Genomic DNA, 223,378 nt, shown 5'->3' with positions numbered 1-223,378 from the left:
AACGACAACAATGTCAGCGATATTGCCTGCGACACCATGCTGCCGTTCTTCGGGCTGACCATGAAGCTCGGTCCGGTCGCGAACTGGGGCATCGCGCTGGAGAACAATCTGGTTCCGGTCGAGACCTCAGCGTTCGAGACCAACGTATCGGGCATCTTCGCCATCGGCGACATCAATACCTATCCTGGCAAGATCAAGCTGATCCTGTGCGGCTTCCACGAGGGCGCACTGATGTCGCAAAAAGCCCACCGCTACGTCTACCCGGAGAAGCGGCTCGTGTTCCAGTACACGACATCGTCCTCCAGCCTGCAAAAGAAACTCGGTGTCAACTGATCGCGGAAGCGGACGGGCGATGCCCCATGTTTCTGGTGCTGGAATCGTTCGCGAAATCGCCGTAGTCTGCGGCCATTGCAGTGGCGGCTCAGCAAGGTGATCATGATGCGGAATCTCTTTACCGGCTTTCGGCTGCTCCCGTTGCTCGCGCTCGCGCTGTCGCTCAATGCGGTGAGTCCGGCTGCGGCGCAAGCGCAGCAGCCAACTGCGGCGGGCCTCTGGCAGAAGGTCGAAGACGGCAGGACCGTGGGATGGTTTCTCTTCATCGACCACAACGGTATCTTCGAAGGCGTGATCGCAAAGACCTTTCCGCGTCCCGGCGACGATCCGAACGAGGTCTGCGCGAAGTGCACCGACGATCGCAAGAACGCGCCGGTGCTGGGGCTCTCCTTCATCCGCGACATGAAGCGCGACGGCTTGAAGTATGACGGCGGCAACGTGGTCAATCCGCGCGACGGCAACATCTGGAAGGCCAAGATGACGGTGAGCCCGGATGGGCAGACCCTGACCATGCGCGGCTTCCTCGGCATTTCCCTGTTCGGCAAGGACGAGACCTGGCAGCGTTTGCCGGATGCAAATATCGCGGAAGTCGATCCCGCCATCGTCGCCAAATATCTCCCCGCACAGGCCGCCGCGGCCAAACCGGTTCCCGCGCCTGCGACCAAAAAAGGTGGCGCGATGATGATGGCGCCGGCAGCGAAGAAGTAGGGCTGCTTTCACGCCGCCCGCTCTAACAATCTCAATATGTCCGCGCCTTCTTGCAAGGCGCATAGAACGTGCCGTTGCCGGCAACGACCCGCTCGAGGCATTGCCGGGGATCGGTAATCTCGCCGTCGACCTGAAAATAATAGGCCTGCGGCCCCAGGCTCAGGACGTAATGTCCCGGCGGAAGCTCTAGCTCTGCATCGCCGGCGTGAAGCTCGTACATTTCGGCTTTCCCCGGAATCGGCGAGATCCGGAACGGATAGGAGAAGTTGCGGATCACGCCGACGTCGTCTCCGCCACTTGTCGTCTTGCCTGCAGCGTCGGTCGAAAACTCTTTGACCTTCGCGACAACACGGACCTCGACCCGCTCGGGGATCACATTTGCAACGTCCCGGCGGAACACGATGAACTTGACGTGGCCGTTCGGCAGATGCGGCCGATCAGGCTTCTTGAACTCCGGTGAAATCGCAATGCGCATGTCCGGCGCCATTACGCCGGTCGCGTTCAACTCAGCCAGCGACTTGTCGTCGATCAAGGCATAGATGCCGTAATCGCTCGGGAGCACGCGCACTGGTGGAGGCGGGGCGGAGGGGACCATTTCCGGCTTGGCGACCGCGATCGTCGTCTCCGGCCTGGGCGTGACCTGCGCGATCTCCGGCGTCTGCGACGACATCAGCCGGCGCAGTGCGGCGATCCTGTCTCGATGCGAGACGGTCACGATGACTGCGCCAACGACAACAAGGATGGCCACTGTACGCTTGATCACTGGTAGAAGCGGGCCCGAGACCGCAGGCCGCTTGCTGCGGGACGTCCCGATCGCCGAAGGCAAAACGGTCGCATCGCCGGACGCCAGAAGAGTCCCTGCTTCGGTCACCCCAGATGATGTGAGGTGTTGCGACGGCAAGCGCTCCAGCGGTGCCCGTTCGCGCGAAAACTTCTCGACCTCATTGATCGCGACCTCGAGGGCCTGCTTCATCTTGTCGACGTTTTTCGCGTCGGCGTAGGTGAACTGTTCCTGGAGCTTGTAGCGGGCGAGATCGTAGACCATCTGCCGCCGGGCTTCGGCGTCGTCTTTCACCGTCTCGAGCATGCGCGAAATCACCAGCGCAAATTGCACCTGGTTTGCGGGCAAATCGGCCGGGTCCTGTTGACCGGGAAGCAGCTCTTTCGAACTCATAGCGCTGACGGTCCAATGCCTGTCACGCCAACACCCAATTTTTGCATTCGAAACAGTTGGTTAAACGATGCGGTCGCGTCCGCGCCAGCTTGGTACACGTCCTGACACAACAAGGAAAGCCTCCGAACGAGCTGCGGCAAGCCGCAGAGACGTCACACTTGCACGGGGTGCAGGCCGGCCGAGGCCGCCTATCGCGCCAGTAGTTCCCCGGAATGTGCGCTGGCGCCGGATTTGCATAGCTGTCGCAAAGCTGCTGGGGGAACGGGTCGCCACATTTCCACGCCTGCCGCCGTTGCGCGGGTGGGCGGGCGGCCTTGTCTGTCCCTTGCGGCGCCGATTTGATCCGCAGGAAGACGATATGAGACTTGCAAGATTGTGTGCGGCGACGTTGCTGGGGCTAATGACGCTGCTGGCGACATCGGCGCTCGCGCGCGACGATGGACGCTACGCCAACTCGCCGCTCAAACCCTGGTTCGAGAGTCTGCGCAGCGAATACGGCCAGTGCTGCTCGGATGCCGACGGCTATATCGTCGCCGATGTCGACTGGGAGTCCGATAAGGGGCACTACCGCGTGCTTCTCGACGACGAATGGATCGTCGTGCCCGACGGCGCGGTGATCACCGAACCGAACAAGATCGGCCGCACCATGGTGTGGAAGCACTATATCGACGGCCACCCGCGCGTGCGGTGCTTCATGCCGGGCAGCATGACGTGAATTCTTGAGGTGTCATCGCGGGGACGACGCGTCAGCGTCGAACCCGGAATGACGGAATGAGGCTTCGACGCGTCTATCGAGGTGCGGCGAGCCGGTCGTCGCGGCGGCCTCGGGAAAGCGCAAGCTCATTGTCGTGCCGCAGCCGGGCGCGGAGGAGATGACCAGCTCGCCGCCGTGGGCGGCCATGATCTCGCGGACGATCGACAGGCCGAGGCCGGAGCCGTCGCCCGTGGAGTTACCAGTCTGAAACGGCTCGAGCAACTTGTGCTCTGTACCTTGGGGCAGGCCCGCGCCGTCGTCGTAGATCGAGATGCTGCCGTGACCGAGAGTGGCGACGATGCGCCGCGCGCCATGGGCGTGGATCAGTGCGTTGCCGACGAGATTGGCGAGCGCACTGCGAACGGCGGCGTCCACGCCCTGCACCGGGATCGGACCTTTTCCGGCCTGCTCAAGCGCAAGCTCGATTCCTGCGTCCAGCGCCGAGGGACTGAAATCGGCCAGCACATCCAGCGCTATTTCGGCAAGATCGATCGGCCGCTTCTCAATCGCGTGATTTTGCAGTCGCGCCAGGTCGAGCATGGCGGAGACCAGCGAAGTGAGACGGCGGACATCGCGCACCAGCTCGACCTTCAGGGCTGGATCGGGCACATCCTCAATCTTGGCGCGCAGCAGCGTCAACGGCGTGCGGAGCTGATGGGCGGCATTGCCAAGAAAGCGGCGTTGCATCCTGATGTAGGCGTCGATCTCGCCGAAGGCTCGGTTCAGCGCCTCGACGAGGGGCTTCAGCTCAAAGGGCACTCCGGACAGGGATATCGAACCTTGCGGGGCCGATGGATCAATCGCGAGCGCGCGACGTGTGACCCGTTCGATACCCCGTGAGACGAAACGTGCGGCCAGGGCCGAGCCGATGGCGACGGTCACCGCAAAGGCCAGCGCCACCAGCGCGATCGAAAATGCATTGCGGAAGAGAAGATTTCTCGCGATCCGGCCGAACCGGACCTGATGCTGGCCGACCATCATTGCGAGCTGCAACGAACCTCGTTGCACGGCGGCAAGGCAGAAGGTGCTCGTCTGGTCGAGCGTGTCGAACACGGAAGAGCCGACGGGCCCATGATAGGGGAAGGCGAAGGGAAGGGCAGGGCGGCGTTCGCTGCCGTACTCGCTAACCAGGTCGCCCGAGGACACGACGTACCAGAGGTTCGGGCTGTCCGCTTTCAATTCCTCGAGGGCGCTGGTCGAACGGATGGTCAGGCTTTTCCCCTCGATCACTGCGGCACGATCGAGAATGGCAGCCACAACCCGGCACGCCCTGAACTCGCGTTCCTGGGTCGGGTACCGCGAGATGAAGATGCCGAGCATGATGAGGAAGATGGTCGTGGCGGCGACGCCGAGCGACAGCGCAAACGTCCGGGCGATCGACGTCATCGAGGTTTTGCCAGCCGCAGGATGTAACCGATGCCTCGCATGCTGCGGATCTCGACGTCGCCGCCGAGTTCGGCCAATTTCTTCCTCAGGCGCGAGACCTGCGCTTCGAGCGTGTTGGATTCGATCTCGTCGTCGAAGCCGTAGATTTCCTCGATCAGGGCGGCGCGGGTGATGACGCGGTCGCGGCGCATCAATAGCGCCCCGAGGATCAGCGCCTCGCGTCGCCGCAGCAGGATTTTCGTGTCGGCGACCACCGCCTCGTTGCTCCCGAGATGCAGCTCGACGTTGCCGAGCGACAGCATCGAGGGCGCAAACAACCGTGGCCGCCGCAACACCGCGCGCACCCGTGCAATCAACTCCTGCGGCTCGAACGGCTTTCCGAGATAATCGTCGGCGCCGGCGTTGAGGCCATCGACGACATCCTCCTTGGCATCCTTGGACGTCAGGATGATGATCGCGGGGCGTTCCTGCGACTGGCTCAGCGCCGTGACCACCTGGAGTGCATCTCCGTCGGGCAGCGTCCGGTCGACAATCGCGAGATCATATCTGAAGTTCTTCAGCGCCTGACGGGCATCGGCAATCGAGCCGACAAGGTCGACGATGCCGTGCAATTGTCCTAGCAGGCGGCTGACATAGGCGCCGATCTGCAGTTCGTCTTCGATCACGAGGGAGCGCACGCGGGTCGTCCTTGAATCTGCTGGGGCAACAAAGGCCCTGAGCGTGATGCTCCCTGGCCGATGTCTGGTGTTCGGCTCGTGTGCAGGGTTCCCTTTAAGGCAGCGAGCTTGGCGAATAAAAGGCAGGAACGAGAGCGCCGACCGGCCCAGGCGGCCGAAGTTTGGGGGCGTGCGCGAGGCCCGGCAATGTTCGGGCAATGTTGACCCGGCGCCGCGCCCGCCGGACGCGCCAGGGAACGGATTGGACGGCGCTTGCGCCTTGCAATCTTGGGGCAATTTTGCCGGACCACATGCTGGGCTCCAACCAACACGAGTCGACCAGGTCAGCAAGGCCGGTCCGGGGCCCCGTAATGAAGCATTTTGACGAAGCCGCTCTCGATCGCGAGGCGAGGGCGCAGCGGATCTTCCTGACCGCTTTCCTTGCCGCTTTCGGCGCGATCGTGGCAATCCCTCAGCCGGTATCGGCGCAGACGGCGTTCACGCTGCCGGCGCCGCCGTTCGACGTGCCGATGCTGCCTTCGCCCTCCGGCAACTGGACGGTCATGGTCGGCATCGGCGGAGAGTACACGCCGGACTTCGTCGGTTCGAAGAACGGCAAGTTCCTTCCGATCCCGATCTTCACCATCCACCGCGCCGGGTCGATCGACCAGTTTCGCGGGCCCCGCGACAGCGCCAGTATCGCATTGTTCGACGTCGGCAGTTTTCGCGCCGGACCAGCGTTCAAGTACGTCTCGTCGCGCAAAAGCGACAAATATTCCGAGCTGACCAGCCTTGGCGACGTCAAGGCCGCATACGAGCTCGGCGGTTTCGTCGAGTATTTTCCGGTCGACTGGCTTCGCCTGCGCAGCGAATTGCGCCAGGGCATGGGCGGTCATACCGGCACGGTGGCCGATGTCTCGGCCGACGTCATTGTGCCGCTGATCCAGAGGCTCACGATCTCGGCCGGCCCGCGCTTCACCTGGAAAAGCACCAGGGCGACTTCGCCGTATTTCAGCGTCGATGCCGCACAGTCCTTGGCGTCCGGGCTGCCGATGTACGACGCCAAGGGCGGCGCGCATTCGGTCGGCTTCGGCAGCCAGATCTCCTATCGCATCAATCCGCAGTGGGAGGTCCATGGCTATATCGAATACGAGAAGCTGCTCGGGGACGTCGCGGACAGCCCGCTCGTGAAGCTGCGAGGCTCGTCGAACCAGACGACGGTCGGGCTCGGCGCGTCCTATTCGTTCGATTTCAGGATTCGATAGGTCGCCATGCGCCGTATTATCATTCTATGGGTCGGCCTCGCGGTCGCCTCCGTCGCTCTCGGTGCCGCAGCGGCGTTCGAGACGCGTGCGACGCGGCTCCAGGCTATCAAGACCATCGGGATCGTCTCGGCCGTCGGCGAGGAGATGAGCCTGACGCAAGCCGGCCTGACCGGGGTTGGCAACACCGGGCAAAGTGCTTCGATCAGCGCTTGGGGGCTGGACGAATTGATCATCCAGCAGGCGACGAAATTGCTCAGCGGACGCTTTCGCGTGCAACCGGTGAACTACAGGCGCGCCGCGTTCGCCGCGATCAGGGACTCTGCGGTCGCACCCGTCAATCTGCTACGCAGCGATCCCTTCAAGGAGCTGGTCCGCAGCGATGTCGCCCCGCAGGGGCTGGATGCCTATGTGGTGATCACCCGTGCGAAATCGAAGCTCGGCAACGGCCGCATCGTCGAGGGTGTCGGGCTCGCCCAATATCGCACGCTGCTTGCAGACTATGGTCTGGTCCACGCGCTCTACGAGGTCCGCGTGATCGAGGGCAAGTCCTTCGACGTGATCGAGAAGAGGACGGCCGCGCCGCTCGACAACACCGGGATCATGCGGCTTGCCGGTCCAAGTGGGCCGCTCGACGAGACGTTTGAAGGCTCGGCGTCAAATGAACGGCTGCGCGCCGCCATTGCCGATCTCATCGCGCGCAGCCTGCCGGTCACGCTGGGCGACATGCACCTGATCGACCGTCAGTGAAGCCGGCCGGCGCTCAGGTCACCGGTGCCGGATTAAACAGCGTGAGGTCGTTGTGGATGCCCCAGCGATCCGACCACGGCTTGGTGCGGCCGCTCGCAACATCGAGGATCAGGTGGAACAGGTCCCAGCCGGTTTCCTCGATGGTCTTCTCGCCGGTGGCGATCCCGCCCGCGTCGAAATCGATCAGGTCCTTCCAGCGCCGCGCCAGCTCGCTGCGGGTCGCGACCTTGATCACGGGCGCAGCCGCGAGGCCGTAGGGCGTGCCGCGTCCGGTGGTGAATACCTGCAAGGTCATGCCGGAGGCAAGCTGGAGCGTGCCGCAGATGAAGTCGGAAGCCGGCGTCGCCGCAAACAGCATGCCCTTCTGCGTCGCCTTCTGGCCGGGCGACAACACGCCGGTGATGGCGCTCGAGCCGGACTTGACGATCGAGCCGAGAGATTTCTCGACGATGTTGGCGAGACCGCCCTTCTTGTTGCCGGGCGTGGTGTTGGCGCTGCGATCGGCACCGCCGCGCGCCAGATAAGAGTCGTACCAGGCCATCTCGCGCACCAGCGCGCGGCCGACGTCCTCGTTGATGGCGCGGCGGGTGAGGAGCTGGATGGCGTCGCGCACCTCGGTGACCTCGGAGAACATCACTGTGGCGCCGGCGCGCACCAGAAGGTCGGCGGCGAAGCCGAGGGCGGGGTTCGCCGTGACGCCGGAGAAGGCATCGCTGCCGCCGCATTGCAGGCCGATCACCAGATCGGCAGCCGGGCAGGTCTCGCGGGTGCGCTTGTTGAGGATTTTCAGGCGGGCCTCCGCCTGGGTCATGATCGCGTCGACGATCGCGCCAAAGCCGTCGAAGGCTTCGTCCTGCATGCGCACGATGGCGTCGCTGATGCCTTCGGGCACCAGCCGCTCGGGCGCAAGCTTCTCGCAGCCGAGGCTGATGACCAGGATCTCGCCGCCGAAATTCGGATTGAGCGCGAGGTTCTGCAGCGTGCGGATCGGCACGACCGCGTCGGGGGCATTGATGGCGACGCCGCAGCCATAGGCGTGTGTCAATGGCACGACGTCATCGACATTCGGATATTTCGGCAGCAGCTCGGTGCGGATGCGCTTCACCGCATATTCCATCGTGCCCTTGACGCATTGCACGGAGGAAGAGATGCCGAGGATGTTCTTGGTGCCGACCGAGCCGTCGGAATTGCGAAAGCCTTCGAATGTAAAACCTTCGAGCGGCGGCAGCGGCGCAGGCACGGCGGTGGAGATTTCGAGCTTGTCCAGCGCTGGGGCCTCCGGCATGCGGATGCGCGCCTCGTCGACCCACTCGCCGGCCAGGATCGGCGAGAGCGCGTAGCCGATCACCTCGCCATAGCGGATGATCGGCTGGTCTTGCGCGATGTCGACCAGCGCGGTCTTGTGCCCTTGCGGCACGAAGGCGCGCAGCGTCAATCCGCAGGCAAAACGGGAGCCGGCGGGAAGCCCGAAATCATTCACCACGATCGCGACATTGTCGCGCGCGTTGAGCTTGATGTAGCGGGGCTGTTCTTTCGCTGCGACGTCCTGGTCCATGCGGACTCCGGGGATTTGTAGGGTGGGTTAGCGCAGCGTAACCCACCAATGTCTCTGTCTGCGGAAGCAGAAGAGGTGGGTTACGCTGCGCTAACCCACCCTACGATGTCTACGATATCAACCTATCAGCCCGGATAGGTATAGGCGGTCTTCACCGTGGTGTAGAACTCGCGCGCATAGGAGCCCTGCTCGCGGGCGCCGTAGCTCGAGCCCTTCCGGCCGCCGAACGGCACGTGATAATCGACGCCGGCGGTCGGCAAGTTGACCATCACCATGCCGGACTCGCTGTTGCGCTTGTAGTGCGAGGCGTATTTCAGGCTGGTGGTGCAGATGCCGGAGGCGAGGCCGAATTCGGTGTCATTGGAGATCGCCAGCGCTTCCTCGTAGTTCTTGGCGCGGATGACGGTCGCGACCGGGCCAAAAATCTCCTCACGCGCGATGCGCATGTTGTTGTTGGCTTCCGTGAACAGCGCTGGCTGGAGGTAGTGGCCGGGCGTCTCGCGCGTGAGCAGTTCGCCGCCCCAGGCGAGTTTCGCGCCCTCTTCCTGGCCGATCTTGATGTAGCGCAGGTCCTGGTCGAGCTGGCTCTGATCGACCACGGGGCCGATATGAACGCCGGCCTTGAGTGCGTCGTCCACCGACAGGCCCTTCAGGCGCTCGGCCATCGCCGCGACGAAGCGGTCATGGATGCCTTCGGTGACGATCAGGCGGGAAGACGCCGTGCAGCGCTGGCCGGTCGAGAAATAGGCGCCGTTGACGGCGACCTCGACGGCGGTCTTGAGGTCCGCGTCGTCGAGCACGACCAGCGGATTCTTGCCGCCCATCTCGAGCTGGAACTTCTTCATCGGGTTCGACAGCACGCAGGCCTGCGCGATCTTGCGGCCGGTCTGCACCGAGCCGGTGAAGGAGATCGCGGCGACATCCGGATGATCGAGCAGGGTCTGGCCGACCACCGAGCCGGAGCCGACCACGAGGTTGAAGACGCCGGCCGGGATGCCGGAGCGGGCGATGATCTCGGACAATGCATGCCCGGAGCCCGGCACCAGCTCGGCCGGCTTGAACACCACCGTGTTGCCGTAGCAGAGCGCGGGCGCGATCTTCCAGGCCGGGATCGCGATCGGGAAATTCCAGGGCGTGATCATGCCGATGACGCCCACCGGCTCGCGGGTGAGCTCGACGTCGAGACCGGGGCGGACAGAGGCGCCCTTCTCGCCGATCAGGCGAAGCGCTTCACCTGCGAAGAACGCAAAGATCTGGCCGGCGCGCGCGACCTCGCCGATGCCCTCGGGGAGCGTCTTGCCTTCCTCGCGGGCAAGCAGGCGGCCGAGCTCTTCCTTGCGGGCGAGGATTTCGAGAGAAATCTTGTTCAGCGCGTCATAGCGCACCTGCGGCGTCGACTGGGCCCATGCGGGGAAGGCGGCTTTCGCGGCCGCGATTGCCTTCTCGGTCTGCGCCTTGTCGGCCTTGGCGTATTCGCCGACCAGATCGTTGGTGTTGGAGGGGTTGATGTTCTTGGTGACGCCGGAGCCGTCGACCCATTCGCCGCCGATGAAGTTTTTCAGGATCGCTGTCATCTTTTTCCTCCAGGGAAGTTCTTAACGCACGAGGCAGGGACGCTTGTCGTCAAAGGTCCAGCCGGGGATCAGGTCCTGCATGGCAGTAGCGTCATCGCGGGCTCCGAGTCCATGCTGCTTGTAGAGCTCATGCGCGGCCTCGACGGCCGCACGGTCGATCTCGATGCCGAGGCCCGGACGATCCGGGACCGCGATCCTGCCGCCCTTGATTTGGAGCGGCTCTTTCGTCAGCGCCTGGCCGTCCTGCCAGATCCAGTGGGTGTCGATCGCGGTGACCTTGCCGGGGGCCGCGGCGCCGACATGGGTGAACATGGCGAGCGAAATGTCAAAATGGTTGTTCGAGTGCGAGCCCCAGGTCAGGCCGTTGTCACGGCAAGTCTGGGCGACGCGCACGGAGCCTTGCATGGTCCAGAAATGGGGATCGGCCAGCGGAATGTCCACTGCACCCAGGCGCAGTGCGTGGCTGAGCTGGCGCCAGTCGGTGGCGATCATGTTGGTTGCGGTCGGCAGGCCCGTGGCGCGGCGGAACTCGGCCATGATCTCGCGGCCGGAGAAGCCGGCCTCGGCGCCGCAGGGATCCTCGGCATAGGCGAGGATGCCGTGCATGTTCTTGCAGAGGCTGATGGCCTCGTCGAGCGCCCAGGCGCCGTTCGGATCGAGCGTGACGCGGGCGTTGGGAAAGCGCTTTGCGATGGCCGTGACGGCCTCGATCTCCTGCTCGCCGCGGAGCACGCCTCCCTTGAGCTTGAAGTCGGCGAAGCCGTAATGGTCCTGGGTTGCTTCCGCCAGGCGCACCACCGTCTCCGGCGTCATCGCCTCCTGATGGCGGAGGTTGAACCAGTCGGGTTTGCCGGTTTCGCCCTTGACGTAATCGAGCCTGGATTTGCTGATGTCGCCGACGAAGAAGAGATAGCCGAGCGTCTCGACGCTCTTCCGCTGCTGACCTTCGCCGAGCAGCGCCGCGACGGGAAGATTGAGGTGCTGGCCGAGCAGGTCGAGCAGGGCCGATTCGATCGCGGTAACCGCGTGGATCATCACGCGAAGGTCAAATGTCTGCTTGCCGCGGCCACCGGCATCGCGGTCGGCGAAGGCCGTGCGGACGTCCGCGAGGATGTTGTTCAGCGCGCCGACGGTCTTGCCGATCACGAGATCGCGGGCGTCCTGGAGCGTCTGCCAGATCTTTTGCCCGCCCGGCACCTCGCCGACGCCGGTGTGGCCGGCATTGTCGGTGAGGATGACGATGTTGCGGGTGAAGAACGGCGCATGCGCGCCGCTCAGGTTGAGGAGCATGCTGTCGCGGCCCGCGACCGGGATCACCTGCATCGTTGTGACGACCGGTGCGCCGGCGACTGGCGCGCAGGAGATATCAGTCTGGGCCATCGCACGCTCCTCCCTGTCGTTTGTTATTCTGCAGCCTGTTGTGACGATCGAATGGCGGGCAGATTTTTGACCAGCGCGGTCAGTTCCGCAATCTCCTGCTCGGAGAGATCGGTCAGCGGCGGACGGACCGGGCCGGAATCGCGGCCAATGACCTTCATGCCGGCCTTGATGATCGACACCGCATAGCCCTTCTTGCGGTTGCGGATCGCGATCAGCGGCAGGATGAAATCCTTCAGGCCGGCGTGGATCGTCGCATGGTCGCGCTTGCGTACCGCGGCGTAGAAGTTGGTGGCGAACTCCGGAACGAAGTTGAACACGGCCGACGAGTAGGTCGTCACGCCCATGTCGAGATAGGGCAGCGCAAACGTCTCGGCGGTCGGCAGGCCGCCGACATAGGTCAGGCGATCGCCGAGCTTGGTGTAGACGCGGGTCATCAGCTCGATATCGCCAATGCCGTCCTTGTAGCCGACGAGGTTCGGGCAGCGCTCGGCGAGGCGGGCGACCGTGTCGGGCTGGAGGATGGCGTTGTCGCGGTTATAGACGATGACGCCGATCTTCACGGCGGCGCAGACGGCCTCGACGTGGGCGGCAAGGCCTTCCTGCTCGGAATGGGTGAGGTAGGGCGGCAGCAGCAACAGGCCGTCAGCGCCGGCCTTCTCGGCGCCGATCGCGATCTCGCGGGCGATTGCGGTGCCATAGCCGGTGCCGGCGAGCACGGGCACGCGGCCCTTGGTCTCCTCGACGGCGACCCTGACCACCTCAGGGACTTCGGTCGGGGTCAGCGAGAAGAACTCTCCGGTGCCGCCGGCGGCGAATAGACCTGCGACATCATAGCCGCACAGCCAGTCCATGTTGGCGCGATAGGTGGTCTCGTCGAAGGAATAGTCAGCCTTGAACGGCGTGACGGGGAAGGACAGGAGGCCGGATCCGATCTTCTCGGCCATTTCCTGCGGGGTCATCTTGCTCATGGGCGCTGCTCCCTGTTTCTCGTGTTGTGGCGGCCGCAACAAGGCCGCGCGTCCATGCGCCGCTGTTTAGGAGACCGTTCGATGCGCGTCCAAGCCAAAGCCTATATCGACCGATGCGGATTGAGCATCAATCTTCCACCACCTCGGCCGAGGACAATTCGCTGGCGATCTTGACCAGCGCGGACAGCAGCGGATTCTCGTCGTCGCGGCGCCAGACCATGAAGAGCTCGACCGGAACGCGGTTGCGCAGCTTCAGCGGCCGCAGCCGAACGTCGGAGATTTTCAGGCCGGCGGCCGCGGCCGGCACGATGGCGAGGCCAAGGCCGGCGCGCACCATCGCGAGGATCGAGTGGATTTGGCTCAGATGCTGGACATAGCGTGGCAGGATGTCGGCGCGGGTGAACAGCGCCACCAAGAGATCGTGGAAGTAGCGGCTCTCATAGGGCGAATACATCACGAAGGGCTGGCCGTCGAAGTCCTTGATGGTGATGCTGTCGGCATTCGCCAGCGGATGCTTCTTCGGGATCGCGGCGAGCAGCGGCTCGGCGACGACGCGGCGGCTGGCAAGCTCGGGTCGCGCGATCGGCGGGCGCAGCAGGCCGGCATCGATCTGGCCCGAGGTCAGCGCCTCGAACTGGTCGCCTGAGACCATCTCCTTCAGCGAAAAATCGACCTCCGGCAGCTTGGCGCGGCAGGCCGCGACCAACTCGGGCAGGAAGCCGTAGGCGGCCGCGGCCGTAAAGCCGATCTTCAGCGAGCCGATTTTGCCGAGCGCGATGCGGCGGGCGACCTGCGAGGCGCTTTCCGCGAGCTTCAGGATGCGGCGGGCCTCGGGCAGGAAGCTGCGCCCGGCCGGCGTCAGGCGCACCGAACGGCTGGTGCGCTCCAGCAGCGGCGCGTCGATGATGTGCTCCAGCACCTGGATCTGCCGCGATAGCGGCGGCTGGGTCATGTTCAGCCGCGCCGCGGCACGGCCGAAGTGCAGTTCTTCGGCCACCGTGACGAAACAGCGGAGCTGGTTGAGGTCGAACATCGATACATGCCTTAGATGAATAAGGCGTTTCCCCGGCACTTCTAGCATCGATCATCCCCAAAACAAAGACGGCGGCCTTGTGAGCCGCCGTTGAGTTGCCTGTCCCGCTCCGATCACTCGGAGCGCTCAGGAGGAACGTTTGAGCACCACCCGCTCGATCTTGCCGACCACCACGAGATAGGCGACCGCGGCCACCAGCGCGTTGATGCCGACGAACACCAAGGCACCGTTGAAGGAGCCGGTCGCGGCCACGATGTAGCCGATCACGATGGGCGTGGTGATCGAGGAGAGATTGCCGAAGGAGTTGAACAGGCCGCCGGAGACGCCGCCGGCCTCCTTGGGGGAGGTGTCGGAGACGACCGCCCAGCCGAGCGCGCCGATGCCCTTGCCGAAGAAAGCGAGCGCCATGAAGCCGACCACCAGCGCCTGGCCGTCGACATAGTTGCAGGCGATGATTGACATCGACAGCAGCATGCCGCCGACGATCGGGATCTTGCGCGCCATGGTCAGCGATCCGGTCTTGCGCAGGATGGCGTCGGAGATGACGCCGCCGAGCACGCCGCCGATGAAGCCGCACAGCGCGGGCAGCGTCGCGACGAAGCCGGCTTGCAGGATCGACAGGCCGCGCTCCTTGACCAAGTACACCGGGAACCAGGTCAGGAAGAAATAGGTCAGCGTGTTGATGCAGTACTGGCCGAGATAGACGCCGAGCATCATACGGTTGGAGAGCAGCTGGCGGATATGGTCCCATTTCGGGCCGGAATCCGGCGCACGCTCGCTCTTCACATCGTCCTTGGGCGCGTCGAGATCGACCAGCGCGCCGCCTTCCTTGATGTAGTCGAACTCGGCCTCGTTGATCGAAGGATGCTCCTTTGGTCCGTAGACGGTCTTGATCCAGGCGAGGCCCATGATGACGCCGAGGCCGCCCATCACGAAGAACACGTAGCGCCAGCCGTAATCATGGGCGATCCAGCCCATTAGCGGCGCGAAGATCACGGTGGCGAAATACTGCCCCGAATTGAAGAAGGCCGATGCGGTGCCGCGCTCATTGCCGGGAAACCAGGCGGCGACGATGCGGGCATTAGCGGGGAAGGACGGCGCTTCCGCGACGCCGACCAGGAGGCGAAGCGCGAACAGCACGACGATCGCAGCGCCGGCGCCGAAGAAGCCGACCCAGCCCTGCATCATCGTGAACAGCGACCAGACGATGATGCTGAAGGCATAGACGAGGCGCGAGCCGTAGCGGTCGAGCAGCCAGCCGCCCGGCACCTGCGCGGCGACATAGGACCAGCCGAAGGCCGAGAAGATCCAGCCCATGGCGACGGGATCGAGATGAAGTTCCTTGGCGAGCGCGGGGCCCGCGATCGAGAGCGTGGCGCGGTCGGCGTAATTGACGGTCGTGACCAGGAACAGCATGGTCACGATGAACAGCCTGACGCGAGACCTCCTCACGTCGGTTGCGGACACGACTGCGCTCATCAGGCGCCTCCTTAGAACTCGAAATGTTTCCTCACCACGACTCCTAGAGGCGCACGCGGGAAAGTGTCCAAGTTCAAGGGAGTATCGATTGATACCGTTTTTGAATTGATGGAACGAGGTGGCGCCAAGAACCAGGATCGCTCGCTTCGCGGGCGATGGCGTGAGTGTGGGGGGGGGGGGGGGGGGGGGGGGGGGGGGGGGGGGGGGGGGGGGGGGGCCGGCCCCCCCCCCCCGCCTCGGGGATCAGTCGCGAAGGATCAGTCCTTCAGCCGTACGCCCGGCAGCAGGCGGGTATGGTCCTCGCCGCGCACCGCCTCGAGTTCGTCCGGCTCCAGGCCGAGCGCCCTCAGGATGGTAGGCGCGACCTGCCTGTTCGCGACGCGCTCATCGACGACCGAGGGACCCAGTTTCGGATTGGAGACGACGAGCAGGACGTGCGTATCGTCCTCGGCGAAGCCGCCGTGCTCGGCGATCTTCTTCTTGCTCGCGCTATAGATCGTGCCGGCGATCGGCTGGATGATGATATCGGGCGTACGGCCGGCCGCGGGATCGCCGAACCGATCTACGAGCTCCTCGCCGGCATAGATCTTCTCGATGTGAGCCCGGTTGCTGGCCTTGCGGTCAGCCTCGAGGATCGCGGCGGCTTTAGCAGCGTCATTCTGGTCCTTGAGCCAGATCAGGGCAACGTCATCGGCGGTTTCCTGGGCCAGTGCAACGCCGCCATTCGTCAGCAGGTCAGCCGGATCGGTTACGTCGGCGCGCGTGCCGCCGCCCAGCTTCGGGTTGGTGCTGCCGGTCAGCATGTGAAGCTTGTTCACGTCGATCGGCGACTGGCCATGCTTGGCGCCGACGATGATGAGCGTGTCACGGGCGAGGTGCTGGTCCGCCAGCGCATCCAGCATCTGGCCAAGCGAGGCCTCGACGAAGTCGAGCGACGCCTGTAGTTGCGCACTCGGCGTTGCCGCGGCGTCCAGATAGCCGTCGGCGGTCACCTTCTGGCCGACGCTGACGGCCTGAAAATTCATGCCAAAGATCGCGGGAACGCCGACCTTGGTTGTACCGGTGTGATCGAAGCCCTTGATCCAGTTGAGCACGGCCTTGACCTTGAGCTCGTCATAGGTGCGCGTGAAGCTCGGATCGGTGGTCCAGTCTGCGCCGGGCTGCCCCGGCACCGAGGTCGAGTTGATCTCGGGCGTATAGAGCTCATCGAGTCCCTTGCCGGACGGACCGCTGACGATTTCGTAGGCGGGGTGCTTGTCCGACCAGGCGGTGCGCCGACCCGCCTCGTGGATTACTTCCATAATGGTGTTGAGCCGCTGGAATTGATGCGGATAGACCGGTTCGCATTTGCCGGCCTTCAGGCGCATGGGCAGGTGCGTCGGATCGATATGGTTGGAGCCGGCAGGGCCGCCGCCGTCGAGCTTCGTCAGGTCATAGTCGATCGATTCATCGAAGAGCGTCTCGGTTCCGGGATTGCCCTGGCAGTTGCTGCCGGGTGCGAACAGTGTGCGGTCGTAGGAATCGTCATAGAACACGCCATGGGTTTTCGGCGAACCGCCGGTCATGAACGCAAGGAGGCCCGGGAAGGAGTCCGAGGGTCGGGAGGTATGTGCATCGGTGAAGTGGACGCCATGCGCGAGCAGCCTGGCGAAGCTCGACGCAGGATGGGAACCGACATAATGCTGAAGGTCGATCTCATGCATGCCGTCGACGCTGATCAGCAGGACGTGCTTGACGTTGCTCTTGTCCTTGTCCTTGTCTTTGCCCCTGTCGTCGGCGTGCGCGAATGATGGTGCCAAGAGCGAAAGACTCAGGGTCGAGGCAAAGGCAAGAGCGACGGCCGCATGGGGCCGCTTTACGATCGTCATTATTGGACTCCCCAGTGATGTCTGTTGTTGGTTGACGTGCAGTCGCGCGACACCGCGCAACGGAGAGCCTGCGCTCCCGTCGCGTGCGTCAATTTGTAGCGTTGGGAAAACTAGGCAGCGGCGATGAACGTTGGATGACGCCGCGATTACGCTGCGCGCGAAAATTTGCCTGTGTGCGGCGGCGTCAGCTCCTCAAGTCGGATGAGCCAACGCGGAAACACCTATTGCTGCGCGCGCGGCAGGAGCGGGGCCAGCAGCCCGCGCGTGACGCCCGGCGGCACCGCATCCAGGCCGAGCACCGCGCTCGCGGCCGGCAGCGTGGCGTCCGCCATCGCGGCGTGGCCTTCGGCGCTCGGATGCACGGCGCCGCCATAGACGGCTGAGAGCACGCCCCACGTCGCGTCGTGGATGTCGGTCGGCTGGCTCGCCGACGGCAGCCCTTGCGGATAGGTCATCGCGGCGAAATAGCTGTCATTGGCATCGCGGATCCAGCGCGCGCGCGGCAGGTAGGCGCGATATTCCGAGGCGCCGCGGCCGCACAGCATCGGCTGGCTCGCCGCGCTGACGATATCCGGATTGAAGCTCTGGCCGTTCTCGGCGAAGCAGGTTCGATCGAATTCGGGATCATTGCCGGAATGAGCGCAAAAACCGTGATCGGCGAACGCAGCCTGATGCGTGTCGACGAAGGTCATGCGGTCAGCCTCGGGATCGCGGCACAGTGCGCCGTTCGTGCAGGTGGCGAGCCCCTTCAGTTGTGGCAGGAACTCGGTGTCGACGAAGGTCGAGACGCGGGCGAGACGTTGCGGATCGGCATTGAACGCGGGATGGATGTCGAAGCCGCCACGGCCACCGCGGCAGGGCACGCCGCCGTCGGCCAGCGCCGGATTGCCGTAGGAGACGTAGACCACGTGCGAGAGATCGTCGCCGACCAGCGGCTTCAGCGCCTCGCGCAGCTTGACGAAATTCTGCGGCAGCTCGCGCTGGAGCGCATCGCGGGACTCGTCGACGCTCGCCATCACGCCCGAGCGGCGGAACAGGGCACGCTCGGTTGCGGTATCGACGATGACGTCGGCGACGAGACCGGAGAAGTAGACGTCGTTGGCGCCGATCGAGAGCAGCACCAGATCGAGATTGCGATCCGGCTGGCGTTTCTTGGCCGCGGTGAGCGCCTCGCGCAACTCCGCGACCTGGGCATTCACGCTGGTGTTGCAGACGCCGCTCTTGCCGGGCGGGCATTCGCGGGCGCGCTGCGAGCCGAGCAGTCCGTCGCTGATGCTGGCGCCGGTGCAGGCGAGCGGCAGATAGGTGACGGCGATATGGGTGTAGCGCACCGCGAGCGCGAGCGCGGTGCGGGCCTGGTAGCTGTAGAGCGAGCGGTGGCAAGGTGAGTTGAACCAGAGGGCACCGTAGCGCTGCCAGTTGGCGAGCGTATCCGGCGCCTCGCAGGCGCGACCGCCCTTGAAGCCAGCGCGGCTCGGCCGGTAATACTGTCCGCCGGCGGTGCCGAGATAGGAGCGGAAGCAAAAGCCCTCGTCCGACAGCGCCAGCGGCCGGTCCGGATTGCCTTCGCCGGAGGCGATGCTGTCGCCAAGGCCGGCGATGAAGATGTCGCGGACCTGGATCTCGGTTTGGACGCGCTGGCTCGGATCGGAGCCGGAGGAGACGTCGACGCTCGCGACCGTCTGCTTGCCGTAGCGGACCCGCAGATTGACCGGCTCGGCGCAGTCGAAGGTCGAGGTCTGTGGTCCGTCGCCGTCGTCGAACGACCAGGCGCAGGTGGCGCCGACCGGCACCGCGCCGGTCAAGCGCACGGTAATGGGGTGGTCGATCGGGGTGATGTAGTTCTCTTTGACGTTGTCGCGGGTGCAGGGCTGGTTGACCCGGCCCTGGAGGTCGATGCAGAGCCGGTTGACCATGTTGCGGGCCCAGCCGCGGCCCTCGCTCTGCAGCTCCAGGGACTGTTCGGCGGCGAGGATGCTGCGGTTACGCGCATTCTCGACATGCAGCAGGAAGTCGCGCTCCTCGCGAAACAGGCGGAAGCGGTTGCGGACCTCCCAGTTGATCTGCATGGCGCCGGCATCCTGCGCGACTGCGCGCTGAAGCGGCAAAACGGTAAGGAGCCCGGCCAGCAGCAGGGCGCCCGAGAGAAAACGGCGAAGGGAAACAGGGATCATGGCCCGCGTCTTCAACGGCAAAGTTGAGGCGGAAATAAGAGAGCATAGCTCTCCGCCCCGCAACGTTTGTCTGCCGCCTTTTACAGGCTGCCGGCGTGTGGCTGGCCGTTATCGTTTGCTGGCCTGGCGCACCAGCCGCTCGCGCTCCATCGGCGCCACCTGCTTGGGCAGGTTGGCTTGCGCGCAGGCTTCCGCCAGCCGTCGCCGCTCCTGCCAGGGCCGGACGACGTTCATCCAGAGCTCGCGGGTGCCCATGATGGAGATGGCGAGGCCGAACGGGATCACGAAATAGAGGATGCGGAAGACGAGCAGGGTCGCCAGCAGCTGCTCGCGGCCGAATTCGGGCAGTGCCACCAGCATGGCGGCGTCGAACACGCCGATCGAGCCCGGCGCATGGCTGGCGAAGCCCAGCAGCGTCGCCAGGATGAACACCACGGCGAGCGACAGGAAGTCGATCGGCGGATTGGCCGGCATCAGCAGGTACATCGCAAGAGCGCAGAAGCCGAGATCGACCACCCCGATCAGGATCTGCACCAGCGTCAACGGCGCGGACGGCAGCACGACCTTCCAGCCCTTTTGGCCGAGCTCGCGGCGTTTGTCGCCCATGCAGAGCCAGACCAGATAGGCTGCAATCGAGGCGAGGCCGCCGAGCGCGATCAGCCGATTGATCGACGACGGCAGCTGATCCATGTAGGAGGCCGCATCCGGGTGGATGGTCATGCCGATCGAGAGCACGAAGATGTTACCGAGCCAGAAGGTCAGGCCGGAGAGGAAACAGATCTTGGCGACGTCGATCGCATTCAGCCCGTAGTCCGAGTAAATCCGGAAACGGATCGCACCGCCCGTGAACACGGTGGCGCCGATGTTGTGGCCGATCGAATAGGACGTGAAGCTCGACAGCGCTGCGATGCGGTAGGGCACGTGCTTCTTGCCGATCGTTCGCAGTGCAAAAAAATCGTAGAAGGTCAGCGTACAGAACGCGAAGAACACGCAGATCGCGGCTAGGCCGATATGCCCGCGGGGAATATCGCTCAATGCGGTCAGGATGACGCCGGTATCGATGCCCTTGAGGGTCCGCAGCAGCGTGGTGACCGCGAAGGCGATGATCATCACGCTCGCGGCAATACCGAGCCGTCGCCAGCCGATCCATCTCTTGAGGCCGCGTTTCAGCGCGGGCAGCAGTCCGTGCATTCATCCTCCCGGCGGGGGGCAAAACCGACCGGGCCAGACATTGGCCGGTCGGTTGCGATCAGTGCCCGAAATGAGCGTCGATCGCTAGGCATGATGTAGCTCATTTAAGGCAAAAACAGAGGCTTGTGCAGCCCTTGACAACGATAGGTTCTGCGCCGCACCGGCTGTTTTGTCATAAGTGGTTCACATGGCGCGCGCGTTAAGCATATGAGTCGGGGACCGATTTGCATCATGCACCCCGGACGTTCAGATGGTTTCAAATCCTGCGGTCGCAAGCATTGTTCCAGCGCAACGCTGCGGGCTTTCTTTGGAACGACGGCGCCGTGGACAGGTTAGCGCCCCATCAGCGATCGAACACGGCGAAACAGCGGCTTTGCGTGCAAGCCGATGCCGTCGTGTTCCCGAAACCCAGGAGGATCGGAACGATGGGACTGTTCACAAAAGACATCAAGACCATGAACGACCTGTTCGTGCATCAGCTGCAGGACATCTATTACGCCGAGCAGCAGCTCACCAAGGCGCTGCCGAAAATGGCAAATAAGGCGACCGATCCGCAGCTGAAGCAGGGCTTTTTGACGCACCTTGAAGAAACCAAGCAGCACGTCACGCGGCTCGAGGAAGTGTTCAAGATGCATGGTGCGCAGGTGAAGGCGGTCGACTGTCCCGCAATCGACGGCATCATCGAGGAGGCCGCCGAGACCGCGGGCGAAGTCGCGGACAAGGCGGTGCTCGACGCGGCGCTGATCAACGCTGCGCAGGCCGCCGAGCATTATGAGATCGTCCGCTACGGCAGCCTGATTGCCTGGGCCAAGCAGCTCGGCCGCAGCGACTGCGCGTCCGTGCTCGCGAAAACGCTCGAGGAAGAGAAGGCGACGGACAAGAAGCTGACCTCGCTTGCCGAGAGCAAGGTGAACCTGCGGGCGGCGAGCTAAGGCTTAGCCGCAAGAGCGCCGCGCGGTCATCCGCGAGGCGCTCGCCTGTCGCGCATCCATCATTCGGTCATTGTCGAAACATGACGGCGGGCCGGTGGCGTATATGTCGCATGGGGCTGCAATCGAGGTGGCAGCATGCGAGCCAGCACCATCAAATATGAAACATTCGACGCAGATGGTGCCCCACGCACCGCATCGCACCTTGCAACCTCGCTCACGCTGGCTGCGATGAGTCTCGGCTATGGCGTGGTGCAGCTCGATGTCACCATCGTCAACACCGCGCTCGATGCCATGGGCAAGTCGCTCGGCGGCGGGGTCGCCGAGCTGCAATGGGTGGTCAGCGCCTATACCATTGCCTTTGCTGCCTTCATCCTGACGGCCGGCGCACTTGGTGACCGGATCGGCGCCAAACGCATCTTCATGGCCGGGTTCGCGATCTTCACAGCGGCCTCGCTGGCCTGCGCGCTATCTCCCAACGCCATCGTGCTGATCGGTGCACGGCTGGTTCAGGGGCTGGCGGCGGCGATCCTGGTGCCCAATTCGCTGGCGCTGCTCAATCATGCCTATACGGACGACCGCGCGCGCGGTCGTGCCGTCGCGGTCTGGGCCGCAGGCGCGAGCCTGGCGCTGACAGCCGGTCCCTTCGTCGGCGGCGCGCTGATCACGCTGGTCGGCTGGCGCGCGATCTTCCTCGTCAATCTGCCGATCGGCCTCGCTGGTCTGTGGCTGAGCTGGCGCTTTGCGAGCGAGACCACGCGGGCGCGTTCGCGCGAGATCGATCTGGCTGGCCAACTCGCGGCGATCGGCGCGCTCGGAGCCCTCGCGGGCGCGATCATCGAGGGCGGCGCGCTCGGCTGGCAGCATCCGCTCGTGCTTTCGGCTTTCGCTGCGGCCGCGGTCCTGGCCACGTTGTTTGTCTGGCGCGAGAGCCGCACGGCGCAGCCGATGCTGCCGCTGTCCTTGTTCGGTCACCGGCTGTTTACCCTGACCACGGTCGTCGGCCTCCTCGTCAACGTCGCGATCTACGGCCTGATCTTCGTGCTCAGCCTCTACTTCCAGCGGATCAACGGGCTCTCGGCCTGGTGGACCGGGCTTGCCTTTGTGCCGATGATGGGCGCGGTGTTGCCGGTCAATCTGCTGGCGCCGCGCTTGGCCGAGCGCATCGGCCCGTGCCCGACCATCGTCGTCGGCGCCTGCATCTCGGCGCTTGGTTGTCTTGGTCTGGTCTGGATCGAGGCGGGGACGAGCTATTGGGCAATCTTCGCGCAGATGATCGCGATCAGCGGTGGACTTGGCCTCCTGGTGCCGCCTCTCACCTCGACCTTGCTCGGCAGCGTCGAGAAGGCGCGCTCCGGTATCGCTGCGGGTGTGCTCAACGCGACGCGGCAGACCGGCAGCGTCCTTGGCGTTGCGTTGTTCGGTTCGCTGGTGGCATCCGACAGCGCGTTCATGATCGGCCTTCATCAGTCGCTAATCATATCGGCGGCTGTCCTGCTGCTGGCCGCCGGTGTGATCGGCCTCGGCGCAAAGGCGCACGGGCGAGCAATGTGAGCAGCCGCGCACATTCCCTGTTCACCATTCCGGCAACCGGTGCACAGCCGGTTACCGACTGTCCATCTCTGCCGGTTCTAGTGCCCGATGGAATAGGGGCCGGCAATGTATCAAGTTCTGTTTTGTCTCACGGACCAGCATGATTGGCGTCTGGTCGTCCTTGGCGGGGCGGTATGCCTGCTCGCCAGCGCGGCGGCAATCAGCCTGTTTCATCGCGCGCGTGCGGCGAGCGGGTCGGCTCGCCTGGTTTGGGTTGCGCTCGATGCCGTCGTCGCCGGTTGCGGTATCTGGGCAACCCATTTCATCGCGATGCAGGCCTACGGGCCGGGCGCCGGTGGGGCCTACAACATCCCCGTAACGGTCCTGTCGCTGCTCTTTGCGATCGCAGTCACCTTCATCGGTCTCAGCATCTCGGTTTCGACGACGCACAGGGGTCTGGTCGCGGTCGGCGGCGCCGTCGTTGGCACCGGCGTGGCCGCGATGCATTACACCGGCATGATGGCGTTCGAGATTCCTGCCCATGTCGGCTGGACCACCGGGACCGTGACGGTGTCGATCTTGCTCGGCATCGTCTTTGGATCGTTCGCCCTGCACGTCGCGGGACGAGGCGATAGCCTGTCCAACGCGCTTGCCGCGACGATCCTGTTGACGGTCGCCATCGTCTCTCACCATTTCACCGCGATGGGCGCGCTGGAATTGACGCCCGATCCGACGCTTGTGATCAGCAGTCTTTCGATCCCGCCGGCGTCGTTGTCGATCCTGACCGCCAGCGCGGCCGCTGCCATTCTCGTCATTGCGCTCACGGCGGCGGTGCTCGATCGTCGTGCCAAGGGCGAGATCGGACGCCAGCAGGTCGTGCTCGACACCGCGCTCGAGAACATGTCGCAGGGGCTGTGCATGTTCGATGCCGAAGGCAAGATCATCCTATTCAACGAACGCTATGCGACGATGCTACGCCGCTCCGACATGCAGCTTACCGGCCGCGTCCTGCTCGACGTGGTCCGCGAGGAGGCGGCGAAGGGGCAGTGGAATGGCGAGCCCGAGCAATTCTTCGCACGCCTTGTCGAGGACGCCCGGGAGGGACGTACGACGACGGACGTCGTTCGACGGTTCGACCGCTCGATCCGCGTCGTCAACCAGCCGATGCAGGGCGGCGGCTGGGTCGCCACCTTCGAGGACATCACCGAATGGCTGGAGGCGCAGGCCAAGATCTCGCACATGGCGCGCCATGACGCGCTGACCAATCTGCCGAACCGCGTGCTGTTCCACGAGCAGCTCGAACAGGGGCTGCGCCGGGCTGGTGTGAACGACCAGCTCGCGGTGCTCTGCCTCGACCTCGACCATTTCAAGGACATCAACGACTCGCTCGGCCATCCCATTGGCGACGCGCTGCTGAAGGAAGTCGGCCGCAGGCTGAAGGCCACCGTCGGCGAGCACGACACCGTGGCCCGCCTCGGCGGCGACGAGTTCGCCGTGGTCCAGATCGGTCGCTCGGAGGAAGCCGCGGCGAGGGCGCTCGCCGGCCGCCTCGTCGAGGTGATTTCCGCGCCTTACGAAATCGACGACCATCAGATCGTGATCGGCGTCTCGATCGGCATCTCGCTGTCGCCGCAGGACGGCAGCAATCCCGACGAGCTGCTGAAGAACGCCGACCTCGCGCTGTACCGCGCCAAGGCCGACGGCCGCGGCACCTATCGCTTCTTCGAGACCGGCATGGATGCGCGGGCGCAGGCGCGGCGCTTGCTGGAAATGGATATGCGGGCGGCACTCCAGCGCGACGAGTTCCAGCCGTACTACCAGCCGATCCGCGACGTCGCCAGCGATCGCGTGGTCGCCTTCGAGGCGCTGTTGCGCTGGAATCATCCGCATCGCGGCCTGATCTCGCCCATCAACTTCATTCCGCTTGCCGAGGAGACCGGCCTCATCATCCAGCTCGGTGAGCTCGTGTTGCACGCTGCCTGCGCGGATGCCGCGACTTGGCCCGACGATATCGGCGTCGCCGTGAATCTCTCGCCGGTGCAGTTCAAGAATCCGAACCTGATTGCATCCGTGACCGACGCACTGGAGAGATCGGGCCTCGCGGCGCGCCGGCTTGAGCTCGAGATCACCGAATCCGTGCTGCTCCAGAACAGCGAGGCGACACTGACCACGCTGCACGAGCTGCGCGCCATGGGCGTGCGCATCTCGCTCGACGATTTCGGCACCGGCTATTCCTCGCTGAGCTATCTGCGCAGCTTCCCGTTCGACAAGATCAAGATCGATCGTTCGTTCGTGTCCGAGCTTGCCACGCGCGAGGACTCGGTAGCGATCATCCGCGCCGTGACGGGCCTCGGCCGCAGCCTCGGCATCGTCACCACGGCGGAGGGCGTCGAGAACGACGCGCAGCTCGAGCTGCTCAGGCGCGAAGGCTGCACCCAGGCACAGGGCTATCTGTTCAGCACGCCCAGGCCCGCATCCGAAGTGGCTTTGATGCTGGAACGCCCGCGGCTGCTTGCCTCGGCCTGAAGAGGCCTAGCCGCGGCGCAGCGCGAAATGCGCGCCGCAGAACGCCATCACGGCGCCGAGACACAGCGCCGCGAGGCCCGCCAACACGCCGGAAATGGTCGGGATCGGGCTCGGCGCCGAAGCGGCTTGCCCGGCGCCGGCGAGCAGGAGCACGCCGACCGCGATCAGGAATTGGCGCATCCGTTGCGGGATCTGGCCGGAGACGGCGCTTTGCATCAAGGACGCGGTGAAATAGCCGCCGGAGAATCCGACGGTCGCGATCAGCCACCAGGCGATCGCCGCGCCCGTCGGCATGAACTCATGCGTGTCCGAACGCCAGAGGCCGCCGAGGTCGAGCCCGTAGCGCGCGCCGAGCATATGCACCGCGAGCGCGAGCAGCACGCCCGAGATCATGGCGGCCCCGAGAATCAGCCGGCGCGGAAAATAGATCGTCTCAGCCATGTCCCGCTTGTAGGATGGGGGAGGGCGATCGCGCAAGCGGATCGCGGACGGGATTGACAGATGCAGGTTTCGGACGGGCAGGGCCGGTCGGTCACGAGCTATGCCTACAAGGCGTCGCTGATCGGCTCGGCGCATCGCTTCGAGCTGACCGATGAGGGATTGTCCTGGCACATCGCCGGCCGCTCGGGTGTCTGGCGCTATGATGAGATCAGTGCCGTCAGGCTGTCGTTCCGTCCGGTCTCGATGCAGCAGCACCGCTTTCGCGCCGATGTCAGCCGTACCAGTGGCGGCCGCATCGCGATCCTGTCGACGAGCTGGCAGACCGCGGCGCTGATGGCGCCGCAGGACAGAGGCTTTCGCGATTTTCTCGTCGAGCTGCACGCGCGGATGGCGAAGGCCGGCAGCCGGGCCACGCTGACCGCAGGCCTCGGCCGCAAGACCTATGCGGCGGTGCTGGCGTTCCTGGCTATGCTGGCCGTGGCGATGGCCGGGTTGTTGATCCGCGCGCTGATGATCGGGGAATTCGCCGGCGTGCTGTTCATCCTCGGCTTCGCCGCGCTGTTCGCCTGGCAGGTCGGCGGCTTCGTCCGGCGCAACCAGCCGCGCAGCTACAGTTTTGATCGGCTGCCGCCCGGCTTGCTGCCCTAGCGCTTGCAATCGGCCGCAATCAAAATTGACTTCGCAGCCGTGCACCGGTCCCGCATCGTGCCGCGATGACAGTCATGGATCGCAGCACGCGCCTGCCGACGGCGGACGAGATCGCCGAGATCAATCGCACCCATCTGATCGATACGCCGCTCCAACCGGCCGATTTGCTGTTTCTGTTCGGCACCCGTGAGGACGTCGCGCTGCGCGCCGAGACCGCCGCGCGGCTATGGCGTCAGGGCCTTTTCCGCTGGTCGATTGTCAGCGGCGGCGTGACGCCCGGCTCGGAGCAATCCGAGTGCATGATCATCAAGGCGGCGATGGTCGATGCGGGTATTCCGGCGGATCGAATTCTCGAGGAGCATCGCGCGATGAACACCGGAGAGAACGTGATCTTCTCGCTGCCGATCATCGATGTGGCGCTGGGACTGCGCAACATTCGCAGCGTGATCTGCCTCGGCAACACCTGGACCGCGCGGCGCTATCCGATGACATTGCACCGGCACTGGCCCGAGGTGACGAAGCTGCTGCTCACCGTCGACAGTTTTGCGACGCCACGCACGCTCTGGCATACCGACGCCGAATTTCGCCGTCGTGTCCTGCACGAATGGGACAAGATCGAGCCGTACAAGGCGACGGGATTTATCGCGGAATGGCCGGAGCGCTGACCGGCGAGGGGCTACTCCGTCGAGTCGAAATCTTCCTCCTTGGTGCCGAGCAGCGAGACAATCGTGCGCAGGCCGGAATCGAGCTGCTCGAACGAGGGCGGGGCGAGCGCCAGCCGCACCGCGTTCGGAGCATGGCCATGCGCGACCGCGAAGGTCGAGGACGGCGTCAGCGCGATGCCGCGCCGGGCCGCCGCGGCAACGAAAGTCTGCGAGCGCCAGTGCGGCGGCAGCGTCAGCCAGAGATGATAGGAGCGCGCATCGGCGGCGATCTGGTAACCGGCGAGCAGTCGTGCCGCGGTCTGCTGGCGGCGTGCGGCGTCGATGCGCTTGAGCCGGGTCAGCTCGGCGACGGTGCCGTCGGCCATCAATCGCTGACCGGACGCGAGCGCGTGGCCCGAGGCGATCCAGCCGCCGGTGCGGACCGCGCTCATCACGGTCTCGCGCAAGTGAGGCGGCGCGACGAGGATGCCGAGCGCCAGACCCGGCGCGACTTTCTTTGAGAGGCTGTCGAGCACGATGCAGCGATCGGGTCCCAGCGCCGCCAGCGGCGTGTCGTCTGCGAGGAAGCCGTAGACGGTGTCCTCGATGATGGTGAGATCGAGCTTCTCGGCGACACGCATGATGTCGGCGCGCCGCGTCGCGTTCATGGTGACGCCGAGCGGGTTCTGGATGATGGGCTGAAGATACAGCGCCGAGAGATGCGCCTCGCGATGCGCCTTCTGGATCGCGTCAGGCCGCGCGCCAAATTCGTCCATCGGGATCGGCACCAGCGTGATGCCGAGCCGCGCGGCGATGCTCTTGACGTAAGGGTAGGTCAGCGCCTCGACGCCGCAGCGGCCGCCGGTCGGCACCAGTGCTGCGAGCGCGGCCGCGAGCGATTGCTTGCCATTGGCGGTGAACACGATCTGTTCGGCCTGCGGCGTGAAATCCTTGCGCGCGAGATAGGCGGCGGCCGCATTGCGCGCGCTCTTGGTGCCGGTGCTGGTCGAGGCGCGCAGCGCGGATTCGAGCGCGTCGACCCGTTCGAGCCCGGCGAGGCTCTTGGCGATCATCGCCCATTGCTGCGGCAGGAGAGGATAGTTGACCTCGAAATCGATACGCGCATCGCGCGGCTCGGTGATGATCTCGATCTCGCGCCTGATGTCGCCGGAGATGAAGGTGCCGCGGCCGACCTCGCCGACCACTAGCCCGCGGCGCAACAGCTCCGTGTAGACGCGGCTCGCGGTCGAGACCGCAATGCCACGGTCATAGGCAAAATTGCGCTGCGGCGGCAACCGGTCGCCGGCTCTTAACGTGCCGTTAGAGATATCCGCGGCAATGGCATCCGCGAGCTTCACGTACTCAAACTTGGACATATTGCACCGAGAGCAATGTTTTCCTTGCTCCGAGCAATGTACTGGAGCATTTAAGTTCCATCAAGGTCTGCGATTGAGCCGAGGAAAGCGAGAGCAATCCAACGGCAAATGAGGTGCAGGCGCTCAGGCGTTTGCGCCAACGGCATCCGCTTCGCCGCGCAGGACCAAAGGCCGGAGAAGAAAAATGACCACGATCTCGCAAACTGCCGGGCGGAGCTTGCGCCCATCCTCGTCGAGCGGATTTTTTGGCACGCTCGCCACCGCTGCCTATGCGCTGTTCGACCGCCTGGAGCGCCGCTCCGCCGTCAAGACGCTGAACGAGCTCGACGACCGCGCCCTGCGCGACATCGGGATCAACCGCAGCCAGATCGAAGACGCCGTCTACGGGCAGTTCAAGGACGAGCTGACGCGGTATCTGTGAGGTTTCTCTGTCGGGACGTCCCGCAAGGCAGGGCGTCCCGATATGCGCAAATGTTTCCTCAGCGTCATTGCGAGCGCAGCGAAGCAATCCAGAGTCCCTCCGCAGATGCAGTCTGGATTGCTTCGTCGCAAGAGCTCCTCGCAATGACGGAGTGCGGGTGATACGGTCGCTCCACCAATCCGCATCGTCATCACAGACACACCTTCGCAGCCTCGCGGCTCATCTCACCCGAGCTTTGCTTCGTCACCTCACCCTCAATTGAAAGAGGGCGCAGGGAAGACCGGGTGCCGGCTGGCACCCGCGGTCCACTGTGCGATGATTACGCTATAAAAATCTGCACAGCGGCATACAGGTGAAGCCAAACATCCGGCCTTCCCTGCGCAGTGGCTTTACGGCTTATGTCGTGCTCTCCCCGGGGAGCGATGCACTATTGCCCCCGTCGCCTTGCGGATGATCGATACGCATGTCCGGTTGGACACAACGCATCACCGCAAACCTTGACGCACAGGCTCCGGGCGCCAGGACCACACGATTTTGCCGTACGCGGATCACACCGGTCGTGTGCGCGAGGCCTTCGCTCACGGTTGCCCGCCCTGCAAAACCCTTCGCGCCGACGTGACCCACGTCCACCGCCATCCGGCCCGCGTTCGTGACGATCGCGATACGCCCCTCTTCCTTGGGCCGGGTTGCGCGACACATACGCCGTTTCCGAATTTCGGTAAAGTGGAATATTTTTTGTGATGCGGATTGACCGAGAGTTCGGGTGTTTTGCCCGTCAGGCAGCACAAGACCTTGTAGAAACTTTCCGCGATGGCAGTCTGGATTGCTTCGCTGCGCTCGCAATGACGGAGCAAGCGTCAGTGTCTCACCACCAGCACGGAGCACTTGGCATAACGCACCACATGCCCGGCATTGGAGCCGAGAAAATAAGTGCGCATCGCAGGCCGGTGCGAGGTCATGACGATCAGATCGGCCTTCATGTGCACGGCTTCCTCCAGGATCTCGTGATAGATGCCGCCCTGGCGCACCACGCTGGAGATGTGAGAGGCGTCGATGCCGGATTCGCGGGCGACGATGGCGAGTGCCTCTTCCGAGGTCTGGCGCTGCTGCTCGTCGAAATCGGCCGGGACGTATTCGGCCAGCATCACCGGCGTCATCGGCAGCACGTTGAGCAGCCGGATCGATCCGCCCCAGTTCTGCGACAGCGTTGCCGCGGTCGCGATCGCCGGTTTTGCGAGATCGGTATCGGCGAGGTCGATGGGTACGAGGATGGACTTGAACATCTGCGCCTCCAAATCTTCCAGTCAAGATCCTGGGACCAAGCTGGATCAACCGGTCGAGACGGTGCCCGCGCGTCTCATCCCAGTCGAAGCAACTTGGGGCTGACGAACAGCACCAGCTTGCCGCGGCGGTAGGCCACGTCACCCCAATCCTTGACGTCAAAGTCGAGGACCGCAAGCCCCGCGGTAGGAAGATTGTCGGCAAGCGCCTTGGCGCCGGCCGGATCGCCGCGACCCATCAGCATCAGGCCGGCCTCGTGCATGCCCGGATTGTGCCCAACCAGCAGCAATTGCCTGGGGTTGGCGGGAATCGTTGCAGTGCGAATGGTTTCGAGAATCTGCGCGGGATCGGCGCCGTAGAGCTCCGGCAGGATCTCGACCTGCGGCGCTGCGACGCGGTCCTTCATCGCCTGCCAGGCGATGTCCCAGGTCTGCCGGGCGCGGACGGCGTGCGACACCAGCACAGTCTCGGGCACGGCTGGGTGGGCGGCGATCCAGTCGCCCATCTCGGCGGCATCCCGCTGGCCGCGGTCGTCGAGCCGGCGGTCCTGGTCGCGGCCGCTCGGCGCGTGGGTCTCGGTCTTGGCGTGACGCAGCAGCATCAAACGGCGCATGGCATTCTCGAATCGTTCCACGTCCAGGATAATCTAAAAGGATAATCTACAGGTGTCGGTTGAGGACAAGGTGACAAGCGCCCGATTGGTCCTTTAAGAAGATTGCTCCGTTAACAAAAATGACATGAGCGAGACTTTCACAAGCGTGTCCCAGGAAGAAGCCGGCTTTCGTGAACGTGCGCGGCTGTCGTTCGATCTCGACGCCGACATTTGCGTGATCGGGGCAGGGCTTGCCGGCCTCTCCATTGCGCTGGAGGCGGCCCGGCTCGGGGCCAGCGTGGCGGTGCTCGAGGGCCGCCATATCGGCTGGAACGCCTCCGGCAACCAGCTCGGCGCCGTGACGCCGGGCTTCGCGCTGCCGCTCACCGAGCTGATCGAGCGCATCGGCTTTGAGGGCGCCAGCGAATTGTGGACGCTCTCGAAGCAGGGCGCCGAGTTCGTCCGGGCCAACGCCACCGAGGAGAACATGCCGGGCATCGGCCTCACAGACGGGGTGCTGGAGGTCTCCAACGTCGATGCCGGCGACCGGCTGATCAGCCGGCTCCAGATGCTGAACGAGGATTTCGACACCGAGGCCGAGGGCTGGCAGGTCGATCGCGTTCGCGCGGCGCTCAAGACCGATCGTTACTTCCACGGCGTCTACTACCCCAAAGCGTTCCAGGTCGACGGCCGCAAATATGTGCACGGCCTGGCCGCGCTGGCGCGGCGCGCCGGCGCCCGCATCTTCGAGGATACGCCGGTCGTCAGCATCGATCATTCCGGCATCCGCAAGCGCATCGTCACGCCGTCGGCGCGGCTGCGCGCGACGCACATCGTGCTCGCCGGCAACATCCATCTCGGCGCGCCGTTGCGGCGGCTGTCGGAGACACTGCTGCCGGTCTGGCGCTACGCCGGAATCACCGCACCGCTCGGCGAGCGGGTGCACGAGATCATCGGCTTCAAGGGATCGGTGATGGATTCCGACGGCGTCGATCATTTTCGTATCGTCGACGGCGACCGCCTGATGTGGGAGAGCCCGGAGACCACCTGGGCCGCGCGGCCGCAGCGCTTTGCAGGTAGCGTGAGGCGGCGGATTCGCACGATCTTCCCCCGGCTCGGCGATGTCGAGATCACCGAGACGTTCGGCGGCGTCATCGGCCAGACCGTGCATGGCATGCCGCAGATCGGCCAGCTGCGGAAAGGCCTGTGGGTGGCGAGCGGGTTCGGCCGCCAGGGCATGAACACGTCCGCGATGGCCGGGCAGCTGATCGCGCGCAGCATCCTGTGGGGCGACGAGCGCTGGAAGCTGTTCTCGCCGTTCGAGCTGGTCTGGGCCGGCGGCACCACCGGGCGGGTCGCGGGCCAATTGGTCGGCATCTGGGGCAGGGCGAGCTCCACGGCCGCGGGGTCGCTCGCCCGCTATCGCGAGCGGGCACGGGTCAAGGACAGGGAACGCGAGGCGCGGCTGGCCGAGGCCAACCGGGCCGCCGGCACCGGCCCGCGCCGTCCGCCGCCCGAGGTTCGGCCGCGCATGGCTCCGGCGCCGCAGCCGGCTGCCGCGGAGGAGGCGGAACCGGTTTCCCACGAGCAGGGCGTCTCGCAATAAGTTGAGAAAAATCCCGCCTGGAAGTGTAACGTCCGCCGTTAGAACCCGTATCTCAGGGCGTGAACTTCCTGCGCACGGAGAAAGACATGTTTGACCGCCGCATCTTGTTGACGACCGTCGCCGGCCTGTTCGGCCTTTCGACCTTCCGCTGGCTGAGAGCAACGCCGGCTCAAGCCGCCGAGAAGTTCGAGATCGAGAAGACCGACGCCGAGTGGCGGGCCCAGCTCACGCCGCAGCAATATGAGATCCTGCGCAAAGAGGGAACCGAACGGCCGGGCACCAGCCCGCTGCTCAAGGAGCATCGCAAAGGCGTCTTCGCCTGCGCCGGTTGCGATCTGCCGCTGTTCGCCTCGGAGACCAAGTTCGAGAGCGGCACGGGTTGGCCGAGCTTCTACCAGCCGATCGAGGGCAATGTCGGCAAGACCGAGGATCGCACCTTCGGCATGGTGCGCACCGAGGTGCATTGCCGGCGCTGCGGCGGCCATCTCGGCCACGTCTTCGATGACGGTCCGAAGCCGACCGGATTGCGCTATTGCATCGACGGTTTCGGGCTGGTCTTTCACCCGGCGTCGCCGTCGGCGACGTGAGCTTTGGGTGACGTTTAATCCCGGCAATTGTTGCCGGCCCGGCAATTGTGCCCCGGTCATGTGACCGGGGCCTTTCTATTCAAGTCATTGATTTCCTGAGAATACCTGCATTGGCATAGGCCTTGCGACGTCTCCTCCGAATGCGGCCATTGGTCTGCCGGCCGCCGAGATCGGATCTGGAGACAAAGTTATGGGTATCTTCGATGCAATGAACACCTCGGTGGGTGGCCTGCAGGCGCAGTCCTACGCGCTTCAGAACATTTCAGGCAACATCGCGAACTCATCCACCACCGCTTACAAGGGCATCGGGACCAGCTTCGAGGATCTCATTCCCGATTCCTCGGTGCCCAACAAGCAGGTCGCCGGCGGCGTCACCGCGCATGCGCAGGCAACGATCACCACGCAGGGCACGATCTCGGGCTCCAGTGTCGCCACCAACATGGCGATCACGGGCGATGGCTTCTTCTCGGTGCAGAAGGCGACCGGCGTCGTCGACAACGTGCCGGTGTTCGACGGCGTCTCCTATTACACCCGTCGCGGCGACTTCCAGGTCAACGCCAACGGCAATTTGATCAACGGCGCCGGCTACTATCTGATGGGTGTCACGGTCGACCCGAAGACGGGCAATCCGACCGGCAGCGTGCCGACGGTGCTGCAATTCCAGAACAACTTCGTCCCGGCGCAGGCGACCACCTCGATCCAGTATGCGGCGAACCTGCCGACAACGCCGAACACGGTGGCGAGCTCGACAGCGGCGAGCCACACGCTGCTGGCCAATGGTGGTCTCGATCCGACTGACTTCCTCCAGTCGAATCCCCTGCCGGTCGGCAGTCCGCCTCCGCGCACGGACGCCACCATCACGAGTGCGGGTGCCAACAACAGTGTGCCCGGTCCGATCACCGGTGCGACGAAATTGTCGGGCACCGCGCCGAGCGACTCGCTGACAACGAGCTTCGCGGCCGGTGACACCATCATCGTCGGTAGTTCCCCCGCGACGACAATCACGATTACTGCGGCGGGCACCGGCCTGCAGGACGCGACCCACGTTCGCGCCGACGACACCGTCGGCGACCTGCTCACGGCGATCGGCACCGCCACGGGCGTAGCGCCATCCATCAACGCCTCGAACGGCAAGATCACATTCCACACCGGCACGGCGCAGGACCTCAACATCACGAGCACGGCGCCCGCGTTCTCCGCGCTTGGATTGACGAGCCCGGTGACCCAGGCACGTGGCACCGGCATGACCGCAACCGGTGTGGTGATGGGCAGCGACGTCGCCACCTTTACCAAGGAGTCGATCAGCGGCGGCGCGGTGACGGCCTACAATGCGGCCGGTACGCCCGTGAACCTGCAGTTGCGCTGGGCCAAGACCGACAGTTCCGCACTGGGCGGCACACACAGCGATACCTGGAACCTGTTCTACCAGACCGACCCCAGTGCGACCACCAGCGCGCAGCAGGCCTGGGTGAACACCGGCCAGACCTTCGCTTTCGCCAGTGACGGCTCGCTCACCTCGCCGAGCGGCTCGGGCATCACCATCAACAACGTCCAAGTCAGCGGCCAGTCGCTCGGCTCGGTCGCCTTCAACCTCTCCTCCGGCGGGCTGACGCAATTTGCGAGCACCAGCGGCGCGGTGACCATCAACACAATTACGCAGAACGGCTACGCCGCCGGCCAGCTCCGCTCGGTCGCCGTCAACAACAACGGCCTCGTTGTCGGCACCTTTTCCAACGGCCAGAACCTCGATCTCGCCTCGGTAACGCTCTCGCACTTCAACGGCACCAACTACCTGAAGGCATTGGACGGCGGCGCTTATGCCGTGACCGATCAGTCGGGCCCGGCGATCGCGGGCGCCTCGGGCACCATCAGCGGCTCGTCGCTGGAGGGATCCAACACCGATATCGCCGACGAGTTCACCAAGCTGATCGTGACCCAGCAGGCCTATTCGGCCAACACCAAGGTGATCACGACGGCGAATTCGATGGTGCAGGACCTCTTGAACGTGTTGCGCTGATCGGTCCGCCGGCGCGTAACGTAACCAAAGACGGCAGGTCAACATGGGTTTGAGTTCGGCCCTCGCCAGTGCGATGAGCGGTCTGCGTGCCAACCAGGCCGCGCTCTCGATCGTCTCGTCGAACGTCGCGAATTCGCAGACGCCGGGTTACGTCGCCCAGACGCCGAACCAGGTCGAGGTTACCACCGCGGACTTCGGATCGTCGGTGATGACGACCGGCGTCAGCCGGGAGCTCGACACCTTCGTGCAGAACCAGCTTCGCACCGAGACCGGCGGCAGCGGCTACGCCGACCAGATGGCCAACATCCTGAAGCAGCTTCAGAACGTCTATGGCAACCCCGGTGGCAGCGGCACGCTCGAAACGGCGCTGAACAACTTCACCAGCTCGCTCCAGGCATTGTCCACGAGCGCGGGCTCGTCGTCGGCGCAGACGGTCGCGGTCGGGGCGGCGCAGGCGCTGGCGACGCAGCTCAACGTCACCACCAAGGGCATCCAGTCGCTGCGCTCCAACGCTGAGCAGGATCTCGGCACCTCGGCACAGCAGGCCAACGCGGCGATGAACCAGATCGCCGACATCAACACCAAGCTACAGGGCCTGTCTTCGAGCGATCCGTCCGCCGCAACGCTGATGGATCAGCGCGACCAGGCCATCAACTCGCTGTCCAAATATGTCGACGTTCGCGTCACCACCGACGGATCGAACCAGGCCAACATCTACACCACCACGGGCATCCAACTCGTCGGCGCGGGGCTCGCCTCGCAATTCACCTTCGCCTCCGCCGGCGCACTCTCGGCGACCTCGCTCTACAACACCAATCCGGCCAAGTCCGGTGTCGGCGCGTTCAACATCAAGCTTCCGAACGGGTCGCAGATCGACGTCGTCGCCAACAATGTGGTCTCCTCCGGCCAGATCGCGGCGGATCTGAAGCTGCGCGACCAGACGCTGGTGCAGGCGCAGACCCAGATCGACCAGCTCGCCGCGACGATGTCGAGCGCGCTGTCGGACAAGACCACGGCGGGCACGACGGTCTCGGGCCCACCGGCGGGCTTCGACGTCGATCTCGCTGGCGCCGCACCGGGCAACACGGTCAACCTGACCTACACCGATACGACGACCAACACGCAGCGCCAGATTACGCTGGTCAACGTGACCGACCCGGCGGCGTTGCCGCTCCAGAACGCGACGAATGCGAACCCGATGCAGGTCGGCGTGAATTTCTCCGGCGGCATGGGCGCGATCGCCTCGGCGCTCAACACCGCGCTATCCGGCACGCACCTGTCATTCTCCGCGGCGCCGCTGCCCGCCACGGCCACGACGCTGCGGATGACCGATGACGGCACCGGCCTCGCCAAGATCAACTCGTCCTCGATCACCAAGACGATCTCCTCGCTGACCTCGGGCAGTCCGCAGCTGCCGCTGTTCACCGACGGCGGTCAGGCGCTCTACACCGGCGCGATCACGGCAGCGGGCTCGCAGATGACCGGCCTTGCCGGGCGCATCGCGGTGAACACGCAGCTCGCCACCGATCCGACCCGGCTGTCGGTCTATAGCACCTCGCCGGTGACACCGGCCGGCGACACCACGCGCTCGGACTATCTCTATTCGCAGCTCACCAATGCTGTGTTCTCCTATTCGCCGCAGACCGGTCTAGGTTCGGCGAGCCAGCCGTTCAGCGGCAGCGTCTCGAACTACCTTCAGCAATTCCTGAGCGTCCAGAGCAACGCATCGACCCAGGCGACGCAGCTCCAGCAGGGCCAGAGCGTCGTGGTCTCGACGCTCCAGGCGAAATTCAACTCGACCTCCAGCGTCAATCTCGACGCCGAGATGTCGAACCTGATCCAGCTCCAGAATGCCTACGCGGCCAATGCCCATCTCATGTCGGTGGTGCAAAGCATGATGAACACGCTGCTCCAGGCTCAAGGGTAACCGCGCGTATCAAGTGTAGGGGCGACGAAACATGTCGATCAGCAGCATCAACTACTCCTCGTCGGTCCTCGGCGCGCAGATCCGCAACATCAATCAGCAGCTCACGGATCTGTCGACGCAGCTCTCGACCGGCAAGCTGTCGCAGAACTATTCGGGGATGGGCACCAACGAGGGCTTCGCGATCGCCTCGCGCGCGCAGTTGTCCAACATCGACGCCTATACCGACACGATCACCAACGTCAACGTCAACATCAACCTCACCAACACGGCGTTGCAGGCGCTGACGACGATCCGCAGCACGGCGCAGACGGGCGCCGCGAATACGTCGCAGGATCTCAACGTCAACGGCCAAACGGTTGCGCAGAACACCGCGGCCGCCCAGTTCGGCTCGATGATCGGCGTCCTCAACACGCAGTCCGGCAACCGCTATCTGTTCTCCGGAACCGCGGTCAACACGCCGTCGGTCACCGACGCCGGCGACATCATCAACGGCACCACGACGCAGGCGGGCTTCAAGACCGTGATGGCGGAGCGCCAGGCCGCAGATCTCGGTGCCAACGGAATGGGCCGGCTGGTGCAGACGCAGCCGACGCCGAGCTCGGTGAAGGTGTCGGAGGACGTCGCGGGATCGCCGTTCGGCTTGAAGATCGCCGCGGTCTCGTCGACGCTGACGGGCGCGACGGTCACCGGCCCAAGCGGCTCGCCGGTGTCGTTCTCCGTTGATCTCAACGGCGTTAACCCGAACAACGGCGACAAGCTCAGCGTTCAGTTCACGCTGCCGGACGGCTCGACCGAGCAGATCGACCTGACTGCGTCCAGCGCGACGCCGACGCCGGCGGGAAGCTTCGCGATCGATCCGACCATCCCCAACAACACCGCCGCGAACCTCAATACGGCGCTGAACACCGCGATCACGAAGCTCGCCAACACCTCGCTGGTGGCGGCATCCGCCGTGACCGCCGGCGACAACTTCTTCAATACCGCGAGCTCTGCGATCGGCACTGCCAAGAACAACCAGGCGGCCCCGCCCGCACCGATCAGCGGGGCGACCGCGCTGTCCGGCACGGCTCCCTCGAACTCGATCTCGCCGGGTTTTGCTGTCGGCGACACCATCACGGTCAACGGCACCACGCTGAGCTTCGTCGCGTCAGGCGCGGCCGGCAACCAGCTCAACGTCACGGACAGCATCCAGACCCTGATGAGCAAGATCGACCAGATCACGGGGACCTCGAAGCCGTCGACCGTCCATGGCGGTTCGATCACGATCAACACCGATGATGCGGCGAGCCTGAGCATATCGGGCTCGACCCCGGGCGCTGTGGCCGCGCTGGGTGCGCTCGGCTTCAGCACGTTGCCGATCACCGCCACGCAACCGCCGCTGCGCGTCGGCTCTTCGCCGGCGAGCTCGGCGACGACGCTGGTGAACGGCTCGGCCACGACAGTGAAATGGTACACCGGCAATGACGGGCCCGGCTCGCCGCGCTCGACCGCGGTGGCACGGGTCGACGATTCCATCACGATTCAATATGGCGCACAGGCCGATGAGGACGCGATCCGGCGGCAGTTGCAGGCGGTCGCTGTGTTCGGCACGTTCTCGACCTCGCCGGCCGGGACCTATTCCAGTGGACAGGTCTCGGCGCTGAGCCAGAGGGTGGCTCAGGCGCTTGCGCCGCAGCCTGGACAGCAGCGAATCGAGGACATCCAGACCGATATCGCGATGGCCCAGAACACCATGAAGGACGCCACCGCGCGGCAGACCCAGGCCAAGGCGCAGCTCCAGACCATGATCGACCAGGCCGAGTCGGCCCCGCCGGACCAGGTGGCGAGCGAAATCCTGTCACTTCAGAACGCGCTCCAGGCGTCCTACCAGACCACTTCAAAGCTCGCGCAGCTGTCGCTCGTCAAGTTCCTGTAGGAGCACGCGTTAAGGCTCCATTAACCATGCCTGTTTACGTCTTGGTGAGGATTGAGGGCGCTGGCGGAGCCATTGATGTGGGATCGGATGCAACTCGTGGCGGTCACGCCGTGCTTCGGCGGGCCGGTCCTGCCGTGGGTGTTCCACGGCAACATCGCCTCGGGATTTGCAGCGGCGCCCGCCGCGACGGCCGACGCGGCGTGAGCCTGGCGGGATGAGCATCGGCGCATCCCGCCTATCAGACATCGAGCCAGCGTCCGAGGGCGGCTCGCGCTATCGCCTGCGCGATCTCTTCACGCCGCTGGATACGCTGCTCGCCTCCGGCGGGGACCAGCGGCTGGCGCTCGATCCCGGAGATCGCGTCAACGCTTATGGCTGCGGACCGTCCCCAGAACCCGAGATCTGGAATTTCGCTTCATCTACGGCATCGCCGATCTCGCAGGCGGCCTATGACCGCGCCGCGCTGGCGCGCGAGGAGCTGGTCCACAAATCGCTGTTCGACGAGGTCGAGATCACCTTCGACCGGCGCTGCGAGGATATGCGCGACGAATTGCGCGGTCACTTCCAGCTCCCGCCGCACGTCGATGTCGTGTTCTCGCCGTCGGGTACCGATTCCCAGCTCCATGCCTTGTTCCTGGCGCACGCGGTGCTCGGCGGACCGCCGGTGTCCATCGTGGTCGGGGCCGACCAGACCGGCAGCGGCACGGCGCATACCGCACGCGGGCACCATTTCAGCGCGATGACGGCGAGCGGCGTTGCGGTGCGCAAGGACGCTGCGATCGCGGGCCTCGCCGGCGACAGCATCGCGGTGCCGCTGCGCGACGCCAATTCGGGCCTCGCGATGCGCACCGACGCGGACGCCGAGGTGATGCGTGCAATCGAGGACAGCCTCGCGCAAGGCCGGCGCGTTTTGTTGCACATCATGGATTCGTCAAAGCTCGGCTGGCGCGCGCCGAGTGCCGCCTGCCTCGATGAGATCGCGCGGCGCTGGCCGCGCAAGGTTCAGGTCGTCGTCGATGCCTGCCAGGCGCGGCTCGGCCGCCGGCGGCTGCGCTCCTATCTCGATCGCGGTTACATGGTGCTGATAACAGGCTCGAAGTTCTTTGGCGGGCCTGCCTTCAGCGGTGCGCTGCTGGTGCCGAAGGGCCTGTCGCGCGCGCTCGACCGGATTGAAGGTATCGCGCCGGGCCTTTTCGACTATGTCGGCCGTTGCGACTGGCCGATGACATGGACGGCGCTGCGCTCGCGCTTTGAACGGCGTCCGAATTTCGGCCAATGGTTGCGCTGGGAAGCGGCGCTGGTCGAGATCGGCAACTACTACGCCGTGCCCGGGGCGTTCCGCGCCAGGGCGGTCGCCGAGCTTGCGGCCGGCATCGACAGCATGATCGCGTTGTCGCCGTCGCTGCGCGCCGTACCCGCAGCCTTCGACAAGGCGGATGCGGACGATGAGGAGTTCGCGCAGCGTACGATCTTTCCATTCACGCTGCTACGTAACGGCAAGCCCGTGTCCATCGCCGACACCAGCACCGTTCATCGCGCGCTGGCGCGCGACATGAACGGCGACATCGTCGGGAGCGCTGCGGACCGGCAGGTTGCCGCACAACGCTGTCTCGTCGGCCAGCCGGTGCGGCTGGAGCAACCGGACGGCGTGCCGCAGGCTGCGCTGCGCCTGTGCATCGGCGCGCGGCTCGTCACCGACGCCTGGTCGGCCGACTGCGCGCAAGCGCAACGCAATGTGCAGCAGATCCTCGATCGCATCGCCCACGTCCTGGTGAAGACCGAGCTGCTGCTTGACCATACCGCCGCTGTGCCGGCGTAGCCCTCATAGGTGTGAGATGTTGCATACGCTTGCCGCGCCGAACTTTGCCGACCGTATCGGCTTTGCGCATTTGACGCGCCAGGCCTTCGAGGGCGTCGATCTGCATCCGTTGCGCGAGCGGCTGCTGGCGCGGATCGCGGAGGGGACGGCGCAGGCGGGCGAGGGCCTCGATCTGTCGCTGATTGCCCAGCTGATGGGCGAGAAGGAAGCCGGGCTCGTGATCCAGTCCGAGGTGCTCTCCTTCCACCAACTGTTTCGTACGCCCGCCCCAGTGCCGAAGCCGGGCTTGCGCGTGCTTGCGCTGGCGGCCGACATCGACATGGGCGGCAACACGCCGATCGAATTTTTGCTCGAAGGCTCCGACATCGAGCTCCTGACGCTCTATGTGACCAAAACAACAGGTTTGCCCGAAACGCTGCCCGATCACGACGTTGCCATCGTGGTCGCATCCGATTCCGAGGAATGCCGCGAAGCGCTGGCGCTGATCGAAAAAGCCGCGCCGCGCTGGCCGCGTCCATTGCTCAATCGCCCCGAGCTGATCGGCAATCTCGATCGCGACAAGCTCTATCGGTTGCTGGCTGATATCCCCGGTCTCGATATTCCCGTGACCGCCAACGCGACGCGTGCGCAATTGACGGCTCTCTCGGAAGGACGGATCGCCTGCGCGGAGATCTCGGGCGAATTGCACTTTCCGATGATTGCACGGCCGCGCGGCACGCATGCCGGTGTCGGGCTTGCGAAGATCGACGATGCTTCCGCGCTCGCGGCCTATCTTGCCGAACGGGAGGAGCAGGATTTCTTCGTCGCGCGTTTCGTCAACTACGCTGGTCCCGACGGGCTCTTTCGCAAGATCCGGCTCACCATGGTCGACGGCAAGCCTTATGCCTGCCACATGGCGATCGCCGATCGCTGGGACATCTGGTATCTCAACGCCTACATGGCGTTCAGCGAAGAGAAGCGCGCTGAAGAAGCCATCTTCATGCAAGACTTCGATCGTGCCTTCGCAGCACGTCACAGGAATGCGCTAGACGAAATGAGCCGGCGCGTCGGCCTCGATTACTTCATCGTCGACTGCGCCGAGAACCAGAACGGCGAGCTTCTGGTGTTCGAGGCCGACAACACCGCCGTCGTGCACAACATGGATTCGCCGGTGGTGTTTCCGTACAAGCCGCCGCAGATGCGCAAGATATTTGCCGCGTTCACGGCGATGCTGTCGCGGCATGCAAAGACGAGCGTGGGGAGCGCAGCATGAACGAGATCATCCGCAACACGCAGATATCTGCCACGAACGGATCGCTCGATCCGCAGGACTGGAGCGAGTTTCGTGCACTCGCCCATCGCATGCTCGATGAAGCGATCGACGGCATCGCCAATGTGCGCGCGCGTCCGGTCTGGCAGCCGATCCCCGACGAGGTTCGCGCGGCAATCCGGACTGACGTGCCGCGCGAAGCGACTTCTCTTGCGGACGTATATCGCGAATTCTCCGAGCACGTCGCGCCTTACGCGACCGGCAATGTTCATCCCGGCTTCATGGGCTGGGTGCATGGCGGTGGCACCGCCGTCGGCATGGTCGCGGAGATGCTCGCGGCCGGCCTCAACGCCAATCTCGGCGGCCGCGATCACATGCCGATCGAGGTCGAGCGCCAGATCGTCGAGTGGATGCGCGGCCTGTTCGGCTTTCCGCAAGGCGCGAGCGGCATTTTCGTCACCGGGACGTCGATGGCCAATCTAATGGCGGTGCTGGTTGCGCGCACGAGCGCGCTCGGCGCGCCGGCGCGGCAGCACGGCATCGGCAATGACGGCGCGCTGCTCACGGCCTACGCGTCGAAGGCCGCGCATGGCTGCATCTCCCGCGCGATGGACATCGCCGGGTTCGGCACCGATGCGCTGCGCAAGATCGATATCGATGCCGATCATCGCATCGATGTCGCCGCGCTGCGCGCGCAGATTGCGATCGATCGCGAGGTTGGCTTCAAGCCGTTCCTGGTCACGGCATCGGCCGGCACCGTCGACATCGGCGCGATCGACGATCTCAGGGCGCTCGCGGATCTGTGCCGCGAAGAAGGCATCTGGTTTCACGTCGATGGCGCCTTCGGTGCGCTCGCGATCCTCTCGCCCGAGCTTGCGCCGCTGCTCGAGGGCATCGAGTTCGCGGATTCGATCGCGCTCGACTTCCACAAATGGGGGCAGGTGCCTTACGATGCCGGCTTCCTGCTGGTGCGCGACGGCGAACGGCACCGGCAGGCCTTTGCACAGCCGGCGGCCTATCTGAGCCGCGAGGCGAGGGGGCTTGCGGCCGGCGCTGTCTGGCCGTGCGATCTCGGTCCGGATCTGTCGCGCGGTTTCCGCGCGCTGAAGACGTGGTTCACACTGAAGACATTCGGCACCGACCGGCTGGGTGCGGTGATCGCGCGCAGTTGCGCGCTCGCAAGATATCTCGAGACGCGCGTGCTCGCCGAACCGCGTCTCGAGCTGCTTGCGCCGGTCAATCTCAATATCGTCTGCTTCCGCTATCGCGCCGACGACGCGATCAATCGGGAGATCGTCGCCGATGTCCAGGTATCAGGCATTGCCGCACCGTCAGGCACGACGCTGGACGGCAAGTTCGCGATCCGGGCGGCGATCGTCAATCATCGCACCGCGGAGTCGGATATCGACGCGCTGGTGTCGGCCGTGATCAGGTTCGGCGCGCGGCGGACCGGCGGATTGATCGACGTTGAGGCGCCGCCGCTCGCGGCGCCGTAAAAGCGACTCGCTGAAACGACAACGGCCCCGGAGATGATCCGGGGCCGTTGTCGTTTGCGCGGGTCGTCTAGCTTAGGTCTTAAGACCTTGGATCAGGCGGCCGTGCTGACGTCGCTTTCGGGATGCGCTGCATTGTACTGGTCGCGCAGCTTCTCTTCATAGGCGATCAGCTTGCGGGCATCCTTCAGCGCCCGGTACAGATCGCCGCTCATGATATGGTTGTTGATGCCCTCGATGATCGGCCAGGCGCTCGGTACGGCGGTGACGATGTCGCGCACCAGGTTGAAATAGGTGCCGTGCTGGGACTGCGGATCCGGCGAGATGTACATCAGCTGGACCGCCAGATAGACGAGCTTGGCCGGCGTATCGGCGGTCTCCGGCGTGAGGATGTCGCGCTCGCGCAGGATCGGCACATTCTCGCCGTTGATGAGAAGACGGGCGCGCTGATCGGTGTTGGTGATCACGCAGTTGCCAATGATGATGCGTTCGTGCGGTCTGAGCTCGACCTTGAGAGCCATGCCTGTTCTCCAATCGATCTTTTGCAACCAGCGACCGCGGCGCCACCGCTGAGATTGTAATCTGGCATGCGAGCCATTGCTTCTGCAACACGTTCGTTGCTCGTTAACCATGTGATCAGCGTGTGATCGGGCGGCCGCCGTGGATCGCATCATGTTTTGTGGAGAATCTTTATCCTTCCTAAAGCATGCGCTCCGAAGGGCATCGGGATCAGGAATTCCTGCGAGACCGATTCAGTTTTCGTTGATCACTTGCTTCGTACGGTCCGGTCCTCGGCCAAGAAGGCCGATTGTTGCGTAACGCCAGAAAGGTTGTTTCCATGTCCCTCTCCACCGTCACCCTCTCCGCTGCAGTCCGCCAGAACCTGCTCTCGCTGCAGGGCACCGCTGACCTGCTCGCGACGACGCAGAGCCGTCTCGCCACCGGCAAGAAGGTCAACAGCGCGCTCGACAATCCGACCAACTTCTTCACCGCCGCCGGTCTCGACTCGCGCGCCAGCGACATCAGCAATTTGCTCGACAGCATCGGCAACGGCGTGCAGGTCCTGCAGGCCGCCAACACCGGCATCACCTCGCTGTCGAAGCTGGTCGATACCGCGAAGTCGATCGCCAACCAGGTGCTGCAGCAGCCGTCGGGCTATTCTGCGAAGGCCACGTTCACCGGCAATGCGCCGGCAACTGGCGCCGCCGGTACTGCGACCGACCTGGTCAACATCGGAAGCGGCACCGCCAACGCGCTGAAGGGCCAGACCGTGGTCTTCAAGACCGCAGGTGGCGCGAGCAACACGCTGACCATCACGGACGTGATCGGTGCCAACAGTGCCAACTCGATCACCGCCGTCAACAGCTGGCTGTCGAGCAAGGGTATTCAGCTCACCGCCAGCCTTAACACCAACGGCTCGCTGACCTTCACCTCGTCCAATGATGCCGCCTCGCAAACGATCACCAACACCGGCACCTATGCGGCGCCGGGTGCCGGCTCGTCGAGCTCGGTGGACATCTCGGGCGGTGCGGCCTTCACCACCGGTACGGTGGTTGCGGCTGTCGCCGACCCGGTGTCGCAGGCCACGCGCTCGTCGCTGGTCACCCAGTACAACCAGATCATCCAGCAGATCACGACCACGGCGCAGGATTCGTCGTTCAACGGCATCAACCTGCTGAACGGCGACTCGCTGAAGCTGGTGTTCGACGAAACCGGGAAATCGACCTCCACGATCACCGGCGTCACCTTCAATCCGGCCGGTCTTGGTCTGGGTTCGCTCACCGCCGGGACCGACTTCATCGACAATACTGCGACCAACACTGTCTTGACGGCGCTCAACACCGCCAGCACGACACTGCGGTCGCAGGCGTCGGCCTTCGGCGCCAACCTGTCGATCGTGCAGATCCGCCAGGACTTCAACAAGAGCCTGATCAACGTGCTTCAGACCGGCTCGTCCGCCCTGACGCTGGCCGACTCCAACGAGGAAGCGGCCAACAGCCAGGCGCTGTCGACCCGCCAGTCGATTGCGACGTCCGCGCTGTCGCTGGCCAACCAGTCGCAGCAGAGCGTTCTGCAACTGCTGCGCTGAGCCCGGCGCAGTTCTCGATCTGGAAGAGCGGCGGGGCCTCGGCCCCGCCGCTTTTTTTTCGCGCTGCAGTTTGTGTTTTCCGGAATCGATCGAGGCCCGGCGCCGCGGAGGCTGCTTAACCGATCGACCGGCCTTGACCGTTTGTTAACCATAATTTTTCGAAAGCGCCTCGGCCGTTAACCAAGACCGGTCTGCTTTATCCTTTGTTGACCATAGCGTCCCTAGGGTTCCCCCATGCGCGGCCAAGGAAGGCCCGCTGAGTTACACCAGAAAGGTCGTTTCGCATGTCTCTGTCCAACATCACGCTCTCCGCCGCAGTCCGCCAGAACCTGCTCTCGCTGCAGGGCACCGCTGATCTGCTCGCGACCACGCAGGGCCGTCTCGCTACCGGCAAGAAGGTCAACAGCGCGCTCGACAATCCGACCAACTTCTTCACCGCCGCCGGTCTCGACGCCCGCGCCAGCGACATCAGCAATTTGCTCGACAGCATCGGCAACGGTGTGCAGGTCCTGCAGGCCGCCAACACCGGCATCACCTCGCTCTCCAAGCTGGTCGATACCGCGAAGTCGATCGCCAACCAGGTGCTGCAGCAGCCCTCGGGCTACAGCTCGAAGGCCACCTTCACCGGCAACGCGCCGGCGACTGGCGCTGCGGGCACCGCGACCGATCTGGTCAACATCGGCAGCGGCACCGCCAACGCGCTGAAGGGCCAATCGCTGGTTTTCAAGACTGCGTCTGGCACGACCACGCTGACCGTCACGGACGTGGCCGGTGCTGGCAACGTCAACTCGATCAGCAGCCTTAACGCGGCACTTTCGGCGGCGGGGGTTCAGTTGATCGCAAGCTTCAACACCAACGGCTCGCTGACCTTCACCTCGGCCAACGATGCCGCCTCCCAGACCATCACCAACACGGGTACCTATGCCGCCCCGTCGGCCACTTCGTCGACCTCGGTGGATATCTCTGGCGGTGCAGCATTCACCGCCGGAACGATTGTCGCCGCGGTTGCCGACCCGGTGTCGCAGGCCACGCGCTCGTCGCTGGTCACCCAGTACAACCAGATCATCACGCAGATCACCACCACGGCGCAGGACGCTTCGTTCAACGGCATCAACCTGCTGAATGGCGACTCGCTGAAGCTGGTGTTCGACGAAACCGGCAAATCGACCGTGACGATTGCGGGCGTGACCTTCAATCCGAACGGTCTCGGCCTGAAGTCGCTCACCGCGGGCAGCGACTTCATCGACAACACTGCAACCAACACCGTTCTGACGGCGCTCAACACCGCCAGCGTCACCCTGCGGTCGCAGGCGTCGGCCTTCGGTGCCAACCTGTCGATCGTGCAGATCCGCCAGGACTTCAACAAGAACATCATCAACGTGCTTCAGACCGGTTCGTCCGCCCTGACGCTGGCCGACTCCAACGAGGAAGCGGCCAACAGTCAGGCGCTGTCGACCCGCCAGTCGATTGCGACGTCCGCGCTGTCGCTCGCCAACACGTCGCAGCAGGGCGTTCTGCAGCTGCTGCGCTGAGTTCGACAAAAGTCTTGCTACGGAATTGCGGCGGGGCCTCGGCCCCGCCGTTTTGTTGGCTGCATGAGAGTCGTCCTGGAAACCGTGCGCCACTGCCTCGCGTCGGCCGCTGTACGAGTTTCTCGTTTAGCCTGTCAGGGCGGTCGAGTTGTCGTCGTGCCCACAGGTTTTTGTGACGAGAACGAGAACAAAAACAAGAAGCGGCGAAGCCAAGCCTCGCCGCCCCAATTTTATCGCCCGCAGAGAGGCCGGACTCAGCTGTCAACGCAAGAGCTGTAGCACACTCTGCTGCGACTGGTTGGCGAGCGAGAGCGCGGACACCCCGATCGACTGGCGAGTCGACAGCGCCTGGCTGTTGGCCGCTTCCTCGTTGGTGTCGGCGAGCGTCAGGGCGGACGAACCGGTCTGCAGCACGTTGATGATCTGCTTCGAGAAATCCTGGCGGATCTGCACGATCGACAGGTTGGCGCCGAAGGCGGAGGCCTGCGACCGCAGCGTGGTGCTGGCGGCATTGAGCGAGGTCAGAACCTTGCCGGTCAGGACGTTGTCCGTGAAATCCACGCCGGCGGTCAACTGGCTCAGGCCGAGACCGTTCGGATTGAATGTCACGCCCGCGATCGTCAGCGTCGACTTGCCAGTCTCGTCGAAGATCATTTTCAGAGAGTTGCCATCGAGCAGGTTGACGCCGTTGAAAGAGGCGTCCTGCGCTGTGGTGGTAATCTGCTGAAGGATCTGGTTGTACTGGCTGACGAGGGTCGCCCTGGCTTGCTGCGAGATCGGGTCGGGCACCGCCGCAACGACGGCACCGCCTGCGCCACCGCCCGCGGCATTGCCGCTGATATTGATGGCGTCCAGCGTGACGGGAGCAGCGGGAGCGGCGGTACCCGTGATCACCTGTCCCGCACCATCATTGGTCGACGTAAGAGTCAGACTGTCAGGGCCGGTGATTGAGCCCGCGAGGTTGACGCCCGCATCCGCCAGTGCCTGATTGAGCTGTGCCAGCGACTGGACCTGTGCGGTCTTGGTCACCGGATTGAAGCTTGACGGGGCAGTGCCGATGGTGATCGTGGCAGCAGTGCCGGCGGAATTGGTAAACGTGTAAACGCCGCCGTTGAGCTTACTTGTCGTGAGGTCCGCGGAAGTGGCTCCGCCCGTCCCGGTGGGAGCGCCCGTGCCGGTGAACTGGATGTTTGATTTGGTGCTGTAGCCCGTGGGCTGCTGCAGCACCTGGTTGGCGATCGACTTCGCGGTATCGACCAGCTTCGACAGCGAGGTGATGCCGGTGTTGGCAGCCTGTAGGACCTGCACACCGTTGCCGATGCTGTCGAGCAAATTGCTGATGTCGCTGGCGCGGGCATCGAGACCGGCGGCGGTGAAGAAGTTGGTCGGATTGTCGAGCGCGCTGTTGACCTTCTTGCCGGTGGCGAGACGGCCCTGCGTGGTCGCGAGCAGATCAGCGGTGCCCTGCAGCGAGAGCAGGTTCTGACGGACTGCCGCGGTAAGGACGACGTCGGACATTTGAATGACTTCCCTTGTGTGCACCGCCGGCGTCCTAGTCCGGGTCAATGCGCTTTGTGGTTTCAGCCTCCGCAAGAGTGAACAAAAGCTTTTAAAATATGATTAACCACTGCTTACGAAATGTGGTTAACGATACGTTCCGATCGGCGACGGCTGGGGCAGTGCTGGACAACGCCGCGGTTCTGGCCGGGGAAATCCTGCTTCGGCCGAAACAGACCGGTGAGCGATGATCTCGAAAGCCGCGCTTGGTTCGAGCCCGAAACTCCCCTGGGTCAAATCTGATGACGCGAATTCGGGCAGCGAGTAAGTTAATCTTAATTGGCCGCCTTTAGGGGTTACAACGAGGAAGTCCGGAAACTTGTCAGACGGAACAAGGTTTGCTGAGGTGACGAATGTCTAGTGCTGCCGCTCAAGCCTACGCGCGCGTCGCGAGTACCACCTCATCCCCGCGCGATATTGAAGCCCAGACATTGTTGAAAGCGGCGAACAAGCTGCAAGCCGTCGTATCCGACCCCGATGCGAGCTATGTGCAGATGTCCGAGGCGTTGATCTATAACCGCAAGCTCTGGACAATCTTTCTCAGCGAAGCTCAGCGCGATGGGAACCCGCAGCCAATGGATGTTCGGCAGAACATCGCCAACATCAGCATCTTCGTGCTGTCCCAGACAGCGGCGCTGCAGATCAGCCCCCAGCGGGAGCACTTCAAGTCGTTGATCGAGATAAACCGCAACATTGCAGCCGGATTGAGCGGGCGCGCCTGAGCGGACGTGCCGATTGAGGTGAATTCAAGCGATGGCGGACATCCTTAGCATTCTGAGCAACAGCTATAAGACAGCGCCAACGGCTTCGTCATCGAATGTGAAGTATGTTCCGGTCGATTCCACCCTTTATACCGGAACCTGGAAGGGGACGTATTCCACAGGCGAGAAGTTTTCGTTCTCAATCTCTGACGTTCAAGGATTTCGCGCCAAGGTCAAATACCAGAGCGGCACGGGCCCAGTTCAGTACCAGGACGTGCTGATCAAGGAAAATTCCTTCCGAATCGGCGACTCCAAGTTCCTGCTGAAGAAGATCGGTCACGCGCAGATCAAGACGGTCGTCACCAATCCTGCGACCGGAGCGAACGTGCTCAATACGGCGTACGCCGACCTGGTCTGATCGCGGCATCGCGAAGCGTCCTGGTCACCGATCCGCGTTGTCGCGCCGCGGTAGTTAATGTCTCGTTAACCAAACCCATTTACCGTTTGGCAACGGAAATCCGCGCTACGGCCGGCAAGCCGACCGTTCGAAAGTAGCTCAGCCGGCCCGTGCGCAGCCGGCGGTGGGGTTCCCCCCGATGAACCTGGTCAGCTCGCTGGAGCAGGAGTCTTTCATCTCTCGCTTCGTCGCAGACGGCTTGTTTTTGGTATGAGCGCAGGAGGTAACAGCGATGGCGCTGAAAGTTGAACTGAAGCCCTTCGAGCGAATCATCATCGGCCAAAGCCTCATCACCAACTCAGATGCGCGAACCAGGCTATTGATCTCGGGAGAGGCGCCGATTATGCGGGAGAAGGATCTCCTGACCGCGGAGACCGCCGACACGCCGGTGAAGCGGCTCTATCTTTGCGTTCAGATGATGTACCTCGAGAACGACATCCCGAAATACCAGGAGCTCTATGTGAGCTTCGTCAAGGATCTGCTCGAGGCGGTGCCAAGCTTCAGAACGTCGATCGAGGCTGCAAGCAAGCTGATCCTGAGCGGCTCTCTGTACAATTCATTGAAGGAGATCCAGAAACTCGTCAAACGGGAGGACGAGTTGCTGAAGCAGAGCGTTTAGCTCTGCTGATCAGCCTCCACGACTTCAGGCGCTGCGGTCGGTCGACAGCGGGCGTTCTGCGTCGGCCTTGCTGAGGTCGAGCGCGTGAAAATAGGCGCGGCGGCGCAGCATCGCTTCGTCCGGAAATTGCTCCACGACCTGGTCGGTCTTCTCGTTGACGACCTGGAAAACGAAGGATGCGGCGGCCTGGTTGAACACGACCTGGCGCGAAACGTTCTGACTGTACAGATCATTGCGCGCGGCGGCGCCAGCGTCGCTCGCGCTGACGGTCTGGCTCGCGGGCAAATCGGTCCGCACGGCGTCGTTGGCCGCCGCGCTCGACGTCGCTATGGGTAGCGCGGCGACCGGTATCCCCACCGGCCTGATGCTGAAATCTGTACTCATGGCAGCCTCCTGGTTGCCTTGTGTGAGTCAAATCCCAACCCCTCTCAATACGCAACCATGGAACACCAGGATTGAACACCGGGTAAGCAAACGTGACTAACCGCGCGACGCTTTCGCCGCACGGTTTTTCGTAAAATTGGATGGAGTTCCTTGTCTGCGTCAGAGCGTGCGGCTGACCGCGAGCGGCGTGATGTGACGCGGGCCAGGCGTGGCGCGGCGTCCCGCCGCCGTATAGGTATTCGGCACGTTGCGCTTCTGGATCTCGGCATTGACGCCGCGCACGACGCTCTCGGAGACCGCATGCGCGGTCGCGAGCACGGTGAGATTGACCTGAAGCATGGCGCGGAAGGCGTCGTGGTGGCGGTGCAGCGTCGAGAGCAGCTCAGGCGCGGATTTCGAAAGCTGGGCCTGGCTCGCCTTCAACTGGCTGACAGCGCCGGCGTAGCGCCGCGACAGCTCCTGCTTCTGGCTTTCCATCATCATCGCTTCGCGAACCTTGCCGGCACGGACGAGCTCGGTCTCGCGCTCGATCAGGCCGAGCAGGGCGCTCATCGCGTCCATCAGGTCCTCTGCGAGCTTGCGCGCCGCGGCGCTCTCGGGCGTATTGTTCGGGCGCTGCGCTGGCATCGGCCGACGTGACGCGTTGAAGTGGTTCATCTCGTTTGACCTTATGCCGTACGAAGAGTGGTTTTGGCCTGCTGCATGATCAGGGTACGGTAGACGTCGCGGGCGACACCGACGCCGCCGGCATTGGCGAAGTTCTTGGAATATTGCTCGGTCAGCATCGAGCGCCAGACGCCGGTGCCTGGCGTATCGCCGAACGGGCCTTCGCCCTTCAGCCCCGAAGTCATCTGCGCGAACATGCTGTTGAGGAACATGCCCTCGAAGTCAGTGGCGGTCTTCTGCGTCTTGGCCTGCTGCTGCGGCGAGACCTTTTGCAACGCTGCGGCGAGCTCGAAATCGGGACGGCCGTTGCGGCTTTCCACGGAGAACGCTGGGTTCGAGAGTGCGGCGGTGACGACGTGTGCGGTGTTGATCATGCCGGTCTGCATCACATCACCTCTATGTCGGCTTCGATCGCACCCGCGGCCTTGATCGCCTGGAGGATGCTGATGAGGTCGCGCGGGCCGATGCCGAGGCCGTTGAGGCCGTCGACGAGCTGCTGCAGCGAGACGCCGTCCTTGACGACGGCGAACTTCTTGCCGTCCTCGGTGACGCCGACGCTGGAGCGCGGCGTGACCACGGTGCGACCCCGCGACAGCGGGTTGGGTTGGCTCACTTGCGGGCTCTCGGAGATCGTGACCGTGAGATTGCCCTGCGCGACCGCGACGGTGGCGACGCGGACGTCGCGGCCCATCACGATGATGCCCGAGCGCTCGTCGATGACGATCTTGGCGGCGAGATCCGGATCGACCTGAAGCTGCTCGATCTCCGTCAGGAAGGCGACCACGTTGCCCTTGAACTCCGGCGGGATCGTCAGCTGCACTGTCGAGGGATCGATCGGCTCGGCGCTCTTGACGCCGAGATAGTCGTTGATCGCCGCTGCAATGCGCTTGGCGGTGGTGAAATCGGCGTTGCGCAGCGCGAGCCGCACGTTCGGCAGCCGGTTCAGCGCGAACTCGATCTCGCGCTCGATGATGGCGCCGTTGGCGATGCGTCCTACGGTCGGAACGCCGCGTACGATTTTGGCCGCTTCACCCTCGGCCTGGAAGCCGGAGATCGCGAGCGAGCCCTGTGCCACTGCATAGACGTTGCCGTCGGCGCCGAGGAGCGGGGTGACGAGCAGGGTGCCGCCGCGCAAATCCTTGGCATCGCCGAGCGCGGAGACGGTGACGTCCATGCGGGTGCCTTGCGTCGCGAATGCCGGCAGATTGCCGGTCACCATGACGGCGGCGACGTTGCCGGTGCGGATGGTGGCGCCGCGGATGTTGACGCCCATGCGCTCAAGCATCGCTTGCAGCGACTGCTTCGTGAAGGGGATGTTGTTGAGGGTGTCGCCGGTGCCGTTGAGGCCGACGACGAGGCCGTAGCCGATGAGCTGGTTCTGCCGCACGCCTTCGATATTGGCGAGATCCTTGATGCGCGAGGTCGCATGCGCAGGCGCGACCGAGAGCGCCAGCGCTGACAGCGCGGCGCAGGCCACCCCAACAATCCTCACCCAACGAACGCCTGGCATCCTCTGCTCCCCGAGGCTCCTCACATCTCGGACCATCTGCGACACTCCCATGACGAGCTGGTCCGACGCTTTCCTTGCGAGCGCTGTGCCAACACGGGGCAGAGGGGGTAGTCGATTGAATAGGTTGAATAAATCTCTTCGGATCGGTGCCAGCCGGCATTCGCCCTAAGGAGCGAAACTGCCGCCTGTCGGCAGATTTTGCCGGGCCGTTTACGCCCCGTTAACCATAAAGCGGCGAATGTGGCGCATCGATCACCCGGATTGCTCCGATGCGCATCTACGGACCGAATGGCACCACGCTTGGAACGCCGGCCAGCCAGGCCAGGCGAACGAGCTCCGGCACCTTCGTGCTGCCCGACACGAATTCGGCGCAGGAGACCCGCGCTGCGGCCGCACCCAAGGCCTCCGCCAACATCGATGCGCTGCTCGCGCTGCAAGGCATCGAGGAAGATCCGGTCGAGCGCCGCAAGCGCTCGGTCGTCCGCGGCAAGACCGCGCTCGACGTGCTCGACGATCTCAAGATGGGACTCTTGTCCGGCAATCTCGATACATCGACCGTGATGCGGCTGCGCGATGCGGCTGCGAACCTGAAATCGTCCTCCGGCGATCCCGGTCTCGATTCCGTGCTGTCCGAGATCGAGCTGCGCGTCGAGGTCGAGCTGGCCAAGGCCGGGCAGGCGTAGTCGTCCAGCGGATCATTTGAGGCGCTTACGGAACGGCTTTACGCCGCTTCGTCTTTCTGCTGCGAATCGTAGCGGCGCTGGGCGGCGAGCACGTCTTTCAGATTTTCCTCGGCCCAATCGCGCAACGGATCGACCGCGGCGGCGAGCGTCACACCGAGCTGCGTGATCGAATATTCAACCGTCACCGGCACGGTCGCGATGGCGCGGCGCTTGATCAAGCCGTCGCGCTCGAGCGACTTGAGAACCTGGCTCAGCATCTTCTGCGAGATGCCTTCAATCGTGCGGCGTAACTGATTGAAGCGCATCGGCTCCTCGCGCAGCAACAACAGGATCAGCACGGCCCATTTGTCGCCGACGCGATCGAGGATCTGGCGCGTTGGACAATCGGCTGCATAGACGTTGGGTTTCATCTCATTCCTCGCACTTGCTTTCGGCTTGCCGGTTACTCCCGCGTAATCAGGTAAGCACAAAGTGCTCTCTTAACACCAGCGTTCCTTACGATATCTAGTCACCATTGGTTACTACAGAAGCGAAGGAGCCTTCCATGAAAATCGCAGTTGCCGGCGCCTCGGGCCGGGCCGGTTCGGAGATCACCAAGGAACTGTCTCGCCGCGGCCACGGCGTCACCGCCATCGCACGGAACCCGGAGAAGATTGCAATCCTGCCGAACGTCACCCCGACCAAGGGCGACGTGCTCGACCAGGCCGGCCTGTCCAAGCTCTGGGCCGGGCACGATGTGGCCATCAGTTCCGTCCACTTCCTGGCGAGCGACCCGCACAAGTTGATCGGCGCGGCCAAGGACGCCAAGGTCGGGCGCTATCTGGTTGTCGGCGGCGCCGGCAGTTTGGAGGTCGCGCCCGGCGTCAAACTGGTCACAACCCCCGGTTTTCCGGCCCAATACAAGGCCGAGGCGGAGGCGGGTGGGGCCTTTCTCGACCTGCTGCGCCAGGAAAAGGAGCTGAACTGGACCTTCATCTCGCCCTCGGCGCTGTTCATCGAGGGGGAGCGGACCACCAGGTTCCGGCTCGCTACCGATCAGCTTCTCGCAGATGCGAACGGCAAGAGCTGGATCAGCTTCGCCGACTACGCCATCGCGCTCGCCGATGAGATCGAGAAGCCGGCCCATTTGAGGCAGCGTTTCACGGTCGGCTACTAGCTCGGCTTTTGGCCGCCCCCGGGCCCTCCCGGATAAACCTTCCTGTGCAAGGGCTTGGGGGCGCTAACTGCGCTATTAAGGAAATATTGTCTGTCACATGGGGTAGCTATATAAGCCCCGGCTCAACGGACCCCGTTCCGTTCATGAGTCGTTGCTTGAGAAGATAGGCCGCCCTTGGAAAAGTTGAAAAACTACCGACCGACCGAAAAAGAGCCTTTCATGAACGACCGGCAGAAGGAGTACTTCCGTATGAAGCTCCTCGCCTGGAAGGATGAGATCCTCAAAGAGTCCAAGCTCACGCTGCAGGCTCTGCAGGAGGAGAACGTGAACCACCCCGATCTCGCCGATCGGGCATCGTCCGAAACCGACCGCGCCATCGAACTCCGCGCCCGCGACCGCCAGCGCAAGTTGATCGCCAAGATCGACGCCGCGCTCCAGCGCATCGAGGACAACACCTACGGCTATTGCGAGGATACCGGCGAGCCGATCTCTTTGAAGCGGCTCGAGGCCCGGCCCATCGCAACGCTCTCGGTGGAAGCGCAGGAGCGCCACGAGAAACGCGAGAAGGTCTATCGCGACGAATAGAGTCCGGGCCGCAGCGATGCGGCTCTTTGTTTTTGGGCTCACGGCGCTGTTTCGCGCCGTAATCGATATTTTTGCCTGACGTTTGCCGCCGCGCGCTTCGACGCGCGAGCGCAATCGCGAAAAGTGAATCGCGATCAAGGAGGTAGAGTCGATTGCTGCAAGCTCACCTGAGTTCACATCAGAAACAGCCTTCACTTCAGGTGCGGGAGGTTTTGCGAGTCGCATCAACGAGATCGTCTCGGATGCTGAGACACTGATCCAGCGGCTTCACTGCAATCAGGCTTCATGCGACGCTATAAGGCGTGCATCTCCATAAGCCCTGGACCAGCTCAATATTTCCTTAAACGGCGGCAGCAGGCCGCAAGCCGCATCCTGCGGCGGGAACTGGGACCGCGGGCGCGCCGGGTTCCGCGGCTCCAGGCCCGGACTGGCCGGTGCGGCGCGCCGCGAGCCGGATTCCCTTGTAGGCGGTCGTGCCGATGCTCGGCCGCGTCAGGCATTCCAGCAGCGTCAAGGATCCGGCTCGGCCTGGTCAAGGCGTGATGCCACAAGCCGCCCGCGCTTGTCAGGCCCGGGCGGGGATGCTCCACTGCCGCCCTCGATTGGGTAGCGTGGGAGCCGGCGCCGATGGACAAAATTCTCGAAGCCGCAAAGGCGATCGCGCTGGCGCGCCGCAACCATGCGCCGCTCGCAGCGCTCGAGGTTCCGCCTGATGACGAGGCCGAGGGCTATCAGGTCCAGCGCGCGCTGCATGATCTGCTGCTGAAGAATGTCGGGCCGCTGGTCGGCTACAAGATCGGCTGCACCAGCCAGGTGATGCAGGACTATATCGGCATCCCGCACCCCTGCGGCGGCGGCGTGTTCCAGAAGGGCGTGCACGACAGCGGCGTCAAGCTCGCGGCCTCCGACTATGTCCATGTCGGCGTCGAGTGCGAGATCGCTGTGCGCCTGAAGCGCAACCTCGCCGCCGGCGAGGCGCCGTTCACCGCCGAATGGGTCGGCGAAGCCGTCGAGGCCTATCATCCCGCGATCGAGATCGTCGACGACCGCTACGTGAAATGGGAGACGATGGGCGCGCCGACGCTGATTGCGGATGATTTCTTTGCTGCCGGCTGCGTGCTGGGTACCTCCGTTCCGCGCTCGTCGGTGCCGGACCTGAAGGCGGTCAAGGGCCGCGCCCTCGTCAATGGCGAGGAGGTCAGCCACGGCACCGGCGCCGACGTGCTCGGCCATCCCCACAACGCACTCGCCTGGCTCGCCAACCACCTCGCCGCCGAAGGCAAGGGCCTGCATGCGGGACAGCTCGTGCTGACCGGAAGCCTCGTGAAGACGCTGTGGCTGAAAGCCGGCGACAAGGTGCGGATGGAGCTGGACGGGTTGGGAGTGGTGGAGGCGGAGTTTACGTGAGGCGTTGCGACTCTCTCCGATGTCATTCCCCACAAAGGCGGGAATCCAGTACACCGTGCTGTATCGGTTCAGCAACGAAGGTCTCGGAGTACTGGATCGTCCGCCTTCGCGGACGATGACAGCAACACCTTGCAAAATACATGCGGCCCTCGCCAGGGGAGCTGGCGAGGGCCGCGTCGTACATCGTCGTTCGCGCCTAGGTTCGCGAACACGATGTGGGAGCTCGGGAGAGGGCTAGAAGGGCAGCAGCACGTCCATGACTTGCTGGCCGTAGCGCGGCTGCTGCACGTCCGTGATCTGGCCGCGGCCGCCATAGGCGATGCGGGCCTGCGCGATCTTGCTGGAATCGATGGTGTTGTCGCTCTGGATGTCTTCGGGGCGGACGATGCCGGCGACCACGAGCTCGCGGATCTCGAAGTTGACCCGGATCTCCTGCTTGCCTTCGACCACGAGGTTGCCGTTCGGCAGCACCTGGGTCACGACCGCCGCGACGTTGGTCTGCAAGGCTTCCGTGCGCTGCACGCTGCCCTTGCCGTCGCTGGAGGCGGTGGAGTCGGCGGTGAGGATGCGGCCGGGCAGCACCTTCTGCGCCTGGACGCCGAGCGTCTTCGAGCCGATGAAATCGGTGATGCCCGAATCTTCCGAATTGGTACGGCTGCGCTGGGTCTCGTTGGAGAGATTGGCCTTGTCGGTGATATTGACCGTCACGGTCAGGAGGTCGCCGACATGGGTCGCGCGCTGATCCTTGAAGAAGGCGCGGCTGCCGTTCCGCCACAGCGAGTTCGGATTGTAGGAGGCGACTTCCGGCTTCGGCATCGGCATCTGCACCGGCTTGTAGCCGGGCTGCGTCGTCGGATTGTCGATTGCCGACAGCTTCGGTTGCTCGCCGATCTGCGACAGACGGTCGATCGAGGAGCAGCCGCTTGCGAGCGCGCAAGTGGCGAGCAGCAGGGCAGAGATCGCGATACGACGAAGACGGGAAGCCGAACTGAACGAGGACATGACTTACTCTGACTTGGCTGGAGCTTGCTTGGCTGGAGCTTGCGAGACGCGAACTTGCGGGATCTGGGCTTGTGCGATCTGCGCCGGTGACGCGGGGGCCTGGACCAGGTTCCGGACGAGGGCTGCAGTGTCGACGGGAGCGGGCGCTTCGTCACGCCTAAGCGAGGAGGTCTGCTCGACCGCAGTCTCCATCGGTGCGGACTGGCTGGCGCCCAGCACGGTCACCTGGCCGCGGCCGGTGACGACGCCGGTCAGCGTACGCTTGGTCTGCAAATTGAGGACGCTCACGGTGTCGCCCTCGGAGCCACTCTCGATCGCCTTGCCGCGGGTGGTAAGGTAGATTCCGGGGACCTGGTAGATGACGGTGACGCTCTGGTCGCGCGACACGAATTCGGGCTTGGCGATGTCGGCGGCGCGGATCGGCGTGCCCGCGCGCATCGGCCGGCGAAGCTGCATACCGACCGCGCGGTCGCGCAGCGCAGGTTCGCCCGTCACTTCGGCCTTTGGCCGTCGCTCCTGCGCGACGTCGGAAGATTTCAGCGTCTCGGTGCGTTCGATGTCGCGGGTCAGGACGGCGACCTCCACGGTCTCGATCGCGGTGCCGGTGAAGCGCAGCTTGGTCGGCGCCGGGTTGCTGTCGTTGTTGATCTCGAAGGCGATGTCGAAGCGGCCGCTGCGGGCATCGTAGCGTGTCGCAACCGGCTGCAGCACGCCGGTGTTGGAGGCATCGAGCCGCATGTCGGAAATGCCGCGGTCGAAGGTCACGGTGATGTTGGCGGCGTCGCCAAGCCCGAAGCGGCGCTCGAGCGCGGAGCCGACCGCGTTTTCGAGATCCTTGTTGGCAAAGGTGCGGGCAAGCCGCGTGACCTGGACTTCCCTGATGTCGCCGGTCATCACGCCGATCACCTGCTTGGCGCGGAGCACGCTCACGACCTGGGCAACAGGCAATGCGCCGGTGGTGCCGAGATCGGGCGAGCGGTAGACCGCAATCAGCGCGGCCGAGCCGGCGTTCTCGATGAGGTCGCCGACCCGCACCACGTCGGACGTGACGGTGATGCTGGCGCGCAGCGTCGGCGCGGCGATGCCGTCGTCGGCGGCCTGCGCCGGCAGCGCCAGCACGAGCAGGGCGGAGAGGGTGGCAAGCGTCGCGCGGATCATGATCATCACCTCAGCGGAACAGCGCCGTGGTCGATTGCATCATCTGGTCGGCGGCGCTGATCACCTTGGCGTTCATCTCGTAGGCGCGCTGCGCGGCGATCAGGTCGCTCATCTCCGAGACGACGTCGACATTGGCCTGTTCGAGGCTTCCTTGCGTGATCTTGCCGTAGCCCTCGGAGTTCGCGGTGCCGTCCTGCGGCGCGCCCGACGACGTCGTCTCGGTAAACTGGTTGCTGCCGACGGGCTGCAGGCCGGCCTTGTTGATGAAACGGGTCACGCCGATCTGGCCGAGGATGGTGTTGCTCGACGAGCCCGGCAGCGTCACCGACACCTGGCCCTGCTCGTTGACGGTGATGCCCGAGGCGTTGTTCGGGATCGTGATGGTCGGCTGCACCGGGTTGCCCTGCGCAGTGACGACGCGGCCCTGGTTGTCCATCTGGAACGTGCCGTCGCGGGTGTACTGGTAGGTGCCGTCAGGCATCAGGATCTTGAAAAAGCCTTCGCCGGACATCGCGAGATCGAGGTCGTTGCCGGTCTGCGACAGCGTGCCCTGCGTCATGCTGCGCGGGGTGCCGACGGTCTTGACGCCGCCGCCGATGTCAACGCCGACCGGCAGAATGGTGCCCTGGTCCGAGGCCTGCGCGCCGACGCGGCGGATGTGTTCGTAGATCAGGTCCTGGAACGCTGCGGTCTGCTTCTTGAAGCCGGTGGTGCGCAGGTTGGCGATGTTGTTGGAGATCACCTGAACGTTCAGTTCCTGTGCCGCCATTCCGGTCGCAGCGGTGTGGAGCGCTTGCATGTCAGTGGTCCCCTAATCAGGCCGGAACGTCGGCGAGCTTTTCGATCGCCGATTTGTGGAGGTCGCTCTGCTGCTGGAGCAGGTTGGCGATCGCGGTGTAGCTGCGCATGACCTCGACCATGCGGCTCATCTCGCCGACCGAATTCACGTTCGACTTCTCGATGTAGCCCTGCTGCAGGGTGGACTTGGCGTCGGTCTGCTGGTTGGCGGAGCCGGCGCCGTAGAGATTGGCGCCGAGCTTGGTCAGCTTGGCCGGATCGTCGAACGTCACCATGCGGATCTTGCCGCGGATCGAGTCGGTCTTGGCCGTGCCTTCGAGCACCGTGACGGTGCCGTCTGGGGAGACGTTGATGTCGTGGTCGGTCGGCTGGAAGACGATCGGGCCGCCGGTGCCGAGCACGAGATTGCCGTCGGAGGTCATAAGCTGGCCGGTGCTGCTGAGCGCGAACTTGCCGTCGCGGGTGTAACGCTCGGCGCCATTGGCCTGCACGGCGAAAAAGGCGTTGCCGCTGATCGCCATGTCGAGCGGGTTGTTGGTCGCCTCCATTGGCCCCTGGCCGACGTCGCGGTAGGTGCCGCGGTCCTGCACATAGGAGACGCGGCGGTCGGAGCCGACGAAATTGTCCTCATGCGCGTTCGAGTTGAGATACTCCTCGAACAGCGAATGGTCGGCCTTGAAGCCGTTGGTATTGGCATTGGCGACGTTGTTGGCGATGACATCCATCTGCCGTTCCAACGTCATCTGCCGTGACAAGCCGATCAGAAGCGCATTCTGCATCGGTCAATCTCCCCTGCGTGAGATCCGCCATTTCGCTCTCCCAAGCGCCTTGGCCGATCCCGTGAACAAGACCGTCGGGTTCTCCCAAACCGTTCAGTCTCGCCCCTCTCTCAGCGAAAGCCGTGCCAACTTGAAATGAGATGCAATTACAATGAGTTGGCTATTTTTCAGCGGCGTGGGCGGGGGGCAGAAAGGTTCTGTTAGCCATGTTTGCCCGGCAGATTTTTCCTAGTGGAGGCCCGATCGAAAGGTTCCGTTAACCATTATTACCGTAGCGTTTGCAGGTAAGAGGAGCGCTTTGCGCTGGGGCATTTGTATCGCGTCACTGTCTGCCAGGAGGCTTCGCTCTTTCGGCCCTTTTTGAGATGAGCGAGCCCGGACGATCATGGCAGAGAATGGAGCGGAAGGCGGTGCAGTCGCCGAAGGCGCGGAAGCCGCTGCCCCCAAAAGCAAGTTCAAGCTGATCCTGATCGTCGTCGGCGCGCTGGTCGTGCTCGGCGGCGGTGCCGCGACCTGGTTCCTGTTCTTCCGCCATGGCGAAGACGAGCACCATGCCGAGGTCGCACCCCCGCCGAAGCCGCCGGTATTCGTCGAGGTGCCCGACATGATGGTCAACCTCGCCGGCGCGCCCGGCGAACGCGTGCAATATCTGAAGCTCAAGATCGTGCTCGAGCTGAAGGAAGAGAAGCAGGTCGAGGCGATCAAGCCGACGATGCCGCGCGTCACCGACATCTTCCAGACCTATGTGCGCGAGCTGCGCTCCTCCGACCTCAACGGCTCCGCCGGCATCTTCCGTCTCAAGGAAGAGCTGACCAAACGCGTCAACGCCGCGGTCGCGCCGGTGCAGGTCAGCGCGGTGCTGTTCAAGGAAGTCGTGCTCCAGTGAGGATGCTGCGGAAGGGTACGGGCTAGCGTCATGGCCGGCAACGAGCAGATGGACCAGGATGCGATTGCCGCCCAATGGGAGGCGTCGCTCGATTCCGAGGATCCCGCGGAGGCCGCGAAGGCTGCTGCCGAAAACGAACTGTCTGAGACCATGGCCCTGCAATGGGCGGCCATGGTCGAGGACGGCAGTCGCGATCTCGGCACCGGCAAGAACTCCGGCGAGCGGGTGCTGTCGCAGGAGGAGATCGACAATCTCCTCGGCTTCACCGTCGGCGACGTCACGCTCGACGACCATTCCGGCATCCGCGCCATCATCGATTCGGCGATGGTCTCCTACGAGCGTCTGCCGATGCTCGAAATCGTCTTCGACCGCCTGGTGCGGTTGCTGACGACATCCTTGCGCAATTTCACCTCCGACAACGTCGAAGTCTCGCTCGACCGCATCACCTCGGTGCGGTTCGGCGATTACATGAACTCGATCCCGCTGCCTGCCGTGCTCTCGGTCTTCAAGGCCGAGGAGTGGGACAATTTCGGCATGGCGACGGTCGATTCCAACCTGATCTACTCGATGATCGACGTGCTGCTCGGCGGCCGCCGCGGCTCGAGCCAGCTCCGCATCGAGGGCCGGCCCTACACCACGATCGAGACCGAGCTGGTCAAGCGGCTGGTCGAGGTGGTGCTGACCGATGCCGAGCAGGCGTTCCGGCCGCTGTCGCCGGTGACCTTCACGATCGACCGGCTCGAGACCAATCCGCGCTTCGCCGCGATCAGCCGTCCCGCCAACGCCGCGATCCTGGTGCGCCTGCGCATCGACATGGAAGATCGCGGCGGCAACATCGAACTGCTGCTGCCTTACGCGACCATCGAACCGATCCGGGCCGTTTTGCTCCAGATGTTCATGGGCGAAAAGTTCGGCCGCGACCAGATCTGGGAGGGTCATTTCGCCACCGAGATCGTCCAGGCCGAGATTTCCGTCGACGCCGTGCTCTACGAGGCCGACATTCCGCTCAAGCAGCTGATGCGGCTGAAGGTCGGAGACACGCTGCCGCTGGACATGCGCGCCGATGCCAACGTCACCGTGCGGTGCGGCGATGTCACGATCACCGAAGGACGCATGGGCCGGGTCGGAGAGCGCGTTGCGATTCGCGTGACGAAACCCTTGCGCAAGCCAAGTACGACACTTGCGATGTTCGAGAAGGTGGACGAGCAGAACAAGCTGATGGAGGCCCCATGAACCACTCCCTAGGAATGGCGATCGAGACGCTGGTGGCCATCCTGCTGATGCTCACGATCGGCTACTGTATCCTGCTCAACAAGCGGCTGACGCGGCTGAAGGCGGACGAGCATTCGCTGAAGGCTGTCATCGGCGAGCTGATCACCGCGACCGAGATCGCCGAGCGCGCGATCGGCGGGCTCAAGCTCGCGGTGCGCGACGTCAACGAGAATCTCGGCAGCCAGCTTGCCGCCGCCACGCAGATGTCCGGCCAGTTGCACAAACAGCTCGGCGAAGCCGACAACGTGGTGCGCCGCCTCTCCAAGATCGCGATCGCGGCGCGCCCCGTCACGAATCCGGAAGCCGCAGCCGCCCCCGTCGCCAAGCCGTCGGCGGCGAAAGCGGTGGCCGCTGCCGCCGAAGCCTTCTCGGAGCGCCGAAGGTCCAACGGTCTTGGGTCCAACGGTCTTGCCGCATAAAGTCAGGGTATGAAGTCCTTTCGTAACATCCGCGTCATTCCGGTCGTCCTGGTTGCGGTCGCAGGTCTCGCCACGCTGAAGGTGGCGGGCCTCGTGATCAATGGCGGCTATGTCTTCGACTACCAGCCGAACCATGTGAAGAAGTCCTGGGCGCAGGAGAATTTGAATTTTCCCGGGGGCGAAGACCCTGACATCACCGGCTCGACGCACGGAGCGCCGAAGGAAGCTCCGAAGCCGGCCGCCCCCGAGACCAAGCTCGAGGGCACCCCGGTCAAGATGGACGAGGCCCAGTCGCAGGTCTCGGCCTCGGAGCGCGCGATCCTTGAGCGGTTGCAGGCGCGCCGCCAGGAGATCGAGTCCCGCCAGCGCGAGATCGATATTCGCGAGAGCCTCTTGAAGTCGGCCGAGAAGCGCATCGAGAACAAGGTCGAGGAGATGAAGGCGGTGGAGTCCCGCATCACCGCGACCCAGGCCGAGCAGAAAGCCGCGGAGGCCCAGCGCTTGAAGGGCCTCGTGACCATGTATGAGGGCATGAAGCCCAAGGACGCCGCGCGGGTGTTCGACCGGCTGGAAATGGGCGTGCTGATCGAGATCGCCTCGGCGATCGCCCCGCGAAAGATGTCCGATATCCTGGGCCTGATGTCGTCGGAAGCCGCCGAGCGGCTGACGGTCGAGATGGCCCGCCGCGCCAATGGGGGCGGGGATCAGGCTGCCTCCGCCGGCGATCTCCCCAAGATCGACGGCAAGCCGACGCAAAAGCCGAATTGAGGGCTCAAGAGGCGCGGCGCGCGGCGGCAACCTGCGTGCACGCGGCGGACGCGTTGCGTGTCTAATTCGCGACCCGCTGTTGACCCTTGCGACCAGTCGAGCTCAGCGGATTCTCGACGGGAAGGAGGGACTCGCAGTGTTGCTTGATCAGCGCTGCGTTCTCAATGCGAGTCACGAGATGCAGGGTGCTGTGGCAGCAGGGGCATTCATATACCTTTAGGGCATAGCCCCGCGCGATTGGAAAGACGGCTACGACCGCTCTGGCCCTGCTACACACAATGCAGTTGGCTTCTCCGCTCATTGATTGCCCCCCAAAGCTGACCAATCGAATTCGAATCGCCGTGATCACATCTGATTCAGAGTCGTTGATGGACCGCAACGTCTCGGGGGTTGTACGTGCGAAGCACGTCTACTCGCGTTTCGGATGCAGCGAGAACAAGCGGCATCTTCTGGGGCTGCGATGAGTTGACGCGCACAAATGTGAAGTGGAGCCCAGTGGGGCTGAAGAGTTCGTCCTAGGCTTCGGCCATTCGCAATCGGCAGCGCGGGAGGAAGCCATGAACTACTCGTCCGCAGCAGAACGCGCAATCGAAGCCGCCAATCGGCTGCTCATCGCGGCGATGACGTTTGCCTGGACGTCCGCGCTGAGCCACCAGCATATATTGCCGCCGCAAGAGGAAGATGGCGACACCGACGATGATGCTTGTCTCGAGCGGGAGAGCTCCTCTGCGCCGGATGGCGCGGAAAAGCAACATTGAAGCTGCGGTCGGCTTGCAGGCGTCAACTCCTCCTTAACCACTTGCTCGCCAGATTCTGGGCGCGAACGTCTCGGTCCACGAACAAGGCGTCGCGACACATTGTGCCGGATCAAGTCGTCATTACAGCATTAACAAGTCCTTAATTGGCAAAACCTACAATCGACGGCACGGGCCGGCGCCAGTGCCGGCATGGACCGCCGAACCGGAAGAAGTGCCGCCAATGGCGCGAGAGGCTGCCGCTGGATTGATGTCGCGAGCCCGCGCTTTGGCGCTGGGGCTGTCGCGTCATGTCCGCAAGGCTGTCTTGTTGGCGGCCTGTCTGCTGATCGGCCTTGATAATGGTGCCCGAGCTGCCGATGCGGTCCGGGGCGAGGCGAGCTTTTCAGCTGGCGGCGGCTTCGCCCGTCTCGTGATCAAGCTCGGCGAGGACGTTCCCTCCGAGGTCACGACCGCCGGCTCCATCCTCATCATCCGCTTTGACCGTCCCGTCGACGTTCCCGTCGACCGCGTGCCGGAAGGCGCACCCGATTACGTCAACTCCGCCCGCCGAGACCCCGACGGCAGCGCGATCCGGCTGTCGCTGGCGCGGCGCGTCACCGTCAACACCATGAATGCCGGCGAGCGTACTTTTATCGATCTGATGCCGGAAGGCTGGAAGGGGCCGCCACCGAGCCTGCCCCAGGAGGTCGTCAAGGAACTCGCCGAACGCGCGCGCGCTGCCGAGCGCGCGCTGCGCGCCCAGCGCGCTGCGGCCGAGAGCAAGAAGCGTCCGCCGATCCGCGTGCGTGCCTCGGTGCAGCCGACCTTCGTGCGCTTCGTGTTCGAGATGCCCGACGGCGTCGGCGTCTCCTCCGTGCTCAACGAGCAGAAGCTGACGCTCGCCTTCAACGCCAATCTCAGCTTCGACCTCGCCGATGCCGTCGTCGCCGCGCCGCCGAATGTCGCGTCGATCAAGCAGAAGTCCGACATCGACCAGACCAGCGTCGAGATCGCGCTGATCGGCGATTCCGACGTGCACTCCTTCCGCGACGACAAGAACTACGTCGTCGACATCGCGTTCCAGCCCGACAAGGGCAAGGCGGCGGCGACGCCTGAAGCCACGATCGCAAAGGCCGAATCCGGCGGTCACGGACCGGCGCCGGCCGCTGAAAAGCCGGCGGTCGCAAAGCCGAAGGACGCCCATGGCGAGATCAAGCCGCCGACCTCGGAGGCGATCGCGCGCGAAGCCAGGATTGAGGTGAAGCCCGAGGTGAAATCGGAGGCGAAGCCGGAAGCATCCGCTGCGATGCCGTCCGCCGAGGCGCCAAAGCCGGCACCGGCAATAACCTCGACCGAAGCTCCGCACGTCACGGAAGCGCCCAAGACCGCGCCGCCCGCAATGGAAGCCGCCGCGCCTGCTGCTCCTGCCAAGCCGGTAGTAACCGAAGCGCCCAACGAGGTGGTGAAGGAAGCTGCGAAGGAGCCGGTCAAGGAAGAGCCTAAGGAAGCGATCAAGGAAGCTCCGAAGGAAGGGCCCAAGCCTGCGCCCGCTGAGGCTCAGGCCGCGCCGCCGCCTCCTGTTGCCAGCGTCGATGCGCGCCGCGACAGCGATGGCCTGCGCGTGACATTCCCGATTCCTGTCGCAACGCCGGCGGCCGCGTTCCGCCGCGGCGACACGGTATGGCTGGTGTTCGATTCGCCAAAGCCGATCGACATCGAGGCGATCCGCAGCCGGGGTGGTGCGATGATCGGCGAGGTCAGTCGCATGCCGCTCGAGAAGGGGCAGGCGGTACGCATCCGTCTCACCCGACCGCTGGTCTATTCGCTGACCAGCGAGGAGGTCGGCAAGGAGACCAACTGGCTGCTGACGCTCGCCGACAAGATCCAGGCAACGCCGCTGCCGCTGCTGATCTCGCGCAACATCACCGATCCCGCGCTCGCCAACATCGCCATCCCCTTTGCCAATCCGGGCCTGCTGCACAAGCTCACCGACCCTGATGCCGGCGACATGCTCTACGTCGTCACCGCGCAACGGCCGGTCCGCGGCTTCATCAAGCGGCAGGATCTCGTCGATCTCTCGCTGCTGGAATCCGCGCATGGCATCGCGATCCGGCCGAACTCCGACGAAGTCGGCATTGAGGTCGGATCGGACAAGGTCATCCTCGGCAAGAAGGGCGGCCTGACGCTGTCGCCGGTCGACGTTTCGGCCGAGCGGGCACCGACTGCGGTGCGGCCGATCTTCAATCCCGAGGGCTGGCGCAAGGGCCAGGCGGAAGATTTCTGGACCCGCCAAAGCGATCTGATCACGGCGATCTCGGCCGTCGAGCCGGCGCAGCGTTCGCTGCCGCGGCTCGATCTCGCCCAGTTCTACATGTCGCGCGCGATGTATCACGAAGCCAAGTCCGTGACCGAATTGATGCTGAGCGATCCTCTCAACAAGGAGGAGAGCAGCGCGCTGATCATGCATGCGATCGCCAGCATTCTGATCGGCCGGCCGGCGCTGGGCCTGAAGGATCTCGCCAATCCAGTGATCGGCAACAGCCACGATTCCCAGCTCTGGAAGGCGCTCGCCTATGCGCGCCAGGGCAAATGGGCGGACGCTCGCGAAAAATTCAAGAATGTCGAATTCGCCATCGCCTCGCTGCCGCTCGACATCCAGCGCATCGTGACGATGGATGCGATGCGCGCCTCGCTCGAGGTGAAGGACTATGCCGGCGCCTCGAAGCGCCGCGGCGAGATGGAGGTTGTCGGCGTCTCGCCGGAGGCTGGGCCCGGCTTTGCCGTGCTGCGCGGCCGGCTCGCCGAGGCGCTCGGCCACGACAGGGATGCGCTCGACGATTACAAATTCGCGGTCGCCTCGAATGACCGGCCGGCCGCCGCCGAAGCCAAGCAGCTCGAAATCGCGCTGCGGCAGAAGCGTGAAGAGATCAGCAAGGAAGACGCGCTGAAAGAGCTCGAGACGCTATCGATGACGTGGCGCGGCGACGCGATCGAGGTCAAGACGCTGCAGATGCTGTCGCAGCTTTATTCCGAGAACGGACGCTATCGCGATGCGCTCACGGCGGCGCGTACCGCGACCAAGCTGCAGCCGAACGCGGAAGCCTCGCGCCAGGCGCAGGATCTGGCGTCGGATCTGTTTACGCAGATCTTCCTGGGGCCGAAGGGCGACGAACTGCCGCCGGTCGAGGCGCTCGGGATGTTCTACGAGTTCCGCGAGCTGACGCCGATCGGCCGCCGCGGTGACGAGCTGATCCGCCGCCTGGCCGATCGTCTCGCCTCGATCGATCTGCTCGACCAGGCCGCCGAGCTCTTGCAATACCAGGTCGACCACCGTCTCGAAGGCGCCGCGCGCGCGCAGGTCGCCGCGCGCCTTGCGATGATCTATCTCGCCAACCGCAAGCCCGACATGGCGATCACCGCGCTGCGCGCCAGCCGCATCAGCGATCTCTCCGGCGAGTTGCGGCAGCAGCGCCTGCTCTTGGAAGCGCGCGCGCAGAGCGACGTCGGCCGCCATGATCTCGCGCTCGACATCGTCTCCAACGTCAGTGGGCGTGAGGTGCTGCGGCTGCGGTCCGACATCTTCTGGGCGGGGCGACGCTGGCGCGAGTCCGCCGAGCAGATCGAGCTCTATTACGGCGACCGCTTCCGCGACTTCAAGCCGCTCAATGCGGTGGAGAAGAGTGACATCATCCGTGCCGCGGTCGGCTATGCGCTCGCCGACGACTCGATCGGGCTGTCGCGCTTCCGCGAGAAATATGCCCCCCTGATGAGCGAGAGCGCCGACCGGCTCGCCTTCGACATCGCCAGCAAGCCGGCGGGCGCCTCCAGCGCCGAATTCGCCGACATTGCAAAGCTCGCCGCAAGCGTCGACACGCTCGACGGCTTCCTCCGCGAAATGAAGCAGCGTTTCCCCGACGCCACCGCGCGCGCCCCCGCGGCCCCGCAGGCCAAGGACGAGACCGATCATACCGGCTCGCTGCCGACGATCCCCGTCGTGCGGCAGATCAAGATGACGCGGTAGGACCCCTGCTTCCGCGCGAAGCGCGGCCGGGACAGCGCCGCATCCTCCGTCATTGCGAGCGCAGCGAAGCAATCCAGAATCTTTCCGCGGTGGGATTCTGGATTGCTTCGTCGCAAGGGCTCCTCGCAATGACGGGGAGAGGGCGGAGGCTATCTATCGTCGGGGCAGAGGGGATGCGCCGCTGGCGTCATCACCCCCCGTAACTCTGCACCAGGCTTCCCGCCACCAGCGACCAGCCGTCGACCAGCACGAAGAAGATCAGCTTGAACGGCAGCGAGATCGTCGCGGGCGGCAGCATCATCATGCCCATCGACATCAGCACCGAGGCGACGACGAGGTCGATGATCAGGAAGGGGAGGAACAGGAGGAAACCGATCTCGAAGGCGCGCTTCAGCTCGGAGATCATGAAGGCAGGGACGAGGATGCGCAGCGCGAGCTCGTCAGGCGTCGCCGGCGGTGGCTCGCCGGAGAGATCGAGAAACAGCTTCAGGTCCTTCTCGCGCACGTTCTTCTGCATGAAGCCGCGCAAGGGGACGGAGGCGCGCTGGAGCGCGTCCTCGACGCCGATCTGGTTGGCGACGAGCGGACGGATGCCGTCGTCGTAGGATTTTTGCAGCACCGGCCCCATCACGAAGAAGGTGAGGAACATCGCCAGCGCCAGGATCACCGAGTTGGGCGGCGCGGTCGCCGTGCCCATCGCTGTGCGCAGCAGCGACAGCACGACCACGATGCGCGTGAACGACGTCATCATGATCAGGATCGACGGCGCGATCGACAGCACCGTGAGCAGCGCGATCAGCTGGATCGCGCGCTCGGTGACCCCGCCGCCGCCCTGGCCGCCGAGATTGATGCTGATGTCCTGCGCATGCGCAGGGGTGGCGAGCAAGGCCGCGGCGATCAGGACAGAGGGGACAAGAACTCTACGCGGGAAGGACGTCAGCCTCACGAAGACGGCTTCGGACGGCCGAGCAGCGAGGCCATCTCGTCTTCGAGATTTTCAAAGCTGGTCTTTTCCGGAGCCGGCCTGGCCGGCGGCGCCGGAGGGGCCGGCGGATCGACCCGTGCGGCGCGCGGCGGCGCGGCGGGCGGATCCGGCGCAACCGGTGGGGCGATGGTCTCGCCGGCCGGACGACGGAGCGCCGCCTCGAGGCGCTGGGCCATCTCGGCGAGATTTTGCTCGGCACTCGACGGCGCGGCAGCTGCGGCCGGCGGCGGAACGGGCGGTGCCTGCGGCGCGGGCGGAGGAGGCGGCGGCGCGGCCGCGCGCTCGGCACGCACCGGCGGCACCTTCGCCGGCTCGTTCTGGCGCGGCGGGCGCGGCATCAGCGGCGGTTCGCTGCGAGCAACGCGCGGCGGCATCGCCTCGGGGCGGGGCTCACGCTCGAGACGCGGCGGCATCGGTTCGGGCGAAAAGCCGCCGAGCGCCGGTTCGCCACGGCGTTCGGCCAGAGCGGGCGCCGGCCGGCGGACTTCGTCGGCAAAGGACGGACGTGCGGGCCGCGGCGGCGGCTCGGGCATTTGCGGCTCGGGATGGTCGAGCACCTCGGGTCGCGGCGCTTCGTCGGCCCAGCTGCCGGCATCGGGCATCGGGGCGAGGCGCGGCGGCTCGGCCGCGCTGGGACGCTGCGGAATCTGGTCGCGGCCGGCTGCGGCGCGCACGATATTCGGTTCGACGACGATGTCGGTCGGGCCGCCGATCATCAGGAGATGTTCGACATTGTCACGGCGCACCAGCACCAGGCGCCGGCGGCCATCGACTGCGGCCGCGTCGATCACCGCAAGTCGGGGCATCCTGCCGCGCTGGGTGTTGGCGCCGAGCCGGGTGGTCGCGAATCGGCGGACCAGCCACGCCGCGACGCCGATCAACGCCAGAACGACGATGAACGCGACGATGAAGGTGATAGGGCTACCGTTCATACCTGTCCCCGGTAAATGGCGCTTCTCTCGTGCCTATGGTCGGATGCGCCGACCACCGGCGTGCGATGCCCCAAAACTGTGATCTCTTAACGTCCCACGGCAAGCTTTGCCGTCCCCAAGTCTTAATAACCTATGAATCGCCCGATCCAAAACGACTTCTTGGCCTGCGCAGGGCCGCCAGGCAGTTGGGTTAATGCGGCTTTTGGAATGGGTAGAATCACGGGGGGAGCGTTGCATGTCTCAATCAGAAACATGCATCCGCCACGCCTTAACCACCTGTTAACCATACACGCGGCAAATTCTGCCTAGCTTCGGACCTCAGGGTCTGCAAGAGGCGCAAGGAGCCGCAACGATGTCCATCAACGATCTTCCGGTGCTGTCGGCGCTTCGCACCAAGATGCAGTGGCACCAGGAACGCCAGCGCGTCCTGTCCGAGAACGTCTCCAATTCCGACACCCCCAATTTCCGGCCGCGCGAGCTGGTCGAGCCGAAATTCGACAAGACCGGCGCCCCGGCGGGCTCGATCGGGCCGCTCGCCATGGCCGTCACCAGCGCCTCGCACATGACGTCATCGGGCGCGGCCTCGAGCTTCGACCAGAACAAGAATGCGGGCTTCGAGACCCGTCCTGCGGGCAATGCCGTCAATCTCGAAGAGGAGATGATGAAGTCCGCCAACAACCAGATGGATTATGCGGCGGTCACCTCGCTCTATTCGAAGAGCCTGCATCTTCTGAAGACCGCGATCGGCAAGGGCTAGAGCTAGGAGAGGCGCAACATGGCGAATGACAGCAGCGACTTTGCCCGCTCGATGGCGATCGCGACCTCCGGGTTGCGGGCGCAGGCCGGGCGAATGCGGGTGATCTCGGAAAACATCGCGAATGCGGACTCGACCGCGCCGACCGCAGGCGGCGATCCCTATCGGCGCAAGGTGCCGACATTCTCCGCGGCGCTCGACCGCACGCTCGACGCGCAGGTCGTCACGCTCGGCAAGATCAAGCCCGACCAGTCCAACTTCCGCGTCAAATACGAGCCGAGCAATCCGGCGGCGGATGCCACCGGCAACGTCAAATATCCCAACGTGAATTCGGTGGTCGAGATGACCGACATGCGCGATGCGCAGCGGTCCTACGAGGCCAATGTCAACATCATCAGTGCAACGCGCCGGATGATCCAGCGCACGCTCGACATCCTTAAGAGCTGAACAGGAAACCCCAGGCCATGGCAACACCGACAATCGCGGCCAATGCTTATGCCAACCTTGCCCGCGTGCTGGAGAACAGCGGCGCCGGCAAGGGCAGCGAGGCGAGCGGGCAGTCCTTTGCCTCGCTGCTGAAAGACGCGGTTGGCAGCGTCATGGAATCCGGCCGCAAATCGGACGCGCAGACCGTGGCGATGGCCTCCGGCAAGGCCAACGTGATGGACGTGGTGACGGCGGTCGCCGACACGGACGTTGCGGTGTCCACGCTGGTCTCGGTCCGCGACCGCGTGATCGCGGCGTATGAAGACATCATGAAGATGCCGATCTGATTTCGGCCTCCGCCGTCATTGCGAGCGAAGCGAAGCAATCCAGAATCTTTCCGCAGGCACCAGTCTGGATTGCTTCGCTGCGCTCGCAATGACGGGGAGGGGTGTGTGGTTCTCGTCGGTGCGGCGGGGATGAAGCTTGAATAAGGGAATTCTGAAATGACCGGACCCGAGACCCTCGACGTCGCCCGCGATGCGATCTGGACCATCGTCATCGTGTCCTCGCCGCTGATGGTGGTCGGGCTCGTGGTCGGCGTGATCGTGTCGCTGTTCCAGGCGCTGACGCAGATTCAGGAGCAGACGCTGGTCTACGTGCCGAAGATCCTGGCCATCTTTGCCACGATGCTGCTGGCGCTACCGTTCATGGCCGACGCGCTTCATTCCCACATGCTGCGGATCTCGTCGCGAATCATCGGCGGCTGAGGCACTATGCGCCCACCATGCGCATCGACGTCTCGTTGCTGCCGGCGCTTGCCGCGGCCTTCATGCTCGCCTTCGCCCGGGTCGGCGCGATGGTGATGCTGCTGCCGGGGCTCGGCGAGACCAACATCCCGACGCGGGTGAAGCTGTCGATCGCGCTTCTGCTGACGCTGATCATCCTGCCGCTGCATCGCAATGCCTATCAGGTCGACATGGGCTCGCTCGCGCCGATGCTGGTGCTGATGCTGCATGAGATCGTGATCGGCATCGTGCTCGGCGCAACCGCGCGCGTGACGCTGTCGGCGCTGCAGGTCGCAGGCGCCGTGATCGCGCAGCAGATGGGACTTGGCTTCGTCACCTCGGTCGATCCGACGCAAGGGCAGCAGGGCGTTCTGGTCGGCAATTTCCTCACCATGCTGGGTGTCACGCTGCTGTTCGCCACCGACAGCCATCACCTGGTGATCGCGGCGCTGAACGACAGCTACGCGATCTTCGCGCCGGGCGAGACCGTATCGAGCGGCGACGTCGCTTCGCTCGCCACGCGGGCCTTCTCCGCCGCGTTCCTGCTCGGCCTGCAGCTTTCCGGCCCGTTCCTGGTGTTCGGCCTCGTCTTCAATATCGGGCTCGGCGTGCTGGCGCGGCTGATGCCGCAGATGCAGGTCTATTTCGTCGGCGTGCCGCTATCGATCTTCGCGGGCTTCATGGTGCTGGCCGTGGTGCTCACGGCGATGATGGGCACCTATCTCGACTACTTCATCGGTGTCATGCACCAGATGATGCCGCTCAAGTAACTGGTAACGGGTGATCGATGGCGGAAGACAACGATCCAGAGAGCCAAACAGAAGACCCGACCCAAAAACGTCTCGAAGAGGCGCTCGAACGCGGCGACGTCGCCAAAAGCCAGGAGATCAACACCTGGTTCATGATCGCGGGCGGCACGCTCGTGGTCTCGACCTTCTCCGGCTCGGTCGGCAGCGGGCTGCTGACGCCGATGCGCAATCTGCTCGCCAATTCCTGGATGATCAAAACCGACCCCGGGAACCTGCTCGTGCTGATGCAGCAGGTCGAAGTCGCGGTGTTCGCGGCGGTCGGCGTGCCCCTGCTGATGCTGGTGCTGGCTGCGATTGCCGGCAATATGCTCCAGCACCGGCTGGTGTGGTCGGCCGAATCTCTCACGCCGAAATTCAGCAAGCTCTCACCCGCTGCCGGCTTCAAGCGCATCTTCGGCAAGCAGGCGGGAGCCAATTTTCTCAAGGGCATCGGCAAGCTCGTCGTGCTCGGGGTGGTCATGACCACGATCCTGTGGCCGGAACGGCACCGCATGGAGGCGATGGTCAAGCTCGATCCGATGGCCATGCTGGGCGCCACCACCGGCCTGACCGTCCAGCTGCTCGGCGCAGTGGTCGCCGCGCTCGCGATCATCGCCATTGGCGACTATTTCTTCCAGTATCGCAGCTGGTTCCAGCGGCAGAAGATGTCGCTCCAGGAGATCAAGGAGGAGTTCAAGCAGTCCGAAGGCGACCCGCATATCAAGGGCAAGCTCAGGCAATTGCGCCAGCAGCGCTCCAAGAAGCGCATGATGGCGGCGGTTCCCAAGGCCTCCGTGATCATCACCAACCCGACCCACTATTCGGTGGCGCTGTCCTACGAGCGCGGCATGTCGGCGCCGATCTGCGTCGCCAAGGGCGTCGACAACCTCGCCTTCAAGATCCGGGAGATCGCGCGCGAGCACGACATCCCGATCGTCGAGAACGTGCCGCTGGCCCGCGCGCTGTACGCCACCGCCGAAATCGACAAGGAAATTCCTGTCGAGCACTACCATGCAGTCGCCGAAGTCATCGGCTACGTCATCCGGCTGAAGCGCGGTTTCAGCGCCGCGCGGCAATAAAACCCCGAAAAGTACCGGAAATGGCTGTAAACTGGGAATCAGCGTACGTTTCGCCGCTGCCGCCCTTGCGTCCGCGGGTCCGATTCAGGCAGGGAGGACCCCACGTGCCCCGTGGCGCGTTGATTCTCTGTCGACAGGCCATGCCAGCGTGAAATGACTGCCGAGACCGACCACGACCTGTCACGCGAGCCCGTTGCGGCGCATGAGCCGTCGCCGCGCTCGGGCAGCATTGCGCTGGTGCTCCTGGTGGCCACCGGCCTCGTCGCGGTCGCCATCGGGCTGATGACGCTCGGGCGCGCGCAGGCGCAGCCCTATATCCTCGGGATCCTCGCCGTGCTGGCGATGATCGGCCTGTTCAATCTGTTCGCCTTCGCCGCCGGCATCATCCGCTTCGTCGACCGCAATCTCGACGATCCCGTGATGGGGCGTATCGCCGATCACGCCTTCGACGGCCTCGCGGTGACCGATCCGCGTGGCCATGTGGTCTATTCCAACGCGGCCTATCTGACGCTGACCGGCGCCTCAGGTCCGCAGGATGTGCGCCCCGTGGAGCGCGTCTTCATCGGCAACCCGGACGTTTCGGAAGCGGTGTTCCGCCTGCTGAAGGCCGCGCGCGAAGGCAAGCGCCAGCAGGAAGAGGTGCGCATCTCCGGCCACGACGGTAGCCAGGGCCGCTGGCTGCGCATGCGGGTGCGCCCGCTCGGCACGGGCAAGCGCGAGGCCAAATATGCGGTGTGGTCGATCGCCGACATCACCCGCGACCGCGAGCGCCAGGAGGACGTGTTCCAGGAGCTCCAGCACGCGATCGAATATCTCGATCACGCGCCGTGCGGCTTCTTCTCGGTCAATCCCGCCAGCGAGCTCGCTTACGTCAATGCGACGCTGGCGAACTGGCTCGACTATGATCTCGCCGAGATCGGCTCCGGTGGGCTGAAGCTCGCCGACATCGTCTCGGGCGACGGCGCTTCGCTGCTGAGCTCGATCGTGGCGGTGCCTGGCGAGGTGAAGACCGAAGTCTTCGACATCGATCTGCGCATGCGTACCGGCAAGACCATGCCGGTGCGGCTCTATCACAAGCTCGCGTTCGGCGCCGACGGCGCGCCGGGGCCCTCGCGCACGCTCGTCATCAGCCGTGCCCGCGACGAGCGCAGCGATCCCGACCGCGCCGCCGAAGTGCGCTTCATGCGCTTCTTCGATCACACGCCGATGGCGATCGCCACCGTGGACCGCGGCGGCAACGTGGTGCGGGCCAATGCGCGCTACGCCAAGCTCGCGCAGGCCCTCGGGCTCGACAGCGCCAGCAAGTCGATCTTCCGCGCGATCAATGCGCGCGATCGCCACCTTTTGATTGCAGCCATCAACCAGGCGGCCGAAAACCAGGCCGACATCGCGCCGGTCGAGGTGGCGCTGGAAGGGACCAAGGAGCGCTGGGGCCAGTTCTTCGTCACGCCGGTCGATGCGGCCGAGAACGACGCCGAAGCCGCGATCGTGCACATGCTCGAGACCACCGAGCGGCGCGCGCTGGAGAACCAGATCAACCAGTCGCAGAAGATGGAGACGGTCGGCCAGCTCGCCGGTGGCATCGCGCACGACTTCAACAACGTGCTCTCCGCCATCATGATGGCGAACGACTTCCTGCTGAACGCGCACAAGCCGACCGATCCGTCGTTCCAGGACATCATGCAGATCAAGCAGAACGCCACGCGTGCTGCGACGCTGGTGCGGCAGCTGCTCGCGTTCTCGCGGCGGCAGACGCTGCGGCCGCAGGTGCTCGATCTCGGCGATGCATTGTCCGATCTCACCATGCTGCTGCGCCGGCTGATCGGCGAGAAGGTCAAGCTCGACCTGATCCACGGCCGCGATCTCTGGCCGGTCAAGGTCGATGTCTCCCAGTTCGAGCAGGTCATCGTCAATCTCGCGGTGAATGCGCGCGACGCCATGCCCGACGGCGGCAAGCTGATCATCCGCACCGCCAATGTCGCGACCGATGAGGCGGGCAAGCTCGCCTACAAGGGCATGCCGGCGGCGGACTACGTACGGATCGAGGTCGCCGACACCGGCACCGGCATCCCCGCCGACATCCGCGACAAGATTTTTGAGCCGTTCTTCTCGACCAAGGAAGTCGGCAAGGGCACCGGCCTCGGGCTGTCCACTGTCTACGGTATCGTCAAGCAGACCGGCGGCTTCATCTACGTCGATTCCCAGCCGGGGCAGGGCACCTCGTTCCACATCTTCCTGCCGCGCCATCACGCCGAGCCCGAGGTGCAGGTCGAACAGCCGGCCGCGACGAATGGCGGCGCGAAGGACGCCGCGCCTGCGGCCGCGGAGACGAAGCCCCGTACCGATCTCACCGGGCAGGGCACCATCCTGCTGGTCGAGGACGAAGAGGGCCTGCGCGCATTGAACGCCCGCGGCCTGCGCTCGCGCGGCTACACCGTGATCGAGGCCGAGAACGGCGTCGAGGCGATGGAGATGCTGGAGGAGCAGAGCGGCGGCATCGATCTCGTCGTCTCGGACGTCGTGATGCCGGAGATGGACGGGCCGACGCTGCTCAAGGCGATGCGCGAGAAGAACCCCGATATCCGCTTCATCTTCGTCTCCGGCTACGCCGAGGATGCCTTCGAGAAGAGCCTGCCCGAGGGGCAGCAGTTCGACTTCCTGCCAAAACCGTTCACGCTCAGCCAGCTCGTGGCGGCGGTGAAGGAGACGATGACGAAGCAGGGGTGAGGGCGACACGCTCGCAATGGAGAGAGCGGAATTCTCGTCGCAATAGCCGCCGGTACCCCGCGACCACAGTTCCTGGCCACATCCGGCCAAACCCCCGGCGAATATGGGCTTTTGCCACATCCCCGCGACTGAGGGCCGCAGCCGGGGGTTCCGAAACCGGCTTCCCTTTTGCTAAAGGGTGCCCATCTTACTGGCACGTCCCCATGCCGGGGATTTGGGAAACGAACATGAATTTCTCGCAATGGTCCCGCACTCTCGTGAAGACGATTGCCGTCGTTCTGGCGCTCGCGCTGCCGACGGCGCTTGCGATCTCCTCCGCTGACGCCCGCGTCGGCGGTGGCGTCTCGTCGGGCTCGCGCGGTTCGCGGACCTTCTCCGCCCCGCCGTCGACCACGACCGCGCCGGGCTCCACCTCACAGTTCAACCGCACCTACAGCCAGCCCGGCGCCGGCATGAACACGGCTGCGCCCGCGCGCGGCGGCCTGTTCGGCCGCGGCGGTGGCTTCCTGGGTGGTCTTGCGGCCGGCTTCCTCGGCGCAGGCCTTCTGGGCATGCTGTTCGGCGGCGGCCTGTTCGGCGGCCTCGGCGGGCTGTCATCGATTCTTGGCCTGATCATCCAGATCGTGCTCGTCGTGTTCGTGGTGCGGCTGGCGATGTCCTGGTGGCAGCGCCGCAACGCGCCGCAGGCAGCCTATGCCGGCGCTGACACCGGCCCGGGACCGCAGACGAGCTATCGCAGCGGTCTTGGCGGCGGTCTTGGTTCGGGTCTCGGCGGCGGCTTCGGCTTCGGCGCCAACAATGCGCCGCTCGAGATCAAGCCGGACGATTACGAAGCATTTGAGCGTCTGCTCGGCGACGTCCAGGCCGCCTGGTCGAACGAGGACGTTGCAAAACTGCATACGCTGGCGACGCCGGAGATGGTCTCCTATTTCGAGCGGGATCTCGCCGAGAACCGCGCGCGCAACGCCGTGAACAAGGTGACCAACGTCAAGCTGCTGCAGGGCGACCTCGCGGAAGCCTGGCGCGAAGGCGAGACCGAGTACGCGACCGTGGCGTTGCGCTTTGCGCTCACCGACAAGACGGTCGACCGCAACACCGGCGCGCTCGTCGCCGGCAGCGAGCAGCCGGGCGAAGTCACCGAAGTCTGGACCTTTGCTCGCCGCCCTGGCAGCGCCTGGGAATTGTCGGCGATCCAGCAGACCAACTGATCGCGCGCAACATCGGAAACCAGGGCGTCGTGCTTCTTGCACGGCGCCTTTTTCTTTGGACGTCTCGCATCGCGGCAGCGGAATAAGCGGGCGCGCGTCGGGTTGACATCAGGCGGCCAAATACAAACACAACCGGGAGGACAGGATGATCCGCACCGCAAGATCCGTGACAATGTCAGGCCTTGCGCTCGCTGCAGCCTTGCTTGCGGCGCCATCGGTACAAGCGCAGTCGCCCGACATGACGTTCTTCGTGACCTCCATCGGTCCCGGCAAGGGCGCCGATCTGGGCGGCCTTGATGGCGCAGATGCGCAGTGCCAGAAGCTGGCGCAGGTTGGCGGTGCCGCTGCAAAAACTTGGCGCGCCTATCTCTCGGCACAAGCCGCCGACGGCAAGCCGGCTGTCAATGCCAAAGACCGCATCGGCAAGGGACCGTGGCAGAACGCCAAAGGCGTGGTGATTGCCAAGGACGTGGCCGACCTCCACAGCGCGGCCAACAATCTCACCAAGCAGACCGCGCTCAGCGAGAAGGGCGAGGTCATCAACGGCCGCGGCGACACGCCGAACCGGCATGACATCCTCACGGGATCGCAAGCCGACGGCACCGCCTTTGCCGCGGGCGACGACAAGACCTGCAAGAACTGGACGTCGAGCACGCAAGGCGCGGCGATCGTTGGTCATGCCGATCGCCAAGGCCTGCGCGACGACGAGCCCTCAAAGTCCTGGAATAGCTCTCACCTCTCGCGTGGCCCCGATGGAGGCTGCTCGCAGGCCGATCTGAAGAGCACCGGCGGCGATGGCCTGCTGTATTGTTTCGCGGCGAATTGAGGCCTCCGTCATTGTGAGGAGCTCGCGACAAAATTGCGAAGCAATTTTGCGCTGATGCGACGAAGCAATCCAGCGTCCCTCCGCGATGATTGTCTGGATTTGCTTTGCGGGTGTGTGGTGCGAGCGTCTCGTCCCTCTCTGACGGAACCTTCGGCTGCGTGTTACATTGGTTCCGTCGCTTCCACGCTCACGGACCCTTCTCATGAAGTACGAGCTCTACTACTGGCCCGAGATCCAGGGCCGCGGTGAATATGTGCGGCTGGCGCTGGAGGAAGCGGGCGCGGCTTACGACGACGTCGCACGCGGCCCCCGCGGCAGCGGCGCAATGATGAAGATGATGGGGGCCCACAAGGGCACGCCGCCCTTTGCGCCGCCGTTCCTGAAAGCGGGCAAGCTCGTCATCGGGCAGACCGCCAACATCCTGCTCTATCTCGGCGCCCGTCACGCCCTCGCGCCGAAGACCGATGCCGGAAAACTCTGGGTGCACCAGCTTCAATTGACCATCACCGATCTCGTGGTCGAAATCCACGACACCCATCATCCGCTCGGGCCCTCGATGTACTACGAAGACCAGAAACCGCCGGCGAAGAAGCGCACCGCCGAGTTCTGGGACGAGCGCGTGCCGAAGTATCTCGGTTATTTCGCGCAGCTGCTCGACGACAATGGCGGCGCCTATGTCACCGGTCGGCGCCTGACTTACGTCGATCTCTCGCTGTTCCAGATCGTCGATGGCCTGCGCTATGCCTTCCCGAAGCGGATGAAGGCGTTCGAGAAAGACATTCCTGGCCTCGTCGGCCTGCACGACCGTGTCGCGGCGCGGCCGAATATCAAGGCCTATCTTGCAAGCGAACGCCGCATTCCCTTCAACGAGCAGGGCATCTTCCGCCGTTACAAGGAGCTGGATGCGTGAATCACCACAGTCCGGGCAGCAGGCGGTAGCGCACCCGTGCCGCATAGTCGGCATAGCCGGGCAGGCCCGCGATGAGCGTGCGCTCCTCGATGCGGATGCGGACCGCAAGCAGCACCAGGAAGAGCGGCGCAATCGCCATTCCCCACCACGAGCCGAGGATCAGCGGCACGCTGGCGAAGAACAGGATCATGCCGCTGTACATGGGATGGCGGACATGGGCGTAGGGCCCGGTCGAGATCACGCGCTGCGCGCGCTCGGCCTGCAGCTTCACCACGGGTGCTGCGAACGAATTCTCGCGAAATACCCACAGCGTGAACAGTGTCGAGGCGAGGAACAGCATGAAGCCGAGTGCCTGCCATGCGATGGTCATGTGGGACGCAAGATGACGCCGGTCGAGTCCCATCGCGACGAGCCAGCCCAGCATCGCCACGACGAACACGACCATGAAGATCTTGTCTGCGGCCGGCTGATCTCGCTGCAGAACAGGCCGCAGACGTTCGGCCAGAAGCGCCGGGTCGATCCGGTAGAGCCACCAGCCGCAGAGCGGGCCGAGCAGGACGGAGGTGAGGAGAAACACCCACGCGCCAGGCCAATGCAGCGTGCCGGCGGCGGCAAACAGCAGCGTGCCCATTCCGGCGGTGAGAACGGTGTTCTGCAACAGCAGGCGTGCGATCATGTTCGATCTGGCTCCCTCACGCGACCGAGCCATTGATAGCATTGTTTCGGCCAGCATGCGGCCGGCAGCAATCGCATGATGCAATAGGAGGCGTGCGATCAAGCGCGGTTCCCCGCCGTCCCCGCACGAATCTGGCCGCGCTATCCCGCAAGCCCGGACGCGCGAAAAGCCCGGTCAACCGGACCGGGCGATCCATCGCAGGCAAGCCGGATCAGGCGAGCTGATCGATCCGCGTCCCCTGGCCCGGCGGCAGCGGCGCAGGCGGCGTCGGCTGATAGGTCGGATCGTTGTCCTTGGTCTTGGTCTGGTCGTCCGCCTGCTTGGTCGTGTCGTAGCTCGGGACCACGACCGTCACAGGCGGCGGCGCAACGCTGGAAACGCTCATCCACAAATCCTCACAGATTGAAACAATTGATCCTGCTCCGGAGGGGACGAAAGCTCCGTCAAGCCAATCGTTAAAATGCGAGGGAAAGACGCACTGTTTTCGTGCCTGACATTGTCCTGTGTCAGGGAGAGCTCCGATCTCTCCTCGTCATTGCGAGCGCAGCGAAGCAATCCAGAATCCCTCCGAGGAAAGACTCTGGATTGCTTCGCTGCGCTCGCAATGACGGAGTGTGTGGCGGCAGCTCGACCTACTCGTCCTTAGGCCGCGTGATCGCGATCGTCGCATCCGTCTTGGTGCGCGTGCATTCCATGTTGAGACGCTTGTAGCGCATCGTCACCTTGTCGCCGCGCAACAGGCCCATGCGCTTGAGGCAGCGCGTCGCACCGGTCGTGGTGTCGTCCTTCGTCACCGTGAAGATGATCGCGGCCGCGGAAGCGACCAGATCATAGAACTGGGGTGTCGGCTTGCGGTCGCCCTTGGCGTAGAGCTCGTTGGAATAGGTCTGTCTCTGGGCACGGCAGCCGAGCGACAGCTCCTTCGCCGCCGGATGGGTCAGGTAGATGATGTTGGCGGCCTTGAAGTTGACCTTCAGCCCGTCAACGCCACCGGCGAGCTGCTTGGCGATGTCGTCGCACTGGTCCGCGCGCGCAGGCACAGCGAGGGTCACCAGGCCAATGATTGCGGCGGCGAGGACAATCGCGCCGCGGAGGTGCAGTTTGAAAATCATGATGAAAAGCCCCTTGAGGGCGCGCATTCAACCGTCGCCGCGCGCGAAGTGCAAGGGGTGCAACCCGGCCTGATGGGTACAACCGTGACCACCCGCTGATCGAACGAGGGGATCGCAAAATGGCCGCCATGGCACCGAATCGGGATGCCCCGGCCGCGCCAGAACGCCTTCCCTTTGCGGCAAAAAAGCTTAGAACGCTTCTATGCTGAGAGGCCCGCGAGGGCTCCAAAACCCCGAGATTGCCCCCATGAACGCTCCCACCGCCTTCCCCGACGCCTCAAAACCCGTCCCACCCTACAAGCACACCCCGCTGTTCCCGCTGGGCAAGGACAAGACGCCCTACAAGAAGATCACGTCAGAGGGTGTCCGGGTCGAGAAGGTCTTGGGGAAGAACATTCTGGTGGTGTCGCGCGAGGCGCTGCGGGCGCTGTCGGAGGCGGCTTTCGGCGACATCAACCACTATCTGCGCCCCGGTCATCTGAAGCAGCTCCGCGCGATCCTGGAGGATGGCGAGGCGAGCCCGAACGACAAGTTCGTCGCGCTGGATTTCCTGAAGAACGCCAACATCGCGGCCGGCGGCGTGCTGCCGATGTGCCAGGACACCGGCACCGCGATCATCATGGGCAAGAAGGGCTGCAACGTCGTCACCGATGGTGACGACGAGGCCGCGCTGTCGGAAGGCGCGCGCGATGCCTACCTGCGCCGCAATCTGCGCTACTCGCAGGTGGCGCCGCTCTCGATGTACGAGGAGAAGAACACCGCCAACAACATGCCCGCGCAGTGCGAGATCTACGCCGAAGGTGATGACGCCTACAAGTTCATGTTCATGGCCAAAGGCGGCGGCTCCGCCAACAAGAGCTTTCTGTTCCAGGCCACGCCTTCGGTGCTGACCAAGGACCGGCTGCTTGCCTTCCTGAAAGAGAAGATCCTCACTCTCGGCACCGCGGCGTGCCCGCCTTATCACCTTGCGATCGTGATCGGCGGCACCTCGGCCGAGCTCTGCATGAAGACGGTGAAGCTGGCGTCGGCCCGCTATCTCGATGCGCTGCCGGCCCACGGCTCGCCTGACGGCAACGCCTTCCGCGACGTCGAGATGGAGAAGGAAATCCACAAGATGACGCAAAGCCTGGGCGTGGGTGCGCAGTTCGGCGGAAAATATTTCTGCCACGACGTCCGCGTGATCCGCATGCCGCGCCATGGCGCCTCGCTGCCGATCGGGCTTGGCGTGTCCTGTTCAGCCGACCGCCAGGTGCTCGGCAAGATTACCAAGGACGGCGTCTATCTCGAGGAGCTCGAGCACAACCCGGCGCAGTATCTGCCGCAGGTGGAGGAGTCGCTCGGCGGCGAGGTCGTCAAGATCGACCTCAACCAGCCGATGAAGGACATTTTGGCGACGTTCTCGAAGAACCCGATCAAGACGCGGGTCTCGATGACCGGCACCATGATCGTCGCGCGCGATAGCGCGCATGCCAAGCTGCGCGAGCGGCTGGAGAAGGGCGAGCCGCTGCCGGATTATTTCAAGAACCATCCGGTTTATTACGCGGGACCTGCCAAGACGCCCGAAGGCTACGCTTCCGGTGCATTCGGTCCGACCACTGCGGGCCGCATGGACTCCTTCGTCGACCAGTTCCAGGCCGCCGGCGGCTCGATGGTGATGGTGGCGAAGGGCAATCGCGCGCCAGCGGTGCGCGAGGCCTGCAAGAAATATGGCGGCTTCTATCTCGGCTCGATCGGCGGCGCCGCGGCAAACCTCGCCGAGCACTGCATCAAGAAGGTCGAGGTGCTCGAATATCCCGAGCTCGGCATGGAAGCGATCTGGCGAATCGAAGTCGTCGACTTCCCGGCGTTCATCATCATCGATGACAAGGGGAATGATTTCTTCAAGGAATTGAATCTGGGCTAGCTCCACTTTCCCCGGATGCTGCGCAGCGCGAAGCGGTGCGCTGCTGATCCGGGGTCCATGTGGCGGCATGGGTCCCGGCTCTGCGGAGCAGCGTTACACGCTGCACCGCGTCCGGGACACGAGAGGATAAGCTTACGCCTTCGCGCCAGTGAACGGAAAACTGCCCATCGGGCCGATGCCCATTTCGCCGCTCATGCTGTCGCCGGAGACCGTTCCGATGAACTCGAGCGTTAACGGCATCGGGTTGGTGATGGAGACCTTCCAGTTGACGGCGTCACCGCTGACGGTGCCGTCAAAAATCTCGGCAGTATTGCCTTCCGCACCTTGCGTGCCCGTGAGCGTGCCGCCCGCTTCCTTCAGGCTCAGCGTCGCCTGGCGTTCGCCCATCGGCGTCGTCATGGTCAGATTCCAGTTTCCGTCCACGGCCATTCGCGTCTCCCGAACAATGTCCCGGCAGGCTGCGATGATCCGCAACCCGTCCTGGGCCGAGCCTATAGCGCAACTTGAAGCCGCTGCCTAACGCCTGCCTAATGCCGCTTGGGCGGCATTCAGGCGCGGGCGGCGGCGCGCCGGCGGCTGGTGACGACGAGCCTGAACACCACGTATTGCACGGCAAAGGCGAGGGCCTTGGCGCCGCCCGCGACCGCAGAGATATAGAACGCCCACAGCTTCAGATCGCCGGTGGATGCGACCGCGATCGTGCCGGCGCCGAGGACGAACATCAGCGCGGCCCAGGCATAGCCCGCAGCGGTGACATATTCCGGCGCGGTCCCGACCACGATCGGCGGCATGTAGCGCAGCATCCAGCCGCGCTTGAGCATGATCGCGCCGATCGCGAAATGCGCGATCGCAGGCTTGGCCAGCATGAAGCGGGGATCGTTGGTCAGCAGCGTGACCGTGCCAAGCACGATGACGAGTGCGACGCTGGCATAGGTCATGTAGCCGAGCTCACGCCCCTTGACGCGCGCATAGATCACCTGCGCGATCGCGCCGGCAATCGCCACCGACGTAGCCAGGATGACGTTGTCGGTGACGAGATAGATCACCAGGAAGACGATGGCCGACAGGAAATCGGAGGCGAGGCGGGCGAATACGTCCTTCATTGTCGGTCCTGTCTCACTGGGCTTCGGGCAACGCGCCGGCGGGCGCACCATACTTGATCTGGCGATATTCGGGATACCACTTGGTGAAATAGATCGCGCTGTTGCGGGCGGCGAAGGCAACCGCGAGACCGAGCCACACCGGCAAGCCCGGGAAGTAGAGCAGCACGATGTTGGCGGCCATCATCAAGAGCGCGGCCGCGGTCCATGCGGCGGTGATGACGTAGTTGGCGGTGAGGAAGCCGGGCATCGCCGCGGTCTCGGCCGGCACGGATTCAACCGCGTATTGCAGTGTGAAGGGCCGGCGCGCCAGCATCGAGCCGAGCGAGATGACGAAGATGCCGATATCGACCGAAAGCCTGACGCCGAGCGCGCTGAGCGAGGGGGCGTGCAGCGCGAGGGTGAGGCCGATGCCTGCGAACAGGATCGCCGAGCCCGCGGCCAAAATCTTCACCGAGCGGCCGCAGGCCACGTCGATCGCGATGGTGGCGAGGCAGATCGCGGAGGCCACGAACACGCTGGTCGTGGCCGACGTCACCATCATCAGGATAGTGTAGACGCCATAGGGAGCAAGGATCAGGAAGATCGTCATGGTCGCCTCGGTCGAACCAATCTTTACGATGTCAAGATTGGTAGTTCAGGGCCGGCGTCGGGTCAAGCGAAATCTTTACAGTGTCAAAATGACTTGAACAACATGTAAAAACTCAATCATTGCAATGGCTTGATCCGATATCTCGTCGGCGACGGCCGCCCAGGGCAGGCGCGACAGAATGGTCAGTGCACAAGAGACCAGCAGACCGATGGTCAGGAAGATGCTGCCGCTGCGGCAGATCATGAATTTGAGCGAGCCCGGCGTCGCGGACATGCCGAGCGGATGCAAGAGCCGCGACAGCACGAGCGCCCCCATCAGCAGGTGAATGCGCAAGGGCGATGCGCCGGACATTTCGAGAAACACCACCATCAGCGCGATGATCGGAACGTATTCCATGAAATTGCCATGGGCGCGGATCGCGCTGCGCAAGCCTTCATTGCCGCCGTCGTTGAACGGGGCAGCGTTGCTCCGCCGCAGCCGGATGACCTGCAGCGCGAGCGCGGCGTAGATCAGCGCGAGGATCGCGAGATAGTTCGCCGTGATGGCGGGGACGTGCATGCGAAGTCTCCTCGATCCGTCATTCCGGGCTCGCGCCAAGCAAGTGGTGCGAGCCAGAATGACAGGGGAGGGAGCTACTGCGCTCCCACCCAATTGCCGTGAAAGCCGTCGGGCACGCGATGGCCGAGTTGCACCAGCGCGGCTGGACCGGCCTCGATGTCGGTGGCGTTGAACACGGCGAGGTCGCTGCGGTTCTCCCGCGCGCGCCAGACCACAGCGAGCAGCCAGCCGTCGCCTTCCGCAGCATCTTTCGACCGCTCGACGAAAACAGGCTCGGAGATGGTGTCGCCGGCCGGCAGCAGATAGTGGCCGAGCCGCTTTCCATTGCCGTCGACATGGACAATGCCGGACAGTGCGCCGAACATCGGCAGCCGCGGATTGGCGCAGGCGTACCAGCCGTGACGGCTTTTCAAGCCGGCGCGGCGATCGTCGATGCGCGGGAATTCGCCGGTGAGGTCGTCGAGATACGTCTGCTGGAAGCGGTCGGTATTTCCAGAGAGATCGAAGGTCCAGCGGCAGTGGCGCGCAAAGGATTTCTCGGGATTCGTCGGCCGGCCGTCGGGATGCGGAAACAGCGGCGCCTCCTCGAACTGCATGACGTCGGCGACGATGCAGTCACCGTCCTCCCACGCGTTCATGACGTGGAAGACGTAGCAGGCTTCCGCGCGGAACCAGACGATGTCCTTGCTCGCCCCCTTGCGTTTCATCACGCCGACATAGGCGCCTTTCTCCGGCTCCCAGGCGTAAGGCGGCCGGCCCGCCATCGCGCGCTCCACGCTGCCGGTGAGCGGCAGGATCGGAAACAGCAAATGGTTCTCGGTGACGATGAAGTCGTGCACCATGCTGGCATAGGGCGCCTCGAACCGCTCGAAGCGCGTCGCTTTGCCTGATGCATCGATCGATCCAAATGAGAGCGCGGGCGTGAGTGGCCCCGACGCGTTGTAGCCGAAGAATACCAGTTCGCCGGTGACAGGATCGATCTTCGGATGCGCCGTGAACGTACCGGCGACGCGGCCTTGGTAGTTGCAATAGCCGCGCGTCTGAAGCGTGCCCGGCTCGATCTCGGTTGGCAGATGCGCCTCTTCCAGCGCGAGCAGCTTGCCGGCGTGGAAGATGATGTTGGTGTTGGCGACGCCGCCGTCAGTCACATGGGCAGGTGCGTCCGGCAATTTGCGGCCGAAGCCGTTGCCGAAGAACGCGCGGCCGGCATCGTGCTCGGCAAGCCATTTCGGCGTGCGGACCCAGCGGTTGCGGTAACTGGCGCGGCCGTTTTCCAGGTGGAAAGCATGCAGCATGCCGTCACCGACGAACCAGTGCGCGCCGGGCGTGTCGAACTGCGGATTGGGGCCGTTGCGGTAGAGCGTGCCGTTCAACTCGCGCGGCAATTCGCCGACGATCCTGAGGAAAGGCGCGTCCGCCTCGAACGGAATCGGCGCGATATTGTTACGGCGCTCAGGTGTGGCGTCCTGCTGCACGGCGTATCCCTCCCTATCTTTACATCGTAAAGATGGAATAGGACCAAGCGCGGCGTCCGTCAAGCGAAATCTTTACACTGTCAATATTGCGTCATATAGCTTGTAAATGGCCAAGAGCAGCACCACCGCCGACACTAAGAGCGAAACGGCGCACCTCGCGCGCGCCCCGAAATCGCCGGCATCTCGGCCGGCGCGCCGCCGGGCGAGCGCGAAGGCCGAGACGCCCTATCATCATGGCGCCTTGCGCGAGGCGCTGCTGCAGGCGGCCGAACGGGTGCTGGAGCGCGACGGGCTCGGCGGCCTGACGCTGCGCGCGGTGGCGCGCGAGGCGGGGGTCTCGCATGCCGCGCCGACGCATCATTTCGGCGATCTCACCGGCCTCGTCAGCGAGCTCGCCGCAATCGGCTTCCGCCAGTTCAATGCGGCGATGGCGTCTGCCTGCGACGCGGCCACCTCGCCGCTGGAACGGGCGCTGGCGCGGCCCAAAGCCTACGTCGCCTATGCCCAGGCCCATCCCGGCATGTACGGTCTGATGTTCCGCACCGAGCGGCTCGACTATTCCAGGCCTTCGCTGCACGAGGCCGCGGAATCCTCGTTTGCCGGACTTGCCAATGCGATCGGCGCGATGCGGCAGGAGCCGATCAGCGGCGACAAGTTGACCATCGAGCAGGGCGCCGCGATCGCGCGGGCCTGGTCGATGGTGCACGGCTTCACCATGCTGCTGCTCGACGGTCGGCTCGAGGACATTTTGGAGCGGCTGCCCGATGGCACGACGGCCGAGCAGCTTCTGGAAGCGATCCTGAAGTCGACGGTGGCGGGAAAGCTGCCAAGCACCTGATCGAACGGAACGTCGGCAATTCCTGTCATGCATGCTCGCGCGACCGCGCGAGCCGTCGCGCCCAGGGATCGAGCAGAAAGCATTGGGCATTGGCGGAAGATCGAGGCCGGCGCAGGCGAGCGATGATGCGGAACTCGCGGCTCCCGACACTTTCACTGTGGGCAAGGTCAATCGCGCTTCCGATAGTCCTGACAGGGGCGCGGAATCGTTCTAGAAGAGCGGCTTCGCTTGGGCTCATGCAGCCTCGTTCGCGTCCTCTTTACACTTGATCATGCCAGCCATCTCGTCGAACAAACCTTATCGCGTCGGCCGCTCCAAGACGGGGCTTGGCCTCTTCGCCACCAAACCGATCAGGAAGGGCACCCGGATCATCCGTTATTTCGGGCCGATTCTGGACTGCCGAATCCCTGCGCAGGACGACATCGAGAACAAATATTTGTTCGAGCTCAACGGCCGCTGGACCATCGACGGCTCGGTGCGCAAGAACGTCGCCCGCTACATCAACCATTCCTGCCGGCCCAACGCCGAGTCGGACGTCCGTCCGCGCGAGCGCAAGGTGTTCATCCGCGCCATCAAGAACATCGAGCCGGGCGACGAGATCAACTACGACTACGGCACCGACTATTTCAAAGCCTATCTGAAGCCGATCGGCTGCAAGTGTCCTTCCTGCGAAGCCAAGCGCAAGAAGCAGCGTGCCGAGGAGCGGGCCGAACGCGCCAAGGTGAAGGCGCGCGCCGAGCGCAAGGCGCAGAAGGTGGGCGCGAAAACCACCACGGCGAAAAAGAAGAAGCTGAACGGCAAGCACTTCGCCGGCAAGGTCGGCCGCGCGAAGGCGTAGCTTCCGTCAGCCGCGCGACGTCGTCCTGTGCTTCGCCTCGATTGCGGCGCGGTTTCCGAAGTAGTTCGTTTCTCATAGTCGCCCCACGCTGCCGGTGCGGTCCGTCCTCAACGAAGGTGCGCCTTCGTAGGTACATTGGTGCGGCGCCCTGAATTTTGATGTTCACTTTGGAACAGAACCCGCGCCTTCTGCATATTAATTTCGCTGGAACTCAAACCCCAACGGTTAGGACCCGTCAGACGAGGTTGTACCATGCAGCGCCGACGCCGCTTCAAACAGACCGTTCCCCTTGAAGAACGACTTGCCGAAGAGGCGCAACGCCTCCGGGACAAAGCCAAATCCCTTCCCCCCGGTCCTCAACGCGAGGATGCACTTCGTAGAGCCAGACAGGCCGAGACAGGCTCGCACATGAGCGAGTGGCTGCGAACGCCCGGGCTTCAGCCACCCGAGTAGATCCTAGCGGTGTGCGTGCGCTGCTGAGCCGGGGCCTATGTCTCCGAGAGCAATCCGTGCTGCGTGGGTCCCGGCTCCGCGCCGCAACGCTAAAAGCGTTGCGGCGCGTCCGCGACCCGGGATCTTACGCCGCCACCACACTCCCGCTCCTCCGCAGCCCCACATATTGCAGCTCGGCGAATACGCCGGTCGCGACCGCCTGCGTCGCGACCATGAGCTCGCCGGCGAGGTTCGGCGACACCGCGCCCGAGAACAGCAGCGCGATGCTGCCGACCGTCCAGGCCGCGTTGCCGATCACGACCAGCAGCACGATCGCCTTCGGCACTACTGCGCGGGAGGCGAGCCATCCGACCAGTGCGGTATAGGCGACCAGGAACAGGCCGGTTTCGCGCAACAGCACCTCGGGCAGATTGAACAGCGTGGCGAACGCGCCAGCGCCAAAAATGAAGCCGAGCGCGGCGACACCGCTGAACACGGCGTCGGCGAGCAGGGCGCGGCGCAGGAAGGTGGATGCGTCAATCATCAGAGGTCTCCATGGTTGGCTTGGCTTGGGGTGAACTCAATTCAATCCGCGCCACCAGGTGCGGAGCAGGCGAGCGAGGCGGAACGGGCAGAGGCTTCTGCCGACGCTGTGCTCGAAGGCTGTGATGTGCGCGACGACGTAGTCGCCGGTGGAATGCACCAGCGGCTCGGGCATGTTGAGGCTGCGTGCCAGCATCCGGGTCGCGAACGCCATGGCCCAGGGAAGAAGGTTGTCTGCAAGGGTGCGGTAGAGCAGCAGCGCGATCATGGTCATCTCCCGTGCTCAGGAAGATGCGCCGCGGAGCAACCCAATTCGATTACCTCAGGGGTAATGGAAGGGCTGAAATCTGCGTGGTAGGTTTTCGACCATGAACGCACATGCATCCACGGCCCGCGCCGAACCCAGCCAGCCGGTCCATATCGGCGACCATTTGCGCGAATGGCGGCAGCGCCGCCGCATGAGCCAGCTCGATCTCGCGGGCGAAGCGGAGATTTCCGCGCGGCATCTGAGCTTCGTCGAGACCGGCCGCGCCGCGCCCTCGCGCGACATGGTGCTGCGGCTCGCCGAGCGTCTCGACGTGCCCTTGCGCGAACGCAACGTGCTGCTGGTTGCCGCCGGCTACGCACCGGCGTTTCCGCAGCGCCCACTGGAGGATCCCGCCTTGAAATCAGCCCGGCAGGCGATCGACCTCGTGCTCAGGGCACACGAGCCCAATCCGGCGCTGGCCTATGACCGGCACTGGAATCTGGTCACCGCCAATCGCATGGTGGCGCCGCTGCTCGAGGGCGTTCCGGAGCGGCTGCTCGGCCAGCCCTTCAATGTGCTGCGGCTCGCCTTCCATCCGGAGGGGCTGGCGCCGCGTACCGTCAATCTCGCGGAATGGTGCGCGCATCTGCTCGAGCGCTTGCACCGGCAATGCGAGGCGACGGCCGATCCGGAGCTGATCAAGCTCTATCATGACCTCAAGAGCTATCCGATCCCGGCGCGCTCCGGCCCGCTGTCGAGCGACAATGTCGCAATCCCGTTCAAGCTGCGCCATGACGGCGGGATACTAAGTTTCTTCTCCACCACCATGGTGTTCGGCACGCCGGTCGACATCACCCTGTCGGAGCTGGCGCTGGAGACGTTCTTTCCGGCCGACGAACGCACCGCCGCTTGGCTGAAACAGACGGCCGCAAATCTGACCTAGCGCCCTTGCCCCGGGCGGCGTTCGGCTTATCTTCCGACAAAACCGCACTGCCCGAAGGAGGCGCTCATGAGCACGCTGAAACCGCTCCAGATCGATGTCGTCTCCGACGTGGTGTGCCCGTGGTGCTATATCGGCAAGCATCGGATCGAGAGCGCGCTGGCGCTCGTGCCCGACGTTCCCGTCAAGCTGAATTTCCGGCCCTTCTTCCTCAATCCCTGGGTGCCGCGCGACGGCATCAGCCGCGAGGATTATCTCACCACCAAGTTTGGCTCGGTCGAGGCCTATAAGGGCATTGCCGGCCGCGTGGTCGCGGCCGCCAGCGAAGAGGGCCTCCTCTACAAGCCCGAGCTGGTTGCGCGCCAGCCCAACACGACCGACTGTCACCGCCTGATCCTCTGGGCCGAGGCGATCGGCAAGGCGCCCGAGATGAAGCAGCGGCTGATGGAGCTGTATTTCCGCGACGGCGGCGATCTCACTGACGTCAACGTGCTGGTGCAGGCGGCCGCCGATGTCGGCCTCGATGCCGAGGACGTACGCAAGCGCCTTGCCAGCGACGAGGATGTCGCGCGCGTGTCGGCCGACGCGCAGGAGGCTGCCGAGAAGGGCATCTCCGGCGTGCCGACCTACGTGTTCGCGCAGAAATACGCCGTCTCCGGTGCGCAGGATCCGAACTTGCTCGCCCGCGCCATCCGCCAGGTCTCGGCGGAGATCAACGCGCAGGCGGCGGAGTAGCGCAGACCTACTTGCGGAGAAGATGAAGCGCGCGGCGTGCTGCTTCGCGTGCGAAGCCGCGCGCGGTCAGCGACGCGTGGATGAGTGCCACCATCGGATCGTTGCGCCTGAGCGGAATCAGCACGTCGCTGATCGCAAAGCGGCCACGCCAGATCGGGTTGATCATGGGATGATCAGCACTCGCAGTGGAATCCGCGCTCGCTATGGCGGGATCGGCGCAGAGATGGCGCGTCAGGTTGAGCGTGAGCTGCACGCCCGGCGAATATTTTGCAAAACGCTCGTCGATGCCGAGCTTGAAGAAGAAGGCGCGGTCCTGGTGGCGCAGCACGATGCCGGCGGCAACCGGTGTCGCGCCGGCGCGCAGGGTGACGATCTCGCATTGCGCGGTCTCGGCAAGTGCGGGGACGGCGCGGCGAATGAAGGTTGCATCGCCCGCGTCCTGAATCAATGCAGTGCGGCGCTCGCCCTTCCAGCCGCTGGCTTCGAGTTGCAGGAAGGTTTCGAGCGCGGGCCTGATCTCGTCGGGCTTGCGCGCGACGTCAAAGCTGATCGCGCCGTGCGCCTCAAGGCGATGGCGCTGTCGTCGCAACTCCTTGAGCTTTTTGGCGCCAAGAGCCTCGTACAGCAGCGCCTCGCCATCCTGTGTCGCATCGAGGCTGGCGCGGACATAGGAGCCGAGCACGCGCGGCTTCAGGCAGGCCTGGCCGAGCGCTTCCTTGAGCGATGCCATCGCAGCGCCGTCCAGCGCCACGTCGCGCAGGATCAGCGCATGCGCGCCGGCCTCGCGGGCCCGTTGCAGCAGGCGCGTCGCGGCGTCGATCGGCGCGTCACGGTCAATCAGCGGGCTGCACAGCGTGCCGTAGGGATGCGCGCTTACCAGCGCCGGCAAGGGAATCTTCCAGGCCTGCCAAAGCGAGACCATCGGCATCAACCCGATCAGCCGCGTCGAGGAACCGCCGTATACGGACAAGGCCGAGGCACCGATACGGCCGCGCGCGGTTGCGCTGACGGCGAGCTCCCAGGCGGGCAGATAATAGCCGTTCGGCTCGACCGCCCGCTGCGCCAGTGCGCGCCATTGACCGGGCTCGATCGCCGTGAGCGAGACGAGCGCGGGCGTTGCATCCTTCGCCGATGCCGGATTGATCGCAGCCTGGTGCGCGATGTCGACCACGTCTCGTCGTTCCCCGTTCACGCGGGCTTGAGCCGGCGTTACGCGGTCATGCTTAGCGCAAAGATTGGAAAATCCCGTTGGGACGCCGCTTCAATTCGAGTGGTATTGTTAACGTCTCATTGAGCATCCGGCCGGCCCACTGGCGGATGCTGTCTCGATCCGGAGGATCAAAATGGTCGCTACACCTTTCACGCCGATTGCCTCGCTGCTCGGGGGCGTGCTGATCGGCCTGTCCGCCGTGCTGCTGATGTGGGCGACGGGACGGATCGCCGGCATCAGCGGCATCGCGGCACGGTTGTTTCCGCCTTACGAGGACCGCGAATTTGCCGGCCGGCTCGCCTTCGTCGCCGGCCTCATCGCCGCACCCGTGCTGGTGAGGCTCGTGACCGGAAGCCTGCCGGCGCAGACGATCGCGGCGGGAGCGCCGGTGCTGATTGTCGCAGGGGTGCTCACCGGCTTCGGCACAGTGTGGGGCAGCGGCTGCACGTCAGGCCATGGCGTCTGCGGTCTGTCGCGATTATCGGTACGCTCGCTGGTCGCAACCGTCACCTTCATGGCGACGGGCATCGCCACCGTCTTTGTGATCCGGCACTGGAGCTGAGAGCAATGACCATTCTCGTTCAATTTGCGATCGGCTTGCTGTTCGGCCTGGGGCTCATTGTCTCCGGGATGTCGAATCCGGCAAAGGTGCTGAACTTCCTCGACTTCGGCGGCATCCCGGCGGGGACATGGGACGCGAGCCTCGCCTTCGTGATGGCCGGCGCGGTCGCCGTGACCTTCGTCGGCTTCAGGCATGTCCTGAAGCTTGCACATCCCTTGTTCGCCGAACGCTTCTCCGTGCCGACGCGCAGCGACATCGATCTGAAGATCGTTGTTGGGCCCGCGATCTTCGGCGTCGGTTGGGGCTTGGCCGGCTTCTGTCCAGGACCGGCACTGACTGCGCTTGGCTTTGGCTCGACCTCAGCCGTCATCTTCGTCGCCGCGATGTGCGCCGGCATGGTGCTTGCCCGCTTCATCGCGAAGCTGCAATCATCGACACGGATCGCGGCGCCGGTTCATCCGCTCGAGTCCTGACGCAGACAGGACCGGACAGGCCGGTGCGATCGATTGCTAGATCGGCTCGTAGGCTTCCGACCCGCAGATGTCATCGGCTTCCGCGCGCCGCCTGTCGACGACCTTTCCGCCGTTGATCGTCACGATGTAGGTCTGGGTGCCCAGCGCCGAGCCGGTGGCCGAGGTGAGTTGTGCGCGGACACAGGCCGTCCAGCCCGGTCCGCGGACCTCGTGATGGGGCAGGGCGACTTGCACCTCGCGCGGATAGGAGGTGTTGAGGAAGACCACTTCGATCTGCTCGCGGACCACGCGCTTGATGTCAGGCGGCGGTTCGGGCGGCGGCTGGTCGGCTTCCTTGAGGCGCATGAAATCGGGCACGGGCGCGCGGCTGTCGGCAAAGCCACACGCGCCGAGCGCGAGCGCGCCGGCGAGCAGCGCCACATGAGCAACAATCCGCAACATTCGTGAAGGTCCCCTGCGGGCCAACAGATAGGCGCGAATTCGACCGGACGAAGTCCCGGCCAATCAACATTTGCTGAAGGGGTGGAAACCACCGCATTTGCTATTAGAGGATTGCAGGCTAGTTTGTACCCCGGATGAGGGGGATTGCAGCAATGAGAATTTTGGTCATGGCGGCTGCGGTGCTGGCACTGACGGTTGCGTCTGCGCAGGCGCAGATGGGCGGCGGCCGGCGCCAGCAGCAGGATAGCGGCCAGAAGGCGGACAACAAGCCCAAGGCCGACGAGAAGGCCTACAAGGCCGCGCTCGAGCGCATTCCGGAGTCCAAGGAAAAGTATGACCCGTGGGGCGGGGCGCGTCCGAGCGAGCCCGCCAAGAAGCCGAAATAGCGCGAGGCGCGCGGTGGCGGGCCGGCTGCGATATCTGGTTGGCCTCGTCGTTCTGCTTGTTGCGCGGCCGTGCGTCGCCTGGGAGAGTTGGGGCGGCGATCCCGGCGGTTCACGCTTCTCGCCATTGCGCCAGGTCCGACAATGTCGGCCAGCTTGTCCGCGCTTTCGAATTTCACACCGGCGGGCGATTCTTCGCGGCGTCGTCGGCGATCGCGCTCACGATTGTCGCGCTGGTTATCGCGGGGCTGCGCTGGCGTCGCCGACGTCGTATCAGGTCGACATGATGTTTGCGTGCATACGATGCGAACGGTCATTCACATCGTACGCGCTGTTGCACGAAGGCAAGGCCGATGCGCTTGTCGTTGCGCCACACCGTGCGGCAATTCCGCACGAAATTGTCGCGTGAAATCCACAACAATACTGGCGCTACTTGCACAGCGCTTCAGACTTCGTTTACGACGTTGAAGCGGCGAGTCACTTCCCGCCGAGTTTACCCCGCAAGCCTTTCTTTTATGGCGTTACACGCCGATGGAGATTTCGATGAAGACCACGCTTTCGCTTCTGTTCGCCGCAGCGCTCTCGCTGGCGTCCATGCCCGCCCATGCCACCAAGCTCGATCTTGCCACGATGAGCTGCAAGCAGTTCCTCGAGAGCGGCGACGACACCATCAAGATGGTGCTGACCTGGATGGACGGCTGGTACAAGGGCGACGAGGACAACGCGATCATCGACACCGACGTGTTCGTCGACAACGCCAAGAAGTTCGGCACCTATTGCGGCACCAATCCGAACGTCAGCATCGTCACTGCCGCCGACGAAGTGCTCGGCAAGTAATTTTGGAAGCGTCGCGGCGGGAGCGTGATTGCATCGTGCTTGCGTCCCTTGCGTCGTTATGATCGCCATCGAGAGCCGCGGTGCGTTTGCGCTCACGCGGCTCTCTTCGTTTCGGATCAGGCTCAGCCGGGCAGCATCGCGAATGCGCCCGACACCATCGCCACCTGCTTGTTGTCGGTGGCGGACAGCAGGGTGACGCGGCCAAAGCTCATGGTGCGCCCGAGCCGCACCACGCGCGCATCCGCCAGCACGTCGGACGAGGAGACCGCGCGCATGAAATGCGTGGTCTGGTCCACCGTGGTCATTGGACGATAGCCGCGATTGGCGGCGAGGTTCGCGATCACCATCGCGGTGTCGGCAAGCGCCATCAGCGCCTGGCCGCAGACCACGCCGCCGTTGCGGCACAGCCGCTCCGAGAACGGCATGCGGAGCAGTGCGCCCGGCTGCCAGTCCGGCGCGTCTGCGGGTGGGGTGTGCTCGATGCGCTCGACGGAGAGGTTGAGATCCTGGACCCAGGGGGCAAAGACCTCGGCGAGGATGCGTCTGGCCTCAGTGATGCCGAACTCGGCGTCTGGCTGCGGTGGCATGGCTGTCGTTCCCTCCTGTGTTGCCGGATGTTTCGCTCATTCTGCCCGCTCGGGCGCGGCAAAGTCACCGGGCCGCCGGCTTGAAAATGCCCGACTTCGCCCGGTATGATGCCACGCTTGGGAGCGGGTGGACGATGTTGCGTCGATGTGTCCTTGTCATTTGCCTGGCCGCGCTTGGTCTGGCGCTGAACGGTTGCACCAGGTGCGGCCCGATCTGGGACGACTGGCTCCACGGGCCGAAATCGTGCAAATCGGATCGGCTTTAGCGGAGCCGTGAAGAAGGTCAGGGTGCGGCATCCGTCCCCTCTATCGATGATCAAGGAGTGAGTGATGAAGCTTTTCCGTATGGCGGCGGTGTTGGCGCTGGTGGCTGGACCGGCCTTCGCGCAGGAGTCGCCCCATATCAATCTGATGGCGGACGGCCCCTCCAAGACCGAGGACGAGAAGGCCGCAGATGCCGCGCGCGACAAGGCCTACAAGGAGACGTTGAAGAAGATTCCGGACGCCAAGGCGTCCAGCGATCCCTGGGGCGGAATGCGCGCCGACCAGCCGAAGCAGCCCGCGCCGAAGGCCTCGGCCGCCACCAGCGCGCCCAAGAAGACCAAGGCCGGTACTGCCGCCAATTGACCATGGCTCCGGAGGCGGGTGACGCCTCCTTTCGGGACTCCCCTTGGCCTGGCCCTGATCCTACATTCCCTCGTAGTGTTGCGTTGAGGAGGCAGGAGATGGCGGATCGCCCGCGGGACCTCGCCGAGCGGATGGCGCGCCGGCACAAGCCGGCTGCTGGATCGGGCGACAAGGCCGGTGACGGCTATCTGCGCGAGAGTTTTACTCTGCCGCGTGCGGCCGCACGGGCAAGGGCGCAGGCCTTCTTCGCGCGCTATCCCAAGGCCGGCTACATGAGCGAAGTCGAGAGCTGGCGCGAGCTGCCCGGCGGGGACATCGAATTCACTATGCGGCGGCTGCCCAGCGCCGACTAGCCCTGGTCCAGCCTCTCAACCCGCCGGTTCAGGCCGTCTCGTTCAGGCCGTCTTGCGGCCGATCGCCTTCAGCTCCCGATCGATGCGCAGCTGCACGCGACGGATCGCCAGCAGGTCGATCTTCGTCTCGGTCTTGCCTGTCTTGGTCTCGTCGCCGATCCGGAACTGCCATTGCCAGACGCCCGGGATCGCCGTCTTTGCAACCGTGAACTCAACGCCCCTGTGATTCATGGTCACCTCCACGATTCACCTCGCCATGTCGGGTAACATGTTGGCCGTCGCAATATTCCAGCGACAAGCAAAATTTGCCGCCAAGTCGCAGGTGGCTCATCGGAATTCAGCAAGCGCGCGCCGTTCGAAACAAGCGAAATCGGATTCCGAAAATGGAACCGACGGATGCTTTTTCACGCGCGCGGCCACCCGGCCAGGAACTCCGTTCATGGTCGGAGAACCACGGAGGCATACGCGGAGCACGCGCGATGGATCCGTGCTCGCGCAAGAAAAAACCCCGCCAGGGGAGAGCCGGGCGGGGTAGAAGGTTATTGGAGGCTGAGGTGCTGGGCTGCAACACCATAGCCGGACGACCCTAGCCCGTTCAGCTTACGACAGCCTGACAGACCGGGGCTTGCGGCCACGTCGAGAGCCGCTCTCACGTCCCAATTCAGACATCCCCCCGCACAACTTCAGACACATCCGTTGGCGACACTTTGCGGGCACGGCGAAGCCATGGGGGAAACGTGGCGCGCTGCTAGCGGGGTGGCATCATGGACAAGGTAGAGCGGTCATTTGCCGCCGCGACGGCGGCTGGCTTCGTGGTGTTGGTCATCGGCATCGTGCTGCTGGCGTTGATGTAGCGGCGGCCTTGGCGGCACGTGCCGCCAAAAGCTGCGAAAACAACCCCATGCACAGTAGGCAACGGCCTGTTTCGGCTGGCGTTTCCTAATGCACCTTTCCTAATGCACCTTGATCTCGTCCAGCGGCAGGCGGAGGTCGGCGGCACGCTCCGCGCGGTCCTTTTTGCGGAACTCGATTTCCTTGCGCTCGAACTTCGCCATCTCCTCGAGCGCCGCCTCGAGCAGAGAATTGCGCCTGACAGCATGGTGCTGCGTGTCTTCCGTCATGATCCAATCCCCCATGGGTGGCGGCCCCCTTTTCAAGTCGGCAGCCACGGAAAGGTTCGGTGCCACAAGATTGCGGAATGATGACGGCGCGTGCGGCCCCGGAAAAATAAAACGCCGCCCGCTTAAATGAGACGCAGGCGGCGGCTTTCCAGCCCCGGGAGGGGAAATGTAAAATCCCGATACCGGTGTGTCTGTCGTGCCGTGCCAAGGTTCATCGTGGTTCATCGTGCCCGGACGGAACGCCCGCAGGGCGGCCGCGCGCGCCACCTCCGCCGCATCCCATGCCCCTGTCGTGAATGAGGCGGCCCTATTGCATCAGCACGTAAACGCAACCGATTGCCACAATGGCTAACCACACCAACGAAGCGCTGAAAATTAGGATTTCCCGGTTCATCGCCAGCGCTAGTGTTTGATAGGGGAGACAGTCTCAATCTTGAGGCCGTCCGCATCTCGAACAGTCACCATCCGGCCTGTTTTCAACGCCGTGACCTTCGCGACGCGCAAAACTTCGGCCTCATCATCCAAATCCGGAACCATAGTCGATGGGCAGCCTTTGGCGGGTTCGCTCATTGGCACTGCCTGCCTCAGTTGTCTTGCTGCACATCTGTTTTGGGAATCTGTAGAGCGGGTGAGGTCAGCCACGCATTCATATGCGAAGCCGTCTCGGCCTGGCGGGCCCTGCGCAAGAACAGTTCGCGAGCGGTGCTGCCTGGAGCCTCTTTTTCGGCCGCCTGTTTGAACCGTCTGGCTTCTTGTGCCAATCGTTCTTCAAAGGACGTCGTGTGCTTGATCCGCCTTCGTTGCATGGCGCGGTCCTCCATTTTCCGGCCCCACGAATCTAAAATCGGCCGTAGAGCTCCGTCTGTTCGGTGTCCGACAAAGCCAAATCAAGCCACTGTGATTTTCAAGCTAGCCAGGCCGCTGAGGCCGGGAGCAGGCCAGTACCAAATTCCGCAAAAGAACATATTGCGAACCTAGAACAAATGGGGTACATTACTTTTATCGACGACCCGCTGCGCCAATCGTTTGTCCCGCACCCGAATCCTCGCCATAAGGAGCACGACCCGATGTCCACCACTGCCCTGCGTATCGTCGAAGGATCCTCCATGGACAAGAGTAAAGCTCTCGCTGCCGCGCTCTCCCAGATCGAGCGCCAGTTCGGCAAGGGCTCGGTGATGAAGCTCGGCAAGAACGACCGCTCGATGGATGTCGAGGCGGTGTCCTCCGGCTCCCTCGGGCTCGACATTGCGCTCGGGATCGGCGGCCTGCCCAAGGGGCGCGTCGTCGAGATTTACGGGCCGGAATCCTCGGGCAAGACCACGCTGGCGCTGCACACGGTGGCGGAAGGGCAGAAGAAGGGCGGTATTTGCGCCTTCATCGACGCCGAGCACGCGCTCGACCCGGTCTATGCGCGCAAGCTGGGCGTCAATATCGACGAACTTCTGATCTCCCAGCCGGACACTGGCGAGCAGGCGCTGGAAATCTGCGACACGCTGGTGCGCTCGGGCGCGGTGGACGTGCTGGTGATCGATTCGGTTGCGGCGCTGGTGCCGAAGGCCGAGCTCGAGGGCGAGATGGGCGACGCGCTGCCGGGACTTCAGGCGCGGTTGATGAGCCAGGCGCTGCGCAAGCTCACGGCCTCGATCAACAAGTCCAACACCATGGTGATCTTCATCAACCAGATCCGTATGAAAATCGGTGTGATGTACGGCTCGCCGGAAACCACCACCGGCGGCAACGCGCTGAAATTCTACGCCTCGGTCCGCCTCGACATCCGCCGCATCGGCGCGATCAAGGAACGCGACGAAGTGGTCGGCAACACCACGCGCGTCAAGGTGGTGAAGAACAAGCTGGCGCCGCCGTTCAAGCAGGTCGAATTCGACATCATGTACGGCGAAGGCGTCTCCAAGATGGGCGAGATCCTCGATCTCGGCGTCAAGGCCGGCATCGTCGAAAAGTCCGGCGCATGGTTCTCCTATGACAGCCAGCGCCTCGGCCAGGGCCGCGAGAACTCGAAGGCGTTCCTGAAGGCCAATCCCGATATCACCGCCAAGATCGAGACCTCGATCCGCCAGAACTCCGGCCTGATCGCCGAGCAGATTCTGGCCGGCAGCCCCGAGCGCGACGCCGACGGCGAAGAGCCCGCGGACGAGTAAGCTTACCGCGAAGAACTTTTCGCGAGGAGCGGGCGCTGAGGACGTTGAGTTGCCGACGTCATCAGTGCCCGTTTCTTTTTGCGTTTCGTTGATCAGGTGGTTTGATGAGGCGTGTGATTTTGACGGGTTCATCCGGGAGCGATCTCATGCGCTCGGGCCTCGCCGAGGCCGTCATTCCGTTCATGTTCCGTCTTGTTGATGGGCCTTTGCCTCTCGACGAACTCGCAGTCTATGTCGCCGCCCGTTCGGAGCCAGCAAAGCCGGGCAGGCACTGGTCGGACTACGTCGGACGAAAGCCTCAAGCTGTCAAAGAGACTGGACATCTCTCTCTGGTCGCGTTCTGCCAGCCCTGCGACGTTGTGGAATTGTGGTTTGATCGGAATCCTAATGATCAGCTCCAGCTGATCTGGCTTCTCGATTACCTCCGCTCCCACCCAGAGATTCTGGCTAAGGCAAGACTACGCCTGATTGCCTTCGATCTCATCACAGAGGACGCAAATTCTATCGCCAAGTCGCTGCCCCATATCCCCACCATCGGCGTGACCGCAGATGAACTTGAAACAGCAAGTATGGCTTGGCAGGCCTACGCTGCGCCGACGCCCGAGACTTGCGCCGAACTCGTTCACAGGGATCTGAATGCGCTGCTGATGCTGAGGCCGGCCTTGATCGACCTCTTGGCTGAGCTTCCTTCAATTTCGACGGGCCTCGGTGCAACAGAGATCCGATTCCTTGAGCTCATCGCACGTGGTTATGAGGGGACGAATGCACTCTTCCATCTCCGCTCGCTTCGCCGCACGCGCGTCTTTAATGAATGGGAGCTTGGCTGGTTGCTCCAGGGGCTCGCACTCGGCCCGAGACCTGCCGTGGCAGGGGCTTGACGACGAACTCCGGACGATTGACCGGGAGAATCTGAGAGACCGCCATAAGGCTTATTTGCGCAGCAGACTATCGCTGACCGAGTTTGGTAAAGCGGTGCTGGCGGGTAGTGAAGATTTCACCCGTTACAATCCTATCGATCGCTGGTGGGGCGGCACGCACCTGACCAACGATTGCCTCTGGCGCTATGGCCCTGTTCTAACGAAATCCTGAGGCCACGGCATGACGCGGCTCATTGTCACGACGGACTCGTCCATTGCCGGCGCCCTTCAACAGGCAGGCCTGGCCGACCTCGTGATTGCGATCGAGCGCCGGCTGGTCTGGGAGCCGTTGCCGTCCAACGCAGAGCTCGATGCGTTCTTCGCGCCGCGCACGACGCAGCGTCGAGGGCTTCATTGGCTGGATGATACGCCGCCCTGGCGCCTCGAGGACTCGGGCGCGGAAGACCGAGGACTGATTGAATTGTTCGCGGAATACGACTCAGTCGAGTTTTGGCGAGGGCCGGAGCCAAATGCGCAATTGATCCTGCTCTGGCTGCTCGATCATTGGCACCGCAAATGCAATGCAAATCCCGACTTTGTCGTGCGCGCTCTGTTTTTGGGGGCCAGGGATGTCGACCCGCCGCGAGGGGAACTCTACCCGCCGGTTGTCGGGATCACACCTCGTCAACTCAAATCGGCCAGCCGTGTGTGGCGGGCCTATTGCGCGCCGAACCCGCAAAGTTGGCGCGGTCTCTTCAAGACGGATTTGCACTGGCTGCCGCAGCTCGGCCCTCACGTAAGGGCTCTCCTGGCGGAACTTCCGCGCCCCGCCTCGGGGCTTGGAGCCACCGAAGCCCGGATCCTCCGGCTCATCTCGCGAGGTGGCGCGCAGCCTTTCGATGTCTTTCCGGGCCATCAGAAGAGCTACGAGCTGCATGTATGCGGATATTGGGAAGCCGGAGCACTGCTTGACGGCCTCGCGCGATGCGAGAGGCCGGCCGTGTCAGGACTGGATGAAGGTCCGTTTTCGCTGGAAATGCACAATGATTCAACCCGCTTTGACCGGTACAAGCGGTCGCGATTGTCGTTGACCGAGTTCGGCAAGGCGGTGCTGGGAGGCGATGAGAATTTTCGGCGCTACAACCGGATCGATCGCTGGTGGGGCGGCACCCACCTGACCAACGAACGGCTCTGGCGGTGGGACCCTGAGACCCGCGAACTGATTGCGCCTGTCTGATGTGAGAGAGCCGCTGCTAGCACCCCTGAATTTCATGTTGTCTTGAGAGGCGACCGTGTCACATTTGATCCTGGCAACGAACGATCGCGCGGCAGATGCGCTCCGCCAGTCCCGTGTTGCGAATGTCGCGATCGGCTTTGGCCTGCGCTTCGTCTGGGGGAAATTGGCTTCCGGAGAGCAGCTCCTGATGGGCCTCGAGCGGCGATCGGCGAAGCATTGCAATCCCGGCGATCACTGGCTGGACGACGCGGGTTGCGGTGCGCTGGACGGTTTCGGCACGCGCGATGTTGGTTTATTCGAGCTATGTGCGAAGTTCGACTCGATCGAAATATGGGTTGATCCTTTGCCGAACGATCAGCTCGTGCTTGTCTGGCTGCTCGACCTGCTTCGCCCTTACAAGGAGATCACGACGAAGTTGAACCTGGTGTATGCGGACGACTCTATTGCGGATTATGCTGCGGAGGCGGTCGCAAAATGGAAGTTGCCGACCTTCAAGGTGGCCGACAATCATTTTGTGATGGCAAGCCGCGCGTGGCGCGCCTATCGGGCTGAAACGCCGGAATCCTGTTTCGATCTGCTGATGACGGATCTGATGATCTTTCCGAGACTTCGATCGGCGCTCATTGCGCTGCTTGAGGAGCTTCCGGACAAGGTTACGGGACTAGGTGCCAGCGAAATGGATATGCTGGGCTGTGTGAATGAAGGGCACACCGACCCAAAATACATCTCCGAAGCGAGATGGTATCGCGATGTGTTCGACGGACGCGACGCACAAGATGCCTTGATCGAACTGGCGGAGTATTCGGTCCCGCCCGTTCTGTTGGGCGATCCGTCGTTCAACAATGATGACCGCTACTTCGGCAGGAGCGAGTGGAAGGTCACGCTCACTGAACTCGGACGTTCCCTTGTCGCCCGAGAAGACGATATGTGGCGTCACAACCCGATCAAACGCTGGTGGGGCGGCACTGAATTGACCAACGAGCGGCTCTGGCGATGGGACCGCGAAAGCCGATCGTTGGTCGCGCCGTAGAGGCGCATTCGGGAACGCGGTGCCGTAGGGTGGGCAAAGGCGCGCAAGCGCCGTGCCCACCATATTTCAACGCACACAAAGGTGGTGGGCACGCTTCCGCTTTGCCCACCCTACGAAACCTCCGTCGAGCCTTACTCCGCGGCTTCCGCGTAATCGCTCACCGGCGGGCAGGAGCACACCAGATTGCGGTCGCCATAGACGTTGTCGACGCGTCCCACCGGGCTCCAGTACTTGTCGGTGCGCGAGGAGCCCGCGGGGAAGCAGCCCTCGGCGCGGGTGTAGGCGCGCTTCCAGTCGTCATCGGCGATGTCGTGCACGGTGTGCGGGGCGTGACGCAGAGGCGAGGCCTCGATCTTGAAGCGGCCGGCCTCGACCTCGGCGATCTCCTTCCGGATCGCGATCATGGCGTCGCAGAAGCGATCCAACTCGGCCTTGGATTCCGACTCCGTCGGCTCGATCATCAGCGTGCCCGGCACCGGAAAACTCATGGTCGGGGCGTGGAAGCCATAGTCGATCAGGCGCTTTGCGATGTCATCGACGGTGACGCCGGACGTCGTCTTCAGCGGACGGGGATCGACGATGCACTCATGGGCGACGCGGCCCTTCTCGTTCTTGTAGAGCACCGGGAAATGCGCATCGAGGCGTGCTGCGATGTAATTGGCATTGAGGATCGCGATCTCGGTCGCGCGCTTCAATCCTTCACCGCCCATCATCAGGATGTAGATGTAGGAGATGGTGAGGATCGACGCCGAGCCGAACGGCGCGGCCGAGACCGGGCCGACCGGAGCATCCGCGCTCGTCGCGGGATGGCGATTTTCAGGATGACTTGGCAGGAACGGCGCGAGATGCGCCTTGACGCCGATCGGGCCCATGCCCGGGCCGCCGCCGCCATGCGGGATGCAGAAGGTCTTGTGCAGATTGAGATGGCTGACATCGGCGCCGTAATCGCCGGGCCTGCTAAGGCCGACCTGCGCGTTGAGGTTGGCGCCGTCGAGATAGACCTGGCCGCCATGGCCATGCACGATGTCGCAGATCTCGCGAATGTGCTGCTCGAACACGCCATGCGTCGAGGGATAGGTGATCATGACCGCGGCAAGGTCGTTCGAATGTTTCTCCGCCTTGGCGCGGAGATCATTGACGTCGACGTCGCCGTTAGCCTCGCAGGCCACCACCACCACGTCCATGCCGACCATCGCGGCCGAGGCCGGGTTGGTGCCGTGGGCGGAGGAGGGGATCAGGCAGATCTTGCGATGCGTCTCGCCGCGCGCGGCGTGATAGCCGCGGATCGCGAGCAGGCCGGCATATTCGCCCTGCGCGCCGGAATTCGGCTGCAGCGAGATCGCGTCATAGCCGGTGATGTCGCACAGCCACTTCTCCAGCCGCGCGAACAGCGCGTGATAGCCGGCGGCCTGCTCGCGCGGCGCGAACGGGTGCAAGGAGGCGAATTCCGGCCAGGTCAGCGGCATCATCTCGGTGGTCGCATTCAGCTTCATGGTGCAGGATCCGAGCGGAATCATCGCGCGGTCGAGCGCGAGGTCGCGATCGCTGAGCTTGCGCATGTAGCGCAGCATCTCAGTCTCCGAGCGATGCGCATGGAACACGGGATGGGTGAGGAAGGCGGTGGTGCGCTTCAGCGCCTCCGGCAGCGCCTCGCGCGTGGTCGCGTCGATCTCGGCGTAGGACAGCTGGCCGCCGAACGCGCGCCAGACCGCTTCGACGGTGGCGGGCGTGGTGGTCTCGTCGAGTGCGATGCGGAGCGCGCTTTCACCGACGCCGAGATTGATCTTCTCCGCGGTCGCGCGCGCGATGACCTCGGCGCGCTTGGCGCCGGCATCGACGCTGAGCGTGTCGAAGAAGGCTTCGCTGGTCAGAGCAAAGCCGAGCTTGCGCAAGCCGGTGGCGAGCACGGCGGCACGGCGATGCACATTGCGCGCGATCTGCGCGAGGCCCTCGGGGCCGTGATAGACCGCATACATCGCGGCGATCACGGCGAGCAGCACCTGCGCGGTGCAGATGTTGGAGGTCGCCTTCTCGCGGCGAATGTGCTGCTCGCGTGTCTGCAGCGCAAGACGATAGGCAGGCATCCCGCGGGAGTCGACGGAGAGGCCGACGATGCGGCCGGGCAGCGAGCGCTTGAGCGCATCGCGCACCGCCATATAGGCCGCGTGCGGGCCACCATAGCCCATCGGCACGCCAAAGCGCTGCGCCGAGCCGATCGCGATGTCGGCCCCTAACTCGCCGGGCGAGGCAAGCAGCGTTAGCGCCAGCAGATCGGCGGCAACGATTGCGAGCGCGCCCTTGGCCTTCAGCGCCGCGATCGCGGGCCTGAGGTCGCGCACCGCGCCGGATGATCCCGGATATTGCAGCAGCGCACCGAGCACGTCACACTTCGCGAGATCCGTGAGGGGATCGCCGACCACCAGCGACCAGCCGAGCGGCTCGGCGCGGGTGCGCATCACCGCGAGTGTCTGCGGATGCACATCCTTGTCGACGAAGAAGGCTTTCGCCTCGACCCGCGAATGCCGTTCCGCAAGCGCCATGGCTTCGGCCGCGGCGGTCGCCTCGTCGAGCAGCGAGGCGTTGGCGACGTCGAGCGCGGTGAGATCGCAGATCATGGTCTGGAAGTTGAACAGCGCCTCCAGCCGGCCCTGGCTGATCTCGGGCTGGTAGGGCGTGTACGCCGTGTACCAGGCGGGATTTTCGAGGATGTTGCGCTGGATCACCGCAGGCAAAATCGTGCCGGAATAGCCCTGGCCGATCAGCGAGGTGAAGACCTGGTTCTGACGCGCGAGCTCGGCCATGTGCGCGATCGCCTCGGTCTCGCTCAAGGGCTTGCCGAGATCGAGCGGGGCGGCCTGCCGGATCGAGGCCGGCAGCGTCTCCGCCATCAGTGCGTCGACGCTCTTTGCGCTGACGGTCTCGAGCATTGCGCTGACATCGCGCGCCGACGGGCCGATGTGGCGGCGAACGAAACTGGCGGTATCGCCATTGGATTTGCGGTGCGCGGTCATCATGGGTCCTCGCTTTAGATTATCTGTCGTCGGCGTCATGCCCCGCGAAGGCGGGGCATCCAGTACACGCAGGCGTCACGGCTTGAGCAGAGGAGCCGCGGCGTACTGGATCGTCCGCCTCCGCGGACGATGACACCGAATATGAGGTCAAAGTTCTCGTCATCTCACGCCGTGTGTGCCTTGTAGGCGGCTTCATCCATGAGGCCGCCGAGCTCGCTCTTGTCGGCAATCCTGATCTTGAAAAACCAGGCTTTGCCTTGCGCATCCGAATTGACCAGCGCCGGCTCGCTTGCGAGATCGGGGTTGGTCTCCAGCACCTCGCCGGTCACAGGCGCGTAGACGTCGGAGGCGGCCTTCACCGATTCCACGACGGCTGCGGCTTCGGCCTTCTTGAGGACGCGGCCGAGCTTGGGCAGCTCGACGAACACGACGTCGCCGAGCTGCGACTGCGCGTAATCGGTGATGCCCACAGTGGCGATATCGCCGTCGATCGCGAGCCATTCATGGTCGGAGGTGTACAGCGTCGTGGTCATTTTCTTAAAGTCCTCAGCGTTTGTAGGTGTTTTTCATGAAGGGCATGGCGGCGACGGTGAGCGGCAGACGTTGCGCGCGCACCTCGGCAAAGAGTTTTGTGCCGAGCGCGCTCAGGCTTGTGGGCACATAGCCCATCGCGACCGGCGCATTCAGGCTCGGGCCGAAACCGCCCGAGGTGACCTTTCCGATCGGCTCGCCGCCAGCGCTATCGGCAAACAGCAGCGCGCCTTCGCGCACCGGCGCGCGGCCCTCAGTGCGCAGGCCGACGCGGCGGCGGGATGCGCCGTGATCGAAATGAGCGAGGATCTTTTCGGCTCCGGGAAAACCGCCGGCGCGGGCGCCGCCGCTGCGGCGGCTTTTCTGCACCGACCATTCCAGCGCGGCCTCGACCGGCGTGGTCGCAGTGTCGATGTCGTGGCCGTAGAGGCAGAGGCCGGCTTCCAGCCGCAGGCTGTCGCGGGCCCCTAAGCCGATCGGCATCACGTCAGGATTTTCCAGCAGCGTCCTGGCCAGGCGCTCGGCATCCGCAGCGGGCACCGAAATTTCAAAACCGTCCTCGCCGGTGTAGCCGGAACGCGAGACAAAGCAGGCAAGCCCGGCGACCTGATGCGGGCCGGCGTCCATGAACTTTATGGCGGGCGCCTCTGCACACAATTTCGCCAGTGCAGCCTCGGCCTTCGGGCCCTGTAAGGCGATCAGCGCGCGATCGGCGAGCGAATCGATGACGCAGGCGTCGGAGAGATTGGCGCGCAGATGCGCCTCGTCCTCGGCCTTGCAGGCGGCGTTGACGACCAGGAACAAATGATCGCCGAAATTGGCGACCATCAGGTCGTCGAGGAGGCCGCCATCGGCATTGGTGAACTGGGCGTAGCGCTGCCGGCCCGGTGCAATCGCCAGAATATCCTGCGGCACCAGCCGCTCCAGCGCACGGGCGGCGTCCTCGACCTTGCCCGACTTCGGCCGGAGCGCGATCTGGCCCATATGGGAGACGTCGAACAGGCCGGCCTGGTTGCGGGTCTGGAGGTGCTCTTTCAGGACGCCCGCGGGGTACTGCACGGGCATGTCATAGCCCGCGAACGGCACCATCTTGCCGCCGAGCGACACATGGAGGTCGTAGAGGGGGGTACGTCTCAGGGAGTCTCGGTCGTCGCGCACTGACATCACAGGGGCCCTCGGCGGTTCCCCGGGGACGATTCCCCTGAGGACACCAATCGAAGCCCCATCTGTCGCTGTGCCTGAGAGTATTATCCCGTCGGCGGACGCAGTCCGGGCCTTAAGCCCGTCGGCGCCTCTTTCCAGATGTCGTCAAAGCCACGCGGTCCTTTTGCCTGAGAGTTTCCGGGGCGGTTGCTCCTTCGGCGCCGGCTACCCAAAGCCGGTCTCTCCCGACGTGGCCGTACGATACAGATGGGTACAGACCACAGCCCGGCCAAGCCTGTCAACGCGCCCTTTGCGGCTTTCCAACGGGATTGCAACGGGATCGCAACGGGATTGCGCGACTGCGGCAACCCTCTGATCTCTCTGCACAGTTTCTGGACAGCGAAGCTGGCCTTGTCTAAAAGCGCTTTGGCCCGCAGATATCAGCCGAATCCCAGGTTTGGACGGCAAGGAAGCGGGTCCAAGCACACCCGATTGGATGAACATGAGCGGCGTCAACGAGATCAGGTCGACCTTTCTGAACTTCTTTGCCGAGAACGGCCACGAGATCGTGTCGTCCTCGCCATTGGTGCCGCGCAACGACCCGACGTTGATGTTCACCAATGCCGGCATGGTGCAGTTCAAGAACGTTTTTACAGGTGTCGAGAAGCGGCCGTATCAGCGCGCCACCACTTCGCAGAAATGCGTGCGCGCCGGCGGCAAGCACAACGACCTCGACAATGTCGGCTACACCGCGCGCCATCTCACCTTCTTCGAGATGCTCGGCAACTTCTCGTTCGGCGACTACTTCAAGGAGCGCGCGATCGAGCTGGCCTGGAAGCTCATCACGAAGGAGTTTGGGCTGAACAAGGACAAGCTGCTCGTCACCGTCTACCACACCGACGACGAGGCGCACGGGCTCTGGAAGAAGATCGCCGGCTTCTCCGACGACCGTATCATCCGCATCCCGACCTCGGACAATTTCTGGGCAATGGGCGACACCGGCCCGTGCGGCCCGTGCTCGGAGATCTTCATCGATCGCGGCGACCACATCTGGGGCGGCCCTCCGGGCTCTCCGGAGGAGGACGGCGATCGCTTCCTCGAATTCTGGAATCTCGTCTTCATGCAATACGAGCAGGTGACGAAGGAGGAGCGCGTGGATCTGCCGCGTCCCTCGATCGACACCGGCATGGGCCTGGAGCGCATGGCCAGCATCATGCAGGGCGTCGACAGCGTGTTCGAGACCGACCTGTTCCGTCACCTGATCGATGCGACGTCGTCCGCGCTGGGCCACGGGCCGAACGAGCAGACGGTGGCCTCGTTCCGCGTCATCGCCGACCATTTGCGCTCTTCCGCCTTCCTGGTCGCGGATGGCGTGCTGCCCTCCAACGAGGGCCGCGGTTACGTGCTGCGCCGGATCATGCGCCGCGCGATGCGCCATGCGCAGCTGCTCGGCGCGAAAGAGCCGCTGATGCATCGCCTGGTCTGGGCGCTGGTCCGCGAGATGGGCCAGGCCTATCCCGACCTGATGCGCGCCGAGAATCTGATCGAGGAAACGCTGCGGCTGGAAGAGACCCGCTTCCGCAAGACGCTGGTGCGCGGTCTCGCCATTCTCGACGAGAAGAGCGCGTCCTTGAAGAACGGCGACATGTTCGACGGCGACGTCGCCTTCACGCTCTACGACACCTACGGCTTCCCGCTGGACCTGACCCAGGACGCGCTGAAGTCGCGCGGCATCGGCGTCGACCAGTCCGCCTTCACCGACGCGATGGAGCGTCAAAAGGCCAAGGCGCGCGAGTCCTGGAAGGGATCCGGCGAGGCGGCCTCCGAGGCGATCTGGTTCCCGCTGCGCGAGAAGTTGGGTGCTACCGAATTTCTGGGCTACGAGACCGAGAGCGCCGAAGGCGTGGTGTCGGCGCTGGTGAAGGACGGCCGGGAAGTCGCGAGCCTCAAGGCCGGCGACACCGGCGCGCTGCTGCTCAACCAGACGCCGTTCTATGCGGAGTCCGGCGGCCAGGTCGGCGACACCGGCGTGCTGACCGGCGAGGGCGGCATCAAGTTCCGCGTCACCGACACGCAGAAGAAGCTCGGCGATTTCTTCGTTCACGTTGGCACGTTGGAGAGCGGCGAGCTGAAGGTCGGCACCGCGCTGCAGCTCGAGGTCGATCACGGCAGGCGCTCCTCGATCCGCGCGCATCACTCGGCGACGCATCTCATCCACGAGGCGCTGCGCCAGGTGCTCGGCGATCACATCGCCCAGCGCGGCTCGATGGTCGCGCCGGATCGTTTGCGCTTCGACTTCGTGCATCCGAAGCCGATCACGGCGGAGGAGCTCGCCCGCGTCGAGGACATCGCCAACGACGTGGTGCTGGAGAACGACGAGGTCACGACGCGCGTGATGGGCGTCGATGAAGCGCGCGAGGCCGGCGCGCGCGCGCTGTTCGGCGAGAAATATGGCGACGAGGTTCGTGTCGTCTCGATGGGCCGGACCGCGCGCGAGCGCGGTGTCAATGCGCTCGGCTGGTCGGTCGAGCTCTGCGGCGGCACGCATGTGCGGCGCACCGGCGATATCGGACTGATCACGCTGACCGGCGAGAGTGCGGTGGCCTCGGGCGTGCGCCGCATCGAGGCTTTAACCGGCAACTACGCGCGAAAACACGCCAACGAGACCATGGCGCTGGCGAAGGCTGCGGCCAACGAGCTGCGCACCTCGATCGACGACGTCCCGGCGCGGATCACCGCGCTGATGGAGGAGCGCAAGAAGCTCGAGCGCGAGCTCTCCGACGCCCGCAAGAAGCTCGCGATGGGCGGCGGCGCCTCCGCCGGCGGCAATGGCGCAGCCAGCGGCGTGCGCGAGGTCGGCAACGTCAAGCTGATGGCGCGAGCGGTCGAGGGCATCGAGATGAAGGATCTCAAGAGCCTTGCGGACGACGGCAAGAAGCAGATCGGCTCCGGCGTGGTCGCCATCATCGGCGTCACCGAGGACGGCAAGGCGGGCGTCGTGGTCGGTGTCACCGCCGACCTGACCGAACGCTTCAACGCCGTGAACCTTGTGCGCGTTGCGTCCGAGGCGCTCGGCGGCAAGGGCGGCGGCGGCCGGCCCGACATGGCGCAGGCCGGCGGCCCCGATGGGGCCAATGCGGCCGAGGCGCTTGCCGCGATCGAAAAAGCGATGGCGGGCGCGTAAGGCGCTACGCGCCGCGTTCCTCAGCCCTTGCGCAGGAAGACATATTCCGCAGAGTAGGGCGCGCTTCTGAACTCGCCGGCCTTGTCGCATGCGCCGTCGAGCTTGCCGCCATGGGTGTTGATGCGCTGGACCGTGGTGACCGGCGTCAGCACGCCGCTGCCGCGGCGGGCGGTGACGTCCAGCTTCAGCCAGGGGATATCGGCAGCCGTGGCGCCCGGCGCATTGCCGGTGGCCTCGCCTCCGACGGCGCTGCTGTCGGCAAGCTCCCAGTTCGGGCCGGCATAGTGACGGCCGATGGTCTTGCCGTCGGCGAAGAGCGTCGCGATCGGCTCGCGGAAAGCCCAGGCGAGCTTGCCGTCGGTGCCGGCCTTGCACTCATAGACCTGCGCGCCCTCAGCGTGGACGCTGAGCACGACGCTCTCGCCGGGCACGGCGATGGCGTCGGGGAGGGCATCGGCGGCGAACGCGGACGCGCTGGTCAGCGCTAGGATCGCAAGCACAACGCTCTTGAATGTCGGCATGATGTTTCCGCAGGCAAAAGTCTCGTCATTGCGAGGAGCCCGCGACAAAATTGCGAAGCAATTTTGCGCTGGTGCGACGAAGCAATCCAGTCTGCCTCCATGGAAGGATTCTGGATTGCTTCGCTGCGCTCGCAATGACGGTGTGGTTGGCAGCTTACGCCGCCAACGCCTTCGCGAGATTCTCCGCGACCTTGTCGAGGAAGCCGGTGGTCGAGAGCCAGCGCTGGTCGGCGCCGACCAGGAGCGCGAGGTCCTTGGTCATGTAGCCTTCCTCGACGGTGTCGACGCAGACCTTCTCAAGGGTGTTCGCGAACTTGGCGAGCTCGGCATTGTTGTCGAGCTTGGCGCGGTGCGACAGGCCACGGGTCCAGGCGAAGATCGACGCGATCGAGTTGGTCGAGGTCTCCTTGCCCTTCTGGTGCTCGCGGTAGTGGCGGGTCACCGTGCCGTGGGCGGCTTCGGCTTCGACCGTCTTGCCATCGGGGGTGAGCAGCACCGAGGTCATCAGGCCGAGCGAGCCGTAGCCCTGCGCGACCGTGTCGGACTGCACGTCGCCGTCGTAGTTCTTGCAGGCCCAGACATAGCCACCGGACCATTTCAGCGCCGAGGCGACCATGTCGTCGATCAGGCGGTGCTCGTAGGTCAGGCCCTTGGCCTCGAATTCGGTCTTGAACTCGCGGTCGTAGATGTCCTGGAAGATGTCCTTGAAGCGGCCGTCATAGACCTTGAGAATGGTGTTCTTGGTCGAGAGGTAGACCGGGTAGTTGCGCAGCAGGCCGTAGTTCAGCGAGGCGCGGGCGAAGTCGATGATGGAATCGTCGAGATTGTACATCTCCATGGCGACGCCGGCGCCGGGCGCCTTGAACACCTCCTTCTCGATCACGGTGCCGTCCTCGCCGACGAACTTCATCGACAGGGTGCCCTTGCCCGGGAACTTGATGTCGGTGGCGCGGTACTGGTCGCCATAGGCGTGGCGGCCGATGATGATCGGCTTGGTCCAGCCGGGAACCAGGCGCGGCACGTTCTTGCAGATGATCGGCTCGCGGAAGATCACGCCGCCGAGGATGTTGCGGATGGTGCCGTTCGGCGACTTCCACATCTGCTTGAGGTTGAACTCCTTCACCCGGGCCTCGTCCGGGGTGATGGTGGCGCACTTGACGCCGACGCCGACCTTCTTGATGGCTTCGGCGGCGTCGATGGTCACCTGATCGTTGGTGTGGTCGCGGTACTCCATGCCCAGGTCGAAATACTGCAGCTCGACATCCAGGAACGGGTTGATCAGCTTGTCCTTGATGTACTGCCAGATGATCCGGGTCATCTCGTCGCCATCGAGCTCGACGACGGGATTGGATACCTTGATTTTTGCCATGATCGGGGAAGCCCTCTTGGGAACGGCGCCGCTGGCGCCGACGTGAATATCCGCCGCCTCTTAGCACCGGACCGCGGCGGGCGAAAGCCAAGTGATTATGCAGTTTTAGCTCATCCAGTTTCCACGGATGGGGGGCGGGAGCCGACCTGCCGCCGGCCGCGGGCGAGCTGAAGTTTCGGGCGAGATTCAAAAGTCGAATCCAACCCGTTATTTCCCCTTGAGAATTCTGTCAGGACAGGCAAACGACAGGCGGACGAGGCCGTGCCGGTCGGCGGCCGGCCTTGAATCTATTCCTGAAGAACGTCTCTCCAAGGCCTTGGAGAGACAATGTGAAAGCGAAACGAGATGTCGGGCACTGACAAGACCAAGGCGGGCCTCGCCCTCGACGGTCCCATCGTGATCCTGGTCGAGCCGCAGCTTGGCGAAAACATCGGCATGGCCGCGCGCGCCATGGGCAATTTTGCGCTGAGCGCTTTACGTATCGTCAACCCCCGCGACGGCTGGCCCAACATCGCGGCCCAGCGGGCCGCCGCCGGCGCCGACTACATTCTGGAAAAGGTCGAATTGTTCGAGACCGTCGGCGAGGCCGTCGCCGATCTCGACCTGCTGTTCGCCACCACCGCGCGCCCCCATGACCAGGCCAAGCCGGTGGTGGGGCCGGAAGCCGCAGCTAGCGAGATCTCGGGGCACGTCGCCACCGGGGGCAAGGCCGGCATCCTGTTCGGCCGGGAGCGCTGGGGCCTGACCAACGAGGAGGTCGGGCTCGCCAACCGCATCATCACCTTCCCGGTCAATCCGGGCTTCGCCTCGCTCAACCTCGCCCAGGCCGTGCTGCTGGTCGGCTACGAATGGTTCAAGCGGGCGACATCCGGCGAGCTGCCGCACGCCATGCCGGAGCGCTCCGAGCGCGTCTCGCAGCACCAGATGCAGGCCTTCTTCGACAACCTCATCCGCGAGCTCGACCGGGTCGAGTTTTTGCGACCCGCCGAGAAGCGCGACACCATGCTGGTCAATTTGCGCAACATCTTCACCCGCATGGAGCCGACCAAGCAGGACATGCACACCCTCCATGGGGTGGTGATGGCAATCGCGGAAGGTCGCAAGGGCCCGGCCAAGGGCGGCGTGCTCGACGGCGAGCAGGCCACGCGCCTGCGCGCGCTGCTGGCCGAGCACGGGCAGGGCGGCGGCGTGCCCGACAGCGGCTCGACGGTGCGCGGTCTTGCGCGCCTGCTCCGCCGCAATCCGACCGATGCCGAACGCCTGCTCTGGCAGGCGCTGACCCGCGATCGCCGTTTCGCAGGAGGGTTCAAGCGCCAGACCCCGGTCGGCCGCCACATCCCGGACTTCGTCTCGTTCCCGCACCGGATCGCGATCGAGCTGGTCAACCCGGGCGAGGGCGAGACCATCGCGGCGGATCGCGCCTCGCGGCGGGCGTGGCTGGAGGCGCGCGATTATCGCGTGCTGGAGATCCGGGCCGCTGATGTGGAGCGGGATCTCGAGGCGGAGCTGGTGCGGCTCGAGAGCATGATCGCTGAAGGATCGAGCGCCTCGTAGGTGGTAGCCTAGGCTTTGTCCGCTCTACCCCCCTCGGGAGGCAGGGCTATCGCATATGAAGAAAAACGTGGCTGGAAACTCGCGTGCGGCCATCCTTCGAGACGCCCGCCTGCGGCGGGCCCTCAGGATGAGGTCGCGTTTTGCGGCGCGATATCTGACCCTCATGGTGAGGAGCCCGCCAAAGCGGGCGTCTCGAACCATGCAGGCCGAGCTCGTGCGGCAGCCTCCCGCTGTCATATGCGATAGCTTTGCCTCGGAAGGGGAGAGGGACGACTTGCATTGCAGGGCCTGCGAGAGATCAACAACTGACATGAATGCGGTTACGGTTGCTTAACTGACAAAGCTCTTCGAGTTGTATTCGCGCTCGACAATTATTATTGATTGTCCGTTGGGCAGCTGATTTGTCTCTCGTATGCCTCCGCACGCTAGGTCCAAGGATGCCGAAAACACGCATCATGTACATCGAGGATAAATCTAGTTCGCTGAATGGACTGGCACGGATCGGCCGCGTCACATTCTCGAAGACGGGCAAGTCTATCAGCTATGGAGGACGCACTTTCCAAAGCCTGAAAGGTAGCGGCTTCAAGGCAAACTACTTTGACGTTGAAACCGGAGAGAGGTTTTGGATTTCAGGTCCGCGAAAAGACGGCAAGGATCGCCTCGATCCTGAAAGCTCCGCGCCAATCGAAATCGACCCCGACGTTGCCGAAGAATACTGGCGCCAAATCAGGGGAGAGCGATTTCACCACGCCGCCGAGAATTAGATGAGCTATGCGTCAAGGGTCATTCTCCAACTGCCAATATCGAACGAAGACCTATTGGATGCCTTCGTCGAGCAGTGCCTTTGCGACAACGTCGCTCTTATCGCAGTCGCTGGAGAAGGCGCGGCGCGGATAGAGAACATCATCGATGAACTCGTGGTAGGCGACGGGTCGGATGACACGCGCTTTGTTACGACCACCTCTCACGCGAATGAGACGGTGGAAGAGGTTTTGGAGTTCGCCGGTTGCTGGCCTGACGAGCGAAACCAGCCCGTTCAAATAGTAAGTTTATAGCCTTGTAGGGTGGGCAAAGCGAAGCGTGCCCACCAATCCTCGACCGATCAACCGAGGCAGAAATGGTGGGCACGGCGCTTTGCGCCTTTGCCCACCCTACGAAGATCACACCGCCTCTAACTGATCCGCCGCGCGCTTCTTCTTCGGTTTCGACTGGCCGAGCAGGGGACCTGCCGTGAGCGCTGCCGTATCCGCGACGCCCGGATCGCGCGAGATCATGGCCGCGACGATGGCGCCGTCGATCAAGAGCCCTAGCTGATGCGCCAGCACGGCTGGCTCGCTCGAGCCGAGCTCGCCGGCGAGCTTCTCGATATGGCCGAGCACGATCTTCTTGTGCTTCATCGCGATGTTGCGGAATTGCTTGGCGTCCTTGTCGTGCTCGCCGACGGCGTTGATGAAGGGGCAGCCGTAGAAGCGCTCTTCCGCGAACCAGCTCTTCAGCGCCGGGAAGATGCGCGTCAGTTTCGCCCGCGCGTCGCCACCGCCTTCTTCCATGGCGCCGATGAACCATTCGCGCCACTGCTTGCCTTCGCTCTCCAGCACCGCGTTGACGAGATTGGTTTTCGAGCCGAACAGCTTGTAGAGCGTGGTCTTCGCCGTGCCAGCTTCCTCGATGATCGCATCGATGCCGGTGGCGTTGATTCCGTTCTTGCAGAACAGATGCGTCGCGGCGCTGAGCAGCCGCCCGCGCGCTGATTCGTCTTCGCCCGCGCCGGCGTGAGGCGAGGTCTTCTTCGAGGACGTCTTGTTGAGTAAGGACTTGGCCATGAGTCCAAACTTACCTGCAGCGACGCCGCGTCAGCAAGGCGCATCTGTTCCGCGCTGAAAAGATTCGCACGGGAAAGCTCATCTGCATCGCCTTTAAGCAAAGGGCGGCTGATCAATCCACGGGCAGCGTCGGCTAAGCGGCTCCAATGCTTCGCGTTTCGGTTTGGCCCAGCTGTGGCACGCTCCATGCAAGGAAACAGACCGTTCGGTATCCAACCGATTTCCACTTCTGCCAGGGAGAAGATGATGACTGCCGTCGTTCAGAAGACAGTGCTGACGGGGTGCCTCGCGCCCATCGACAAGAATGGCCTCGAGCAATTGATTGCGAGCGGCAAGGCCAATCCGAAGGTCGTCAAGACCTTGAAGTGCAAGACGGTCGCGGAAGGAAAATTCCGCCACGCCAACTATATCCGTAATCTGCCGCCCTATATCGTCGACGAGCCGCCGGGCCTTTTGGGTGACGACACCGCGCCCAATCCGTCGGAAGCCTCGCTCGCCGCGCTCGGCTCCTGCCTCGCTGTCGGCCTGCACGCCAATGCCGTGCATCGTGGCTGGATCGTCAACAAGCTCGAGCTCGAGCTCGAGGGCGACCTTAACATCACCGCGGTGTGGGGCACCGGCGATGTCTCCGACAAGCCAGTCGGCTTCACTGATGTCCGCGTCAAGGTCGACATGGAGTGCGAGGGTATCGCGCAGGAGGAGATCAACGCCCTGGTGGCCCATGTGAAGCAATGGTCCCCGGTCGCCAACACCTTCACCCGCCCGGTCAATCTCGAGGTCGGTCTTTAGCTGACGGCAATAGGACATCAGGTGCGGGAGACGATCATGGGTTCACTGGCACTATCGCGGGTCGAAGCTTCAGATCAGCCCGCACCGTCCATTGCGGGAGAGGTGGCGCGGATTGCGCGGGAGCAGCTCGCCCCGCTCGCCATGGGTATCGACGACGGTTCGGTCTATCCGGCCGACGTGATGCGCAAATTCGGCGAGGTCGGCGCGTGGGGCAGTCACATGCCCCCCGAGGGACCTGCGGACTTACGCTGCGCCATCCAGGCGATGGCGGCGATCGGCGAGGTCTGCGGTGCCACGGCGTTCATGGCCTGGTGCCAGAACACGCTGGTCTGGTACGCCGCCAACTCGACCAATCTGAAGCTGGCAAAACGTTTTGGCGACGGCTTCTCCACCGGCCGCGTGCTCGGCGGCACCGGGCTCTCCAATCCGATGAAGAGCTTTTTCGGCATCGAGAGATTGAAGCTGAAAGGGCGCAAGGTCGATGGCGGCTATATCGTGCGCGGCGCGCTGCCTTGGGTCTCCAATCTCGGCCCCGATCATTATTTCGGGACCATCTTCGAGCGCGAGGGCGAGCCGGGCATCGCGAGTGGCGAGCCCGGCATCGCAAGTGGCGAGCCGGGCCAGGTGATGTTTTTGGCGGACTGCTCCGATCCTGCGATCACGCTGACGCCGTGCAAGCCGTTTCTCGCGATGGACGGCACCGGCACCTATGGCGTGCAGTTCCGCGACGTCTTCGTGCCGGACGAGCTGATCCTCGCCGATCCCGCCGCGCCTTTCGTGAAGAAGATCCGCGCCGGCTTCATTTTGCTCCAGGCCGGCATGGCGCTCGGCCTCATCAGGGACTGCATCAAGATCATGGATGAGGTCGGTGGCCCGCTCGGCCACATCAACCGCTATCTGCCGCAGCAGCCGGTGCAGTTCGGCGAGCTCGCCGCCGAGCTCGAGGCGGAGACCATGGCGCTGGCGCGCGATCCCTACAACGAGGAGGAGACCTACTGGCGCAAGGTGATCGCGCTGCGCTTGCGCGCGGGCGACGCCAGTGTCGCGGCTGCGCATGCCGCGATGCTGCATTGTGGCGCGCGCGGCTACCTCAAGAGCCACCGCGCGCAGCGGCGCCTGCGCGAGGCCTATTTCGTCGCGATCGTCACGCCTGCCACCAAGCAGCTGCGCAAGATGCTCGCCGATTCCTGAGTCTCACGAGTCCACCCCCACGTCCACTGAACCTCAACGGAGAGGCTACCATGACTGACGTTCTGATGAGTGCCGTCGAACTTGCCGATCTCTTGAAGCTAGAGCCGTGTGTCATCGTCGACACGCGCAATCCCGACGCCTATGCCGCCGGGCATCTTCCCAACGCCGTCAATGTACATGAGATCTTCACGTTTCTTGCGACCTCGACCCCTGAAGGCATGGCCGAGCTGAAGACGAAATTCGCCGACGCCTTCGGAGCTGCCGGTTTGTCTGGCAAAGAGACGGCGGTCATCTACGAGCAGTCGATGAACTCCGGCTTCGGCCAGTCCTGTCGCGGCTATTATCTTCTCACCATGCTCGGCTATCCCAAGGTGAAGGTGCTGCATGGCGGCTTCGACGCGTGGTCGGCCGCGGGCTTCCCGGTGACGAAGGATGTGCCGACGCCGGCGAAAGCTTCGTTCTCGATCGTACCGGAAGCCGGCGAGATCCTGATCGACGCGAAGACCATGCTTGGCGCCGTCGGGAAGCCCGGCATCGCCATCCTGGACGTGCGTGACGTCGACGAGTGGATCGGCGACAGCTCCTCGCCCTACGGCAAGGATTTTTGCCCGCGCAAGGGCCGCATTCCCGGCGCTGTCTGGCTGGAATGGTACCGCATGATGAAGCCGACCGCCGAGGGACCGCGCTTCAAGTCCAAGGACGAGATCCTCGCGGAATGCGCCACCGTCGGCATCGCGCAGACGACGCCGGTCTATCTCTATTGCTTCAAGGGCGCCCGCGCCTCGAACACGTTCCTGGCGCTGAAGAACGCCGGCGTGAAGGACGTACGGATGTATTTCGGCTCCTGGAACGAATGGTCGCGCGATCCGTCGCTGCCGATCGAGCAGGGCCTGCCGATTGCAGCGGAGGTCACGACCAAGGCGGCGTGAGAGCCTGCGATCACATGGCTCGCGGACGGGGCGCGATCCCCAGCGCCTTGATCCGCGAGGCCAACGTGGTCGGCTTGAGGTCGAGCAGCTCGGCCGCGCCGCCGGAGCCGAAGACTTTTCCGGCGCAGGCTTCGAGCGCGGCGAGGATATTGGTGCGCTCGTGGTCGCGCATCTCCGAGGAGGTCATGACCGCCGGCCGGGCATCGGTCTTCTGGCGCGCCGCACCGGGCGTGGGCGGTGCGCCGGAAGGATCGGGCAGGTCGATGCGCAGGCGTCCGTTCTGCGACAGGATCGCGGCGCGCTCGATCACGTTCTGCAATTCGCGGACGTTGCCGGGCCAGTCGTAGCGGGTCAGGCGCCTTGCATCGCCCTCCGACAAGCGCAAATTGGATTTCAGCGCCTTGCTCTCGCGCGTCAGGAAGTGCTGGGCGAGCAGGGGAATGTCCTCGCGCCGCTCGCGCAGCGGCACGGTCTCGATCGGGAATACGTTGAGGCGGAAATAGAGGTCCTCGCGGAAACGGCCGCGTTGCACCTCCTGCTTCAAGTCACGATTGGTCGCGGCGATCACGCGGACGTCGACCGCGCGCGTGCGTTCCTGGCCGACGCGCTCGAAATTGCCTTCCTGCAACACCCGCAGCAGCTTGCCTTGCAATTCGAGCGGGATCTCGCCGACCTCGTCGAGAAACAGCGTACCGCCATCGGCAAGCTCGAAGCGGCCGATGCGGTCGCGGGTTGCGCCGGTGAAGGCGCCGCGGACGTGGCCGAAAAACTCGCTCTCGAACAATTCGCGCGGGATCGCGGCACAGTTGACCCGGATCAGCGGCCGGTCGCTGCGGGTGGAATCCTCGTGGATGGCGCGCGCGATCAGCTCCTTGCCGGTGCCGGACTCACCGGTGATCATCACAGCAGCCGTGGTCGGCGCTACCAGCTTGACCTGGCGCAACGTCTTCTGGATCGCCCCGCTTCCACCGATGATGCCGCGCGGATTGGTCTCGATGCGGATTTCTTCCTGGAGATAGGCATTTTCCAGCTCGAGCCGCTCGCGCAGGCGATCGACCTCGGTGAGCGCGGCGTGCAGCTTCTCGTCGGCTTCGCGCCGCTGGCTGACGTCGCGAAATACCACGACAGCGCCGACCACCACGCCGCGGTCCCGGATCGGGGTCGAGGTGTATTCGACCCAGGCCGGCGAGCCGTCCTTGCGCCAGAACACCTCGCCGTCGACCTGGTGGACCGCGCCGTCGCGGAACGCCGCGTAGATCGGGCAGTCGTGGTCGTGATAGTGCCGGCCATCATGGTGGGTGTGATGCACGATCGGGTGGATCTCCTTGCCGACCAGCTCCTCGGCGGTCCAGCCCAGCATCCGCTCGGCCGCCGGGTTGACGAAGGTGGTCTTTCCTTCCGCGTTCACGCCATAGATGCCTTCGCCGGCGGCGCGCAGGATCAGCTGGTTCTCGCGCTCGATGTCCTGGAAGACGCGCTCGACCCGCTGCCAGCTCGCAATGCCGCTGCGCATGTGGTCTTCGGCGGCGGCGTCCACGTTGCGCCGCCGGCGCGCTTCGAGATCGTTGAGGGTGAACAGCAGCAGGATACGGTCATCATGGCTGACGAGGCAGCCGGAATATTCCAGCCGGAGCTCCTGACCCGTGGCGTGACGCGGGGTCAGTGCGGTGGTCCAGTACGCGCCCTTGTGCAGCACCGCCTGGGTGAACACGGTCAGCGCCGGAAGCTGGCCCGCATGTAGCGCGCTGGCCCGGGTTTGCCGCAGCAGAGCGCGGTCGTAGCCGAGCAGGGCGCAGGCGGCCGGATTGGCATCGATGATCTGGTCGCCATAGGGATCGACCAGCAGCGTTGCCTCGATGGACGATTCGAAGGCTGCGGCACGCAGATCGAGGTTTTGGGCCGCTTCGTCGGCGCCATGCGCTGGCGTCGTTGCCATTACGAAATCTCGTTATTTGATTACGAGTTTTCGTATATCACGAGTTTTCGTAGCGACCAAGCGCGAGCGAAATCCCTGTGTCATCAAGGCGGTGGCCCGAACGATCGCGGTGGCACGCGCCTTGCGTAGTTCATCCTGCAATGACGCGCAGGAGGTCCGATGTCCACTTTCGACAATCCGTTTGATCCCGATCGCAACCTCCGGGCCGGCTGTGCCTGTGGCCAGCACGGTTCGGCCGCCGAGCATGATCAGGCCTCGCTGGCGCTGCGCTGCGAGCCGACGGAGAGCGAGGAGAGACGTTACGAAGGCGTCGTCGCCTCCGCCGTGATGCGCGCGATGTTTCCGCAGGATGTGGCGCGGCGCGCCTTCCTGAAATCGGTCGGCGCCTCGACCGCACTTGCCGCGTTGTCGCAATTCTTCCCGCTGAAGACGGCGACCGAGGTCTTTGCGCAGGCCGGCACGCCCGAGAAGAAGGACCTCAAGGTCGGCTTCATCCCGATCACCTGCGCGACGCCGATCATCATGGCGGCGCCGCTCGGCTTCTATGCCAGGCACGGCCTCAACGTCGATGTGGTCAAGACCGCCGGCTGGGCGGTGATCCGCGACAAGACCATCAACAAGGAATACGACGCCGCCCACATGCTGGCACCGATGCCGATCGCGATCTCGCTGGGCTTGGGTGCCAACGCCATTCCCTTCGCCGTCCCCGCGATCGAGAACATCAACGGGCAGGGCATCGTGCTGGCGACCAAGCACAAGGACAAGCGCGACCCGAAGGACTGGAAGGGCATGAAGTTCGCCATCCCCTTCGACTACTCCATGCACAATTACCTGCTGCGCTACTATCTCGCCGAGCATGGCCTCGATCCCGATACCGACGTGCAGCTGCGCTCGGTGCCGCCGCCGGAAATGGTGGCGAACCTGCGCGCGGACAACATCGACGGCTTCCTTGCGCCCGACAACGTCTGCCAGCGCGCGATCTATGACGGCGTCGGCTTCATGCACCTGCTGTCGAAGGAGATCTGGGACGGCCATCCCTGCTGCAGCTTCGCCGCCAGCCGCGAGTTCATCACGACGGCGCCGAACAGCTTTGCCGCGCTGACCCGCGCCATCGTCGATGCCACCGCCTACGCGTCGAAGGCGGAGAACCGCAAGCAGATCGCCGAAGCCATCGCGCCGGCCAACTACATCAACGCGCCGGTCACGGTGTTGGAGCAGGTCCTGACCGGCACCTATGCCGACGGTCTTGGTGGCGTGAAGACCGATGCCAAGCGCGTCGATTTCGATCCGTTCCCCTGGCAGTCATTTGCGGTGTGGATGCTGACGCAGATGAAGCGCTGGGGCCAGATCAAGGGCGATGTCGACTACAAGGCGGTCGCCGAGCAGGTGTATCTGGCCACCGACACCAGGAAGCTGATGACCGAGATGGGCCTCACGCCGCCCGCCGGCAGCTACAAATCGTTCGCGGTGATGGGCAAGACGTTCGATCCGGCCAAGCCGGAGGATTATGTCGCTAGCTTCAAGATCAGGAAGGCGTCGTGAGGGGTGTCGCTCTCGTGTCCCGGACGCGATGCAGCACACAGTGGTGCATCGCTGAGCCGGGACCCAGTGAAGCCGCATGGGTCCCGGTTCTGCGGCGCGTCACTTCGCGCCGCACCGCGCCCGGGACACGGCGGAGTGCGAGATGACCACATCCTCCCTTCGCCTGCGCGCCGGCGTTGTCTCGATCGTGCTGCTCGCTGCGTTCCTCGGCATCTGGCATCTCGCCACGCGCTCGACCGGCACCACCGCAGCGATGAGCCCGGAATACGCCAAGCTGATGGGCCTCATGGCGACACAGGGCAAATCCGCGATGCCCGGGCCAGTCGACGTTGGCGCCCAGCTCTGGGAGCATCTGAAGCGGCCGTTCTACGACAACGGGCCGAACGACAAGGGGCTCGGTATCCAGCTCGGCTATTCGATCGCGCGCGTCGGCACCGGCTATCTCCTGGCCGTGCTCGTCGCCATTCCGCTCGGCTTCCTGATCGGCATGTCGCCGCTGCTCAGCAAGGCGCTCGATCCCTTCATCCAGGTGTTGAAGCCGATCTCGCCGCTGGCCTGGATGCCGCTCGCGCTCTACACCATCAAGGATTCCTCGATCTCCGCGATCTTCGTGATCTTCATCTGCTCGATCTGGCCGATGCTGCTCAACACCGTGTTCGGCGTTGCGGGTGTGCGCAAGGAGTGGATCAACGTCGCGCGCACGTTGGAAGTCGGCACCTTCAGGCGCGCCTTCACCGTGATCCTGCCGGCGGCGGCACCGACGATCCTGACCGGCATGCGCATCTCGATCGGCATCGCCTGGCTCGTGATCGTCGCCGCCGAAATGCTCGTCGGCGGCACCGGCATCGGCTACTTCGTCTGGAACGAGTGGAACAACCTCTCGATCACCAACGTCATCATCGCGATCCTGCTGATCGGGATCATCGGCATGCTGCTCGACCAGATCCTCGCGCGCTTCACGCGCATGGTCACGTTTCCGGAGTAGGGCCGTGACCGACAAGTTCATCTCCATCGAAGGCATCGCCAAGCGCTATCCGGGCGCGGGTGGGGCTACGACCACCGTGTTCGAGAACCTCTGGCTGTCGATGCCGCGCGGCGAGTTCGCTTGCGTGATCGGCCATTCCGGCTGCGGCAAGACCACAGTGCTCAACGTCCTCGCCGGCCTCGATGCGCCGAGCGAAGGCGCCGTCATCGTCGACGGCCAGGCGATTTCGGGCACCAGCCTCGACCGCGCCGTGATCTTCCAGAGCCATGCGCTGCTGCCCTGGCGCACGGTGCTCGGCAACGTCGCCTATGCCGTGAGCTCGAAATGGTGGCGCTGGGATCGCGCCAGGGTCAAGGCGCATGCGCAGACCTTCATCGATCTCGTCGGCCTGACCGGTTCCGAGCACAAGCGCCCGTCGGAGCTGTCAGGCGGCATGAAGCAGCGCGTCGGCATCGCGCGTGCGCTGTCGATCACGCCGAAGATGATGCTGATGGACGAGCCGTTCTCGGCGCTCGACGCGCTGACGCGCGGAACGCTCCAGGACGAGGTGCGGCGGATTTGCCTGGAGACCGGGCAGACCGCGTTCATGATCACCCATGACGTCGACGAGGCGATCTATCTCGCCGACAAGATCTTCCTGATGACCAACGGTCCGGGCGCGGTGCTGGCGGAAGTGGTCGAAAACCCCTTGCCGAAGGATCGCGGCCGCACCGACCTCCACCGCCATCCGCTCTACTATGCGCTGCGCAACCACATCATCGACTTCCTGGTGACGCGCAGCAGGACCTTTACGACCGAGAAGCCCGATCACGATCCGCGCAACGTGCCGGTGGTGCAGATCGGCAAGCCCGGACTGACGATCGCGGCGAGCGATGAGCAACAACAGACACGGACCCCCGGGACCAGTCCCGGACTGACTGCCTAAGAAGGAGACCCTGACATGAAACGCGAAGACCTCACCGAAAAGCTGCTCGACATCAAGCGCGAGAAGGGCTGGAGCTGGAAATACATCTGCGAGAAGATCGGCGGCTATTCCGAGGTGCTGATAACAGGCGCGATCCTCGGCCAGATGAAATTGACAAAGCCGCAAGCCGCGAACGCCGCTGAACTGTTCGGCCTGTCGAAGTCCGAGACCACCATGCTCAACGAGACGCCGATGCGCGGCATGCCGATGCCGCCGACCGATCCCTTGATCTATCGCTTCTACGAACTGGTCATGGTGAACGGGCCGGCGTGGAAGGCGCTGATCGAGGAGGAGTACGGCGACGGCATCATGTCGGCGATCGACTTCGACATGGTGATGGAGCGCGTGGCGAACCCGAAGGGCGACCGCGTCAAGATCACGATGTCGGGCAAGTTTCTGCCGTACAAATATTACGGCGCCAGCGGCAATGTGCCGGAATATGGCTTCAAGGAGGAATAGAGGGCGAATGGCGAATTGCGAGTAGCGAATGGAATCTTCCACTCGCTATTCGCCATTCACCATTCGCTACAAGATCGCGCCCGGCGTGTACTTGGCCGCTTCAGGCTTTGCCTTCGCCAGCGCATCAACCTGCTCGGCGAAGTAGTCGACCTGGGCGCCGGCATCGCCGGAATTGGCGCGGCCGTGATCGAGCACGCGCTGCAGCTCGGCTTCGCTCAAGCCGAGGCGCTGATCGGCGGCAAGGCGCTGCAGCAGGTCGTTCTGCACGATCGTGCCGGTGCGCAGGTCGCGGATGGCCGCGACCGCGTGCTCCTTGATCGCCTCGTGTGCGCCTTCGCGGCCGGCCCCCTTCTTCACCGCTTCCATCATGACCGTGGTGGTCAGCAGGAAGGGCAGATAGCGGTTGAGCTCGGTCGCGACGACGGCGTCGAACACTTCCATCTGGTCGAGCACGGAGAGCAGGGTCTCGAGCAGGCCGTCCATGGCGAGGAAGGCGTCCGGAAGCATGACGCGGCGGACGACCGAGCAGGAAACGTCGCCTTCGTTCCATTGATCGCCGGCGAGGCCGGCGGCCATGGCGAGATAGCCCTTCAGCACGACATGCAGGCCGTTGATGCGCTCGCAGGAGCGGCTGTTCATCTTGTGCGGCATCGCGGACGAGCCGACCTGGCCCTTGGCAAAACCTTCGCTGGCGAGCTCGTGGCCCGCCATGAGGCGAATGGTCTTCGCGAAATTGCCGGGACCGCTGGCGAGCTCGACGAGCACGCTGACCGCGCGAAAGTCGAGGCTGCGCGGATAGACCTGGCCGACCGCATCAAAGCTCCTGGGCAGGCCGAGGTGCTTGAGGATTTGCTGTTCGAGCGCGCGGGCCTTGCCGGCATCGCCGTTGAATAGCGTGATCTGATCGAGCCGGGTGCCGACCGCGCCCTTCAGGCCCCGCGCGGGATAGGTGTCGAGCACGTTGACCAGGCTCTGATGCCCAATCAGCATCTCCTCGCCGAACATCGCGATGCGCTTGCCGAGCGTCGTGACCTGCGCGGCCACGTTGTGCGTGCGCGCCGTGAACGGCATGTCGCGCAATTGCTTTGCATGCCCGGCAAAGCGGATGAGCGCGGCGATGCTCTTGGTCTCGATGAGCTGCAGCCCGCGGTAGACCTGCAGCTGCTCCACGTTCTCGGTGAGGTCGCGGCTGGTCATGCCCTTGTGCAGGTGCTCATGACCGGCCAGTTCGCAGAACTCCTCGATCCGCGCCTTCACGTCGTGGCGGGTGATGCGCTCGCGCCGCATGATAGAGGCCAGGTCGACCTGGTCCTTGACGCGCTCGTAAGCCTCGATCACGCCATCGGGCACGGGAATGCCGAGATCGCGCTGGCCTTTCAGCACGGCGATCCAGTAGTCGCGTTCGAGGCGAACCTTGCCTTCGCCGCTCCAGATGGCGCGCATCGCGGGCGAGGCATAGCGTTGGGCGAGGACGTTGGAGATGTGATCTTGGGCGTGATCCTGGGACATGCCGCTCATTTGGCATTGCCCGGGGCTCGCCGCAAGCTGTTATGGAGCGAGCGGCCAACGGGGTTTACCTCGCCATTCGCCGCTCCCAGCGGGCCTATTTTCCAGCCTTCACCTCGGCGGCCGCGACCGCAATCAGCTCACTCATCTTGGCGCGAATCGCCTGCTCGGTGACGGCGACGTTCCCGGCGGCGAAATCGGCCATGACCTTGCGCAGGACGTCGCCGTCGCCGGCCTCCTCGAAATCGGCCGCGACCACCTCCTTGGCATAGGCGGTAGCGGCTTCGCCTGATATTCCGAGCTTTTCGGCCGCCCACAGCCCCAGCAGCCGGTTACGGCGGGCTTCCGCCCTGAATTTCTGCTCCTCGTCGAGGGCAAACTTCTTCTCAAAGCCTTCCTCGCGCTTGTTGAATTCGCTCATGCGTCTTCCAATTCCTTAAGCTCGCCGGACGAGGCGCCCTCGTTGCGAGGGGCCCTGCGCATGCCTACATAGGGGGCAGGAATCGGTGAAACAACGAGCCGTAAAGCCGCAGGCAAGGTGGTATAAGTCAGCGTCGGACGGGCCGGATCGATTGTGCTGGGACAGCCAATCGGATAGGTTGCCTAAAGGCTTGGTTCCCGTTCTGTTTCCAAGGATTCGGATGGGGTTCCAGGCCGTTCACGGCAGCTCCGCTGTGGGTCGTAACCTGGTAACCGGAGCACACCAAACACATGGATTTCAACAAAACACGGTACATCCCAATGAGCCGTCGGCGTCGCATTTATGAAGGCAAGGCAAAGGTTCTCTATGAAGGTCCGGAGCCTGGTACCCTGATCCAGCACTTCAAGGATGACGCCACCGCGTTCAATGCGAAGAAGCATCAGGTGATCGAGGGCAAGGGTGTCCTCAACAACCGGATCTCGGAGTACCTGTTTCAGCACCTCAACGACATCGGGGTGCCGACCCACTTCATCCGTCGGCTCAACATGCGCGAGCAGTTGATTCGCGAGGTCGAGATCGTGCCGCTCGAGGTGGTGGTGCGGAACGTTGCCGCCGGCTCGCTGTCGCAGCGCCTCGGCATCGAGGAGGGCACCCAGCTGCCCCGTTCGATCATCGAATTCTATTACAAGAACGACCAGCTCAACGACCCCATGGTGTCGGAAGAGCACATCACTGCCTTCGGCTGGGCCACGCCGCAGGAGATCGACGACATCATGGCGCTCGCCATCCGCGTCAACGACTTCCTCACCGGCCTCTTCCTCGGCATCGGCATCCGCCTCGTCGACTTCAAGATGGAATGCGGCCGGTTGTTCGAGAACGAGATGATGCGCATCATCGTCGCCGACGAGATCTCGCCGGATAGCTGCCGTCTGTGGGACATCAAGTCGAACGAGAAGCTCGACAAGGACCGTTTCCGCAGGGATCTCGGCGGCCTGCTCGAGGCCTATACCGAAGTCGCCAAGCGCCTCGGCATCCTCATGGAGAACGAGCGTCCGCAGGGCTCAGGCCCGGTGCTGGTGAAGAGCTAAGGGGTTTTCGACGTGAAGGCACGTGTCACCGTTACCTTGAAGACGGGTATCCTCGATCCGCAGGGCAAGGCCATCGAAGGCGCGCTGAAATCGCTCGGCGTCGATGGCGTCGCCAGCGTGCGGCAGGGCAAGGTGTTCGACATCGAGCTCGCCGGCGCCGACAAGGCCAAGGCGGAAGCCGCGCTGAAGGACGCTGCCGACAAGCTGCTCGCCAACACCGTGATCGAGAACTACCGGGTCGAGATCGTGTAACTCGTGCGGGCGCGTCACAGCCATCCGACGCGGCGGAAGCGCCAGTACAATCCGAGGCAGGCGAGCGCCATCAATCCCAACACGATGAAGTAGCCGTATTCCAGCTGTAGCTCCGGGATGTACTTGAAGTTCATCCCATAGATGCCGGCGACTGCGGTCGGGACGGCCAGGATCGCAAGCCAGGAGGCGAGCTTCTTCGACACCGCCGTCTCCTGCGCCTGGCCGACCAGCAGGCTCGCCTCAAAAGCGAAGGCCAGCACCTCGCGCATGGAATCGATGCGCTCCTGGATGTTGCGGACGTGGTCGGTGACGTCGCGGAACAGGGTCTGCATCGCCGGGCGCACCATCGACAGCTCGTCATGCTCCAGCCGGCGGCAGACTTCGACCAGGGGCCCGACGGCATTGCGCAGCCGCAACAGGTCGCGGCGCAGCATGTACAGCCGTTCGATCTGCGCCTTGGTGATCGCGTTCGAGAGCACGTAGTCCTCGATCTCCTCGACCTCCTCGTGAATGCTCTCGAGCACAGGGGAGTAGTTGTCGACGATGAAATCGAGGATCGCATAGAGGATATAGTCCTCGCCTCGCGCCAGCGCCCGCGGACAGCTCTCGCAGCGTTCGCGCACCGCCGTGTAGGAGGTCGAGGCGCCGTGACGGACCGTCACGAGATAACCGTCGCCGATGAAGATGTGGGTCTCGCCGAAGGCGATCCGGCCCTCGATCAATTGCGCCGTGCGCGCGACGATGAACAGGGCCTCGCCATATTGCTCGATCTTGGGCCGCTGATGGGCGTTGTTGGCGTCCTCGATGGCGAGCTCGTGCAGGTCGAATTGCTTCTGCACCGCGCCGAGCAGCGCCATGTCGGGCTCGTGCAGCCCGATCCAGACCACATGGCCGGGCTTGGCCCGCCAGCTCGACGCCTCGCTGATGGCGATGTTGGCGACGCGCCGGCCATCGACATAGGCGCCGGCGGCGACGACGCCCTCTGCGGAGACCGGTTCGGACTCGGATGTGGGCAGTGACGGGACATTCATGGCTTCAATCCCGGGCAAAATACTTGGGCAGACGCGCCGTGGTCATGGCCTGTGCACAAGGCCGTCCGGCGAGGCTAGCACTGGTAAAATCCCCGTCAAATGGCTATGTCTCTTCACGATTTGGCCCGCGGGCCAACCCGATTCCCACCCTCGTTGGAACCTGAATCATGAAAGCCGCCATCCTCGTCTTTCCCGGAATCAACCGCGAGCGCGACATGGCGCGCGCGCTGAGGCTGATCTCGGGCCACGAGCCTGCGATGGTGTGGCACGCCGAGACGTCGCTGCCTGATGGCACCGATCTCGTGGTGGTGCCCGGCGGCTTCTCCTACGGCGATTATCTGCGCTGTGGTGCGATTGCGGCGCGGGCGCCGGTGATGGATGCGGTGCGCGACTATGCGGCCAAGGGCGGGCTCGTGCTCGGCGTCTGCAACGGTTTCCAGATCCTCTGCGAATCCGGCCTGCTGCCGGGCGTGCTGATGCGCAATGCTCGGCTGAAATTCATCTGCAAGGACGTGCATCTGCGCGTCGAGCGCTCTGATACGCCGTTCACCCGCGGCTACAATGCCGGCCAGGTGATCCGCGTGCCGGTCGCGCACGGCGAGGGCAATTACGAGGCGGACGAAGAGACCATCAAGCGCATCGAGGGCGAGGGGCGGGTGCTCTATCGCTACTGCTCGGCCGACGGTGCGGTCGACGAGAACCACAACATCAACGGCGCGGCGCATTCCATCGCCGGCCTCGTCAACGACAAGGGCAACGTGCTCGGCATGATGCCGCACCCGGAAAACCACGTCGAAGACATCATGGGCTGCACCGATGGCCGCGGCCTGTTCGCAGGTCTCACCGCGCATCTGGAAAAGGCCGCGTGATTTCCTTCGTGGTGAAGCGTGCACTCGCCGCGTTCGCGGTGCTCTTGTTCGCGACGGCTGCGTTCGCGCAGGATTTTCCAAAACATCCGATCACCATGATCGTGCCGTTCGCGGCCGGCGGCACCTCGGACGTGATCGCGCGCACGGTGGCCGAACAGATGGGCGTGGCGCTCGGCCAGTCCATCGTGATCGAGAACGTTGCGGGGGCCGGCGGCTCGACCGCGCTGGCACGCGCTTCGCGTGCCGAGCCTGATGGTTACACCATCGCGATCGGCAATGCCGGCACCAATGCCGCGACCTACACGATCTATCCCAAGCTGCCGTTCACGCCGGAGTCTTTTGCGCCGATCGGCATGGTGGCCAAGACCTTCGGCATCATCGCGCTACGCAAGGATTTTCCGGCGAAAGATCTGAAGGAGTTCATCGCCTACGCCAAGGCCAACCCGGGCAAGATCAATCTCGGCCATGCCGGCGTCGGCTCGTCGAACTACCTCATCTGCAAGAGTTTCGTGACGGCCGCCGGGATCGACGCGACGCTGGTCGGCTATCGCGGCGCGTCGCCCGCGCTGACCGATGCGATCGGCAGCCAGATCGACGGCGTCTGTGACGCAGCGGCCTCGGTCTCGCAGTCGATCAACGAAAAGCTGGTGAAAGGGCTCGTGGTCGGCTCGACGGTGCGGCTCGCGACGCTGCCCGATCTGCCGACATCAGCCGAAGCCGGCCTGCCCGAATTCGAGGCGCAGGGCTGGAACGGCCTGTTCGCGCCCAAGGGCACGCCGCCGACCATCATCGCCAGGCTGAACGCGGCTGCGCGCGCGGCCGTGGAAACCGACGCGGTGAAGAAGCGTTTTGCCGAGCTGTCGACCGTCGCGCCCGATCCCGACGAGCACACGCCCGAGGTGCTGCAAAAGCTCGTGACGCGCGACGTGGAGAAATACCGGAAGATGCTGGCCGACGAGGGCAAGCAGTAGAGGTTCGCGCTAGCGGTGCGAAAATGAAAAGTGCGGCGCTATGCGTTTGCCTGCAGTGCCGGCTTCCGCTTCACGCGTTTGATCGTGCCGGAGAACGTGAACAGCGGCCGGTCGGCTGAGCTCAGCTTGCCGCGCAGGAAGATCAGCGAGCCGCCGGCCCGGGACACTTCGCCTGTGCATTCGACCAGCTCGCCCTCGCGCGCCGCGTCGAGGAAATCGCAGGCGAAATTGGTGGTCACGGCCGGGCCATCCAGCTCGTGGGTGGCGATTGCGAACAGGCAATAGTCCGCGAAGGCCATGAAGCAGCCGCCGTGGACATTTCCGGAGCCGTTGAGGTGCTTTTTCTCGACCCGGAAGGCGCAGCGAATGCTGCCGTCGTCGTCGATCTTGTGCCAGAACGGCCCGATATGGCTCTCAAAACTGTCGCGAATCCAGGTCCGCCACCCTCTGAACTCGCCCTCGGTGGCGACGTGCAGGTCGGGACGGCGGGACGGGGTCACTTTGGTCAATTCGTGCAAGGAAATGGGCCTTCAATTGCGGGTCTTTAGCCCTTAAATCCGATCCGCCAGCGCCTTGCAATTCCCGTTCCCGCCGACCCTCCTTGCAAAACGTGGGACAGCGGGAAAATGCGTCATAAAGGGCTTTTCGTGAGGCCCCGATGTTCCTAAGAACGGCCAAACGCCCGCCGAAAGCCCAGAATCCATGAAGAACGAACCCAAGATCACCCCCGAACTGGTTGCCGCCCACGGGCTCAAGCCCGACGAGTATGAGCGCATCCTGAAGCTGATCGGGCGGGAGCCGACCTTCACCGAGCTCGGCATTTTCTCGGCAATGTGGAACGAGCACTGCTCGTACAAATCCTCGCGCATCCATCTGAAGGGCCTGCCGACCAAGGCGCCCTGGGTGATTCAGGGGCCCGGCGAGAACGCCGGCGTGATCGACATCGGCGATGGCCAGGCCGTGGTATTCAAGATGGAGAGCCACAACCACCCGAGCTACATCGAGCCCTATCAAGGCGCGACCACCGGCGTCGGCGGCATTTTGCGCGACGTCTTCACCATGGGCGCGCGCCCGATCGCCTGCCTCAACGCGCTAAGCTTCGGCGCGCCCGAGCACGCCAAGACCCGGCATCTCGTGTCCGGCGTCGTTGCCGGTGTCGGCGGCTACGGCAATTCCTTCGGCGTGCCCACGGTCGGCGGCCAGGTGCGTTTCCACACGCGTTATGATGGCAACATCCTCGTCAACGCGATGGCGGTCGGTCTCGCCGATGCCGACAAGATCTTCTATGCGGCCGCCTCCGGCGTGAACATGCCGATCGTGTATCTCGGCTCCAAAACGGGCCGCGACGGCATCCACGGCGCCTCGATGGCGTCGGCCGAGTTCGACGACAAGTCCGAGGAGAAGCGCCCGACGGTGCAGGTCGGCGATCCCTTCGCCGAGAAACTTCTGCTCGAGGCCTGCCTCGAGATCATGGAGAAGGGCTGCGTCATCGCGATCCAGGACATGGGTGCGGCGGGCCTGACCTGCTCGGCGGTCGAGATGGGCGCCAAGGGCGACCTCGGCGTCGACCTCGATCTCGACGCGGTGCCGACCCGCGAGACCGGCATGAGCGCCTACGAGATGATGCTCTCGGAGAGCCAGGAGCGCATGCTCATGGTGCTCAAGCCCGAGAAGGAACAGGAAGCCGAGGCGATCTTCAGGAAATGGGGCCTCGACTTTGCCGTCGTCGGCTACACCACGCCGAGCAAGCGCTTCGTGGTCAAGCATGGCGGCGACGTCATGGCCGATCTGCCGATCAAGGAGCTCGGCGACGAGGCGCCGCTCTACGACCGTCCGCATGTTCCCTCCGCCGCGCTGCCGATCGTGCATGCGCGCGAAGTGCCGGCGCCGATGGCGCTCGGTGCGGCGCTGGAGAAGCTGATCGGCACGCCCGACATGTGCAGCAAGCGCTGGGTCTGGGAGCAGTACGACCACGTCATCCTCGGTAACACCATGCAGCGCCCCGGCGGCGACGCCGCGGTCGTGCGCGTGCAGGACGGGCCGAAGGGCCTGGCGCTTACCGTCGACGTCACGCCGCGCTATTGCGAAGCCGATCCTTACCAGGGCGGCATGCAGGCGGTGGCGGAGGCCTGGCGCAACATCACGGCCGTCGGCGGCAAGCCGCTCGCGATCACCGACAATCTCAATTTCGGCAATCCCGAGCGCCCTGAGATCATGGGCCAGCTCGTCGGTTGCCTGAAGGGCATCTCGGAAGCCTGCCGCACGCTCGACTTCCCGGTCGTCTCCGGCAACGTCTCGCTCTACAACGAGACCAACGGCCGCGCGATCCTGCCGACGCCCTCGATCGGCGGCGTCGGCCTGCTCGACGATTTCACCAAGTCTTCGTCGCTCGCCTTCAAGGCGGAGGGCGAGGCGATCCTCCTGATCGGCGACACCCATGGCTGGCTCGGCCAGTCCGTTTATCTGAGCGACATCTGCGGTCGGGAGGAGGGCGCGCCGCCGCCGGTCGACCTTGCTGCCGAGAAGCGCAACGGCGACTGCGTGCGCGGCATGATCCATGCGGGCACTGCAACCGCCGTGCACGATCTTTCCGACGGTGGCCTGCTGATCGCGCTCGCCGAAATGGCGATGGCGGGTGGCATCGGCGCGAAGCTGCTGGCAGCACCGGCGGCGCTCGTGCCGCAGGCCTACTGGTTCGGCGAGGACCAGGCGCGCTATCTCGTCACCGTGCCGGAAACCGAAGCCGGCCGCGTACTCGCCAAGATGCGCGGCTGTGAGGTGCCCTGCGTGCGGATCGGCACCACAGGTGGCGATGCGATAGCGATCGCGGGCGAGGCGCCGGTTGCGATCGACACGCTGCTGACGTCGCACGAGCGCTGGTTGCCGGATTATATGGCCGGGAAGGCGGCGTAAGCCGCCCTCCCCAAACTCACAGCACCTTCGTTGCCCCGGGGATTTGGCGCAAGGCGCGCGTCAGCGCCCAACTGAACGCGACCGTCAGCACGAATCCCATCGTCGCCTTGACGATCGCTGGCAGGTCATAGTCGAACAGCCAGTATTGCAGCCAAAGCGCGATCGGGTAGTGCACCAAAAATATGCCAAAGGCGTCCGCCTGCATCGGATCGAGTAGTCTGGCCGAACCCGATTGTTTGAACCTCTGGAAGAAGGCCAGGATGAGAAACATGATGGCCACGCTGAAGACAGCGAAGCAGATAGCATAGAGCCCCTCATACCAGTTCGGCAGCGGTGACGGATTTCCCAGTATTTCGCGCTTGATGAAGATCAGTACCCAGAGCAGGCAATACGGAACGATCGCCAAGACCATCCAGTCCCAACTGACCTTCGCCATCCGGCCGTCAGCCGCGAGCAGTCCGCGGTCCATATTCGCGACGCCGATGCCGGCACCGAAAAAGAAGTAGCTCGCATAGAGCATCACGCGCCCGTGCTGCACCGAGAAGGGCCCGAACTCGAACCAGCTGCTTGGCCCAAAATACATCAGCCCGGGAACATAGAACGCTGCGGTGACGGCAAGCATGACCGCGAAGAACACCGCCGGCCGGCGGCGGCCGTGCAGCGACAGGCGATTGATCGGATCGAGCAGGTTGGGTGACAGTCGATGCAGGATGCAGGCAACCACGTCGAAGGCGAACAGGACCCAGAGGAACCAGATCGGCCCGCTCGGCCACGGGCCCTTCGTGACCATATTCCACCAGTACTCCGAGAAGCCGATCTCGGGATTGTGCCGGAGCGAGATCGCGTAGTAGGCGAGCGGAATGATCGTGAATGCGCAAATCACGAACGGCAGCCCAAGCCGCAGCAGGCGATCTGCCAAATAGCTCGGCGCCCCCTTGCGGGCGATGCCTGACCACGCAAACAAGCCCGACAGAAAAAAGAACATCGCCATGAAGAAGCTATCGGTAGCGAGCACGATCATGTCGAAGCCGAAGAAGGACTTCGGGTCGGTATGACCGAAATAGGTATAGGGGATGACAGCGTGATGCAGCAGCACCACCAGCGTCAGGAAGGTGCGGGCGCGGTCGAGCGACAGATTGCGCGTCTTGCTTTTTGGCGCAGCATGCGCTTCGGCGCCAATCGTCGCTGACTGTGAGATCGTGCTCATGGTTGCCCCGGTTGTGCCTCTGTCCCTACACGACTCTGCCGCCGGGAACCCGATTCAGCAAGGGCAGTTTGTGCCGCGACGACCTTCTGTCGTGCGTCTAGGAACCAGCTCCGCGCAACGCGGTTAGCGTTTCCGAAACCGGTGAGGGCCGCCGATTGCAGTGGCCACTGTCGCGGAGCTGGCGATGACGATCTTGAAATGGGCGCTGATCTTCCTGCTGATCTCGATCGTGGCAGGTGTGCTCGGCTTCACCGGCATCTCGGCCGCCTCCGCCGACGTCGCCCGCTTCCTGTTCTATGTCTTCGTCGTGATCTTCCTGGTGCTGCTGATACTCGGGCTCACGATCTTCAGGGCGTAGCGGCGCTGCTCCCACACGCCCAGTCGTCGTGCCCGGGCTTGTCCCGGGCATCCACGTCTTCGTTCTGACTGCCAAGAACCTGGATGGCCGGGACAAGCCCGGCCATGACGACGGCACAGAACGTGGACTACCCCACTTCCTCGATCTTCACCTTGTCCGGATAGAAGGCGAGATGGCCAGTGATCTCGGTCATCGCGGGGAAGGGCGTCTCATAGGTCCAGATGGCGTTATCGAGCGTCTTGCCGTCGGCCTTGATGCTGTAATAACTGGCGTCCCCCTTGTAGGGGCAGTGGGTGGTGCGCTCGGTGCGCTCCAGCAGCGCCATGTTGGCATCCTCGCGCGGCACATATTGCACCGCCGGATATTTGGCCTCTTTCAGCGTCAGCGCCTTGGCGCTCTCGGCAATCACGACATCACCCGCCGTGACGCGGACGCGCCGGGGGTTTTGGGTGATGGTGATGGGGTGGTCGGGGCCTGGAAGCTTCATGATTTCACGCCTTTTCGATCAATCTGCCACGCGCGGCACTTTGTCGTGCCTTTATCCTGTTGGGATCAGGGATATAGTGCCTGAAGGCGTGACGTAGAAGGCCGTTCACGCTAAGTTTGGCCCTGCCGGCAAGTTTGGCTTTGCAGGGCCGGACCCCGGCAAGGCGATTCGACGCCGAGGCTGTAAGCCGACACAAGGAGCAAGACCCGAATGCCCATGGACGCCCACGATATCGAGGCGATGATCAAGGCCGCAATCCCCGATGCCGAGGTGACCATCCGTGACCTCGCCGGCGATGGCGACCATTATGCCGCGACCGTGATCTCGGAATCCTTCCGCGGCAAATCCCGCGTCCAGCAGCACCAGATCGTCTATCGGTCCCTGCAGGGTCAGATGGGCGGCGTGCTGCATGCGCTGGCGCTGCAAACCGGCGTACCAAGTACTTGAATAATTTGTACCTGATCTGATCGCGCGACGGGGACGATGATGGCGGCCGATAACCCGCGCGGCACGATGTTTCGCGTGGTCGTGCCGAACCAGCCCAGCCGCGTCACCAATGCCGAGCTGTTCTTCGACCTCGTCTTCGTCTTCGCCGTCACGCAGATCTCGCACACGCTGCTGCACCACTTCACGCCGCTCGGGGCGGTCGAGGTCACGCTGCTGTTCCTGGCGGTGTGGTGGGTGTGGGTCTACACCGCCTGGGTCACCAACTGGCTCAACCCCGAGCTGACGCCGGTCCGCATCCTGATCTTCCTGATGATGCTGGGCGGCCTCGTGCTGTCGACGACCATCCCGGGCGCGTTCGAGGGGCGCGGGCTGTGGTTTGCGATCGCCTATGCGGTCATGCAGGTTGGACGCACTGCCTTCTGGCTGTTTGCGACCCCGCGCCATCGCACCGCCGTGCGGCTCAATGCGATCCGCATCCTGGTCTGGCTCTCCTGCTCCGCGGTGTTCTGGGTCCTCGGCGGTCTGGCCCATGGCGAGGAGAGGCTGTGGTTCTGGATCGTGGCGCTGACGATCGAATACGTCTCGCCCGCGGTGCGCTTCTGGGTGCCGAAGCTGGGCTTCTCGTCGGTCGAGGCCTGGGCGGTCGAGGGCAACCACATGGCCGAGCGCTGCGCCGGCTTCATCATTATCGCCCTCGGTGAAGCCGTCGTCGTCAACGGCGCGACCTTTGCCGAGCTGGACTGGACCGCAGACAACATCCTGGCCTTCCTCTCGTGCCTGGTCGGCAGCATCGCGATGTGGTGGGTGTATTTCCACAAGGGCGCCGAGGCCGGCTCCGAGCGGATCTCGAAGAGCGCGGAATCCGGCCGGCTGGCGCGGCTCGCCTACACCTATCTGCACATGCCGATCGTCGCCGGCATCATCCTGACCGCGGTTTCGGACGAGCTGGTGCTGAAGCACCCGACCGGACATTCCGACGTCCGCACCATCGTGAGCACGATCGGTGGCCCCTTGGTGTTTCTGGTCGGCACCATCCTGTTCAAGCACACGATCCGCGGCTTTCTCCAGCTCTCGCACGGCATCGGCATCATCCTGCTGATGGCGCTGTGGTGGTTCGCCGCCGATCTCTCGCCCTTATGGCTGTCGGTTGCGACCAGCGCGATCATGATCGTCGTCGCGGTGTGGGAGTCGGTGTCGCTGGGATCGAAGCCGGAGGAGGCCGAGGAGCATTGAGCGCCGGCCGCCGGTAGCTCCGGAACGTTTAATCCGCCGCCTCCAGCGCGTGCACCGAGAACATCTTCGCGGCATCCGTCCAGCTCTCTCGCACTCGCCAGCCGGCGCTCTGCGCCAGCGCGGCGAAACGCTCGAGGCTGTATTTGTAGCTGTTCTCGGTGTGAATGCTCTCGCCGGGCTTGAACGAGAAGCTGGTCCCGAGCAGGCGCACCGTCTGGCTCTTCCGGCTGATCAGGTGCATCTCGATGCGGTGCCGCTCGTGATTGTAGATCGCGCCATGGCTGAAGGCGGAGAGGTCGAAATTGCCGCCGAGCTCGCGGTTGATCCGCACCAGCACATTGAGGTTGAAACGCGCGGTGACGCCGGCCGCGTCGTTATAGGCAGCGTGGAGCACGCGCTCCTCTTTCTCCAGGTCGGCGCCGATGATCATCTGCGCGCCCTTCCCCAGGATCTGACGGGCACTCTTCAGGAAGGCCTGCGCCTCATGCGGCTCGAAATTGCCGATGGTCGAGCCGGGGAAGAAGCCGACCTTGGGCATGGACGCGACCGCCTTGGGCAGCTCGAACGGCGTGGTGAAGTCGGCGGCCACCGGATAGATGCTGAGCGAGGGGAAATCCCGCTTCAGCCCGTTGGCCTGTGCCTTCAGGAAATCGCCGGAGATATCGACGGGCACATAGGCTGCGAACTTGCAGTGGTTGAGCAGCAGGCGGACTTTCGTGGTCGCGCCTGCTCCGAACTCGACCAGCGCGGCATGTTCGGGAATGATCTTAGCGATCTCGCTGCCGCGCTCCTTCAGGATCGCAAGCTCGGTGCGCGTCGGATAATATTCCGGCAGGCGCGTGATCGCCTCGAACAGCTCCGATCCGGTCGCGTCATAAAAATATTTCGGCGACAGTTTTTTCGGCTGCTGCGAGAGGTCCCCGATGGCCTCGCGGGCGAAGGCAGTCGTCTGCTCGTCGGGGAGATGGGCTTCGGCCAAAGCGCTGGCATGCACATTCATGATACTCTCCTGAACGCGCTGTCCGGCGCGCATTTGTCGTCGGATGAGACTTCAAAGACTTCAGACGTAATCGGCGAGCCGCAACCCCGTGAACTGCCAGCGGTGGTGCGGATAGAAGAAGTTGCGGTATGTGACACGGCTGTGACCGTCCGGCGTCGCGAGCGAGGAGCCGCGCAGCACCAGCTGGTTGACCATGAACTTGCCGTTGTACTCGCCGAGTGCGCCCTCAATGGCGCGGTAGCCGGGGTAGGGTGAATACGAAGAACGCGTCCACTGCCAGACGATGCCGAAGGCGTCGTTGAGCTGGCCGGCCCGCGCGGCGACCTCCCATTCCATCTCGGTCGGCAGGTGTTTTCCGGCCCAGCGCGCAAACGCATCGGCCTCGTAATAGCTGATGTGGCAGACCGGCGCGTCGGGATCGACCGGCGTGACGCCGGCGAGCGTCATCAGCTGCCATCCGCCGTCGACCTCGCGCCAATGGCCCGGAGCCTGCCAGTCTTCCTTGCTGGCCGCGGCGAAGCCGTCCATCAGCCACAGCGTTGCGGTCCGGTAGCCGCCGTCGCGCATGAAGGCGAGCCATTCGCCATTGGTGACGAGATTGCGGGCGATCTTGACCGGGCCGACGAGAGCGCGGTGCGCCGGCTTCTCGTTATCGAAATGGAAGCTGTCCTCGACATGGCCGACGGTGTGGATGCCTTCGTTGAGCGTCAGCCAATCGTCGCCGGTGCGCGTCGCGGCTGGAAAGCGCCAGTCCTTGTCATAGGACGGATAGACCGGATTCTGCGCGAAGGCGTGCAGGATGTCGGTGAACATCAATTCCTGATGCTGCTGCTCGTGGTTCAGCCCGACCTCGACCAGTGGCGCCAGGGCGCGGAGCTCGTCTTCGCCAGCTTCGCGGAAGAATTTGACGACCGCCGCATCGACATAACGGCGATAGGCGCCGACCTCGTCGGCACTGGGACGGGTGATGTCGCCGCGATGATTGCGGGCGTGACGGGGACCGGCGCTGACGTAATAGGAATTGAACAGGAAGGCGAAGTCGGGGTGGAAGGGACGGTAGCCGGCGGCGTGCTCGCCGAGCAAGAACTGCTCCCAGAACCAGGTGGTATGCGCCCGGTGCCATTTGATGGGGCTCGCGTCCGCCATGGACTGGATCTGCTGGTCCTCGGGCGAGAGCGGCGCGGCTCGGCGCTCCGTCTCGTTGCGGACGGCAAGAAACGCGGTCTCCAGCCCCTGCGCGAGGCCGTCCGGGGCGGCCGACCGTGACGAAAGCGGTGAGGTGGCCGTGGCGGAGGCTTGTTTCGTCACGTTTTTCTCCAGACAGGACAAGAGAACGTTGTTGGCGGGACCCGGTTCCAAAACCGAGGTTCGTCCTAGATAGGGGCTCTGTTACGGTATGAAAGTCCTCCCCGCTGATGATATTCGTGCCGTCATGCAATGGGGCCGGGGCCGTCAGGCCTGGCCCCGGGGGGCCGTTCGCCGCCATTTTACTTTGGATGCACAACGGTTTGGGCTACATATATAGCCAGGTATCGGGTTAGATCGGCTGAGCCGGCCCGGATTGATAGGTGAGGGCTCTGCCCCAGAAGGACACGGATATGAGCATCGCGGAATTCATCGACAACGAAGTGAAGTCGAACGACGTGGTTCTGTTCATGAAGGGTACGCCGCAATTTCCGCAGTGCGGTTTCTCCGGCCAGGTCGTCCAGATCCTCGACCATATCGGCGTCGGCTATAAGGGCCTCAACGTCCTCGAATCGGCCGAACTGCGTAACGGCATCAAGGACTACTCGAACTGGCCGACGATCCCGCAGCTCTACGTGAAGGGCGAGTTCGTCGGCGGTTGCGACATCGTCCGCGAGATGTTCCAGGCCGGCGAATTGCAGCAGCTCTTGTCCGAGAAGGGCGTTGCGGTCGCGGCCTGATCCGTGACGGTGCTGACGCGCCGGATCGGCGCCGTCCAGCTCGAAATCATCGTGGCTGACATCACGACTCTCGGCGTTGACGCCATCGTCAACGCCGCCAACACGTCGCTCCTTGGCGGGGGCGGCGTGGACGGCGCGATCCATCGGGCGGCCGGACCCGAGCTCGTCGCCGAATGCCGCACGCTCCATGGCTGCAACACCGGCGATGCCAGGATCACCAAGGGATATCGGCTCAAGGCCGCGCATGTGATCCACACCGTCGGACCGGTCTGGACCGGCGGCACAAGCGGCGAGGACGATCTGCTCGCCTCCTGCTATCGCCGCGCGATGGAGCTGTGCGGAAAGCACAAGCTGACCTCGGTGGCGTTCCCCGCGATTTCGACCGGCATTTATCGTTTTCCAGCTGACCGGGCGGCCGAGATCGCTGTCCGCACGATTGTCGAAATGCTGCCCGGCGCGCCATCCGTTGGTCGGGTCGTGTTCTGCTGCTTCTCCGAGCCAAGCGCCAAACTCCATGCCGAGGCGCTCGCGCGACACGGCGGCCCTTGTGCCTGATGACGCCGTCAGTACACTCCGCCCGGCCATGTTCCGGGGAGGGGATATGATTTTACGTTTTGGACTACGCGCGTTCGTTTGCGGCGCGCTCGTCTCGTTTGGCACGATGTCGCTCGCGCGCGCGGAGGGCACTTACGAGATTCCAGCCGGCGCGCATTTCAATCAGGACAAGCTCGCCAAGGTCACCGAGTTCTTCAAGAACGAGGTCGCGACCGGCAAGATTGCGGGTGCAACCGTGCTGATCAAGCAGCACGGCAAGCCGGTCTACCACGAAGCCTTCGGCGTGCAGGACGTGGTCAGCAAGGCGCCGATCACCGACAAGACGATCTTCCGACTGTTCTCGATGAGCAAGGCCATCACCGCGGTTGCCGCGATGAAAATGCTCGAGGACGGCAAGATCAAGCTCGGCGATCCGGTCTCGAAATACATCCCGTCCTTCGCGAATGTGAAGGTCGGCGTCGAGAAGAAGGCCGAGGACGGCACCAAGTCGCTCGAGCTGGTGCCGCCGAACCGGCCGATGACGGTGAAGGATCTGATGACGCACACCTCAGGCGTCACCTACGGCTTTTATGGCGACAGCCTGGTCCGCAAGGCCTATCGAGACGCCAATATCTATGCCGGCGATTTCGACCTCGCCGAGTTCGCCGAGCGCATCGCAAAGCTGCCGCTGCATAACCAGCCGGGCGCGCTCTGGCAATACGGCCATTCCACCGACATTCTTGCGCGCGTGATGGAAGTCGCGGCGGGCAAGCCGCTGCTCGATATCGAGCGGGAGACGCTGCTCGGTCCGCTCGGCATGGTCGACACCGGCTTCCTCGTCACGGACCCCGAGAAGCAGAAGCTGCTGGCGCAGCCGGTGCTGAATGACAGCGATTTCCGGGTCGGCCGGATCAACGATCCGACGGTCGTCAAGAAGATCCAGTTCGCCAGCGGCGGCATGGTGACGACCATGGCGGACTATGAGCGCTTTGCGCAGATGCTGCTCAACGGCGGCAGCCTCGACGGCAAGACCATCCTCAAGCCCGAGACGTTCAAGCAGATGGTGAGCGATCAGGTCGGCCCGAATTCCGGCGTCGGTCGTGACTATTTCTACTTTCCCGGCGACGGTTTCGGCTTCGGACTCGGTCTTGCCGTCCGCACCGATCCCGGCAACGCAAAACCGCCGCCGCCCGGCGATCTCGGGGAATTGAAGTGGGACGGCGCCTCCGGCTGCTATTTCGTGATCGACCCCAAGCAGGACATGTTTTTTGTGCTGCTGGAACAGACCCCGACCGAGCGCCAGCGCATCCAACGGACATTGAAGCAACTCGTCTATGAATCCATGGAGAACTGACATGCACGGGCGCCGCGGGCTGATGGCGGCGCTCGTCGTTTTATTCGGCCTTGTCAGTGCGCAAGCGGGCTCCGAAGGCCGCGCGCACAAGCTCACGCCCGAGGGCCTCTCAAAAGTCTCTGACTACATCAGGAACGAGATCGCGACCGGCAAGTTTCCGGGCGCGATCCTGCTGCTCCAGCAGCACGGCAAGCCGGTCTATTACGAGAATTTCGGCGTCCGCGACGTCGCAACCGAGATCTCGATGAGCGCGGACACGATCTTCCGGCTCTATTCGATGTCGAAGCCGATCACCTCTGTCCTTGCGATGATGCTGGTCGAGGAGGGCAGGCTCGCGATCAACGATCCCGTCTCGAAATACATTCCGGCCTTTGCCGGCATGAAGGTCGGCGTCGAGAAGAAGGCCGAGGACGACAAGATCTCGCTGGAGCTGGAGCCGCTCAATCGTCCGGTGACGATCGAGGATTTGATGCGCCACACCGCCGGGATTCCATACGGCTATTATGGCGGGGGCCTGGTGAACAAGCTGTATGCCGATGCCGGTCTGTTCGCCAACAAGGATTCGACCAATGCCGAACTCGTCGCGAAGATCACCACACTGCCGCTCGCCGAACAGCCCGGCACGATCTGGGATTACGGCCACTCCACCGACGTGCTCGGCCGCATCATCGAGGTGATATCCGGGAAATCGCTGTTTCAGTTCGCAAGGGAGCGGCTGCTTGATCCTCTCGGAATGAAGGACACCGCGTTCTATGTCGCCGATCCCGCCAAGTGGCCGCGTATCGCCGAGCCGATGCCGGAGGATCGCGCGATCAGTCCGATGACGCAGGTCCGCGATATCAGGAAACCACTGAAATGGGAATCGGGCGGCGGCGGCCTCGTCGGCACCGTCGGCGACTATGCGCGCTTCTCGCAGATGCTGCTCAATGGCGGCAGCTATGAAGGCCGGCGCTATCTCAAGCCTGATACCATCGCCTTGATGGCGTCGGATCACGTCGGTCCCGAAACCCGCGTCGAACGCGACAGGAACTATTACCCGGGGGAGAGCTCCGGCTATGGTCTCGGCGTCGCCGTGCGCACCTCGGTGCCGCCGGGCACCGCGTGGCCGCTCGGCGAATATCGCTGGGATGGCGTCGGCGGCACCTTCTTCTTCATCGATCCCGAAGACGACCTGTTCGGGATTTTCATGGTGCAGACCCCGTCGCAGCGCGGCCGGATTCAGCTGGCGCTGAAGACGCTGATCTATCAGGCGATGGGGCGGTAGATTTTTACGCCTCGCGCACGATCTCTCTGACGTATCCGATCGTTTCCTCGATCTGGCTCGCATCGACGTCGAGATGGGTGCAGGCGCGGATGCGGCCGTCCATCATCGCGAGCGTCACGCCGCGCTGGCGCAGTGCGGCGACCATCTTGTCGCCGGGCACGCCGGCGCCATCGGGCTTGAAGAACACGAGATTGGTTTCTGGCTCCTGAACCTCGACGCCCGATATCTGCGACAGGCCGCGGGCCAGAGCTCGTGCATTGGCGTGATCGTCGGCGAGGCGCTCGACGTGATGGTCGAGTGCGTAGATGCAGGCCGCAGCGCAGACGCCGGCCTGCCGCATCGAGCCGCCGAGGCGCTGCTTCCACTGCCACACCGCGTCGATGAAGGCGCGGGAGCCAGCGAGCACGCCACCGATCGGCGCGCCCAGGCCCTTGGAGAAATCGATCCAGGCCGAATCCCAACCCGCGGTCATGTCACGCGGCGAGATACCGCTCGCCGCTGTCGCGTTGAGCAGGCGCGCACCGTCCATGTGGGTGACGAGGCCGTGTTGCTTGGCGATCGCGACGATCTCGTCGAGCGCGGCCTTCTTCCAGATCGTGCCGCCACCGATATTGGCGGTCTGCTCGACGCTGACGACCGTCTGGGTTGGCTGGTAGCGCGTGCGCGGATGCAGGGCCTTGCGGAACGTCTCCGGCGTGAACTGGCCGTCGGCGCCCTTGAGCTGCGTCACCTGGAAGCCGCCGATCGCGGCATGCGCGCCGCCTTCGCGGGCGATGATGTGCGCGGTCTCGTGCGCAAGGATCTCGTCGCCGGGACGGCAATGCACCAGCGTCGCGGTGACGTTGCACATCGTGCCCGAGGGCATGTAGACGGCCGCCTCCTTGCCCATCAGCTCGGCCACGCGCTCGCACAGGGCATTCACGGTCGGGTCGTCGCCGACCTGCTCGTCGCCGACTTCCGCCCGCGCCATCGCCTCGCGCATCGCAGATGTCGGCTTGGTCTGCGTGTCCGAGAGCAGATTGATACGTACCGGCGGCGCCTTGGGATCGATGGGGGGAGGGGTGTAGAGCATAGCGAGTCTCATTCTCTAATCGAACAACGATAGTCAGCCATGACCGCGCTGGGCAACGCGTTGCCGCGCGGTGGCGAGGATGTCGTCTGGAGTTTCTGAAGTGAAGTTGTTGCAGTTGGGCTGTGCGAACAGCTTTTGATATCGGCGGACCTGCTCGTCACGTGACAACGTGGCCCATACCTCGCGCTCCGCTTCGGTCGGAATTGCCGACGGTCCAATGTTGGCGAGTTGGTCAATGATCTGAGACATTCAGATTGCCCATACCACAACAAAAAGGCCCCGGAAACCGGGGCCTTTGAGCGATGAATTGTTGGTCTATCAGCGCGAATAGAATTCGACGACCAGATGGGGCTCCATCTGCACCGGGAACGGCACGTCGGAAAGGTGGGGGATGCGCACGTACTTTGCGGTCATCTTGCCGTGGTCGACTTCGAGATAGTCGGGGGTGTCGCGCTCAGGGAGCTGGCTCGCTTCGAGAACGTGGGCGAGCTGCTTGGAGGCTTCCTTGACCTCGATCACGTCGCCGACCTTGACCTGGTAGCTCGAGATGTTGACCTTGCGGCCGTTCACTCTGATGTGGCCGTGGTTGATGAACTGGCGCGCGGCGAAGATCGTCGAGACGAACTTGGCGCGGTAGACCACCGCGTCGAGACGACGCTCGAGCAGGCCGATCAGGTTCTCACCGGTGTCGCCCTTGAGGCGGCTCGCCTCGACATAGACGCCGTGGAACTGACGCTCGCTGATGTTGGCGTAGTAGCCCTTCAGCTTCTGCTTGGCGCGCAGCTGCACGCCGAAATCGGAGAGCTTGCCCTTGCGGCGCTGGCCGTGCTGGCCAGGGCCGTATTCCCTGCGGTTGACGGGGCTCTTTGGGCGGCCCCAGATATTCTGGCCCATACGGCGATCGAGTTTGTACTTCGCCTCACTGCGCTTAGTCATCGCGTCCTCTTCAGGTACATGGTTTGAGGAAACGCGCCCTCCTGGGTGACGGGCTAGCCCGGCACTGACAGGTCCGATCCCCAAAGCTTAAGGGAGAGGACCACGGGTCGCGAAACGCTTCGCGGGCCGAAATCGGCCCGCGAGCAGGGGGCTTTTAGGAGAGTTTGGGCCGCTTTGTCAATGCGAATGGCCCTGGAATCAGGTTCCGACAGCCCGGATTGGTTTGGAGCCGGCCGCCCGCAATTCGGCAGCGATTTCAGTGTTCAGCACCTGTTCCAGCCGGGTCAGGACCCGGGCAATCGGGGCGGCGTCGGTGACCCGGTGATCCCAGCGGATCACGACATCGATGGTCTGGTCGGGCTCGACGAGGCCATAGCTTACGATGAACGGGCCAGGCGTCACAGGATGGAGCTCGCCGCCGCCATAGGCGGCCACCGAGCTCACCGCGAAACTGCCGAACCAATTGCCCCGCTGCCGGCCGAAATTTAAGCCCACCGCCCAGGACAGCCGCCGCAGCGGCAGCGGCAGGCGGGTCGCCCGCATGATCTTGCGGAACATCGGGACGTCGTCGATCGGCGCGGTCTTGGCGCGCCGGATCTCGGCGTCGACTGCGGCCAGCGCCATGGCCTCCGGGGCCGCGATCCGCTGCGGCATCACGCATTCCTCGCCGTTCTCGACCCGGGCGACGGCCACCAGCGCCACGCTCTTCGGCAGCTCGTAGAGCGATGGCCAGGGCCATTTGGCATAGACGGTGCGCAGCACCGGCTCGTCCTTGGCGACCAGGGCGAAGGCCTTGACGAACATCGCGGCCCAGCCGACCGGCGCCACCGCGCTCGCGCGGGCCTCCAGCAGGGGTCGAATATTGAGCGAGCGGGACAATGAGACGAACGGCACGCCCATCGAGGCGCGCATGAGGTCGATAATCAGGCGGCGCGGCAGTGAAATGTTCTTGGGTTGACCGCGCATCGTTCTCCGGTTCCCGCGGACTGACAGGGGATTGACTTGGGGGCGGCGAGGGGGCGCCCGTTCGCCGCTTGCTCTAGCACGAACTAACCCGCTTTGGGCAGATCGGTTCGGCCCGATCAAGGCGCTGGCGAGGCCAGCGGCCTGGTCTTGTCGACGACGTAAACTCCAAGCACTTTCAATGATTTGTCGCCTTTGGCTGGAGTGTCATACACACGACACCTGGCCATCGATAGCGCGACCTTCGGCCTGTTCAGCGCTTGATCCCGTCGAACGCCGCCATGATGCCGCGCTGGAACAGCGACCAGTCGAAGCCGAGCGCGATCGCGCGGTAGCCGCGGTCGACCAGGGCGTTGGCCTGGTCTGCGGTGCGCGCCACGCCGCCGATTGGCACGCCGCTTCTGAGGATGCCGGCTTCCGCGCGGGCGACCAGCTCGAGCAGCTCGGGATCGTCCATCTGTCCGCGCTTGTTGATGGAGGTCGCGAGATCGCCGGGGCCGATGACGGCGACGTCGATGCCCGGCGTCGCCATGATCTCGTCGATGCGGTTGACGGCGTCGACATGCTCGATGGTGATCATGCAGAGCATTTCGTCGTCGGCTGACGCCATGTAGTCCGGCATCGTCTGGCCCCAGCGGAACGGCGCGTGGAACGGACCCCAGAGCCGGTCGCCGCGCGGCGGGTAGCGCACGCTGCGCACCGCCTTCTCCGCCTCGCTGCGGTTCGTGATCATCGGGAAATTGATGCCGAAGGCGCCGATGTCCATCGGCGCTTTCGCAAGCCACGGCTCGTTCGCCGCGATCCGCACCAGCGGCGTGCACGGCGTGCCCGTCGTCGCGGCAATCATCGCATGCGCTTCGGTCAATCCAATCGGGCCGTGCTCGAGATCGACGATGATCCAGTCGAGCGAGCGCGCCATGATCTGCACCGTCTGCACGCTCGGGATCGTTGCGATCGCGCCGAAGGCGGGGCGGCCTTCGCTCCACAATTGGCGGAGGCGATTGAGCGGCGTGGCGGGGACCGGCATGTGATGACCTTGCGCGATGACAACGGCGAAGCCTAGCAGCGCGCCGTGTCCGCGAAAAGTCAGACCAGAGCGCGGCCGCCGAAGAATGGCGTCAGGGTCGCCCCGAGCCCATGGGCGCGGTTCGACGTAAAGATCATCGCGGCGCCGGATTGCACGATGTCCCCACCTTGCGGGCCGAGCAGATCCGAGACGCGGCGGGCGATGGCAGGTGCAGGATCGATCCATTCGACCGGCCAGGGCGCCAGCCGCTCCAGCCGGTCGAGCAGCAGCGGATAATGCGTGCAGGCGAGGACAATTGTGTCGGTGCGTGCACCCGCGTCTGCCGCGTCGCCGACGAAGCAGGGGGTGAGCTCGGCGAGGATATCGCCGTCGCTGATCGCCTGCCCCCTGAGCTCGCGCTCGGCAAGCGAGGCCAACTCGGGCGAGCCGACCAGCGTCACCTCGCAGCCTAGCGCGAAATCGCGGATCAGCGCCTTGGTGTATTCGCGCTTCACGGTGCCCTTGGTGCCGAGCACCGAGACGCGGCGGGTCTTCGACCGGGCGCAGGCCGGCTTGATCGCCGGCACCGTGCCGACGAACGGTACGGAATAAGCGGCCCGCAGATGCGATAGGACCAGGGTGGAGGCGGTGTTGCAGGCGATGACGACGAGGTCAGGATCATGGGTGCCGATCAGCTCCCCCATCAGCGGCACCACGCGCGCGATGATCTCTTCCTCGCTGTGATGGCCATAGGGGAAGAAGGCGTCGTCGGCGACATAGACGTAATGCGCCTCGGGGCGCACGGCCACGACCTCGCGCAGCACGGTGAGGCCGCCAAGGCCGGAATCGAATACCAGGATCGTCGGAGAATTGGTCACGTCACCACCCTAGCCCGTCATGGTTACCATTGGGTTTTTTGGGCGGTTTTGCGGCGGGGGGCGGCCGGCGCCCGGTTTGGAACGATTCAATTTCACCTTTGCCGCACGTTCCCGCTATTTGCAGCCGTGCTGCGCTGCGGTTGGGACATCCGCAAATTTTCGGGAATCGACATGATCAGAAACACGAGGACCGGCTGGGGGAGCGTTGCCCGGTGGCTTCACTGGGGCTTGGCGCTGGCGATCCTCGGCATGATCGGCTTCGGCTGGTGGATGAACCACATTCCGGCGCGCGCCGATAAGTTCTTCTATCGCTCGATCCATGCCGACATCGGCTATGTGATCCTGCTGCTCACGGTGCTGCGGATCGTCTGGCGCGCCCTCAACCCGACGCCGGCGCTGCCGGCCGAGACCTGGCGCTGGCAGAAGATCGCGGCCCGTGTCAGCCATGGCGCACTCTATCTCGTCGTCATCCTGGTCGCGATGCTGGGCTGGGCACACTCGGGCGCGCGCACGCCCAATTATTCGGACTTCTTCGGCCTGTTCAACGTGCCGCAATTCACCTCTCCGGACAAAGCGGCGGCGGACGCCTATGAGGACCGCCACATCTTTTTTGCCTATGCGTTGCTGGCCCTGATCGCGATCCACGTGATCGCAGCCCTCTGGCACCACTTTGTCCGCCGCGACCGCGTCGTGGCGCGCATGGTGACCGACGAGGCGGGGTAGGGGACGGTCTCTCCATATCGTCATTGCGAGCGCAGCGAAGCAATCCAGAATCTTTTCCGCGGTGGCAGTCTGGATTGCTTCGCTGCGCTCGCAATGACGGAGTATGATGCAACGTCACGACAAACACTCGCGGCGCAATCGCTGGAGTCATCTGCACAGGAAATGCCCATGCTCACCGTTCACCATCTCGGCAAATCGCAGTCCGAACGCATCGTCTGGCTCTGCGAGGAGCTCGAGATCCCCTATGAGCTGAAGCGCTATGCGCGCGATTCCGTCACCATGCTGGCGCCGCCCGACTACAAGGCGCTGCATCCGATCGGGGCGGCGCCCGTCATCGTCGACGGTGATCTCGTGCTCGCCGAATCCGGCGCCATCGTCGACTACATCATGGTCAAATACGGCAAGGGCCGCCTCGTGCTTGGCCCGGACGCGCCCGACTTCGCGCAATTCCTGTACTGGTTTCACTTCGCCAATGGCACGCTGCAAGCCGGCATGGGCCGCCTGATGCTGCTGAACCGGCTCAAGCTCGCAGAGGACAATCCGATGCTGGTCGCGACCAAAGCGCGGGTCGATCGCGCATTCGACCTGGTCGATACGCGCGTGTGCGATGCGGAATATCTGGCGGGCAGCAGCTTCACCACGGCCGACATCATGATGGGTTTCTCGCTCACCACGATGCGCTATTTCCAGCCCTACGATCTCGCGCGCTGCCCGAACCTGGTCAAATATCTCGGCCGCATCGGCGCGCGTCCGGCGTACCGGCGCGCGATGGAGAAGGGCGATCCCGGCATGGCGCTGCTGCTGAGCTGAGCGGTGATCAGGCGATCCTGTTCGTGGTCGCCGCCTGTGCTGCGGCCAGCTGCTTCTGCAGGCGATCGATGTTTTGCAGCAGGCGCTGGCTGGTCAGCACCAGGAAGTAGTAGCCGAATTGCGGATCCTGAAAGTAGATCTCGAGCAGGCGGTCATAGGTGATCGTCAGCACCTGGCCGTCTTCGGTGCATTCGATCGTTCCGGTGCGCCGGTTGTCCGGCGTGAGGAAGCCGAGCTCACCCATCAGCGCGCCGGGCCCGATCTCGACGTTGATCTCCTTGACCAGGAACTTGCCGGTGACCGTGAGGAGCATCTCCTTGGCCGGATCGCCCAGCTTGAAGAGCGTGTCGCCGTGGCGATATTTGCGCTCGGTCATGAACGGCTTGAGCCACTCGATCGACATGTCGCCTTCGGCCGCATGGCGCGCCTTCTTGACCAGCTTGAGCATCTGCCGCAGGCGCAAGGCGTTGATCGGAAGCAGCAGCAGATACAGCAGGAACGTCGAGACATTGGCCGAGAGCGCGCCGAAGATGGCGAAGAAGGCGCAGCCGACCATGTTGGCGACGCGGAGCGGCACCATCGTCCGCATCAGCAGGGTGGCGACGAAGAAGCCGGCGCCGACTGCGGCGAACATGTTGGCCAGCGTGATGTTGTGGACGAAGATCTCGAGCAGCCGGTTGAAGATTGCGTCGTAGGTGACGTTGTTGGGATCGAGGCCCATCTGGACCAGGATCTTCGCGATCCTCAGATTGTCCGTGGCCGCGTCGAGAATGCGGTCGAGGATCGAGGAAATGTCTGCACTGCCGGACGGCATGGTACTATCCCTGCGTAAGGCTTTCTGTCCTGCTTGGTATTCGTATAGCCGAAATCGAATGACGACGGATTGAATGAAGCCTTCGGCCGTCATGCTGCAAGAGGCAAATTTTAGCCTGAACGGGCATTTCGGCAATTGCCCGTTGGTTGCGCGTATGACCTCGGTGCGGCCCGTGATTCGGGGCCACCGGGGCGCGGGCTTGGGCGTCGCGAACGCACTTTGGACGGACCTGGGCGCCCTGGCGGCGGGGGCGCGGGGCTATCTCCGCCTCAGGGCTTGGCGGTCGGCTGGATGACCTGCTGCTCGACGAGCGTGAGGTGCCCGGGCAGCGCGCCGGCGCGGAGCAGCATGGCGACGCTGTTGGCCTCCTCGAGGGTGAAATTACCGGAGATCTGGACCGAGCCGCCGGTGATGGGCTCGCGGATCACGGGGGCGGAGATCACCTTGTCGTCGAGCACGATGGCGAAGGATCTGCCGACGTCCTCTTCCGTTACGTGGGCGAGGCGCCGCGTGCCGCGTCCGTTGAAGCGGAACGAGGCGACCGGGTCCTTGGTGCCGGCTGCAAAGCCGGGCGCCGCATAGTTGATGTCCTCGCCGTCGAGCACACTGTCCTTGGCGACCAGATAGGGCTGCTTGTCCTTGAAGCCGAGCAGGACTTCCGAGCCTTCGGGCGGCGTGCCGGATTGCGCCTGCTCCGGTGACATCGAGGCATCGATCAGGCGGAAGCTGACCTTGACCTTCCGGGCGAAGATCGCGGTGACGTGCTCGGGTTCGGTCACGCCAGGCAGAAAGATGCGGATGCGGTCGGCCCCGTCAGGGGCGACACTGGCAAGCTTGACGCCGGAATCCTTGAGGCGCTGCTCGATCATGGCGATGGACTCTTCGACGAGTTCATTCAGCCGTGCAACGGATACGGCATCGGTCGGCGCGAGCCTGACCGCTCCGTTGCCGCCATCGGTCACGGCGAGCGCATGCGAGGGCAGTCCGTCCGCGGCTGCGGCGAGCTTGCGCGCGAGCTGATCGCGGCCTTTGGCGTCCGCGATCTTGACGTCGACGCCGCCGTCGCGGATCGCAAGATTGGAGAAGGCGATATGGCCGTCGTGCAGGTTCTTGTAGACGTCGTCGCGCAGATCCGTGACGACGCTCTCGCGCAGGGCGAAGCTGTCCACCCTGTAGATGATGCGCGACCCGCCCTGCTTTTCCATCTTGTCGCCGACGAAGGCCACGATCCTGGCGCGCATCTTGTCGAACTGGTCATCGGCGAGCGCGGCGCGAGGCAGGGCGATCGCCGCTGCGATGATCGCCGACGTCATGGCGAGTGCGACGATCGGCCGTGCGGCGCGGCCCCGCGGTGGCGTGGTCATGATCACCTCAAGTCTTGCGGCAGGACGCTGGCAGGCGAATCCGACCCATGTTCTTGGTCCCCGGATCGGGCACGGAGGTTCAAACGCCGCGCACCCCAGTGCTACGGCCGTAGCCGTTAGGTCATGGACGAACGCCAAATCATCCATCATTCTGTCTGCGCTCGGCCGGCCAATCGGTCGAGGCCTTGCCAAACCAAATGTCAAAAGACAGGGGCGAGGACATGCATCTGAGGGAGGACGGAATTCCATGGCGGGCATCCACGCGCTCGATCGGCTCATCGGCAACGACTATCCGGAGCTTTTGACGGACGAGGAGGTCCGGGCCTTCGAGCAGGTCCCTTACGTGGACCGTGTCGCGGCCGAGAGCACCTATGATGCGATCAAGCTCGGGGCTGCGCGCAACCCCGACGGGGCGGCGATCCAGTTTCTGCAAAATGCCGATCCGGCCGATACGCCGCTCGTGGTCACCTTCCGCGATTTCATCGCGCGCGCGACGCAAGCCGCCAACATGTTTCACGCGCTCGGCGCGGAAAAGGGCGACGTCATCAGTTTCATGTTGCCGCTGCTGCCCGATGCCTTCGTGACGCTGTTCGGTGCGGAGGCTGCCGGCATCGCCAATCCCGTCAACCCGCTGCTCGAGCCGCACCAGATCGCGGAGATTCTGGAAGCGGCCAACACGAAAATCCTGGTGGCACTCGGGCCGATGCCGGGCACCGACATCTGGCAGAAGGTCGAGCAGATCCGCCCGCAGCTCAAGCACCTCAAGGCGATCGTGCAGGTGGCCGGCGGCGGCGATCCCACCAACGGAATTTTTGCGTTCAACGACCTGATCAAGCAGCAGCCGTCCGACCGGCTTGTCAGCGGGCGCAAGATCGCGGGCCGCGACATCGCGGCGTATTTCCACACCGGCGGCACCACCGGCACACCGAAGCTGGTGCGGCACACCCATGCCAATCAGGTCTATCAAGCCTGGGCGCTCAATCTGCTGCTGAAGCCGAAGCCGGGCTCCAACCTTCTGTTCGGCATGCCGCTGTTCCATGTCGGCGGATCGTTGACGCAAGTCTTGTTGACGCTGTCGAGCGGCGGCTCGCTGGTCGTGCTGTCGCCGAGCGGCTGGCGCAATCCGAACGCGGTGAAGAACATCTGGGGCCTGGTTGAGCGCTTCAAGCCGGAAGCGCTGTCGAGCGTGCCGACGGTGCTCGCCGCTACGCTCGCGGTGCCGCCCGGCAATGCCGACATCTCCAGCCTGAAATATGCAGCCGGCGGCGGCTCGGCGATCCCGGTTGCCGTCGGCTCGGCGATCCAGGAAAAGCTCAAGCTGCCGGTGGTCGAGGTCTACGGCATGACCGAGACCTCGAGCGTGCATACGCTCGCCTATCCGTCACGGCCGATCCGGCTCGGCTCGGTCGGCCTGCCCATGCCTTATTCGCGGGTGCGCATCGTGCAGCTCGACGCCGATGGCCGCCTGATCCGCGACTGCAAGCCGGACGAGATCGGCGTCGTCATCATGGCCGGGCCCGGCGTGTTCGGCGGCTATCTCAACGACGCCCACAACAAGGGCGCCTTTGTCGATGAGGTCTGGGTCAATTCCGGCGATCTCGGCCGGCTCGATGCCGATGGCTATCTCTGGATCACCGGCCGCGCCAAGGACCTCGTGATCCGCGGCGGTCACAACATCGATCCGGCGCCGATCGAGGAGATCATGTTCCGCCATCCCGCGGTCGGCTTCGCCGCGGTGGTCGGCCAACCCGACGCATATGCCGGCGAGCTGCCTGTGGGCTATGTGCAGTTGAAGCCCGGCGCGTCCGTCGAGCCCGGCGAGCTCGAGTCGTGGGTGCGCGAGCGCACGCCGGAGCGCGCCGCCGTTCCGGTGCAGGTCATCCCGATCGACCCGATGCCGGTGACCGGCGTCGGCAAGGTGTTCAAGCCGCAACTGCGCTGGGATGCGGCGCAGCGCGTGTTCACCAAGGTGCTGGCGCCGCTGATCGCGCGCGGCATCGACTGCAAGGTGAAGGTCGGCGCCCATGGCAGCCACGGCTCGATCGCAACCGTCACGCTTGCGGGGCTTCCGGCGGACCAGCGCGAAATCGTTGCCGGCGAGGTGCACACACTGCTTGCACCGTTCGTGATGCGGCACGAGGTGGTGTTCGGCTAAGTGCGGCCGTGCATGGCACGGCCCCAACACTTCCGATTGGACAATGCCTCGCCACTAGCCGCGGATCGCCGCGTTGGCCCTTTCGGCCGCGCCCGTCATCGCATCCTTCGCCGGTTTTGCCCCGTTGACCACTTCATTCACGCCGATCATGAAGGCGTCCAGGATCGGTCGCGATTGCGCATGGAAAAGGATCGCCTTGGCACGGTCGACATCGGCATTCTGCAGATTGGTCAACGCCGCCTCGGCGGCTTGCGAGCCGAACGCCTTCTTGAAGCCATCGCTCGACCAGGCCGACACGCGCGTCGTCGCCAGTCCCGCTGCAGCAGTCCGCAGCGAGGTCGCCTTGCTCGTCGCCCAGAGCAGGAACAGGAAAGCCGCGCGCTTGTTTCGGGATTTGGAATTGATGCACGCCTGCCAGTGCGACATGAAGGGAACGGGTTCGCGACCGGCGAGATGCGGAAAGCTTGCAAAGCCGGCCTGCTTAGCGACACGGCTTTTCGCAGGATTGGAGATGTCGGTCGCGAAGTTGCTGCTGTCGATGGCCATGGCCGTCCGTCCCTGGAGGAAGTCATCCAGCACGTTGTACCACTCATAGCTGCCAACGCCGGCGGGCCCGGCCTGACTGAGCAGCTGACCGTACATCTCGACGGCCGCGATCGCCTCCGGGCTCGCGAAGGCGACCCTGTTGTGCTCGACCATGGCCCCACCGTAGGAGAACACGAAGCCCATGGCCGGCGGGGAGGAATTGCCGCCGGCCTGGGCCCGCATGGCGATCCCCGAGATCCCGTTGGCCTTGACCGCCTTGGCGGTGGTAAGCAGCTCTTCGAAAGTCTGGGGAACAGGCAGATCCTTCGCTGCCATCGCATCTCGGTTGATGAACAGGGTCATCGCCTCTGAGGTAATCGGAACGGCGTACCGTTCGCCGTCCGACCACAGCGGGAAGGCTCGGGCCGTCTTGAGCAGGTCGCTCTCGTCATACCAGGCGGGATCGGTCAGCGACTTCTGGGAATAATAGCCGTTCAGCGGCTCCAGCCATCCATTCGAGATGCCCTGGCCATAGGTCGTGAACATGAAGACGTCAGGCGTGCTGCTGCCGCGGGCGAGCCTGATCGGCAGCGCGCCGAGATACGTGGTTTCCAGTTGGAAATCGATGGTGACATTGATGCCGGTGAGTATGGTGAACTCCGGCAACAGCGGCGTGATCGCATTCGACCACGGATGGATCGCGCCCGAAAGCGCGACCGTCTGTCCCGCAAATTGCTTCCAGTCGATCGCGGCGCCGGCATCGGCCGGGGGGGCATCCTCCGCCAGGCCCCGCCCTGGCAACAGCCCGACTGCCGGTAAGACGGCTCCCGCCGCGCCCAATCCCTTGACGAAGCTCCGACGGCTGGTTGGCACCCCACCGCTCCCTGAGTTTCCGGCCGGCACCATGTTGGCGCTCCTAATTGCGGGCAGTCAATTACAACAAGGGAGACGTCACCCGTGACATTGTGCTCCGCCAACTGGCGGATTTCGGCGCCAGTGGAGTGTCCAGCGAATGGCTGGTTCCCCTCACCTGCGCGGAGCGCCCATGCTATCGTTCCAGCAACGCTCCGGTCCGACGCGCGTCGAAGATCCACGGCCAATGTCAGTCCTTGCTCCGGGCTATTATCTGCGGTGGTTTGCTCGTCCGCTGATCCTTGCGGTCGCAGTGCTTTTGACCCTGTTTGTCGCGACCGGCTTCCTTGGCCTGCAATATTGGCAGGAGCGGCAAGCAGCTCATCACTTCACCGAGCATAGCCGCCAGGTACTCGAAACGCTCGATCGGCTGCGGGCGATCGTCGCGGAGCTCGAGACCGAAAGGCGCGGGTATCTCATGACCCTCGACCCCGCCTATCTCAAGGCCTACGGCGTCTCTGACGAAAGTGTACGACGGGAAGCTCAGGCGCTGCAGACGCTGGTCGCGGACGATCCGTTGCAGGGCCTTCGGGCCGGACATCTGGCACTGACAGTTGCAGCCACGCTGCGCGAGATCGACGAGCTGCTGAAGACGGCCGGCACGTCCGGGCAGGCCGCGTTGGCAATGATCCGCAGCATGGACGAGATCCGCTCGCAAATCGACCAGATGGTGGATCACGAGCGCTTTCGGCTCGCCAACCGGGAGGCGCGTGCCGAAGCATTCGAGCGACGCTGGACCTGGCTGATCGCCGGCGCCGTTGTCCTCGTCGTCGCGCTGGCCGGAGCGGCGCTGGCGCTCGCGCGGCTCGAAGCGAAGCGGCGGAGAAAGGCGACCGAGGAGAACATCCAGCTCCAGAGTGATCTTGCAGCACGAGATATCAAGATCAGGCGCCTGTTCGATGCCAACATCATCGGCATCATCATCTGGGAAGTCCAGGGGCGCATTCTCGAGGCGAATGATGCGTTCCTGCGCATCGTGGGATACGACCGGGAGGATCTCGCCTCAGGACGCTTGCATCGGACCGATCTCACACCGCCGGAATGGCGCGACCGCGACTTGCAGACCGTGGCGGAATTGAAGCGGGTCGGGACGGCCCACCCATTCGAGAAGGAGTATGTGCGGAAGGACGGAAGCCGTGTGCCGGTGCTGATCGGCGGGACCATGTTTGGAGAAGGTACGGATAATGGCGTCGGTTTTGTCCTCGATCTGACGGCTCTCAAGCGGGCTGAAGCCGAAGGCCGCGAACACGAGCGGCGCTACCGTGAAGCCTTGATGGAGCTCGCGCACGCCAATCGCGTCACTACGATGGGGCAACTCACCGCTTCGATTGCCCACGAAGTCAACCAGCCGATCGCCGCGATCGTGGCGAACGCCGAGGCCGGGTTGAACTGGTTGGAGGCTCAACCGCCAAATCTGGAGCGGGTGCGACAGACGCTCGACTGGATCACCAATGACGGCATGCGAGCCGGCGACATCATCGGTCGGATCCGGGCGCTCATCAGGAATGCTCCCCCGCAAAAGGAGAATCTGGAGATCAACCAGGCGGTGCTTGAGGTCATCGCGCTGACACGCAGTGAAGCGTTCAAGAACGGCGTCTCGGTGCGAACGCAATTTGACGAGGGCTTGCCACCCATTCAGGCAGATCGGGTTCAACTTCAGCAAGTGGTGCTCAACCTGATCGTCAACGCGATCGAGGCGATGGCCGCGGTCGGCGAGGGAGGACGCGAGTTGCTGATCAGCACCGGCAGAGATGGATCGGACGGCGTGCACGTCACCTTGCGGGATTCCGGTCCGGGGCTGGATCCGCAGAACATGGAGCGCCTGTTCGACGCCTTCTACACCACCAAGCCCACAGGTATGGGGATGGGCCTGGCCATCTGCCGCTCGATCATCGAGGCGCATGGCGGGCGGATGTGGGCCGGCCCAAACGAGCCTCGGGGCGCCGTCTTCCAGTTCACCCTGCCTCTTGCGTCAGACCAGACCGCATCTCGCGCGATGAGCGCGGGTGAGCCGATGGGCCTACGCTCGGTGGTCCGATGATGGGCTCCGCGGTGCGCGTGTTCAAGGTGCACACGCTGCTCGCGCCGTTAGTGATGCGGCACGAGGTCGTGCAGGCGTAGGAGCGCGCAAGGCTTGCATGCCTCGCCACGAGCGCGCATCATCCCCAAAAAAACACTGGGGGAAACCGATGTGCCAAGTCTCTCGCCGCCGCCACCTTCAACAATTGTCGGGCGTGTTCGGAGCCGCTGCGCTCTCCGGGTGGTCGAGCCAGGCGCGGGCTGCAGAGCCGGATATTCCCCCTGAAGGCATCGGTAAGGGCATCCAGCACATCTCCTACAGCGACATCGGCGGACGGCCCGACAGCGTCCAGGTGATGTTAAACCGGCAGCACATCTATGTCGGGCACATGTTCAGCGACGGCGTGACGATTTTGGACGCCTCCGATCCGCGTGCGCTGAAGCCGGTCAATTTCTTCACGGCGGGACAATACACCCGCACCCACCATCTCCAGGTGGCCGAAGACATGCTGCTGCTTGCAAACGGCGCCAATATCGTCGCGATGCAGTCCTACGACAATATGCGCGGCTATTTCGAGAACACGCTGGTCGACAGCATCACCAAGGCGAAGAAATTCCGCTCGGGCCTCTCCATTCACGACATCTCCAAACCCGGCAAGATGCGCGAGATCGCATTCCTCGAAATACCCGGCTTTGGCATCAACCGTCTCTGGTGGCCGGGCGGCCGCTATGCCTATGTGTCGGCGCATTTCGATGGATTCACCGACCACATCCTCTGCGTGGTCGACCTCAAGACCATCACCAAGCCGGAGATCGTCGCAAAATGGTGGCTGCCGGGCATGAACCGCGCGGCCGGCGAGCCGGCGACGCCGAAGGGCAAGCGCTTCGCGCTCCATCACATGATCACGGCGGGTGATCGCGGCTATGCCGCCTGGCGCGATGGTGGCTTCACCATCCACGACATCAGCGATCCCACAAATCCAAAACTGCTGTCCCACATCAACTGGTCGCCGCCCTTTGCCGGCGGCACGCACACGCCGCTGCCGCTGCCGAAGCGTCAGCTTGCGATCGTCGCGGATGAAGCGAACGCGGATCAATGCGCCAAGGGCCTGTTCCATACATTCGTGCTCGACGTCCGCGCGCCGGAAAACCCGGTGCCGATCGCAACCCTGCCGACGCCGCGCGACCGCGATTTCTGCACGAACGGTACCTTCGGCCCGCATAATCTGCACGAGAACCGTCCGGGCTCATTCCAGAGCGAGGAGACGATTTTCGCGACCTATAACAATGCCGGCGTGAGAGTGTTCGATGTCAGGGATGCCTTTGCGCCGAAGGAGATCGCGTACTGGGTGCCGCCGACGCCGAACAAGCTCGTCGACCCTCGCCCGAACGTCGCGCTCGCGGCGAAGACCTGTGACGCCTATGTCCGGCCCGACGGCATGATGTTCGTCAGCGACTGGAACGCCGGCATGCACGTGCTGCAATATCAGGGGTGAGAAGCAGGTAGTCGTAAGGTGGGCAAAGGCGCGAAGCGCCGTGCCCACCATTCGCAGCGGAGCACAGTGGTGGGCACGCTTACGCTTTGCCCACCCGACGAGACCGACGCTACCCCACCGGCATCGCGGTTTCGATCAGGCGCACCCAGAACGATGCGCCGTGGCCGAGGATGTTGTCGTTGAAGACGTAGGCCGGGTGGTGGCACGCCGGGCTGTCACCCATGCCGACCAGCACCATTGCGCCGGGCCGCTCTTCGAGCATGAACGAGAAATCCTCCGCGCCCATCATCGGAATGATTTTGTCGTTGACGCGGTCGGCACCGACGATGCCGCGGGCGACGTCGGCGGCGACGCCGGCTTCGCGCGCATGATTGAAGGTCACCGGATACATCCGCGTGTATTTCGTTTCCGCCGAGCCGCCATAGGCGCGGGCGACGCTTTCGGCGACTTCGCCGATCCGGCGCTCGACGAGATCACGTACGTCGGGGTCGAGCGTGCGCACGGTGCCGCTGAGCTCGGCGGTCTCGGGGATGATGTTGAAGGCGGTGCCGGCGTGGAATTGCGTGACCGAGATCACCGCCGATTTCAGCGGATCGACGTTGCGCGCGACGATCGATTGCAGCGCGTTGACGATCTGCGAGCCGATCAAGACGCTGTCGATCGCCTGGTGCGGGGTGGCGCCGGCATGGCCGCCCTTGCCGTGCACGGTGATGCGGATGTTGTCGGAAGAGGCGAGCAGCGGACCGGGCGTGGTCGCGAAATGCCCCTCGGCGAGGCCCGGCATGTTGTGCATGCCGTAGACCTGGTCGATGTTCCAGCGCGTCATCAGCCCGTCCTCGACCATGGCCTTGCCGCCGCCGCCACCTTCCTCGGCGGGCTGAAAGATCACGACCGCCGTGCCGTCGAAATTGCGCGTCTCGGCGAGGTACTTTGCGGCGCCCAGCAGCATCGCGGTGTGGCCGTCATGGCCGCAGGCGTGCATCTTGCCCGGGATCTTCGAGGCGTAGGGCACATCGGCGGTTTCCACGATCGGCAGCGCGTCCATGTCGGCGCGCAGGCCGATAGCCTTCCCGGAGCCGGACTTGCGGCCGCGGATCACGCCGACCACGCCGGTGCGGCCGATCCCCGTGACCACCTCGTCGCAGCCGAACTCGCGAAGCTTGTCGGCGACGATGCCGGCGGTGCGGTGGACTTCGTAGAGCAGCTCCGGATTCTCGTGGAAGTCATGGCGCCAGGCGGCCATTTCGTCGGAGAGGGCGGCGATGCGGTTGACGATGGGCATGGGGAGGATCCGTTTCTTCTTCGTAGGGCGGGTGAGCGCAGGGTAACCCGCCGAGGAGGTGGGCGGCGGCTTTAGGGGGTGGCGCTGGTCAAAATGCTTTTTACGCCGTGATTTGGCAGAGGGGGAGGGCCAAACAAAGGGTACGGCAAGGTGGCGGGGGATGATGGGTGTTTTCGGCTCCCGATGCGGCAGGCGGCGGGCGGCGGCCCGGGCTGGGTCGGCTGGCAGGGCGACCCGCAAATATTAACTGTCAATCACGGATCATTGACTGACAGATATTGAAATCTGTCATAGAGACGTGTATATCCGTTCTCGGACGCTCCGATTGGGCGTCTGGCGGCATCCCGGAAGCCCAGAGTCCCAACAAATGAGGATCGAGGGTCGAAATTGAATAATGGGGACCGCCAATGATTGGAGACTTGCGACAATGACGACCGAAATCATCAATCTCACCGGGACGATTGGGCATTGGCTCAATTTACTGGTAGCGCGCCAGATCGCGGCGCAGGCTGCAAAACTGCCTCATTAAAGCGAGAGCTTTCCGAACCGACCGGTGTGGGCGCTTCGGTAAGCATCCATCGCCGGGTAACTGGACCCTGAACGGGGAATATGGTGCTGGCATGAACGAAGCCGTTATCTTGACGCCGGAGCGAATCCTCGAAGTCACCGAGGACGTCTTGCGGCGCTACGGACTTGCCAAGGCCACAGTGGTCGACGTTGCCCGTGCGCTCGATGTGAGCCACGGCAGCGTCTATCGCCATTTCCCGAGCAAGGCCTCGCTGCGTGAGGCCGTAGCCAAGCGCTGGCTCGACCGTATTGACGCGCCGCTCCTGGCCATCGCCGAGGAGCAGGGCCCTGCGCCGGCGCGGCTCGACCGCTGGCTTCGCACGCTGTTCGCGGCCAAGCGTTCACGCGTGCTCGAGGACCCCGAGATGTTCGAGACCTATCTGACGCTGGCCCGCGAGGCCTGCGCGGCGGTCAAGTGTCACAAGGACACCATGATCGACCAGATCGCAGCGATCCTGTCCGATGGCGTGAAGCAGGGCGTGTTCGAAGTGACCGACGTCAAGACCACCGCACGTGCCCTGTTCGATGCGACCTGCCGCTTCCACCATCCGGCCCATGCCGACGAATGGAAGGATGCCGAGCTGCCCGCGCGCGTCGATACGACGCTCGCCCTGTTGCTGCGTGGGCTGAAGGCGGCCTAGAAGCGCTCCTCCTAGCTTACCCTCTTGGCTTGAAGCGCTCCGCCGTTGCGGGGCGCGGACGAGGATGTGGCGTGCCTTCGCGGGTGGAATGTGCCGTCGGACGACGGGACGACCGGCGGGCTCTCCGGATATGCACTGACCGCGATTTCGACGACGTCCTTCGACTGCTTTCGGAGGCGGTAGAATGTCAGCTCCTGATCGAGCATAGGACAGCGGAACTGGACAACAGCCGTGTCCGGCAAGCGGCAAAGCTGGTCGATCAGCTCGCCTACGGTGATGACGGTGGGATGGTCGACTGCCTTGTGATGAGCTTTACTCATGGCGTGTTACTCCTCCGCTCCGCTACTAACCGGGGTTGGATGGCCTGCGTTCCATTGCGTTCAGCAGATTGAAGGACCCGGAAATCCGGCAGTCCCGCTGCTAGATCTTCGTCAGCCCGCAAGCTGCCGCCAGCCGGACGAGCTGCGCATCCGTGCGTGTGCCAGTCTTGGTCTTGATCAAGTAGTGATAATTCTGGACCGTCTTGACGCTGAGATTGAGATGCGTCGCGATCTCTTCGGTGGTGGCGCCGCCGGCGAACTGGCGCAAAATCTCGATCTCGCGCTCGCCCAGCTGATCCAGCGCTGAGCCTGTCGACAGGCTGTCCTCGGCCAGCACATGCGCGATGTCGTCGCTCATGGCCCGCTCGCCGCGGGCGACGCTGCGGATGGCGTTGACGACGGCGGAGGGGGCGCTGCTCTTGGTGACGAAGCCGGAAGCGCCGGCACTGAACGCGGCTTTCACCAGCACGGCCTCGTTGTGCATGGTGAAGACGAGGATCCGCGCCCGCGGATTGCGCGCGCGGATGTTGCGGATCGCCTCGAGGCCGCTGGCACCGGGCATCGAGATGTCCATCACGACGACGTCGGGATCATGCGTCTTGAAGGCGCCATAGGCATCCGCGGCGTTGTCGGCTTCCGCCACGACGTGGAGATCGCCCTGGCTCTCCAGCACGCACCGATAGCCTTGGCGGACGATCGGATGGTCGTCGACCAGCAGCACCGAGATGCCTGTTGCTGCGACCTCGCTCATGGCCGCCTCATGCAGCGAGCGGGATTGTCGCGGCGACGCTGAGACCGTGCCTCGCGGGCAGGATCGACAGCGAGCCGCCGGCGGCCGTCACGCGCTCGCGGATGCCGGTGAGTCCGAAGCCGGCCGACCGCGCCACGCGTGCCGCATCGCCGCCGCCGTCGTCCTCGACGCGGATCAGAAGCGCATCGTCCTCGCCCGCGCACCGTTCGACGTGCAACAAGATCTCGCGGGCCGCACCGTGGCGCAGCGCGTTGGTCAGGCATTCCTGGGCGACGCGATAGGCGGTCGTGGCAGCCGGACCGCTGATGTCGGTGAGGTCGCCCTTGAGGTCGAGCTGGATCGTCGGCTGCGTCGCGCTCTGCGAGCGCCAGCTGTCGACGAGGTTGACGAGGCTCGCTTCCAGCCCGAGCTCCTCGGGCAGGGGATTGCGCAGGCGCTTCAGCGCATCGCGCAGCGAAGCCATCAAATGGTGCGTAGCCTGCGAGATCATGTGCGCGTCCTGCGCGATGCCATGATCCCCGTCTTTCGGACTCGCGGTCTCGATCGTGTTGGCGAAGGCGAGGATCGCAGAAAGATTTTGTCCGAACTCGTCGTGCAGCTCGCGGGCGAGCGCGCGACGTTCATCGTCGCGGATCTCGATCAGGCGCCGCGTCAGCGCCGCCCGTTGCTCGACGGATTCTTCCAGCCGGCTGCCGAGTTTCTCGACGGCGCCGCCGATCATCCCAAGCTCCATGGAGCGGAAGCGCGGCAGCTTGGTGCGGTACTGGCCGCGCGCCATGCGTTGCAGGGCCGTCACGATGGCGCGCGCCGGAGCCAGCGTGTGTGCGATCGCAAGCGAAGCGAGCAGCGCGATCGCCGCCGCCATCAGCAGCGCGACGTCGATCACGTTGAGGATGTACTCCCAGGCGAGCAAGATTGCGGCTGCTTCGTCCGGCGTCGCGACGACCGTTCCGGCGGCAGCGGCGCGCGGGCTGACGGGCCGCACCACCTCGGCGTGGCTGCCGAGGAAGGTCGGCACGATCGACGCGAACCAGCGCGGCGGCGCCCTGCCGATGCCCTGGCTCTGGCCGCACAGTGGCTTTTCGAATGCGGTCGCCGGTTGGAACTCGACGCAGACGCCGGGCGAGATCAGCTTCATCGTCTCCAGCGTCCGCCACTCCGGAACCGGCACGAGATGCTCGCGCATTCTGCTGCTGCGCAGCAAGAGCTCATGCCAGTACAGTGCCTGAAGCGCCTGCGCGACCCGCTGCGCGGAGGCCGCAGTCGCCCGGTCGATGCTGCGATAGGCATCGAACGTGGCCCATATGGTCGCGGCGCCCAGGCAGAGCGCAACGATGAGGAGCAGGCGGGCGACAAGCTGAAGCACGAGGCGCATGCGATCACCCCAAAGTTTGGTAAGCTCAGCCTAACAACGTCGCCGCGCCTTGCCAATTGCGGGGTTTGGGCCGGAGCGCGGCTCGGGCAAATTTCCCAAGCCGGATTGGGCATGGGTCTTTGGACCTGGTGCGGCGGCTTTGATCTAATCGGCAAGGATTCTTTACAAGCCAATCGTCGCAGGCCAATCCCTGCAGGTCAGGAGCAGTGCAGCATGAGTTCGATGACGATTGGACCGATCGCGAACACCGCGACTGACCCATCCGAGCGCAGCGCGCTGCTGTTCTGGATGATCTTCACAGGGCTGTCGATCTTTGCCGTCGTGCTGCTGTGGCGGTTCGGCCTGATCCATCTGATGCTGACCTCGGACCGGACCTACATTTCGAGCGTGATCGCGGTGCTCTATGTCCTGACCTGCGGTCACTGCTTCCTGCGCACACGGGCGATTGCCCGTGAAGGTGCTGCGGCGCGGCGCTGCCGCGCGGTGCTGGCGGCGCCCGACGGCAGCAAGGTGCTCGACGCGAGCACGCCTGTGCTGCCGCGCGGGCTGGTGCGGGACCACATCGACAGTCTCGTGACCAAGGCCGCCGCGCAGGACTACCGCCCGGTCGACCAGACGCTGCTGTTGCGGACGCTTGCCGACCGCCTGCGCGGCTCCAACGGGTTCGGTGCCTTCGTCTCCGATACGCTGATGAAGCTCGGCCTGCTCGGCACCATCATCGGCTTCATCATCATGCTGGCGCCGATTGCCGGACTGGATGCCGCGGACAAGGTCGCGATGCGCTCCTCGATGGGGCTGATGAGCGACGGCATGGCGGTTGCGATGTACACGACTCTCGCCGGCCTCGTCGGCTCGATCCTGGTCCGCATCCAGTACTACATGCTCGATTCCGCGACCCAGCGGGTGTTCTCGGATGCCGTGGTGCTGACGGAGACCTATGTGACGCCTGTCCTGGAGCGCAAAGGCGCTGGAACGCCGTCATGATGGATGATTTCGGCCTCTATCCGCGCGAGGAGCCGTTCGATCCGCTGGGCGTGATGCTGTTCAAGGCGCTCCAGGTGGTCGCCTTCCTGTTCTTCCTCGCGCTGCTCGCGGTCTCGCCCGATGCCAAGGAGGGCAAGATCGACTCCAAGGCCGAGTTCATGATCACGCTGGACTGGCCGGACAATCACCCTGACGATCTCGACCTGTTCGTGCAGGACCCCGCCGGCAACATCGCCTGGTATCGCCACCGCGAGGCCGGCTTCCTCACGCTCGATCGCGACGATCGCGGCGGGGCCAACGACTTCATCATGGTCAACGGCAAGAAGATCGCCTCGCCCATCCGCGAGGAGATCGTGACGGTGCGCGGCATCGTCGCCGGCGAATACACCGTCAACGTCTCGCATTTCGTCGCCACGACCGGCGAGCCTGTTACGGCCAATGTGAAGGTGCAGAAGCTCAATCCGACCGCGCAGGTGGTCTTCGACAACAAGTTCACGCTCGACCACACCGGTGACGAGAAGACCGCGGTGCGGTTCCGGCTCGATGCCGAAGGCAAGGTGGTCAATGTGGACCAGCGGCCGAAATCGCTGCTGGAAACCTTCCGCAGCACCTGGCGCAACGGCGCTGACGTCGACCCCAAGACCGGTGTGAGGATACGCCGTGATTAATTTGCCGACGGTCATCCTCACGCTGTCGGTCGCCTATGCCGTGATCGGCGCGTTGTTGCTGGTCGTGCTGGTCTATGCGCGGCTGCACTGGTCGCTGAAGGCGGTCGCGGTGGTCGTGACCAGCGCCTTCTATGTCGTCAGCTTCTCGGAAATGCGCGGGCTGCTCGGCTGGGCCAGCACGGACAGGCTGCCCACCGCGTTCAAGCTGCTCAAGGCGCGGATCGTCGAGCCGCATTCGCTGGAGGGCGATCCCGGCTCGATCTATCTGTGGGTCGAGGAGCTCGACGAGGATCACCGTCCGAGCGGCATTCCGCGCGCCTTCCGTGTCCCCTACAACGACACTCTGGCCGACAAGACCCATGCAGCCGAGAACGAGATCGCTGCGGGCCACCCGCAAGGCGGGCGCGCGGCCGATTTTGGCGGCGGCGAGGGCAGCCTGATCGACATGGTCCGGGAATATGTGACGCCCAAAGCTATTCTCGAGACCAGCGGCGGCGATTCCTCCACCGGCGAGTTCAGTGCCCCGCCGGCCGGCGCGCAAGGAGCGGTGTTCACGCCGCTGCCGCCACCCCGGATGCCGCCCAAGGACGAGCAATAGCCTCTTCACCATTGCGCTGCGCGGCACTGGTAAACCGCCCGGCGCTGGCGCATCTTGTTGACCTCCCTCAAATCGGCTTTATCGGCCTCAAGAATTTGAGGGTGGAGGGTGCGTGCTTCTCGCTGTCTTCTCGGATATCCACGGCAACCGGCAGGCGTTCGAGGCGTGCCTGAAGGTGGCCCGCGCGAAGGGCGCAGAGCGGTTTGTCATGCTCGGCGATTTCGTCGGCTATGGTGCCGATCCGGAATGGGTCGTGGATACCGCGATGGAGCTGGTCGCCCAGGGCGCCGTCGCCGTTCGCGGCAATCACGACCAGGCCGTGAACTCCTCGTCCGAGACCATGAACAATGAGGCGCAGATCGCGATCGAATGGACGCGCGGGCGGCTCGACATCGCGCAGCGCCGGTTTCTTGCCGAGCTGCCGATGCTCGTCGAGGACGGCGACCGTCTGTTCGTGCACTCGGAAGCCTCTCATCCCCAGCGCTGGCACTACATTCGCTCGACGGCGGACGCTGCCAAGAGCCTGATATCGACCCCCGCCCACGTGACCTTCTGCGGCCACATTCACCGTCCCGCGCTCTATTCGATGTCGGTCACGGCGAAGATGACGGGCCTCGTGCCCAAGACCGATATTTCCATGCCGCTCCTGCGCGGGCGGCAATGGCTCGCCGTGCTTGGTGCGGTCGGTCAGCCGCGCGACGGTGATCCATCGGCGGCGTTCGTGCTGTTCGATACGACCTCATGCCAGATCACGTATTGCCGCGCCCCCTACGACGTGGCGAGCGCGGCGAACCGGATTCGGGAGAACGGCCTGCCGCACTGGCTCGCAGACCGGCTATCGGAGGGGCGCTAAAGGCCGATGCCGAAACCCATGGTCAAACCCGGCGCCGTGATCGACGGCTACACGATTGGCGAATGCGTTCATGCCGGCGGCATGGCGACGCTCTGGACCGTCACCCATGCCGGCATTGACGCCCGGCTGCTGATGAAGATCCCAAGGGCGTCCGAGGGCGAGGACCCGGCGGCGATCGTCTCCTTCGAGATGGAGATGATGATCCTGCCCCGGCTGACAGGGCCGCATGTGCCGCACTGCTACGGCACCGGCGATTTCGCGCATCAGGCCTACGCCGTGATCGAGCGAATTTCGGGGACAACGCTCTACAAGCGGTTGCCCGACCTGCCGCTGCCTTACGACGAAGTTCGGCTGCTCGTCGCCAAGATCGCGACCGCGCTCGCTGATTTGCACCGGCAGAACGTGATCCATCACGACATCAAGCCGAGCAGCATCATGTTCCGCGATAATGGTGAGGCCGTGCTGATCGACTTTGGCCTGTCGCATCATAATCATCTGCCCGATCTGATGCAGGCGGAGTTCCGCCTGCCTTACGGCACCGCGCCCTATATGGCGCCGGAACGGCTGTTGGGGGTGCGCGACGATCCCCGCAGCGATCTGTTTTCGCTCGGCGTGCTGCTCTATTTCTTCACCACCGGCGAACGTCCATTCGGCGAGGGTGAGACGCTGCGCGCGATGCGGCGCCGGCTGTGGCGCGATCCTTATCCGCCGCGTGCGCTACGCAGCGACTATCCGCCCTGGCTCCAGGAGGTGGTGCTGCGGTGTCTCGAGATCGAGCCGGATTGGCGCTATCCGACAGCGGCCCAGCTCGCCTTCGATCTGACCCATCCGGACCAGGTCAAGCTCACCGCGCGCGCGGAGCGGATGAAGCGCGACCCCCTCAGTGTCGCCTGGCGGCGCCGTTTCAATCCCGACGTCAAGCCGTCGGGTGCGAGATCGGATCTTGCGACGCAAATTGCGATGAGCCCGATCGTTACGGTCGCGCTCGACACGGCGGAGGGTGCGCCGGAATTGAACGAGTCGCTGCGAGTCACCACAGAGCGCATCCTGGCGACGCTGCCGTCAGCCCGGCTCGCCTGTGTCAATGTGTTGAAGCTCAATCGCATTGCCGTCGACAAGACGCTGGACGAACAGGGCTCCAACAAGCACATCGACCGCCTTGTCGCGCTGCGGCACTGGGCGACGCCCCTGAAGCTGGACGAGAGCCGGCTGTCGGTTCATGTGCTTGAGGCCGTCGATCCCGCGGCTGCATTGCTGGAGTTCGCCGAGGTCAACCAGGTCGACCATGTCATCATCGGCGCGCGACAGGGCTCGTTTCGGCGCACGTTGCTCGGCAGCGTCTCGGCCAAGGTGGCTGCGGAGGCCAGCTGCACCGTCACCGTGGTGCGGCCGCCGCGGATGGCTGCGGATGCCGGCGAGGCTGATGCGGACGAGGCCGCGGGTTAGATGGATCAGGCCGCGTGGGCGGCTTGGCCCGAGCGCTTGCGGCGGATCGGCCAGGTGAAGTGCGGGCCAGCCTCGCCGTGATCCGCGCTGCCGCCGAAATACTGAATGATCTCGCGGCAGGGTTCGCAGGTGAAGAGGTCACGCGACGCCGACGCTTTGGTCATTTCCTTCAGGCAGTTCGGGCAGTGCGGTTTCATCAGACTGGTCCAGGAGAAGATTTCAATGCCGGAACGGTGACCGGAACGGGTGGTCCAGGTCCGCCGTCTCGGCGCGGGGATCGTCGACCATCTTGCCCTCGGTGCGTTCAAGCCGGCCGAAGAAATAATCGAGATTTGGATGCGGACGGCGCGGGATGCGGCACCTGCGTTTCGGCTGACGCTTGACGAGGGCGATCTGCATGGCATCAGGCCCGATAGCCGTTGCGGCCGATGATGCGGGTCGAACGCGCCGGGGCCCTTACCGGTCCGGCCGACGGGCCGAACACAACGAACGCGCAAAAACCGATCCACAACGCCACGCCAGTCCAAACCAGGGTCGTCGTCATGATGTGCTCCTGTCCAATCAGGCAGGAATCACTAGCGGTGATTTGCGCGAATCAGGGAAGCCCGGAGGAGTACGGGTCGTGGTTGCAATTTTAGGCATTGCGCGTCGCAACACCCGCAAGGACCGCAGGTTTGCGGGCGCGTAGCGGTGCTTCAGATCGCTTCGCCGCGGGCCCCGAGCGCCGCGTTGCGGATCGCTGCGATGTTGGTCTTGTAGGCGTCCTGCGTGCCGCCTTTGAACACGGAGGTGCCGGCGACGAGGGCATTGGCGCCGGCGGCTGCGAGCGCGCCCGCGTTGTCGGGGCCGACGCCGCCGTCGACCTCGATGTCGATCGGCCGGCCGGCCATCATCGCGCGGATGTCGCTGATCTTGCCGATCGCCGAATGGATGAAGGCCTGGCCGCCGAAGCCCGGATTGACCGACATCACCAGCACGAGGTCGACCAGGTCGAGCACATATTCGAGCACGCTGATCGGCGTGCCAGGATTGAGCGAGACGCCGGCCTTCTTGCCGAGCGCGCGGATCGCTTGGAGCGAGCGGTGCAAGTGCGGGCCCGCCTCGGCATGCACGGTGATGTGGTCGCAGCCGGCCTTGGCAAAGGCCTCGAGATAGGGATCACAGGGCGAGATCATCAGATGCGCGTCGAACACCTTCTTGGTGTGCGGGCGCATCGCCTTGATAACGTCGGGGCCGTAGGAGATGTTGGGCACGAAGTGGCCGTCCATCACGTCGAGATGGATCCAGTCGGCGCCTGCGGCGTCGACCGCGCGAACCTCCTCGCCGAGCTTCGAGAAATCCGAGGCCAGGATCGAGGGCGCGATAGCCAGGGGGCGGCGGGCGAAGGCTTGGGTCATGGCGCGGTTTCCCGTGGCGGCCGAAGGGCGAATGGCCTCGCCTAACATGGGCCCCTCGGCGCGGCAATGCAGGGGGATGGGCTTCCTGTGGGCGGGAAAATTCTGCCCTCGGCGGCATGAATTGCCGATGTTCCCCGATCCCGGAGAGTGCGGCGGATACGGATTTCATTGAGCTTTTCGCGCTGGCACGACGCTTGCTGACCTGACGGCCAGAACATTGGCCGCGGCATGCCGCATGGGTTGGAGTTGTGCAATGTTGTTTGCGCTTGGCGCCGTCTCGAGTGCGCTCGATGCCATTCAATCGCTGACGAGCTCGAAATCCTCGTCGTCGACCCAGAAGACCGGATCGTCGCGAGCTGCGACCGATCCATTCGCAATCGACACCAGCAGCAACAGCACGAGCAGTGGCGCGACGTCATCGGTCAATTCCGGCAATTGCGCGCAGATCTCGCCGGAGACGATGAGCGCGCTGATTGCCGCGCAAAGCCAGTCGTCGGACGGCACGAGCAGCTCGACCGGCTCCACATCGGCGAGCTCGACGTCCTCGACATCGACGAGCCGGGATGATGCGTTGAAGGATCTGTTCTCGCAGCTCGACGCCAATGGCGACGGCCAGATCAGCAAGTCCGAATTCGAGAACGCGCTGGGCGCCGGCGGCACCAACCTGGCACAGGCCGACGACGTGTTCTCCAAGCTCGATGGCAATTCCGACGGCAGCGCCAGCCTCGACGAGATGTCGAAGGCGCTGAAGGGCAGCGGACATCATGGCGGCCACCACCATGCGCAGGCCGCGAGCGGCTCGGGCGATGCGTCCGGCAGCAACTCCGATTCCTCGTCGTCATCGTCGAGCGGCGGGTCGACCTCGACCACGTCGACCGGCGCCGACGGCTCGACCACCACCACCGTCACCTATGCCGATGGCTTCAAGATGACGACGACCGTGCCGGGCGCCTCCAGCTCTTCAAGCGCGTCGGGGGGCGGCAATTCGCCCTATGACTGGTTCGGCCAGATGATGCAGCGCCAGGCGCAGACCGCAGCGGGATCCGCGGCTTCATCGATGTCGATGAGCGTGTAAGCGCGCTCTGAAGCCCTAGCCAAACCGATCCTTCCACGCCGGCTGCGCGCCGGGGAACGGCAGCGCGGTCGCGCTGTAGACGCCGCGGGCGATCGCGCGCGCAACCACGTTGGCTGCGACCATGCCGAGCTCGGTGAGGCCTGCGACCGGATCGATCGGCTTCGCACAGGTCGCGGCGGCAAACAGCACGTCACCGTCCGTCGGGGCATGCACCGGATAGATCGCGCGCGCAAAGCCGGTATGCGCGATCATCGCCAGCCGCTTGGCCTGCGGCTTGGTCAGCGCCGCTTCGGTGACGACGATGCCGATCGTCGTGTTCTCGCGCTCGGTTGCGGCGGGGCCGCCCTTGATGCGCATCTTGAGCATGTCGTCGGTAAATTTGTCAGGCAGCCCGCGGCCGCCGAACTCGCCGTCGACCTCGAACGGCGCCGCCCAGAACCACGGTCCGTCGCCGACGGTGGCGCTGCCGACCGCATTGACGGCGATGAGCGCCGCGACCATCACGCCATTGCTGGTGACGGCGGAGGCCGAGCCGAGCCCGCCCTTGAATGTCGCGGTGGTGGCACCAAAGCCGGCGCCGACGCTGCCGAGCGCAAAATCCATCCCGGCGGCAACTGCTGCGGCATAGCCGAGATCGCGATAGGGCGCGAAGCGACCCCACGCCTTATCGCCGCCGTTGAGCAGATCGAACAGGATCGCGCCCGGCACGATCGGGATCAGCGCCTCGCGCACGCGGAAACCGCGGCCCTGCTCGGCAAGCCAGGCCTGGATGCCGCCGCCGGCCTCGATCCCGAAGGCGGAGCCGCCGGACAGTGCGATCGCGTCAACGCGTTCGACCGTGCCGGCAGGATCGAGCAACGCGGCCTCGCGTGTCCCGGGTCCGCCGCCACGGATGTCGATCGCCGCCACCGCCGGCTGGTCGAACACGATCGCCGTCGCGCCTGAAGCGAGTCTTGCATCATGGGCGTGGCCGACGCGGACGCCGGCGATATCGGTGAGGAGGTTTTTCAAGGATGGCACTCCGCTGCGTCGCCTTCAGCGATAGCGCAGGCGAGCGGCCCGCTCAACTCGCCAGCGCCGTCCTGAGCATCTTGGCAAGCTCCGATTTGCGGTAGGGCTTTGCCAGCAGCAGCACGCCGGAATCGAGCCGGCCGTGATGGACGATGGCGTTTTCCGTATAGCCTGAGGTGAACAGCGTCTTCAGGTCGGGGCGCCGCCGCGCCGCCTCGTCGGCGAGCTGGCGGCCATTCATGTTGCCCGGCATGATGATGTCGGTGAAGAGCAGGTCGACGTCCTTGTCGGCATCGATGATGGCGAGGGCTTCGGCGGCGTTCGCCGCTTCGAGCGCGGTATAGCCGAGGCTCTTGACCTGGGTCATGACATACTGCCGCACCAGCGCGTCGTCCTCGACGACCAGGATTCTCTCGTTGCCGCCGGTGATGGGCACGTTCTGGAGCGACTCGTACTCGGTCTCCTGCACGCCGGTGGAACGCGGCAGGTAGATCTTCACGCTCGTGCCGTGGCCTTCCTCGCTGTAGATCTTGATGTGGCCGCCGGATTGCTTGACGAAGCCGAACACCATGCTCAGGCCGAGGCCGGTGCCCTTGCCGACTTCCTTGGTGGTGAAGAAGGGGTCGAACACCCGCTCGATCAGGTCCGCCGGTATGCCCGAGCCGGTGTCGCTCACCGCGATCATCACGTAATTGCCGGCGACGACGTCGGGGTTCATGCTGGCATAGCCGTCGTCGAGGAAGATGTTGCGGGTCTCCAGCACCAGCGTGCCGCCGTCGGGCATCGCATCGCGCGCGTTCAGCGCCAGATTGAGGATCGCGGTGGAGAGCTGGCCCGGATCGACCAGAGCGGGCCAGGCATCCTCGGTGAGCTGCGGCAGGATGGTGATCTGCTCGCCCAGCGTCGGGTGCAGCAGCTTGGCGGCCTCGAGCGTCAGCGCGTTGACGTCGATCTCGCGCGGCTGAAGCGGCTGCTTGCGGGCGAAGGCGAGCAGATGCTTGGTCAGTTGCGCGCCGCGCTCGGCGGCATCGTCGATCAGCTTGGTGATGGCGGCGAGCTCGGGTCGATCGGCCACCGCGTCCGCCAGGATACCGATCGTGCCGGTGATGACAGTGAGCACGTTGTTGAAATCGTGGGCGACGCCGCCGGTCAGCTGGCCGATCGAATCCATCTTCTGCACTTGCCGGAACTGGGCTTCCGCAGCCTGCTTCTCGGTCAGGTCGCGACCGATGAAGAAATGGCGCTTCACAGGCTCCGACCAGGTTCCCATCCAGTTCAGTGAGACCTCGTGACCGTCATAGTGGTAGTAGCGCGCCTCGAAGCTGCGCTTGGTCTGGCCGCGGCGCGCCGCGCGCATCTCGGCCCGCGTCTTCTCGAGGTCGTCGGGATGGATGAAGTCGGTCGCGCTATGCCCGATCATGTCCTCCGGGCTCAAGCCGAGAATGTCCTTCACGCTCGGGCTGACCTGGATGAAATTACCAAAACCGTCGGTGACAAGGATCAGGTCGCGCGAGGTTTCGAAGATGCGCTCACGCTCCTCGATCTCGCGCCGCAGCTTCTCGCGCGATTGCTTTTCCTCGGTGATGTCATGGGCAATCTTGGATGCACCGATGATTTGCCCGCTGTCCGATCGCAGCGGCGAGACATTCAGGACGACGTGAAGTAGACGGCCGTCCTTGCGGAGGCGGACCGTCTCGTGCTGGGCGATCGACTCGTTGCTGCTGATGCGGTTGAGAATTCCCCTGGCTTCGGCCCTGCGGTCCTCGGGCACCATGAGGTCGATCGACTGGCCGACGGCCTCGGCGGCAGAATAGCCGAACAGGTGCTCGGCAGCCTTGTTCCAACCGGTGATGATGCCGTCGAGCGACTCGGTGATGATCGCATCGTTGGAGGACTCGACGACGGCGCCATACAGCGCGAGGCGTTTGCCGTAGAAGTCGCGATCCGACGCCGACTGTTCGCGCAACCGGCCGACGAGGCCCACCGTGTGGGCCTGAAGGCGGACATTCTCGATCAGTAGCACCGCGAGCACAAAGATTGCGGCGCAGAGCCCGTAGAGGCGGCCCGCGTAGAAACCGAGATCGTAGCGGGCGCTGTTGAATATCCCCGATAGGGCAATATCAAATAGCCAGGCGCACATCACCGCCATGAGCCAGACGTCGATCACCGCATGTGGCCGCTTGAACCACAGACCGATCAGGGCAGCAAAGCTCAAAGACCACACGAACGAGATCACGCCTACCTGCACGGTCGTGAAGCCGCCGCCTGCCTTCAACAGCGGCGGAAGCAGACCGTGCCCGGCGGTCACGATCCAGGTGAGGGCCGCCACTGCTGCGCCGACACCGAGCAAGCTGCCGATGATCGCGTTTCGCGTCGAACCGGAGATTTCGACTCCGCCGTTCACCCCCTTGCACCAGACATAAGCCAGCACGAACCCTGGAAAGCCGCCGTGCCAGATCATGTAGAGCCAGGCGGTTGTCTGCGGCCCGGCGCCAAACAGCCCATTCGGAGCGAAAAGGCCGGGAAAGCTGAGCGCGTGGACCAGGGCGGCTGTTGCCGTGAACAGATAGCCGCTTGAAAGCCACAACAGGGCGCGGGTCCGCAACACCGCAAATTGCGAGAACAACAGCACTGCAGTGATGATGTCGCAGACAGCGAGAGCGGATTGATAGCTCCCGATGAAGGCCGGCACCTGTATCAGCGGCGTAGGCGCGAATGGGACGGCCAGCGCGAACAGGATCGCGGAGATGCCGACGATCGCCAATGCTGCAGTACGATCGCTCTGCGTGGCCGGCAAGGTCGAAAGGAATGTGCTTCGGTCGTTCTTTGCGTGCACGTTGACCTCTCGCTGGGTCGGCATGGTAGTCCGCATGACTTCGTTGGCCGGCTGCCTTGGTCTTCTGTCTTGATTCTTCTGTCTTGGCCCCCATGGTAGCCCGCTCAGGGCACGTGTCCCGACGGAACCCGCCCGCGACTCAACCGAAGGTTACAGCTTACTTAACTTGAACAGAGAATCGGAATAGGGAATCGGTAAGGTTGGCTTTACCCGATCGACCCATACTGCCTTGGCGCACGTTGCCGTTGAATTGAAGCAATTCATGGTACGAATCCGGGAGTTGTTCCCATGCCCTGTGTCCTTGTTATCGACGACCAGAAGGACGTCCGCGCCATGGTCTCGATCGTGCTTCGGGTCAATCGTTATGACGTTGTTGAAGCGGAGAGCGGCGCGGGCGGCCTGAAGGCCTTCGACGAGAACGTTTTCGACGCAGCGATTGTCGACATTTTCCTGACCGATACCAGTGGTATCGAGGTCATGGCCGCTATTCGCGAGCGGGTTCCCGGATTTCCGATCGTGGCGGTATCAGGCATGACGGCGCTGGACTTCATCGGCGAGGCGCCCGGCCTTGACGGCGTGGTCTGCCTGCAAAAGCCGTTTCGGCCGAACGACCTGCTGCAAGCGCTCCGGAAGGCGCAAGAGGCTGCGGGCGGCGAATTGTCCGCAGCCGTCTGACCGGACTGCAAAGGAAAACGCCCCGGCGAACCGGGGCGTTGACGTCGTCTGGCTATAAGGTCAGGCGTCCTGTCTCAGGTGCCATTGCCCTTGATCTGGGCGTAGCCGCCCTTCGCGTCCCACCTGTAGACAACGTAGTCGAGCTGCTTGATGTCGCCCTTGGCGTCATACTCGATCGGGCCGATCACGGTGTCCCACTTGCCGGCCTTCATCGCTTCCATGACCTTCTTGGCGTCGGTGGTGCCGGCCTTCTTGGCCGCCTGCGACCAGACCTGCATCGCCGCGTAGGTGTAGAGCGTGTAGCCTTCGGGATCGATGTTCTTGGCCTTGAAGGCGTCGACGATCTTCTTTGCGGTCGGCTTGTCGCGCGGATCGGGACCGAAGGTGAACAGCGTGCCTTCGCCGGCAGGGCCGGTGATGGAGGCGTATTCCTTGTCGGCAAGCGCGTCGCCGGCCATCAGGATCGTCTTGAGGCCCTGGTCACGCATCTGACGCAGGATCAAGCCGCTTTCCTGGTGGTAGCCACCGACATAAACGAGATCGATGTTGTCGCGCTTCAGGCGCGAGACGATCGCGTTGAAGTCCTTGTCGCCCTTGTTGTAGGACTCGTACATCTTCTCGGTGACGCCGGCCTTGTTGAGCGCCTTCTTGGTCTCGTCCGCAAGACCCTTGCCGTAGGTGGTCTTGTCGTTGAGGATCGCGATGTTCTTGCCCTTGAAGTTCTTGGCGATGTACTGCGCCGCGATCAGGCCCTGCTGATCGTCACGGCCGCAGACGCGCGCCACGTTCCAGAGCTTGCGCTCGGTGAAGAGCGGGTTGGTCGAGGCCGGCGTGATCTCAAGCACATTGCCGTCGGCATAGGCTTCGGAGGCGGGGATCGACGACGACGAGCAGTAATGCCCGGTGACGAACGGGATCTTGGCGCCGGCGATCTTTTCCGCGATCGAGCGCGCCTGTTTGGGATCGCAGGCATCGTCCTCGACGTTGAGTGCGAGCTTCTTGCCGTTGACGCCGCCGGCGGCGTTGATATCAGCCACGGCCATCTCGGCGCCGTTCTTCATCTGGCGGCCGAATGCGGACTCCGTGCCTGTCATCGGGCCTGCGACTGCGATGGTGACATCCTGCGCGAATGCCGCGCTCGACAGCGCGATCGAAGCGCCGAATGCCAGACCGATGAGCTTCAGTGATTTCATGAGATACCTCGTGGGTGATCGTCTGTGGAAGTTGCCGGGTTGGCCCGGTTCAAACCGGCGCCATTCTTGAATGAATCCCGGGAGAAGTCACCGGCAAAATACGGGCACAACCGCAGATATTTCGGCGCATTCCACCGCACTGGGCCCGGGCCGGGCTCGGCCAGGACCTGGGCGGCCTCAGCCGTGCCGGCCGCCTTCCAGATAGGCGGCGCGAATCTCGGGGCGCTGCAGCAACTCGGCGCCGGTTCCGGCAAGCGTGATCAGGCCATTGACCATGACGTAGCCGCGATGGGCAAGCTTGAGTGCATGGTTGGCGTTCTGCTCGACGATCAGGACGGTCAGGCCGTCCTGCCGGTTCAGGGTCCGGATCGCGTCAAAAATCTGCCGGGCGATCAGCGGTGCAAGCCCGAGCGAGGGTTCGTCGAGCAGGAGCAGGCGCGGGCGGCTCATCAGGGCGCGCCCGATCGCCAGCATCTGCTGCTCGCCGCCGGACAGCGTGCCGCCGCGCTGGACGTAGCGCTCCTTCAGCCGCGGAAACAGCGTGAACACCCGATCCAGCGTCGCCTCGCGCTCCGCATCGGTGCATTCGGTGGCGTCCGCGCCCATCTGGAGGTTTTCCGCCACACTCATGCGCGGAAAGATGCGGCGGCCTTCCGGCGACTGCGCGATGCGCAGATGCGCGATCTCGTGGGTGGCGACGTCGGTGATGTCGCGGCCTTCGTACAGGATCTGTCCGGCGCGGGCGCGCGGCTTGCCGAAGATCGTCATCATCAGTGTCGATTTGCCGGCGCCGTTGGCGCCGATCAGCGCCACGATCTCGCCTGCATCGATCTGGACGTCGACGCCCTTCAGGGCCTCGATCTTACCGTAGGCGGCGTGCAAGCCGCGGATCGCGAGCAGGGGAGTGGGGGCGGACGTCACGACCCGCTCTCCATCACGGCTACAGCCTCTTCCTCGTCGGTGCCGAGATAGGCGGCGATCACCTTGGGATCGTCCCGGACCTCTCGCGGCGTGCCCTGAGCGATCTTCACGCCATGGTCCATCACCACGATGTGGTCGGAGATCTCCATGACCACAGACATGTCGTGCTCGATCAGGAGGATCGAGGTGCCGAGCTCGTTGCGGATCGACAGCAAGAGCTCGCTGAGCGCGGCGCTCTCGCGCGCATTGAGGCCCGCGGCCGGCTCGTCCAGGCAGAGGAGCGCAGGCTCGGTGCACATCGCGCGCGCGATTTCGAGCCGGCGCTGGTCGCCATAAGCGAGGTTGCCGGCGGCGTCATCGGCGCGGTCGAACAGTTTGATCCGCTTGAGCCAGTCGGTGGCGAGCGCGATCGCCCGCTTCTCGGCGGCGCGATAGGTGGGGACGCCGATCAGGCCGAGCAACGTAAAGCCGGAGGCGAGCATCAAGGCATTGTGCTGCGCCACCATCAGGTTCTCGAGCGCCGTCATGCCGGGAAACAGCCGGATGTTCTGGAAGGTGCGGGCAACCTTGGCCTGCTTGGCGATGCGGAAATCGTTGAGCCGTTCCAGCGCGATTTGCCGGCCGTCGTCATGGGTGAGGCGAATGGCGCCGTCGCTCGGCTTGTAGAAACCGGTGATGCAGTTGAAAACGGTGGTCTTGCCGGCGCCGTTCGGCCCGATCAACGCGGTGATCTTTTTCCGTTCGGCTTCGAACGACAGCTCCTGCACCGCGACGATGCCGCCGAAACGCATGGTGAGCCGGTCGACGCTGAGAATTGGCTCGCCGCTCATCCATGCCCCTCCTTGACGAGGTCGGACGAGATGACTTGCGCCTTGGTGAGATACACGGTCGGCGCGCGATGGCCGATGATGCCGCGCGGCCGCCAGATCATGATCAGCACCATCGCCATGCCGAACACCAGCATGCGGTAGTTCTCGAGGCTGCGGAACAGCTCGAAGCCGCCGATCATTGTGAGCGCCGCGAGCGCGACGCCGAGCTGTGAGCCCATGCCGCCGAGCACGACGATGGCGAGCACCAGTGCCGATTCCTGGAAGGTGAAGGATTCCGGGCTGATGAAGCCCTGGCGGGTCGCGAAGAACGCGCCGGCAAAGCCGCCGAACATGGCGCCTGTTGCGAACGCAGTGAGCTTGGTGGTCGTGGTGTTGATGCCGAGAGCGCGGCAAGCGACCTCGTCCTCGCGCAGCGCCTCCCAGGCGCGGCCGATCGGCAGGCGGCGCAGCCGGATCGTAACCCAATTGGTCAGCAGCGCCAGCGCCAGGATCAAATAGAACAGGAAGACGATGCGATGGGTCGGCGAGTATTCGATGCCGAGTTTTGCCGCCAGCCCGTCGTCGCTGTTGTCGAGCGGAATGCCGAAGAAGGATGGGCGGGGAATGCCGGAGACGCCGTTCGGACCACCGGTCAGACTCTGCCAGTTGATGATGACGAGACGGATGATCTCGCCGAAGGCGAGCGTCACGATCGCAAGATAGTCGCCGCGCAGGCGCAACACGGGAAAGCCGAGCAGCACGCCCCAGAACGCGGCAAGGATGCCGGCGAGCGGCAGGCAGATCCAGAACGACCAGCCGAAACTGGTGGCGAGCAGCCCGTAGGAATAGGCGCCGACCGCGTAGAAGGCGACGTAGCCGAGATCGAGCAGGCCGGCGAGCCCGACCACGACGTTGAGGCCCCAGCCCAGCATCACATAGGTCAGCACGAGGATCGCGAGGTCGAGGATGTAGCGCTGGTTGTAGAAGATCACGGGCACCAGCAGCGTGAAGATCAGGAGTGCCGGTGCAAGGTAGCGGCCAATGAACGACATCCCGCTCTGCACGCTAGGTGGCACCAGCTTCTCGGCGCCGGTCGGGCCAATCCATTGCCTGAGCAGCTCGATCACGATCGAGCCGCCGAACACCGCACCGACGAGCGCGGCGACGTCGCCGAAGCGCGCCCAATAGGTGAGCTGGCCGTCGGAGCCCGCTTCGGTACGGATGCCGACCATCAGCGAGAACAACACCAGCGCGATCAGCGCGTTGATGAAGGCGGTCTTCAGAAGGAAGGGGATGCCGGCGGTGCGACTTGCTTTGGTGGTCTCGTGCGGGGTGGCTGTCACGCGGGGCGGTCCGTCAGACTTTTTCGACTTCGGGACGGCCAAGCAGGCCGGTCGGCATGAAAATCAGCACGACGATCAGGATCGAGAACGCGGCGACGTCCTTGTACTCGACCGAGAAATAGGCCGACCAGAACGTCTCGATCAGGCCGATCGCGAGTCCGCCGAGCATGGCGCCGGGCAGTGAACCGATGCCCCCGAGCACAGCGGCGGTGAAGGCCTTGATGCCGGCGACGAAGCCCATGAAGAAATCGACCAGGCCATAATAGAGCAGGTACATCAGGCCGGCGACCGCGGCGAGCGCAGCGCCGATCACGAAGGTCATGGAGATGGTGCGGTCGACGTCGACGCCGAGAAGCGCAGCCATGGTCTGGTCCTGCTCGCAGGCGCGCATGTCGCGCCCGAGCCGTGTGCGCGAGACCAGCCAGGTGAAGATTCCAAGCAGCACGATGGTGGTGATGACCACCATGATCTGGATGTTGGAGAGCTGGATCACGAAGCCGTCGGCGCTCTCATGCAGCGTGTAGCCGCCGGTGATGAAGGGCGGGATCGGCTTGACGCGCGCGCCCTGCGCTATCTGCGAGTAATTGGTCAGCACGAAGGACATGCCGATCGCCGACAGCATCGGCGCGAGGCGGAAGGAATGGCGCAGCGGCCGGTAGGCGATGCGCTCGATGGTCCAGCCATAGAGCGCCGTGATCGCCATCGAGACCAGCAGCACGACCAGCAGGATCACCGGGATCGCGGTCAGGCCGAGCGAGATCAGGATCAGGAAGGTGATTAGCGCAATGAAGCCGCCGATCATGAAGATGTCGCCATGGGCGAAATTGATCATGCCGACGATGCCGTAGACCATCGTGTAGCCGATCGCGATCAGGCCGTAGATGGAGCCGAGCACGAGGCCGTTGATGAGCTGCTGGGCGAAATAATCCATAGGCTGCCGTTACCCAAACCTGACGCGACTCAAAGGGAGGTCTTCGAGAGAGTGCTTAAGTTTCTTCTCGGGCCCCGGCAGCCCTTGAGCGTTCTTCCCGTTTTGTAACAGCAGGGAACTGGTGGCTGCAACTGGCCATTGCCTCGGCATAAAGGCTTGTACAGAGATCATTTTGGCTACGGCTGTTATATCCCGGTTCCCCGCACTGCGAGGAACCAGGTTCCGCGCGGCAACTAAATCGGCTGCCGCTTGTTGTCACGCACTGACGTCCAACAAGGGAGTTTCCCCCCAATGACGAAGCAGCAGAACCAGAATCCGGGCCAGCAGAACCAGAGTCCCGGCCAGCAGCGCCCAAGCCAGCAACCAGGGCAGCAGCAAGGCGGTGGGCAGAAACCCGGACAGCAGCAGCAGAACGACCCGATGCGCCAGGGCGACAAGCCCGGCCACCAGCAGGGTGGCCAGCACGGTCAGGACAATTAGGGAGCCGAGAGCCAAGGCTAATGAAGCGAACAGGGCTAATGAAGTGAAGCGGGCCCCGCCGAAAGGCGGGGCCTTTTTTGAATGAACTGGCCAGCCGGGCGATTAAGGTAAACAAAGGGTTTAAATTGCCGCCACGGTCCGATGCGAGTTAGCTCCCCGGCAAAGCCTTCCGTCCGAAGGCGTGGTGCAGGCGAAGCGGGAAGCGGCATGTTCAGGAATTGGCGGATCGGCTCGGTCAACGGCGTGCTGCTGGCGGCTTATTTCATTCCGGCCTGGACGATGGTCGCCTTCAACATCATGGTGGCGCCGGTGCACGGCCTCTACGAGCGGCCGAGCGTTGCCGTGGCGCTGTTCCTCAGCGACCAGCTTCAGATGTCCGGCCTGAGCACGGTGCGCGCCGCCTGGCTGCTGGCGCTCGGGCGCCTGACCGTGGTGGCGTTCTTCGCGATCTATCTTGCGCTGCTCGCCATTCCGCGCACCCGCAAGAGCGGAGCCAGCGACGAGACGCTTGGCATTGCGCTCGCGATCGGCAGCCTGATCTCGTTTGTGAGCATGGTGATGGCCTCGAAGGTCGGCGAGATGGCCGCGCTTCGGCTGCACGCCACCGAGCTTCTTCTGCTGCTCGGTGCGGCGGTCGTGCTGGTGATCGAGCGGCCGGCTGCTGCGCCGAAGACCGTCGACGTCGCGGACACCGCGCCGCTAGGTATCGAGCAGGCCGAGCTCCTGCACAATCGCTGAGGCTTCCTTGACGGCGTGGTTCGCCGCCGGAACGCCGCAATAGATCGCCTGCTGCAGCAAAATTTCCTTGATGTCGTCGGGGGTGAAGCCGCCCTCGGCGAGCGCCGCGCGCACGTGCAGGCGGAATTCGTCCCATTGCCCAAGCGCGACCATGGTGCCGATCACCAGAACCCGCCGCGTGCGCTCATCGAAATGCGGCCGCGTCCAGATCTCGCCCCAGGCGTAGCGGGTGATCATGTCCTGGAAGTCGGTGTTGAAGGCGTTGCGGTTGGCGATCGACTTGTCGACCCAGGCATTGCCCAGCACTTTTCGGCGCACGTTCATGCCGGCATCGCGGCGCTTCTGGTCGTCCATGTTGTTTCCTCCTTCGTCATTGCGAGCGTAGCGAAGCAATCCAGTCTGCCGCTGCGGAGGGATTTCTGGATTGCTTCGCTGCGCTCGCAATGACGGCGTTGCGAGATCAGCGTTGCGTCAGGAAGCCCACGACCGCGTCGGTGAACGCGTGCGGCTGCTCGACGTTGGAAATGTGAGCGGCGTCGATGATGGTCATGCTCGCGCCGGGAATGTTCGAGCGGATCAGCTCGCCCGCAGAAATCGGGGTTGCCTGATCGTGGCGGCCGGCGATCACCAGCGTCGGGTTCTTGATGGCAGGCAGCAGCGCGCGCTGGTCGAGGGTCGACAGCGCTTCGCAGCAGGCGAGATAGCCCTCGACCGGGGTCGCGAGCAGCATCGCCTTCATCCTGGCGGCGACGTCAGGTTCGCGCTCGCGGAAATCCTGGGTGAGCCAGCCGGCGATCACGCCGTCGGCGACCGCGGCGATGCCGCCCTTCTTCACGGCGTCGATACGCTCCAGCCATTTGGTCGGCTCGGCGTAATAGCAGGAGGTATTGGCGAGGATGAGCTTGCCGAAGCGCTCCGGCGCGTTGGCGCCCAGCCATTGCCCGACCATTCCGCCCATCGACAGGCCGCACCAATGCACCTTTTCGATGTTGAGATCGTCGAGGATCGCAAGCACGTCGCGGCCGAAACGCTCCATCGAATAGGGAGCGGGCGGCACCTTGGACTTGCCGTGGCCGCGGCGGTCGTAGCGGATGACGCGGAACACCTGCGTCAGCGCCTTCATCTGCGGCTCCCACATCTGCAGCGTACAGCCGAGCGAGTTGGAGAGCATCAAGGTCGGCCCGCCGTCGCGGCCCTCGACGGAGACGTTGATCAGGCAACCGTCGGCATCGATCATGGGCATGCGGCGTCTCCGTTTTTATTTCCGCTCAGGGCTGCTCTATTCGCGGTCGAGGCTGTCGAGCAGCCGGTCGATCAAGACCTGCGACATCCCTTGATAGGCCATCGGCTCAAACAATGCCGTTATTTTCTCGGGCGTCAGATGCGCAGCGACCTGCGAATCGGCGGCGAGAATTTCGCGCAGATGTTTGTTCTCGGCAACCGCGCGCTTGCTCGCGGCCTCGATCAGATGATGCGCGTCGCTCTTGCCGATCTTGTCGGCGAGCGCAAAGGTGACGGCTTCCGCCATGATCAGCCCGTGCGTCGCGTCGAGATTGCTGCGCATGCGCGCGGCATCGACATCCAGCCCCTCGGCGATGTCGACGATGGCCGCAAGCGCGCCCGAGGTGACCAGCATCAATTGCGGCAGCGTCGGCCATTCCGCATGCCAGGGCCCGGCGCTGCGCTCGTGGTCCTGCACCTGGGCTGCAAAGATCGTCGCGGCGAGCTGCGGGGCCATGGTCGCGCAGCCGAGCGCGCTTGCGGCTGCGACCGGGTTGCGCTTGTGCGGCATGGTCGAGGACCCGCCGCGGCCCTCGCCAGCGGGCTCGAACGCTTCGCCGACGTCGGTCTGCATCATCAGCGAGACGTCGCGCGCGATCTTGCCGCAGCTTCCGGCGAGAATCGCGAAGCTTGAAGCGGCCTCCGCGATGCGGTCGCGATGGGTATGCCAGGGCGCTTCCGGCAGCGGCAGGTTCAGCTCCTGCGCCAGCCGTTCGGCCACCGCGAGCCCGTTGTCGCCGAGGGCTGCGAGCGTGCCGGCGGCGCCGCCGAATTGTAGCGCGAGGCCCTCGCGGCGGAGCCGCCGCAGCCGGCAGCGGGCGCGGGCGAGGCTCGAGGCGTATTCGGCGGCCTTCAGCCCGAACGGCATCGGCAGCGCGTGCTGAAGCCAGGTCCGTGCCACCATCGCGGTGTTGCGATGGGCGCGGGCAAGTGTCGCAAAGCCCTTGATGGCGCGGTTGAGATCAGCGTCCAACGCATCGATGGCAGCGCGCAAGCCGAGCATGGTTGCGGTATCGATGACGTCCTGGCTGGTGGCACCCCAATGCACGTAGCGCGCAGCCTCGCCGTCGGCCTTGCCGACATTGGCGGTCAGCGCCTTGACCAGGGGGATCGCGAGATTGCCCGACCGGGTCGCGGCCTCGGCCAGCGCAGCCATGTCGAAGGCGTCAGCCTTGCAGGCGGCTTCGATCGGGCTTACCGCGGATACGGGAATCACACCCGCGGCGGCCTCGGCCCGGGCCAGGGCTGCCTCGAAATCGAGCATGTTCTGGAGCGTGGACCGGTCGTCGCAGACGGCGCGCATGGCTGCGCTCGACAGCATCGGCGCAAGCAGGGGGGAAAGGGCTGTGCTCATGTTGCGCCGGACCTAATCACCATGCTTCGGCTCTGCCAATCCCTGACCGACCGCACAAGGCATTTTGCAGGTGCGAATATGCATTGCACGTGACCGGGGGCTGCCCTTTCCTTTGCGGCCTCCGTGCGTTACTTGAGCAATATTATTCAGATGCGATCCAGCTTCGATATCCCCGGAGACGCCCCATGGCCATGACAATGAACGGCGAAGTCCAGCTTGCGGCGCCGCGCGAGGCCGTGTGGGAGAAGCTCAACGACCCCTCGGTGCTCAAGGCCTGCATCCCCGGCTGCGAGGAGCTGGAGAAGACCGACGACGGCGGCTTTCGCGCAACGGCGAAGATGAAGGTCGGTCCGGTCTCGGCGCGCTTCAAGGGCAAGGTCACGCTGAGCGATCTCGACCCGCCGAACGGCTACAAGATCTCAGGCGAAGGCGAGGGCGGGGTGGCCGGCTTTGCCAAGGGCGGCGCGGTGGTCAAGCTCGCGGAGAAGGACGGCGGCACGCTGCTGTCTTACGACGTTGAGGCGCAGATCGGCGGCAAGTTGGCGCAGCTCGGGCAGCGCCTGATCAACGGCACCGCCAAGAAGCTGGCCGACGAGTTTTTCGCGAATTTCGCCAAGGCGGTACAGGGCTGAAGGCTATCGTCTTTCGGCATGGCGCCTTGCGTCCGGGGTGATGTTGCCCCAGGGCATAATGGCCCATATGATGGGTTGGAATAATTATAAGAACCGCTTCGACGGGACCCGTCGGGGCGCTGATAGAGAGTGCTTATGGCAAAAATCTCCCTCATCGTGAATGGCAATCCTGTTACCGGCAATGTCGACCCGCGTACGCTTCTGGTGCAGTTCCTGCGCGAGAATCTGCGGCTGACGGGTACCCATGTCGGCTGCGACACCTCGCAGTGCGGCGCCTGTGTGGTGCATCTCGACGGCAAGGCCGTGAAGTCCTGCACCACGCTGGCCGTGATGGCCGACGGCCACGAGGTCAAGACCATCGAGGGCCTGGCGGCCGATGGCGCGCCGCTGCATCCGATGCAGGAAGCCTTCCGCGAGCATCATGGCCTGCAGTGCGGCTTCTGCACACCCGGCATGATCATGACCGCGATCGATATCGTGCATCGCAAGGGCCACGAGGTCGACGACCACACCATCCGCGAGGAGCTGGAAGGCAATCTCTGCCGCTGCACCGGCTACCAGAACATCGTCGCCTCGATCGCCGCCGGCGCGAAGGCGATGGCGAAATCCGATCTCGCGTAACCGCGCGCCCTCCGCGATCAGGACACCCTCATGTACGAATTCAAATACCATCGCCCCGGGACCGTGCGGCAGGCTGCCAACCTCCTGGTGAAGAACGAAGACGCCAAGGTGATCGCCGGCGGTCACACGCTGATTCCGGTCATGAAGCAGCGGCTCGCAAGCCCCCCGCATCTGGTCGACCTCTCCCACATCGAGGGGCTGAACACGATCGAGATGAAGGGCCGTTCGCTGGTGATCGGCGCGACCGCCAGGCACGCCGAGGTCGCGACCTCCGCCATCGTCGGCGAGGCAATCCCGGCACTGGCCGATCTCGCCGGCGGAATCGGCGATCCCGCCGTGCGCCACAAGGGCACGATCGGCGGCTCGCTCGCCAACAACGATCCGACCGCGGATTATCCGGCCGCCGTGCTCGCACTCGGCGCGACCATCGTCACCAACAAGCGCCGCCTCAAGGCCGAGGAGTATTTCCAGGGTCTGTTCACGACCGCGCTGGAAGCCGACGAGATCATCACTAAGGTGATGTTCCCGCTGCCGAAGAAGGCGGCCTATATCAAGTTCCGCAACCAGGCCTCGCGCTATGCGCTGGTCGGCGTGTTCGTGGCACGGCGGCCCTCGGACGTGCGAGTCGCCGTGACCGGTGCCGGCTCGGACGGCGTGTTTCGCATCGAGGCTTTTGAGGAAGCGCTGAAGAAGCGGTTCTCGTCGAAGGTGCTCGAGGGCATCGAGGTGCCGGCGGAAGGGCTGAACAGCGACATCCACGGCAGCGCCGAATACCGCGCCCATCTCATCGGCGTGCTGACGCGGCGCGCCCTCGACGCCGCCAACGCCAAGGAATGAGTGGGCCTCACGATCTGGCCCAATACTTGCCCCTTGTAAGGGCGTAGCGAGACTGGCTCTTTCATGACTTCAGCGACCTTGCCGGCATCGGTCGATGCGATGCTCGAACTTTTGACCTCGCGCGGCTATCTCGCCGAGCGGTCGCTGGCGACGGTGACGTATCTCTCGCTACGCATGGGGCGGCCGCTGTTTCTCGAAGGCGAGGCCGGTGTCGGCAAGACCGAGATCGCAAAGGTGCTGTCGGCGGCGCTGGGGCGGAAGCTGATTCGCCTGCAGTGCTACGAAGGCCTCGACGTCTCCTCGGCGGTCTATGAGTGGAACAGCGCCGCGCAGATGATCGCGATCCGGATGGCGGAAGCCGCCGGCGATACCGATCGCGATCAGCTCTCGAGCGATATTTTTGCCGACCGCTACATGATCAAGCGGCCGCTGCTGCAGGCGCTGGAGCCCGACGTTGCCGGTCCGCCGGTGCTGCTGATCGACGAGCTCGACCGTGCCGACGAAGCATTCGAAGCCTATCTCCTGGAAATCCTCAGCGACTTCCAGGTGACGATCCCCGAATTCGGCACCGTGAAGGCGCCGCATCCGCCGATCGTCATCATCACCTCCAACCGCACCCGCGAGATTCACGACGCGCTGAAGCGGCGCTGTCTCTATCACTGGGTCGATTATCCCGCCGCCGATCGCGAGCTCGCGATCGTCAAGTCGCGCGTGCCGGGCATCTCGGCAAAGCTGTCGCAGCAGGTCGTGCGCTTCGTGCAGGCGCTGCGCAACCAGGACTTCTACAAGTCGCCTGGTGTCGCCGAGACCATCGACTGGGCCACCGCGCTGTCCGAGCTCGACGCCCGCTCGCTGACCCCGCAAGTGGTCGGTGACACGCTGGGCGCGCTGCTCAAATACCAGGACGACATCACGCGGATGCAGGGCGACACCCTACAGAAGGTGCTGAAGGAAGCGACGAGCGACTAGCTCGTCATTCCGGGGCGCGCGTGGCGCGAACCCGGAATCCATGGTGCAGCGGTGACGGCGGATGAATGGATTCCGGGTTCGATGCTGCGCATCGCCCCGGAATGACGGCAGGGACACAGCAGACCATGGCCATCAACCACCTCGCGCCTGAGCAGACCGAGCAGTTCGCCGACAATATCGTCGGCTTTGCGCGTGCGCTGCGGGCGACCGGCATGCCGGTTGGTCCGGGCGCGGTGATCGATGCCATGAACGCGCTGCAGGTGATCGACATCGGCAGCCGCGCCGACGTCTTCACCACGCTGGAGGCGATCTTCGTCAAGCGCCACGAGCATGCACTGATCTTCAAGCAGGCCTTCAACCTGTTCTTCCGCGCCTCCGAAGAGTGGAAGCACATGCTGGATTCGGTGCCGCTGCCGGATGGCGCCAAGAAAAAACCGCCGGCCGCCTCGCGCCGCGTCCAGGAGGCGATGTCGCAACCGCGGATGACGGAGACGCAGCAGCACCAGGAGCAGGATCTGCGCCTGTCGGTCTCCGACAAGGAGATCCTTCAGAAGAAGGATTTTGCGCAGATGAGCGCAGCCGAGATCGTCGAGGCGCTCCGTGCCATCGAGATGATGCGGCTGCCGCAGGCGGAGCTGTTGACGCGCCGGCACCAGCCCGATCCGCGCGGCCTGCGGCTCGACATGCGCCGGACGCTGCGCGCGTCGTTACGCACCGGCGGCGATATCATCGACCTCCATCGCCTCGGGCGGATCGAGAAGCCGGCCCCGATCGTGGCGCTGCTCGATATCTCGGGATCGATGAGCGAGTATACCCGCCTGTTCCTGCACTTCCTGCACGCTGTCGGGGACGCGCGAAAACGCGTCTCGGTGTTCCTGTTCGGCACGCGGCTCACCAATGTGACACGCGCGTTACGCCAGCGCGATCCGGACGAGGCGCTGGCAAGCTGCTCGGCGGCAGTCGAGGACTGGGCCGGCGGTACGCGGATCTCGGCCTCGCTGCACAACTTCAACAAATTGTGGGCGCGGCGGGTGCTGAGCCAGGGCGCCATCGTGCTGCTGATTTCCGACGGGCTGGAGCGGGAGGCCGATTCCAGGCTGGCCTTCGAGATGGACCGGCTGCACCGGTCCTGCCGGCGGCTGATCTGGCTGAACCCGCTGCTGCGGTTCGGCGGCTTCGAGGCCAAGGCCCAGGGCATCAAAATGATGCTCCCGCACGTTGACGAATTTCGTCCCGTGCATAATTTGAGCTCTATCCAGGAGCTGATCACCACGCTGTCCCGGCCGTTGCCGCCGCATCACCGCAGCCTGATCCGCCCCGCAGCCTGAGAGGCAAAGCCATGCTCGATCGCGACGAGGATATTCTGAAAGCGGCGGAGGACTGGCAGAAGGCCGGCCGTGGCGTTGCGCTGGCAACCGTGGTCGAGACCTGGGGGTCGGCCCCGCGCCCGGCGGGCTCGAGCCTCGTCATCAACGACGAGGGCACGTTCCTGGGCTCGGTCTCCGGTGGCTGCGTCGAAGGCGCCGTGGTCACCGAAGCCATGGACGTGATCGAGAGCGGCAAGCCCAGGATGCTCGAGTTCGGCGTCGCGGACGAGACCGCCTGGAATGTCGGTCTGTCCTGCGGCGGCACCATCCGCGTCTTCGTCGAGAAGGTCGGCTAGCCGTGCAGCTCGCAATCCTGCACGAACTCAATGCCGAGCGCGCCGCGCGCCGGCCCGTGATTTTGGTGACCGACACCGAAAGCGGCGAGCAGCGCCTGGTGAAGGCTGCGGATTTCACCAAGGATCCACTGCGCGCCGAGCTGGGCAAGCAGCTTCGCATGGGCAAAAGCGCCAACGTCGAGGCCGGCGGCAAGAAGCTGTTCCTCAACGTCTACGCGCCGACCGCAAAGCTCGTCATCGTCGGCGCGGTCCATATCAGCCAGGCGCTGGCGCCGCTGGCGCGCTCGCTCGGCTACGACGTCACCGTGGTCGATCCGCGCACCGCCTTTGCGAGCCCCGAGCGCTTCCCCGATATTCCCCTGGTCGCGGAGTGGCCGGATACGGCGCTGCCGCCGCTCAACGTCGATGCCTACACCGCCTTCGTCGCGGTGACGCACGATCCGAAGATCGACGACCCAGCACTGCTGCACGCGTTCGAGCGCAACTGCTTCTATATCGGCGCGCTCGGCTCGCGGAAGACGCACGCCAAGCGCGGCGACCGGCTGCGGGCGCAGGGCGCCAGGGACACCGACATCGCGCGCATCCACGCGCCCATTGGGCTTGCGATCGGCGCGGTCTCGCCGTCCGAGATCGCGGTGTCGATCATGGCCGAGATCACCGCGGTGCTCCGGCTGCCGCCAAAAGAAAAAGAAGAAGCGGCATGAAGTTCGGACCGGCGAGCCCCAGGGAAGCGATCGGCGGGGTGACCGTCCACACCCTGCGCCAGGGTCCGCTGGTGCTGAAGAAGGGCACGACGATCGGGCCTGTCGAGGTCGAGGCGCTGACGCGCGCCGGCATCAAGGACGTCGTGGTGGTCCGGATGGAGGAGGGCGACGTCACCGAGGACGTCGCGGCCGCCAGCATTGCACTTGCGATCGGCGGCGAGGGCATTCATGTCGAGCGCGCCTTCACCGGCCGCGCCAATCTGTTTGCCGCGCGCCCGGGTCTGCTGGTGATCGACCGCGCCGCGGTCGACCGCATCAACAATATCGACGAGGCTATCACCTTCGCCACGCTCGCCGCCTACAAGCCGGTGGTCGAAGGCGAGATGGTCGGCACCGTCAAGATCATCCCGTTCGGCGTTGAAGGAGACTTGCGCGATGCCGCGGTGAAGGCCGCCGGCAAGGACGTGCTGAAAATCGCGCCCTACGTCATCAAGCGCGTCGGCGTGGTCTCGACTCTGTTGCCGGGCTTGTCCTCCAAAGTGGTCGACAAGACGCTGCGCGTCACCGCCGAGCGCCTCGCGCCGGCCGGCGCCGGCATCATTGCCGAGCGTCGTGTGCAGCATGACGAGCGCGCGCTGTCGGCGGCAATCAAGGAATTGCTCGCCCTCGGCGCCGAGCTCGTGATCGTGTTCGGCGCGTCGGCGATCGCCGACCGCCGCGACGTGATCCCGGCCGCGGTCACCGAGATCGGCGGCGAGATTGAGCATTTCGGCATGCCTGTCGATCCCGGCAATCTGCTTCTGATCGCGCGCGCCGGCCGCGTGCCGGTGCTGGGAGCGCCGGGCTGCGCACGTTCGCCGGTCGAGAACGGTTTTGACTGGGTGCTGATGCGACTGCTCGCCGGCATCAAGGTGACGCGCTCCGAGCTGATGGGCATGGGCGTCGGCGGCCTCCTGATGGAGATCGTGACTCGGCCGCAGCCGCGCGCCAAGCCGGAGATCGAGGGCAACAGCCGGGTCGCCGCCATCATGCTCGCCGCCGGGCGCTCGACCCGCATGGGCGGGCCGAACAAGCTGCTGGCCGAGCTCGACGGCAAGAAGCTGGTGCGGATCGCAACCGAGCAGGCGCTGGCCTCGAGAGCATCCGAGGTGATCGTCGTCACCGGCCATCAGACCGAGCTGGTCGAGCAGGCGCTCGAGGGCCTGAAGGTGCGTTTCGCCAGGAATCCGGATTTCGCCGGTGGCATTGCGAGCTCGGTCAAGGCCGGTATCGCGGCCGTGTCTGACGCGAGCGACGGCGCCGTGGTCTGCCTCGGCGACATGCCACTGATCGACGCCGGCCTGATCGACCGTCTCATCGACGGCTTTGCGCCGGACCGCGGCAATCTCATCGTCGTGCCCGTCAGCGACGGCCGCCGCGGCAATCCCGTGCTGTGGTCGCGCCGCTTCTTTGGGGAGCTGATGACGCTCGACGGCGACGTCGGCGCGCGGCATTTGATTGCCAAGCACTCCGAAGCAGTGACCGAGGTGCCCGTCGACGGCGAGGGCGCCTTCCTCGACATCGACACGCCGCAGGCGCTGGAGGCAGCAAGACGGGGATGACGGTGCAGTAGGGTGGGCAAAGGCGCGCCGCGCCGTGCCCACCATCCCTCCGCGCTGAGCCGTTGAATTGGTGGGCACACTACGCTTTGCCCACCCTACGGCACCTCGCAATCGTCCCGTTTCGACCACTCGTTCACCATCTGGAAACGGTCCGCCGCTTAGAGTCCTCCGCACCTGCCTTGGGGGGAGGGGCTTTTCCATGGTTTCGAACGTCGTCGCGCGCCGCTGCGCGATGTTTTTCTTTGCGCTGTCGGTTTGTGTCGCCGGTGCCCGTCATATCACCGAAGCCCATGCCGCCGGCGCGTTTGCCGTCGGCAAGTGCGGCGCCTTTGGCCAGGCCTATGATTATGGTGTCGAGCACGAGGCGCGTGCCGCGGCACAAAAGCAGTGCAAGGGCGACTGCACGACGGTGACGATGAAGCGCGCCTGTGCGGCGATGTCGGTCGACATGGCCAATCCCTGCGGCGCCTATGGCTACGCCGTGAAGCCGAAGATCTCAGCCACGCTCAATGCCGCCACGCGCGAATGCTACAAATATGGCGGCAAGGAATGCGTGATCCGCGCCTGGGCCTGCGACGCCAAGGGTTGAGCACGGGCTAAGCGCAGCCATCAAGGGCTAGCGCAGCCAGCCCGCGTTGGCTTGCACCGGTTTTGCCGATTGCTCCTGCGCATCCACCGACCAGGGCACCTTGGCCCGCGTGAATTCCGACCAGGCCTTGAGCAGGCGCGCTTCGATGCCGACCATGGCATGGGCCTGCCAGCCGGCGATCGCCGCCGCCGCCATGCCGATGCCGGTCGAGCCCGCGTCGACATCCGCAAGCAGCGATGTCGTCGTCGCCATGTCGTTGTAGACCCCGAGCTCCTGTTGGAGGTCGGCGAGCCTGCGCGCGAAGCGCCGCGCGGATTTGCGTTGCCCGCAGAGCGGGAGCAGAAAATCGGCGATGTAGCGTAACTTCTTCGCGGCGAGACGGACCCGGTGCCGTTCCTCCATCGGCAGCGACTTGAAGCGACGGCCGCGCTTCAGCACCTTCGCATGCTGTGCCGACAGGATGTTTCGTGCAAAATTGATCGCCGGCTCCGCCAGTTGCGCCAGACCTTCGGGAGCAACCTCGATGCGCCAGCCACGAGCTTCGATCCAGGCGCCGAGCCCAATGACGAAATACTGACATCGCCGGTCGGCGAGGGCGAGGCGGGCCTTGTCGTAGCAGGCCGCGCGACGCTCGTCGGCGAACTCACCCAGCGTGTCGAAGCCGGCGACCGACGGACAGCCATCCGCGACGGTCCGCAACGTGTCCTGCCGAAACACGTCCCAATCACGTGCGCCGGAGAGACTCCCCGCAAGCCACTTCGCCTCGGCGCGCAGCAGGTCGAGCTTGTTCAACGACACCACCGACCGCATCAGGTCGAGCGCCGATCGCAGGCGCCGTAGCGCGACGCGAAGCTGATGCATTCCCTCGGGATCGCGACCGTCCTCGGCGGCGGGCAACGACTGCAGCAGATGCAAAAGACAGGACCGCAGAATCTCGGAAAATGCCTCATCGAGCGATGTCGATGGATCGAGACGAAGCTTTGGCGGCTTCGGTGCCCGCGGCGGTGTATCGGCCGCGAGGTCAAAGCCCCGTGCCGATTTGGTCCGGATCGAAGGTTTCACCGAACCATGCTCGGCGAGCCGCAGCGCCAACTCCCAGATGGCGGACGGACTACCGCTCTTGAGCTCCAGCTCGATCTCGCTCACCGGCAGCGAACGATCGCCCGAGGTCAGATAGCCCTGATCGAAGGCGACCTCGATGGTACCGGACGGCAAGTCGACGAGGCGCTGATGCCGGTGAACGTCGCTACTGAAGACGGCCTCGACCGGGTGACGTTCGAGATCTACTCGCAACTTGTCTGAAACCAGCGGCATGGCCAGTGCGATGTCCGGCGCCATCGACGGGACGGCTGCCTCCCACTCGCCACGGCGCAGCGGATCGTTGCCGAATTCGGCTTTCACCGTCTGCGTGAATCGCGCGCCGCTCTGGCGAACCCTGAAGCTGAACCCGTCGCGCCGGAGCGCGCGCTTGGGCGTGTCATAATACACGGCCTTGAGATGCTTGCGCGTCCCCTTGTTGCGCATATTCGTCGCGATGATCGGCGCATCGTTGAAACCCGCGAGGCGATCGGGAGCCACGATCAGCTTGAGTTCGATTTCGGTGGTGGGTGGCCCGGCGTCGCGGGAAGGCGGGGGTTCCGATGCAGGCGTCTTCGCTCGAGCTTCATCACCGGAGAGGCCAGCCAGCAAAGACTCGGTGTGCAAAGACTCGGTGTGCGAAGATGCGTTGTCAGGAAGCACGGAACCGGGCGCCTTACCAATGGCGGGAACAACGAAGCTGGATTTCCTCCCTTCCTCGGCGATCGGATGACCGCTGGCTTTCGCAAGCCGTTGTACTGGTTCGAGGGCTCGCTTGATTGCGCCAGTTTCGGACATGCACGCTTTATGACAGTTCGGTGACAGGGCGCCGACATATACCCGAGTTGACGCGCGGGGAGAAGCGCAGCCGTCGCATCTCCATTGAAATTTCCGAGCTGTGATCGATGGGTCAATCCGGGTTACGTTCATGTCCGCCGCCGGGCGCACGAGGAATCTTCTTTTCTTTCCCGGCGCTTGGTTGTGTGTTGGGAGAATTCATGCAGTTCGACACCAAGATTGCCGTTGTCATTCGCAACGACCTCCAGACCTGGCAGAAGCTCAATGTCGCATCGTTCCTGACGAGCGGCGTTGCGGCCGCCTTTCCGGAGTGCATCGGCGATGCCTATGAGGACGCCTCGGCGACGAAATATCTTGCGCTAATCGGCCAGCCGATCCTGATCTATGGTGCCGATGGTCCGGCGTTGTCGCGTGCACTCGATCGTGCACTCACGCGCAACGTTACGCCGGCGGTCTATACCGACGAGATGTTCAAGACCGCGCATGATGCCGCCAATCGCGAGGCGGTGAAGGCGGTTGCGCGTGCCGATCTCAATCTCGTCGGCATCGCGATGCGCGCCGATCGCAAGGTGATCGACAAGATCGTCGATGGATTGAAGTTTCATAGTTGAGATAGAAGCTGCTGGCCGCAAACCTCTCCCGCAAGCAAGCGGGAGAGGGAGCGCACCAAACGTCTTAACCGGGGGGCATCGTCTCGAACTTCGTCAACCCCGCATCGAGATGATCCCAGGCATACGCGCGCGCAGCGTAAGTAACCGCTTGCGGCTGGTAGCGGGCGGGCTCGTCGAGGCTCGCGGCGCGGATCGTGAAAATGTCGGGCATCGCTGCGAAGGTCATGTAAACGGCCAGGCCGCATGTGGGGCAGAAGCCGCGAGTCTTCACATTGCCGCTGTCGCCGACCATGTCCCATCTCCTGGCCTCGCCTGTCACGGTGACACCGGCGCGCGCGAAAGTGGCGTACGAGCCGTGGCCGCTGCCGCTTTCACGCTGGCAGTCCCGGCACTGGCAATGGTTCGCGAACAGGGGCTCGCCGGCGATCGAATAGCGGATCGCGCCGCAGGCGCAGCCGCCGGTATAGGGCTTGTCCATCGTGATAACTCCTCAGCTGTCCTGTTACTTGCCTTCGCCGCTGATCTCGTCGAGCTGCCGGACCACCTTCTTCCAGCCGCCGCTCATGACGGTGTAGGCATTCTCGTTCCTTGGCATCACGAAGCCCGAGTGAATCAGCTGGATTCGCGTGCCGGCTTCGACCGGGGTGAGGGACCACGTCACGACGGTGTCGAGCGGGGCGCCGTAGCCGGTATTGCGCTCATCGCCGCCCTTCCAGGCGTAGACGAGGCGTCTGTGAGCCACGACCTCCAGGACGCGGCAATGGATGACGCCGTCCCAATTGCCGCCCGGCGTGGTCTGGAACGTGAAGGCCTTGCCTTCGACGGCTTCAAAGCCGGTCGGCTTCATCAGCCAGCGCGCGATCAGTTGCGCACTGGTCAGCACCTTCCAGACCGTCTCCGGCGCATGAGGGAGTACCTCATCGATGACGATGTCCCGGATGTTTTCTTGAATGTTTTCTTGGGTCTCGGCTTTCAGCTCGGCTGCACTCACGAGTCGATCTCCTTCAAGAGGTCACGCAGATTCTGGAAGCGCTCGCGCCAGAAGACGCCGTAATGATCCATCCAGGTCACCAGCGGCTCGAGGCCTTGCGGAGCGGCGCGGTAATAGACGTTGCGGCCCTCGGCGCGCTCGGCGACGAGGCCCGCCTGCTTCAACGATTTCAGGTGCTGCGAGATCGCGCCCTGCGTCACGCCGCTGCCGCGCGTCAGCTCGGCGACGCTGATCTCCTTGCTGTCGAACACGCGCTCGAACACCGCGCGGCGGGTCGGATCGGCGAGGGCACGCATCACGGCGGTGACAGGATTTGGGGCGGCTTCGATCATATCCATAAATTAGCAATTACTAATGCATTAGTCAACGCTAATTCGTTTGTCCATCTCAGATCCAAAACTCGATTGACTGTGACTGACTAGTCAGTCATATATGGAGAATGACGAATAGGTCTACCAAAGCAGCAAGTCGCAAACCCGAAGCTGACGGGGAAGCCCCTCCGGCATCGAACCGCGCCACACGCGCGGCGGAGCGGCGCGCGGCCATCGTCGAGGCGGCGATGGAGGAGTTCATCGTACGCGGGTTTGCCGCGACGCGGCTCGACGATATTGCCAAGCGCGCAGGCGTCGCGAAGGGCACGATTTACCTGCACTTCAAAGACAAGGAATCGATGTTCGAGGAGCTCGTGCGCACCGTGATCGTGCCGGTGGTGGCGCGGCTCAACGCACTGCCGCCGCCGACGGGCTCGGTGCGCGATCTGATCGAAACCTTTGCCGGCAACTTCCTCAAAGAGGTGATCGGTACACGGCGCGGCGATCTCGTCCGCCTGATCGTGGCCGAAGGGCCGCGCTTCCCTGCGGTGGCCGACTTCTACTACCGCGAGGTCGTCTCGCGCGGGATGGCCGGCATGCGGGCGCTGATCGAGCTTGGCATTGCCCGCGGCGAGATCCGCGAAAGAGACCTCGCACACTATCCGCAGATCCTGGTCGCGCCGGCGATGATCGCAGTGATCTGGCAGAGCCTGTTTGCACGGCACGCGCCGCTCGATGCGCAGGACATGCTGCGCGTTCATCTCGATTTGATTTTTGGCGAACGGAGGACGACATGAGGTCGTCGCAAAGAATTTTCAGATTTGCATTGGTCGCCGCGCTCGCCATCGGGCTTGCCGGCTGCAACGAGAAACACGACCCCGGCTTTCAGGGCTGGGTCGAGGCCGACATGATCTTCGTCAGCCCCGACGAAGCGGGGCGGGTGACGAAGCTCGACGTCCGCGAGGGCGACGCGGTGAAGGTCGGCGACGCCCTTTATGACGTCGACGACGATCTCCAGCTTGCCGATCTCAACCAGACCAAGGCGACGCTGGCCAATGCACAGCAGGTGTTTGATCGCGCGGATTCCCTGCGCAAGACCGGCTCCGGCACGCAAGCCGCGCTCGATTCCGCCGTCTCGGATCTGCGGGTCGCACAGGCGCGGGTAGTGACCTCGCAGACGCGGCTGGCGCGGCGCAAGGGCTTTGCGCCGGTCGCCGGCACCATCCAGCAGATCTACTTTCGCGAGGGCGAGATGGTGGCGGCGCAGCGGCCGGTGCTGTCGATCATGCCGCCCGGCAATATGAAGCTGCGCTTCTTCGTGCCGGAGGCGGAATTGCCGAAGCTGTCGATCGGCGACGAGGTCCGCGTCGCCTGCGACAATTGCGCCGCCGATCTCACCGCAAAGATCTATTTCATCGCGACCTCGGCCGAATACACCCCGCCGGTGATCTATAGCCTCGATGAGCGCAACAAGCTCGTCTATCTGATCCAGGCGCGGCCGTCGCGGCCGGATGCGTTGCGCGTCGGACAACCGATCAACGTCTATCTCAATCCCAAAACGCCGGTGGCGGAAAAGCGATGAACGCCAGCAACGACATCGCGATCGACGTCAAGGGCCTGACCAAATCGTTCGGCGGCCGCGAGGTCGTGCACGATCTGTCGATGCAGGTGAAGCGCGGCTCGATCTACGGCTTTCTCGGGCCGAACGGTTCGGGCAAGACCACGACCATCCGCATCCTCTGCGGCCTGCTCACGCCCGACAGCGGCGAGGGTACCTGTCTCGGCTACGACATCTTGCGCGACGCCGAAAAGATCAAGCGCCAGGTCGGCTACATGACCCAGCGCTTCAGCCTGTACCAGGACCTGTCCGTGCGCGAGAATCTCGAATTCGTCGCGCGGCTCTATGGCCTCGCCGACGCACGCGGTGCGGCACGTGACATGATCAAGCGGCTCGGGCTCTCGGGCCGGGAGGAGCAACTGGCCGGCGAGCTCTCCGGCGGCTGGAAGCAGCGGCTGGCGTTGGGCGCCTGCACGCTGCCCAGCCCAAAGCTGTTGCTGCTGGACGAGCCGACGGCCGGCGTCGATCCCAAGGCGCGGCGCGATTTCTGGAACGAGATCCACGCGCTCGCAGCCGATGGGCTCACCGTGCTGGTTTCGACCCACTACATGGACGAGGCCGAGCGCTGCCACGAGATCGCCTACATCGCCTACGGCCATTTGCTGACCCACGGCACGGTGGAGGAGGTGATCGCGGGATCTGCGCTGACGACCTACACCGTAACAGGCGAGGATTTGAACGGCCTCACGGCCGCGCTCACCGGCAAGCCCGGGGTAGACATGGTGGCACCGTTCGGCACGTCGCTGCATGTTTCGGGGCGCGACGTTGCCGCGCTCGAAGCTAGCATCGCGCCGTGGCGCGACAAGAGCGGTCTGCACTGGCACAAATCGGCGCCGTCACTGGAAGACGTGTTCATCGAGCTAATGGGCCGCTCCAAGGACAATTTCCAATGAGCACCATCGATCATCCGACCCCCGCGCACGAGATCCGCGAGCGCTTCGGCTTCTGGAAGCGCTCCTATGCGATGCTGGTCAAGGAGTTCATCCAGCTCAGGCGCGACCGCGTCTCGTTCGCGATGATCGTGATGCTGCCGGTGATGCAGCTTCTGCTGTTCGGCTATGCCATCAACACCACGCCGCACAATCTGCCGAGCGCGGTGCTGCTCCAGGAGGATTCCGATCTTGCCCGCTCGGTCCTGAAGGCGCTGGAGAATACCGCCTATTACCGCTTCATCTACGAGGTGCACGACGTCGACGAGTTCGACAACCTCCTGAAGTCAGGCAAGGTGCTGTTCGGCGTGGAGATCCCGCGCGGTTTCGAGCGCGCGGTGCGGCGCGGCGACAAGCCGGCGCTGCTGGTTGCTGCCGATGCCACCGATCCGGTTGCGGCGAGCGCCGCACTCGGCTCGCTCGGCATGATCGTGCAGACCGCGCTGGCGCACGATCTCTATATCGGCAATCCCCCGGAAATGCCGTTCGAGATCCGCGCGCACGCCCGCTACAATCCGGCTGCGAACTCCAGCCTCAACATCGTGCCGGGCCTGGTCGGCACCATCCTCACCATGACCATGCTGATTTTCACCGCGCTCTCGGTGACGCGAGAGGTCGAGCGCGGCACCATGGAGAGCCTCTTGTCGATGCCGATCAAGCCGGTCGAGGTGATGTTCGGCAAGATCATCCCTTACGTGCTGGTCGGTTTCGTCCAGGCCTTCCTGATCATCGGCATCGGCGTGTTCCTGTTCGGCGTGCCCGTGCTCGGCAATCTGTTCCTGCTGGCGCTGCTGTCGACGCTGTTCATCACCACCAATCTGTCGATCGGCTACACGATCTCGACGCTGGTGCAGAACCAGCTCCAGGCCATGCAGATGTCGATGATGTTCTTCCTGCCGAGCATCCTGCTGTCCGGCTTCATGTTCCCGTTCGCGGGCATGCCGAATTGGGCGCAATATGTCGGCGAAAGCCTGCCGCTGACGCATTACTTGCGTATCGTTCGCGCCATCATGCTGAAGGGCGCGTCCATGCCAAATCTGCGCTTCGATGCGGCCGCGCTCGTCATCCTGATGCTGGTCGCCATGACTATCGCCGTGACGCGCTTCCGCCGCACGCTGGATTGAGGCAGACTGCCCCGGAATCGAGGGGGTAGAATGGTCAGCTTGGTCAGTGGGAAAGCCCGGCAGAAAGCCGTCTTGTCGGAGGCGTTCGAGCGCGAGCTGACGCGCGAGGTGCTGCGTACCGAGCTGGTGCGGGTGAAGGCGCTGATCGCCACCGGCTTGGTCATGATGGTCTTGCTCACGGCAACTTTCGTGATCGACCCTGCCATCGTGAACCGGATCTGGCGCGGGACGGAGGGCATATTCCGCGAATACGTCCTCCTGGTGGGCTTCCTGCTCTTCGAGGTCTGGGTCCACGGCCAGATCAGGCGAAATCTCAAGCTCGATCGCGACCTGCCGGTGATCAGGCGCTATATCGGTGCAACAATCGAAACGTCGCTGCCGACGCTCATTCTGATCCTCCAGATCCGCAGCATGGGTGCAAGCCAGGCACTCGGCTTCGTGTTGCCGTTGGCCTATTTCATCTTCGTCATTCTTTCGACCCTGCGGCTCGATTTCTGGCTGTCCACCTTCACGGGATTTGTCGCCGCAGCCGGGCTGCTGGCCGTCGCGCTGTATTACAATTCAGCCAGCGACGCCGGCGAACCGCTGATCTATTTCCACGCCGTGCGTAGCCTTGTGATCCTGGTCTGCGGCGTGCTGGCGGGCTCCGTCGGCGCACAGTTGCGGCGGCAGTTTGCCGCGAGCATCGCGGCGGCCACCGCGCGCGACCGGGTCACCAATCTGTTCGGCCAGCACGTCTCGCCGCAGGTGGTCGAGCGGCTGATGGCGGAAGGCACCAGCGCTGCGGGCGATCTTCGCCGTGTCGCCGTGATGTTCGTCGATTTCCGCGGCTTTACCGCCGGCGCGCAGTCGCGCTCGCCGCAGGAGGTCGTCGACCGGCTCGACGGCGCTTTCGCGGTGCTGGTCGATGTTCTCGACCGCCACGGCGGCATCGTGAACAAGTTTCTCGGCGACGGCTTTCTCGCTCTGTTCGGCGCGCCGCTGGAGGCGTCCGATGCAGCGCATCGTGCGGTCGCCGCAGGCCGCGAGATGCTGACCGCGATGGACCACATCAATGCGCAGACGAGCTGGCTGCTGCGTATCGGCATCGGCATCCATTTCGGCGAGGTCGTCGCCGGCAATATCGGCTCGCCCCGGCGCAAGGAATACACTGTGATCGGCGACACCGTAAACTTCGCCTCGCGGCTGGAGGCGCTCAACAAGGAGTTCGGCTCGCAGCTCCTAATCTCCGCGTCCGTGCGCGAGGCGCTGGGCGACGACGGCGAGGATGCGGTCGCGCTCGGCGAGGTCACGGTGCGCGGTTACGAGCAGCCGGTCGCGGTGTTTCAACTGGGATGAGGGACGCTGCTCGCGTTTCTTTGAACGCGCGGCTGAAATATTTCACGTGACATTCCGCTCTTGCACTCAGGACGTCGAAAACCTGTCGATGTCCGTTTGTCACGCGGAGGAAATCCATGACTCGACTGACCTTCGTCTCAGCCGCCCTGATTGCCGCTTCCGTCTATCAAACCCAGGCCGCAGCCGCCCGCGATGTCGCGCCCGTGCGGCGTGCGTCAACCCACGCAACGGCGGATTGCGTCAGGGCTCCCGCAGTGGGCGCCTATGCCACGGCGCCCTACAAGGAGCCGCCCTGCATGCCCAAGACCACGAACTGACGATCGACACAGGCGAGGCCGGGTTGGCGAAGTCCGCAACCCGGCCTCGCGCTCGTTCCGCGAGGACTCCAGCCTTGCGGTATCAAGGTAGCGCTTGACTCCACTTTCATCTAGTCATCTATATGACTATATGAATTCAGTCCCGCGCGACGACCGCCTGCCACGCTACCAGCGCCTGCGCGACGACCTCGCGGCGCGGATCAACCGCAATGAATGGCGGCCGGGCGAGCCGATTCCGTCGGAGGCCGAGCTTGGCGCCCATTACGGCGTCGCCATCGGCACCGTGCGCAAGGCAATCGACCAGCTCGTCGGGGACGCCGTGCTGGAGCGGCAGCAGGGCCGCGGCACCTTCGTGCGCCGCGCGCGCTTCAACTCCTCGCTGTTCCGTTTCTTCCGCTTCCAGTCCGAAAGCGGCGAGCGGCGCGTGCCGAAGAGCCGCATCATCCGGCGCAAAAGCGTAGCGGCGACATCGGCCGTGGCATCGGCTTTGCGTATTCCGGTCGGCGAAGCCGTGATCAGTCTGTCGCGCCTGCGGCTGATCGACGACGTGCCGCTGCTTGCCGAAGAAATCTGGCTCCAGCAATCGCGTTTCGCAAAAATCCTCGAAATCGACACGGCCGAGTTCGGTGACTTGCTGTATCCGCTCTACGAGGAGCGTTGCGGCGAGGTCGTGGTCTCCGCCGAGGAAATCCTGACGGTCGAGGCCGCCAACGAGATGCAGGCGCGATTGTTGCGGCTCGAGGCCCACGCGCCGCTGATCGTGATCGAGCGCCTCGCGCTCGATCTGGAGCGGCGGCCGATCGAATGGCGCCGCTCGCGCGGGCCCGCGGATCGCTTCCGCTACCACGCCGAGATCCGGTGACAACGACTTTCAACGACACCAAGCAATAAACGATTACAGGGGAAACAATGTCAAACTGGTACAGCGAATGCTCGCCGCTCGAGAAGCGGACCTTTTGGGCAAGCTTTGGCGGCTGGGCGCTGGATGCGCTCGACGTCCAGATGTTCGGCCTTGCCATCCCCGCGCTGATCGCGGCCTTCGGCATCAGCAAGGCCGATGCCGGCCTGCTCGGCTCGGTCACGCTGTTCTTCGGCGCATTCGGCGGCTGGCTCGGTGGCGCGCTCGGCGATCGCTACGGCCGCGTCAAGGCGCTCCAGATCACGGTTCTGACCTTTGCGCTGGCGACGTTCGCCTGCGCGTTTGCGATGAGCTACACCCAGCTTCTGATCCTCAAGGCCGTCCAGGGCCTCGGCTTCGGCGCCGAATGGGCCGTCGGCGCGGTGTTGATGGCCGAAATCATTCGTCCCGAGCATCGTGGCAAGGCGCTCGGCTCGGTGCAGAGCGCCTGGGCGATCGGATGGGGCGCGGCGGTGCTGTTGTCGGCGCTGGTCTTCACCTACGCGCCGGCGGACATCGCCTGGCGCATCCTGTTTGCGATCGGTTTGTTGCCGGCGCTCCTCATCATCTTCATCCGCCGCGGGCTGAAGGAGCCGCCGCGCGCTGTTGCAAGGGACGCAGAAACACGGTTCCTCGCCACGCTCGCCGGCATCTTCCACCGCGACGTGCTGCGCTCGACCCTGGTCGGCGGCCTGTTCGGCATCGGCGCCCATGGTGGCTATGCCGCGCTGACGACGTTCCTGCCGACTTACCTGCGCGAGGTGCGCCACCTGTCGGTGCTCGGCTCCAGCTTCTATCTCGCCGTCATCATCGTCGCCTTCTTCTGCGGCTGCGTCGCCAGCGGGATCATCAGCGACCGGATCGGCCGCAGGGCCAATGTCGCGTTCTTTGCCAGCGCCTGCATCGCCACCGTGCTGGTCTACATCTTTGCGCCACTGACCAATGGCGAGATGCTGGTGCTCGGCTTTCCGCTCGGCTTCTTCTCGGCCGGTATTCCCGCTAGCATGGCGGCGCTGTTCAGCGAGCTCTATCCGGCCGGCGTGCGCGGCACCGGCGTCGGCTTCTGCTACAATTTCGGCCGCGTCGTCTCCGCCGCGTTTCCTTTCCTGGTCGGCTTCCTCAGTGATCGCATCGGTCTCGGGCCCGCGATCGGCATCGACGCGGCGTTTGCCTATGCGTTGGTGCTGATCGCGGTGCTGCTCCTGCCCGAGACCCGCGGCAAGGTGTTCGAGCAAACCGCGCCGGCGCGCGTCTGACGGGAATGGGGAGGAACGACCATGACATTGCCCCAACACGGCCTGACGCGCCGCCAGTTTGGTGCGGGCCTCGCATCGCTTGCCACCGCGGTCGCGACCACAGCAAGGAGTGAGGCGGCCTTGCCCGTTATCGACACCCACGCTCATGTGTTCCATCGCGAGCTCAAGCTCGCGCCGGGCCGGCGTTATGCGCCGGACTACGACGCGCCGCTGTCGCTTTATCTCGAGCAGCTCGACCATAACGGCATCACCAATGGCGTGCTGGTGCAGCCGAGCTTTCTCGGCACCGACAATTCCTATCTCGTCGACTGCCTGAAGCAGGCCAACGGCCGCCTGCGCGGCATTGCCGTCGTCGATCCCAAGGTCTCTGCAGACGAGCTGAGCGAGCTCGATCGCGCCGGCATCGTCGGCATTCGCCTCAATCTCGTCGGTCAGCCCTTGCCCGATCTCGCCGCGGGCGAATGGAAGGGGTTGCTCGCGAAGGTGAAATCGATGGGCTGGCAGGTCGAGATCCAGCGCAATGCCTCCGATCTCGCCGTGCTCGCGCCGCAGTTGCTCGATCGCGGCGTCACCGTCGTGCTCGATCACTACGCGCTGCCTGATCCAAAACTCGGCGTCACCGATCCCGGCTTTCAATCCGTGCTGAAGTTAGGGGCGACGAAGAACATCTGGGTCAAGATCTCAGCGCCGTATCGCAACGGTGCTGCGGGCGAGAGTTTTGCGAAGGAGGCCTATCCGCTGCTGCGCAGTGCCTACGGCCTCGATCGCCTGCTGTGGGGCAGCGACTGGCCGCACACGCAGTTCGAGGCGACGCAGAGCTACGCGAAAAACCGGCAATTCCTCGACACGCTGATTGTCGACAAGAGCGAGCGCGCGCAAGTTCTGGCATCACCGCGACCTCTCTTTCGCTTCTGATCTCTCATCGGCGATTGCTCCGATTGCACCGAATTTTGGGGCATGACGGGCGATGTTGAGGGCTTGTAGAGTGTTGCGCGAGGCGGCCGGAGGCGGCCGCCATTTGCGTGAGGATTTTGCATGCAGCGCCGCTACATCACCGTCGACGTGTTCACCGACCGCGCCTTCGGCGGCAACCAGCTTGCCGTGGTGCTCGACGCCGCTGGGCTTTCCACGCAGCAGATGCAAGCGATCGCGACCGAGTTCAACTATTCCGAGACGACCTTCGTGCTGCCGCCGCGCGACAAGGCCAACGACGCCGAGGTGCGCATCTTCACGCCGGTAAGGGAGATGCCGTTCGCCGGCCATCCGAATGTCGGCACCTCCTTCGTGCTGGCGAGCCTCGCGAAAGATCCGAAGCCGCGATTGCTGTTCGAGGAGATAGCCGGGTTGGTCCCGGTTGATATCGTGCGGGAGCAAGGAAGGGTGGTCAGCACCGAGCTCACCGCGCCGCAGCCGCTGTCGCGACTGGCGGAGGTTTCCGCCGCCGACGTTGCAGCCTGCATCTCCTTGACTGCCGATGACATCAGGACCGATCACCATGCGCCGCAAGTCGTCGGCGTCGGAACGCCGTTCCTGGTGGCGGAGCTGCATTCGCGCGATGCGCTCAAGCGAGCGAGGCCCGACGCGGCCGCGTTCGGCAGGGTCTTGCCGCGCGACGAGGCCCGCTCGGTGTGGTTCTACACCCGCGATGTGCCGGCATCGGAGGCGCCCAGCGAGCGTCAGGCGCGCATGTTCATGCGCGGCGCCGGCGGTCTCGCCGAGGACCCCGCCACCGGCAGCGCCACGGTCGCGGCCGCCGCGCTGTTCGCCGATCTCGATCCCACGCGCGACGGTGAATTGAAGCTCACGGTCGGCCAGGGCTTTGACATGGGCCGGCCCAGCATCCTCCAAACGCGCGTGCGCAAGCAGGACGGCAAGATCGTCTCCGCCCATGTCGGCGGCAGCTGCGTGCAGATGATGGAGGGGTCGTTCAAGCTGGCGGGAGCGAGGTAGGCTGTCATTCCGGGGCGCGCGCGAGCTGTCTCCGCTCGTCATTCCGGGGCGCGACGAAGTCGTGAGCCCGGAATCCATTTATCCACCAACTCTGAGGCTCGATGGATTCCGGGCTCGTGCTGCGCACGCCCCGGAATGACAGCGCAGCTACACCTGCCGCCCCGCCAGATTCTTCACCGCCACCCCATCGCGCTCCTCGATGATCTCCGCGATCATCTGGCGGTGGCAGTGGGTGTGGTCGCGCTCGTAGCAGAGCAGGCAGACGGGACCGGCCTTCTTCACCAGCGCCGAGAGCTCGTCCATCGCTTCTCTCGCCTCAGGCGCCTTCAAGTGCTTTGAGTAGACCTTCTCCAGCGCATCGTATTGCCCGCTGCGCGCGGCGAGGCGGCCTTCCCTGGGTGTGCCCAGCGCTGCAAGATGGACATAGGCGATGCCGCGTTCGTCCAAGCCTGCGGCAAGCTGCTTCTTGGAAAAGCCCGGCCGCCGCGACGATGTTACCGCGCGCACGTCGACCACAAGCTTGACGCCGGCCTGCTCAAGCTCGTCCAGCACGGCCTTGGGCGGCGTCTGCTCATAGCCGATGGTGAAGAGCTTTTTAGCTCTGGCCATGAATGATCCTCAGCTCACCCGCGCGATCAGCTCCATGGCGCCGTGCGGCGCGCGCACCTTGCCCTCGTGAATGACATAGGCGAACACGTCGCGCGGCTCCTTGTTCGGCTTCGCCTTGTCGACCTTCGGCAAATCGTCGGGTTCACCTCCCGCGGCCCAGGCCTGAAGGCGCTCGGCCCAGGCATCGAGTTGCTTCGGCGGATAACAGGTCTTGATCTCGTCATTGCCCTTCTGCAGCCGGGCATAGACGAAATCGCCGGCGACGTCGGCGATGGCAGGATATTTGCCGTGCTCGGCGAACACCACGGGCGTCCCGAATTCGCGGATCAGCGCGATGAAATCAGGCGTGCAGAAACTGTCGTGGCGCACCTCCACCACGTGGCGCAGCGCGCGGCCCTCGAGCTTGCGCGGCAACAGCTCCAGAAACTTGCCGAAATCGGCGCCGTCGAATTTCTTGGTCGGCGCGAATTGCCAGAGCACGGGCCCGAGATGGTCGCCGAGCTCCAGCACGCCGGAATCATAGAACCGCTTGACGGAATCGCCGGCCTCGGCGAGCACGCGGCGGTTGGTGGCAAAGCGGGGCCCCTTCACCGAGAACACAAAACCATCCGGCACGTCGGCTGCCCATTTGCGAAAGCTCTCCGGCTTCTGCGAGCCGTAATAGGTGCCGTTGATCTCGATCGAGGTCAGCTTCGAGGCCGCATAGGATAGCTCCTTCGCCTGCGTCAGCTTCTCCGGATAGAACACGCCGCGCCAGGGCTCGAAGGTCCAGCCGCCGATGCCGATGAAGATGTTGCCGGATTTTTTGGTCGCGGTTTTTGCTTTGGCCACGGAGGGATCTCGCATCGACGGGGAGGGGAGGTCTGCATCCTAGTCAAACCAGAAGTGATTGGCCAGTTGTCGTGTCCCGTCTAAGCTCGCGAAGAAATCTGCGCAAAAAGGAGAACAAGATGCGGACGCTGATGCTGGGAGCGGCACTCGTCATGATGACATCTGCGGCTTTGGCTGACGATGACGATGCGAAGGGCGCGCAGAAGCTCGCTATGCAGGGCCGCGACGATTACTGGCATTGCCTGGCGCGGGAATATTCGCGCGACAGCAATCAGGGACTGTCGGAACAGGATTTTGGCCGGTCGGTTGCGGGGGCCTGTCCGTCGGAGCGGCAATATTACCGGGTGGCGCTGCTCGACTACCTCACCTCCCAATATCCGAACATCGAATCCGGCGCCCATCTCGCGACCGCGAACAGGGCGGTGGAGGCGGCGCAGAAGGACATCGTGACCGCCTTCGTCAAGCACCGGCCGCCGCAGAAATAGGGGAGTGGCGAATGGCCAATAGGGAATAGGGACAGAAGACCGCCTTGCCTTATTCGCTACTCACCATTCGCTATTCGCCCTTCCGCTATTCGCCCCCTTCGCCAAGCCCTTCCGGCCGCGTGTTCATCCGTGGTATGACTGGCTGCATCTGGAACGGGGACGGGCTGGCATGTCGTCTGAGTCGGTAGGTGGCATCTGTGGCGTGATCGTCGCGGCGATTGTGCTTGCGGCCGCCATCGTCTTCGGGCCGATCGGGCAGTACGGCAAGCCGCCGAAGCCGGCCAAGGTCGAGCCGGCCCCTTCCGCCATGGCGCCCGCAGCCCCTGCGGCGCCGGCGCCGCGGGGCCCCGTGATCCGGGAAGTCCCGAACCAGTAGCGGCCCGAAAAAGAGCGCTTCAGCCCCTTGCGAAGCGGCAGTGTCGTCCCCATTTAGTTGATAACGGCAACGTTGAGTGACATTCTCCGTTGCTGGGACGACCTTGGAATAGCTTGGGCTCGCGCCGGATGTACGCGCGGTCCGCCGTTCCGGGGTCGTTGGCATTTTAGGGCCCCTTTGGGCCGTTCCCCCAGACCCCCGGCTTGGCATCACACGACGCGGCGGTTATACGCTGCCGTCATGAACGAAGCGATCAGACCGGGCGTCGACAGCCAGGCTCAAGAGGGGCCCGAACTGTCGGTCATCGTCCCGACCTTCAACGAGCGCGATAACGTCACGGTGCTGTACCGGCGGCTGGAGGCGACGCTCGTCAACGTCGCCTGGGAGGTCGTGTTCGTCGACGACAATTCGCCCGACGGCACCTCGGATGTGGTGCGGGCGCTGGCGCTGCAGGACAGCCGCGTGCGCTGCATCCGCCGTATCGGCCGCCGCGGCCTGTCGGGCGCCTGCATCGAGGGCATCCTGGCCTCCAGCGCGCCTTACGCCGCCGTGATCGACGCCGACCTCCAGCACGACGAGACGCAGCTGCCGAAGATGCTGTTGCTGCTTGCAAGCGATCAGGCCGACCTCGTCGTCGGCAGCCGCTACATCGAGGGCTACAAGAGCGAAGGTTTCAACAAGCAGCGTGCCGGCGCCAGTGCGCTGGCGACCGAGGTCGCGAGGAAGATGCTCCGGGTCGAGATCGCGGATCCCATGAGCGGCTTCTTCATGGTTCGCCGCGACCGTTTCGAGCAATTGGCGCCAAAACTGTCGGTGCACGGCTTCAAGATCCTGCTCGATCTCGTCGCAAGCGCGCAGGGCAGTTTGCGCGCGGTCGAGATTCCCTACACCTTCGGCGCCCGCCAGCATGGCGAGAGCAAGCTCGATTCCATGGTGGCGCTCGACTTCCTTGGCCTGGTGCTGGCCAAGCTGACCAACGATATCGTCTCGCTGCGTTTCATCCTGTTCGCGATGGTGGGTGGCATCGGCCTCGTGGTGCATCTCACCACGCTGTTCATCGCGCTCCAGCTGATCAAGGTGCCGTTCGCGGAGGCGCAGGCCGCCGGCGCCATCGTCGCCATGACCACCAACTTCGTCCTCAACAACTTCCTCACCTATCGCGACCAGCGGCTGAAGGGCTTTGCGATCCTGCGCGGCCTGATCATGTTCTATATCGTCTGCAGCGTCGGCCTGCTCGCCAATGTCGGCGTTGCTTTCTCGGTCTACGACCAGGAGCCGATCTGGTGGCTGGCGGGCCTCGCCGGCGCGCTGATGGGCGTAGTGTGGAATTACGCGATGTCCGGACTGTTCGTCTGGCGCAAGAAATAGCGCGTCAAGGCTTGCAAGGAAGCTTGTATGGGCGGGGCTGACGCGCGGATCGTCCGCAATACGGCGCTGGTGATTCTTGCGCTGGTCGCACTGCGGCTGGTCGCGGCCGCCTTCACCCCGATCACCTTCGACGAAGCCTATTACTGGATGTGGTCGAAGAACCTGGCGGGCGGATACTACGACCATCCGCCGATGGTGGCTTACGTCATCCGCGCCGGCACCATGATCGCCGGCGACACCGAGCTCGGTGTTCGTCTGGTCTCGATCCTGCTCGCGCTGCCGATGAGCTATGCGATCTATCGTTCGGCCGCGATCCTGTTCGGCGGTGCCCGCGTGGCGGCGACCAGCGCGATCCTGCTCAACGTGACGATGATGGCCTCGGTCGGCACGCTGATCGTGACGCCGGATGCGCCGCTGCTGGTCGCCTCCAGCTTCGTGCTGTTCTTCCTCGCAAAAGTGCTGGAGACCGGTCGCGGTGTCTGGTGGCTTGCGGTCGGCGCCGCAATCGGCGCGGCGCTGCTGTCGAAGTACACCGCGATGTTCTTTGGTGCCGCGATCCTGATCTGGCTCGCCTCCGTGCCGAAACTGCGGCGCTGGTTCCTCTCGCCCTGGCCCTATCTCGGCGGCCTCGTTGCGCTCGCGCTGTTCTCACCGGTGATCCTCTGGAATGCGGATCATCAATGGGTCTCGTTCGTCAAGCAGCTCGGGCGCGCCAGGATCGAGGATTTTCGCCCGGTCTTCATTGCCGAGCTGATCCCGACCCAGATTGCATTTGCGACCCCGCTGGTCTTCATCCTTGGCGCGATGGGGCTGCATGCGCTGACCTGGCGCCGGGCAGGCGCGCTCGCCTCGCGCGTGCTGATCGAGACGATGTTCTGGACCATCGTCGCCTATTTCGTCTGGCACTCGCTGCACGCCCGCGTCGAGGCCAACTGGTTTGCGCCGGTCTATCCGCCGTTCGTCGTTGCCGCCGCTGCCGCAGCCAATCTCGTACAGTGGAAACCGCGTGCGCGACGCCTGGTGGATTTTTGCCTGCGCTGGGCCGCGCCCACCGGCATCGTGATGTTTGCCGCACTGATCCTGCAGGCCAATACGGGGCTGCTGTCCGGCTATCGCCGCGATGCGACCGTGCGCAGCGTCGGCGTCGGCTGGCGCGAGCTCGCAGCTAACGTCGAAGCGGCGCGTGTCCGCAGCGGTGCGCCTTGCGTGCTCACGCCGGATTACGGCACCACTGGCTGGCTCGCCTTCTATCTGCCGCGCGGCACCTGCGTGGTGCAGCAAAACCAGCGCATCCGCTGGGTCAACATGCCCGAGCCCGATCCAAAGCTGCTCGCGGGCAAGCTGATCTATGTCGACGAGCTGCGCCCCGGCGGCCATCCGTTCCTGAACGACCTCTTCACGCAGGTGACGCGTGTCGCCGAGCTGCAGCGCAAGCGCGGCCCGCTCGTGGTCGAGACCTACGGCGTCGATCTGCTTGAGGGCGCCAAGGGCGATGTGCTGGACCGCTCGCCGCCGCCCGAACTTCTGCCCTGAACCGGGCGCACCTCGCGGCACTCACCAGCGGGGAATTTCACCGGTCGGAACGGTTGTCGAGACGGCGTTGTTGTTTTTGGGAATGACAAGCGGGCTGAGGCAGGCGAAGGCCTCGATCGAATTGTAGATGAAGTTCATCATGCCATCGACCCCCATGACCGGGATCGTGCGACCAAGCGCTGCAACCCGAAGAAACCGGTTTTCCATCGGAAAGCAGAGCTCCAGAAGTCTCTTCGCGCCTCGGGGCGAAACCGCATAACCTGCCGTGCCGAAGCAATTGACGAGCCGAAACGCGGCGACCTCTGCGCTTGACCTCCGAAAAACCGCCGCGCTTTCGTCGCTTGGCTGCTTGGGCGTGAACACCATCTCGGACTTGAAGCCGGGCGTCAGCTCAAGTTCGAGAACGGAGTCCGTATTGTAGCCGAGCGCGACGTAATCCCAGTCTTTGAGACGGCGAAGGAAATCCAGACGCTCGGTGATGTCATCGCGGACAATCGCATCGTCCTCGAACACGAGCGCCGGCACTTCGGATTGAGCCGTCTGTTGCCAGATCCGGAGATGTGAGGCCGCGCAGCCGACGGCACCGGGCGTGAACTGTGCTCCGGGCACAACCAGGTTCATCCCAAGCGCATCCTGCGATGAGAACGATGCGCCATCGCACGCCTCAAATCGTTCGAAGGCGATCTTCGACCCGGCATTCAGTCTCAAGAAGCTTTCGTACTTCTCCGGCTGACGGTTGAGGTTGACGACAAAGTTCTTCATGCAAGGGCCAGCTTCAAAGATCGGATAAAGCGCCGATCGCTGGTTGAGGCATATCAACCGCTCCCTTGATTCGCCACGCGCCGGCGCGCCGAGGCGAAGGCGGCGCCCAGCTTCGAGCAAGCTCCAGGGAATAATTGAGAATCGGCAACCTTCCTGCAGGCTCGGGAATCGGGTTGCTGCCCGCTCTCCCTTGATCCGGAAGGTCCCCGATGAATTATCACGACGGCACTCTCGCAAGAGCAAACGAGATCTCGACAGAGCCGTCTTCGCCGACGCGGGATGAATACTACAAGATCTGCCTTCAACACTTGAAAACGGGTGAGCTTGAGCAAGCCGAAGCCCGTTGCCGGGAAGGGCTGGCCTCAGACGCGAACCATGCCGGCTTGCTTCATCTGATGGCTGGCGTGTCCCTGCTCAACGGGAATTACGACGCCGCCGTGGAATGGGCTTGCCGCGCTCTCACGAGCGAGATGAAGGCGACCTATCTCGCTACGCTCGGGACCGCCCTGCAAGGCAAGGGACTTCAGGAACAGGCGTTCGAGGCGTTTCAGCGGGCAGTCGCGCTTGATCCCCTTGACCCGACTGTCTGGGAGAATTTTGGCAACGCCTTGAACAGGGCGGGGCACGTCAACCAGGCGAGCCTTTGCTTTCTGATCGCTCGCGCTTATCAGAAATTGCCATTCCTTGCGGAGTGCCGTTCTGTCCCTCGCAACGGGTGGAATGCGCTCACAAGGCAATTCAATCCGCATCTTCAAAGCCGCCCGGGGTCGGGAGAAGCCCGCGACCCCATTCACTGCTTCTGGTCGAATGCGCCGCTGAGCGAGATGTCGCGTCTCTCGCTTCAATCGATGGTCCGGCAGGGCCATCCGGTGAAGCTGTACACTTACGACAATGTCGGCGCCATGCAGGCACGTGTGCCGCCCGGCGTCATGGTGGTCGACGCCGGAGATCTCGTGCCGGGTGCGATCTACCAGCATGCCGTCCTGAACAGCGAGATCCGCTACTTCAGCGACATTTTCCGCTATGCCGTCCTTCATGAATTCGGGGGCTGGTGGCTCGATACGGACATCGTGCTCGTGAAGCCCCTGGATTTTGGCAGGGAACACGTGTTTTCTGCGCAATGGTCGGGAGTCGAGAACGGGCATGTGTGCGTCGGCGACGTGATGCGCGCGCCCAAGGGCTCGCCTCACATGGCCAATCTGTATGCGCTGTCCCTGCAGCGGCTGTTCAGCGAAAAGCGCGTCGAATACGGCGCGGTGGGGCCGCTGTTGCTGAGCGAATATCTGCTCGTGGCAGGCGATGAGGAACTCCAGTCGTCGATTCTCCCGCCGACGACCTTCAACGCGATCGACTGGCGCGAAGTGGATCTGTTTGCCGCCGAAGGCCGGGCCGGCTTCGATCTCTTGAGCGATCCCCGTGTAACGGGTGTCCATCTCTGGGGAAAAATGTGGGCCGAGAGAGGGCTGCGCTTCGATGCGGTCCCCGAGCAGAGCGTGGCGGGCTATCTCAAGAAGCTGGTGCTCGAGCCGAACTGGTTGACGCAGCTTGCGGCGAAATACGATTCCGACAAGGGCGCGGTCTACAAGGGCCAGCTCGCCCATCACTATACGCGAATCTATCACGAGCTGTTCCGATCGAAGGCCCTTGAACCCATTCGCATCCTGGAAATCGGTCTGTGCCGGGGGCGGGCCGAAGGCTGGACTCAGGATCAGGTGCCGTCGCTGCAGATGTGGCTGGACTATTTCCCGAATGCCGAGGTCATCGGTGCCGACATCGAGGACTTCAGCTGGTTCTCCCATCCGCGGGTCAGGATCCATCGCGTCGATCAGGGCGATCGCAGCATGCTGGAGCAGCTGGCGGCCAAGGAAAAGCCGCTGGACATCGTCATCGACGACGGCTCTCACGCCTCGGTGCACCAGCACCTGACGCTCGGCGTGCTGTTTCCCTCGCTGAAGCCGGGCGGCTTGTTCGTGATCGAGGATCTCGATTGGCAGCCGCCGGAGATCCCGTCCAACGGCGCGCCCCTGGTCAAGGATGTGCTCAACGCCATGAAGGTGAGCGGCTCGTTGACGTCCATCGTCATGACCGAGGCCGAAGCGAAGTTGATCTCGGACGAGGTCGACGAGATCCTCCTCAACGACAGTTTCCGCGAGTTGATGTCGCGCGGCAAGCTGGGCGGCCTGGGCGTGCTGAGGCGCAAGGGGCAATAGGCGGACGCGCCAGCCGCCTCAGTCGATCATCTCGACCTTGGCCGCGGCCTGGCTCGGCCTGTCCTGGTCGCGCCAGAACCAGACGGTCACGACGCCGGAGCGGCCACGGATCTGCGTGTGCAGGGGGCCCGACAGGACACCGTCGGGGGCCCCGTGAAAGTCGGCCGCATCGAGCAGCGCGTCGGTCAATGCGAGCCGCGCATGGTTTTGCGCGGCGACCTCCATCAGCCGGCTCGCGAGATTGACGGTGTCGCCGTTTGCCGTGATGTGCTGGTGGCTCTCGCCGAGACGGGAGGCGACGATCGGGCCGAAATGCGCTCCGATCTTGAACCCGAGCCGGCCGCCGATCGCTGATGGCAGCGACGCCATCCAGCGCTCGACGCCGCGATGCAGGTCGATCGCACATTTCAGCGCACGCGCCGCGTCATCCGGCATCGCGCTCGGCAGGCCGAACAGGATCATGGCGCCGTCACCGAGAAAGCTGGTGATCATGCCGCCGCAATCGACCGCGGCCCGGTCGATCAGCGCGTGGAACGCTTGCAGGATGTCCTGGAGTTCGTCCGGATCGATCTGCTGGCTCAGTGCGGTGAAATCGGAGAGATCGATGAAGACGATGGCCGCATCCTGCCGGACCGGCTTCGCCAGGAAATTGGGATCGCGTGCGAGCCACGCTTGCACGGCCGGTGCCTGGAATTGCGCCAGCGACCGGCTCTTGGCGGCGAGATATTGCGTGCGGCGGCCTCCTGCCCACAATTGTACGCCAACGAACAGTGCGACCGGTGGCACCGCGGCCGCGAGCGTGGTCGCGGCATCGAGCCAGACGCCGCGCGTGAACGCGAACAGATTGAGCCCGGCCCAGGCGACCATCACCGCGGCTGCCACGATGAAGCCGACCGCGCTCCGTCGCCAGGCAAGCAGGCCCACCAGCAGCATCGGCAGCAGGATCGCGGTGAGCGCGTCGACGATGTGAACCCTGCGGTCGCGCACGATGCCGTCGCCGGCGACGAGATGCGTGATCGCGGTCGAGATCACCTCGACGCCGGGCATCAGGGAATCGAACGGCGTCGGGAAGAAGTCGCCGCCGCCGGCAACGGCGGCGCCGATCACGACGATCCGGTTCTCGATCGCCTTGCGGTCGAGCGTGCCGTCGAAAATGCTCTGTGCGCTCACGGTGCGGATGGTGCGACGCGGCCCGTAATAGGTGATCGGCAGCGCAAAGCCGGTGTCGGTCGGCACTGTGCGATCGCCGAGCATGAGATGATCGGGCGCGATCGTCAGTGGCTTGTCGAGTGCGCGGCTTGCGACCCGCAGCGGAAACGACAGCTCGACCTTGTCGACTGTCCGGAACAGCATCGGCACCGAGAGCGGCGAGCCCGATTGCCCAGTCGAGACGTTGACGATTCCGACATCGGCATGATCGGCGAACGCCGGCAATGGCAGCAGGAAGCGCTCGGCCTGGGGCAGGGCGGCGAGCGGGCCTGCGCTTCCGGGCGCCACGGTCTCGCTCGCGCTCGGGAAGATCGCGGCGGCTGCGAGCACCACGGGACCGGTGGCAAGCGTGTGAGCCAGCGTGGCGTCGCCGATCGCGGCGCTGCGGTCGACCAGCAGCAGGTCGATCGCGACGACCTTCGGCTTGAACTGCACGATGGTGTCGACGACGCGGGCGAGGTCGGCGCGCGGCAGCGGATAGCTGCCGCCGCGTTTCACCACGGTATCGTCGACGGCGACGATGGTGACGAGGTCAGGCGGAGCCTGCACGCCGCGGACCTGTGTTCGCCAATCCGTCAGCGTTGCCTCGAGCCGATCGAGAAAGCGTAGATGACCATTGGCGTGGCCCGCATAGATGCCCGCGCCCCACAGCGCGGTGAGGACAAGTGCCACCAGAATTTGAACGCGTCGCTTCATGCCGTCGTACTGCAATCTTCTTTGCTATCCCGGCCTGACCGGGCAGGCCTATTGGCCGAGTCTTGCCATCAGCGCGTCGACGCGCGGCTGGCCCCATGTCTTGACGGTCAGCGTCTTGACGGTCAGCGGACCCGCCGCTTCCACGTCGACGCCTTGGCCGGGGCCCAGCACCACGCCGCGTCCACGCGCCGCCCTGCGGGCCACGCCGACACGGCCGTTGGCGACGAACACGGAGGTCTTGGCCTCGGCGACATCGACCGCCCATTTGGTGCCGCGGACGGCGGCGATCGCCTGCGGCGTCAGCACCTTGAAGGGATTGCCGCCGGGCTTCTTGGGCACCTCGACCAGCAGCGCCTTGCTGCTCAACTCCACGGAGTCAATATGTCCGTCGCGGTTGGCGTCGTTCAGTTCAAATCTGGCGCCACTTTCTGCGACGATCGTGATGCCGTTGTTGCAGCGCCAGGTCTGCGTCCCCGCGGCCGATGGTGTTGCCGTGCAGCCCGCATTGGCGGCCGGCTGTGCAATTGCAGATCCGATCAACACAAATGACCACGCCAGGGCGCAAAACCCGCCGCGCGAAATCCCTCTCATGCCAGCCTCCCTTTGCGTAGCTATTTTGTCGCTGCGTCCATTTCCAGAGCGGCGCGATCAACTTTCAGTCAGGGCGCGCCGTGCCGCGAGCGATCGTCGCGCGATGTGTGATGTGCGTGATCTTCTGCCGCCGTTGTGCTGACATCTGCAGTTGAACGCACCAGCCTCGCGCAACGTATCCCCGCTATCTTCCGGATATTGATGACCACGAAAACGACTTGGTTGGTGCGTCCAAAGATGCGGCCGGAGACGTCCGCCGACCGTGCCGAACCGGCCGAGAAGTATGGTTAACAGCTTCGTCTAAGTCCGTAGTTCTGCGGACTTTTTTCTCGAAATGGCACAGCGTTAACGACCTGCCCTACATACGCCCGAACTTAATCCGCATTTAACTAAAAGTCGCCTTAATGACGCTCCGACCCTCTGCGAGATGCTGTTCCCGGAACGTGACCAGCGGCACTTCGAAGGGGGACTGAGTGACACCGTCCTGGACGCAAGGCGAATGAGTACGAGTATCGCTGCGCAAAGTTACGCGGCACGGAAGCCCAAGAATCCGAACAAGAATCCGAACAAGCATTCTCATCGGAAGTCTTCCCGGAAAATGACCACCCAAAACGTGCTCGGCGCGGCCGTGATCGGCTGCGTCGTGCTTGCCGGCTGGACCGTCTACAACAACATCTTCGCCGCCAGCGTCTATCCGACCGTCGGCAGCTCCGGCTACGACGAGCCCGTGGTCAAGCGTGCGCCCAAGGTCACGCTGCGCGAGGCGGGCGAGGCCATCCGGGACACCTTTGCGCTGCTGCCCGACCGGCTGCAGGTGGCTGCACCGATTTCACGCGAGATGTTCAACGAGCGCTTTGCCGCCGCGGCGACGCAGGGCGTCGAGTCCAACGCGGCGAGCGCTGCGCCTGCGACGAAGGTCGCCGACGCCAAGGAAGCGGCGAAGCCGACCGTCGTCGCCAGGGTCGCGGACGTGCTGAAGAGCCCGGCCAAGGCTGTCGAGAAGATCGCGGACGCCGCGAAGACCAAGCGCGCCGAGGCACCGGTGCAGCTCGCGTCGGCCGATCCGGCCGAGATCGTGCCGGCGCCCGAAGCGAAGCCAAAGTCGTTTGCCGATCGCGCCAAGGCCGCGGTGATGTCGATCACCGGTCCGCGCCAGTCGATGGTGGAGAAGCTCTGGGGCAAGCGCGAGCCGTCCGGCGGCTTGCTTGCTTATGCTTCGGCCGATGCCAGCGTGACCGCTTCCATCGCGCCGAAGGAGCAGAACCCGATGCTGGGCGGCTCGCCGCCCTATGACCGCTCGACCGCGGTCTACGACATCACGGCGAAGACTGTGTATCTGCCCGATGGCACCAGGCTCGAGGCCCATTCCGGCCTGGGCTCCAACCTCGATGATCCCCGTTCCTCGCGCGTGCGCATGCGCGGCGTGACCCCGCCGCACATCTACGAGCTGAAGCCGCGCGAAGCGCTGTTCCACGGCGTGCCGGCGCTGCGGCTGACCCCGGTCGGCGGCGAGAACGCGATCTACGGCCGCGACGGTCTGCTCGCGCACACCTTCATGCTCGGGCCGAACGGCGATTCCAACGGCTGCGTCTCGTTCAAGGACTATTACGCGTTCCTCGACGCCTATCGCAACAAGGGCATCCGCAGGCTCGCGGTGCTGGCGCGGGTCGACTGAGGCGCGCTCAAACCGCCATGGCCTTGCGCAGCGCCGTCTCGGTGGCGATCGCTTCCCGCACCATGGGCCGCGCCCGCATGCGTTCGAGATAGGCCGACAATGACGGCCATTGCGCGATGTCGACGCCTGCGGCACGGAGCAGCAGCAAAGCCCAGGTGAGATGTGCATCGGCAACGGTGAAGCTGTTGCCGACGAGGAATTCACGATCGGCAAGATGTGCTGCCGGCACCGACAAGGTCTGAGCGATCCTCGCGCGCGGCTTGGCGAGCGAGCCCTCGTCCTTGTACCAGAAGGTCGGAAACAGGAACGCCTTGTGGATCTCGGCGCCGGTGAAGCTCAGCCATTCCTGCAGGCGGTAGCGATCCGCTTCGCCCGGCCGCGGAGCAAGGCCGCGCTCAGGGTTGAGGTCGGCGATGTATTGCAGCACCGCCGCGCATTCCGTCAGCCGCTCGCCGTTCTCCAGCACCAGGACCGGCACCGCGCCCTTCGGCGAGATGCCGCGAAAATCGCTGTCGTCGTCCGCGACTGTCTTGGTCGCGAGATGCACCAGGTGATAGCGCGCATCGAGGCCGGCTTCCATCAGCGCGATGCGGCTCGCAAGCGAGCAGGCCATCGGCGAGAAATAGAGTTGCAGCATTGCGTTGCTCGTTTAGGTCAGCGCATCGCCGCGCGCGATGATCGCGAAGCGGTCCGATAGCTCGGCGAGTGCAACCTCGTGGACGGTCCGGGCGTCCAGCGTGCCGCCGCGCCCGTCAGGCAGATCGCGCGTGGCGCAGGCGTCGGCATCGATCGTGGTGCGAAAGCCGAGGTCGAGCGCGGCGCGCGCGGTAGAGCTGACGCACATATGCGTCATGAAGCCGGCTAGCACGATGTTCTTCCTGTCGGTTGCGGCAAGGCGCGCCTGCAAATCGGTGCCGGCAAACGCATTCGGCAACTCCTTCTCGATCACCAGCTCGCCGGCACGGGGGCTGAGCTCGACGACGATGGCGCCGCGGTCGGCGCCGCGATCGAACAGGCTGCCGGCCTTGCCGCGATGGGCGATATGGATGATCGCGGCTCCGCTCTCGCGGGCCCGTGCCAGGAGTGCAGCCGCCCGCGCGATTGCGGGCCGGGCGTCGGGCAAGGCGAGCGGGCCTGCGAGATATTCGTTCTGGATATCGATCAGCACCAGCGCGGCGTCGCCGAGACGCGGCGGGTTGAGATCGGCACCGGCGAGCTGCAGCAGGGTCTTTGCGGTCGTCATGGTCTTTGACATCTCCGGGGCAAGAGGCGCGGCAAACATAGCTCCGGGAATACCTGCCGATATGCAGGGATATTGCAGCGGGTGGCTGCGATATTGCAGGCTGCTCCCGGCCGGTATAGCCTCGGTCGATGAACTGGGACGATCTGCGCATCATCGCTGCGGTCAGGGACGAGGGCACCTATGCGGGCGCCAGCGCGCGGCTGCGCATCGACGAGACCACGGTCGGGCGCAGGCTGTCGCGCATCGAGCGTGCGCTCGGTTTGCGTCTGTTCGAGGCCGCCGACGGCGTCCGCAGGCCGACGCGGCAATGCGAGGCGGTGCTGGCCCATGTCGAGGCGATGGCCGCACATGCCACCGAGATCGGTCGCCTCAGTGAGAGCCTGGCAGGTCCGGTGGGACGCCTGCGCATCGCCTCCACCAACACGGTCGCCGAGGAGGTGCTGGCGCCGCGCGCGAGCGACTTCCTGCGCGCCAATCCCGGCCTGACGCTGCAATTCCTCACCTCGAGCGAGAACGTCAACTTCTCGCGCTGGGAAGCCGATCTCGCCATCCGGCTGCGCAAGCCCGACAAAGGTGACTTTGCGATCTCCAGGCTCGGCGATATCAGCATCTATTATTTCGAGCCTGTTACGACCGAGGGTGAGCCGGTGCTGTGCGCCTATCCGGACGAGCTCGGTGACATTCCCGAGATGCAATTCCTGCGCACGAGGCAAGCCCGCGCGCGCTGCGTCACCGACAACGTCCGGGTCATCCGTAACCTGATCCGCTCGTATCAGGTCGCCGGCGTGTTGCCGGAGTATGTTTGCGCGGATCTGCTCGGTGATCGCCGCCTGCGCGCGACGCTGCTGCCGAAGCGCCGCGACGTCTGGCTGCTCGTGCAGAACCACCTCAAGCGCGATGCCGCAACGCGCGTGACGATCGACTGGGTGAGAACGTGTTTCCAGGACATGTCGCGCAGTTGATCGCCTGCAGGCGGCCCTTTGAACGCAGCTTGGCAAATTGACGACCAACTCAAGCAGGCCTGGGATTGCGCGCGCCCATAGGTTGCGCAATCCTGTGGCGACGACGATCCCGGGCAGGGCAGGCGATGACTACTCTTGAGAGCACCAACCGGCCGCGCGCCAGATCCAGCGAATGGAAGGCGATCGTCATCCTGATCCTGCTCGTCCCCGTGCTGTGGTCGCCACCCTTTCTGTTTCGCATCTTCCTGTATCAGCCGTTCAACATCCCGTCCGGCTCGATGACGCCCACGCTGGTGGTCGGCGACTACGTCTTCGCCGCCAAATATGCCTACGGCTACGGCCGCTACTCGTTTCCCTTCGCGCCGTCATGGATCTCCGGCCGTTTCCGCGCCGCCGATCCCGCCTACGGCGATATCGTCGTATTCCGGTCGCCGAAAGATACGTCGGTCGATTATGTGAAGCGCGTGGTCGGGCTGCCCGGCGATCGCATCCAGATGCGGCAGGGGCAGCTCTTCCTCAACGACCAGCCGGTGACGCGCGTTGCGCTCAAGGACGTGTCCGCCGGCGCCGCCTGCGGCGGCGAGGTCGGTGCAAAGGTGAAGCGCTGGCGCGAGACGATGCCGAACGGCGCGAGCTACGTCACGTATGACTGTGTCGACAATGGCTTCGTCGACAACACCGAAGTCTACGCCGTGCCTCCAGGCCATTTCTTCGCGCTCGGCGACAACCGCGACAACTCGACCGACAGCCGCTTCAAGTCGGCGATGGGTTTTATTCCGATGGACAATCTGGTCGGCAAGGTGACGCGGATCTTCTGGTCGCTCGATTCCAGAGGCGAGCTGCGCCCGGAACGGATGGGGAAGGTGGGGTAAGGGGCCGTCATTCCGGGCTCGCGCCCAAGCGGGCGCGCTCCGGAATGACGGGCCCAAAACAAAAACCCCGGCATCGCTGCCGGGGTTTCGTAGTCCTCGAGGTCGTTGGGCTTAGAAGTCCATGCCGCCCATGCCGCCGCCCGGGGGCATCGCCGGACCGGCGCCGCCCTTCTTGGGCAGCTCGGCGACCATGGCTTCCGTGGTGATCAGCAGCGCAGCAACCGAGGCTGCGTTCTGGATCGCGGTGCGGACCACCTTGGTCGGGTCGATGATGCCCTTGGTGACCAGGTTGACGTACTCGCCGGTCTGGGAGTCGAAGCCGTAAGCGTAGGTCTTGTTCTCCAGGATCTTGCCGACGATCACCGAGCCGTCTTCACCGGCGTTGATCGCGATCTGGCGAGCGGGCGCGGAGAGCGCCTTGCGCACGATCTCGACGCCGGTCTTCTGGTCGTCGTTCTTGGTGCGCAGGCCCTTGAGCTGCTCGGAAGCACGGAGCAGGGCGACGCCGCCGCCCGGGACGATGCCTTCCTCGACAGCCGCGCGGGTCGCATGCATCGCGTCATCAACGCGATCCTTGCGCTCCTTCACCTCGACCTCGGTCGCGCCGCCGACGCGGATCACCGCGACGCCGCCTGCGAGCTTGGCGAGACGCTCCTGGAGCTTCTCACGGTCGTAGTCCGAGGTGGTTTCCTCGATCTGCGCCTTGATCTGGGCCACGCGCGCCTCGATGTCGGCCTTCTTGCCGGCGCCGTTGACGATCGTGGTGTTCTCCTTGTCGATCATCACCTTCTTGGCGCGACCGAGCATGTTGAGCGTGACGTTCTCGAGCTTGATGCCGAGATCTTCCGAGATCGCCTGGCCGCCGGTCAGGATCGCGATGTCCTGCAGCATGGCCTTGCGGCGATCGCCGAAGCCCGGAGCCTTGACGGCCGCGACCTTCAGGCCGCCGCGCAGACGGTTCACGACCAGGGTCGCGAGCGCTTCGCCTTCGACGTCCTCGGCGACGATGATCAGCGGCTTGCCGGTCTGCACCACGGCCTCGAGCAGCGGGAGCAGCTCGTTCAGCGAGGAGAGCTTCTTCTCGTTGATGAGGATGTAGGCGTCGTCCATCTCAACGCGCATCTTGTCGGCGTTGGTGACGAAGTAGGGCGAGATGTAGCCGCGGTCGAACTGCATGCCCTCGACGACGTCGAGCTCGGTCTCGAGCGACTTGGCTTCCTCGACGGTGATGACCCCCTCGTTGCCGACCTTCTTCATGGCATCGGAGAGGAACTTGCCGATCTCTGCGTCACCGTTGGCCGAGATGGTGCCGACCTGGGCGATCTCGTCGTTCGAGGTGACCTTCTTGGAGTTCTTGACGAGGTCGGCGACCACGGCTTCCACGGCCAGGTCGATACCACGCTTCAGGTCC

At 64.3% G+C, this 223,378-nt stretch carries 228 protein-coding genes, 1 pseudogene and 1 riboswitch (2 of these 230 cut by a window edge); of the genes and pseudogenes, 126 read left to right on the top strand and 103 right to left on the bottom strand.

Annotated elements, in window-relative coordinates; translation table 11 throughout:
- Both ABID59_RS15970 and ABID59_RS15965 read left to right on the top strand, forming a co-directional pair.
- Positions 1-333, top strand: the 3' portion of a protein-coding gene (locus ABID59_RS15970; protein ID WP_354083971.1) for an NAD(P)/FAD-dependent oxidoreductase. It extends 696 nt beyond the left edge of the window; the window shows 333 of its 1,029 coding nt (coding positions 697-1,029); its start codon lies off the left edge, out of view; its stop codon occupies positions 331-333.
- Positions 334-438: 105 nt separating this feature from the next.
- Complete coding sequence (locus ABID59_RS15965; RefSeq protein WP_354084059.1) at positions 439-1,041, top strand: DUF2147 domain-containing protein; 603 nt, start codon at positions 439-441, stop codon at positions 1,039-1,041.
- A gap of 31 nt (positions 1,042-1,072) precedes the next feature.
- On the opposite strand, the gene ABID59_RS15960 is transcribed toward ABID59_RS15965, so the two are convergent.
- Positions 1,073-2,215, bottom strand: coding sequence for a hypothetical protein (locus ABID59_RS15960; RefSeq protein ID WP_354083970.1), 1,143 nt, complete (start codon positions 2,213-2,215; stop codon positions 1,073-1,075).
- A gap of 358 nt (positions 2,216-2,573) precedes the next feature.
- On the opposite strand from ABID59_RS15960, the gene ABID59_RS15955 reads away from it, so the two are divergent.
- Entirely contained in the window at positions 2,574-2,930 is a 357-nt protein-coding gene (locus tag ABID59_RS15955; protein ID WP_187434847.1) for a hypothetical protein, read from the top strand.
- Between the two features lie 12 nt (positions 2,931-2,942).
- On the opposite strand, the gene ABID59_RS15950 is transcribed toward ABID59_RS15955, so the two are convergent.
- Entirely contained in the window at positions 2,943-4,355 is a 1,413-nt protein-coding gene (locus ABID59_RS15950; RefSeq protein WP_354083969.1) for a sensor histidine kinase, read from the bottom strand.
- Positions 4,352-5,032, bottom strand: a complete 681-nt coding sequence (locus tag ABID59_RS15945; RefSeq protein ID WP_354083968.1) for a response regulator transcription factor — start codon at positions 5,030-5,032, stop codon at positions 4,352-4,354. The genes ABID59_RS15950 and ABID59_RS15945 overlap by 4 nt, the downstream gene beginning before the upstream one ends.
- Positions 5,033-5,382: 350 nt before the next feature.
- Here ABID59_RS15945 and ABID59_RS15940 point away from each other — a divergent pair, with 350 nt between their 5' ends.
- The gene (locus ABID59_RS15940) at positions 5,383-6,276 is read left to right on the top strand and encodes a MipA/OmpV family protein (protein WP_354083967.1); all 894 of its coding nucleotides are present in this window, start codon (positions 5,383-5,385) and stop codon (positions 6,274-6,276) included.
- 6 nt (positions 6,277-6,282) lie between these two features.
- Positions 6,283-7,023, top strand: a complete 741-nt coding sequence (locus ABID59_RS15935; protein WP_354083966.1) for a hypothetical protein — start codon at positions 6,283-6,285, stop codon at positions 7,021-7,023.
- 13 nt (positions 7,024-7,036) lie between these two features.
- Here ABID59_RS15935 and garD read toward each other — a convergent pair whose 3' ends face one another.
- The 9 genes from garD to ABID59_RS15890 all read right to left on the bottom strand — a co-directional run bounded on the left by garD (position 7,037) and on the right by ABID59_RS15890 (position 20,245).
- A complete protein-coding gene (gene garD, locus ABID59_RS15930) occupies positions 7,037-8,578 on the bottom strand; it encodes a galactarate dehydratase (protein ID WP_354035100.1) in 1,542 nt (513 codons plus the stop codon).
- A gap of 125 nt (positions 8,579-8,703) precedes the next feature.
- A complete protein-coding gene (locus ABID59_RS15925) occupies positions 8,704-10,152 on the bottom strand; it encodes an aldehyde dehydrogenase family protein (RefSeq protein ID WP_148751313.1) in 1,449 nt (482 codons plus the stop codon).
- A gap of 21 nt (positions 10,153-10,173) precedes the next feature.
- Positions 10,174-11,532, bottom strand: a complete 1,359-nt coding sequence (gene gudD / locus ABID59_RS15920; RefSeq protein WP_354083965.1) for a glucarate dehydratase — start codon at positions 11,530-11,532, stop codon at positions 10,174-10,176.
- Between the two features lie 23 nt (positions 11,533-11,555).
- Entirely contained in the window at positions 11,556-12,500 is a 945-nt protein-coding gene (gene kdgD, locus ABID59_RS15915; RefSeq protein ID WP_148751315.1) for a 5-dehydro-4-deoxyglucarate dehydratase, read from the bottom strand.
- A gap of 127 nt (positions 12,501-12,627) precedes the next feature.
- Positions 12,628-13,533, bottom strand: coding sequence for a LysR family transcriptional regulator (locus ABID59_RS15910; RefSeq protein ID WP_354035103.1), 906 nt, complete (start codon positions 13,531-13,533; stop codon positions 12,628-12,630).
- A gap of 126 nt (positions 13,534-13,659) precedes the next feature.
- Positions 13,660-15,012, bottom strand: a complete 1,353-nt coding sequence (locus tag ABID59_RS15905; RefSeq protein WP_187434848.1) for an MFS transporter — start codon at positions 15,010-15,012, stop codon at positions 13,660-13,662.
- Between the two features lie 257 nt (positions 15,013-15,269).
- Entirely contained in the window at positions 15,270-16,880 is a 1,611-nt protein-coding gene (locus tag ABID59_RS15900; protein ID WP_354083964.1) for an alkaline phosphatase family protein, read from the bottom strand.
- 221 nt (positions 16,881-17,101) lie between these two features.
- Positions 17,102-19,054, bottom strand: a complete 1,953-nt coding sequence (locus ABID59_RS15895; protein ID WP_354037633.1) for an SGNH/GDSL hydrolase family protein — start codon at positions 19,052-19,054, stop codon at positions 17,102-17,104.
- A gap of 108 nt (positions 19,055-19,162) precedes the next feature.
- Positions 19,163-20,245 (bottom strand): lysylphosphatidylglycerol synthase transmembrane domain-containing protein, encoded by a 1,083-nt coding sequence (locus ABID59_RS15890; protein WP_354083963.1) that lies wholly within the window; start codon positions 20,243-20,245, stop codon positions 19,163-19,165.
- Positions 20,246-20,670: 425 nt separating this feature from the next.
- On the opposite strand from ABID59_RS15890, the gene ABID59_RS15885 reads away from it, so the two are divergent.
- From ABID59_RS15885 to ABID59_RS15875, 3 genes are all read left to right on the top strand, one after another.
- Positions 20,671-21,177 carry a YciE/YciF ferroxidase family protein gene (locus ABID59_RS15885; protein ID WP_148751321.1) on the top strand — a complete coding sequence of 169 codons (507 nt, stop codon included), beginning with the start codon at positions 20,671-20,673 and terminating at the stop codon, positions 21,175-21,177.
- 135 nt (positions 21,178-21,312) lie between these two features.
- A complete protein-coding gene (locus tag ABID59_RS15880; protein ID WP_354083962.1) occupies positions 21,313-22,728 on the top strand; it encodes an MFS transporter in 1,416 nt (471 codons plus the stop codon).
- A 105-nt stretch (positions 22,729-22,833) separates the two neighbouring features.
- Entirely contained in the window at positions 22,834-25,233 is a 2,400-nt protein-coding gene (locus ABID59_RS15875) for a bifunctional diguanylate cyclase/phosphodiesterase (protein ID WP_354083961.1), read from the top strand.
- A gap of 6 nt (positions 25,234-25,239) precedes the next feature.
- Here ABID59_RS15875 and ABID59_RS15870 read toward each other — a convergent pair whose 3' ends face one another.
- Positions 25,240-25,674 (bottom strand): hypothetical protein, encoded by a 435-nt coding sequence (locus tag ABID59_RS15870; RefSeq protein ID WP_354083960.1) that lies wholly within the window; start codon positions 25,672-25,674, stop codon positions 25,240-25,242.
- Between the two features lie 60 nt (positions 25,675-25,734).
- Between ABID59_RS15870 and ABID59_RS15865 the strand changes: the two genes are divergently transcribed.
- Positions 25,735-26,322, top strand: coding sequence for a hypothetical protein (locus ABID59_RS15865; protein WP_354083959.1), 588 nt, complete (start codon positions 25,735-25,737; stop codon positions 26,320-26,322).
- 65 nt (positions 26,323-26,387) lie between these two features.
- Positions 26,388-26,987 (top strand): YdcF family protein, encoded by a 600-nt coding sequence (locus ABID59_RS15860; RefSeq protein ID WP_354083958.1) that lies wholly within the window; start codon positions 26,388-26,390, stop codon positions 26,985-26,987.
- A gap of 11 nt (positions 26,988-26,998) precedes the next feature.
- Here the strand turns inward: ABID59_RS15860 and ABID59_RS15855 are convergent, their stop codons facing one another.
- A complete protein-coding gene (locus tag ABID59_RS15855; protein WP_354083957.1) occupies positions 26,999-28,342 on the bottom strand; it encodes an aminotransferase-like domain-containing protein in 1,344 nt (447 codons plus the stop codon).
- Positions 28,343-28,526: 184 nt separating this feature from the next.
- Here ABID59_RS15855 and ABID59_RS15850 point away from each other — a divergent pair, with 184 nt between their 5' ends.
- The gene (locus ABID59_RS15850; RefSeq protein WP_148751328.1) at positions 28,527-28,763 is read left to right on the top strand and encodes a DUF1127 domain-containing protein; all 237 of its coding nucleotides are present in this window, start codon (positions 28,527-28,529) and stop codon (positions 28,761-28,763) included.
- Between the two features lie 857 nt (positions 28,764-29,620).
- Here the strand turns inward: ABID59_RS15850 and ABID59_RS15845 are convergent.
- Both ABID59_RS15845 and ABID59_RS15840 read right to left on the bottom strand, forming a co-directional pair.
- On the bottom strand, positions 29,621-30,046 hold the full coding sequence (locus ABID59_RS15845) for a universal stress protein (protein WP_148751331.1): 426 nt from the start codon (positions 30,044-30,046) through the stop codon (positions 29,621-29,623).
- A gap of 74 nt (positions 30,047-30,120) precedes the next feature.
- On the bottom strand, positions 30,121-30,657 hold the full coding sequence (locus ABID59_RS15840) for a SixA phosphatase family protein (RefSeq protein WP_354083956.1): 537 nt from the start codon (positions 30,655-30,657) through the stop codon (positions 30,121-30,123).
- Positions 30,658-30,781: 124 nt separating this feature from the next.
- On the opposite strand from ABID59_RS15840, the gene ABID59_RS15835 reads away from it, so the two are divergent.
- The 9 genes from ABID59_RS15835 to ABID59_RS15795 all read left to right on the top strand — a co-directional run bounded on the left by ABID59_RS15835 (position 30,782) and on the right by ABID59_RS15795 (position 43,252).
- Entirely contained in the window at positions 30,782-32,242 is a 1,461-nt protein-coding gene (locus tag ABID59_RS15835) for an NAD(P)/FAD-dependent oxidoreductase (RefSeq protein ID WP_354083955.1), read from the top strand.
- 86 nt (positions 32,243-32,328) lie between these two features.
- Complete coding sequence (msrB, locus tag ABID59_RS15830; RefSeq protein ID WP_354083954.1) at positions 32,329-32,829, top strand: peptide-methionine (R)-S-oxide reductase MsrB; 501 nt, start codon at positions 32,329-32,331, stop codon at positions 32,827-32,829.
- Positions 32,830-33,019: 190 nt separating this feature from the next.
- A complete protein-coding gene (locus tag ABID59_RS15825; protein ID WP_354083953.1) occupies positions 33,020-34,846 on the top strand; it encodes a flagellar hook protein FlgE in 1,827 nt (608 codons plus the stop codon).
- Positions 34,847-34,889: 43 nt separating this feature from the next.
- A complete protein-coding gene (gene flgK, locus ABID59_RS15820; RefSeq protein ID WP_148751336.1) occupies positions 34,890-36,773 on the top strand; it encodes a flagellar hook-associated protein FlgK in 1,884 nt (627 codons plus the stop codon).
- 31 nt (positions 36,774-36,804) lie between these two features.
- Positions 36,805-38,688, top strand: a complete 1,884-nt coding sequence (locus tag ABID59_RS15815) for a flagellar protein (RefSeq protein WP_354083952.1) — start codon at positions 36,805-36,807, stop codon at positions 38,686-38,688.
- Between the two features lie 75 nt (positions 38,689-38,763).
- Complete coding sequence (locus ABID59_RS15810) at positions 38,764-38,892, top strand: hypothetical protein (protein WP_354083951.1); 129 nt, start codon at positions 38,764-38,766, stop codon at positions 38,890-38,892.
- 10 nt (positions 38,893-38,902) lie between these two features.
- Complete coding sequence (locus tag ABID59_RS15805) at positions 38,903-40,507, top strand: hypothetical protein (RefSeq protein WP_354083950.1); 1,605 nt, start codon at positions 38,903-38,905, stop codon at positions 40,505-40,507.
- A gap of 16 nt (positions 40,508-40,523) precedes the next feature.
- Positions 40,524-41,759, top strand: a complete 1,236-nt coding sequence (locus ABID59_RS15800) for an ATP-grasp domain-containing protein (RefSeq protein ID WP_354083949.1) — start codon at positions 40,524-40,526, stop codon at positions 41,757-41,759.
- On the top strand, positions 41,756-43,252 hold the full coding sequence (locus ABID59_RS15795; protein WP_354083948.1) for a pyridoxal phosphate-dependent decarboxylase family protein: 1,497 nt from the start codon (positions 41,756-41,758) through the stop codon (positions 43,250-43,252). Before ABID59_RS15800 ends, ABID59_RS15795 begins: the two co-directional genes overlap by 4 nt.
- Before the next feature lie 92 nt (positions 43,253-43,344).
- Here ABID59_RS15795 and flbT (ABID59_RS15790) read toward each other — a convergent pair whose 3' ends face one another.
- On the bottom strand, positions 43,345-43,770 hold the full coding sequence (gene flbT, locus ABID59_RS15790) for a flagellar biosynthesis repressor FlbT (protein WP_148751341.1): 426 nt from the start codon (positions 43,768-43,770) through the stop codon (positions 43,345-43,347).
- 317 nt (positions 43,771-44,087) lie between these two features.
- Here flbT (ABID59_RS15790) and ABID59_RS15785 point away from each other — a divergent pair, with 317 nt between their 5' ends.
- On the top strand, positions 44,088-45,338 hold the full coding sequence (locus ABID59_RS15785; RefSeq protein WP_148751342.1) for a flagellin N-terminal helical domain-containing protein: 1,251 nt from the start codon (positions 44,088-44,090) through the stop codon (positions 45,336-45,338).
- A 284-nt stretch (positions 45,339-45,622) separates the two neighbouring features.
- Positions 45,623-46,870 carry a flagellin N-terminal helical domain-containing protein gene (locus ABID59_RS15780; RefSeq protein ID WP_148751343.1) on the top strand — a complete coding sequence of 416 codons (1,248 nt, stop codon included), beginning with the start codon at positions 45,623-45,625 and terminating at the stop codon, positions 46,868-46,870.
- Positions 46,871-47,131: 261 nt separating this feature from the next.
- On the opposite strand, the gene ABID59_RS15775 is transcribed toward ABID59_RS15780, so the two are convergent.
- Entirely contained in the window at positions 47,132-48,388 is a 1,257-nt protein-coding gene (locus tag ABID59_RS15775; protein ID WP_354083947.1) for a flagellin N-terminal helical domain-containing protein, read from the bottom strand.
- Between the two features lie 392 nt (positions 48,389-48,780).
- Between ABID59_RS15775 and flaF the strand changes: the two genes are divergently transcribed.
- The 3 genes from flaF to flbT (ABID59_RS15760) all read left to right on the top strand — a co-directional run bounded on the left by flaF (position 48,781) and on the right by flbT (ABID59_RS15760) (position 50,204).
- Entirely contained in the window at positions 48,781-49,149 is a 369-nt protein-coding gene (gene flaF, locus ABID59_RS15770) for a flagellar biosynthesis regulator FlaF (protein ID WP_354083946.1), read from the top strand.
- 31 nt (positions 49,150-49,180) lie between these two features.
- Complete coding sequence (locus tag ABID59_RS15765; RefSeq protein ID WP_148751345.1) at positions 49,181-49,546, top strand: hypothetical protein; 366 nt, start codon at positions 49,181-49,183, stop codon at positions 49,544-49,546.
- Positions 49,547-49,817: 271 nt separating this feature from the next.
- Positions 49,818-50,204: a flagellar biosynthesis repressor FlbT gene (flbT, locus tag ABID59_RS15760; protein WP_148751346.1), complete on the top strand. Its 387-nt coding sequence runs from the start codon at positions 49,818-49,820 to the stop codon at positions 50,202-50,204.
- A 24-nt stretch (positions 50,205-50,228) separates the two neighbouring features.
- Here flbT (ABID59_RS15760) and ABID59_RS15755 read toward each other — a convergent pair whose 3' ends face one another.
- From ABID59_RS15755 to ABID59_RS15740, 4 genes are all read right to left on the bottom strand, one after another.
- Positions 50,229-50,588 carry a hypothetical protein gene (locus ABID59_RS15755; protein WP_148751347.1) on the bottom strand — a complete coding sequence of 120 codons (360 nt, stop codon included), beginning with the start codon at positions 50,586-50,588 and terminating at the stop codon, positions 50,229-50,231.
- A gap of 159 nt (positions 50,589-50,747) precedes the next feature.
- Complete coding sequence (locus tag ABID59_RS15750; protein WP_354083945.1) at positions 50,748-51,245, bottom strand: hypothetical protein; 498 nt, start codon at positions 51,243-51,245, stop codon at positions 50,748-50,750.
- An 11-nt stretch (positions 51,246-51,256) separates the two neighbouring features.
- A complete protein-coding gene (flgJ, locus tag ABID59_RS15745) occupies positions 51,257-51,640 on the bottom strand; it encodes a flagellar assembly peptidoglycan hydrolase FlgJ (RefSeq protein ID WP_354033223.1) in 384 nt (127 codons plus the stop codon).
- Positions 51,640-52,764: a flagellar basal body P-ring protein FlgI gene (locus tag ABID59_RS15740; RefSeq protein ID WP_354083944.1), complete on the bottom strand. Its 1,125-nt coding sequence runs from the start codon at positions 52,762-52,764 to the stop codon at positions 51,640-51,642. Before ABID59_RS15740 ends, flgJ begins: the two co-directional genes overlap by 1 nt.
- Before the next feature lie 269 nt (positions 52,765-53,033).
- Between ABID59_RS15740 and ABID59_RS15735 the strand changes: the two genes are divergently transcribed.
- Positions 53,034-53,447: a flagellar assembly protein FliX gene (locus ABID59_RS15735; RefSeq protein ID WP_354083943.1), complete on the top strand. Its 414-nt coding sequence runs from the start codon at positions 53,034-53,036 to the stop codon at positions 53,445-53,447.
- Between the two features lie 38 nt (positions 53,448-53,485).
- Here ABID59_RS15735 and ABID59_RS15730 read toward each other — a convergent pair whose 3' ends face one another.
- A complete protein-coding gene (locus ABID59_RS15730) occupies positions 53,486-53,857 on the bottom strand; it encodes a winged helix-turn-helix transcriptional regulator (RefSeq protein WP_148751352.1) in 372 nt (123 codons plus the stop codon).
- A gap of 134 nt (positions 53,858-53,991) precedes the next feature.
- Between ABID59_RS15730 and ABID59_RS15725 the strand changes: the two genes are divergently transcribed.
- From ABID59_RS15725 to ABID59_RS15715, 3 genes are all read left to right on the top strand, one after another.
- Entirely contained in the window at positions 53,992-54,603 is a 612-nt protein-coding gene (locus ABID59_RS15725) for an NAD(P)-dependent oxidoreductase (protein WP_354083942.1), read from the top strand.
- A gap of 219 nt (positions 54,604-54,822) precedes the next feature.
- The gene (gene dksA, locus ABID59_RS15720) at positions 54,823-55,188 is read left to right on the top strand and encodes an RNA polymerase-binding protein DksA (protein ID WP_008142458.1); all 366 of its coding nucleotides are present in this window, start codon (positions 54,823-54,825) and stop codon (positions 55,186-55,188) included.
- A 627-nt stretch (positions 55,189-55,815) separates the two neighbouring features.
- On the top strand, positions 55,816-56,595 hold the full coding sequence (locus ABID59_RS15715) for a 2-keto-4-pentenoate hydratase (protein ID WP_354083941.1): 780 nt from the start codon (positions 55,816-55,818) through the stop codon (positions 56,593-56,595).
- Between the two features lie 234 nt (positions 56,596-56,829).
- On the opposite strand, the gene flgH is transcribed toward ABID59_RS15715, so the two are convergent.
- From flgH to flgF, 4 genes are read right to left on the bottom strand one after another with little or no spacing between them, the layout of a single operon-like run.
- Entirely contained in the window at positions 56,830-57,597 is a 768-nt protein-coding gene (flgH, locus tag ABID59_RS15710; RefSeq protein WP_148751392.1) for a flagellar basal body L-ring protein FlgH, read from the bottom strand.
- 3 nt (positions 57,598-57,600) lie between these two features.
- Positions 57,601-58,755, bottom strand: coding sequence for a flagellar basal body P-ring formation chaperone FlgA (gene flgA / locus ABID59_RS15705; RefSeq protein ID WP_354083940.1), 1,155 nt, complete (start codon positions 58,753-58,755; stop codon positions 57,601-57,603).
- A gap of 10 nt (positions 58,756-58,765) precedes the next feature.
- Complete coding sequence (gene flgG, locus ABID59_RS15700) at positions 58,766-59,554, bottom strand: flagellar basal-body rod protein FlgG (protein ID WP_148751394.1); 789 nt, start codon at positions 59,552-59,554, stop codon at positions 58,766-58,768.
- Positions 59,555-59,570: 16 nt separating this feature from the next.
- Entirely contained in the window at positions 59,571-60,332 is a 762-nt protein-coding gene (gene flgF / locus ABID59_RS15695; protein WP_148751395.1) for a flagellar basal-body rod protein FlgF, read from the bottom strand.
- A gap of 385 nt (positions 60,333-60,717) precedes the next feature.
- Here flgF and fliL point away from each other — a divergent pair, with 385 nt between their 5' ends.
- From fliL to ABID59_RS15665, 6 genes are all read left to right on the top strand, one after another.
- A complete protein-coding gene (gene fliL / locus ABID59_RS15690) occupies positions 60,718-61,218 on the top strand; it encodes a flagellar basal body-associated protein FliL (protein WP_148751396.1) in 501 nt (166 codons plus the stop codon).
- A 30-nt stretch (positions 61,219-61,248) separates the two neighbouring features.
- Entirely contained in the window at positions 61,249-62,451 is a 1,203-nt protein-coding gene (gene fliM, locus ABID59_RS15685; protein WP_148751397.1) for a flagellar motor switch protein FliM, read from the top strand.
- On the top strand, positions 62,448-62,909 hold the full coding sequence (locus ABID59_RS15680) for a DUF6468 domain-containing protein (RefSeq protein ID WP_148751398.1): 462 nt from the start codon (positions 62,448-62,450) through the stop codon (positions 62,907-62,909). Before fliM ends, ABID59_RS15680 begins: the two co-directional genes overlap by 4 nt.
- A gap of 9 nt (positions 62,910-62,918) precedes the next feature.
- On the top strand, positions 62,919-63,677 hold the full coding sequence (locus ABID59_RS15675) for a MotE family protein (RefSeq protein ID WP_148751399.1): 759 nt from the start codon (positions 62,919-62,921) through the stop codon (positions 63,675-63,677).
- Positions 63,678-64,234: 557 nt separating this feature from the next.
- Complete coding sequence (locus tag ABID59_RS15670; RefSeq protein WP_354033229.1) at positions 64,235-64,435, top strand: hypothetical protein; 201 nt, start codon at positions 64,235-64,237, stop codon at positions 64,433-64,435.
- 220 nt (positions 64,436-64,655) lie between these two features.
- Positions 64,656-68,435, top strand: a complete 3,780-nt coding sequence (locus tag ABID59_RS15665) for a tetratricopeptide repeat protein (protein WP_354083939.1) — start codon at positions 64,656-64,658, stop codon at positions 68,433-68,435.
- A gap of 190 nt (positions 68,436-68,625) precedes the next feature.
- Here the strand turns inward: ABID59_RS15665 and fliP are convergent, their stop codons facing one another.
- A complete protein-coding gene (gene fliP / locus ABID59_RS15660; protein WP_148751402.1) occupies positions 68,626-69,381 on the bottom strand; it encodes a flagellar type III secretion system pore protein FliP in 756 nt (251 codons plus the stop codon).
- Positions 69,378-70,352, bottom strand: coding sequence for a flagellar biosynthetic protein FliO (locus ABID59_RS15655; RefSeq protein ID WP_354083938.1), 975 nt, complete (start codon positions 70,350-70,352; stop codon positions 69,378-69,380). The genes fliP and ABID59_RS15655 overlap by 4 nt, the downstream gene beginning before the upstream one ends.
- A gap of 352 nt (positions 70,353-70,704) precedes the next feature.
- Between ABID59_RS15655 and flgB the strand changes: the two genes are divergently transcribed.
- The 10 genes from flgB (at position 70,705) to ABID59_RS15605 (ending at position 79,855) form a co-directional block, all read left to right on the top strand.
- Complete coding sequence (gene flgB / locus ABID59_RS15650) at positions 70,705-71,109, top strand: flagellar basal body rod protein FlgB (RefSeq protein WP_354083937.1); 405 nt, start codon at positions 70,705-70,707, stop codon at positions 71,107-71,109.
- 18 nt (positions 71,110-71,127) lie between these two features.
- A complete protein-coding gene (gene flgC / locus ABID59_RS15645) occupies positions 71,128-71,553 on the top strand; it encodes a flagellar basal body rod protein FlgC (RefSeq protein ID WP_148751405.1) in 426 nt (141 codons plus the stop codon).
- A 17-nt stretch (positions 71,554-71,570) separates the two neighbouring features.
- Positions 71,571-71,879, top strand: coding sequence for a flagellar hook-basal body complex protein FliE (gene fliE, locus ABID59_RS15640; protein WP_148751406.1), 309 nt, complete (start codon positions 71,571-71,573; stop codon positions 71,877-71,879).
- A gap of 156 nt (positions 71,880-72,035) precedes the next feature.
- Positions 72,036-72,299, top strand: coding sequence for a flagellar biosynthesis protein FliQ (fliQ, locus tag ABID59_RS15635; protein ID WP_027534765.1), 264 nt, complete (start codon positions 72,036-72,038; stop codon positions 72,297-72,299).
- 17 nt (positions 72,300-72,316) lie between these two features.
- On the top strand, positions 72,317-73,087 hold the full coding sequence (gene fliR / locus ABID59_RS15630) for a flagellar biosynthetic protein FliR (RefSeq protein WP_354033233.1): 771 nt from the start codon (positions 72,317-72,319) through the stop codon (positions 73,085-73,087).
- A 17-nt stretch (positions 73,088-73,104) separates the two neighbouring features.
- A complete protein-coding gene (gene flhB, locus ABID59_RS15625) occupies positions 73,105-74,184 on the top strand; it encodes a flagellar biosynthesis protein FlhB (RefSeq protein WP_354033234.1) in 1,080 nt (359 codons plus the stop codon).
- Positions 74,185-74,337: 153 nt separating this feature from the next.
- Entirely contained in the window at positions 74,338-76,911 is a 2,574-nt protein-coding gene (gene cckA / locus ABID59_RS15620) for a cell cycle histidine kinase CckA (RefSeq protein ID WP_354033235.1), read from the top strand.
- A gap of 203 nt (positions 76,912-77,114) precedes the next feature.
- Positions 77,115-78,119: a Tim44 domain-containing protein gene (locus ABID59_RS15615; RefSeq protein ID WP_354083936.1), complete on the top strand. Its 1,005-nt coding sequence runs from the start codon at positions 77,115-77,117 to the stop codon at positions 78,117-78,119.
- A 145-nt stretch (positions 78,120-78,264) separates the two neighbouring features.
- Positions 78,265-78,945, top strand: coding sequence for a lectin (locus ABID59_RS15610; protein WP_354083935.1), 681 nt, complete (start codon positions 78,265-78,267; stop codon positions 78,943-78,945).
- Positions 78,946-79,147: 202 nt separating this feature from the next.
- Entirely contained in the window at positions 79,148-79,855 is a 708-nt protein-coding gene (locus ABID59_RS15605) for a glutathione S-transferase (RefSeq protein WP_354033238.1), read from the top strand.
- 1 nt (position 79,856) lies between these two features.
- Here the strand turns inward: ABID59_RS15605 and ABID59_RS15600 are convergent, their stop codons facing one another.
- The 3 genes from ABID59_RS15600 to ABID59_RS15590 all read right to left on the bottom strand — a co-directional run bounded on the left by ABID59_RS15600 (position 79,857) and on the right by ABID59_RS15590 (position 81,643).
- Positions 79,857-80,531, bottom strand: a complete 675-nt coding sequence (locus ABID59_RS15600; protein WP_354083934.1) for a methyltransferase family protein — start codon at positions 80,529-80,531, stop codon at positions 79,857-79,859.
- A gap of 211 nt (positions 80,532-80,742) precedes the next feature.
- Positions 80,743-80,916 (bottom strand): hypothetical protein, encoded by a 174-nt coding sequence (locus tag ABID59_RS15595; protein WP_354083933.1) that lies wholly within the window; start codon positions 80,914-80,916, stop codon positions 80,743-80,745.
- A 247-nt stretch (positions 80,917-81,163) separates the two neighbouring features.
- Positions 81,164-81,643 carry a hypothetical protein gene (locus ABID59_RS15590; protein ID WP_354083932.1) on the bottom strand — a complete coding sequence of 160 codons (480 nt, stop codon included), beginning with the start codon at positions 81,641-81,643 and terminating at the stop codon, positions 81,164-81,166.
- Positions 81,644-81,890: 247 nt separating this feature from the next.
- Here ABID59_RS15590 and ABID59_RS15585 point away from each other — a divergent pair, with 247 nt between their 5' ends.
- The gene (locus tag ABID59_RS15585) at positions 81,891-83,546 is read left to right on the top strand and encodes a fumarate hydratase (RefSeq protein WP_354083931.1); all 1,656 of its coding nucleotides are present in this window, start codon (positions 81,891-81,893) and stop codon (positions 83,544-83,546) included.
- A gap of 132 nt (positions 83,547-83,678) precedes the next feature.
- On the opposite strand, the gene ABID59_RS15580 is transcribed toward ABID59_RS15585, so the two are convergent.
- The 5 genes from ABID59_RS15580 to ABID59_RS15560 form a co-directional block, all read right to left on the bottom strand.
- Complete coding sequence (locus ABID59_RS15580; RefSeq protein ID WP_148751416.1) at positions 83,679-83,975, bottom strand: hypothetical protein; 297 nt, start codon at positions 83,973-83,975, stop codon at positions 83,679-83,681.
- 119 nt (positions 83,976-84,094) lie between these two features.
- The gene (locus ABID59_RS15575) at positions 84,095-84,649 is read right to left on the bottom strand and encodes an inner membrane-spanning protein YciB (protein ID WP_148751417.1); all 555 of its coding nucleotides are present in this window, start codon (positions 84,647-84,649) and stop codon (positions 84,095-84,097) included.
- 13 nt (positions 84,650-84,662) lie between these two features.
- Positions 84,663-85,238 (bottom strand): hypothetical protein, encoded by a 576-nt coding sequence (locus ABID59_RS15570; RefSeq protein ID WP_354083930.1) that lies wholly within the window; start codon positions 85,236-85,238, stop codon positions 84,663-84,665.
- A gap of 75 nt (positions 85,239-85,313) precedes the next feature.
- Positions 85,314-85,796 (bottom strand): MAPEG family protein, encoded by a 483-nt coding sequence (locus tag ABID59_RS15565; RefSeq protein ID WP_354083929.1) that lies wholly within the window; start codon positions 85,794-85,796, stop codon positions 85,314-85,316.
- Between the two features lie 74 nt (positions 85,797-85,870).
- Complete coding sequence (locus ABID59_RS15560) at positions 85,871-87,271, bottom strand: carotenoid oxygenase family protein (RefSeq protein ID WP_354083928.1); 1,401 nt, start codon at positions 87,269-87,271, stop codon at positions 85,871-85,873.
- A 106-nt stretch (positions 87,272-87,377) separates the two neighbouring features.
- Between ABID59_RS15560 and ABID59_RS15555 the strand changes: the two genes are divergently transcribed.
- From ABID59_RS15555 to ABID59_RS15545, 3 genes are all read left to right on the top strand, one after another.
- A complete protein-coding gene (locus ABID59_RS15555; RefSeq protein ID WP_354083927.1) occupies positions 87,378-88,109 on the top strand; it encodes a TetR/AcrR family transcriptional regulator in 732 nt (243 codons plus the stop codon).
- A 271-nt stretch (positions 88,110-88,380) separates the two neighbouring features.
- Positions 88,381-88,947, top strand: coding sequence for an SET domain-containing protein (locus ABID59_RS15550; RefSeq protein WP_354083926.1), 567 nt, complete (start codon positions 88,381-88,383; stop codon positions 88,945-88,947).
- 252 nt (positions 88,948-89,199) lie between these two features.
- Positions 89,200-89,400: a hypothetical protein gene (locus ABID59_RS15545; protein ID WP_148751423.1), complete on the top strand. Its 201-nt coding sequence runs from the start codon at positions 89,200-89,202 to the stop codon at positions 89,398-89,400.
- A gap of 124 nt (positions 89,401-89,524) precedes the next feature.
- Here the strand turns inward: ABID59_RS15545 and ABID59_RS15540 are convergent, their stop codons facing one another.
- A complete protein-coding gene (locus ABID59_RS15540; RefSeq protein ID WP_148751424.1) occupies positions 89,525-89,923 on the bottom strand; it encodes a hypothetical protein in 399 nt (132 codons plus the stop codon).
- A 36-nt stretch (positions 89,924-89,959) separates the two neighbouring features.
- Positions 89,960-90,190, bottom strand: coding sequence for a hypothetical protein (locus tag ABID59_RS15535; RefSeq protein ID WP_354033246.1), 231 nt, complete (start codon positions 90,188-90,190; stop codon positions 89,960-89,962).
- A gap of 100 nt (positions 90,191-90,290) precedes the next feature.
- Here ABID59_RS15535 and ABID59_RS15530 point away from each other — a divergent pair, with 100 nt between their 5' ends.
- Together ABID59_RS15530 and ABID59_RS15525 are read left to right on the top strand one after the other, a co-directional pair.
- Entirely contained in the window at positions 90,291-91,112 is an 822-nt protein-coding gene (locus tag ABID59_RS15530; RefSeq protein WP_354083925.1) for a helix-turn-helix domain-containing protein, read from the top strand.
- Between the two features lie 66 nt (positions 91,113-91,178).
- Positions 91,179-91,844 (top strand): DsbA family oxidoreductase, encoded by a 666-nt coding sequence (locus tag ABID59_RS15525; protein WP_148751427.1) that lies wholly within the window; start codon positions 91,179-91,181, stop codon positions 91,842-91,844.
- A gap of 7 nt (positions 91,845-91,851) precedes the next feature.
- Here the strand turns inward: ABID59_RS15525 and ABID59_RS15520 are convergent, their stop codons facing one another.
- Positions 91,852-93,015 carry a GNAT family N-acetyltransferase gene (locus tag ABID59_RS15520; RefSeq protein ID WP_354083924.1) on the bottom strand — a complete coding sequence of 388 codons (1,164 nt, stop codon included), beginning with the start codon at positions 93,013-93,015 and terminating at the stop codon, positions 91,852-91,854.
- 172 nt (positions 93,016-93,187) lie between these two features.
- On the opposite strand from ABID59_RS15520, the gene ABID59_RS15515 reads away from it, so the two are divergent.
- A complete protein-coding gene (locus tag ABID59_RS15515; RefSeq protein WP_354083923.1) occupies positions 93,188-93,616 on the top strand; it encodes a YeeE/YedE family protein in 429 nt (142 codons plus the stop codon).
- A 5-nt stretch (positions 93,617-93,621) separates the two neighbouring features.
- Positions 93,622-94,089 (top strand): DUF6691 family protein, encoded by a 468-nt coding sequence (locus tag ABID59_RS15510; RefSeq protein ID WP_354083922.1) that lies wholly within the window; start codon positions 93,622-93,624, stop codon positions 94,087-94,089.
- Positions 94,090-94,125: 36 nt separating this feature from the next.
- Here ABID59_RS15510 and ABID59_RS15505 read toward each other — a convergent pair whose 3' ends face one another.
- Complete coding sequence (locus ABID59_RS15505) at positions 94,126-94,530, bottom strand: hypothetical protein (RefSeq protein ID WP_354083921.1); 405 nt, start codon at positions 94,528-94,530, stop codon at positions 94,126-94,128.
- A 152-nt stretch (positions 94,531-94,682) separates the two neighbouring features.
- On the opposite strand from ABID59_RS15505, the gene ABID59_RS15500 reads away from it, so the two are divergent.
- Together ABID59_RS15500 and ABID59_RS15495 are read left to right on the top strand one after the other, a co-directional pair.
- Positions 94,683-94,916 carry a hypothetical protein gene (locus ABID59_RS15500; RefSeq protein WP_354033252.1) on the top strand — a complete coding sequence of 78 codons (234 nt, stop codon included), beginning with the start codon at positions 94,683-94,685 and terminating at the stop codon, positions 94,914-94,916.
- A 540-nt stretch (positions 94,917-95,456) separates the two neighbouring features.
- The gene (locus ABID59_RS15495) at positions 95,457-95,750 is read left to right on the top strand and encodes an HdeA/HdeB family chaperone (protein WP_354083920.1); all 294 of its coding nucleotides are present in this window, start codon (positions 95,457-95,459) and stop codon (positions 95,748-95,750) included.
- Between the two features lie 122 nt (positions 95,751-95,872).
- On the opposite strand, the gene ABID59_RS15490 is transcribed toward ABID59_RS15495, so the two are convergent.
- The gene (locus tag ABID59_RS15490; protein ID WP_354033253.1) at positions 95,873-96,337 is read right to left on the bottom strand and encodes a PaaI family thioesterase; all 465 of its coding nucleotides are present in this window, start codon (positions 96,335-96,337) and stop codon (positions 95,873-95,875) included.
- A 330-nt stretch (positions 96,338-96,667) separates the two neighbouring features.
- Between ABID59_RS15490 and ABID59_RS15485 the strand changes: the two genes are divergently transcribed.
- Together ABID59_RS15485 and ABID59_RS15480 are read left to right on the top strand one after the other, a co-directional pair.
- Positions 96,668-96,964, top strand: a complete 297-nt coding sequence (locus tag ABID59_RS15485; RefSeq protein ID WP_148751436.1) for a hypothetical protein — start codon at positions 96,668-96,670, stop codon at positions 96,962-96,964.
- 98 nt (positions 96,965-97,062) lie between these two features.
- Positions 97,063-97,317 (top strand): hypothetical protein, encoded by a 255-nt coding sequence (locus ABID59_RS15480; protein WP_354033255.1) that lies wholly within the window; start codon positions 97,063-97,065, stop codon positions 97,315-97,317.
- A gap of 42 nt (positions 97,318-97,359) precedes the next feature.
- Here the strand turns inward: ABID59_RS15480 and ABID59_RS15475 are convergent, their stop codons facing one another.
- The 4 genes from ABID59_RS15475 to ABID59_RS15460 all read right to left on the bottom strand — a co-directional run bounded on the left by ABID59_RS15475 (position 97,360) and on the right by ABID59_RS15460 (position 99,259).
- Complete coding sequence (locus tag ABID59_RS15475) at positions 97,360-97,548, bottom strand: hypothetical protein (protein ID WP_148751438.1); 189 nt, start codon at positions 97,546-97,548, stop codon at positions 97,360-97,362.
- Positions 97,549-98,270: 722 nt separating this feature from the next.
- On the bottom strand, positions 98,271-98,438 hold the full coding sequence (locus tag ABID59_RS15470) for a hypothetical protein (protein ID WP_354083919.1): 168 nt from the start codon (positions 98,436-98,438) through the stop codon (positions 98,271-98,273).
- A 402-nt stretch (positions 98,439-98,840) separates the two neighbouring features.
- Positions 98,841-99,008: a hypothetical protein gene (locus tag ABID59_RS15465; protein ID WP_354083918.1), complete on the bottom strand. Its 168-nt coding sequence runs from the start codon at positions 99,006-99,008 to the stop codon at positions 98,841-98,843.
- 14 nt (positions 99,009-99,022) lie between these two features.
- Complete coding sequence (locus tag ABID59_RS15460; RefSeq protein ID WP_246229880.1) at positions 99,023-99,259, bottom strand: hypothetical protein; 237 nt, start codon at positions 99,257-99,259, stop codon at positions 99,023-99,025.
- A gap of 246 nt (positions 99,260-99,505) precedes the next feature.
- Here ABID59_RS15460 and recA point away from each other — a divergent pair, with 246 nt between their 5' ends.
- From recA to ABID59_RS15440, 4 genes are all read left to right on the top strand, one after another.
- Positions 99,506-100,594, top strand: coding sequence for a recombinase RecA (gene recA / locus ABID59_RS15455; RefSeq protein ID WP_026233157.1), 1,089 nt, complete (start codon positions 99,506-99,508; stop codon positions 100,592-100,594).
- Positions 100,595-100,740: 146 nt separating this feature from the next.
- Positions 100,741-101,472 (top strand): hypothetical protein, encoded by a 732-nt coding sequence (locus tag ABID59_RS15450; RefSeq protein ID WP_354083917.1) that lies wholly within the window; start codon positions 100,741-100,743, stop codon positions 101,470-101,472.
- A gap of 220 nt (positions 101,473-101,692) precedes the next feature.
- Positions 101,693-102,688, top strand: a complete 996-nt coding sequence (locus ABID59_RS15445; protein ID WP_354083916.1) for a hypothetical protein — start codon at positions 101,693-101,695, stop codon at positions 102,686-102,688.
- Between the two features lie 55 nt (positions 102,689-102,743).
- A complete protein-coding gene (locus ABID59_RS15440; RefSeq protein WP_354083915.1) occupies positions 102,744-103,718 on the top strand; it encodes a hypothetical protein in 975 nt (324 codons plus the stop codon).
- A gap of 131 nt (positions 103,719-103,849) precedes the next feature.
- On the opposite strand, the gene gcvP is transcribed toward ABID59_RS15440, so the two are convergent.
- From gcvP to gcvT, 3 genes are all read right to left on the bottom strand, one after another.
- Entirely contained in the window at positions 103,850-106,729 is a 2,880-nt protein-coding gene (gcvP, locus tag ABID59_RS15435) for an aminomethyl-transferring glycine dehydrogenase (protein WP_354084058.1), read from the bottom strand.
- 164 nt (positions 106,730-106,893) lie between these two features.
- A complete protein-coding gene (gene gcvH, locus ABID59_RS15430) occupies positions 106,894-107,262 on the bottom strand; it encodes a glycine cleavage system protein GcvH (RefSeq protein ID WP_354083914.1) in 369 nt (122 codons plus the stop codon).
- 13 nt (positions 107,263-107,275) lie between these two features.
- Complete coding sequence (gene gcvT, locus ABID59_RS15425) at positions 107,276-108,424, bottom strand: glycine cleavage system aminomethyltransferase GcvT (RefSeq protein ID WP_354083913.1); 1,149 nt, start codon at positions 108,422-108,424, stop codon at positions 107,276-107,278.
- A 146-nt stretch (positions 108,425-108,570) separates the two neighbouring features.
- A riboswitch (glycine riboswitch) is annotated at positions 108,571-108,661 on the bottom strand.
- A 244-nt stretch (positions 108,662-108,905) separates the two neighbouring features.
- Between gcvT and alaS the strand changes: the two genes are divergently transcribed.
- Positions 108,906-111,587, top strand: coding sequence for an alanine--tRNA ligase (gene alaS / locus ABID59_RS15420; RefSeq protein WP_354083912.1), 2,682 nt, complete (start codon positions 108,906-108,908; stop codon positions 111,585-111,587).
- A gap of 20 nt (positions 111,588-111,607) precedes the next feature.
- On the opposite strand, the gene ABID59_RS15415 is transcribed toward alaS, so the two are convergent.
- Positions 111,608-112,108, bottom strand: coding sequence for a DUF3455 domain-containing protein (locus ABID59_RS15415; RefSeq protein WP_354083911.1), 501 nt, complete (start codon positions 112,106-112,108; stop codon positions 111,608-111,610).
- A 154-nt stretch (positions 112,109-112,262) separates the two neighbouring features.
- Positions 112,263-113,477: an NADP-dependent isocitrate dehydrogenase gene (locus tag ABID59_RS15410; protein WP_354083910.1), complete on the bottom strand. Its 1,215-nt coding sequence runs from the start codon at positions 113,475-113,477 to the stop codon at positions 112,263-112,265.
- 345 nt (positions 113,478-113,822) lie between these two features.
- Between ABID59_RS15410 and ABID59_RS15405 the strand changes: the two genes are divergently transcribed.
- The 3 genes from ABID59_RS15405 (at position 113,823) to ABID59_RS15395 (ending at position 116,086) form a co-directional block, all read left to right on the top strand.
- Positions 113,823-115,031 carry a TrmJ/YjtD family RNA methyltransferase gene (locus ABID59_RS15405; protein WP_354083909.1) on the top strand — a complete coding sequence of 403 codons (1,209 nt, stop codon included), beginning with the start codon at positions 113,823-113,825 and terminating at the stop codon, positions 115,029-115,031.
- A gap of 455 nt (positions 115,032-115,486) precedes the next feature.
- Entirely contained in the window at positions 115,487-115,795 is a 309-nt protein-coding gene (locus ABID59_RS15400; protein WP_246229882.1) for a 1-deoxy-D-xylulose-5-phosphate synthase, read from the top strand.
- On the top strand, positions 115,796-116,086 hold the full coding sequence (locus tag ABID59_RS15395; RefSeq protein WP_148751450.1) for a DUF7684 family protein: 291 nt from the start codon (positions 115,796-115,798) through the stop codon (positions 116,084-116,086).
- A gap of 105 nt (positions 116,087-116,191) precedes the next feature.
- Here ABID59_RS15395 and ABID59_RS15390 read toward each other — a convergent pair whose 3' ends face one another.
- Positions 116,192-116,854, bottom strand: coding sequence for a TetR/AcrR family transcriptional regulator (locus tag ABID59_RS15390; protein ID WP_148751451.1), 663 nt, complete (start codon positions 116,852-116,854; stop codon positions 116,192-116,194).
- Positions 116,855-117,100: 246 nt separating this feature from the next.
- On the opposite strand from ABID59_RS15390, the gene ABID59_RS15385 reads away from it, so the two are divergent.
- The 3 genes from ABID59_RS15385 to ABID59_RS15375 are packed head-to-tail and all read left to right on the top strand — an operon-like array spanning position 117,101 to position 119,763.
- Positions 117,101-117,643 carry an OsmC family protein gene (locus ABID59_RS15385; protein ID WP_148751452.1) on the top strand — a complete coding sequence of 181 codons (543 nt, stop codon included), beginning with the start codon at positions 117,101-117,103 and terminating at the stop codon, positions 117,641-117,643.
- Positions 117,644-117,679: 36 nt separating this feature from the next.
- Positions 117,680-118,834, top strand: coding sequence for an acyl-CoA dehydrogenase family protein (locus ABID59_RS15380; RefSeq protein ID WP_354083908.1), 1,155 nt, complete (start codon positions 117,680-117,682; stop codon positions 118,832-118,834).
- A 50-nt stretch (positions 118,835-118,884) separates the two neighbouring features.
- Positions 118,885-119,763 (top strand): sulfurtransferase, encoded by an 879-nt coding sequence (locus ABID59_RS15375; RefSeq protein ID WP_148751454.1) that lies wholly within the window; start codon positions 118,885-118,887, stop codon positions 119,761-119,763.
- A gap of 10 nt (positions 119,764-119,773) precedes the next feature.
- Here ABID59_RS15375 and ABID59_RS15370 read toward each other — a convergent pair whose 3' ends face one another.
- Positions 119,774-121,699: a sigma 54-interacting transcriptional regulator gene (locus ABID59_RS15370; protein WP_354083907.1), complete on the bottom strand. Its 1,926-nt coding sequence runs from the start codon at positions 121,697-121,699 to the stop codon at positions 119,774-119,776.
- Positions 121,700-121,858: 159 nt separating this feature from the next.
- Between ABID59_RS15370 and ABID59_RS15365 the strand changes: the two genes are divergently transcribed.
- The 4 genes from ABID59_RS15365 (at position 121,859) to cynS (ending at position 125,649) form a co-directional block, all read left to right on the top strand.
- Entirely contained in the window at positions 121,859-123,241 is a 1,383-nt protein-coding gene (locus tag ABID59_RS15365) for a CmpA/NrtA family ABC transporter substrate-binding protein (protein ID WP_354083906.1), read from the top strand.
- A 142-nt stretch (positions 123,242-123,383) separates the two neighbouring features.
- Positions 123,384-124,226, top strand: coding sequence for a nitrate ABC transporter permease (gene ntrB / locus ABID59_RS15360; protein ID WP_354083905.1), 843 nt, complete (start codon positions 123,384-123,386; stop codon positions 124,224-124,226).
- Between the two features lie 4 nt (positions 124,227-124,230).
- Entirely contained in the window at positions 124,231-125,151 is a 921-nt protein-coding gene (locus ABID59_RS15355) for an ABC transporter ATP-binding protein (protein WP_354083904.1), read from the top strand.
- 15 nt (positions 125,152-125,166) lie between these two features.
- Positions 125,167-125,649: a cyanase gene (gene cynS / locus ABID59_RS15350; protein WP_354083903.1), complete on the top strand. Its 483-nt coding sequence runs from the start codon at positions 125,167-125,169 to the stop codon at positions 125,647-125,649.
- 66 nt (positions 125,650-125,715) lie between these two features.
- Here the strand turns inward: cynS and purB are convergent, their stop codons facing one another.
- Positions 125,716-127,167: an adenylosuccinate lyase gene (purB, locus tag ABID59_RS15345; RefSeq protein ID WP_502916800.1), complete on the bottom strand. Its 1,452-nt coding sequence runs from the start codon at positions 127,165-127,167 to the stop codon at positions 125,716-125,718.
- An 85-nt stretch (positions 127,168-127,252) separates the two neighbouring features.
- Complete coding sequence (locus ABID59_RS15340; RefSeq protein WP_148751460.1) at positions 127,253-127,576, bottom strand: DUF1476 domain-containing protein; 324 nt, start codon at positions 127,574-127,576, stop codon at positions 127,253-127,255.
- Positions 127,577-127,896: 320 nt separating this feature from the next.
- On the opposite strand from ABID59_RS15340, the gene purC reads away from it, so the two are divergent.
- Together purC and purS are read left to right on the top strand one after the other, a co-directional pair.
- Positions 127,897-128,664, top strand: coding sequence for a phosphoribosylaminoimidazolesuccinocarboxamide synthase (gene purC, locus ABID59_RS15335; RefSeq protein ID WP_173015815.1), 768 nt, complete (start codon positions 127,897-127,899; stop codon positions 128,662-128,664).
- Positions 128,665-128,676: 12 nt separating this feature from the next.
- Positions 128,677-128,916 carry a phosphoribosylformylglycinamidine synthase subunit PurS gene (purS, locus tag ABID59_RS15330; RefSeq protein WP_148773046.1) on the top strand — a complete coding sequence of 80 codons (240 nt, stop codon included), beginning with the start codon at positions 128,677-128,679 and terminating at the stop codon, positions 128,914-128,916.
- 14 nt (positions 128,917-128,930) lie between these two features.
- Here the strand turns inward: purS and corA are convergent, their stop codons facing one another.
- The gene (corA, locus tag ABID59_RS15325; RefSeq protein WP_148751462.1) at positions 128,931-129,947 is read right to left on the bottom strand and encodes a magnesium/cobalt transporter CorA; all 1,017 of its coding nucleotides are present in this window, start codon (positions 129,945-129,947) and stop codon (positions 128,931-128,933) included.
- Between the two features lie 167 nt (positions 129,948-130,114).
- Here corA and purQ point away from each other — a divergent pair, with 167 nt between their 5' ends.
- Together purQ and ABID59_RS15315 are read left to right on the top strand one after the other, a co-directional pair.
- Entirely contained in the window at positions 130,115-130,816 is a 702-nt protein-coding gene (gene purQ, locus ABID59_RS15320) for a phosphoribosylformylglycinamidine synthase subunit PurQ (RefSeq protein WP_148751463.1), read from the top strand.
- A complete protein-coding gene (locus ABID59_RS15315) occupies positions 130,813-131,787 on the top strand; it encodes a tripartite tricarboxylate transporter substrate binding protein BugD (protein ID WP_148751464.1) in 975 nt (324 codons plus the stop codon). Before purQ ends, ABID59_RS15315 begins: the two co-directional genes overlap by 4 nt.
- 38 nt (positions 131,788-131,825) lie before the next feature.
- On the opposite strand, the gene ABID59_RS15310 is transcribed toward ABID59_RS15315, so the two are convergent.
- Positions 131,826-132,305 (bottom strand): PaaI family thioesterase, encoded by a 480-nt coding sequence (locus ABID59_RS15310; protein ID WP_354083902.1) that lies wholly within the window; start codon positions 132,303-132,305, stop codon positions 131,826-131,828.
- A 184-nt stretch (positions 132,306-132,489) separates the two neighbouring features.
- On the opposite strand from ABID59_RS15310, the gene purL reads away from it, so the two are divergent.
- On the top strand, positions 132,490-134,700 hold the full coding sequence (gene purL / locus ABID59_RS15305; RefSeq protein WP_354083901.1) for a phosphoribosylformylglycinamidine synthase subunit PurL: 2,211 nt from the start codon (positions 132,490-132,492) through the stop codon (positions 134,698-134,700).
- Between the two features lie 16 nt (positions 134,701-134,716).
- Here purL and ABID59_RS15300 read toward each other — a convergent pair whose 3' ends face one another.
- Positions 134,717-135,907 carry an acyltransferase family protein gene (locus tag ABID59_RS15300; protein WP_354033270.1) on the bottom strand — a complete coding sequence of 397 codons (1,191 nt, stop codon included), beginning with the start codon at positions 135,905-135,907 and terminating at the stop codon, positions 134,717-134,719.
- Positions 135,908-136,091: 184 nt separating this feature from the next.
- Between ABID59_RS15300 and ABID59_RS15295 the strand changes: the two genes are divergently transcribed.
- Entirely contained in the window at positions 136,092-136,265 is a 174-nt protein-coding gene (locus ABID59_RS15295) for a DUF1328 domain-containing protein (protein WP_092228199.1), read from the top strand.
- Positions 136,266-136,392: 127 nt separating this feature from the next.
- Here the strand turns inward: ABID59_RS15295 and ABID59_RS15290 are convergent, their stop codons facing one another.
- Positions 136,393-136,752 carry a DUF427 domain-containing protein gene (locus ABID59_RS15290; RefSeq protein ID WP_148751468.1) on the bottom strand — a complete coding sequence of 120 codons (360 nt, stop codon included), beginning with the start codon at positions 136,750-136,752 and terminating at the stop codon, positions 136,393-136,395.
- A 210-nt stretch (positions 136,753-136,962) separates the two neighbouring features.
- Here ABID59_RS15290 and ABID59_RS15285 point away from each other — a divergent pair, with 210 nt between their 5' ends.
- Both ABID59_RS15285 and ABID59_RS15280 read left to right on the top strand, forming a co-directional pair.
- Positions 136,963-137,199 carry a BolA/IbaG family iron-sulfur metabolism protein gene (locus ABID59_RS15285; RefSeq protein WP_148751469.1) on the top strand — a complete coding sequence of 79 codons (237 nt, stop codon included), beginning with the start codon at positions 136,963-136,965 and terminating at the stop codon, positions 137,197-137,199.
- A gap of 39 nt (positions 137,200-137,238) precedes the next feature.
- Complete coding sequence (locus tag ABID59_RS15280) at positions 137,239-138,432, top strand: low temperature requirement protein A (RefSeq protein WP_354084056.1); 1,194 nt, start codon at positions 137,239-137,241, stop codon at positions 138,430-138,432.
- A 28-nt stretch (positions 138,433-138,460) separates the two neighbouring features.
- Here ABID59_RS15280 and egtD read toward each other — a convergent pair whose 3' ends face one another.
- A complete protein-coding gene (egtD, locus tag ABID59_RS15275) occupies positions 138,461-139,432 on the bottom strand; it encodes an L-histidine N(alpha)-methyltransferase (protein WP_354083900.1) in 972 nt (323 codons plus the stop codon).
- 60 nt (positions 139,433-139,492) lie between these two features.
- Positions 139,493-140,791, bottom strand: a complete 1,299-nt coding sequence (gene egtB / locus ABID59_RS15270) for an ergothioneine biosynthesis protein EgtB (protein ID WP_354083899.1) — start codon at positions 140,789-140,791, stop codon at positions 139,493-139,495.
- 239 nt (positions 140,792-141,030) lie between these two features.
- On the opposite strand from egtB, the gene grxD reads away from it, so the two are divergent.
- The 4 genes from grxD to ABID59_RS15250 are packed head-to-tail and all read left to right on the top strand — an operon-like array spanning position 141,031 to position 144,509.
- Positions 141,031-141,357: a Grx4 family monothiol glutaredoxin gene (gene grxD, locus ABID59_RS15265; protein ID WP_148751473.1), complete on the top strand. Its 327-nt coding sequence runs from the start codon at positions 141,031-141,033 to the stop codon at positions 141,355-141,357.
- A gap of 3 nt (positions 141,358-141,360) precedes the next feature.
- Positions 141,361-141,912: an O-acetyl-ADP-ribose deacetylase gene (locus ABID59_RS15260; RefSeq protein ID WP_354083898.1), complete on the top strand. Its 552-nt coding sequence runs from the start codon at positions 141,361-141,363 to the stop codon at positions 141,910-141,912.
- Positions 141,913-141,958: 46 nt separating this feature from the next.
- A complete protein-coding gene (locus ABID59_RS15255) occupies positions 141,959-143,245 on the top strand; it encodes a serine hydrolase domain-containing protein (protein ID WP_354083897.1) in 1,287 nt (428 codons plus the stop codon).
- Between the two features lies 1 nt (position 143,246).
- Entirely contained in the window at positions 143,247-144,509 is a 1,263-nt protein-coding gene (locus ABID59_RS15250) for a serine hydrolase domain-containing protein (protein WP_354083896.1), read from the top strand.
- A gap of 4 nt (positions 144,510-144,513) precedes the next feature.
- On the opposite strand, the gene ABID59_RS15245 is transcribed toward ABID59_RS15250, so the two are convergent.
- From ABID59_RS15245 to murI, 7 genes and pseudogenes are all read right to left on the bottom strand, one after another.
- The gene (locus tag ABID59_RS15245) at positions 144,514-145,581 is read right to left on the bottom strand and encodes a threonine aldolase family protein (protein WP_354084055.1); all 1,068 of its coding nucleotides are present in this window, start codon (positions 145,579-145,581) and stop codon (positions 144,514-144,516) included.
- A gap of 33 nt (positions 145,582-145,614) precedes the next feature.
- Positions 145,615-145,830 carry a hypothetical protein gene (locus tag ABID59_RS15240; protein WP_354083895.1) on the bottom strand — a complete coding sequence of 72 codons (216 nt, stop codon included), beginning with the start codon at positions 145,828-145,830 and terminating at the stop codon, positions 145,615-145,617.
- 69 nt (positions 145,831-145,899) lie between these two features.
- Positions 145,900-146,517, bottom strand: a complete 618-nt coding sequence (gene rpsD, locus ABID59_RS15235; protein WP_148751477.1) for a 30S ribosomal protein S4 — start codon at positions 146,515-146,517, stop codon at positions 145,900-145,902.
- Between the two features lie 198 nt (positions 146,518-146,715).
- Positions 146,716-147,483: an acyltransferase gene (locus ABID59_RS15230; RefSeq protein WP_354083894.1), complete on the bottom strand. Its 768-nt coding sequence runs from the start codon at positions 147,481-147,483 to the stop codon at positions 146,716-146,718.
- A gap of 116 nt (positions 147,484-147,599) precedes the next feature.
- Positions 147,600-147,695: pseudogene (locus ABID59_RS15225) on the bottom strand (cupin domain-containing protein); the annotation flags it as partial.
- A gap of 38 nt (positions 147,696-147,733) precedes the next feature.
- A complete protein-coding gene (locus ABID59_RS15220) occupies positions 147,734-148,507 on the bottom strand; it encodes an HpcH/HpaI aldolase family protein (protein ID WP_354033276.1) in 774 nt (257 codons plus the stop codon).
- Between the two features lie 59 nt (positions 148,508-148,566).
- The gene (gene murI, locus ABID59_RS15215; RefSeq protein WP_354083893.1) at positions 148,567-149,364 is read right to left on the bottom strand and encodes a glutamate racemase; all 798 of its coding nucleotides are present in this window, start codon (positions 149,362-149,364) and stop codon (positions 148,567-148,569) included.
- Between the two features lie 171 nt (positions 149,365-149,535).
- Between murI and ABID59_RS15210 the strand changes: the two genes are divergently transcribed.
- Together ABID59_RS15210 and ABID59_RS15205 are read left to right on the top strand one after the other, a co-directional pair.
- On the top strand, positions 149,536-150,087 hold the full coding sequence (locus tag ABID59_RS15210) for a cytochrome b (RefSeq protein ID WP_354083892.1): 552 nt from the start codon (positions 149,536-149,538) through the stop codon (positions 150,085-150,087).
- Positions 150,088-150,255: 168 nt separating this feature from the next.
- Complete coding sequence (locus tag ABID59_RS15205; RefSeq protein WP_354083891.1) at positions 150,256-150,897, top strand: glutathione S-transferase family protein; 642 nt, start codon at positions 150,256-150,258, stop codon at positions 150,895-150,897.
- A 7-nt stretch (positions 150,898-150,904) separates the two neighbouring features.
- On the opposite strand, the gene ABID59_RS15200 is transcribed toward ABID59_RS15205, so the two are convergent.
- A complete protein-coding gene (locus ABID59_RS15200; protein WP_187434868.1) occupies positions 150,905-151,711 on the bottom strand; it encodes a Crp/Fnr family transcriptional regulator in 807 nt (268 codons plus the stop codon).
- A 269-nt stretch (positions 151,712-151,980) separates the two neighbouring features.
- Positions 151,981-153,075 carry a SecDF P1 head subdomain-containing protein gene (locus ABID59_RS15195; protein ID WP_354033280.1) on the bottom strand — a complete coding sequence of 365 codons (1,095 nt, stop codon included), beginning with the start codon at positions 153,073-153,075 and terminating at the stop codon, positions 151,981-151,983.
- 247 nt (positions 153,076-153,322) lie between these two features.
- On the opposite strand from ABID59_RS15195, the gene ABID59_RS15190 reads away from it, so the two are divergent.
- Positions 153,323-155,230, top strand: a complete 1,908-nt coding sequence (locus ABID59_RS15190; protein WP_354083890.1) for an acyl-CoA synthetase — start codon at positions 153,323-153,325, stop codon at positions 155,228-155,230.
- Between the two features lie 54 nt (positions 155,231-155,284).
- On the opposite strand, the gene ABID59_RS15185 is transcribed toward ABID59_RS15190, so the two are convergent.
- Positions 155,285-156,628 (bottom strand): ABC transporter substrate-binding protein, encoded by a 1,344-nt coding sequence (locus ABID59_RS15185; protein ID WP_354083889.1) that lies wholly within the window; start codon positions 156,626-156,628, stop codon positions 155,285-155,287.
- A gap of 172 nt (positions 156,629-156,800) precedes the next feature.
- On the opposite strand from ABID59_RS15185, the gene ABID59_RS15180 reads away from it, so the two are divergent.
- Together ABID59_RS15180 and ABID59_RS15175 are read left to right on the top strand one after the other, a co-directional pair.
- Positions 156,801-158,708 (top strand): ATP-binding protein, encoded by a 1,908-nt coding sequence (locus ABID59_RS15180; protein WP_354083888.1) that lies wholly within the window; start codon positions 156,801-156,803, stop codon positions 158,706-158,708.
- A gap of 148 nt (positions 158,709-158,856) precedes the next feature.
- Positions 158,857-160,182, top strand: a complete 1,326-nt coding sequence (locus ABID59_RS15175; RefSeq protein WP_354083887.1) for an LVIVD repeat-containing protein — start codon at positions 158,857-158,859, stop codon at positions 160,180-160,182.
- Positions 160,183-160,291: 109 nt separating this feature from the next.
- On the opposite strand, the gene ABID59_RS15170 is transcribed toward ABID59_RS15175, so the two are convergent.
- Positions 160,292-161,464, bottom strand: coding sequence for a M20 aminoacylase family protein (locus tag ABID59_RS15170; protein WP_354083886.1), 1,173 nt, complete (start codon positions 161,462-161,464; stop codon positions 160,292-160,294).
- Positions 161,465-162,084: 620 nt separating this feature from the next.
- Between ABID59_RS15170 and ABID59_RS15165 the strand changes: the two genes are divergently transcribed.
- Positions 162,085-162,672 (top strand): TetR/AcrR family transcriptional regulator, encoded by a 588-nt coding sequence (locus ABID59_RS15165; protein ID WP_354083885.1) that lies wholly within the window; start codon positions 162,085-162,087, stop codon positions 162,670-162,672.
- Positions 162,673-162,683: 11 nt separating this feature from the next.
- Here ABID59_RS15165 and ABID59_RS15160 read toward each other — a convergent pair whose 3' ends face one another.
- The 3 genes from ABID59_RS15160 to ABID59_RS15150 all read right to left on the bottom strand — a co-directional run bounded on the left by ABID59_RS15160 (position 162,684) and on the right by ABID59_RS15150 (position 165,118).
- Entirely contained in the window at positions 162,684-162,992 is a 309-nt protein-coding gene (locus ABID59_RS15160) for a hypothetical protein (protein ID WP_148751490.1), read from the bottom strand.
- A 100-nt stretch (positions 162,993-163,092) separates the two neighbouring features.
- Positions 163,093-163,743, bottom strand: a complete 651-nt coding sequence (locus ABID59_RS15155; protein WP_354083884.1) for a response regulator — start codon at positions 163,741-163,743, stop codon at positions 163,093-163,095.
- 7 nt (positions 163,744-163,750) lie between these two features.
- The gene (locus ABID59_RS15150) at positions 163,751-165,118 is read right to left on the bottom strand and encodes a sensor histidine kinase (protein ID WP_354083883.1); all 1,368 of its coding nucleotides are present in this window, start codon (positions 165,116-165,118) and stop codon (positions 163,751-163,753) included.
- Positions 165,119-165,331: 213 nt separating this feature from the next.
- On the opposite strand from ABID59_RS15150, the gene ABID59_RS15145 reads away from it, so the two are divergent.
- From ABID59_RS15145 to ABID59_RS15125, 5 genes are all read left to right on the top strand, one after another.
- The gene (locus ABID59_RS15145; RefSeq protein ID WP_354083882.1) at positions 165,332-166,102 is read left to right on the top strand and encodes a MotA/TolQ/ExbB proton channel family protein; all 771 of its coding nucleotides are present in this window, start codon (positions 165,332-165,334) and stop codon (positions 166,100-166,102) included.
- Positions 166,099-166,770: a DUF2135 domain-containing protein gene (locus tag ABID59_RS15140; RefSeq protein WP_027534510.1), complete on the top strand. Its 672-nt coding sequence runs from the start codon at positions 166,099-166,101 to the stop codon at positions 166,768-166,770. Before ABID59_RS15145 ends, ABID59_RS15140 begins: the two co-directional genes overlap by 4 nt.
- Complete coding sequence (locus ABID59_RS15135; RefSeq protein ID WP_148751494.1) at positions 166,763-167,368, top strand: hypothetical protein; 606 nt, start codon at positions 166,763-166,765, stop codon at positions 167,366-167,368. The genes ABID59_RS15140 and ABID59_RS15135 overlap by 8 nt, the downstream gene beginning before the upstream one ends.
- A gap of 112 nt (positions 167,369-167,480) precedes the next feature.
- A complete protein-coding gene (locus ABID59_RS15130) occupies positions 167,481-168,221 on the top strand; it encodes a metallophosphoesterase family protein (RefSeq protein WP_148751495.1) in 741 nt (246 codons plus the stop codon).
- Positions 168,222-168,227: 6 nt separating this feature from the next.
- Positions 168,228-169,667, top strand: a complete 1,440-nt coding sequence (locus tag ABID59_RS15125) for a serine/threonine protein kinase (protein WP_354083881.1) — start codon at positions 168,228-168,230, stop codon at positions 169,665-169,667.
- 5 nt (positions 169,668-169,672) lie between these two features.
- Here ABID59_RS15125 and ABID59_RS15120 read toward each other — a convergent pair whose 3' ends face one another.
- The 4 genes from ABID59_RS15120 to rpe all read right to left on the bottom strand — a co-directional run bounded on the left by ABID59_RS15120 (position 169,673) and on the right by rpe (position 171,064).
- Positions 169,673-169,864 (bottom strand): hypothetical protein, encoded by a 192-nt coding sequence (locus tag ABID59_RS15120; protein ID WP_354083880.1) that lies wholly within the window; start codon positions 169,862-169,864, stop codon positions 169,673-169,675.
- A gap of 22 nt (positions 169,865-169,886) precedes the next feature.
- A complete protein-coding gene (locus ABID59_RS15115; protein ID WP_354083879.1) occupies positions 169,887-170,066 on the bottom strand; it encodes a hypothetical protein in 180 nt (59 codons plus the stop codon).
- A 4-nt stretch (positions 170,067-170,070) separates the two neighbouring features.
- The gene (locus tag ABID59_RS15110; RefSeq protein ID WP_187434870.1) at positions 170,071-170,211 is read right to left on the bottom strand and encodes a hypothetical protein; all 141 of its coding nucleotides are present in this window, start codon (positions 170,209-170,211) and stop codon (positions 170,071-170,073) included.
- A 151-nt stretch (positions 170,212-170,362) separates the two neighbouring features.
- Positions 170,363-171,064 (bottom strand): ribulose-phosphate 3-epimerase, encoded by a 702-nt coding sequence (gene rpe / locus ABID59_RS15105; RefSeq protein ID WP_354083878.1) that lies wholly within the window; start codon positions 171,062-171,064, stop codon positions 170,363-170,365.
- Positions 171,065-171,317: 253 nt separating this feature from the next.
- Here rpe and ABID59_RS15100 point away from each other — a divergent pair, with 253 nt between their 5' ends.
- Positions 171,318-172,139, top strand: coding sequence for an EF-hand domain-containing protein (locus ABID59_RS15100; RefSeq protein WP_354083877.1), 822 nt, complete (start codon positions 171,318-171,320; stop codon positions 172,137-172,139).
- A gap of 15 nt (positions 172,140-172,154) precedes the next feature.
- Here ABID59_RS15100 and ABID59_RS15095 read toward each other — a convergent pair whose 3' ends face one another.
- Positions 172,155-173,150, bottom strand: a complete 996-nt coding sequence (locus ABID59_RS15095; RefSeq protein ID WP_148751501.1) for a P1 family peptidase — start codon at positions 173,148-173,150, stop codon at positions 172,155-172,157.
- A gap of 52 nt (positions 173,151-173,202) precedes the next feature.
- Positions 173,203-176,010, bottom strand: a complete 2,808-nt coding sequence (locus ABID59_RS15090; RefSeq protein ID WP_354083876.1) for a PAS domain S-box protein — start codon at positions 176,008-176,010, stop codon at positions 173,203-173,205.
- Between the two features lie 264 nt (positions 176,011-176,274).
- Between ABID59_RS15090 and ABID59_RS15085 the strand changes: the two genes are divergently transcribed.
- Positions 176,275-176,661, top strand: coding sequence for a response regulator (locus ABID59_RS15085; RefSeq protein WP_354083875.1), 387 nt, complete (start codon positions 176,275-176,277; stop codon positions 176,659-176,661).
- Positions 176,662-176,735: 74 nt separating this feature from the next.
- On the opposite strand, the gene ABID59_RS15080 is transcribed toward ABID59_RS15085, so the two are convergent.
- From ABID59_RS15080 to ABID59_RS15055, 6 genes are all read right to left on the bottom strand, one after another.
- Positions 176,736-177,854 (bottom strand): branched-chain amino acid ABC transporter substrate-binding protein, encoded by a 1,119-nt coding sequence (locus ABID59_RS15080; protein ID WP_354083874.1) that lies wholly within the window; start codon positions 177,852-177,854, stop codon positions 176,736-176,738.
- Between the two features lie 177 nt (positions 177,855-178,031).
- On the bottom strand, positions 178,032-178,775 hold the full coding sequence (locus ABID59_RS15075) for an ABC transporter ATP-binding protein (protein WP_354083873.1): 744 nt from the start codon (positions 178,773-178,775) through the stop codon (positions 178,032-178,034).
- Positions 178,772-179,605, bottom strand: coding sequence for an ABC transporter ATP-binding protein (locus tag ABID59_RS15070; RefSeq protein ID WP_148751506.1), 834 nt, complete (start codon positions 179,603-179,605; stop codon positions 178,772-178,774). Before ABID59_RS15070 ends, ABID59_RS15075 begins: the two co-directional genes overlap by 4 nt.
- Positions 179,602-180,927, bottom strand: a complete 1,326-nt coding sequence (gene livM, locus ABID59_RS15065; protein WP_148751507.1) for a high-affinity branched-chain amino acid ABC transporter permease LivM — start codon at positions 180,925-180,927, stop codon at positions 179,602-179,604. The genes ABID59_RS15070 and livM overlap by 4 nt, the downstream gene beginning before the upstream one ends.
- Positions 180,928-180,940: 13 nt before the next feature.
- The gene (locus tag ABID59_RS15060; protein ID WP_148751508.1) at positions 180,941-181,858 is read right to left on the bottom strand and encodes an ABC transporter permease subunit; all 918 of its coding nucleotides are present in this window, start codon (positions 181,856-181,858) and stop codon (positions 180,941-180,943) included.
- A 255-nt stretch (positions 181,859-182,113) separates the two neighbouring features.
- The gene (locus ABID59_RS15055; RefSeq protein WP_354083872.1) at positions 182,114-182,323 is read right to left on the bottom strand and encodes a hypothetical protein; all 210 of its coding nucleotides are present in this window, start codon (positions 182,321-182,323) and stop codon (positions 182,114-182,116) included.
- Between the two features lie 222 nt (positions 182,324-182,545).
- On the opposite strand from ABID59_RS15055, the gene ABID59_RS15050 reads away from it, so the two are divergent.
- Positions 182,546-183,076 carry a hypothetical protein gene (locus ABID59_RS15050; protein WP_354083871.1) on the top strand — a complete coding sequence of 177 codons (531 nt, stop codon included), beginning with the start codon at positions 182,546-182,548 and terminating at the stop codon, positions 183,074-183,076.
- Here the strand turns inward: ABID59_RS15050 and ABID59_RS15045 are convergent.
- The 3 genes from ABID59_RS15045 to ABID59_RS15035 all read right to left on the bottom strand — a co-directional run bounded on the left by ABID59_RS15045 (position 183,038) and on the right by ABID59_RS15035 (position 185,711).
- On the bottom strand, positions 183,038-183,430 hold the full coding sequence (locus ABID59_RS15045; RefSeq protein WP_148751510.1) for a carboxymuconolactone decarboxylase family protein: 393 nt from the start codon (positions 183,428-183,430) through the stop codon (positions 183,038-183,040). The genes ABID59_RS15050 and ABID59_RS15045 overlap by 39 nt on opposite strands.
- 106 nt (positions 183,431-183,536) lie before the next feature.
- Positions 183,537-184,319, bottom strand: a complete 783-nt coding sequence (pcaD, locus tag ABID59_RS15040) for a 3-oxoadipate enol-lactonase (RefSeq protein ID WP_354083870.1) — start codon at positions 184,317-184,319, stop codon at positions 183,537-183,539.
- Positions 184,320-184,355: 36 nt separating this feature from the next.
- Entirely contained in the window at positions 184,356-185,711 is a 1,356-nt protein-coding gene (locus ABID59_RS15035) for a 3-carboxy-cis,cis-muconate cycloisomerase (RefSeq protein ID WP_354083869.1), read from the bottom strand.
- A 185-nt stretch (positions 185,712-185,896) separates the two neighbouring features.
- Here ABID59_RS15035 and ABID59_RS15030 point away from each other — a divergent pair, with 185 nt between their 5' ends.
- The 9 genes from ABID59_RS15030 (at position 185,897) to ABID59_RS14990 (ending at position 193,327) form a co-directional block, all read left to right on the top strand.
- Complete coding sequence (locus ABID59_RS15030; RefSeq protein WP_148751513.1) at positions 185,897-186,343, top strand: SRPBCC family protein; 447 nt, start codon at positions 185,897-185,899, stop codon at positions 186,341-186,343.
- A 135-nt stretch (positions 186,344-186,478) separates the two neighbouring features.
- Positions 186,479-186,964, top strand: a complete 486-nt coding sequence (locus ABID59_RS15025) for a (2Fe-2S)-binding protein (RefSeq protein ID WP_148751514.1) — start codon at positions 186,479-186,481, stop codon at positions 186,962-186,964.
- Between the two features lie 30 nt (positions 186,965-186,994).
- Complete coding sequence (locus tag ABID59_RS15020) at positions 186,995-187,801, top strand: FAD binding domain-containing protein (RefSeq protein WP_354083868.1); 807 nt, start codon at positions 186,995-186,997, stop codon at positions 187,799-187,801.
- A gap of 63 nt (positions 187,802-187,864) precedes the next feature.
- On the top strand, positions 187,865-188,770 hold the full coding sequence (locus tag ABID59_RS15015; protein ID WP_148751516.1) for an AAA family ATPase: 906 nt from the start codon (positions 187,865-187,867) through the stop codon (positions 188,768-188,770).
- Positions 188,771-188,895: 125 nt separating this feature from the next.
- Positions 188,896-190,098 (top strand): vWA domain-containing protein, encoded by a 1,203-nt coding sequence (locus tag ABID59_RS15010; RefSeq protein ID WP_187434872.1) that lies wholly within the window; start codon positions 188,896-188,898, stop codon positions 190,096-190,098.
- A gap of 11 nt (positions 190,099-190,109) precedes the next feature.
- Positions 190,110-190,433, top strand: a complete 324-nt coding sequence (locus ABID59_RS15005) for an XdhC family protein (RefSeq protein ID WP_148751517.1) — start codon at positions 190,110-190,112, stop codon at positions 190,431-190,433.
- Positions 190,434-190,435: 2 nt separating this feature from the next.
- Positions 190,436-191,137, top strand: coding sequence for an XdhC family protein (locus ABID59_RS15000; RefSeq protein WP_354083867.1), 702 nt, complete (start codon positions 190,436-190,438; stop codon positions 191,135-191,137).
- Positions 191,134-192,738, top strand: a complete 1,605-nt coding sequence (locus tag ABID59_RS14995) for an NTP transferase domain-containing protein (RefSeq protein ID WP_354083866.1) — start codon at positions 191,134-191,136, stop codon at positions 192,736-192,738. Before ABID59_RS15000 ends, ABID59_RS14995 begins: the two co-directional genes overlap by 4 nt.
- 199 nt (positions 192,739-192,937) lie before the next feature.
- Positions 192,938-193,327 (top strand): DUF4189 domain-containing protein, encoded by a 390-nt coding sequence (locus ABID59_RS14990; RefSeq protein ID WP_354033309.1) that lies wholly within the window; start codon positions 192,938-192,940, stop codon positions 193,325-193,327.
- A 27-nt stretch (positions 193,328-193,354) separates the two neighbouring features.
- Here ABID59_RS14990 and ABID59_RS14985 read toward each other — a convergent pair whose 3' ends face one another.
- Positions 193,355-195,334 (bottom strand): CYTH and CHAD domain-containing protein, encoded by a 1,980-nt coding sequence (locus ABID59_RS14985; RefSeq protein WP_354083865.1) that lies wholly within the window; start codon positions 195,332-195,334, stop codon positions 193,355-193,357.
- A gap of 68 nt (positions 195,335-195,402) precedes the next feature.
- On the opposite strand from ABID59_RS14985, the gene ABID59_RS14980 reads away from it, so the two are divergent.
- Positions 195,403-195,813, top strand: coding sequence for a DUF2000 family protein (locus ABID59_RS14980; RefSeq protein ID WP_354083864.1), 411 nt, complete (start codon positions 195,403-195,405; stop codon positions 195,811-195,813).
- 64 nt (positions 195,814-195,877) lie between these two features.
- Here the strand turns inward: ABID59_RS14980 and ABID59_RS14975 are convergent, their stop codons facing one another.
- The 3 genes from ABID59_RS14975 to ABID59_RS14965 are packed head-to-tail and all read right to left on the bottom strand — an operon-like array spanning position 195,878 to position 197,136.
- Entirely contained in the window at positions 195,878-196,291 is a 414-nt protein-coding gene (locus ABID59_RS14975) for a GFA family protein (protein WP_354033311.1), read from the bottom strand.
- 24 nt (positions 196,292-196,315) lie between these two features.
- Positions 196,316-196,804, bottom strand: a complete 489-nt coding sequence (locus tag ABID59_RS14970; protein WP_354083863.1) for an SRPBCC family protein — start codon at positions 196,802-196,804, stop codon at positions 196,316-196,318.
- Positions 196,801-197,136: an ArsR/SmtB family transcription factor gene (locus tag ABID59_RS14965; RefSeq protein ID WP_148751523.1), complete on the bottom strand. Its 336-nt coding sequence runs from the start codon at positions 197,134-197,136 to the stop codon at positions 196,801-196,803. Before ABID59_RS14965 ends, ABID59_RS14970 begins: the two co-directional genes overlap by 4 nt.
- Before the next feature lie 107 nt (positions 197,137-197,243).
- Here ABID59_RS14965 and ABID59_RS14960 point away from each other — a divergent pair, with 107 nt between their 5' ends.
- The 10 genes from ABID59_RS14960 to ABID59_RS14915 all read left to right on the top strand — a co-directional run bounded on the left by ABID59_RS14960 (position 197,244) and on the right by ABID59_RS14915 (position 206,545).
- Positions 197,244-197,912, top strand: coding sequence for a TetR/AcrR family transcriptional regulator (locus ABID59_RS14960; protein WP_148751524.1), 669 nt, complete (start codon positions 197,244-197,246; stop codon positions 197,910-197,912).
- Positions 197,909-198,697, top strand: coding sequence for an HlyD family secretion protein (locus ABID59_RS14955; protein ID WP_354083862.1), 789 nt, complete (start codon positions 197,909-197,911; stop codon positions 198,695-198,697). The genes ABID59_RS14960 and ABID59_RS14955 overlap by 4 nt, the downstream gene beginning before the upstream one ends.
- Positions 198,694-199,626, top strand: a complete 933-nt coding sequence (locus ABID59_RS14950; protein WP_354033312.1) for an ABC transporter ATP-binding protein — start codon at positions 198,694-198,696, stop codon at positions 199,624-199,626. Before ABID59_RS14955 ends, ABID59_RS14950 begins: the two co-directional genes overlap by 4 nt.
- A complete protein-coding gene (locus ABID59_RS14945) occupies positions 199,623-200,786 on the top strand; it encodes an ABC transporter permease (protein WP_354083861.1) in 1,164 nt (387 codons plus the stop codon). The genes ABID59_RS14950 and ABID59_RS14945 overlap by 4 nt, the downstream gene beginning before the upstream one ends.
- A gap of 30 nt (positions 200,787-200,816) precedes the next feature.
- The gene (locus ABID59_RS14940) at positions 200,817-202,124 is read left to right on the top strand and encodes an adenylate/guanylate cyclase domain-containing protein (protein ID WP_354083860.1); all 1,308 of its coding nucleotides are present in this window, start codon (positions 200,817-200,819) and stop codon (positions 202,122-202,124) included.
- A 116-nt stretch (positions 202,125-202,240) separates the two neighbouring features.
- The gene (locus ABID59_RS14935) at positions 202,241-202,441 is read left to right on the top strand and encodes a hypothetical protein (protein ID WP_148751529.1); all 201 of its coding nucleotides are present in this window, start codon (positions 202,241-202,243) and stop codon (positions 202,439-202,441) included.
- 130 nt (positions 202,442-202,571) lie between these two features.
- The gene (locus ABID59_RS14930; protein ID WP_354033315.1) at positions 202,572-203,303 is read left to right on the top strand and encodes a GntR family transcriptional regulator; all 732 of its coding nucleotides are present in this window, start codon (positions 202,572-202,574) and stop codon (positions 203,301-203,303) included.
- Positions 203,304-203,350: 47 nt separating this feature from the next.
- Positions 203,351-204,595 (top strand): MFS transporter, encoded by a 1,245-nt coding sequence (locus tag ABID59_RS14925; RefSeq protein ID WP_354033316.1) that lies wholly within the window; start codon positions 203,351-203,353, stop codon positions 204,593-204,595.
- A 21-nt stretch (positions 204,596-204,616) separates the two neighbouring features.
- On the top strand, positions 204,617-205,510 hold the full coding sequence (locus tag ABID59_RS14920) for an amidohydrolase family protein (RefSeq protein ID WP_354083859.1): 894 nt from the start codon (positions 204,617-204,619) through the stop codon (positions 205,508-205,510).
- A gap of 120 nt (positions 205,511-205,630) precedes the next feature.
- Positions 205,631-206,545 (top strand): PhzF family phenazine biosynthesis protein, encoded by a 915-nt coding sequence (locus tag ABID59_RS14915; RefSeq protein WP_354083858.1) that lies wholly within the window; start codon positions 205,631-205,633, stop codon positions 206,543-206,545.
- 147 nt (positions 206,546-206,692) lie between these two features.
- Here the strand turns inward: ABID59_RS14915 and ABID59_RS14910 are convergent, their stop codons facing one another.
- Both ABID59_RS14910 and ABID59_RS14905 read right to left on the bottom strand, forming a co-directional pair.
- Positions 206,693-207,154: a DUF488 domain-containing protein gene (locus tag ABID59_RS14910; RefSeq protein WP_354083857.1), complete on the bottom strand. Its 462-nt coding sequence runs from the start codon at positions 207,152-207,154 to the stop codon at positions 206,693-206,695.
- 9 nt (positions 207,155-207,163) lie between these two features.
- Positions 207,164-208,000 (bottom strand): DUF72 domain-containing protein, encoded by an 837-nt coding sequence (locus ABID59_RS14905; RefSeq protein WP_354083856.1) that lies wholly within the window; start codon positions 207,998-208,000, stop codon positions 207,164-207,166.
- Positions 208,001-208,104: 104 nt separating this feature from the next.
- On the opposite strand from ABID59_RS14905, the gene ABID59_RS14900 reads away from it, so the two are divergent.
- The 4 genes from ABID59_RS14900 to ABID59_RS14885 all read left to right on the top strand — a co-directional run bounded on the left by ABID59_RS14900 (position 208,105) and on the right by ABID59_RS14885 (position 211,747).
- Positions 208,105-208,470: a hypothetical protein gene (locus tag ABID59_RS14900; RefSeq protein ID WP_354083855.1), complete on the top strand. Its 366-nt coding sequence runs from the start codon at positions 208,105-208,107 to the stop codon at positions 208,468-208,470.
- A gap of 169 nt (positions 208,471-208,639) precedes the next feature.
- Positions 208,640-208,846, top strand: coding sequence for a hypothetical protein (locus ABID59_RS14895; RefSeq protein ID WP_148751537.1), 207 nt, complete (start codon positions 208,640-208,642; stop codon positions 208,844-208,846).
- Between the two features lie 240 nt (positions 208,847-209,086).
- Positions 209,087-210,214, top strand: coding sequence for a glycosyltransferase (locus tag ABID59_RS14890; protein WP_354083854.1), 1,128 nt, complete (start codon positions 209,087-209,089; stop codon positions 210,212-210,214).
- Between the two features lie 27 nt (positions 210,215-210,241).
- The gene (locus ABID59_RS14885; RefSeq protein ID WP_354083853.1) at positions 210,242-211,747 is read left to right on the top strand and encodes a glycosyltransferase family 39 protein; all 1,506 of its coding nucleotides are present in this window, start codon (positions 210,242-210,244) and stop codon (positions 211,745-211,747) included.
- Between the two features lie 21 nt (positions 211,748-211,768).
- Here ABID59_RS14885 and ABID59_RS14880 read toward each other — a convergent pair whose 3' ends face one another.
- Together ABID59_RS14880 and ABID59_RS14875 are read right to left on the bottom strand one after the other, a co-directional pair.
- Entirely contained in the window at positions 211,769-212,509 is a 741-nt protein-coding gene (locus tag ABID59_RS14880; protein ID WP_354083852.1) for a glycosyltransferase family 25 protein, read from the bottom strand.
- Positions 212,510-212,871: 362 nt separating this feature from the next.
- Positions 212,872-213,258, bottom strand: coding sequence for a hypothetical protein (locus ABID59_RS14875; protein WP_354083851.1), 387 nt, complete (start codon positions 213,256-213,258; stop codon positions 212,872-212,874).
- A 75-nt stretch (positions 213,259-213,333) separates the two neighbouring features.
- Between ABID59_RS14875 and ABID59_RS14870 the strand changes: the two genes are divergently transcribed.
- A complete protein-coding gene (locus ABID59_RS14870; RefSeq protein ID WP_354083850.1) occupies positions 213,334-214,719 on the top strand; it encodes a glycosyltransferase in 1,386 nt (461 codons plus the stop codon).
- 18 nt (positions 214,720-214,737) lie between these two features.
- On the opposite strand, the gene ABID59_RS14865 is transcribed toward ABID59_RS14870, so the two are convergent.
- Together ABID59_RS14865 and ABID59_RS14860 are read right to left on the bottom strand one after the other, a co-directional pair.
- A complete protein-coding gene (locus ABID59_RS14865) occupies positions 214,738-216,624 on the bottom strand; it encodes a CHASE2 domain-containing protein (RefSeq protein ID WP_354083849.1) in 1,887 nt (628 codons plus the stop codon).
- Positions 216,625-216,672: 48 nt separating this feature from the next.
- Positions 216,673-217,215 carry a FecR domain-containing protein gene (locus ABID59_RS14860; protein WP_354033328.1) on the bottom strand — a complete coding sequence of 181 codons (543 nt, stop codon included), beginning with the start codon at positions 217,213-217,215 and terminating at the stop codon, positions 216,673-216,675.
- Positions 217,216-217,813: 598 nt separating this feature from the next.
- On the opposite strand from ABID59_RS14860, the gene ABID59_RS14855 reads away from it, so the two are divergent.
- Positions 217,814-218,890, top strand: coding sequence for a tlde1 domain-containing protein (locus ABID59_RS14855; RefSeq protein ID WP_354083848.1), 1,077 nt, complete (start codon positions 217,814-217,816; stop codon positions 218,888-218,890).
- Between the two features lie 7 nt (positions 218,891-218,897).
- On the opposite strand, the gene ABID59_RS14850 is transcribed toward ABID59_RS14855, so the two are convergent.
- Both ABID59_RS14850 and ABID59_RS14845 read right to left on the bottom strand, forming a co-directional pair.
- On the bottom strand, positions 218,898-219,527 hold the full coding sequence (locus tag ABID59_RS14850; RefSeq protein WP_354083847.1) for a glutathione binding-like protein: 630 nt from the start codon (positions 219,525-219,527) through the stop codon (positions 218,898-218,900).
- A gap of 12 nt (positions 219,528-219,539) precedes the next feature.
- Positions 219,540-220,133 (bottom strand): cysteine hydrolase family protein, encoded by a 594-nt coding sequence (locus tag ABID59_RS14845; protein ID WP_354083846.1) that lies wholly within the window; start codon positions 220,131-220,133, stop codon positions 219,540-219,542.
- Positions 220,134-220,261: 128 nt separating this feature from the next.
- Here ABID59_RS14845 and ABID59_RS14840 point away from each other — a divergent pair, with 128 nt between their 5' ends.
- Positions 220,262-221,095, top strand: coding sequence for a LysR family transcriptional regulator (locus ABID59_RS14840; RefSeq protein WP_354083845.1), 834 nt, complete (start codon positions 220,262-220,264; stop codon positions 221,093-221,095).
- A gap of 125 nt (positions 221,096-221,220) precedes the next feature.
- Positions 221,221-221,967, top strand: a complete 747-nt coding sequence (gene lepB / locus ABID59_RS14835; protein ID WP_354083844.1) for a signal peptidase I — start codon at positions 221,221-221,223, stop codon at positions 221,965-221,967.
- 111 nt (positions 221,968-222,078) lie between these two features.
- Here lepB and groL read toward each other — a convergent pair whose 3' ends face one another.
- Positions 222,079-223,378, bottom strand: the 3' portion of a protein-coding gene (groL, locus tag ABID59_RS14830; RefSeq protein ID WP_148751550.1) for a chaperonin GroEL. 341 nt of this gene lie beyond the right edge of the window; the window shows 1,300 of its 1,641 coding nt (coding positions 342-1,641); its start codon lies beyond the right edge, outside the window; the stop codon is at positions 222,079-222,081.

Source organism: Bradyrhizobium sp. S3.3.6, from assembly GCF_040546905.1.
Lineage (GTDB): Bacteria > Pseudomonadota > Alphaproteobacteria > Rhizobiales > Xanthobacteraceae > Bradyrhizobium > Bradyrhizobium cytisi.
Note: the sequence above shows the minus strand (reverse complement) of the source record. Positions and strands in the feature narration are given on the sequence as shown.

Coding starts and splice junctions, on each gene's coding strand:
- ABID59_RS15160 (WP_148751490.1), bottom strand. CDS start 162,992: ATGAGTAAAGCTCATCACAAGGCAGTCGACCATCCCACCGTCATCACC.
- ABID59_RS14870 (WP_354083850.1), top strand. CDS start 213,334: ATGTCGCGTCTCTCGCTTCAATCGATGGTCCGGCAGGGCCATCCGGTG.
- ABID59_RS15465 (WP_354083918.1), bottom strand. CDS start 99,008: ATGAGCGAACCCGCCAAAGGCTGCCCATCGACTATGGTTCCGGATTTG.
- ABID59_RS15880 (WP_354083962.1), top strand. CDS start 21,313: ATGCGAGCCAGCACCATCAAATATGAAACATTCGACGCAGATGGTGCC.
- ABID59_RS15955 (WP_187434847.1), top strand. CDS start 2,574: ATGAGACTTGCAAGATTGTGTGCGGCGACGTTGCTGGGGCTAATGACG.
- ABID59_RS15200 (WP_187434868.1), bottom strand. CDS start 151,711: ATGCCGTCCGGCAGTGCAGACATTTCCTCGATCCTCGACCGCATTCTC.
- ABID59_RS15375 (WP_148751454.1), top strand. CDS start 118,885: ATGACTGACGTTCTGATGAGTGCCGTCGAACTTGCCGATCTCTTGAAG.
- ABID59_RS14965 (WP_148751523.1), bottom strand. CDS start 197,136: ATGATCGAAGCCGCCCCAAATCCTGTCACCGCCGTGATGCGTGCCCTC.
- ABID59_RS15240 (WP_354083895.1), bottom strand. CDS start 145,830: ATGTCTCAGATCATTGACCAACTCGCCAACATTGGACCGTCGGCAATT.
- ABID59_RS14890 (WP_354083854.1), top strand. CDS start 209,087: ATGAACGAAGCGATCAGACCGGGCGTCGACAGCCAGGCTCAAGAGGGG.
- ABID59_RS15730 (WP_148751352.1), bottom strand. CDS start 53,857: ATGAAACCCAACGTCTATGCAGCCGATTGTCCAACGCGCCAGATCCTC.
- ABID59_RS15550 (WP_354083926.1), top strand. CDS start 88,381: ATGCCAGCCATCTCGTCGAACAAACCTTATCGCGTCGGCCGCTCCAAG.
- ABID59_RS15780 (WP_148751343.1), top strand. CDS start 45,623: ATGTCTCTGTCCAACATCACGCTCTCCGCCGCAGTCCGCCAGAACCTG.
- ABID59_RS15565 (WP_354083929.1), bottom strand. CDS start 85,796: ATGCACGTCCCCGCCATCACGGCGAACTATCTCGCGATCCTCGCGCTG.
- ABID59_RS14930 (WP_354033315.1), top strand. CDS start 202,572: ATGAATTCAGTCCCGCGCGACGACCGCCTGCCACGCTACCAGCGCCTG.
- ABID59_RS15380 (WP_354083908.1), top strand. CDS start 117,680: ATGGGTTCACTGGCACTATCGCGGGTCGAAGCTTCAGATCAGCCCGCA.
- ABID59_RS15540 (WP_148751424.1), bottom strand. CDS start 89,923: ATGATTGACGCATCCACCTTCCTGCGCCGCGCCCTGCTCGCCGACGCC.
- ABID59_RS15475 (WP_148751438.1), bottom strand. CDS start 97,548: ATGAATCACAGGGGCGTTGAGTTCACGGTTGCAAAGACGGCGATCCCG.
- ABID59_RS14860 (WP_354033328.1), bottom strand. CDS start 217,215: ATGAGAGGGATTTCGCGCGGCGGGTTTTGCGCCCTGGCGTGGTCATTT.
- ABID59_RS14840 (WP_354083845.1), top strand. CDS start 220,262: ATGAACTGGGACGATCTGCGCATCATCGCTGCGGTCAGGGACGAGGGC.
- ABID59_RS15395 (WP_148751450.1), top strand. CDS start 115,796: ATGAGCTATGCGTCAAGGGTCATTCTCCAACTGCCAATATCGAACGAA.
- ABID59_RS15045 (WP_148751510.1), bottom strand. CDS start 183,430: ATGGACGACCAGAAGCGCCGCGATGCCGGCATGAACGTGCGCCGAAAA.
- ABID59_RS14910 (WP_354083857.1), bottom strand. CDS start 207,154: ATGGCCAGAGCTAAAAAGCTCTTCACCATCGGCTATGAGCAGACGCCG.
- ABID59_RS15255 (WP_354083897.1), top strand. CDS start 141,959: ATGATTTTACGTTTTGGACTACGCGCGTTCGTTTGCGGCGCGCTCGTC.
- ABID59_RS15600 (WP_354083934.1), bottom strand. CDS start 80,531: ATGATCGCACGCCTGCTGTTGCAGAACACCGTTCTCACCGCCGGAATG.
- ABID59_RS15480 (WP_354033255.1), top strand. CDS start 97,063: ATGGCGGATCGCCCGCGGGACCTCGCCGAGCGGATGGCGCGCCGGCAC.
- ABID59_RS15460 (WP_246229880.1), bottom strand. CDS start 99,259: ATGGAGGACCGCGCCATGCAACGAAGGCGGATCAAGCACACGACGTCC.
- ABID59_RS15965 (WP_354084059.1), top strand. CDS start 439: ATGCGGAATCTCTTTACCGGCTTTCGGCTGCTCCCGTTGCTCGCGCTC.
- cckA (WP_354033235.1), top strand. CDS start 74,338: ATGACTGCCGAGACCGACCACGACCTGTCACGCGAGCCCGTTGCGGCG.
- ABID59_RS15210 (WP_354083892.1), top strand. CDS start 149,536: ATGATCAGAAACACGAGGACCGGCTGGGGGAGCGTTGCCCGGTGGCTT.
- ABID59_RS15180 (WP_354083888.1), top strand. CDS start 156,801: ATGCTATCGTTCCAGCAACGCTCCGGTCCGACGCGCGTCGAAGATCCA.
- ABID59_RS15370 (WP_354083907.1), bottom strand. CDS start 121,699: ATGGCAACGACGCCAGCGCATGGCGCCGACGAAGCGGCCCAAAACCTC.
- ABID59_RS14980 (WP_354083864.1), top strand. CDS start 195,403: ATGCAGTTCGACACCAAGATTGCCGTTGTCATTCGCAACGACCTCCAG.
- ABID59_RS14950 (WP_354033312.1), top strand. CDS start 198,694: ATGAACGCCAGCAACGACATCGCGATCGACGTCAAGGGCCTGACCAAA.
- ABID59_RS15585 (WP_354083931.1), top strand. CDS start 81,891: ATGAACGCTCCCACCGCCTTCCCCGACGCCTCAAAACCCGTCCCACCC.
- ABID59_RS15890 (WP_354083963.1), bottom strand. CDS start 20,245: ATGCACGGACTGCTGCCCGCGCTGAAACGCGGCCTCAAGAGATGGATC.
- ABID59_RS15950 (WP_354083969.1), bottom strand. CDS start 4,355: ATGACGTCGATCGCCCGGACGTTTGCGCTGTCGCTCGGCGTCGCCGCC.
- ABID59_RS14905 (WP_354083856.1), bottom strand. CDS start 208,000: ATGCGAGATCCCTCCGTGGCCAAAGCAAAAACCGCGACCAAAAAATCC.
- ABID59_RS15390 (WP_148751451.1), bottom strand. CDS start 116,854: ATGGCCAAGTCCTTACTCAACAAGACGTCCTCGAAGAAGACCTCGCCT.
- ABID59_RS14985 (WP_354083865.1), bottom strand. CDS start 195,334: ATGAACGTAACCCGGATTGACCCATCGATCACAGCTCGGAAATTTCAA.
- ABID59_RS15010 (WP_187434872.1), top strand. CDS start 188,896: ATGGCCATCAACCACCTCGCGCCTGAGCAGACCGAGCAGTTCGCCGAC.
- egtD (WP_354083900.1), bottom strand. CDS start 139,432: ATGAATGTGCATGCCAGCGCTTTGGCCGAAGCCCATCTCCCCGACGAG.
- ABID59_RS15505 (WP_354083921.1), bottom strand. CDS start 94,530: ATGTTGCGGATTGTTGCTCATGTGGCGCTGCTCGCCGGCGCGCTCGCG.
- ABID59_RS15470 (WP_354083919.1), bottom strand. CDS start 98,438: ATGACGGAAGACACGCAGCACCATGCTGTCAGGCGCAATTCTCTGCTC.
- ABID59_RS15615 (WP_354083936.1), top strand. CDS start 77,115: ATGCCGGGGATTTGGGAAACGAACATGAATTTCTCGCAATGGTCCCGC.
- ABID59_RS15165 (WP_354083885.1), top strand. CDS start 162,085: ATGAACGAAGCCGTTATCTTGACGCCGGAGCGAATCCTCGAAGTCACC.
- ABID59_RS14925 (WP_354033316.1), top strand. CDS start 203,351: ATGTCAAACTGGTACAGCGAATGCTCGCCGCTCGAGAAGCGGACCTTT.
- ABID59_RS15150 (WP_354083883.1), bottom strand. CDS start 165,118: ATGCGCCTCGTGCTTCAGCTTGTCGCCCGCCTGCTCCTCATCGTTGCG.
- ABID59_RS15810 (WP_354083951.1), top strand. CDS start 38,764: ATGTGGGATCGGATGCAACTCGTGGCGGTCACGCCGTGCTTCGGCGGG.
- ABID59_RS15155 (WP_354083884.1), bottom strand. CDS start 163,743: ATGAGCGAGGTCGCAGCAACAGGCATCTCGGTGCTGCTGGTCGACGAC.
- ABID59_RS15090 (WP_354083876.1), bottom strand. CDS start 176,010: ATGCCGACCCAGCGAGAGGTCAACGTGCACGCAAAGAACGACCGAAGC.
- ABID59_RS15245 (WP_354084055.1), bottom strand. CDS start 145,581: ATGCTCTACACCCCTCCCCCCATCGATCCCAAGGCGCCGCCGGTACGT.
- ABID59_RS15840 (WP_354083956.1), bottom strand. CDS start 30,657: ATGCGCCGTTTGATGCTGCTGCGTCACGCCAAGACCGAGACCCACGCG.
- ABID59_RS14855 (WP_354083848.1), top strand. CDS start 217,814: ATGACCACCCAAAACGTGCTCGGCGCGGCCGTGATCGGCTGCGTCGTG.
- ABID59_RS15785 (WP_148751342.1), top strand. CDS start 44,088: ATGTCCCTCTCCACCGTCACCCTCTCCGCTGCAGTCCGCCAGAACCTG.
- ABID59_RS15765 (WP_148751345.1), top strand. CDS start 49,181: ATGGCGGACATCCTTAGCATTCTGAGCAACAGCTATAAGACAGCGCCA.
- ABID59_RS15940 (WP_354083967.1), top strand. CDS start 5,383: ATGAAGCATTTTGACGAAGCCGCTCTCGATCGCGAGGCGAGGGCGCAG.
- ABID59_RS14975 (WP_354033311.1), bottom strand. CDS start 196,291: ATGGACAAGCCCTATACCGGCGGCTGCGCCTGCGGCGCGATCCGCTAT.
- ABID59_RS15670 (WP_354033229.1), top strand. CDS start 64,235: ATGAACTACTCGTCCGCAGCAGAACGCGCAATCGAAGCCGCCAATCGG.
- ABID59_RS15490 (WP_354033253.1), bottom strand. CDS start 96,337: ATGCCACCGCAGCCAGACGCCGAGTTCGGCATCACTGAGGCCAGACGC.
- ABID59_RS15120 (WP_354083880.1), bottom strand. CDS start 169,864: ATGAAACCGCACTGCCCGAACTGCCTGAAGGAAATGACCAAAGCGTCG.
- flbT (WP_148751346.1), top strand. CDS start 49,818: ATGGCGCTGAAAGTTGAACTGAAGCCCTTCGAGCGAATCATCATCGGC.
- ntrB (WP_354083905.1), top strand. CDS start 123,384: ATGACCACATCCTCCCTTCGCCTGCGCGCCGGCGTTGTCTCGATCGTG.
- ABID59_RS14920 (WP_354083859.1), top strand. CDS start 204,617: ATGACATTGCCCCAACACGGCCTGACGCGCCGCCAGTTTGGTGCGGGC.
- ABID59_RS15795 (WP_354083948.1), top strand. CDS start 41,756: ATGAACGAGATCATCCGCAACACGCAGATATCTGCCACGAACGGATCG.
- ABID59_RS15300 (WP_354033270.1), bottom strand. CDS start 135,907: ATGAGCACGATCTCACAGTCAGCGACGATTGGCGCCGAAGCGCATGCT.
- purL (WP_354083901.1), top strand. CDS start 132,490: ATGAAGAACGAACCCAAGATCACCCCCGAACTGGTTGCCGCCCACGGG.
- ABID59_RS15715 (WP_354083941.1), top strand. CDS start 55,816: ATGGACAAAATTCTCGAAGCCGCAAAGGCGATCGCGCTGGCGCGCCGC.
- ABID59_RS14915 (WP_354083858.1), top strand. CDS start 205,631: ATGCAGCGCCGCTACATCACCGTCGACGTGTTCACCGACCGCGCCTTC.
- ABID59_RS15230 (WP_354083894.1), bottom strand. CDS start 147,483: ATGCGCGGTCAACCCAAGAACATTTCACTGCCGCGCCGCCTGATTATC.
- pcaD (WP_354083870.1), bottom strand. CDS start 184,319: ATGCCCATGATCGATGCCGACGGTTGCCTGATCAACGTCTCCGTCGAG.
- ABID59_RS15825 (WP_354083953.1), top strand. CDS start 33,020: ATGGGTATCTTCGATGCAATGAACACCTCGGTGGGTGGCCTGCAGGCG.
- ABID59_RS15680 (WP_148751398.1), top strand. CDS start 62,448: ATGAACCACTCCCTAGGAATGGCGATCGAGACGCTGGTGGCCATCCTG.
- grxD (WP_148751473.1), top strand. CDS start 141,031: ATGAGCATCGCGGAATTCATCGACAACGAAGTGAAGTCGAACGACGTG.
- gudD (WP_354083965.1), bottom strand. CDS start 11,532: ATGGCCCAGACTGATATCTCCTGCGCGCCAGTCGCCGGCGCACCGGTC.
- ABID59_RS15510 (WP_354083922.1), top strand. CDS start 93,622: ATGACCATTCTCGTTCAATTTGCGATCGGCTTGCTGTTCGGCCTGGGG.
- fliL (WP_148751396.1), top strand. CDS start 60,718: ATGGCAGAGAATGGAGCGGAAGGCGGTGCAGTCGCCGAAGGCGCGGAA.
- ABID59_RS15575 (WP_148751417.1), bottom strand. CDS start 84,649: ATGAAGGACGTATTCGCCCGCCTCGCCTCCGATTTCCTGTCGGCCATC.
- ABID59_RS14945 (WP_354083861.1), top strand. CDS start 199,623: ATGAGCACCATCGATCATCCGACCCCCGCGCACGAGATCCGCGAGCGC.
- kdgD (WP_148751315.1), bottom strand. CDS start 12,500: ATGAGCAAGATGACCCCGCAGGAAATGGCCGAGAAGATCGGATCCGGC.
- corA (WP_148751462.1), bottom strand. CDS start 129,947: ATGAATGTCCCGTCACTGCCCACATCCGAGTCCGAACCGGTCTCCGCA.
- ABID59_RS15115 (WP_354083879.1), bottom strand. CDS start 170,066: ATGCAGATCGCCCTCGTCAAGCGTCAGCCGAAACGCAGGTGCCGCATC.
- ABID59_RS15070 (WP_148751506.1), bottom strand. CDS start 179,605: ATGAGCGGCGAGCCAATTCTCAGCGTCGACCGGCTCACCATGCGTTTC.
- ABID59_RS15410 (WP_354083910.1), bottom strand. CDS start 113,477: ATGGCAAAAATCAAGGTATCCAATCCCGTCGTCGAGCTCGATGGCGAC.
- gcvH (WP_354083914.1), bottom strand. CDS start 107,262: ATGACCACGACGCTGTACACCTCCGACCATGAATGGCTCGCGATCGAC.
- ABID59_RS15110 (WP_187434870.1), bottom strand. CDS start 170,211: ATGACGACGACCCTGGTTTGGACTGGCGTGGCGTTGTGGATCGGTTTT.
- ABID59_RS15205 (WP_354083891.1), top strand. CDS start 150,256: ATGCTCACCGTTCACCATCTCGGCAAATCGCAGTCCGAACGCATCGTC.
- ABID59_RS15140 (WP_027534510.1), top strand. CDS start 166,099: ATGATGGATGATTTCGGCCTCTATCCGCGCGAGGAGCCGTTCGATCCG.
- recA (WP_026233157.1), top strand. CDS start 99,506: ATGTCCACCACTGCCCTGCGTATCGTCGAAGGATCCTCCATGGACAAG.
- ABID59_RS14900 (WP_354083855.1), top strand. CDS start 208,105: ATGCGGACGCTGATGCTGGGAGCGGCACTCGTCATGATGACATCTGCG.
- gcvT (WP_354083913.1), bottom strand. CDS start 108,424: ATGTCAGTGCGCGACGACCGAGACTCCCTGAGACGTACCCCCCTCTAC.
- ABID59_RS15280 (WP_354084056.1), top strand. CDS start 137,239: ATGGCGGCCGATAACCCGCGCGGCACGATGTTTCGCGTGGTCGTGCCG.
- ABID59_RS15590 (WP_354083932.1), bottom strand. CDS start 81,643: ATGATTTTCAAACTGCACCTCCGCGGCGCGATTGTCCTCGCCGCCGCA.
- ABID59_RS15735 (WP_354083943.1), top strand. CDS start 53,034: ATGCGCATCTACGGACCGAATGGCACCACGCTTGGAACGCCGGCCAGC.
- ABID59_RS15085 (WP_354083875.1), top strand. CDS start 176,275: ATGCCCTGTGTCCTTGTTATCGACGACCAGAAGGACGTCCGCGCCATG.
- ABID59_RS15290 (WP_148751468.1), bottom strand. CDS start 136,752: ATGAAGCTTCCAGGCCCCGACCACCCCATCACCATCACCCAAAACCCC.
- ABID59_RS15655 (WP_354083938.1), bottom strand. CDS start 70,352: ATGAACGGTAGCCCTATCACCTTCATCGTCGCGTTCATCGTCGTTCTG.
- flgF (WP_148751395.1), bottom strand. CDS start 60,332: ATGCAGAATGCGCTTCTGATCGGCTTGTCACGGCAGATGACGTTGGAA.
- ABID59_RS15905 (WP_187434848.1), bottom strand. CDS start 15,012: ATGAGCGCAGTCGTGTCCGCAACCGACGTGAGGAGGTCTCGCGTCAGG.
- flgC (WP_148751405.1), top strand. CDS start 71,128: ATGGCGAATGACAGCAGCGACTTTGCCCGCTCGATGGCGATCGCGACC.
- ABID59_RS14935 (WP_148751529.1), top strand. CDS start 202,241: ATGACTCGACTGACCTTCGTCTCAGCCGCCCTGATTGCCGCTTCCGTC.
- ABID59_RS15145 (WP_354083882.1), top strand. CDS start 165,332: ATGAGTTCGATGACGATTGGACCGATCGCGAACACCGCGACTGACCCA.
- ABID59_RS15845 (WP_148751331.1), bottom strand. CDS start 30,046: ATGTTCAAGTCCATCCTCGTACCCATCGACCTCGCCGATACCGATCTC.
- ABID59_RS14955 (WP_354083862.1), top strand. CDS start 197,909: ATGAGGTCGTCGCAAAGAATTTTCAGATTTGCATTGGTCGCCGCGCTC.
- fliM (WP_148751397.1), top strand. CDS start 61,249: ATGGCCGGCAACGAGCAGATGGACCAGGATGCGATTGCCGCCCAATGG.
- fliQ (WP_027534765.1), top strand. CDS start 72,036: ATGACCGGACCCGAGACCCTCGACGTCGCCCGCGATGCGATCTGGACC.
- ABID59_RS15195 (WP_354033280.1), bottom strand. CDS start 153,075: ATGACCACGCCACCGCGGGGCCGCGCCGCACGGCCGATCGTCGCACTC.
- garD (WP_354035100.1), bottom strand. CDS start 8,578: ATGGACCAGGACGTCGCAGCGAAAGAACAGCCCCGCTACATCAAGCTC.
- ABID59_RS15495 (WP_354083920.1), top strand. CDS start 95,457: ATGAAGACCACGCTTTCGCTTCTGTTCGCCGCAGCGCTCTCGCTGGCG.
- ABID59_RS14940 (WP_354083860.1), top strand. CDS start 200,817: ATGGTCAGCTTGGTCAGTGGGAAAGCCCGGCAGAAAGCCGTCTTGTCG.
- ABID59_RS15535 (WP_354033246.1), bottom strand. CDS start 90,190: ATGATCGCGCTGCTGCTCTACCGCACCCTTGCAGACAACCTTCTTCCC.
- ABID59_RS15895 (WP_354037633.1), bottom strand. CDS start 19,054: ATGATCCCTGTTTCCCTTCGCCGTTTTCTCTCGGGCGCCCTGCTGCTG.
- ABID59_RS15220 (WP_354033276.1), bottom strand. CDS start 148,507: ATGCCGGTCCCCGCCACGCCGCTCAATCGCCTCCGCCAATTGTGGAGC.
- ABID59_RS15515 (WP_354083923.1), top strand. CDS start 93,188: ATGGTCGCTACACCTTTCACGCCGATTGCCTCGCTGCTCGGGGGCGTG.
- msrB (WP_354083954.1), top strand. CDS start 32,329: ATGTTTGACCGCCGCATCTTGTTGACGACCGTCGCCGGCCTGTTCGGC.
- ABID59_RS15815 (WP_354083952.1), top strand. CDS start 36,805: ATGTCGATCAGCAGCATCAACTACTCCTCGTCGGTCCTCGGCGCGCAG.
- ABID59_RS14845 (WP_354083846.1), bottom strand. CDS start 220,133: ATGACGACCGCAAAGACCCTGCTGCAGCTCGCCGGTGCCGATCTCAAC.
- flgB (WP_354083937.1), top strand. CDS start 70,705: ATGTCCATCAACGATCTTCCGGTGCTGTCGGCGCTTCGCACCAAGATG.
- flgH (WP_148751392.1), bottom strand. CDS start 57,597: ATGTCCTCGTTCAGTTCGGCTTCCCGTCTTCGTCGTATCGCGATCTCT.
- ABID59_RS15405 (WP_354083909.1), top strand. CDS start 113,823: ATGTCGGGCACTGACAAGACCAAGGCGGGCCTCGCCCTCGACGGTCCC.
- rpe (WP_354083878.1), bottom strand. CDS start 171,064: ATGACCCAAGCCTTCGCCCGCCGCCCCCTGGCTATCGCGCCCTCGATC.
- ABID59_RS15015 (WP_148751516.1), top strand. CDS start 187,865: ATGACTTCAGCGACCTTGCCGGCATCGGTCGATGCGATGCTCGAACTT.
- ABID59_RS15190 (WP_354083890.1), top strand. CDS start 153,323: ATGGCGGGCATCCACGCGCTCGATCGGCTCATCGGCAACGACTATCCG.
- ABID59_RS15850 (WP_148751328.1), top strand. CDS start 28,527: ATGACCACGATCTCGCAAACTGCCGGGCGGAGCTTGCGCCCATCCTCG.
- dksA (WP_008142458.1), top strand. CDS start 54,823: ATGAACGACCGGCAGAAGGAGTACTTCCGTATGAAGCTCCTCGCCTGG.
- ABID59_RS15340 (WP_148751460.1), bottom strand. CDS start 127,576: ATGAGCGAATTCAACAAGCGCGAGGAAGGCTTTGAGAAGAAGTTTGCC.
- ABID59_RS15885 (WP_148751321.1), top strand. CDS start 20,671: ATGGGACTGTTCACAAAAGACATCAAGACCATGAACGACCTGTTCGTG.
- ABID59_RS15605 (WP_354033238.1), top strand. CDS start 79,148: ATGAAGTACGAGCTCTACTACTGGCCCGAGATCCAGGGCCGCGGTGAA.
- purQ (WP_148751463.1), top strand. CDS start 130,115: ATGAAAGCCGCCATCCTCGTCTTTCCCGGAATCAACCGCGAGCGCGAC.
- ABID59_RS15400 (WP_246229882.1), top strand. CDS start 115,487: ATGTACATCGAGGATAAATCTAGTTCGCTGAATGGACTGGCACGGATC.
- ABID59_RS15580 (WP_148751416.1), bottom strand. CDS start 83,975: ATGGCCGTGGACGGAAACTGGAATCTGACCATGACGACGCCGATGGGC.
- ABID59_RS15005 (WP_148751517.1), top strand. CDS start 190,110: ATGCTCGATCGCGACGAGGATATTCTGAAAGCGGCGGAGGACTGGCAG.
- ABID59_RS15525 (WP_148751427.1), top strand. CDS start 91,179: ATGAGCACGCTGAAACCGCTCCAGATCGATGTCGTCTCCGACGTGGTG.
- flgA (WP_354083940.1), bottom strand. CDS start 58,755: ATGATCCGCGCGACGCTTGCCACCCTCTCCGCCCTGCTCGTGCTGGCG.
- ABID59_RS15910 (WP_354035103.1), bottom strand. CDS start 13,533: ATGTTCGACCTCAACCAGCTCCGCTGTTTCGTCACGGTGGCCGAAGAA.
- ABID59_RS15755 (WP_148751347.1), bottom strand. CDS start 50,588: ATGAGTACAGATTTCAGCATCAGGCCGGTGGGGATACCGGTCGCCGCG.
- alaS (WP_354083912.1), top strand. CDS start 108,906: ATGAGCGGCGTCAACGAGATCAGGTCGACCTTTCTGAACTTCTTTGCC.
- ABID59_RS15775 (WP_354083947.1), bottom strand. CDS start 48,388: ATGTCCGACGTCGTCCTTACCGCGGCAGTCCGTCAGAACCTGCTCTCG.
- ABID59_RS15805 (WP_354083950.1), top strand. CDS start 38,903: ATGAGCATCGGCGCATCCCGCCTATCAGACATCGAGCCAGCGTCCGAG.
- ABID59_RS15675 (WP_148751399.1), top strand. CDS start 62,919: ATGAAGTCCTTTCGTAACATCCGCGTCATTCCGGTCGTCCTGGTTGCG.
- ABID59_RS15285 (WP_148751469.1), top strand. CDS start 136,963: ATGCCCATGGACGCCCACGATATCGAGGCGATGATCAAGGCCGCAATC.
- flaF (WP_354083946.1), top strand. CDS start 48,781: ATGTCTAGTGCTGCCGCTCAAGCCTACGCGCGCGTCGCGAGTACCACC.
- fliE (WP_148751406.1), top strand. CDS start 71,571: ATGGCAACACCGACAATCGCGGCCAATGCTTATGCCAACCTTGCCCGC.
- ABID59_RS15870 (WP_354083960.1), bottom strand. CDS start 25,674: ATGGCTGAGACGATCTATTTTCCGCGCCGGCTGATTCTCGGGGCCGCC.
- ABID59_RS14875 (WP_354083851.1), bottom strand. CDS start 213,258: ATGCGGATTGAATTGCCTTGTGAGCGCATTCCACCCGTTGCGAGGGAC.
- ABID59_RS15035 (WP_354083869.1), bottom strand. CDS start 185,711: ATGAGCACAGCCCTTTCCCCCCTGCTTGCGCCGATGCTGTCGAGCGCA.
- ABID59_RS14990 (WP_354033309.1), top strand. CDS start 192,938: ATGGTTTCGAACGTCGTCGCGCGCCGCTGCGCGATGTTTTTCTTTGCG.
- ABID59_RS14960 (WP_148751524.1), top strand. CDS start 197,244: ATGACGAATAGGTCTACCAAAGCAGCAAGTCGCAAACCCGAAGCTGAC.
- ABID59_RS15570 (WP_354083930.1), bottom strand. CDS start 85,238: ATGACGATCTTCCTGATCCTTGCTCCCTATGGCGTCTACACTATCCTG.
- ABID59_RS14895 (WP_148751537.1), top strand. CDS start 208,640: ATGTCGTCTGAGTCGGTAGGTGGCATCTGTGGCGTGATCGTCGCGGCG.
- cynS (WP_354083903.1), top strand. CDS start 125,167: ATGAAACGCGAAGACCTCACCGAAAAGCTGCTCGACATCAAGCGCGAG.
- ABID59_RS14885 (WP_354083853.1), top strand. CDS start 210,242: ATGGGCGGGGCTGACGCGCGGATCGTCCGCAATACGGCGCTGGTGATT.
- ABID59_RS15500 (WP_354033252.1), top strand. CDS start 94,683: ATGAGAATTTTGGTCATGGCGGCTGCGGTGCTGGCACTGACGGTTGCG.
- ABID59_RS15545 (WP_148751423.1), top strand. CDS start 89,200: ATGCAGCGCCGACGCCGCTTCAAACAGACCGTTCCCCTTGAAGAACGA.
- ABID59_RS15875 (WP_354083961.1), top strand. CDS start 22,834: ATGTATCAAGTTCTGTTTTGTCTCACGGACCAGCATGATTGGCGTCTG.
- ABID59_RS15960 (WP_354083970.1), bottom strand. CDS start 2,215: ATGAGTTCGAAAGAGCTGCTTCCCGGTCAACAGGACCCGGCCGATTTG.
- ABID59_RS15175 (WP_354083887.1), top strand. CDS start 158,857: ATGTGCCAAGTCTCTCGCCGCCGCCACCTTCAACAATTGTCGGGCGTG.
- ABID59_RS15530 (WP_354083925.1), top strand. CDS start 90,291: ATGAACGCACATGCATCCACGGCCCGCGCCGAACCCAGCCAGCCGGTC.
- flgJ (WP_354033223.1), bottom strand. CDS start 51,640: ATGCAGACCGGCATGATCAACACCGCACACGTCGTCACCGCCGCACTC.
- ABID59_RS15935 (WP_354083966.1), top strand. CDS start 6,283: ATGCGCCGTATTATCATTCTATGGGTCGGCCTCGCGGTCGCCTCCGTC.
- ABID59_RS15025 (WP_148751514.1), top strand. CDS start 186,479: ATGGCAAAAATCTCCCTCATCGTGAATGGCAATCCTGTTACCGGCAAT.
- ABID59_RS15385 (WP_148751452.1), top strand. CDS start 117,101: ATGACTGCCGTCGTTCAGAAGACAGTGCTGACGGGGTGCCTCGCGCCC.
- ABID59_RS15445 (WP_354083916.1), top strand. CDS start 101,693: ATGACGCGGCTCATTGTCACGACGGACTCGTCCATTGCCGGCGCCCTT.
- flhB (WP_354033234.1), top strand. CDS start 73,105: ATGGCGGAAGACAACGATCCAGAGAGCCAAACAGAAGACCCGACCCAA.
- ABID59_RS15125 (WP_354083881.1), top strand. CDS start 168,228: ATGCCGAAACCCATGGTCAAACCCGGCGCCGTGATCGACGGCTACACG.
- ABID59_RS15050 (WP_354083871.1), top strand. CDS start 182,546: ATGTTCAGGAATTGGCGGATCGGCTCGGTCAACGGCGTGCTGCTGGCG.
- ABID59_RS15020 (WP_354083868.1), top strand. CDS start 186,995: ATGTACGAATTCAAATACCATCGCCCCGGGACCGTGCGGCAGGCTGCC.
- ABID59_RS14850 (WP_354083847.1), bottom strand. CDS start 219,527: ATGCTGCAACTCTATTTCTCGCCGATGGCCTGCTCGCTTGCGAGCCGC.
- ABID59_RS15485 (WP_148751436.1), top strand. CDS start 96,668: ATGAAGCTTTTCCGTATGGCGGCGGTGTTGGCGCTGGTGGCTGGACCG.
- ABID59_RS14865 (WP_354083849.1), bottom strand. CDS start 216,624: ATGAAGCGACGCGTTCAAATTCTGGTGGCACTTGTCCTCACCGCGCTG.
- ABID59_RS15555 (WP_354083927.1), top strand. CDS start 87,378: ATGGCCAAGAGCAGCACCACCGCCGACACTAAGAGCGAAACGGCGCAC.
- ABID59_RS15060 (WP_148751508.1), bottom strand. CDS start 181,858: ATGGATTATTTCGCCCAGCAGCTCATCAACGGCCTCGTGCTCGGCTCC.
- flgG (WP_148751394.1), bottom strand. CDS start 59,554: ATGCAAGCGCTCCACACCGCTGCGACCGGAATGGCGGCACAGGAACTG.
- ABID59_RS15925 (WP_148751313.1), bottom strand. CDS start 10,152: ATGACAGCGATCCTGAAAAACTTCATCGGCGGCGAATGGGTCGACGGC.
- ABID59_RS15100 (WP_354083877.1), top strand. CDS start 171,318: ATGTTGTTTGCGCTTGGCGCCGTCTCGAGTGCGCTCGATGCCATTCAA.
- fliR (WP_354033233.1), top strand. CDS start 72,317: ATGCGCATCGACGTCTCGTTGCTGCCGGCGCTTGCCGCGGCCTTCATG.
- ABID59_RS15030 (WP_148751513.1), top strand. CDS start 185,897: ATGGCCATGACAATGAACGGCGAAGTCCAGCTTGCGGCGCCGCGCGAG.
- ABID59_RS15250 (WP_354083896.1), top strand. CDS start 143,247: ATGCACGGGCGCCGCGGGCTGATGGCGGCGCTCGTCGTTTTATTCGGC.
- ABID59_RS15415 (WP_354083911.1), bottom strand. CDS start 112,108: ATGCCGACATTCAAGAGCGTTGTGCTTGCGATCCTAGCGCTGACCAGC.
- ABID59_RS15835 (WP_354083955.1), top strand. CDS start 30,782: ATGAGCGAGACTTTCACAAGCGTGTCCCAGGAAGAAGCCGGCTTTCGT.
- ABID59_RS15610 (WP_354083935.1), top strand. CDS start 78,265: ATGATCCGCACCGCAAGATCCGTGACAATGTCAGGCCTTGCGCTCGCT.
- ABID59_RS15080 (WP_354083874.1), bottom strand. CDS start 177,854: ATGAAATCACTGAAGCTCATCGGTCTGGCATTCGGCGCTTCGATCGCG.
- ABID59_RS15865 (WP_354083959.1), top strand. CDS start 25,735: ATGCAGGTTTCGGACGGGCAGGGCCGGTCGGTCACGAGCTATGCCTAC.
- rpsD (WP_148751477.1), bottom strand. CDS start 146,517: ATGACTAAGCGCAGTGAGGCGAAGTACAAACTCGATCGCCGTATGGGC.
- lepB (WP_354083844.1), top strand. CDS start 221,221: ATGACTACTCTTGAGAGCACCAACCGGCCGCGCGCCAGATCCAGCGAA.
- ABID59_RS15595 (WP_354083933.1), bottom strand. CDS start 80,916: ATGAGCGTTTCCAGCGTTGCGCCGCCGCCTGTGACGGTCGTGGTCCCG.
- gcvP (WP_354084058.1), bottom strand. CDS start 106,729: ATGACCGCGCACCGCAAATCCAATGGCGATACCGCCAGTTTCGTTCGC.
- ABID59_RS15800 (WP_354083949.1), top strand. CDS start 40,524: ATGTTGCATACGCTTGCCGCGCCGAACTTTGCCGACCGTATCGGCTTT.
- purC (WP_173015815.1), top strand. CDS start 127,897: ATGAGCCGTCGGCGTCGCATTTATGAAGGCAAGGCAAAGGTTCTCTAT.
- ABID59_RS15450 (WP_354083917.1), top strand. CDS start 100,741: ATGCGCTCGGGCCTCGCCGAGGCCGTCATTCCGTTCATGTTCCGTCTT.
- ABID59_RS14995 (WP_354083866.1), top strand. CDS start 191,134: ATGAAGTTCGGACCGGCGAGCCCCAGGGAAGCGATCGGCGGGGTGACC.
- flbT (WP_148751341.1), bottom strand. CDS start 43,770: ATGGCTCTCAAGGTCGAGCTCAGACCGCACGAACGCATCATCATTGGC.
- ABID59_RS15665 (WP_354083939.1), top strand. CDS start 64,656: ATGGCGCGAGAGGCTGCCGCTGGATTGATGTCGCGAGCCCGCGCTTTG.
- ABID59_RS15295 (WP_092228199.1), top strand. CDS start 136,092: ATGACGATCTTGAAATGGGCGCTGATCTTCCTGCTGATCTCGATCGTG.
- ABID59_RS15725 (WP_354083942.1), top strand. CDS start 53,992: ATGAAAATCGCAGTTGCCGGCGCCTCGGGCCGGGCCGGTTCGGAGATC.
- ABID59_RS15900 (WP_354083964.1), bottom strand. CDS start 16,880: ATGACGATCGTAAAGCGGCCCCATGCGGCCGTCGCTCTTGCCTTTGCC.
- ABID59_RS15855 (WP_354083957.1), bottom strand. CDS start 28,342: ATGTCCAAGTTTGAGTACGTGAAGCTCGCGGATGCCATTGCCGCGGAT.
- ABID59_RS14880 (WP_354083852.1), bottom strand. CDS start 212,509: ATGAAGAACTTTGTCGTCAACCTCAACCGTCAGCCGGAGAAGTACGAA.
- flgK (WP_148751336.1), top strand. CDS start 34,890: ATGGGTTTGAGTTCGGCCCTCGCCAGTGCGATGAGCGGTCTGCGTGCC.
- ABID59_RS15750 (WP_354083945.1), bottom strand. CDS start 51,245: ATGAACCACTTCAACGCGTCACGTCGGCCGATGCCAGCGCAGCGCCCG.
- ABID59_RS15860 (WP_354083958.1), top strand. CDS start 26,388: ATGACAGTCATGGATCGCAGCACGCGCCTGCCGACGGCGGACGAGATC.
- ABID59_RS15740 (WP_354083944.1), bottom strand. CDS start 52,764: ATGCCAGGCGTTCGTTGGGTGAGGATTGTTGGGGTGGCCTGCGCCGCG.
- purB (WP_502916800.1), bottom strand. CDS start 127,167: ATGAGCGGCATGTCCCAGGATCACGCCCAAGATCACATCTCCAACGTC.
- ABID59_RS15170 (WP_354083886.1), bottom strand. CDS start 161,464: ATGCCCATCGTCAACCGCATCGCCGCCCTCTCCGACGAAATGGCCGCC.
- ABID59_RS15365 (WP_354083906.1), top strand. CDS start 121,859: ATGTCCACTTTCGACAATCCGTTTGATCCCGATCGCAACCTCCGGGCC.